This is a genomic window from uncultured Reyranella sp. (genome assembly GCF_945957355.1).
In the GTDB taxonomy this organism is placed as follows: domain Bacteria; phylum Pseudomonadota; class Alphaproteobacteria; order Reyranellales; family Reyranellaceae; genus Reyranella.
The window spans coordinates 1-217,212 of the sequence record NZ_CAMFKM010000003.1 but is presented as its reverse complement, the minus strand read 5'-3'; the positions used below and the strand labels follow the sequence as shown (position 1 = coordinate 217,212).

At 65.7% G+C, this 217,212-nt stretch carries 238 protein-coding genes and 2 tRNA genes (1 of these 240 only partly in view); 84 read left to right on the top strand and 156 right to left on the bottom strand.

Going from position 1 to position 217,212, the window contains the following annotated elements:
* Positions 1–516, bottom strand: the start of a protein-coding gene (locus Q0Q48_RS06705; RefSeq protein WP_295135835.1) for a Fe(3+) ABC transporter substrate-binding protein. It extends 519 nt beyond the left edge of the window; the window shows 516 of its 1,035 coding nt (coding positions 1–516); its start codon is at positions 514–516; its stop codon lies beyond the left edge, outside the window.
* Positions 517–691: 175 nt separating this feature from the next.
* On the opposite strand from Q0Q48_RS06705, the gene Q0Q48_RS06700 reads away from it, so the two are divergent.
* The 9 genes from Q0Q48_RS06700 (at position 692) to Q0Q48_RS06660 (ending at position 10,685) form a co-directional block, all read left to right on the top strand.
* A complete protein-coding gene (locus Q0Q48_RS06700; protein WP_295135832.1) occupies positions 692–1,930 on the top strand; it encodes a cyclopropane-fatty-acyl-phospholipid synthase family protein in 1,239 nt (412 codons plus the stop codon).
* An 88-nt stretch (positions 1,931–2,018) separates the two neighbouring features.
* Positions 2,019–3,545 (top strand): replicative DNA helicase, encoded by a 1,527-nt coding sequence (locus tag Q0Q48_RS06695; protein WP_295135829.1) that lies wholly within the window; start codon positions 2,019–2,021, stop codon positions 3,543–3,545.
* Between the two features lie 9 nt (positions 3,546–3,554).
* A complete protein-coding gene (alr, locus tag Q0Q48_RS06690) occupies positions 3,555–4,724 on the top strand; it encodes an alanine racemase (RefSeq protein WP_295135828.1) in 1,170 nt (389 codons plus the stop codon).
* Entirely contained in the window at positions 4,721–5,500 is a 780-nt protein-coding gene (locus Q0Q48_RS06685) for an ABC transporter permease (protein WP_295135825.1), read from the top strand. Before alr ends, Q0Q48_RS06685 begins: the two co-directional genes overlap by 4 nt.
* A gap of 14 nt (positions 5,501–5,514) precedes the next feature.
* The gene (locus Q0Q48_RS06680) at positions 5,515–6,288 is read left to right on the top strand and encodes an ATP-binding cassette domain-containing protein (RefSeq protein ID WP_295135822.1); all 774 of its coding nucleotides are present in this window, start codon (positions 5,515–5,517) and stop codon (positions 6,286–6,288) included.
* Between the two features lie 2 nt (positions 6,289–6,290).
* Positions 6,291–7,754, top strand: a complete 1,464-nt coding sequence (gene radA, locus Q0Q48_RS06675) for a DNA repair protein RadA (protein WP_295135820.1) — start codon at positions 6,291–6,293, stop codon at positions 7,752–7,754.
* A gap of 13 nt (positions 7,755–7,767) precedes the next feature.
* On the top strand, positions 7,768–8,415 hold the full coding sequence (locus Q0Q48_RS06670; RefSeq protein WP_295135818.1) for a CvpA family protein: 648 nt from the start codon (positions 7,768–7,770) through the stop codon (positions 8,413–8,415).
* Positions 8,416–8,461: 46 nt separating this feature from the next.
* Positions 8,462–9,925, top strand: a complete 1,464-nt coding sequence (purF, locus tag Q0Q48_RS06665; protein ID WP_295135815.1) for an amidophosphoribosyltransferase — start codon at positions 8,462–8,464, stop codon at positions 9,923–9,925.
* A 10-nt stretch (positions 9,926–9,935) separates the two neighbouring features.
* A complete protein-coding gene (locus Q0Q48_RS06660) occupies positions 9,936–10,685 on the top strand; it encodes an SDR family NAD(P)-dependent oxidoreductase (protein ID WP_295135812.1) in 750 nt (249 codons plus the stop codon).
* Positions 10,686–10,737: 52 nt separating this feature from the next.
* Here the strand turns inward: Q0Q48_RS06660 and Q0Q48_RS06655 are convergent, their stop codons facing one another.
* From Q0Q48_RS06655 to Q0Q48_RS06630, 6 genes are all read right to left on the bottom strand, one after another.
* Positions 10,738–13,014, bottom strand: a complete 2,277-nt coding sequence (locus Q0Q48_RS06655) for a xanthine dehydrogenase family protein molybdopterin-binding subunit (protein WP_295135809.1) — start codon at positions 13,012–13,014, stop codon at positions 10,738–10,740.
* Positions 13,011–13,487, bottom strand: coding sequence for a (2Fe-2S)-binding protein (locus Q0Q48_RS06650; protein ID WP_295135807.1), 477 nt, complete (start codon positions 13,485–13,487; stop codon positions 13,011–13,013). The genes Q0Q48_RS06655 and Q0Q48_RS06650 overlap by 4 nt, the downstream gene beginning before the upstream one ends.
* Before the next feature lie 4 nt (positions 13,488–13,491).
* Positions 13,492–14,358 carry a xanthine dehydrogenase family protein subunit M gene (locus Q0Q48_RS06645; RefSeq protein WP_295135804.1) on the bottom strand — a complete coding sequence of 289 codons (867 nt, stop codon included), beginning with the start codon at positions 14,356–14,358 and terminating at the stop codon, positions 13,492–13,494.
* 226 nt (positions 14,359–14,584) lie between these two features.
* Positions 14,585–16,021 carry a ribosome biogenesis GTPase Der gene (gene der / locus Q0Q48_RS06640; RefSeq protein WP_295135801.1) on the bottom strand — a complete coding sequence of 479 codons (1,437 nt, stop codon included), beginning with the start codon at positions 16,019–16,021 and terminating at the stop codon, positions 14,585–14,587.
* Positions 16,008–17,345, bottom strand: a complete 1,338-nt coding sequence (locus tag Q0Q48_RS06635; RefSeq protein WP_295135799.1) for a PQQ-binding-like beta-propeller repeat protein — start codon at positions 17,343–17,345, stop codon at positions 16,008–16,010. Before Q0Q48_RS06635 ends, der begins: the two co-directional genes overlap by 14 nt.
* A gap of 4 nt (positions 17,346–17,349) precedes the next feature.
* Entirely contained in the window at positions 17,350–17,997 is a 648-nt protein-coding gene (locus tag Q0Q48_RS06630; protein WP_295135797.1) for a tetratricopeptide repeat protein, read from the bottom strand.
* Positions 17,998–18,159: 162 nt separating this feature from the next.
* Between Q0Q48_RS06630 and Q0Q48_RS06625 the strand changes: the two genes are divergently transcribed.
* A complete protein-coding gene (locus tag Q0Q48_RS06625) occupies positions 18,160–18,495 on the top strand; it encodes a DUF2794 domain-containing protein (protein ID WP_295135794.1) in 336 nt (111 codons plus the stop codon).
* Between the two features lie 2 nt (positions 18,496–18,497).
* Here the strand turns inward: Q0Q48_RS06625 and Q0Q48_RS06620 are convergent, their stop codons facing one another.
* Positions 18,498–18,713 (bottom strand): bacteriocin, encoded by a 216-nt coding sequence (locus Q0Q48_RS06620; RefSeq protein WP_295135791.1) that lies wholly within the window; start codon positions 18,711–18,713, stop codon positions 18,498–18,500.
* A 250-nt stretch (positions 18,714–18,963) separates the two neighbouring features.
* On the bottom strand, positions 18,964–19,305 hold the full coding sequence (locus Q0Q48_RS06615; RefSeq protein ID WP_295135789.1) for an ArsC family reductase: 342 nt from the start codon (positions 19,303–19,305) through the stop codon (positions 18,964–18,966).
* A gap of 268 nt (positions 19,306–19,573) precedes the next feature.
* Between Q0Q48_RS06615 and Q0Q48_RS06610 the strand changes: the two genes are divergently transcribed.
* On the top strand, positions 19,574–19,957 hold the full coding sequence (locus tag Q0Q48_RS06610; RefSeq protein ID WP_295135788.1) for a hypothetical protein: 384 nt from the start codon (positions 19,574–19,576) through the stop codon (positions 19,955–19,957).
* On the opposite strand, the gene Q0Q48_RS06605 is transcribed toward Q0Q48_RS06610, so the two are convergent.
* Genes Q0Q48_RS06605 through cysG form a run of 4 tightly spaced genes read right to left on the bottom strand, consistent with a single transcriptional unit; the run spans position 19,958 to position 23,717 of the window.
* Positions 19,958–20,401 (bottom strand): DUF934 domain-containing protein, encoded by a 444-nt coding sequence (locus tag Q0Q48_RS06605; RefSeq protein ID WP_295135786.1) that lies wholly within the window; start codon positions 20,399–20,401, stop codon positions 19,958–19,960. It lies immediately after the preceding gene.
* The gene (locus Q0Q48_RS06600) at positions 20,388–22,061 is read right to left on the bottom strand and encodes a nitrite/sulfite reductase (protein ID WP_295135784.1); all 1,674 of its coding nucleotides are present in this window, start codon (positions 22,059–22,061) and stop codon (positions 20,388–20,390) included. The genes Q0Q48_RS06605 and Q0Q48_RS06600 overlap by 14 nt, the downstream gene beginning before the upstream one ends.
* Positions 22,054–22,368 (bottom strand): DUF2849 domain-containing protein, encoded by a 315-nt coding sequence (locus tag Q0Q48_RS06595; protein ID WP_295135782.1) that lies wholly within the window; start codon positions 22,366–22,368, stop codon positions 22,054–22,056. Before Q0Q48_RS06595 ends, Q0Q48_RS06600 begins: the two co-directional genes overlap by 8 nt.
* Entirely contained in the window at positions 22,368–23,717 is a 1,350-nt protein-coding gene (cysG, locus tag Q0Q48_RS06590; RefSeq protein ID WP_295135779.1) for a siroheme synthase CysG, read from the bottom strand. The genes Q0Q48_RS06595 and cysG overlap by 1 nt, the downstream gene beginning before the upstream one ends.
* 319 nt (positions 23,718–24,036) lie before the next feature.
* Here cysG and Q0Q48_RS06585 point away from each other — a divergent pair, with 319 nt between their 5' ends.
* On the top strand, positions 24,037–24,489 hold the full coding sequence (locus Q0Q48_RS06585; protein ID WP_295135776.1) for an Hsp20 family protein: 453 nt from the start codon (positions 24,037–24,039) through the stop codon (positions 24,487–24,489).
* Positions 24,490–24,583: 94 nt separating this feature from the next.
* Here Q0Q48_RS06585 and Q0Q48_RS06580 read toward each other — a convergent pair whose 3' ends face one another.
* Positions 24,584–25,513: a fumarylacetoacetate hydrolase family protein gene (locus tag Q0Q48_RS06580; RefSeq protein WP_295135774.1), complete on the bottom strand. Its 930-nt coding sequence runs from the start codon at positions 25,511–25,513 to the stop codon at positions 24,584–24,586.
* Positions 25,514–25,621: 108 nt separating this feature from the next.
* On the opposite strand from Q0Q48_RS06580, the gene Q0Q48_RS06575 reads away from it, so the two are divergent.
* Positions 25,622–26,569, top strand: coding sequence for a hypothetical protein (locus Q0Q48_RS06575; protein ID WP_295135772.1), 948 nt, complete (start codon positions 25,622–25,624; stop codon positions 26,567–26,569).
* Between the two features lie 9 nt (positions 26,570–26,578).
* Here the strand turns inward: Q0Q48_RS06575 and Q0Q48_RS06570 are convergent, their stop codons facing one another.
* From Q0Q48_RS06570 to Q0Q48_RS06525, 10 genes are read right to left on the bottom strand one after another with little or no spacing between them, the layout of a single operon-like run.
* Positions 26,579–27,448, bottom strand: a complete 870-nt coding sequence (locus tag Q0Q48_RS06570; protein ID WP_295135769.1) for a fumarylacetoacetate hydrolase family protein — start codon at positions 27,446–27,448, stop codon at positions 26,579–26,581.
* Between the two features lie 15 nt (positions 27,449–27,463).
* Complete coding sequence (locus Q0Q48_RS06565; RefSeq protein ID WP_295135766.1) at positions 27,464–28,321, bottom strand: hypothetical protein; 858 nt, start codon at positions 28,319–28,321, stop codon at positions 27,464–27,466.
* A gap of 4 nt (positions 28,322–28,325) precedes the next feature.
* Positions 28,326–30,662: a xanthine dehydrogenase family protein molybdopterin-binding subunit gene (locus Q0Q48_RS06560; RefSeq protein WP_295135764.1), complete on the bottom strand. Its 2,337-nt coding sequence runs from the start codon at positions 30,660–30,662 to the stop codon at positions 28,326–28,328.
* Positions 30,663–30,709: 47 nt separating this feature from the next.
* Positions 30,710–31,675, bottom strand: coding sequence for a tripartite tricarboxylate transporter substrate binding protein (locus Q0Q48_RS06555; RefSeq protein WP_295135762.1), 966 nt, complete (start codon positions 31,673–31,675; stop codon positions 30,710–30,712).
* 35 nt (positions 31,676–31,710) lie between these two features.
* Entirely contained in the window at positions 31,711–32,940 is a 1,230-nt protein-coding gene (locus tag Q0Q48_RS06550) for a VOC family protein (RefSeq protein ID WP_295135760.1), read from the bottom strand.
* 10 nt (positions 32,941–32,950) lie between these two features.
* A complete protein-coding gene (locus Q0Q48_RS06545) occupies positions 32,951–33,733 on the bottom strand; it encodes an FCD domain-containing protein (RefSeq protein WP_295135757.1) in 783 nt (260 codons plus the stop codon).
* 7 nt (positions 33,734–33,740) lie between these two features.
* Positions 33,741–34,448 carry an ABC transporter ATP-binding protein gene (locus Q0Q48_RS06540; RefSeq protein ID WP_295135754.1) on the bottom strand — a complete coding sequence of 236 codons (708 nt, stop codon included), beginning with the start codon at positions 34,446–34,448 and terminating at the stop codon, positions 33,741–33,743.
* A complete protein-coding gene (locus tag Q0Q48_RS06535) occupies positions 34,438–36,186 on the bottom strand; it encodes a branched-chain amino acid ABC transporter ATP-binding protein/permease (RefSeq protein ID WP_295135753.1) in 1,749 nt (582 codons plus the stop codon). Before Q0Q48_RS06535 ends, Q0Q48_RS06540 begins: the two co-directional genes overlap by 11 nt.
* Positions 36,183–37,034 (bottom strand): branched-chain amino acid ABC transporter permease, encoded by an 852-nt coding sequence (locus Q0Q48_RS06530; RefSeq protein WP_295135750.1) that lies wholly within the window; start codon positions 37,032–37,034, stop codon positions 36,183–36,185. Before Q0Q48_RS06530 ends, Q0Q48_RS06535 begins: the two co-directional genes overlap by 4 nt.
* A 6-nt stretch (positions 37,035–37,040) precedes the next feature.
* Positions 37,041–38,261 (bottom strand): amino acid ABC transporter substrate-binding protein, encoded by a 1,221-nt coding sequence (locus tag Q0Q48_RS06525; RefSeq protein ID WP_295135747.1) that lies wholly within the window; start codon positions 38,259–38,261, stop codon positions 37,041–37,043.
* Positions 38,262–38,464: 203 nt separating this feature from the next.
* Here Q0Q48_RS06525 and Q0Q48_RS06520 point away from each other — a divergent pair, with 203 nt between their 5' ends.
* Positions 38,465–39,517 carry an alcohol dehydrogenase gene (locus tag Q0Q48_RS06520; RefSeq protein WP_295135744.1) on the top strand — a complete coding sequence of 351 codons (1,053 nt, stop codon included), beginning with the start codon at positions 38,465–38,467 and terminating at the stop codon, positions 39,515–39,517.
* Positions 39,514–40,476 (top strand): class I SAM-dependent methyltransferase, encoded by a 963-nt coding sequence (locus Q0Q48_RS06515; RefSeq protein WP_295135741.1) that lies wholly within the window; start codon positions 39,514–39,516, stop codon positions 40,474–40,476. Before Q0Q48_RS06520 ends, Q0Q48_RS06515 begins: the two co-directional genes overlap by 4 nt.
* On the opposite strand, the gene Q0Q48_RS06510 is transcribed toward Q0Q48_RS06515, so the two are convergent.
* Positions 40,451–41,197 (bottom strand): TlyA family RNA methyltransferase, encoded by a 747-nt coding sequence (locus Q0Q48_RS06510; RefSeq protein WP_295136336.1) that lies wholly within the window; start codon positions 41,195–41,197, stop codon positions 40,451–40,453. The two genes, Q0Q48_RS06515 and Q0Q48_RS06510, sit on opposite strands and share 26 nt — an antisense overlap.
* A gap of 47 nt (positions 41,198–41,244) precedes the next feature.
* Between Q0Q48_RS06510 and Q0Q48_RS06505 the strand changes: the two genes are divergently transcribed.
* From Q0Q48_RS06505 to Q0Q48_RS06495, 3 genes are read left to right on the top strand one after another with little or no spacing between them, the layout of a single operon-like run.
* The gene (locus Q0Q48_RS06505) at positions 41,245–41,988 is read left to right on the top strand and encodes an SDR family oxidoreductase (RefSeq protein ID WP_295135738.1); all 744 of its coding nucleotides are present in this window, start codon (positions 41,245–41,247) and stop codon (positions 41,986–41,988) included.
* 53 nt (positions 41,989–42,041) lie between these two features.
* Positions 42,042–42,704 (top strand): peroxiredoxin, encoded by a 663-nt coding sequence (locus tag Q0Q48_RS06500; protein ID WP_295135735.1) that lies wholly within the window; start codon positions 42,042–42,044, stop codon positions 42,702–42,704.
* 26 nt (positions 42,705–42,730) lie between these two features.
* Positions 42,731–44,137 carry an amidase family protein gene (locus tag Q0Q48_RS06495; RefSeq protein ID WP_295135733.1) on the top strand — a complete coding sequence of 469 codons (1,407 nt, stop codon included), beginning with the start codon at positions 42,731–42,733 and terminating at the stop codon, positions 44,135–44,137.
* Between the two features lie 8 nt (positions 44,138–44,145).
* Here the strand turns inward: Q0Q48_RS06495 and dxs are convergent, their stop codons facing one another.
* From dxs to Q0Q48_RS06480, 3 genes are read right to left on the bottom strand one after another with little or no spacing between them, the layout of a single operon-like run.
* Positions 44,146–46,062, bottom strand: coding sequence for a 1-deoxy-D-xylulose-5-phosphate synthase (dxs, locus tag Q0Q48_RS06490; RefSeq protein ID WP_295135729.1), 1,917 nt, complete (start codon positions 46,060–46,062; stop codon positions 44,146–44,148).
* A gap of 40 nt (positions 46,063–46,102) precedes the next feature.
* Positions 46,103–47,011 (bottom strand): polyprenyl synthetase family protein, encoded by a 909-nt coding sequence (locus tag Q0Q48_RS06485; protein ID WP_295135727.1) that lies wholly within the window; start codon positions 47,009–47,011, stop codon positions 46,103–46,105.
* A gap of 10 nt (positions 47,012–47,021) precedes the next feature.
* Positions 47,022–47,276, bottom strand: a complete 255-nt coding sequence (locus Q0Q48_RS06480; protein WP_295136333.1) for an exodeoxyribonuclease VII small subunit — start codon at positions 47,274–47,276, stop codon at positions 47,022–47,024.
* Positions 47,277–47,549: 273 nt separating this feature from the next.
* Here Q0Q48_RS06480 and Q0Q48_RS06475 point away from each other — a divergent pair, with 273 nt between their 5' ends.
* Together Q0Q48_RS06475 and Q0Q48_RS06470 are read left to right on the top strand one after the other, a co-directional pair.
* Complete coding sequence (locus Q0Q48_RS06475; RefSeq protein WP_295135724.1) at positions 47,550–48,482, top strand: IclR family transcriptional regulator; 933 nt, start codon at positions 47,550–47,552, stop codon at positions 48,480–48,482.
* 30 nt (positions 48,483–48,512) lie between these two features.
* Entirely contained in the window at positions 48,513–48,989 is a 477-nt protein-coding gene (locus Q0Q48_RS06470) for a PaaI family thioesterase (protein WP_295135722.1), read from the top strand.
* On the opposite strand, the gene Q0Q48_RS06465 is transcribed toward Q0Q48_RS06470, so the two are convergent.
* The 3 genes from Q0Q48_RS06465 to Q0Q48_RS06455 form a co-directional block, all read right to left on the bottom strand.
* Positions 48,990–49,706 carry a dihydrofolate reductase family protein gene (locus tag Q0Q48_RS06465; protein ID WP_295135720.1) on the bottom strand — a complete coding sequence of 239 codons (717 nt, stop codon included), beginning with the start codon at positions 49,704–49,706 and terminating at the stop codon, positions 48,990–48,992. It lies immediately after the preceding gene.
* A gap of 157 nt (positions 49,707–49,863) precedes the next feature.
* Positions 49,864–50,226: a hypothetical protein gene (locus Q0Q48_RS06460; RefSeq protein WP_295135717.1), complete on the bottom strand. Its 363-nt coding sequence runs from the start codon at positions 50,224–50,226 to the stop codon at positions 49,864–49,866.
* Positions 50,223–50,462: a hypothetical protein gene (locus Q0Q48_RS06455; RefSeq protein ID WP_295135714.1), complete on the bottom strand. Its 240-nt coding sequence runs from the start codon at positions 50,460–50,462 to the stop codon at positions 50,223–50,225. The genes Q0Q48_RS06460 and Q0Q48_RS06455 overlap by 4 nt, the downstream gene beginning before the upstream one ends.
* Before the next feature lie 612 nt (positions 50,463–51,074).
* Here Q0Q48_RS06455 and Q0Q48_RS06450 point away from each other — a divergent pair.
* Positions 51,075–51,371: a hypothetical protein gene (locus tag Q0Q48_RS06450; protein WP_295135711.1), complete on the top strand. Its 297-nt coding sequence runs from the start codon at positions 51,075–51,077 to the stop codon at positions 51,369–51,371.
* Here Q0Q48_RS06450 and Q0Q48_RS06445 read toward each other — a convergent pair.
* The 17 genes from Q0Q48_RS06445 to Q0Q48_RS06370 all read right to left on the bottom strand — a co-directional run bounded on the left by Q0Q48_RS06445 (position 51,356) and on the right by Q0Q48_RS06370 (position 65,328).
* Positions 51,356–51,823, bottom strand: a complete 468-nt coding sequence (locus Q0Q48_RS06445; RefSeq protein WP_295135708.1) for a hypothetical protein — start codon at positions 51,821–51,823, stop codon at positions 51,356–51,358. The genes Q0Q48_RS06450 and Q0Q48_RS06445 overlap by 16 nt on opposite strands.
* Positions 51,824–51,825: 2 nt before the next feature.
* Positions 51,826–52,506, bottom strand: a complete 681-nt coding sequence (locus Q0Q48_RS06440) for a hypothetical protein (protein WP_295135705.1) — start codon at positions 52,504–52,506, stop codon at positions 51,826–51,828.
* Positions 52,506–53,372 (bottom strand): hypothetical protein, encoded by an 867-nt coding sequence (locus Q0Q48_RS06435; RefSeq protein ID WP_295135702.1) that lies wholly within the window; start codon positions 53,370–53,372, stop codon positions 52,506–52,508. Before Q0Q48_RS06435 ends, Q0Q48_RS06440 begins: the two co-directional genes overlap by 1 nt.
* Positions 53,372–53,698 carry a hypothetical protein gene (locus Q0Q48_RS06430; protein WP_295135699.1) on the bottom strand — a complete coding sequence of 109 codons (327 nt, stop codon included), beginning with the start codon at positions 53,696–53,698 and terminating at the stop codon, positions 53,372–53,374. The genes Q0Q48_RS06435 and Q0Q48_RS06430 overlap by 1 nt, the downstream gene beginning before the upstream one ends.
* The gene (locus tag Q0Q48_RS06425; RefSeq protein ID WP_295135696.1) at positions 53,695–54,003 is read right to left on the bottom strand and encodes a hypothetical protein; all 309 of its coding nucleotides are present in this window, start codon (positions 54,001–54,003) and stop codon (positions 53,695–53,697) included. The genes Q0Q48_RS06430 and Q0Q48_RS06425 overlap by 4 nt, the downstream gene beginning before the upstream one ends.
* Before the next feature lies 1 nt (position 54,004).
* Positions 54,005–57,649, bottom strand: coding sequence for a tape measure protein (locus Q0Q48_RS06420; protein WP_295135693.1), 3,645 nt, complete (start codon positions 57,647–57,649; stop codon positions 54,005–54,007).
* Positions 57,650–57,782: 133 nt separating this feature from the next.
* A complete protein-coding gene (locus Q0Q48_RS06415) occupies positions 57,783–59,441 on the bottom strand; it encodes a terminase TerL endonuclease subunit (RefSeq protein WP_295135690.1) in 1,659 nt (552 codons plus the stop codon).
* Positions 59,441–59,743 (bottom strand): HNH endonuclease signature motif containing protein, encoded by a 303-nt coding sequence (locus Q0Q48_RS28675; protein ID WP_366915273.1) that lies wholly within the window; start codon positions 59,741–59,743, stop codon positions 59,441–59,443. The genes Q0Q48_RS06415 and Q0Q48_RS28675 overlap by 1 nt, the downstream gene beginning before the upstream one ends.
* Before the next feature lie 65 nt (positions 59,744–59,808).
* A complete protein-coding gene (locus Q0Q48_RS06410; RefSeq protein ID WP_295135687.1) occupies positions 59,809–60,483 on the bottom strand; it encodes a hypothetical protein in 675 nt (224 codons plus the stop codon).
* Between the two features lie 6 nt (positions 60,484–60,489).
* On the bottom strand, positions 60,490–60,912 hold the full coding sequence (locus Q0Q48_RS06405) for a hypothetical protein (protein ID WP_295135685.1): 423 nt from the start codon (positions 60,910–60,912) through the stop codon (positions 60,490–60,492).
* A gap of 67 nt (positions 60,913–60,979) precedes the next feature.
* The gene (locus tag Q0Q48_RS06400; protein ID WP_295135682.1) at positions 60,980–62,134 is read right to left on the bottom strand and encodes a phage major capsid protein; all 1,155 of its coding nucleotides are present in this window, start codon (positions 62,132–62,134) and stop codon (positions 60,980–60,982) included.
* Positions 62,131–62,673 carry an HK97 family phage prohead protease gene (locus Q0Q48_RS06395; RefSeq protein ID WP_295135679.1) on the bottom strand — a complete coding sequence of 181 codons (543 nt, stop codon included), beginning with the start codon at positions 62,671–62,673 and terminating at the stop codon, positions 62,131–62,133. The genes Q0Q48_RS06400 and Q0Q48_RS06395 overlap by 4 nt, the downstream gene beginning before the upstream one ends.
* Positions 62,670–63,866, bottom strand: coding sequence for a phage portal protein (locus Q0Q48_RS06390; protein WP_295135676.1), 1,197 nt, complete (start codon positions 63,864–63,866; stop codon positions 62,670–62,672). Before Q0Q48_RS06390 ends, Q0Q48_RS06395 begins: the two co-directional genes overlap by 4 nt.
* Positions 63,867–63,950: 84 nt before the next feature.
* A complete protein-coding gene (locus Q0Q48_RS06385) occupies positions 63,951–64,190 on the bottom strand; it encodes a DNA-binding protein (RefSeq protein ID WP_295135673.1) in 240 nt (79 codons plus the stop codon).
* Positions 64,191–64,259: 69 nt separating this feature from the next.
* Positions 64,260–64,775, bottom strand: a complete 516-nt coding sequence (locus Q0Q48_RS06380; protein ID WP_295135671.1) for a hypothetical protein — start codon at positions 64,773–64,775, stop codon at positions 64,260–64,262.
* A gap of 86 nt (positions 64,776–64,861) precedes the next feature.
* Positions 64,862–65,044, bottom strand: coding sequence for a hypothetical protein (locus Q0Q48_RS06375; RefSeq protein ID WP_295135669.1), 183 nt, complete (start codon positions 65,042–65,044; stop codon positions 64,862–64,864).
* Between the two features lie 83 nt (positions 65,045–65,127).
* On the bottom strand, positions 65,128–65,328 hold the full coding sequence (locus Q0Q48_RS06370) for a helix-turn-helix domain-containing protein (RefSeq protein WP_295135666.1): 201 nt from the start codon (positions 65,326–65,328) through the stop codon (positions 65,128–65,130).
* A gap of 91 nt (positions 65,329–65,419) precedes the next feature.
* Between Q0Q48_RS06370 and Q0Q48_RS06365 the strand changes: the two genes are divergently transcribed.
* Positions 65,420–66,061 (top strand): hypothetical protein, encoded by a 642-nt coding sequence (locus tag Q0Q48_RS06365; RefSeq protein ID WP_295135664.1) that lies wholly within the window; start codon positions 65,420–65,422, stop codon positions 66,059–66,061.
* Complete coding sequence (locus tag Q0Q48_RS06360; RefSeq protein WP_295135662.1) at positions 66,058–67,197, top strand: site-specific integrase; 1,140 nt, start codon at positions 66,058–66,060, stop codon at positions 67,195–67,197. The genes Q0Q48_RS06365 and Q0Q48_RS06360 overlap by 4 nt, the downstream gene beginning before the upstream one ends.
* A gap of 71 nt (positions 67,198–67,268) precedes the next feature.
* On the opposite strand, the gene Q0Q48_RS06355 is transcribed toward Q0Q48_RS06360, so the two are convergent.
* Positions 67,269–67,799, bottom strand: coding sequence for a 2'-5' RNA ligase family protein (locus Q0Q48_RS06355; RefSeq protein ID WP_295135660.1), 531 nt, complete (start codon positions 67,797–67,799; stop codon positions 67,269–67,271).
* A 56-nt stretch (positions 67,800–67,855) separates the two neighbouring features.
* The gene (locus Q0Q48_RS06350; protein WP_295135658.1) at positions 67,856–68,425 is read right to left on the bottom strand and encodes a 2'-5' RNA ligase family protein; all 570 of its coding nucleotides are present in this window, start codon (positions 68,423–68,425) and stop codon (positions 67,856–67,858) included.
* A gap of 184 nt (positions 68,426–68,609) precedes the next feature.
* Here Q0Q48_RS06350 and Q0Q48_RS06345 point away from each other — a divergent pair, with 184 nt between their 5' ends.
* A complete protein-coding gene (locus tag Q0Q48_RS06345) occupies positions 68,610–68,978 on the top strand; it encodes a hypothetical protein (RefSeq protein WP_295135657.1) in 369 nt (122 codons plus the stop codon).
* A gap of 36 nt (positions 68,979–69,014) precedes the next feature.
* On the opposite strand, the gene Q0Q48_RS06340 is transcribed toward Q0Q48_RS06345, so the two are convergent.
* From Q0Q48_RS06340 to Q0Q48_RS06320, 5 genes are all read right to left on the bottom strand, one after another.
* Entirely contained in the window at positions 69,015–69,482 is a 468-nt protein-coding gene (locus Q0Q48_RS06340; RefSeq protein ID WP_295135655.1) for a cupin domain-containing protein, read from the bottom strand.
* Positions 69,483–69,509: 27 nt separating this feature from the next.
* The gene (locus tag Q0Q48_RS06335; RefSeq protein ID WP_295135652.1) at positions 69,510–70,298 is read right to left on the bottom strand and encodes a hypothetical protein; all 789 of its coding nucleotides are present in this window, start codon (positions 70,296–70,298) and stop codon (positions 69,510–69,512) included.
* 72 nt (positions 70,299–70,370) lie between these two features.
* The gene (locus tag Q0Q48_RS06330; protein WP_295135650.1) at positions 70,371–72,620 is read right to left on the bottom strand and encodes a 3-hydroxyacyl-CoA dehydrogenase NAD-binding domain-containing protein; all 2,250 of its coding nucleotides are present in this window, start codon (positions 72,618–72,620) and stop codon (positions 70,371–70,373) included.
* A 104-nt stretch (positions 72,621–72,724) separates the two neighbouring features.
* Positions 72,725–73,936 (bottom strand): acetyl-CoA C-acetyltransferase, encoded by a 1,212-nt coding sequence (locus Q0Q48_RS06325; RefSeq protein WP_295135649.1) that lies wholly within the window; start codon positions 73,934–73,936, stop codon positions 72,725–72,727.
* Positions 73,937–74,113: 177 nt separating this feature from the next.
* The gene (locus tag Q0Q48_RS06320) at positions 74,114–75,262 is read right to left on the bottom strand and encodes an acyl-CoA dehydrogenase family protein (protein ID WP_295135647.1); all 1,149 of its coding nucleotides are present in this window, start codon (positions 75,260–75,262) and stop codon (positions 74,114–74,116) included.
* A 125-nt stretch (positions 75,263–75,387) separates the two neighbouring features.
* Between Q0Q48_RS06320 and map the strand changes: the two genes are divergently transcribed.
* Positions 75,388–76,134 carry a type I methionyl aminopeptidase gene (gene map / locus Q0Q48_RS06315; RefSeq protein WP_295135645.1) on the top strand — a complete coding sequence of 249 codons (747 nt, stop codon included), beginning with the start codon at positions 75,388–75,390 and terminating at the stop codon, positions 76,132–76,134.
* 213 nt (positions 76,135–76,347) lie between these two features.
* Here the strand turns inward: map and Q0Q48_RS06310 are convergent, their stop codons facing one another.
* The 4 genes from Q0Q48_RS06310 to Q0Q48_RS06295 all read right to left on the bottom strand — a co-directional run bounded on the left by Q0Q48_RS06310 (position 76,348) and on the right by Q0Q48_RS06295 (position 83,675).
* Entirely contained in the window at positions 76,348–76,917 is a 570-nt protein-coding gene (locus Q0Q48_RS06310) for a hypothetical protein (protein WP_295135643.1), read from the bottom strand.
* A gap of 66 nt (positions 76,918–76,983) precedes the next feature.
* Entirely contained in the window at positions 76,984–78,498 is a 1,515-nt protein-coding gene (locus Q0Q48_RS06305; RefSeq protein WP_295135641.1) for a 3-hydroxyacyl-CoA dehydrogenase, read from the bottom strand.
* Between the two features lie 8 nt (positions 78,499–78,506).
* Positions 78,507–80,411 (bottom strand): propionyl-CoA synthetase, encoded by a 1,905-nt coding sequence (locus tag Q0Q48_RS06300; RefSeq protein WP_295135639.1) that lies wholly within the window; start codon positions 80,409–80,411, stop codon positions 78,507–78,509.
* A gap of 87 nt (positions 80,412–80,498) precedes the next feature.
* Positions 80,499–83,675: a cytochrome P450 gene (locus tag Q0Q48_RS06295; protein ID WP_295135637.1), complete on the bottom strand. Its 3,177-nt coding sequence runs from the start codon at positions 83,673–83,675 to the stop codon at positions 80,499–80,501.
* Between the two features lie 132 nt (positions 83,676–83,807).
* Between Q0Q48_RS06295 and Q0Q48_RS06290 the strand changes: the two genes are divergently transcribed.
* The 6 genes from Q0Q48_RS06290 (at position 83,808) to Q0Q48_RS06265 (ending at position 89,913) form a co-directional block, all read left to right on the top strand.
* Complete coding sequence (locus tag Q0Q48_RS06290) at positions 83,808–84,326, top strand: hypothetical protein (RefSeq protein ID WP_295135636.1); 519 nt, start codon at positions 83,808–83,810, stop codon at positions 84,324–84,326.
* A gap of 68 nt (positions 84,327–84,394) precedes the next feature.
* Entirely contained in the window at positions 84,395–85,363 is a 969-nt protein-coding gene (locus Q0Q48_RS06285) for a tripartite tricarboxylate transporter substrate binding protein (protein WP_295135633.1), read from the top strand.
* A gap of 54 nt (positions 85,364–85,417) precedes the next feature.
* Positions 85,418–87,343 (top strand): acyl-CoA synthetase, encoded by a 1,926-nt coding sequence (locus Q0Q48_RS06280; protein WP_295135631.1) that lies wholly within the window; start codon positions 85,418–85,420, stop codon positions 87,341–87,343.
* Between the two features lie 100 nt (positions 87,344–87,443).
* Entirely contained in the window at positions 87,444–88,805 is a 1,362-nt protein-coding gene (locus tag Q0Q48_RS06275; protein WP_295135629.1) for an SrfA family protein, read from the top strand.
* A 108-nt stretch (positions 88,806–88,913) separates the two neighbouring features.
* Positions 88,914–89,621: an AzlC family ABC transporter permease gene (locus Q0Q48_RS06270; RefSeq protein ID WP_295135628.1), complete on the top strand. Its 708-nt coding sequence runs from the start codon at positions 88,914–88,916 to the stop codon at positions 89,619–89,621.
* Positions 89,605–89,913, top strand: a complete 309-nt coding sequence (locus tag Q0Q48_RS06265; protein ID WP_295135625.1) for a hypothetical protein — start codon at positions 89,605–89,607, stop codon at positions 89,911–89,913. Before Q0Q48_RS06270 ends, Q0Q48_RS06265 begins: the two co-directional genes overlap by 17 nt.
* Positions 89,914–89,917: 4 nt before the next feature.
* Here the strand turns inward: Q0Q48_RS06265 and Q0Q48_RS06260 are convergent, their stop codons facing one another.
* Together Q0Q48_RS06260 and Q0Q48_RS06255 are read right to left on the bottom strand one after the other, a co-directional pair.
* Positions 89,918–90,094: a YdcH family protein gene (locus Q0Q48_RS06260; protein ID WP_295135622.1), complete on the bottom strand. Its 177-nt coding sequence runs from the start codon at positions 90,092–90,094 to the stop codon at positions 89,918–89,920.
* Between the two features lie 138 nt (positions 90,095–90,232).
* Positions 90,233–90,796, bottom strand: coding sequence for a TIGR02444 family protein (locus Q0Q48_RS06255; protein ID WP_295135619.1), 564 nt, complete (start codon positions 90,794–90,796; stop codon positions 90,233–90,235).
* 109 nt (positions 90,797–90,905) lie between these two features.
* Here Q0Q48_RS06255 and Q0Q48_RS06250 point away from each other — a divergent pair, with 109 nt between their 5' ends.
* The 3 genes from Q0Q48_RS06250 to Q0Q48_RS06240 are packed head-to-tail and all read left to right on the top strand — an operon-like array spanning position 90,906 to position 92,772.
* Positions 90,906–91,130, top strand: coding sequence for a YdcH family protein (locus Q0Q48_RS06250; RefSeq protein ID WP_295135617.1), 225 nt, complete (start codon positions 90,906–90,908; stop codon positions 91,128–91,130).
* 35 nt (positions 91,131–91,165) lie between these two features.
* A complete protein-coding gene (gene purE / locus Q0Q48_RS06245) occupies positions 91,166–91,672 on the top strand; it encodes a 5-(carboxyamino)imidazole ribonucleotide mutase (RefSeq protein ID WP_295136331.1) in 507 nt (168 codons plus the stop codon).
* A complete protein-coding gene (locus Q0Q48_RS06240; RefSeq protein WP_295135615.1) occupies positions 91,672–92,772 on the top strand; it encodes a 5-(carboxyamino)imidazole ribonucleotide synthase in 1,101 nt (366 codons plus the stop codon). Before purE ends, Q0Q48_RS06240 begins: the two co-directional genes overlap by 1 nt.
* Here Q0Q48_RS06240 and Q0Q48_RS06235 read toward each other — a convergent pair.
* A complete protein-coding gene (locus tag Q0Q48_RS06235) occupies positions 92,720–93,379 on the bottom strand; it encodes a COQ9 family protein (protein WP_295135613.1) in 660 nt (219 codons plus the stop codon). The two genes, Q0Q48_RS06240 and Q0Q48_RS06235, sit on opposite strands and share 53 nt — an antisense overlap.
* A 124-nt stretch (positions 93,380–93,503) precedes the next feature.
* Between Q0Q48_RS06235 and rpsU the strand changes: the two genes are divergently transcribed.
* Positions 93,504–93,707 carry a 30S ribosomal protein S21 gene (rpsU, locus tag Q0Q48_RS06230; RefSeq protein WP_020696578.1) on the top strand — a complete coding sequence of 68 codons (204 nt, stop codon included), beginning with the start codon at positions 93,504–93,506 and terminating at the stop codon, positions 93,705–93,707.
* Positions 93,708–93,766: 59 nt separating this feature from the next.
* Here rpsU and Q0Q48_RS06225 read toward each other — a convergent pair whose 3' ends face one another.
* The 6 genes from Q0Q48_RS06225 to Q0Q48_RS06200 all read right to left on the bottom strand — a co-directional run bounded on the left by Q0Q48_RS06225 (position 93,767) and on the right by Q0Q48_RS06200 (position 99,165).
* Positions 93,767–94,111 (bottom strand): hypothetical protein, encoded by a 345-nt coding sequence (locus Q0Q48_RS06225; RefSeq protein ID WP_295135605.1) that lies wholly within the window; start codon positions 94,109–94,111, stop codon positions 93,767–93,769.
* Positions 94,112–94,157: 46 nt separating this feature from the next.
* Positions 94,158–94,778 carry an HAD hydrolase-like protein gene (locus Q0Q48_RS06220; RefSeq protein WP_295135603.1) on the bottom strand — a complete coding sequence of 207 codons (621 nt, stop codon included), beginning with the start codon at positions 94,776–94,778 and terminating at the stop codon, positions 94,158–94,160.
* 8 nt (positions 94,779–94,786) lie between these two features.
* Positions 94,787–96,076, bottom strand: coding sequence for a hypothetical protein (locus Q0Q48_RS06215; RefSeq protein WP_295135601.1), 1,290 nt, complete (start codon positions 96,074–96,076; stop codon positions 94,787–94,789).
* Between the two features lie 79 nt (positions 96,077–96,155).
* Complete coding sequence (locus Q0Q48_RS06210) at positions 96,156–97,565, bottom strand: NAD(P)(+) transhydrogenase (Re/Si-specific) subunit beta (RefSeq protein WP_295135598.1); 1,410 nt, start codon at positions 97,563–97,565, stop codon at positions 96,156–96,158.
* Positions 97,566–97,584: 19 nt separating this feature from the next.
* The gene (locus Q0Q48_RS06205; protein WP_295135595.1) at positions 97,585–98,007 is read right to left on the bottom strand and encodes an NAD(P) transhydrogenase subunit alpha; all 423 of its coding nucleotides are present in this window, start codon (positions 98,005–98,007) and stop codon (positions 97,585–97,587) included.
* Positions 98,008–98,016: 9 nt separating this feature from the next.
* Complete coding sequence (locus Q0Q48_RS06200; protein WP_295135592.1) at positions 98,017–99,165, bottom strand: Re/Si-specific NAD(P)(+) transhydrogenase subunit alpha; 1,149 nt, start codon at positions 99,163–99,165, stop codon at positions 98,017–98,019.
* A 143-nt stretch (positions 99,166–99,308) separates the two neighbouring features.
* Here Q0Q48_RS06200 and Q0Q48_RS06195 point away from each other — a divergent pair, with 143 nt between their 5' ends.
* On the top strand, positions 99,309–100,313 hold the full coding sequence (locus tag Q0Q48_RS06195; protein ID WP_295135589.1) for a 2-hydroxyacid dehydrogenase: 1,005 nt from the start codon (positions 99,309–99,311) through the stop codon (positions 100,311–100,313).
* On the opposite strand, the gene Q0Q48_RS06190 is transcribed toward Q0Q48_RS06195, so the two are convergent.
* Positions 100,310–100,966, bottom strand: coding sequence for an ElyC/SanA/YdcF family protein (locus Q0Q48_RS06190; protein ID WP_295135586.1), 657 nt, complete (start codon positions 100,964–100,966; stop codon positions 100,310–100,312). The two genes, Q0Q48_RS06195 and Q0Q48_RS06190, sit on opposite strands and share 4 nt — an antisense overlap.
* Before the next feature lie 55 nt (positions 100,967–101,021).
* On the opposite strand from Q0Q48_RS06190, the gene Q0Q48_RS06185 reads away from it, so the two are divergent.
* On the top strand, positions 101,022–102,647 hold the full coding sequence (locus Q0Q48_RS06185; protein ID WP_295135583.1) for a thiamine pyrophosphate-dependent enzyme: 1,626 nt from the start codon (positions 101,022–101,024) through the stop codon (positions 102,645–102,647).
* On the opposite strand, the gene Q0Q48_RS06180 is transcribed toward Q0Q48_RS06185, so the two are convergent.
* From Q0Q48_RS06180 to Q0Q48_RS06155, 6 genes are all read right to left on the bottom strand, one after another.
* The gene (locus Q0Q48_RS06180; protein WP_295135581.1) at positions 102,644–102,829 is read right to left on the bottom strand and encodes a DUF6726 family protein; all 186 of its coding nucleotides are present in this window, start codon (positions 102,827–102,829) and stop codon (positions 102,644–102,646) included. The two genes, Q0Q48_RS06185 and Q0Q48_RS06180, sit on opposite strands and share 4 nt — an antisense overlap.
* A 35-nt stretch (positions 102,830–102,864) precedes the next feature.
* Complete coding sequence (locus tag Q0Q48_RS06175; protein ID WP_295135579.1) at positions 102,865–103,779, bottom strand: NAD(P)-dependent oxidoreductase; 915 nt, start codon at positions 103,777–103,779, stop codon at positions 102,865–102,867.
* Complete coding sequence (locus tag Q0Q48_RS06170) at positions 103,776–105,113, bottom strand: AarF/ABC1/UbiB kinase family protein (protein ID WP_295135576.1); 1,338 nt, start codon at positions 105,111–105,113, stop codon at positions 103,776–103,778. The genes Q0Q48_RS06175 and Q0Q48_RS06170 overlap by 4 nt, the downstream gene beginning before the upstream one ends.
* A gap of 147 nt (positions 105,114–105,260) precedes the next feature.
* Positions 105,261–107,030, bottom strand: a complete 1,770-nt coding sequence (locus tag Q0Q48_RS06165) for a M3 family oligoendopeptidase (RefSeq protein WP_295135573.1) — start codon at positions 107,028–107,030, stop codon at positions 105,261–105,263.
* 48 nt (positions 107,031–107,078) lie between these two features.
* Entirely contained in the window at positions 107,079–107,606 is a 528-nt protein-coding gene (locus Q0Q48_RS06160; protein ID WP_295135571.1) for an AAA family ATPase, read from the bottom strand.
* A gap of 233 nt (positions 107,607–107,839) precedes the next feature.
* On the bottom strand, positions 107,840–108,814 hold the full coding sequence (locus Q0Q48_RS06155; RefSeq protein WP_295135569.1) for an NAD-dependent epimerase/dehydratase family protein: 975 nt from the start codon (positions 108,812–108,814) through the stop codon (positions 107,840–107,842).
* Positions 108,815–108,987: 173 nt separating this feature from the next.
* Between Q0Q48_RS06155 and Q0Q48_RS06150 the strand changes: the two genes are divergently transcribed.
* On the top strand, positions 108,988–112,488 hold the full coding sequence (locus Q0Q48_RS06150; RefSeq protein ID WP_295135566.1) for an indolepyruvate ferredoxin oxidoreductase family protein: 3,501 nt from the start codon (positions 108,988–108,990) through the stop codon (positions 112,486–112,488).
* Between the two features lie 422 nt (positions 112,489–112,910).
* Here Q0Q48_RS06150 and Q0Q48_RS06145 read toward each other — a convergent pair whose 3' ends face one another.
* The gene (locus tag Q0Q48_RS06145; protein ID WP_295135564.1) at positions 112,911–113,435 is read right to left on the bottom strand and encodes a GNAT family N-acetyltransferase; all 525 of its coding nucleotides are present in this window, start codon (positions 113,433–113,435) and stop codon (positions 112,911–112,913) included.
* A 115-nt stretch (positions 113,436–113,550) separates the two neighbouring features.
* Here Q0Q48_RS06145 and Q0Q48_RS06140 point away from each other — a divergent pair, with 115 nt between their 5' ends.
* On the top strand, positions 113,551–114,768 hold the full coding sequence (locus Q0Q48_RS06140) for an LLM class flavin-dependent oxidoreductase (RefSeq protein ID WP_295135561.1): 1,218 nt from the start codon (positions 113,551–113,553) through the stop codon (positions 114,766–114,768).
* Between the two features lie 6 nt (positions 114,769–114,774).
* Here the strand turns inward: Q0Q48_RS06140 and Q0Q48_RS06135 are convergent, their stop codons facing one another.
* A complete protein-coding gene (locus Q0Q48_RS06135; protein WP_295135560.1) occupies positions 114,775–115,257 on the bottom strand; it encodes an Lrp/AsnC family transcriptional regulator in 483 nt (160 codons plus the stop codon).
* A gap of 124 nt (positions 115,258–115,381) precedes the next feature.
* On the opposite strand from Q0Q48_RS06135, the gene Q0Q48_RS06130 reads away from it, so the two are divergent.
* The 3 genes from Q0Q48_RS06130 (at position 115,382) to Q0Q48_RS06120 (ending at position 116,684) form a co-directional block, all read left to right on the top strand.
* Entirely contained in the window at positions 115,382–115,768 is a 387-nt protein-coding gene (locus tag Q0Q48_RS06130; protein ID WP_295135559.1) for a nuclear transport factor 2 family protein, read from the top strand.
* Positions 115,769–115,949: 181 nt separating this feature from the next.
* Complete coding sequence (locus Q0Q48_RS06125; protein WP_295135556.1) at positions 115,950–116,228, top strand: hypothetical protein; 279 nt, start codon at positions 115,950–115,952, stop codon at positions 116,226–116,228.
* A gap of 93 nt (positions 116,229–116,321) precedes the next feature.
* Positions 116,322–116,684 (top strand): PRC-barrel domain-containing protein, encoded by a 363-nt coding sequence (locus Q0Q48_RS06120; RefSeq protein ID WP_295135554.1) that lies wholly within the window; start codon positions 116,322–116,324, stop codon positions 116,682–116,684.
* A 56-nt stretch (positions 116,685–116,740) separates the two neighbouring features.
* On the opposite strand, the gene Q0Q48_RS06115 is transcribed toward Q0Q48_RS06120, so the two are convergent.
* Positions 116,741–117,157 (bottom strand): hypothetical protein, encoded by a 417-nt coding sequence (locus Q0Q48_RS06115; RefSeq protein ID WP_295135552.1) that lies wholly within the window; start codon positions 117,155–117,157, stop codon positions 116,741–116,743.
* Positions 117,158–117,259: 102 nt separating this feature from the next.
* On the opposite strand from Q0Q48_RS06115, the gene Q0Q48_RS06110 reads away from it, so the two are divergent.
* Positions 117,260–118,567 carry a hypothetical protein gene (locus tag Q0Q48_RS06110; RefSeq protein WP_295135549.1) on the top strand — a complete coding sequence of 436 codons (1,308 nt, stop codon included), beginning with the start codon at positions 117,260–117,262 and terminating at the stop codon, positions 118,565–118,567.
* Here the strand turns inward: Q0Q48_RS06110 and Q0Q48_RS06105 are convergent.
* The 3 genes from Q0Q48_RS06105 to alaS are packed head-to-tail and all read right to left on the bottom strand — an operon-like array spanning position 118,560 to position 121,862.
* Complete coding sequence (locus Q0Q48_RS06105; protein ID WP_295135546.1) at positions 118,560–118,850, bottom strand: hypothetical protein; 291 nt, start codon at positions 118,848–118,850, stop codon at positions 118,560–118,562. The genes Q0Q48_RS06110 and Q0Q48_RS06105 overlap by 8 nt on opposite strands.
* 1 nt (position 118,851) lies before the next feature.
* Positions 118,852–119,196, bottom strand: coding sequence for a hypothetical protein (locus Q0Q48_RS06100; RefSeq protein WP_295135543.1), 345 nt, complete (start codon positions 119,194–119,196; stop codon positions 118,852–118,854).
* A complete protein-coding gene (gene alaS, locus Q0Q48_RS06095) occupies positions 119,193–121,862 on the bottom strand; it encodes an alanine--tRNA ligase (RefSeq protein WP_295135541.1) in 2,670 nt (889 codons plus the stop codon). The genes Q0Q48_RS06100 and alaS overlap by 4 nt, the downstream gene beginning before the upstream one ends.
* Before the next feature lie 56 nt (positions 121,863–121,918).
* Here alaS and Q0Q48_RS06090 point away from each other — a divergent pair, with 56 nt between their 5' ends.
* Positions 121,919–122,617: a YkgJ family cysteine cluster protein gene (locus Q0Q48_RS06090; protein WP_295135538.1), complete on the top strand. Its 699-nt coding sequence runs from the start codon at positions 121,919–121,921 to the stop codon at positions 122,615–122,617.
* An 83-nt stretch (positions 122,618–122,700) separates the two neighbouring features.
* On the opposite strand, the gene recA is transcribed toward Q0Q48_RS06090, so the two are convergent.
* The 4 genes from recA to Q0Q48_RS06070 all read right to left on the bottom strand — a co-directional run bounded on the left by recA (position 122,701) and on the right by Q0Q48_RS06070 (position 126,146).
* Positions 122,701–123,771, bottom strand: a complete 1,071-nt coding sequence (recA, locus tag Q0Q48_RS06085; RefSeq protein ID WP_295135535.1) for a recombinase RecA — start codon at positions 123,769–123,771, stop codon at positions 122,701–122,703.
* 156 nt (positions 123,772–123,927) lie between these two features.
* Entirely contained in the window at positions 123,928–124,272 is a 345-nt protein-coding gene (locus Q0Q48_RS06080; RefSeq protein WP_295136329.1) for an AAC(3) family N-acetyltransferase, read from the bottom strand.
* 20 nt (positions 124,273–124,292) lie between these two features.
* Entirely contained in the window at positions 124,293–125,483 is a 1,191-nt protein-coding gene (locus tag Q0Q48_RS06075; protein ID WP_295135532.1) for a CaiB/BaiF CoA-transferase family protein, read from the bottom strand.
* A 15-nt stretch (positions 125,484–125,498) separates the two neighbouring features.
* Positions 125,499–126,146, bottom strand: coding sequence for a hypothetical protein (locus tag Q0Q48_RS06070; RefSeq protein WP_295135530.1), 648 nt, complete (start codon positions 126,144–126,146; stop codon positions 125,499–125,501).
* 47 nt (positions 126,147–126,193) lie between these two features.
* Here Q0Q48_RS06070 and tcuA point away from each other — a divergent pair, with 47 nt between their 5' ends.
* Positions 126,194–127,684, top strand: coding sequence for an FAD-dependent tricarballylate dehydrogenase TcuA (gene tcuA, locus Q0Q48_RS06065; protein ID WP_295135527.1), 1,491 nt, complete (start codon positions 126,194–126,196; stop codon positions 127,682–127,684).
* A gap of 94 nt (positions 127,685–127,778) precedes the next feature.
* Positions 127,779–128,756 (top strand): tripartite tricarboxylate transporter substrate binding protein, encoded by a 978-nt coding sequence (locus Q0Q48_RS06060; protein ID WP_295135524.1) that lies wholly within the window; start codon positions 127,779–127,781, stop codon positions 128,754–128,756.
* A 15-nt stretch (positions 128,757–128,771) separates the two neighbouring features.
* On the opposite strand, the gene Q0Q48_RS06055 is transcribed toward Q0Q48_RS06060, so the two are convergent.
* The 6 genes from Q0Q48_RS06055 to Q0Q48_RS06030 form a co-directional block, all read right to left on the bottom strand.
* Positions 128,772–129,131 (bottom strand): hypothetical protein, encoded by a 360-nt coding sequence (locus Q0Q48_RS06055; RefSeq protein WP_295135521.1) that lies wholly within the window; start codon positions 129,129–129,131, stop codon positions 128,772–128,774.
* Between the two features lie 18 nt (positions 129,132–129,149).
* Entirely contained in the window at positions 129,150–129,629 is a 480-nt protein-coding gene (locus Q0Q48_RS06050; protein ID WP_295135517.1) for a hypothetical protein, read from the bottom strand.
* A 32-nt stretch (positions 129,630–129,661) separates the two neighbouring features.
* Positions 129,662–129,928 (bottom strand): hypothetical protein, encoded by a 267-nt coding sequence (locus Q0Q48_RS06045; protein ID WP_295135515.1) that lies wholly within the window; start codon positions 129,926–129,928, stop codon positions 129,662–129,664.
* Between the two features lie 45 nt (positions 129,929–129,973).
* Complete coding sequence (locus Q0Q48_RS06040) at positions 129,974–130,216, bottom strand: hypothetical protein (RefSeq protein WP_295135512.1); 243 nt, start codon at positions 130,214–130,216, stop codon at positions 129,974–129,976.
* Positions 130,217–130,322: 106 nt separating this feature from the next.
* Positions 130,323–130,751: a hypothetical protein gene (locus tag Q0Q48_RS06035; protein ID WP_295135509.1), complete on the bottom strand. Its 429-nt coding sequence runs from the start codon at positions 130,749–130,751 to the stop codon at positions 130,323–130,325.
* A 20-nt stretch (positions 130,752–130,771) separates the two neighbouring features.
* Positions 130,772–131,404, bottom strand: coding sequence for a TetR/AcrR family transcriptional regulator (locus Q0Q48_RS06030; RefSeq protein WP_295135507.1), 633 nt, complete (start codon positions 131,402–131,404; stop codon positions 130,772–130,774).
* 106 nt (positions 131,405–131,510) lie between these two features.
* Between Q0Q48_RS06030 and Q0Q48_RS06025 the strand changes: the two genes are divergently transcribed.
* Entirely contained in the window at positions 131,511–133,280 is a 1,770-nt protein-coding gene (locus Q0Q48_RS06025; RefSeq protein ID WP_295135504.1) for a sulfatase-like hydrolase/transferase, read from the top strand.
* Positions 133,281–133,337: 57 nt separating this feature from the next.
* Here the strand turns inward: Q0Q48_RS06025 and serA are convergent, their stop codons facing one another.
* The 5 genes from serA to Q0Q48_RS06000 form a co-directional block, all read right to left on the bottom strand.
* Positions 133,338–134,921 carry a phosphoglycerate dehydrogenase gene (serA, locus tag Q0Q48_RS06020; protein WP_295135502.1) on the bottom strand — a complete coding sequence of 528 codons (1,584 nt, stop codon included), beginning with the start codon at positions 134,919–134,921 and terminating at the stop codon, positions 133,338–133,340.
* An 84-nt stretch (positions 134,922–135,005) separates the two neighbouring features.
* On the bottom strand, positions 135,006–136,181 hold the full coding sequence (locus Q0Q48_RS06015) for a phosphoserine transaminase (protein WP_295135500.1): 1,176 nt from the start codon (positions 136,179–136,181) through the stop codon (positions 135,006–135,008).
* A gap of 104 nt (positions 136,182–136,285) precedes the next feature.
* Positions 136,286–137,938 (bottom strand): hypothetical protein, encoded by a 1,653-nt coding sequence (locus tag Q0Q48_RS06010; RefSeq protein WP_295135497.1) that lies wholly within the window; start codon positions 137,936–137,938, stop codon positions 136,286–136,288.
* Positions 137,939–137,977: 39 nt separating this feature from the next.
* The gene (locus tag Q0Q48_RS06005) at positions 137,978–138,721 is read right to left on the bottom strand and encodes a class I SAM-dependent methyltransferase (protein WP_295135495.1); all 744 of its coding nucleotides are present in this window, start codon (positions 138,719–138,721) and stop codon (positions 137,978–137,980) included.
* On the bottom strand, positions 138,718–139,674 hold the full coding sequence (locus tag Q0Q48_RS06000; RefSeq protein WP_295135493.1) for a glycosyltransferase family 2 protein: 957 nt from the start codon (positions 139,672–139,674) through the stop codon (positions 138,718–138,720). Before Q0Q48_RS06000 ends, Q0Q48_RS06005 begins: the two co-directional genes overlap by 4 nt.
* Positions 139,675–139,775: 101 nt before the next feature.
* Here Q0Q48_RS06000 and Q0Q48_RS05995 point away from each other — a divergent pair, with 101 nt between their 5' ends.
* The 3 genes from Q0Q48_RS05995 to Q0Q48_RS05985 all read left to right on the top strand — a co-directional run bounded on the left by Q0Q48_RS05995 (position 139,776) and on the right by Q0Q48_RS05985 (position 142,612).
* The gene (locus tag Q0Q48_RS05995; protein WP_295135491.1) at positions 139,776–140,939 is read left to right on the top strand and encodes an ATP phosphoribosyltransferase regulatory subunit; all 1,164 of its coding nucleotides are present in this window, start codon (positions 139,776–139,778) and stop codon (positions 140,937–140,939) included.
* Positions 140,940–141,056: 117 nt separating this feature from the next.
* Positions 141,057–142,349: an adenylosuccinate synthase gene (locus Q0Q48_RS05990; protein WP_295135489.1), complete on the top strand. Its 1,293-nt coding sequence runs from the start codon at positions 141,057–141,059 to the stop codon at positions 142,347–142,349.
* Between the two features lie 2 nt (positions 142,350–142,351).
* A complete protein-coding gene (locus tag Q0Q48_RS05985; RefSeq protein ID WP_295135488.1) occupies positions 142,352–142,612 on the top strand; it encodes a hypothetical protein in 261 nt (86 codons plus the stop codon).
* A gap of 36 nt (positions 142,613–142,648) precedes the next feature.
* Here the strand turns inward: Q0Q48_RS05985 and Q0Q48_RS05980 are convergent, their stop codons facing one another.
* Both Q0Q48_RS05980 and Q0Q48_RS05975 read right to left on the bottom strand, forming a co-directional pair.
* A complete protein-coding gene (locus Q0Q48_RS05980) occupies positions 142,649–144,259 on the bottom strand; it encodes an ABC transporter substrate-binding protein (RefSeq protein WP_295135487.1) in 1,611 nt (536 codons plus the stop codon).
* Between the two features lie 41 nt (positions 144,260–144,300).
* The gene (locus tag Q0Q48_RS05975) at positions 144,301–145,161 is read right to left on the bottom strand and encodes a phosphotransferase (protein ID WP_295135486.1); all 861 of its coding nucleotides are present in this window, start codon (positions 145,159–145,161) and stop codon (positions 144,301–144,303) included.
* A gap of 101 nt (positions 145,162–145,262) precedes the next feature.
* Between Q0Q48_RS05975 and Q0Q48_RS05970 the strand changes: the two genes are divergently transcribed.
* The 3 genes from Q0Q48_RS05970 to Q0Q48_RS05960 are packed head-to-tail and all read left to right on the top strand — an operon-like array spanning position 145,263 to position 148,843.
* Entirely contained in the window at positions 145,263–146,936 is a 1,674-nt protein-coding gene (locus tag Q0Q48_RS05970; protein WP_295135485.1) for a thiamine pyrophosphate-dependent enzyme, read from the top strand.
* Between the two features lie 14 nt (positions 146,937–146,950).
* Positions 146,951–147,841: an alpha/beta hydrolase gene (locus Q0Q48_RS05965; RefSeq protein ID WP_295135484.1), complete on the top strand. Its 891-nt coding sequence runs from the start codon at positions 146,951–146,953 to the stop codon at positions 147,839–147,841.
* A gap of 15 nt (positions 147,842–147,856) precedes the next feature.
* Entirely contained in the window at positions 147,857–148,843 is a 987-nt protein-coding gene (locus Q0Q48_RS05960) for an NADPH:quinone oxidoreductase family protein (protein ID WP_295135483.1), read from the top strand.
* 143 nt (positions 148,844–148,986) lie between these two features.
* Here the strand turns inward: Q0Q48_RS05960 and Q0Q48_RS05955 are convergent, their stop codons facing one another.
* The 3 genes from Q0Q48_RS05955 to Q0Q48_RS05945 all read right to left on the bottom strand — a co-directional run bounded on the left by Q0Q48_RS05955 (position 148,987) and on the right by Q0Q48_RS05945 (position 151,925).
* Complete coding sequence (locus Q0Q48_RS05955) at positions 148,987–149,835, bottom strand: enoyl-CoA hydratase (protein ID WP_295135482.1); 849 nt, start codon at positions 149,833–149,835, stop codon at positions 148,987–148,989.
* Positions 149,836–149,888: 53 nt separating this feature from the next.
* Complete coding sequence (rpoH, locus tag Q0Q48_RS05950; protein ID WP_295135481.1) at positions 149,889–150,809, bottom strand: RNA polymerase sigma factor RpoH; 921 nt, start codon at positions 150,807–150,809, stop codon at positions 149,889–149,891.
* 144 nt (positions 150,810–150,953) lie between these two features.
* Complete coding sequence (locus Q0Q48_RS05945; RefSeq protein WP_295135480.1) at positions 150,954–151,925, bottom strand: RluA family pseudouridine synthase; 972 nt, start codon at positions 151,923–151,925, stop codon at positions 150,954–150,956.
* Between the two features lie 9 nt (positions 151,926–151,934).
* Between Q0Q48_RS05945 and Q0Q48_RS05940 the strand changes: the two genes are divergently transcribed.
* The 9 genes from Q0Q48_RS05940 (at position 151,935) to Q0Q48_RS05900 (ending at position 159,665) form a co-directional block, all read left to right on the top strand.
* Positions 151,935–152,273: a DUF6476 family protein gene (locus Q0Q48_RS05940; protein ID WP_295135477.1), complete on the top strand. Its 339-nt coding sequence runs from the start codon at positions 151,935–151,937 to the stop codon at positions 152,271–152,273.
* Positions 152,274–152,303: 30 nt separating this feature from the next.
* On the top strand, positions 152,304–153,350 hold the full coding sequence (locus tag Q0Q48_RS05935) for a low specificity L-threonine aldolase (RefSeq protein WP_295135474.1): 1,047 nt from the start codon (positions 152,304–152,306) through the stop codon (positions 153,348–153,350).
* A gap of 7 nt (positions 153,351–153,357) precedes the next feature.
* Positions 153,358–155,655 (top strand): molybdopterin-dependent oxidoreductase, encoded by a 2,298-nt coding sequence (locus tag Q0Q48_RS05930; protein ID WP_295135471.1) that lies wholly within the window; start codon positions 153,358–153,360, stop codon positions 155,653–155,655.
* A 90-nt stretch (positions 155,656–155,745) separates the two neighbouring features.
* On the top strand, positions 155,746–155,928 hold the full coding sequence (locus tag Q0Q48_RS05925) for a hemin uptake protein HemP (RefSeq protein ID WP_295135468.1): 183 nt from the start codon (positions 155,746–155,748) through the stop codon (positions 155,926–155,928).
* 134 nt (positions 155,929–156,062) lie between these two features.
* Positions 156,063–156,185: a hypothetical protein gene (locus Q0Q48_RS05920; RefSeq protein WP_295135466.1), complete on the top strand. Its 123-nt coding sequence runs from the start codon at positions 156,063–156,065 to the stop codon at positions 156,183–156,185.
* Entirely contained in the window at positions 156,182–157,147 is a 966-nt protein-coding gene (locus Q0Q48_RS05915) for an antibiotic biosynthesis monooxygenase (RefSeq protein ID WP_295135463.1), read from the top strand. Before Q0Q48_RS05920 ends, Q0Q48_RS05915 begins: the two co-directional genes overlap by 4 nt.
* 63 nt (positions 157,148–157,210) lie before the next feature.
* Positions 157,211–158,350 carry a hypothetical protein gene (locus tag Q0Q48_RS05910; protein ID WP_295135460.1) on the top strand — a complete coding sequence of 380 codons (1,140 nt, stop codon included), beginning with the start codon at positions 157,211–157,213 and terminating at the stop codon, positions 158,348–158,350.
* Positions 158,347–159,180, top strand: a complete 834-nt coding sequence (locus Q0Q48_RS05905) for a phytanoyl-CoA dioxygenase family protein (RefSeq protein WP_295135457.1) — start codon at positions 158,347–158,349, stop codon at positions 159,178–159,180. The genes Q0Q48_RS05910 and Q0Q48_RS05905 overlap by 4 nt, the downstream gene beginning before the upstream one ends.
* A gap of 17 nt (positions 159,181–159,197) precedes the next feature.
* Positions 159,198–159,665: a DUF3828 domain-containing protein gene (locus Q0Q48_RS05900; protein ID WP_295135454.1), complete on the top strand. Its 468-nt coding sequence runs from the start codon at positions 159,198–159,200 to the stop codon at positions 159,663–159,665.
* Positions 159,666–159,668: 3 nt separating this feature from the next.
* On the opposite strand, the gene Q0Q48_RS05895 is transcribed toward Q0Q48_RS05900, so the two are convergent.
* Positions 159,669–160,472: a class II aldolase/adducin family protein gene (locus Q0Q48_RS05895; RefSeq protein ID WP_295135452.1), complete on the bottom strand. Its 804-nt coding sequence runs from the start codon at positions 160,470–160,472 to the stop codon at positions 159,669–159,671.
* 74 nt (positions 160,473–160,546) lie between these two features.
* On the opposite strand from Q0Q48_RS05895, the gene Q0Q48_RS05890 reads away from it, so the two are divergent.
* From Q0Q48_RS05890 to Q0Q48_RS05880, 3 genes are all read left to right on the top strand, one after another.
* Positions 160,547–161,551 (top strand): methyltransferase, encoded by a 1,005-nt coding sequence (locus Q0Q48_RS05890; protein ID WP_295135449.1) that lies wholly within the window; start codon positions 160,547–160,549, stop codon positions 161,549–161,551.
* Between the two features lie 56 nt (positions 161,552–161,607).
* A tRNA-Glu gene (locus Q0Q48_RS05885) sits at positions 161,608–161,683 on the top strand.
* A gap of 169 nt (positions 161,684–161,852) precedes the next feature.
* Positions 161,853–162,131: a hypothetical protein gene (locus tag Q0Q48_RS05880; protein WP_295135447.1), complete on the top strand. Its 279-nt coding sequence runs from the start codon at positions 161,853–161,855 to the stop codon at positions 162,129–162,131.
* Between the two features lie 307 nt (positions 162,132–162,438).
* Here the strand turns inward: Q0Q48_RS05880 and Q0Q48_RS05875 are convergent, their stop codons facing one another.
* Both Q0Q48_RS05875 and Q0Q48_RS05870 read right to left on the bottom strand, forming a co-directional pair.
* Positions 162,439–162,786, bottom strand: coding sequence for a hypothetical protein (locus tag Q0Q48_RS05875; RefSeq protein WP_295135445.1), 348 nt, complete (start codon positions 162,784–162,786; stop codon positions 162,439–162,441).
* 88 nt (positions 162,787–162,874) lie between these two features.
* On the bottom strand, positions 162,875–163,528 hold the full coding sequence (locus Q0Q48_RS05870) for a hypothetical protein (RefSeq protein ID WP_295135442.1): 654 nt from the start codon (positions 163,526–163,528) through the stop codon (positions 162,875–162,877).
* 62 nt (positions 163,529–163,590) lie between these two features.
* Here Q0Q48_RS05870 and Q0Q48_RS05865 point away from each other — a divergent pair, with 62 nt between their 5' ends.
* On the top strand, positions 163,591–164,838 hold the full coding sequence (locus Q0Q48_RS05865) for a Stf0 family sulfotransferase (RefSeq protein ID WP_295135439.1): 1,248 nt from the start codon (positions 163,591–163,593) through the stop codon (positions 164,836–164,838).
* Positions 164,839–165,836: 998 nt separating this feature from the next.
* Here the strand turns inward: Q0Q48_RS05865 and Q0Q48_RS05860 are convergent.
* From Q0Q48_RS05860 to Q0Q48_RS05840, 5 genes are all read right to left on the bottom strand, one after another.
* A complete protein-coding gene (locus Q0Q48_RS05860; RefSeq protein WP_295135437.1) occupies positions 165,837–166,925 on the bottom strand; it encodes an SRPBCC family protein in 1,089 nt (362 codons plus the stop codon).
* 401 nt (positions 166,926–167,326) lie between these two features.
* Positions 167,327–167,776 carry a hypothetical protein gene (locus Q0Q48_RS05855; protein ID WP_295135434.1) on the bottom strand — a complete coding sequence of 150 codons (450 nt, stop codon included), beginning with the start codon at positions 167,774–167,776 and terminating at the stop codon, positions 167,327–167,329.
* Entirely contained in the window at positions 167,776–168,339 is a 564-nt protein-coding gene (locus tag Q0Q48_RS05850) for a glycosyl hydrolase 108 family protein (RefSeq protein WP_295135432.1), read from the bottom strand. Before Q0Q48_RS05850 ends, Q0Q48_RS05855 begins: the two co-directional genes overlap by 1 nt.
* 223 nt (positions 168,340–168,562) lie before the next feature.
* A complete protein-coding gene (locus Q0Q48_RS05845; RefSeq protein ID WP_295135429.1) occupies positions 168,563–168,949 on the bottom strand; it encodes a hypothetical protein in 387 nt (128 codons plus the stop codon).
* A 35-nt stretch (positions 168,950–168,984) separates the two neighbouring features.
* The gene (locus Q0Q48_RS05840; RefSeq protein WP_295135426.1) at positions 168,985–169,470 is read right to left on the bottom strand and encodes a hypothetical protein; all 486 of its coding nucleotides are present in this window, start codon (positions 169,468–169,470) and stop codon (positions 168,985–168,987) included.
* A 3-nt stretch (positions 169,471–169,473) separates the two neighbouring features.
* Between Q0Q48_RS05840 and Q0Q48_RS05835 the strand changes: the two genes are divergently transcribed.
* From Q0Q48_RS05835 to Q0Q48_RS05810, 6 genes are read left to right on the top strand one after another with little or no spacing between them, the layout of a single operon-like run.
* Entirely contained in the window at positions 169,474–171,216 is a 1,743-nt protein-coding gene (locus tag Q0Q48_RS05835) for a hypothetical protein (protein ID WP_295135423.1), read from the top strand.
* Positions 171,217–171,219: 3 nt separating this feature from the next.
* The gene (locus Q0Q48_RS05830; RefSeq protein WP_295135420.1) at positions 171,220–173,577 is read left to right on the top strand and encodes a hypothetical protein; all 2,358 of its coding nucleotides are present in this window, start codon (positions 171,220–171,222) and stop codon (positions 173,575–173,577) included.
* On the top strand, positions 173,577–173,813 hold the full coding sequence (locus tag Q0Q48_RS05825) for a hypothetical protein (RefSeq protein WP_295135418.1): 237 nt from the start codon (positions 173,577–173,579) through the stop codon (positions 173,811–173,813). The genes Q0Q48_RS05830 and Q0Q48_RS05825 overlap by 1 nt, the downstream gene beginning before the upstream one ends.
* Position 173,814: 1 nt before the next feature.
* Positions 173,815–174,090 (top strand): hypothetical protein, encoded by a 276-nt coding sequence (locus Q0Q48_RS05820; RefSeq protein ID WP_295135415.1) that lies wholly within the window; start codon positions 173,815–173,817, stop codon positions 174,088–174,090.
* Positions 174,091–174,144: 54 nt separating this feature from the next.
* Complete coding sequence (locus tag Q0Q48_RS05815; RefSeq protein ID WP_295135413.1) at positions 174,145–174,927, top strand: hypothetical protein; 783 nt, start codon at positions 174,145–174,147, stop codon at positions 174,925–174,927.
* Between the two features lie 4 nt (positions 174,928–174,931).
* Positions 174,932–175,090, top strand: a complete 159-nt coding sequence (locus tag Q0Q48_RS05810) for a hypothetical protein (protein WP_295135410.1) — start codon at positions 174,932–174,934, stop codon at positions 175,088–175,090.
* Between the two features lie 16 nt (positions 175,091–175,106).
* On the opposite strand, the gene Q0Q48_RS05805 is transcribed toward Q0Q48_RS05810, so the two are convergent.
* From Q0Q48_RS05805 to Q0Q48_RS05790, 4 genes are read right to left on the bottom strand one after another with little or no spacing between them, the layout of a single operon-like run.
* Entirely contained in the window at positions 175,107–175,610 is a 504-nt protein-coding gene (locus Q0Q48_RS05805) for a hypothetical protein (protein ID WP_295135407.1), read from the bottom strand.
* The gene (locus Q0Q48_RS05800; protein ID WP_295135404.1) at positions 175,607–175,756 is read right to left on the bottom strand and encodes a hypothetical protein; all 150 of its coding nucleotides are present in this window, start codon (positions 175,754–175,756) and stop codon (positions 175,607–175,609) included. Before Q0Q48_RS05800 ends, Q0Q48_RS05805 begins: the two co-directional genes overlap by 4 nt.
* A complete protein-coding gene (locus Q0Q48_RS05795; RefSeq protein WP_295135401.1) occupies positions 175,753–176,001 on the bottom strand; it encodes a hypothetical protein in 249 nt (82 codons plus the stop codon). The genes Q0Q48_RS05800 and Q0Q48_RS05795 overlap by 4 nt, the downstream gene beginning before the upstream one ends.
* Complete coding sequence (locus tag Q0Q48_RS05790) at positions 175,998–176,801, bottom strand: hypothetical protein (protein WP_295135398.1); 804 nt, start codon at positions 176,799–176,801, stop codon at positions 175,998–176,000. Before Q0Q48_RS05790 ends, Q0Q48_RS05795 begins: the two co-directional genes overlap by 4 nt.
* A gap of 1,514 nt (positions 176,802–178,315) precedes the next feature.
* On the opposite strand from Q0Q48_RS05790, the gene Q0Q48_RS05785 reads away from it, so the two are divergent.
* Positions 178,316–178,753, top strand: coding sequence for a hypothetical protein (locus Q0Q48_RS05785; protein WP_295135395.1), 438 nt, complete (start codon positions 178,316–178,318; stop codon positions 178,751–178,753).
* 33 nt (positions 178,754–178,786) lie between these two features.
* Complete coding sequence (locus Q0Q48_RS05780; RefSeq protein ID WP_295135392.1) at positions 178,787–179,020, top strand: hypothetical protein; 234 nt, start codon at positions 178,787–178,789, stop codon at positions 179,018–179,020.
* A gap of 53 nt (positions 179,021–179,073) precedes the next feature.
* On the opposite strand, the gene Q0Q48_RS05775 is transcribed toward Q0Q48_RS05780, so the two are convergent.
* A complete protein-coding gene (locus tag Q0Q48_RS05775) occupies positions 179,074–179,355 on the bottom strand; it encodes a hypothetical protein (RefSeq protein ID WP_295135390.1) in 282 nt (93 codons plus the stop codon).
* A gap of 464 nt (positions 179,356–179,819) precedes the next feature.
* Between Q0Q48_RS05775 and Q0Q48_RS05770 the strand changes: the two genes are divergently transcribed.
* Together Q0Q48_RS05770 and Q0Q48_RS05765 are read left to right on the top strand one after the other, a co-directional pair.
* Positions 179,820–180,155, top strand: coding sequence for a hypothetical protein (locus Q0Q48_RS05770; RefSeq protein WP_295135388.1), 336 nt, complete (start codon positions 179,820–179,822; stop codon positions 180,153–180,155).
* Between the two features lie 85 nt (positions 180,156–180,240).
* A tRNA-Glu gene (locus Q0Q48_RS05765) sits at positions 180,241–180,326 on the top strand.
* 148 nt (positions 180,327–180,474) lie between these two features.
* On the opposite strand, the gene Q0Q48_RS05760 is transcribed toward Q0Q48_RS05765, so the two are convergent.
* From Q0Q48_RS05760 to Q0Q48_RS05745, 4 genes are all read right to left on the bottom strand, one after another.
* Positions 180,475–181,173, bottom strand: coding sequence for an SOS response-associated peptidase family protein (locus Q0Q48_RS05760; RefSeq protein ID WP_295135385.1), 699 nt, complete (start codon positions 181,171–181,173; stop codon positions 180,475–180,477).
* Positions 181,174–181,281: 108 nt separating this feature from the next.
* Entirely contained in the window at positions 181,282–182,343 is a 1,062-nt protein-coding gene (locus Q0Q48_RS05755) for a sulfate ABC transporter substrate-binding protein (protein ID WP_295136327.1), read from the bottom strand.
* A gap of 15 nt (positions 182,344–182,358) precedes the next feature.
* Positions 182,359–182,559, bottom strand: a complete 201-nt coding sequence (locus Q0Q48_RS05750) for a hypothetical protein (protein ID WP_295135383.1) — start codon at positions 182,557–182,559, stop codon at positions 182,359–182,361.
* 440 nt (positions 182,560–182,999) lie between these two features.
* A complete protein-coding gene (locus Q0Q48_RS05745) occupies positions 183,000–183,965 on the bottom strand; it encodes a hypothetical protein (protein ID WP_295135380.1) in 966 nt (321 codons plus the stop codon).
* Between the two features lie 193 nt (positions 183,966–184,158).
* Between Q0Q48_RS05745 and Q0Q48_RS05740 the strand changes: the two genes are divergently transcribed.
* Positions 184,159–185,439, top strand: a complete 1,281-nt coding sequence (locus tag Q0Q48_RS05740) for a hypothetical protein (protein ID WP_295135376.1) — start codon at positions 184,159–184,161, stop codon at positions 185,437–185,439.
* Here Q0Q48_RS05740 and Q0Q48_RS05735 read toward each other — a convergent pair.
* A complete protein-coding gene (locus Q0Q48_RS05735) occupies positions 185,431–185,943 on the bottom strand; it encodes a gluconokinase (RefSeq protein ID WP_295135374.1) in 513 nt (170 codons plus the stop codon). The two genes, Q0Q48_RS05740 and Q0Q48_RS05735, sit on opposite strands and share 9 nt — an antisense overlap.
* A 51-nt stretch (positions 185,944–185,994) precedes the next feature.
* On the opposite strand from Q0Q48_RS05735, the gene gnd reads away from it, so the two are divergent.
* Positions 185,995–186,972, top strand: coding sequence for a phosphogluconate dehydrogenase (NAD(+)-dependent, decarboxylating) (gene gnd, locus Q0Q48_RS05730; RefSeq protein ID WP_295135370.1), 978 nt, complete (start codon positions 185,995–185,997; stop codon positions 186,970–186,972).
* Position 186,973: 1 nt separating this feature from the next.
* On the opposite strand, the gene Q0Q48_RS05725 is transcribed toward gnd, so the two are convergent.
* Both Q0Q48_RS05725 and Q0Q48_RS05720 read right to left on the bottom strand, forming a co-directional pair.
* Positions 186,974–187,705: an SDR family NAD(P)-dependent oxidoreductase gene (locus tag Q0Q48_RS05725; protein WP_295135368.1), complete on the bottom strand. Its 732-nt coding sequence runs from the start codon at positions 187,703–187,705 to the stop codon at positions 186,974–186,976.
* A gap of 3 nt (positions 187,706–187,708) precedes the next feature.
* Complete coding sequence (locus tag Q0Q48_RS05720) at positions 187,709–188,554, bottom strand: SDR family oxidoreductase (RefSeq protein ID WP_295135363.1); 846 nt, start codon at positions 188,552–188,554, stop codon at positions 187,709–187,711.
* A gap of 57 nt (positions 188,555–188,611) precedes the next feature.
* Between Q0Q48_RS05720 and Q0Q48_RS05715 the strand changes: the two genes are divergently transcribed.
* From Q0Q48_RS05715 to Q0Q48_RS05695, 5 genes are all read left to right on the top strand, one after another.
* Positions 188,612–189,484: an S-methyl-5'-thioadenosine phosphorylase gene (locus tag Q0Q48_RS05715; RefSeq protein ID WP_295135360.1), complete on the top strand. Its 873-nt coding sequence runs from the start codon at positions 188,612–188,614 to the stop codon at positions 189,482–189,484.
* Between the two features lie 86 nt (positions 189,485–189,570).
* On the top strand, positions 189,571–190,365 hold the full coding sequence (gene cysQ, locus Q0Q48_RS05710; RefSeq protein WP_295135357.1) for a 3'(2'),5'-bisphosphate nucleotidase CysQ: 795 nt from the start codon (positions 189,571–189,573) through the stop codon (positions 190,363–190,365).
* Complete coding sequence (locus Q0Q48_RS05705; RefSeq protein ID WP_295135354.1) at positions 190,362–191,339, top strand: L-threonylcarbamoyladenylate synthase; 978 nt, start codon at positions 190,362–190,364, stop codon at positions 191,337–191,339. Before cysQ ends, Q0Q48_RS05705 begins: the two co-directional genes overlap by 4 nt.
* Positions 191,340–191,362: 23 nt before the next feature.
* Positions 191,363–192,832, top strand: coding sequence for an FAD-binding oxidoreductase (locus Q0Q48_RS05700; RefSeq protein WP_295135350.1), 1,470 nt, complete (start codon positions 191,363–191,365; stop codon positions 192,830–192,832).
* Positions 192,832–194,262, top strand: coding sequence for an FAD-binding oxidoreductase (locus tag Q0Q48_RS05695; protein WP_295135347.1), 1,431 nt, complete (start codon positions 192,832–192,834; stop codon positions 194,260–194,262). The genes Q0Q48_RS05700 and Q0Q48_RS05695 overlap by 1 nt, the downstream gene beginning before the upstream one ends.
* A gap of 10 nt (positions 194,263–194,272) precedes the next feature.
* Here the strand turns inward: Q0Q48_RS05695 and Q0Q48_RS05690 are convergent, their stop codons facing one another.
* The 6 genes from Q0Q48_RS05690 to Q0Q48_RS05665 form a co-directional block, all read right to left on the bottom strand.
* Complete coding sequence (locus Q0Q48_RS05690; RefSeq protein WP_295135344.1) at positions 194,273–194,569, bottom strand: hypothetical protein; 297 nt, start codon at positions 194,567–194,569, stop codon at positions 194,273–194,275.
* The gene (locus tag Q0Q48_RS05685) at positions 194,566–195,432 is read right to left on the bottom strand and encodes an isocitrate lyase/PEP mutase family protein (RefSeq protein WP_295135341.1); all 867 of its coding nucleotides are present in this window, start codon (positions 195,430–195,432) and stop codon (positions 194,566–194,568) included. Before Q0Q48_RS05685 ends, Q0Q48_RS05690 begins: the two co-directional genes overlap by 4 nt.
* Before the next feature lie 113 nt (positions 195,433–195,545).
* Positions 195,546–196,097: a glycine zipper domain-containing protein gene (locus Q0Q48_RS05680; RefSeq protein WP_295135338.1), complete on the bottom strand. Its 552-nt coding sequence runs from the start codon at positions 196,095–196,097 to the stop codon at positions 195,546–195,548.
* A complete protein-coding gene (locus tag Q0Q48_RS05675) occupies positions 196,094–197,983 on the bottom strand; it encodes a protein kinase (RefSeq protein WP_295135335.1) in 1,890 nt (629 codons plus the stop codon). Before Q0Q48_RS05675 ends, Q0Q48_RS05680 begins: the two co-directional genes overlap by 4 nt.
* Before the next feature lie 15 nt (positions 197,984–197,998).
* A complete protein-coding gene (locus Q0Q48_RS05670) occupies positions 197,999–198,883 on the bottom strand; it encodes an adenylate/guanylate cyclase domain-containing protein (RefSeq protein WP_295135332.1) in 885 nt (294 codons plus the stop codon).
* Between the two features lie 158 nt (positions 198,884–199,041).
* A complete protein-coding gene (locus Q0Q48_RS05665; RefSeq protein ID WP_295135329.1) occupies positions 199,042–199,812 on the bottom strand; it encodes an enoyl-CoA hydratase-related protein in 771 nt (256 codons plus the stop codon).
* A 73-nt stretch (positions 199,813–199,885) separates the two neighbouring features.
* On the opposite strand from Q0Q48_RS05665, the gene Q0Q48_RS05660 reads away from it, so the two are divergent.
* The gene (locus Q0Q48_RS05660) at positions 199,886–201,676 is read left to right on the top strand and encodes an acyl-CoA dehydrogenase (RefSeq protein ID WP_295135326.1); all 1,791 of its coding nucleotides are present in this window, start codon (positions 199,886–199,888) and stop codon (positions 201,674–201,676) included.
* On the opposite strand, the gene Q0Q48_RS05655 is transcribed toward Q0Q48_RS05660, so the two are convergent.
* The 29 genes from Q0Q48_RS05655 to rpsJ all read right to left on the bottom strand — a co-directional run bounded on the left by Q0Q48_RS05655 (position 201,627) and on the right by rpsJ (position 217,122).
* Positions 201,627–202,574 (bottom strand): MFS transporter, encoded by a 948-nt coding sequence (locus Q0Q48_RS05655; RefSeq protein WP_295135324.1) that lies wholly within the window; start codon positions 202,572–202,574, stop codon positions 201,627–201,629. The genes Q0Q48_RS05660 and Q0Q48_RS05655 overlap by 50 nt on opposite strands.
* A 76-nt stretch (positions 202,575–202,650) precedes the next feature.
* Entirely contained in the window at positions 202,651–203,115 is a 465-nt protein-coding gene (locus Q0Q48_RS05650; protein WP_295135321.1) for a GNAT family N-acetyltransferase, read from the bottom strand.
* Positions 203,116–203,207: 92 nt separating this feature from the next.
* Positions 203,208–203,630, bottom strand: coding sequence for a 50S ribosomal protein L17 (gene rplQ / locus Q0Q48_RS05645; RefSeq protein ID WP_295135319.1), 423 nt, complete (start codon positions 203,628–203,630; stop codon positions 203,208–203,210).
* Positions 203,631–203,651: 21 nt separating this feature from the next.
* Positions 203,652–204,695, bottom strand: coding sequence for a DNA-directed RNA polymerase subunit alpha (locus Q0Q48_RS05640; RefSeq protein WP_295135317.1), 1,044 nt, complete (start codon positions 204,693–204,695; stop codon positions 203,652–203,654).
* Positions 204,696–204,765: 70 nt separating this feature from the next.
* The gene (gene rpsK / locus Q0Q48_RS05635; RefSeq protein ID WP_295135314.1) at positions 204,766–205,167 is read right to left on the bottom strand and encodes a 30S ribosomal protein S11; all 402 of its coding nucleotides are present in this window, start codon (positions 205,165–205,167) and stop codon (positions 204,766–204,768) included.
* Between the two features lie 15 nt (positions 205,168–205,182).
* Positions 205,183–205,560 (bottom strand): 30S ribosomal protein S13, encoded by a 378-nt coding sequence (rpsM, locus tag Q0Q48_RS05630; RefSeq protein WP_230552260.1) that lies wholly within the window; start codon positions 205,558–205,560, stop codon positions 205,183–205,185.
* A gap of 121 nt (positions 205,561–205,681) precedes the next feature.
* Complete coding sequence (locus Q0Q48_RS05625; protein ID WP_295135309.1) at positions 205,682–206,332, bottom strand: adenylate kinase; 651 nt, start codon at positions 206,330–206,332, stop codon at positions 205,682–205,684.
* A complete protein-coding gene (gene secY, locus Q0Q48_RS05620) occupies positions 206,329–207,672 on the bottom strand; it encodes a preprotein translocase subunit SecY (protein ID WP_295135306.1) in 1,344 nt (447 codons plus the stop codon). The genes Q0Q48_RS05625 and secY overlap by 4 nt, the downstream gene beginning before the upstream one ends.
* 59 nt (positions 207,673–207,731) lie before the next feature.
* On the bottom strand, positions 207,732–208,211 hold the full coding sequence (gene rplO, locus Q0Q48_RS05615) for a 50S ribosomal protein L15 (RefSeq protein WP_295135302.1): 480 nt from the start codon (positions 208,209–208,211) through the stop codon (positions 207,732–207,734).
* Between the two features lie 33 nt (positions 208,212–208,244).
* Positions 208,245–208,439, bottom strand: a complete 195-nt coding sequence (rpmD, locus tag Q0Q48_RS05610; RefSeq protein ID WP_295135299.1) for a 50S ribosomal protein L30 — start codon at positions 208,437–208,439, stop codon at positions 208,245–208,247.
* A gap of 11 nt (positions 208,440–208,450) precedes the next feature.
* On the bottom strand, positions 208,451–209,041 hold the full coding sequence (rpsE, locus tag Q0Q48_RS05605; RefSeq protein ID WP_295135295.1) for a 30S ribosomal protein S5: 591 nt from the start codon (positions 209,039–209,041) through the stop codon (positions 208,451–208,453).
* A 14-nt stretch (positions 209,042–209,055) separates the two neighbouring features.
* The gene (gene rplR, locus Q0Q48_RS05600) at positions 209,056–209,418 is read right to left on the bottom strand and encodes a 50S ribosomal protein L18 (protein WP_295135292.1); all 363 of its coding nucleotides are present in this window, start codon (positions 209,416–209,418) and stop codon (positions 209,056–209,058) included.
* Positions 209,419–209,431: 13 nt separating this feature from the next.
* On the bottom strand, positions 209,432–209,965 hold the full coding sequence (rplF, locus tag Q0Q48_RS05595; protein WP_295135290.1) for a 50S ribosomal protein L6: 534 nt from the start codon (positions 209,963–209,965) through the stop codon (positions 209,432–209,434).
* A gap of 2 nt (positions 209,966–209,967) precedes the next feature.
* The gene (gene rpsH, locus Q0Q48_RS05590) at positions 209,968–210,366 is read right to left on the bottom strand and encodes a 30S ribosomal protein S8 (protein ID WP_295135287.1); all 399 of its coding nucleotides are present in this window, start codon (positions 210,364–210,366) and stop codon (positions 209,968–209,970) included.
* Between the two features lie 16 nt (positions 210,367–210,382).
* On the bottom strand, positions 210,383–210,688 hold the full coding sequence (gene rpsN, locus Q0Q48_RS05585) for a 30S ribosomal protein S14 (RefSeq protein WP_295135284.1): 306 nt from the start codon (positions 210,686–210,688) through the stop codon (positions 210,383–210,385).
* A gap of 14 nt (positions 210,689–210,702) precedes the next feature.
* Positions 210,703–211,245, bottom strand: a complete 543-nt coding sequence (rplE, locus tag Q0Q48_RS05580) for a 50S ribosomal protein L5 (protein ID WP_295135281.1) — start codon at positions 211,243–211,245, stop codon at positions 210,703–210,705.
* Between the two features lie 11 nt (positions 211,246–211,256).
* Positions 211,257–211,580: a 50S ribosomal protein L24 gene (gene rplX, locus Q0Q48_RS05575; protein ID WP_295135278.1), complete on the bottom strand. Its 324-nt coding sequence runs from the start codon at positions 211,578–211,580 to the stop codon at positions 211,257–211,259.
* A 2-nt stretch (positions 211,581–211,582) separates the two neighbouring features.
* Positions 211,583–211,951 (bottom strand): 50S ribosomal protein L14, encoded by a 369-nt coding sequence (gene rplN / locus Q0Q48_RS05570; protein ID WP_068188012.1) that lies wholly within the window; start codon positions 211,949–211,951, stop codon positions 211,583–211,585.
* Positions 211,952–211,969: 18 nt separating this feature from the next.
* Positions 211,970–212,218, bottom strand: coding sequence for a 30S ribosomal protein S17 (gene rpsQ, locus Q0Q48_RS05565; RefSeq protein ID WP_295135273.1), 249 nt, complete (start codon positions 212,216–212,218; stop codon positions 211,970–211,972).
* A 10-nt stretch (positions 212,219–212,228) separates the two neighbouring features.
* On the bottom strand, positions 212,229–212,420 hold the full coding sequence (gene rpmC, locus Q0Q48_RS05560) for a 50S ribosomal protein L29 (protein ID WP_230552239.1): 192 nt from the start codon (positions 212,418–212,420) through the stop codon (positions 212,229–212,231).
* An 11-nt stretch (positions 212,421–212,431) separates the two neighbouring features.
* Positions 212,432–212,851, bottom strand: coding sequence for a 50S ribosomal protein L16 (rplP, locus tag Q0Q48_RS05555; protein WP_230552238.1), 420 nt, complete (start codon positions 212,849–212,851; stop codon positions 212,432–212,434).
* Between the two features lie 6 nt (positions 212,852–212,857).
* The gene (gene rpsC / locus Q0Q48_RS05550; RefSeq protein ID WP_295135263.1) at positions 212,858–213,577 is read right to left on the bottom strand and encodes a 30S ribosomal protein S3; all 720 of its coding nucleotides are present in this window, start codon (positions 213,575–213,577) and stop codon (positions 212,858–212,860) included.
* Positions 213,577–213,963: a 50S ribosomal protein L22 gene (gene rplV, locus Q0Q48_RS05545; RefSeq protein ID WP_020695011.1), complete on the bottom strand. Its 387-nt coding sequence runs from the start codon at positions 213,961–213,963 to the stop codon at positions 213,577–213,579. The genes rpsC and rplV overlap by 1 nt, the downstream gene beginning before the upstream one ends.
* Positions 213,964–213,969: 6 nt before the next feature.
* The gene (gene rpsS / locus Q0Q48_RS05540) at positions 213,970–214,248 is read right to left on the bottom strand and encodes a 30S ribosomal protein S19 (RefSeq protein ID WP_295135256.1); all 279 of its coding nucleotides are present in this window, start codon (positions 214,246–214,248) and stop codon (positions 213,970–213,972) included.
* A gap of 10 nt (positions 214,249–214,258) precedes the next feature.
* A complete protein-coding gene (gene rplB / locus Q0Q48_RS05535; protein ID WP_295135252.1) occupies positions 214,259–215,089 on the bottom strand; it encodes a 50S ribosomal protein L2 in 831 nt (276 codons plus the stop codon).
* Between the two features lie 16 nt (positions 215,090–215,105).
* Entirely contained in the window at positions 215,106–215,429 is a 324-nt protein-coding gene (locus Q0Q48_RS05530) for a 50S ribosomal protein L23 (RefSeq protein WP_295135249.1), read from the bottom strand.
* The gene (rplD, locus tag Q0Q48_RS05525; RefSeq protein ID WP_295135246.1) at positions 215,426–216,046 is read right to left on the bottom strand and encodes a 50S ribosomal protein L4; all 621 of its coding nucleotides are present in this window, start codon (positions 216,044–216,046) and stop codon (positions 215,426–215,428) included. Before rplD ends, Q0Q48_RS05530 begins: the two co-directional genes overlap by 4 nt.
* 10 nt (positions 216,047–216,056) lie before the next feature.
* Positions 216,057–216,779, bottom strand: coding sequence for a 50S ribosomal protein L3 (rplC, locus tag Q0Q48_RS05520; RefSeq protein WP_295135244.1), 723 nt, complete (start codon positions 216,777–216,779; stop codon positions 216,057–216,059).
* Positions 216,780–216,807: 28 nt separating this feature from the next.
* On the bottom strand, positions 216,808–217,122 hold the full coding sequence (rpsJ, locus tag Q0Q48_RS05515) for a 30S ribosomal protein S10 (protein WP_068198221.1): 315 nt from the start codon (positions 217,120–217,122) through the stop codon (positions 216,808–216,810).
* Between the last annotated feature and the right edge of the window lie 90 nt (positions 217,123–217,212).

Genomic DNA, 217,212 nt, shown 5'->3' with positions numbered 1-217,212 from the left:
CGATTGATTGTAGATGTTGCCCGAGGAGCGGATCAGGACCTTGCCCTTCCACTTCGGGTCGGCGAGGTCCTCGTAGTTCTGCGGGCCGGCTGCAGCCTGCATCTTCTCCTTGTTGAAGACGATGATGCGGGCGCGCTTGGAGAAACCGAACCAGGTGTTGTCGGGATCGCGCAGGTGCGCCGGGATCGCCTTCGCAAGCACGGGTGAGTCGGTCACCTGCAACAGCCCCATCTCCCGGGCGCGCTCGATGCGGCCGGCGTCGACGGTGATGAACACGTCGCACGGGCTCTTGTCGCCTTCGGTGCGCAGACGCTGGATGAGCGGATCGGGTTCAGCGTCGATGCGGTTGATCTTGACGCCGGTGAGATCGGCGAAATTGCCGTACAGGGCCTCGTCGGTCTTGTAGTGGCGCGCCGAATAGAGATTGAGCGTCCCGCCCTGGGCCGAGGCCCGCCGGGCGATGAACACACCGGAGCCAAACGCCAGGCCAGCCTTCACGAGCGCACGTCTCTTCACGGTCTTCCTCCGATGCGAGTGAGTATCATTGGCCGATATCACCCGAAGTGCATAATGGCAATTCAAATGCGATTTATTCACATCGACCTACTGCAAATTTTGCCCAACCACCCCTTTGCGTCGAAAAAGCGGATGGGATTAACATTTGCAGAACGACAACTCGGAGTAATCCGTCGTGCTGCTGGCGCAGGTCCTTGCCCGGGTCGTGAGTGAAGGCCGACTGACCATCATCGATGAAGCCGGTCGGTCGCATCACATCAAGGGCGCAAAAGCCGGTCCCGCGGTGACCATCCGGGTCCACGACTGGTGGACTGGCATCCGCCTGGCGTTGCGGCCCCGGCTCGCGCTGGGCGAGGCCTACATGGACGGCCGACTGACCGTTGAGCAGGGAGATCTCTACGACCTGCTCGACCTCTTGGGGCGCAACATGGCCGCCGTGGATTCCACGGCCCTGATGCGCTGGTCTTACGCGCTGCAACGGTGGCTGCGCGTGCTGGAGCACTACAATCCCGTCGGCAAGGCCCAGAAGAACGTCGCGCACCACTACGACCTGAAGGGCGAACTCTACGATTTCTTCCTCGACCGCGACCGCCAGTATTCGTGCGCCTACTTCCGGACCGGCAACGAGCCCCTGGAGACCGCCCAGGCGGACAAGAAGGCGCACATCGCCGCCAAGCTCATGCTCAGGCCCGGCCAGAAGGTGCTCGACATCGGGTCCGGTTGGGGCGGCATGGGTCTCTACCTCGCCCGCGCCTTCGACGTCGACGTCACCGGCGTTACCCTCTCGCGTGAGCAGCATGGCGTGTCGAGCCGCCGCGCCGCCGACGAGGGTGTCGCTGACAAGGTCCGCTTCAAGCTACTCGACTATCGCGAGGAGCCGGGTCGCTACGACCGCATCGTCTCGGTCGGCATGTTCGAGCATGTCGGCTCCGCTCACTATCTCGAATACTTCACGAAGGTGAAGGAGCTGCTGGCGGACGATGGCGTGATGCTGCTGCATTCGATCGGCCGCATGGAGCCACCGGGCGGCACCAACACGTGGCTCCGCAAGTACATCTTTCCCGGCGGCTACACTCCCGCCCTCTCGGAGGTCCTGGCGGCGATCGAGAAGGCCGGTCTTTGGGTGACCGACATCGAGGTGCTGCGCCTGCATTATGCGGAGACGCTGCGTCTGTGGCGCGAGCGCTTCCTGGCCAACCGCGAACAGATCAAGCAGCTCGCCGGCTACGACGATCGATTCTGCCGGATGTGGGAGTTCTATCTGGCGGGCTGCGAAGTGGCCTTCCGGTACATGAACCAGATGGTCTTTCAGATACAGATCGCCCGGCGGCAGGATGCCGTGCCCCTCACGCGCGACTATATGGCGGCCGAAGAACGCCTGAAGAACGTTGCAGGGTCCATGGCGGCCGAGTAGCAAGGTATCCTCGCTACGCTCTGGATAAGCGGGCGCCCGACATTCTTTGCACTGTGATCCCCCTCCCATCTTGGGCAAAGACAATCCGATGGAGCCAGTGAAAGAGTCCTCGAACGTCACGCGCCTGCCCGGCACCGAAGATGCGCGCCTGCGGGAGCCGCCGCACAATTTCGAAGCGGAGCAGGCGTTGCTCGGCTCCATCCTGGTGAACAATGCCGCCTACCAGCGCGTGGCGGAGTTCCTGCGCCCCGAACATTTCGCCGACCCGTCGCACGGAAAACTCTACGATTCACTGTCGCGCCTGATCGAGCGCGGCCAGGTCGTGAGCGCCGTCACGCTCAAGACCTATGTCGAGCAGGATCCCGCCATCAAGGAAGCCGGCGGCGCGGCCTACCTTGCCCGCCTCGCCGCAGCTTCTGTGCATGTGATCGACGCCGCCGCGTTCGGGCGCGCCGTCCATGATCTCTACCTGCGCCGCCAGCTGATCGATCTCGGCGAGAACGTCGTGAACGGCGCCTTCTCCGGCGACGTCGACGAGACCGCGCTCCAGCAGATCGAGGTTGCCGAGAAGAAACTCTACGACCTTGCGACGACCGGCCAGACCGAAGGCGGTTTCAAGCCGTTCCGCCTCGCTTTGACGGAGGCCATGACCGCCGCCGAGGCAGCCTATGGCCGCGAGGGCAAGCTCACGGGTGTGGCCACCGGCTTGGTTCAGCTCGACCAGCTGCTGGGCGGCCTGCACCGGTCCGACCTCCTGATCCTTGCCGGCCGCCCGTCGATGGGAAAGACCGCGCTGGCGACCAATATCGCCTTCAACGCCGCTAAGGCCTATCGCGAGGAAATCGTCGAAGGTCACCCCAAGGCGGTGGATGGCGCCGTAGTCGGCTTCTTCTCGCTGGAAATGTCCGCCGAACAGCTCGCGACCCGCATGCTGTCGGAGCAGGCCGAACTTTCCTCCGAAAAGATCCGCAAGGGCGAGATGAACAGCACCGAATTCGACCGGGTGCTGAATGTCAGCCACGAACTCGAGCACCTCAACTTCTTCATCGACGACACGCCCGCGCTGTCCATCGCCGCCCTGCGTACGCGTGCCCGCCGGCTGAAGCGGACGCACGGCCTCGGCCTGATCATCGTCGACTACCTCCAGCTCCTCAATCCGTCGGGCAAGAGTCGGCAGGAGAACCGCGTGCAGGAGGTTTCGGAAATCACCCGCGGCCTGAAGACGCTCGCCAAGGAACTGGACGTTCCGGTGATCGCCCTGTCGCAGCTGTCCCGCGCCGTGGAGCAGCGCGAGGACAAGCGCCCCCAGCTCGCCGACCTTCGCGAATCGGGCTCGATCGAACAGGACGCCGACGTCGTCATGTTCGTCTACCGCGAGGAATACTATCTGACCCGCACCGAGCCTGCGCGGCGCGCCGAGGAGAGCGACCAGAAGTTCAACGAGCGGCACGATGCCTGGAAGCAGCGTTGCGAGGAGACCTACGGCAAGGCCGAGGTCATCGTCGCCAAGCAGCGCCATGGACCTACAGGCATCGTGCGCCTGTCGTTCGAAGGCCAGTTCACGAAGTTCGGCAACCTCGATGTCGGTGCTGACGGCCCCGTCCCGGAGTTCTAAGGTCAAGACGTGTCAATTTCCGGCGACGACGACGCGGCCCGACGGGCCGGCGCGATCCTTTCCATCGACCTGGGCGCAATCGCGGCCAACTGGCGCGGGCTGCGCGACGCCGGTCGTGCCACCGGCCGCCCGGTCGACTGTGCCGCCGTCCTGAAAGCGGATGCCTACGGCACCGGCGCCGCCGTGGTCGGCGCCCGGCTGGCGGCGGAGGGCTGCCGGCACTTCTTCGTGGCCCATATCGACGAGGGGATTGCGCTCCGACGCGTCCTTCCGGAGCCGCCGATCTATGTCCTGAACGGACTTCTTCCCGGCACGGAGCCCGACTTCGTCGAGCACCGTCTCATCCCGGTTCTCAATCACCTGGGGCAGCTCAATGTCTGGCGGGCCGCCGCCCAGCGCTTCAACCAGGCGCTCGACGCCGTCGTGCATCTCGACACCGGCCTGCACCGGCTGGGCTTTTCCGCAGAGGACGCGCAAGTCCTGATCAACGAGCGCGGCCGGCTGCGCGGCCTGCGGCTCGCCCTGATCATGAGCCATCTCGTGGCGTCGGAAGAGACGTCCAACCCGGTCAATGGCGAGCAGCTTTCGCGCTTCCGCACCTTCGTGCGGGCAATGCCCGGTGCGCCGACCTCGCTTGCGAACTCCTCGGGCATCTTCCTGGGCCCGGACTACCATTTCGACCTGCTGCGCCCCGGCGCGGCGCTCTACGGCATCAATCCCCTGCCCGGCCAGTCGAACCCGATGCTGCCCGTCGTGACCCTGCGCGCCCATATCCTGCAGACCCGCCGGATCGATGCGTTCCAGACGGTCGGCTACGGCGGCGCCTGGCGCTCGGCGCGCCCGAGCCGGATCGCCACGATTGCGCTGGGGTATGCGGATGGCTATTTCCGCAACCTCGTCAACCGCACCCACGTGCATCTCGCGGGACACAGCGTACCCGTAGTCGGCCGTATTTCCATGGACCTCGTGACCATCGATACGACCGACGTGCCCGAAGCCGACTGCCAGCCCGGCGCCATGGTCGAGGTGCTGGGGCCGCACCTCACGCCCGACGATCTCGCCGACCACGCACGGACGAATGCCTACGAGATCATGACCGCGCTTGGCCGGCGCTATTACCGTGCCTATTTCGACGGCTATGCCGGCGGCCCGGCCGAAGACGCGGGAGAGACGGCATGACCATTCCGCTGGTGACAGTCCTGGGGCGCATGACGCTCGCCTTCCTGCAGGCGATCGGCAGTGTGACGGCCTTCGCCTTCCAGGCCCTCCGGCAGGCCGTGCAGCCGCCCTGGTACCGCCGGCAGATCCTGCGGCAGATCATGGAGATCGGCTACTACTCGCTGCCCGTGGTGGGCCTCACCGCGATCTTCACCGGCATGGTGCTGGCACTGCAGAGCTACACCGGCTTCGCGCGCTTCTCCGCCGAAAGCGCCATTCCCAATGTCGTCGTGGTCTCGCTGACCCGCGAGCTGGGCCCTGTGCTGGCAGGCCTGATGGTGGCCGGCCGCGTTGGCGCGGCCATGGCCGCCGAGATCGGCACCATGCGCGTCACCGAGCAGATCGATGCGCTCACGACGCTCTCCACCAATCCGTTCAAGTATCTGGTCGTCCCGCGATTGATCGCGGGCATCATCACGCTGCCAGTCCTCGTCCTGATCGCCGACATCATCGGCGTGCTGGGCGGCTTCCTGGTGGGCGTCTACAAGCTCGATTTCAACGACGCGGCCTACCTGCGCAATACGCTCGACTTCCTGCAGTTCCAGGATGTCTTCTCCGGCCTCGTCAAGGCGGCGGTGTTTGGCTTCCTCATCACGCTGATGGGCTGCTACCACGGCTACACGTCGCGCGGCGGCGCCCAGGGCGTCGGGATGGCAACCACCAACGCGGTGGTCTCCGCCTCGATTCTGATCCTGACCTTCAACTACTTCATCACCGAAGCCTTCTTCGCGCGCTGATCGGCTCCCACCTCATGGCCTCCCCCAAGATCTCGCTGCGCGGCGTCACCAAGGCCTTCGGGCCCAAGAAGGTGCTGCAGGGAATCGACCTCGACGTCGGGCCGGGCGAGTCGATGGTCGTGATAGGCGGATCGGGCACCGGCAAGTCGGTGCTGTTGAAATGTATCCTGGGCCTGATGCGGCCGGACAACGGCTCTATCAAGATCGACGGAGAGGAGACGAAGGACCTCACCGACCGCAGTCGGGCGCGTGTCATGCGCAAGTTCGGCATGCTGTTCCAGGGCGGTGCGCTGTTTGATTCGCTGCGCGTCTGGGAGAACGTCGCCTTCGGCCCCATCCAGAGCGACGGCATGCCCGTCGAACAGGCCCGCGAAGTCGCCGTCGCCAAGCTGGGCGCGGTCGGTCTGGGCCCGGAGATCGGCGAGCTCTTTCCGTCGGAACTGTCGGGCGGCATGCAGAAGCGCGTGGCGCTCGCCCGCGCCATCGCCCGCGAGCCCGAGATCATCTTCTTCGACGAGCCGACGACCGGCCTCGATCCGATCATGGCCGACGTCATCAACGACCTGATCGTGAAATGCGTCAGCGACCTTGGCGCCACGGCGATCTCGATCACCCATGACATGGCCAGCGCCCGCAAGATCGGCCATCGCATCGGCATGCTGCACGAGGGTAAGCTGATCTGGCAGGGCCCGGTCGCCGACATCGACCGCTCCGGCAACGCCCATGTCGACCAGTTCATCCACGGCCGGGCAGAGGGTCCGATCCGGATGCAGGTCCGGAAACTCTGACCGTGGCCCGGCCGCTCAAACGCTACGTCTGCCAAGCCTGCGGCGCCGTGACGACCAAGTGGAGCGGCCGCTGCGAGTCCTGCGGTGAGTGGAACACGATCGTCGAGGAATCCGCGCCCGCACCGGGTCCTGCCGGGGGCGGACTGGCGCGCGGCGGCAAGGGCCGGCTGCTCGACTTCACGGGACTCACCGGCTCGACGCCGCAGCCGCCGCGCCTCAGGAGCGGCATCAACGAATTCGACCGGGTGTGCGGCGGCGGTCTGGTCGTCGGCCAGGCGCTGCTGATCGGCGGCGATCCGGGTATCGGCAAGTCGACCCTGTTGCTGCAGATGGCGGCGGCACTTGCCAAACAGAACACCGCCTGCGCCTATATCTCGGGCGAAGAGGCTGTCGACCAGGTGCGGCTGCGGGCCGAGCGGCTGGGACTGGCCGACGCGCCGGTGCAGCTGGTCGCCGCGACGTCGGTGCGTGACATCGTGGCCTCGCTGGAGCGGCCGGACGCACCGAAGGTGGCGGTGATCGATTCGATCCAGACTATGTGGCTCGACACTGTCGATTCGACCCCGGGCACGGTCACCCAGGTGCGTGCCTCGGCGCAGGCGCTGGTCGAACTCGCTAAGCGTCGCGGCATCGCCGTGCTGCTGGTCGGCCATGTCACCAAGGACGGCGCCATCGCAGGCCCGCGCGTGCTCGAGCACATGGTCGACACGGTGCTCTATTTCGAGGGCGAGCGCGGCCACCAGTTCCGCATCCTGCGCACGGTCAAGAACCGCTTCGGCCCGACCGACGAGATCGGCGTCTTCGAGATGTCGGACCGCGGCCTTTCGGACGTCGCCAATCCCTCGGCCCTGTTCCTCGCGGAGCGACGCGGCCACGTCTCGGGCGCCTGTGTCTTCGCCGGGATCGAGGGTACGCGGCCGGTCCTGGTCGAGATCCAGGCGCTGGTGAGCCCCTCGTCGCTCGCCACACCGCGCCGTGCCGTCGTCGGCTGGGATTCGAACCGCCTCGCCATGGTTCTGGCCGTGCTGGAGGCCCGTTGCGGGGTCACGGTCGGCGCCAACGATGTCTACCTGAACGTGGCGGGCGGGCTGCGGATCGGCGAGCCTGCCGCCGACCTCGCCGTGGCCGCCGCCGTCATCTCCTCGCTCGCCGACGAGCAGGTGCCGGGCGACATGGTGGTGTTCGGGGAAATCGGACTCGGCGGCGAGGTCCGGCCGGTCGGGCAGCGCGAAGCCCGGTTGCGGGAAGCGGCCAAGCTCGGCTTCCGAAGTGCACTCATACCGCAGGTTCGCAGCGGATCGGGGCCTGCCCCGCGCGCGCCCGAGGGCATCGCCATTGACGAAATTGAGCATCTGTCGGACCTTGTGGCGCGTTTCCAACCGGCCGATCGGCCACTAAAACGTGGCCGGCGCGAGGGGTCCCCCGAAGGGTCCGGGGGCCGTCGCCGCGATCAGGATCAGGACTAGGGCAACAGGGTCGATGGAACAGCTGGGAATTACCGTTTTCGATGTCGCCGTGATCGCCATCGCCGTTTTCGGGGCGGTGATCGGCCTGTCCACGGGCTTTGCCCATGCAGTCCTGTTCATCGCCTCCTGGATCGCCGCGGGCTGGGTGGCCTGGCGCTTCTCCAAGGTCGTCGAGCCGGAGGTCCTGAAAGTCGTCGGCAGCGCCGAGCTTTCGTATTTCATCTCCCTGCTGGTCGTCTTCGTGGCCGCCCTGATCGTGCTGATCATGCTGACGAGCGTGCTCTCCCGCTCGATCCGGTCGAGCCCGCTCGGCAAGCCCGACAAGATCCTCGGAGCAGGCTTCGGCGTGCTGTGCGCCTGGGCTGCCATGGGCACGGCCTTCCTTTTCTACGGCTATCTGGGCCCGCGTCAGCTGCCGCCCGCCGTCGAGGGTGCGGCCAGCTTCCCGATGATCCGCGAAATGGCGACCTTCGTCGAACCGCATCTTCCCACGGGCTTCCGCAACCGCCTGCAGCGGCCGGGAATGGAAAGCGGCGTGATTACGGCGCCGACACGGACATCGCCTGCCCCGTCGGACGCGGCGCCGGCCACGGCTCCCGCGACCCCGGCGGCGCCGTCGACCGCCCCGGCAGCCCCGGGCGAAACCAAACCGCCGCAGTGAACGATCCTTGATAGCCTTGGGGCGACACCCCAGCTATAACCCCGCCGTGCTTAGCACCCCGAAACGCTCCGACGACACCCTCGAGGACAAGTTTCACGAGGAGTGTGCGCTGTTCGGCATCTACGGAACGTCCGATGCCGCCGCTCATACCGCGCTGGGCCTGCACGCCCTGCAACATCGCGGCCAGGAAGCCTCCGGTATCGTCACCTTCGATGGCCGGGTTTTCCACAATCATCGCGCCGCCGGTCTGGTCGGCGACATTTTCGGCACCCAGGCCGTCATGGAGAAGCTGGTCGGCTACTCGGCGATCGGCCACAACCGCTACGCCACGACGGGTGGTTCCTCGGACCGCAACATCCAGCCGATCTTCGCCGACTTCGACTTCGGCGGGCTCGCCCTGGCGCACAATGGCAACCTCACCAACGCCTACCTCCTGCGCAAGGAACTGGTGCGGATCGGCTGCCTGTTCCAGTCGACCACCGATACCGAAGTCATCAATCACCTGATCGCCCGCTCCAATTACTCAACCGTCGTCGACCGGCTGATTGATGCGTTGGGCAGGGTCAAGGGCGCCTACTCGCTGCTGCTGCTGACGAACGAAGCCCTGATTGGCGTGCGCGACCCGCTGGGTGTGCGCCCGCTGGTGATCGGCCGTCTCGATGATGCCTGGATGCTGGCTTCCGAAAGCTGTGCGCTCGACATCATCGGCGCCCGCTTCGTACGCGACGTCGAGCCGGGCGAGATCGTGATCGTGGACGGCAACGGCCTGCGCTCCATCAAGCCGTTCGCCAAACAGAAGCGCCGCTTCTGCGTGTTCGAGCACATCTACTTCGCGCGACCCGATTCGAAAGTCGAAGGCATCGGCGTCTACGACGCGCGCAAGCGCATCGGCATGGAACTGGCCAAGGAAAATCCTGTCCCGGCCGACGTCGTCGTGCCCGTTCCGGACTCCGGCGTGCCTGCGGCGATCGGCTATGCTGCCCAGTCGGGCCTGCCGTTCGAGCTCGGCATCATCCGCAATCACTATGTCGGGCGCACCTTCATCGAGCCGGCCGACCATATCCGCCATCTCGGCGTGCGCCTGAAGCACAATGCCAACCGCGCCCACATCGAGGGCAAGCGCGTGATCCTGGTCGACGATTCGATCGTGCGCGGCACGACTTCGATGAAGATCGTCGAGATGGTGCGCAATGCCGGCGCCAAGGAAGTGCATATGCGCATCGCGGCGCCACCGACCACCGATCCCTGCTTCTACGGCATCGACACACCGGACAAGGACAAGTTGCTGGCTTCCCGCTACGACGTCGCCGGCATGGCGAAGTTCATCGGCGTCGATTCGCTGGCCTTCGTCTCGATCGACGGCCTCTATCGGGCGATGGGCCTGCCGGGGCGCGACGCAGCCGATCCGGCCTTCTGCGACGCCTGCTTCACCGGCGACTATCCGATCGACCTCGACGACGTCACCGGCGTCGAGGATCGCCAGCTCTCCCTCCTCGTCGAATCGGCCTGAGTTCCCATCGATGACCGAAGCCGCCGTCGGCCGCCTCGCCGGACGCGTTGCGCTGATCACCGGTGCCTCGCGCGGCCTCGGTGCGGCAGCCGCCCTCGCCTATGCCCGGGAAGGCGCGCATTGCGTGCTCGTCGCCCGCACGGTGGGCGGCCTGGAGGAAGTCGACGACCGCATCAAGGCCGTCGGCGGTACAGCCACGCTTGTGCCGCTCGACGTCACCGACGGTCCGGGCATCGACCGGCTGGGCCAGGCGCTGTTCGACCGCTTCGGCCGCCTCGACGTGCTGCTGGGCAATGCCGCGATCCTCGGCACGCTCTCGCCGATGGGCCATTTCGAGCCCAAGATTTTCGAGCAGGTGATGGCGGTGAACGTCACCGCCAACTGGCGTCTGATCCGCTCGATGGACCCGCTGCTGCGCCGCTCCGATGCCGGCCGCGCCATCTTCGTGACCTCGGGCGCCTCGCGCCGGATCATCCCCTACTGGGGCGCCTATGCCACGAGCAAGGCGGCGCTCGACATGATGGTCGGCATCTATGCCGCCGAAGTCGCGCACACGCCGGTGAAGGTCAACCTCTTCAACCCGGGCCCGATGCGCACCTTCATGCGCCGCGAGGCTTTTCCGGGTGAGGACGAGGCCCAGCAGATCCCGCCCGAGGCGCACGGCGAATCGCTGATCCAGCTGGCGATGCCGAACTGCATGCTGAACGGCGAATGGGTCGCCGGCGACCAGGCCCTGCAGCACCGCCCGAGCGTCAATTAAGGGCGCTGCTGCTCCAGTCCGGCCGGTTTGACCGGCCGAACATTCTTCTTTCCTACTCGGCGGCCATGTCCATCGTTGCCAGAACCTTCGGCGGCGACATCGGCAGGCTGTAGAAACGGCGTCCGAGCGCGTCGTAGATCGCGTTCGACACGGCAGCCAGCGGCGGCACCAGTGGCACCTCGCCGACCCCGCGCACGCCCTGGGGATGTTTCGGATTTGGGATCTCGAGGATCACCGAATCCAGCATCGGCAGGTCGGAGCTGACCGGCATGCGGTAGTCGAGGAAGCTCGGATTATCGAGCTTGCCTTCCTTGTTGAAGATGTATTCCTCACTCAGCGCCCAGCCGATGCCCTGCGCTGCGCCGCCCTGGATCTGTCCTTCGACATAGCTGGGATGGATGGCGCGGCCAACATCCTGGAAGGCCGTGTAGCGCAGCACGCGCACGATGCCGAGATCGGGGTCGACCTCGACGTCGCAGATGTGCGTGGCGAATCCGCCTTCGGCGCCCGTCGTGTTGAGCTGCTGGCCGGCGCCGATCGGCCCACCGGTGGCGCTGGCCTGGGCCGCGATCTGGCCGAGGCTGAGCGGCTCGAACTTGCCGGCATTGTCGCCGGCCGGACGGGCCTCGCCGTTCTCCCACACGACCGCGTCGGGATCGATCTTCCAGATCTTGGCCGCACGCTCGCGCAGCTGGGTGATGACCCGTTCCGTCGAGTGCGTCACGACCATGGCCGAGGCGTAGGTCACGCGGCTGCCGCCGGTCAGGTTGCTGAAGCCGATGACGCTGGTGTCGCCGATCAGCACCGAGACCTTCTTGTAGTCGATGCCGAGGAGCTCGGCGGTTATGTTGGCGGTCGAGGCGCGAGAGCCACCGATGTCGGGATGACCGGTGATCACCACCACCGTACCGTCCTCGTTGATGTTGACCTGCGCGCTCGATTCGCCGCCGGCGTTGAACCAGAAGCCCGAGGCCACGCCACGGCCGTACAGCATGCCCTTCCTGGCCTTGGGCAGCGGCGTCGTGTAGTGCGCGTGCTTCTTCGCCGCCTCGATCGTCTCGACGAAACCGATGCGCGGATAGACTGGCCCGTGCGCGGCCTTGGTGCCCTGCTTCGCCGCATTCTTCAGACGGAAGTCCAGCGGATCCATCTTCAGCGCCTCGGCCATCTCGTCCATGACGCACTCTACGCCATAGGCACCGATCGGCGCGCCGGGCGCGCGGTAGGCCGCGACCTTCGAGCGGTTGGAGACCACGTCGTAACCGAACGAGTGCACGTTCGGGATATCGTAGGGTGCAAAGGCGCAGCCCGCCGCGCCGCGGATGGGAGAGCCCGGCAGTGCGCCGGCCTGCAGGCAGAAAGTGCCCTGCGCGGCCACCAGCTTGCCGTCCTTGGTGGCACCCAGCTTGACCGTGCTGTAGGAGCCCGAGGTCGGGCCCGAGGCATGGAAGACCTCGGCACGGCTCATGGTCATCTTCACCGGGCGACCGGACTTCTTCGCCAGGATCAGGGCCAGCGGCTCCAGGTAGATGATGGTCTTGCCGCCGAAGCCACCGCCGATCTCGGCCGGGATTGCGCGGATGTCGTTCTGCGGCAGCCCCGTCAGGTAGGCGCACATGGCGCGGACCATGAACTGGCCCTGGCTTGAGCTCCAGATCGTGGCCTTGCCGTCGGAGACACTGACCAGGCAGGCGTGCGGCTCGATATAGCCCTGATGCACCGGCTGGGTACGGAAACTGCGCTCGATGACGACGTCCGCCTTGGCGAAGCCCTCGCCGACGTCGCCGAGCTTGTGCTCCAGGGTGCCCGCGATGTTCGAGGGCTTGTCCTTGTACTTGATGAAGTCGTGCAGGATGGGCGCGTCGGGCTTCATCGCCTCCTCGACGTCGATCACGAACGGCAGAACCTCGTACTCGACCTCGATCAGCTTGCAGGCTTCCGCCGCGATCTTTTCCGTGGTCGCCGCGACCGCCGCGACGGGATGGCCGGCGAACAGCGCCTTCTCCCGCGCCATGACGTTGCGGCACATCCAGCGCATGTCCTGGATGCCCAGCATCACCGACTTCTCGATCGGAAAGTTCACGATGTCCTTGGCCGTCATCACGGCCTTCACACCTGGATGGGCTTCCGCCTTGCTGGTGTCGATCGACTTGATGCGCGCATGCGGATGCGGGCTACGCAGCACCTTGCCCCAGATCATGCCGGGCATGGTCGTGTCGGCGGCGTAGGCCGCACGGCCCGTCACCTTGTCGGCGCCATCGGGACGGATCGTGCGCTTGCCGATCCACTTGTTGTCGTTGGCGGTGTCGGTGCTCCCAGTCGTGCTCATCGTGCGGCCCTCATTTCGGCAGCGGTTTCCATCACGGCGCGGATGATCTTGTCGTAACCGGTGCAGCGGCACAGGTTGCCGGCCAGCCAGAACCGGACTTCGTGCTCGGTCGGATCGGGATTCTTCTCGAGCAGCGCCCTGGCGGCCATCAGGACGCCCGGCGTGCAGATGCCGCATTGGAGCGCCGCCGACTCGAGGAATTTTTGCTGTAGCGGATGCAGATCCTCGCCGGCCATGCCCTCGATGGTGCCGATCTTCTGCCCCTCGGCCTCGGCCGCCAGCATCAGGCAGGAGCAGACGATGCGTCCATTCAGGGTGATGGTGCAGGCGCCGCAGTCGCCGGTGCCGCAGCCTTCCTTGGCGCCGGTCAGGCCGAGCGGCCCGCGCAGCACGTCGAGCATGCTCTGGTCGGCATCGCAGAGGAATTCCTGCGGCTCGCCGTTGATCGTCGTGGAGACGTGAAGCTTTGCCATGGTCTTATTTTCCTCCCGCGCGTTCGGCGGCAATCAGTGCGGTGCGCTTCAGCAGGACGCCGGCGACCTTGGTGCGATAGGCAATGGTGCCGCGCTTGTCGTCGATCGGACAGCAGGCGGCGCTGCAGGCGGCCGCGGCCTTGGCCAGCGCTGCGTCATCGAGCTTCGAGCCGATCAGCGCCCTCGCCGCCTCCTCGACCAGCAGCACCGTCGGCGCGACGGCACCGAGACCCACGCGCGCGGCGGTGCAGGTGCCGTTGTCGATCGTCAGGCTGACGCCGCAGCCCACGACGGCGATGTCCATCTCTGTGCGCGGGATCATGCGCAGGTAGGCGTCGCTCGAGCCCTTCGGCCGCGACGGCAAGGTGAAGGAAACGACGATCTCGCCCGGCTCGAGGTTGAGGCGTCCCGGTCCCTTCGGCACCTTTTCGACCGGAAGCTCGCGACGCCCGTTCGGCCCCTGGATGGTGACGATGGCGCCGGCTGCGACCATGGCCGGCACGCTGTCGCCCGCGGGCGAACCGTTGCACAGGTTGCCACCCGGCGTGGCGCGGCCCTGGACCTGGGTCGAACCGATCAGGTTGGTGGCCTCGACCACGCCCGGCCAGACCTTGCGGATCTTGGGGTGTTCTCGCAGCACGGCACCCGATACGGCGGCGCCGATCCGGAAGCCCCCCTCCTTCGTCTCCTCGATCGTGGTCAGCTCGCCGATCTTCTTGATGTCAACGATCGTTCCCGGGGAAACGACCCCGTTGCGCATCTGGACCAGGAGGTCGGTCCCGCCGGCCAGGATTCGGCCGGTCCCCGCCGCCGCGGCAAACGCCCGGACCGCCTCGTCGAGCGTCTTCGGCGCTACGTAATGGACATCCATCGTTCTACCCCTTCATCCCGTCGGCGGCTGCGGCGCAGCTCGTTATTTCGACTTTGTTGGAATGAAGCCTAGGGCAGCAGGTCGGTTCGGGGCAAGGCGCCTCTGCGCCATCGGCCGCAATGCGGCCGGAGACATAGGTAGCCTCCTTGATCACTCTTTCTTCAACGCTCTCGGACATTGCCGGAGGCAATGTCCTGACGCTCCCCGGGCTGAGCTCCGCTCAGCGCTATCGTTGCGGCTTGCGGCGGCCCTCGTAGGGATTCTTCGGCTTGCGCATGCTGAGCCGGATCGGCACGCCCGGCATGTCGAAGTCGTCGCGCAGGCGGTTCGTCAGGAAGCGCAGATAGTCGGCGCCAAGCTCCTGCGGCTGGCTGACCGACAGGATGAAGGTCGGCGGCCGGCGCTTGATCTGGGTCATGAATCGCAGCCGGATGCGGCGGCCGTTGCTGGCGAGCGGCGGCGGATGCAGCGTCTCCATCTCGCGCAGCCAGCGGTTGAGCTTCGGCGTCGTGACCCGCTTGTTCCAGATCTCGTAGGTCTCGAAGACCTTGGGCAGCAGGCGCTCGACGCCGCGTCCCGTCAGCGCCGAGAAGCCCACGATCGGCACATCCTTCACCTGGGCGAACGACGCCTCCAGCCGGTCGCGCAGCTTGCGCCACTGCTTGGACGCCCCCGACTGGTCATCGGCCAGCAGGTCAGTCTTGTTGACCGCGATCACCAGCGCGCGGCCCTCCTCGATCACCCAGCCGGCGATGTTGAGATCCTGCTTCTCGGCCATGTCGGCCGCATCCAGCACGACCACCACGACGTCGGCCAGCCGAATCGTGTCGAGCGAGTCGGCCACCGAGGCAGCTTCCAGCTTGGCATCGATGCGGCTGCGGCGGCGCATGCCGGCCGTGTCGACCAGGCGAACAGGGCGGCCGCGCCATTCCCATTCGACACGAATCGAATCGCGCGTGATGCCGGCCTCGGGCCCTGTCAGGACACGCTCCTCGCCGACCAGCCGGTTGAGCAGCGTCGACTTGCCCACGTTCGGCCGCCCGACGATGGCCAGCAGCAGCGGCCGGCCTTCGGGCACGTCCTCGAGATCGGGATCGCTCGCCTCGGCCCCGCCGGCCTCGTCCTCCTCCGGCATCGGCTCGATGTGCCGGCCGAGCGCCTCGTGCAGGTCGCTCAGTCCTTCGCCATGCTCGGCCGAGACCGGGATCGGTTCGCCGAGTCCGAGTCCGTGGGCTTCGGCGAGCCCCTGCTGGCCGGCGCGGCCCTCGCACTTGTTGGCGACCAAGATCACCTTGGCCGAACGCTTGCGCAGCCAGCTCGCGAAACTCTCATCGAGCGGCACGATGCCGGAGCGTGCGTCGATCAGGAACAGGACGACGTCGGACGACTCGATCGCGCGCTCGGTGAAACGCCGCATGCGCGCCTCGAGCGCCTCGCCGCCAGCGGTTTCCCAGCCTGCGGTGTCGAGCAGCGTGAAGGCGAGGTCGCCCAGCTGCGCGGGCTGCTCGCGAATATCGCGCGTGACCCCCGGCGTATCGTCGACGATCGCCCGACGGCGGCCGACCAGCCGGTTGAACAGCGTGGACTTGCCGACGTTGGGACGGCCGACGATGGCGACCCGGCGCAGCCCGTGGGTGTTTGGCCGATCTTCAGCGGAGGGCAATGAGTCGTCCGGAATCTGTGAGGACGTAAATCGTCCGGTTTGCAATGACCGGACCGAGGCGCACGCGGTCACGGAGGTCGACCTTGCCCATGACTTCGCCGGTGTAGGGGGAAATCGCCACCAGATCGCCCAGCGAGCTGGTCAACAGGAGGCGGTCACCCGCCAGCACCGGGCCGCCCCACAGGACCGGCACGTGCCTCTTGGCGTCCTCGTACCGGGTGAGCGGCGTGACCCAGCGCACCTTGCCGGTGTCGCGGACCATGGCCACCACGTCGGCATTGCCGGTCATCACGAAAAGGAAGCGGCCCGCCGTCCACGGCGTCTGGCTGCCCCCGATGTTGCGATCCCACTGGCGCTGGCCCGACCGGAGGTCGATGCCGGCGATCTGGCCGGCCGCGCCCATCGCGATCACGAGCCCGCGGTCGATCACCGGGCGGCCGCGAATGTCGGCCAGGTTGCCGAACGCCCGGATGTCGGCACGCGTGCCAATCAGCGTTTCGTTCCAGATCGGCCGGCCGTTGTCGGCCCGCAGCGCCACGAGCTCTCCCGACGTGAACGGCGCGACAACGGTATCGCCCGAGCCTGCCGGGCTGTTGCCACCGACATATCCCGAGGATTCCTGCAGACCGGGGAACTGCCAGAGGTCGGAGCCGTCGGAAGCGGCGAGCGCATGCAGCTTGTTGTCGATGGCGATGGCGTAGACCCGGTCGTTGAACACCAGCGGCGCTCCGCGAACCGGCGCACTGACGCCCGAGTGCCAGTCCTCCTTGCCGGTATTCGGGTCGAGTGAATAGACCATGGCGAAGCCCGTCGTGACGAAGAGCTTGCCACCGTAATAGGCCAGGCCGCCGCCGAATTCGTCGGTGTCACGCGCTTTCTCCGGAGACAGGGTGACCCGCCACAACAGCGCGCCGGTGTCGGCGTTGAAGGCCGAGACGGTGCCCTGCGCATCCTTGGCGAACACCTTGCCCTCCGCGACGACGGGCGGCGTCGTCAGGATGCGGTTCGAGCTGCTGCCCGAGCCGACGTCAGCCGTCCAGATGATCTGCGGCGACGTCCCGACCGCCAGGTTGTGCATGGCGTTGTTGGCAAAGCCACCGGACTGCGGCCAGGATTCATTCACCGTCGGCGGCGGCAGTACGACCTGCATGTTCGCGACATCGCTGTCGGGCTCGAGATCCTTGCGATCGCCCAGCACGGAAATCCGCTCGCCCGGCAGTGCCGTCTTCTTCTTGTCGAAGATATCGCAGCCGGAAAGGGAGACCACCAACAGGACGGCAGCGAGAAGGAAACGGGGATCGACCACGCGCAATACGCTCGACATCGGACTACTTCGCCTCCGCGCCGCCATGGAGATTGAGCATTGCCGAGACGCGCTGCGAAGCGCCCTGCGGCACGGCCGGATCCTTGGCGATCTCGTTCCACAATTCCTTCGCAAGCTTGGTATCGCCCTTACGCACGGCCAACATTGCCTGCAGTTCGCGCACGCTCAGCCGGAACGGGCGGCCCGGCGCCGCGAGCGGCTCCAGCCTGGCGACCATCTCCTCGGCCTTGGGCGTGTCGATGCTCTTGAACGCGGCGATCACCAAGGCGAGATCGGTGAGTTCCGTCGCCGACAGGCCTGGGGCCACCGCGGAAAGCGCGGTCACCTGCTCCTCGAGCGTGGGGCGCAGCTGCGCAGCGGTGAGAGCGGCCAGCGAGCGATAGGGTTGAAGGGCGTTGGCCGCCTGCTTTTCCAGCTCGGCGCGCGCCGCGGCAGGATCCGTCTGGATTTGCGCCAGAGCTGCCGAATAGGCGGCGCTCGCGGCGGCACGCTGCGCCTGATCATACTGGCGCCACCCCACGAAGCCCGTGACGGCGACGACGATCACGACGGCGCTCGCCACCACCCAGGTGCCGTAGCGACTCCACCACTCCTTCATCTCGTCCTTGCGGACGGCCTCGTCGATCTCATGGAACGCGGCGGAGTCGGACACAGAGTGCTCCCGGAATATCGCGGAATATCAACAGCTTCAGCGGCGGTTCATAGCCCCCCGTCCGAGCTTTGGCAAACAACCGAATGGGGGCGCAGGACGCTTTACCCCCACAGGCGGTTCTGCAAGAATTCACATCACTGACATGTTCGAAGTCGCGGTGGCATGACCAACCTGTACCGTTTGGCCGATCAGCGAGCCCGGCGCCGCATCGTCTCGTTCGAGAAGCGGGAACTGTCGCGGCTTCTCGGTCTGTACAGCATGCGTGTGGCAACCGGAGAATGGCGCGACTACGCCATCGATTTCCGGCCAGGTATGGCGATCTTCTCGATCTTCCGCCACACCGCCGAGCAGCCGCTGTTCGCCATCGCCAAGGTGCCGGGCGGCGGTAGTGGCGGCTCCTACATGGTCTACAACGGACCGCGCAAACTGGCGCACGGCGAGACGCTCGAAGACGTGCTGTGCGTCTTCGAGCGCAAGCTCAAGCTGCTGCGGGGATAGTGCTACTTCTTCGGCGTGGTCGCCGCGCCGATGCCGGCACCGACCGCGGTGCCAACCAGAACCGGCGCCACCAGCGGCCAGCCCGCAATCGCACCGACGGCCAAGCCCGTACCCGCGCCGATGCCGCCGCCTGTCACGGCGCGTTCACCCCAGGTATCGCCGCAGGCGGCAACGGAAAGAGCGAGCGGCAGGGCGAAAAGCGAAACAGCGATCTTCATTTTGGACCTCGAATAAATGAGGGGAGCCGCGATAGCAGCCTTCAGAAATCAATTATCGTGGCCAAGCAAGGCCTTATGACTTGATCTTTCGCGATTTCCTTCGAAATGTCAATTATATCAATTATCTAATTGAATTATAATAGATATTTGGCATTTTCCTCATCGCAAGCGCCGAGCGCCCCGGCCGCGACCGTGGCAGCCCGACAGCACGAGCGCCCGCCCAAGCCTGCTTGACCGCGGCCGAGGCCGCCTAGGCGAGGGTCTCGTACTGCTCGGGCTTGAAGCCGACGAACAGCCTGCCGTCGGACTCGAGCACCGGTCGCTTGATCATCGAGGGCTGCGCGACCATCAGCGCGATCGCCCTGCTCTCGGTGAGCCCTTCCTTGTCCGCGTCGGGCAGCTTGCGGAAAGTCGTGCCTGCGCGGTTCAACAAAACCTCCCAGCCAACCTTGGCGGCCCAGCCTTCGAGCCGGCCGCGCTCGATACCGGCCGTCTTGTAGTCGTGGAAGTCGTAGGCGATCCCCCGTTTGTCCAGCCAGGCGCGCGCCTTCTTCATCGTGTCGCAGTTCTTGATGCCGTAGATCGTGGTCATGCATCGAAGATCCCGAACTCAAGGCTGCGCGTCCAGTCCCTTCCCGATCCGGCACCGAAAGGCCAGCAGGCCAAGGGGGTGTAAGCGTGTCCTGTGCGGAAGCTCACGATAATTTGCGCGGAGGCCTGAAGCGCGCGCGCACCAGCCCGATGCGCGCCAACACGGCACCCGCCACTCCCCTGATCCCGTCGCTTCCGGCTATTGGCGGGAGCCCATCGGACCGCCAAGCGGCTCGACGATCGCCGCGGGGTTTGCTTAAAGTCCGCCCATGCCTATCGAGTACACGATCGATCACGAAAAGCGCTTCGTCCATGCCCGGGTGATGGGGGTCATCGCGCTGAAGGACGTCGAGGCCTTCACCGATACCGTCGTGGCTCAGAACGCACTTACCTATCGCAAGCTGTTCGATGGCAGCCAGGGCGACGGGACCTATGACGACCAGGACGTCATGGCCCTTGCTGCGCGCGCGGCAGCCTACGCCAGCCTCGCCAATCGCGGACCTCTTGCGCTGATCCCCCGGCCTGGCCTTGGCGCCGACCTGGCCCGGCGCTTCATCAATCTGGGCAAGTTTACCGGACAGGCCAAGATTTTCGATTCGGTCGACGAAGCCCTGGAGTGGCTCCACTCTCAGCCCGACGGCAGCGACGCCTGATCAGGACGCCGCGGCGGTGTCGCGCCCCAGTCGACGAAGTGAAACAGGCACCTGATCGTCCTCGGCCGGCTGATAGACAACGCTGAACAGGGTCCGCGCCCGGGCGAGCGCCTCGCCGAACCCCTTCTGCTCGCTTTCGAAGGAATCGAACCCGCAACGGAGCATGAAGGCGATCTGGTCCTGAAGAACACCGCCGGTGGCACGCAACTCGCCGCGGTAACCGAGCCGGCCGCGCAACAGACGCGCCTGACTGTACGCGCGACCGTCGCTGAACCTGGGGAACTCGAGCACGATCAGGCGCAGGCGGCCGACATGGGGTGCCAGATCCTCGACCGGATCTGTGTTGGCCAGCGACGCCGCCGGCCACTCGGGCCGCTGCTGCCACTCGCTGAACGGCAGGGCAACGTAGGACGCGGGCAGACCCGCTTCGCTATACAGAGCCATAGACTCTCTCCTTGAAGGGCTGGGCGCCGATGCGCCGGTAGGTATCGACGAAGCGCTCGCCCGTCTGGCGGGCGTCGAGATAGGTGGCGACCAGGGCATCGACCGCCTCGACCACCTTGTCGGCCGTCACGGCCGGCCCGAGGATCGCGCCGATCGCCGTCCTGCCAAAGTCGACGTCGCCGCCGAGGCTGATCTGGTAGAGCTCGACGCCGTTCTTATCGACGCCGAGGATGCCGATGTGGCCAACGTGATGATGGCCACAGGCATTGATGCAGCCCGAGATCTTGATCTTCAGGTCGCCGATATCGTGTTGCCGCGCGAGGCTCGCGAAATGGTTCGAGATGCGCTGCGCCACCGGGATCGAACGCGCATTGGCCAGCGCGCAGTAGTCGAGTCCCGGGCAGGCGATGATGTCGGTGATCTTGCCGACATTGGCTTCCGAGAAGCCCAGAGCCGTCAGCGAGCGGTAGACCTGCGGCAGGTCGTCCACCGCGACGTGCGGAAAGATCAGGTTCTGCTCGTGGCTGACCCGCAGCTCGGCCTGGCTGTAGGCCTCGGCGATGTCGGCGACCCCGTCCATCTGGGCGGCGCTGGCGTCGCCCGGGGGCGCACCGGCGGGCTTCAGAGAAGCCGTCACGATGGCATAACCTGGCACGCGATGCGGCGCGACGTTGGACTTGAGCCACAGAGCGAAGTGCGGGTCGGTGAAACGCTGGGCTTCGACCAACCCTGAAGTCGCGGGCCGCGGCGGCAGTTCGGGTGGTGCGAACTGGCGCGCGATGGCCTCGATGGTCTCCATCGGCAGCCTGAGTGCGCCGTCGCGGTTCGCGGCATACTCGGCCTCGACCTCCTCGCGCATCTTCTCCACGCCGACCTCGTGCACCAGGATCTTGATGCGGGCCTTGTAGAGATTGTCGCGACGACCGTAGCGATTGTAGACGCGCAAGGTCGATTCGAGATAGGCGAGCAGCTCTTCCTTCGGCAGGAACTCGCGCAGCGTCTTGCCGATCATCGGCGTGCGGCCAAGGCCGCCACCCACGATGACCTCGAAGCCGACTTCGCCCTGCTCGTTGCGCCACAGGCGCAACCCGATGTCGTGCACGCGCACGGCGGCGCGGTCGTTCGGCGATCCTGTGATGGCGATCTTGAACTTGCGCGGCAGGAAGGTGAACTCGGGGTGCAACGTCGACCATTGGCGCACGATCTCGGCCCAGATGCGTGGATCCTCGATCTCGTCGATCGCCGCCCCCGCATAGTGGTCGGCGGTCACGTTTCGGATGCAGTTGCCTGAGGTCTGCATCGCATGCATGTCGACTTCGGCCAGGGCCGCCAGCGCGTCGGGTGCGTCCTCCAGCTTGATCCAGTTGAGCTGCAGGTTCTGTCGCGTCGTGAAGTGACCGTAACCACGATCGTACTTGCGCGAGATGTCTGCCAGCTTGCGCAGCTGGCGCGACGACAGCGTGCCGTAGGGAATGGCGATCCGCAGCATGTAGGCGTGGAGCTGCAGGTAGAGGCCGTTGTGCAGACGCAGCGGCTTGAACTGCTCCTCGGTCAGCTCGCCCGCCAGCCGGCGGCGCACCTGGTCGCGGAACTGGTCGACGCGCTCGGAGACGAGCGTGCGATCGTAGTCGTCGTACCGATAGAAATGGGTATCAGGCATAGCGCACCGCATCGGCCGCGATGGCATCGAAGGTGAGGCCCGAGGCGCGGATCTTTTCCCGCAACGACAGCGGCTCGATCGTGCCGTCCTCGTCCTCGGTCACTGCCACAAGGAACGGTTCGACCACGCTGAAAGCCTCGACGCGTGCACGCTCCAGCAGGATCTCGGCGCTGCGCTTGTCGCGCGAGATCGCGGCATGCTCCAGGCGATCGGTCCACTGTCCGGCCTCGTCGAGCCAGACCACCATGCCGTCGACCAGACGGTTGGCAGATGCGACCTGCAGGTCGCCGCTAAGATTCTTGGCCATCAGGACACCTTTGCGAGCGAAGGTTTTTGGGACGCTGCGGCATAGGCCGCGACGTCGCCCACGATGATGAGGCTGGGGCCGGCCGCGCCGCTTTGGGCGTGGGCGGCGGCGAGCCGTGCCAGGTCGCCGAGCCGGCCGGTCGAAACAAGCTGGTCGGGCCGCGTGCCGTTCTCGACGATCGCGACCGGCGTGGAAGGATCGGCGCCGGCGCCCAGCAGACGGTCGCGCACGGCGGGAGCTTCCGTGGCGCCCATGTAGATGGCGAGCGTGTGGCCTTCGCCGACGAGCGATGCCCATGCCGGCTGCCTGCCGTCCTTGGCGCTGTGCCCACTGACGAAGGTCACCGCCGAGGCGCGGCGGCGGTGGGTGAGCGGAATGCCGGCCGACGCCGCGCAGCCCAGCGCGGCGGTGATGCCCGGCACGACCGTGTAGGCAAGGCCGGCCTCGCGTAGCGCATCGACTTCCTCGCCGCCGCGGCCGAAGACGAACGGGTCACCGGCCTTCAGGCGCACCACGTTCTGGCCGGCGCGCACGCGGCGGACCAGCTCGGCATCGATGTCTGCCTGGGCCCAGCTCGGACGGCCCTTGCGCTTGCCCACGGAGACGATCTCGGCGTCGCGCCGCGCCCGCGCCAGCACCGCTGGCGGCACCAGATCGTCATGCAGGATGGCGTCGGCTTCCTGCAGGAGCTGCGCTGCCCTGAGCGTCAGGAGATCGGGATCGCCCGGCCCCGCGCCCACGATGTGGGCGATGCCGGACGGCGTCATCTGGCGGCGCGCCGCATCGAGGTCGCCGAGCGCCACGCGGCGCGCACCGGCCTCGTCGCCGGCCAGGGCCAGGCGTGCCGCCGGTCCCTCGACCAGGCGGCGGAAGAAGGCGCGACGATGGGCGGGGTCGGCGATCAGCGCATTGACTTGCGCCCGGAAGGTCGTCGCGAACCGGGCGAGCACGCCCAGCCGCTCCGGCAGCGCCGCCTCGATCCGGCCACGCAGCACCGTCGCAAGGGTGGGCGACGCCCCGCCGGTCGAGATCGCCACGACCACACCGTCCCGATCGACGATGGCGGGCATGATGAAGTCGCAGAGCGCCGGCCGGTCGGCCACGTTCACCGGAACGCCGGCGGCCTTCGCCTGCCGATACGCGGCGGCGTCGGCGGCTTCATCGCCGGTGGCCACGAAGGCTGCCACGGCGCCCTGCAGATCCTTTGCGGTGACCGAACGGGCGTCGAGCCGGCGCACATCGGCGCCCGCGGAGCGCACCAGCTCGACTCGCAAGTCCGCCTTCGGACCCTCGCCCACCACCGCGACCTTGCGCCCGGTGAGATCGAAGAAGAGCGGCAGGTGCTTCACGACACGGCCACCCGCAGGACGATGTTGAGGGCGAGCATGCCGGCGGCCTGCGAGACCGACAGGACCCACAAAGCAGCTTCGGAACGGGGAATGAACTTGGACATGCGGTTACCGCCTTTGATCTGGCGATATCTCGCACATTAGCCATGAGTTGAATTTCCGAAGGTTCTCCGGAAGGAAGCAATTCCTGCCGTTCAAGGCCTCCGGAAGGAAATTTTTATCGCCCTTGAAGCGGCCCTCGCCGCCCCCAAATCACTGTCGTTCCCAGCGCCCATCCGGGGCTGGGACATCCAACATCGCTCAAGAGAGGATGATCAATATGCGTACTGTCGACTATTCCCCGTTCTATCGCGCCACCGTTGGTTTCGACCGGGTCTTCGACCTGCTCGACTCGGTGGCCAGCCAGTCCGGCGCCAACGGCTATCCCCCGTACAATATCGAGAAGGCTGGCGATAACGCCTACCGGATCGTGATGGCGGTTGCAGGCTTTGCCGAAGCCGAGCTGAACGTGACCCAGAAGGAGAACGAGCTCCTGGTCACCGGCCAGGCTGCGCCGACCCAGGGCCAGGACGAGAAGCAGTATCTCTATCGTGGCATCGCCGGCCGCAACTTCGAGCGCCGCTTCCAGCTTGCCGACCATGTGAAGGTCACGGGTGCGAAGCTCGCCAACGGCCTGCTCACGATCGAGCTGCAGCGTGAGATCCCGGAGGAGAAGAAGCCCCGCGCGATCCCCGTCCAGGCCGGTAGCGGCCAGGCGGCCCTCACCCACTAAGCAGGCAGCAGCCTGCTGTCTCCGAAGGGGCGCCGCGGGACACCGCGGCGCCCTTTCTTTGTCTTGAGGCCTGACTTACGGCCAGCGCGTCGCTCTACTTTGCGTACTTGCCCGTGAGCTGCGGTGTGTGCGGGCCCTCGCCGCCCTTCTCCTTGTGCTGGAGGCGCGTAGTGCGGGCCCAGGTGCGCTTCAGCTCGTCCTTCACGCTGAATTTCAGCGTGCCGATCTTCTCGACCGTCAGCTCGATCTTGTCCCCATCCATGAATGAATGGAGACCGCGATGGTTGGTGCCGGTCGCAACGATGTCACCGGGCTCCAGCGTATGGATTGAACTCACCCACTCGATGATGCGCGGGATGTGATGCGCCATGTCGGAGGTGTTGAACTTCTGCATCACGGTGCCGTTGTTGGTCAGCGTGATGTTCAGGTTCTGCGGATCGGCGATCTCGTCGGCGGTGACGATGCACGGGCCGATCGGCGCGAAGGTATCGCGCGACTTCATCTGGAAGAAGACGTTGCCCGGCGGCGGCAGGCCGCGGGCCGAACCGTCGATGAAGCAGGTGTATCCGAAGATGTGCTTGAAGGCGTCGGCCTGCGTCGCCCGCGTGGCGCGCTTGCCGATGACCAGCGCCATCTCCGCCTCGCCTTCGAAGATCGTGGCCGGCGCATCGGGCAGCACCATCGTGTCGCCGTCACCGATCACCGCGGTCGCGGCCTTGTGGAAGGCGTTGATGGCGGGCTTCTCCGGCAAGGTGCCGTCTTCCATGTAGTTCACCGCCATGCAGACGATGTTGCCGGGCTTCGGCACCGGCGGACGCAGCTTCACGCCGGACACCGGCACGCCTTTGCCCTCGGCGGCGGCCTTCTCGACCTTCGCCTTATAGGCGTCCCACCTGGCGATCAGGCCGATGATGAGATCCCGCGAATCGAGATGCGGGATGTCCTTCACGGCGTCGGTCACGTCGACTACCTGGTCGCCCTTGATGACGCCCAGGCGATAGTCATTGAAATAACAGATCTTCACTTCTTCTCTCCCTCTACGAAAATTCGACGGCGACGGCAGCGAACACGGTTTCCACCTTTTCAGGGTCGGACGGCGGGTCTAGCGTTCCTCCAAAGAACGGAGGAAACAATGGCCGTAATCAAGGCTGCGGAATTTGCCTGGCCCCGGACGGAAGCGCCCGATCTCGATGAGATGGAGGAGTTCCTTACCCATTTCGGATTGATCCGCGCCGAGCGCACACCGACTGCACTCTACATGCGCGGCACCGACGATCATCATCACCTTCATGTCGTGCACAAGGGCGGTACGAAGTTCATCGGCTTCGCCTACCACGCCGCCGACGAGGACGATCTCGAGCGCCTCTCCCGGTTGCCCGGCGCCTCGGGCATCGAGACAATCGACGAGCCGGGCGGTGGCAGGCGCGTGCGCCTCACCGAGCCCAACGGGTACCAGATCGAAGTCGTGTCCGGGCAGAAGCGCGTGGAACCGATCAAGGTCGCCCGCGACGAGCACAACACGGCCCGCGAGCCCGGCCGCCGGGTCGGGCGCGTGATGCGCCTCGGCAAGTCGCCCACATCGATCCAGCGCATCGGACACGGCGTGCTCTCGTCGCCCAGGGTCACGGACACCGTAGCCTGGTTTCGCGAGACGCTGGGCATGATCCGCTCCGACGACGTCTATGCCGGGACCGCGGACAACATCATCGGATCGTTCAACCGGCTCGATCGCGGCGACGCCTATGTCGATCACCATGTCTTCTTCTGCAATCACAATCCGAAGGCCGGCCTGAACCACGTCTCCTACGAGGTTCAGGACATCGACTGCGTCTTCCAGGACCACGAGTACATCAAGCGCCTCGGCAAGTACGACCATATGTGGGGCATCGGTCGCCACCTGCTGGGCAGCCAGGTCTACGATTACTGGTGCGATCCCTGGGGCCGCGTGCATGAACGCTGGGCCGACACCGACCGCCTGAACGCGGCCAATGGCGGCAACCTGCTCAGCGCCGAGGAAGGCTTCCAGTCGCAATGGGGCGACCGGCCGCCGGACCGTTTCCTGGGTCACGCCAGCCCCTGAGGCCGCGCCCTACTTCGTCTTGAACTTGTCGGGCAGGCGCTCCTCGTTGCCGAGCGCCACCTTGCGCACGCCCTCGCTGTCGGGGCTGGGCGGGAAGCCCTCGGAGGCGCGCGGCGCCGGCGTCTCCACGACCGTGTTCGAGAGGCGTCCGACTCCCGTCACCTCGATGTCGATCGTGTCGCCGGCTTCCAGCGGGCGGGAGTTGGCGGGCGTGCCGGTGAGCAGGATGTCGCCGGGGAGGAAGGTGATGTGGCGCGCCAGGTCCGCGATCAGGTAGCCGCAGTCGAAGATCTGCTCGCTGACCGCGCCTTCCTGGACCATCTTGCCGTTCTTGTAGCTGCGCAGTGTCGACTGGCGCACGTCGACGCCCGACACCAGGCCCGGCCCGATCGGGCAGAATCCGTCCATGCCCTTCACGCGCAGCATCGAGCCCGCGTCGGTGTCGCGGAAGTCGTGGCAGCCGAAGTCGTTGGCGGGTGCGAAGCCCGCGATGCAATCCCAGGCCTCCTCCCGGCTCACGTTCTTGGTGACCTTGGAGAAGACGACGGCCATCTCGCCTTCGTAGTTCACGTACTTGTAGCCCTTGGGCTTCACCAGCTCGCCCTTGTGCGCGTTGAGCGCGGTCAGCGGCTTCTGGAAGTAGGTCGGCGTCTTGGGCGGGGTGTGCGTATTGTTGAACTCGTAGTAGCGAGAAATGTAGTTCACATGGACGCACAGGATCTTGGTCGGATTGCACGGCGGCAGGTGAACGACGTCCTTCTCGTCAGCGGTGCGGCCGTCGGCGAAGACGATCCTGCCGTCCTTGAACTCGACCCAATAGGCGCTGCCATCCTTGATGACGTGGCGGATTTCCTTGCGCGGTCCCTCGAGTACGCTCATCTCACTTGACTCCCCTCACTGAACATCGAACCAGACATGGACATTGCCGGTACCGGCCGCGTTCTCGTACTCCGAGAGCTGCGTGCCGCGGGCACGGCAATCCCTGCCGCCCAGCGCCCCCATCATCTGCGCGTAGTGCGCGCCACGGCCTTCGTACTTGGCCGCCTCCAGCTCGGGAAAGCGGTCGAGTACCGTGTCGTGGCGCCCCTCCTTCCAGAGCTCCAGCACCTCCATGTCGAGCGCGCGGTTCTCCGGCTCCGACACGTTGTCGGGGTGCCAAACGCGCGGATGGGGGGGCACATGGTCGAGATCGTAGAACTTGTGGCTCATCGCGCCCGACGCCAGCAGCACGACGCGAGCATCGGAGCGCCGGATCGCCTCGCCGACGACCTCGCCCATCTGCAGGAAGTGCTTCAACCGGGCGGTCTGGCAGGTTCCGACGCTCAGCACCTTCTCGCCGCGCCCCAGGTAGTGGATCACGTTCAAGGTCGGGTAATGCATCGGCAGCGTCTCCTCGACGACGTTGCGCGCCGCGACCTTCCTCTCCTGCGCCACCTTCTCGACTTCGGCGGCCAGCGCCGGTGCACCGGCATGGTCGTACGGGAAGCGCGTCATCGAGAAAGGCAACTCGTCGGACGTGTAGCTGCCCTTGTAATGCGCCGCCCCCGCCACGAGATGCAGCGACGTGGTGAGCCAGTGCGTGTCGAACAGCACGAACGTGTCGGGCTTCACCTCGTCGATCTTCGCCCGCACGCGATCGAAGCCCTCGACCAGGTCGGAATCGCGACCGTTGCCGCGCTGGACGCGGATCTCCTTCGGCTGCACCAGGCCTGGATGGTGCGAGACGATGGCCGCGCCGACGATCTGCCCCATGACCTCAAGCCCCCTTCACCGCCTGGATGGCGCGCCAGACATTCTGCGCCGTGGCCGGCATGACCATGTCGCGGACGCCGAGCGGTGCCAGCGCGTCGATCACCGCATTCATGACCACAGGCATGGCACCCACCGTCCCCGCCTCGCCCGCGCCCTTGGCGCCCAGCGGATTGTATTTGGTCGGCACGGGGTTCGACTTGACCTCCATACTGCACATCATGTCCGCGCGCGGCATCGTGTAGTCGAGGAAACTCGCGGTCAGGAGTTGGCCGCTCTCGCGGTCCCACACGACCTGCTCGCCCAGGATCTGGCCAACGCCCTGCGCCACGCCACCATGGATCTGGCCCTTTAGGCCGATCGGGTTCATCACCGTGCCGACGTCGTCGACCACGGCATAGCGATCGAGCTTCACCTCACCGGTTTCAGGATCGACCTCCACTTCGCAGATGTGGCAGCCGTTGGGGTAAGTGTCCTTTTCGCCGAGATAGGTTGCGTTCTCGTAAAGGCCGCCCTCGAAACCGCTCTTGGGCCACTTGGTCGGGTTGAACGCCGCCATGGCGACGGCCTTCAGCGACACCGTCCTGTCGGTTCCCTTGACCTTGAAGATGCCGTCGGTGAATTCGATGTCCTGCTCGCCCGCCTCCAGGAGATGGCCAGCCAGCCGCTTGCCCTTCTCGATCACCTTCTCGGCCGCCATGAACAGCGCCGACCCGCCCAGCACCGTCGAGCGCGAGCCATTGGTGCCCATGCCGAAGGCCACACGATCGGTGTCGCCGTCGATGAACTGCACGTCGTTGGGATCGATGCCCAGGCGTTCGTTCAGGATCTGCTTGAACATGGTCTCATGGCCCTGGCCCTGGGCCTTCGTGCCCATCAGCAGCGCCGCCGTGCCGGCCGGGTTGAAGCGGATCTCGGCATATTCGGGCTGCGCCGTGCCAGCCGCCTGCTCGATGGCATTGATGATGCCGAGGCCACGCAGCTTGCCGCGCTTCTTCGACTCCTCGGCGCGCGCCCCGTAGCCCGCCACGTCGGCGAGCTTCAGCGCCATGTCCATGTTCTTCTCGAACTCGCCGCAGTCGTAGTAGGGTCCGACCGGGCTCTGATACGGCAGGGCCGCCTCCGACAGCATGTTCTTGCGCCGCAGCTCGACCCGGTCGACCCCCAGCTCGCGCGCCGCATCGTCGATCAGCCGCTCTATCAGGTAGATCGCCTCCGGCCGCCCGGCGCCACGATAGGGAGCCGTCGGATTGGTGTTGGAGAGGACACCGACGACATTGATGTAGGCTTTGGGGATCAGGTAGACGCCCAGCACCGTGCCGATCATGCCGAAGGGCGACAGCAGATTGCGGTCGGAGCCGACATAGGCGCCGATGTTGGCCAGCATGTTGAGGCGCAGTGCCACGAACCTGTTGTCCGCATCGAGCGCCAGCTCCAGCTCGCCGACATTGTCGCGGCCATGTTCGTCGGCCATCACCGCCTCGGAGCGCTCGCAGCACCACTTGACCGGCCGCAGGAGCTTGCGGGCGGCCCACAGGGTCAGGCGATGCTCGACATACTGCCATCCCTTGGTGCCGAAGCCGCCGCCGACGTCGCCCGTGATCACCCGCATCTTGCTCTCGGGAACCTTGAACACGTTCTGCGCCAGCATGTTGCGCACGCGATGGGGATACTGCACGTCCGCATAGAGCGTCATGCGGTCCTCGCCCTGGTCGTAGACGCCCAGCGTCCCGCGCGGCTCCATGTACTGGGCGTGTACGCGCGTGATGACGTAGCGGCGCCTGATGACCTTCGCGGCGCCCTTGATCGCCTCCTCGGTCGCCGCCTTGTTCCCGCGCTCGACGAAGTTGGAGATGTTGTCGGGACAGTCGTCCCAGACGGCCGGAGCCCCGGGCTTCACCGTGTCCTCGGTCAATGTCACCGACGGGATCGGCTCGTAGTCGATTTCGACCAGCTCGGCCGCATCCTTGGCCTGGGCCAGCGTGTCGGCGACCACCATCGCCACCGGGTCGCCGACGTAGCGCACCCGATCGACGACCAGCGCCGGCCGCTGCGGCGCGAACATCGGCTTACCGTCGGGCCGCTTCCTCGGCATGTTGGCCTTGGGCATGCCCAGCCCGTCGGCCACCACGTCGTGGCCTGTGTAGACGGCGAGAACACCGGGGGCCGCCTTTGCGGCCTCGGTGTTGATCGCGCGGATATTCGCGTGGGCGTGTGGAGAGCGAACGAACACCGCGTAGACCTGTCCGTGCAGGTTCACGTCGTTGACGAAGCGGCCCTGTCCGCGCAACAGGCGCGGATCCTCGAAACGCAATACAGGCTGGCCGATTCCATACTTGCTCATGAAGGTCTCTCCCGCGAACGCCTATCCGATTCTCTGACTGGCTGACTCTAGGACTGGCTGACGACGTGGGCGAGCGGGCGCCAACGCGCCATGTCCGCCTCAACGCGGGCCCGGAACTCGGCCGGACTGGTGACCTGCGTGTCGTTGCCCAGCTCTTCCAGCTTGGCTTTCACCTCCGGCCGCGCCATCGCCTGCTTGAACGCCTCGTAAAGGCGGTCACTGATGGCGGGCGGCAGGCCGGCAGGGCTGGTGAACCCGAGCCATGATACGACGTCGTAGTCCGGCACGAGCGTCTCGGCGATCGTCGGGACATCCTTGAAGCCCGGATGCCGTTCCTTCGAGGTGACCGCGAGCGCGCGCATCTTGTCCGTCTTCATCAGCGGCTGCGCGCTGGAGAAAGTGGCGATATGCATGTCGAGCCGGCCGCCGACCAGGTCGTTGTACGGCGCTCCCATGCCGCCCTTGTAGGGAACGTGGACCATCTTGATCCCCGTCTTCGCCAGAATGAGTTCCATGGCCATGTGCAGGGTCGAGCCGACTCCCGATGTTCCGTAGGTGATCTTGCCGGGTTCGTTCCTCGCTTCATCGAAGTAGGCCCGCACCGTCTTGAAGCGCGAATCCGGCGCTACGCAGAGGACGAAGGGAAAGCGCGTCACGATCGAGATGAAGTCGAAGTCCTTCAGGAGATCGTAGGACAGGCTCCGGTCGGTCGCCGACACCACGGCCTGCCCGCCCGTCATCAGGTAGAGCGTGTAGCCGTCGGGCTTCATGCGCGCGATCTGGGTGGCCGCCAGCCGCTCGGCCGCACCGGGCCTCGGCTCGATGACGATCTGCTGGCCGAGAATCTCGATCAGCGGCACGCTGAGATGGCGGGCGATCGTGTCAGGGTTGGATCCGGCATCGTAGCCGTGCATCAGGCGAATGGTCTGCGACGGGTAGGCCTGCGCACGCGCAATCGCGGGGGCGCCGACCGTCGCCGCCGCGGCAGACATCAGCAAGGTCCTGCGTCTCATGTTTCCTCCTCCTGTTTTTATTATTCGGGCCGTCGTTATCCCAACGGTCCCATGAACGTCTGATCGGCGTAGGTGTCGGACATCGGATCTATCGCCTCAGGCCAGTCCTTGCCGACCTTGCGGCGCAGCTCGGCCGGACGCGGTTTGCCGTCCCAGCCGATCCGCTCCATGTAGTAGTGCAGCATGATGCAATGGCCGGCCGGATCGAGGATGTGCGCGGCATAGTCGACGCCGGGATAGAGTTCGGGCGGAATGGCGTCGGTGAATTGCACGCCGTTCTTCTTGAGGAACTTCACCGCATCGCGCAGCTGCTGGTAGCTGCCGACCTCGACGCCCATCGACGCGCAGCTCGTCTCCGAGTTCAGTCCCAGCTCGCCGCGCAATGCCTTGGGGAAGAGCGAGAGCGAATGGTGCTCGCTGCCGTTGCGCAGGAAGACGCAGCGATGGCCCTTCCAGGTCACGACCTCCGTGCGGATGAAGCCCATCGTCTGCGTGTAGAAGGCTTCAGAGGCACCGACATCGGCCACGAACAGGCTCATCGGGCCGATGCTCGTGACCTTGAACGGCCGCGGCAGGCGCGTGCCGGCGACGACATATTCCTCGCCGGTGCGATCCTGGATGACGTTGCCGGCGTTGATGTCGATGCCCTTGGCGATGGCATCACGCACCTCCTGCTCCTCGGAGATCTGCGGCAGCTCGGGCGTCTCGCGGAAGGCGCGGTAGTACATCGACTCAGGCTTGGAGCGGCCGTCCCAGCCGATCTGCTCCATGCCGTAGTAGAGTTCGACAGTGTGGCCGTCGGGGTCGCGGATGTAGGTGTGCCAGTTGCTGCCCGGCATGTCGCGGCCGACCCGGCGGATCTCCACGTCGCGCTCGCGGAAGTAATCGGCGGCGGCGAAGACCTCGTCCATCGTGCCGACCTGCCAGGTGATCTGGTTCACCGTGACGTCGCGCGAGACGGCGTCGTCGCCGAAGATCGCCCCCAGCGACTTGTGCGCCAGCAGGAAGGCGTGATGGTCGGAATTGTGGCTCATGAAGACGATGCGCGGATCCTGCAGCCGCTTCGCCATCTCCTCGCGTCCCGGCACCTTGGAGAAGTCGCGCGTGTCGGTGACACGAAACCCGAGCAGCCGAGAATAGAAGTCGAGGCCCTTCTCAAGGTCGGCGACGTTGAAGCCGAAATGGCCGAGACGGCGGATCTTGAACGGCCGCGGATAGCGCACGCCGCCGACATCGTAACTCGCTGCCTTCTGAATCGTGTCCATATTTCCCTCCCTAGCTCTTTCGACGCTTGCCGGGCTTCAGCACACGGGCATTGCCGCGGATCAACCCCGGAACGTCGGCGACCGCCTGCTCGACCGTGGTACGGATGTGCTGCTCCATAAGGGAGCAAGCGAGATCGGAATCGCGCGCCAGCACGGCGTCGCGGATCTCGAGATGCTCGTTCCGGCGATGCAGCCGGCTGTGGATCATGGTCAGCCAGTGGTAGCGGCGCGCCTGGTCGAACAGCTCGCTGCGGTAATGCAGCGACCAGGGCGAGCGGCAGGTCGCCACCAGCGCGTCGTGATAGCGCTTGTGGCGCTTGCCCCACTCCTGCTTCACCGACAGAGAATCATCCTGCTTGGGGGCGCCGAGTTTGCTCAGCAGGAAGTACGAGCTGACGATCTCGGCTTCCCAGGCATCGGTGCCGTGTCGGATCGCGTCGGCCAGCGTCTTGGTCTCGAGATAGACCCGCAGTTCGGAGAGATCGAGGAAGTCGGCGAGCGAGATCGGCGAAACCTGGAAGCCGCGCCCCGCTTCGGTGCGCGCCAGCCCCTCCGACACGAGGTGCGACAGCGCCTCGCGCAACGTGCCGACGCTGGTGTCGTAGCGCTGGCGCAGCTCGCCGAACTTCAACTTCTGGTCGGGTTTCAGGACGCAGCAGAGGATGTCCTCGCGCATCTTGCGCAGGACATCGAAGGTCGCGGCATCCTCGCGGCTGACATCCTGCGGCGCAGTGGTTGCCGCCAGGTTCTCGTTGGCGCCCTCGAACGGAGCAGCGGGAAGGATCTTGGCCATGATCGCTTCAAACTCCCAGATAGGCTTCGCGAATGTGAGGCTGCTTCATGAGCTCATCGGGCAGTCCGGTTGCCACGATGCGCCCCTGCTCCAGCACGTAGGCGCGGTCGGCGACGCTCAGGGCCTTCACCACGTTCTGCTCGACCAGCAGCACCGCGGCGCCCTCGTCACGGACCCGGACGATGATGTCGAACATGTCGTCGACGATGGTCGGTGCGAGTCCAAGCGACGGCTCGTCGAATAGGACGATGCGCGGCTGTGCCATCAGGGCACGGCCGATCGCCACCATCTGCTGCTGCCCGCCCGACAGCTCGCCGGCCGGCTGGCTGCGCTTCTGCCGCAGAATCGGGAACAGGTCGTAGACCCGCTCCAGCGACTGCGCCCGCGCGTTGCGGGGACCGGGCAGATAGCAGCCCAGCTCCAGGTTCTCCTCGACCGTCATCTTGGTGAACAGTCGCCGCCCCTCGGGCACCAGCGCGATGCCGTGACCGCAGTAGCCGTGGGCGCGAACCTTCCTCATGTCGGCGCTGTCGAAGCGCAGCTCCCCTTGGCGGGAGCGCAACATGCCGGCGATCGCATTGATCAAGGTCGTCTTGCCCGCGCCGTTGGGCCCGATCACCGAGACGATCTCGCCGGCATCGACATCGAGCGACACGTCCCACACCGCGGGCGCATCGCCATAGCCGACATGGAGGTTGCGAACTTCAAGCAGCATAGGCTTTGCCGAGATAGATGCTGACGACCCTAGGATCGCGCATGACCTCGCGCGGGGCGCCCAGGGCGAAGAGCTTGCCCTCGTTCAGGACGGCGACCCGGTCGGAGAGTTCGACCACGGCCCGCATGAGATGCTCGACGAACACGATGGTGGCGCCCTGTGCCCGGATCGCGCGCACGAGCCGGATGGCATTGTCGACCTCGGCTGGATTGAGCCCCGATAGGACCTCGTCGAGCAACAGCAGCTTGGGCTTGGCCGCCAAGGCGCGCGCCAGTTCCAGGAACTTGCGCTCGTGCAGGTTCAGCTCGGCCGGCAACGCCTCTTCCTTGCCGGCAAGGCCGGTGAAGCCGATCCAGTGCAGCGCCTCGTCCCTGATCTCGGCCGCCGTGCGCTGCGGCCCGCCGAAGGTCGCGGCCATCGCCACATTGTCGAGCACGGTCATGTTCGTGAAGGGCCGCGGAATCTGATAGGTGCGGGCCACGCCACGCCGCGCGATTTCATGCGCCGGCAGATGACCGATCTCCGCCCCGTCGACCGTGATCGTACCGCCGGTCAGCGGATAGAACCCGGAAATGACGTTGATCAGCGTCGTCTTGCCCGAGCCGTTGGGTCCGACCAGGCCGAGGATTTCTCCCTCCCGCACGTCGAGATCGACTCCCGCCAGCGCCTGCAGGCCGCCGAACCGCTTCGCCGCCCCCCTCGCCTCCAGAATATTGCGCGTGCCGATCCGGGGCGGCGTGGCCGGCACGACCGGCACCACGGCAGCATGTGGTTTCGCCTCGGCGGGCCGCCGCCGCTTCAGCCACGTCTTGACCGCCGGCACGATGCCGTCCGGCAGCCAGAGGATGGCCAGGATCAGGATCAGGGCGACGATCGCGCGCCCCACCATTGCCTCGCCGCCGCTGATGAAGGCGTAGAGTAGGGTCGTGATGATCGTGGCACCGACGGCGGGGCCAAACCAGTTGCGCGAGCCGCCCAGCACGCTCATCAGCACCACGTAAAGCGGAACGGTGAGTTCGAACGTGCCGCCCACCGTGAGGAAGCCGACATACATGGCGTGGATGCCGCCCACGGCACCGGCGATGCCCGACGACAGCGCGAAGGCGATCAGCTTGTAGCGGAAGGTCGGCACGCCCTTGGCTTCGGCCACGTCCTCGTCGTCGTGGATGGCGAACAGGCCGAGGCCCAGCCGCGAATGAGCGACCCACCAGGCGACGCCAAGCGTCAGCACGCACATCGCGAAGCCCAGCATATAGATCGTGCCGGTCTGGGTCGGCATCAGATGCGGCAGTGGTACGGCGCTCATGAACACGCCGGCACCGCCGTCGATCGGCGTGTTGAGGATGATCGTGGCGATCACGAAGGTGACCGCAAGCGTCAGCAGCGCGAACAGCTCGCCGCGCAGCCGCTTCATGCGGAACACAACGACGCCGATGCCAACGCCCAGCAGCGCCGCCATCGCCGCGGCGAGCGGCACCGTGGCCAGGAACGGCATACCCGCCTTGGTCGTGAGCGTCGCGGTCGTGTACATGCCGACCCCGAAAAAGGCGGCATGGCCCAAGCTGAAATAGCCTGCGAAGCCCGAGAGCAGCGCCCAGCTCGTCGACAGCGAGACCCAGAAGAAGACGAGATAGAAGAACGAATCGTAGAAGGCCGGCAGGCCTGCGGTCGGCAGGATTGCAAAAGCCACGATGCCGAGCGCCGCGGCGGCCTTGGGAAGGGTCTGTCCGGCCGTCATGACCACTCCGGATCCCACAGCAGGATGGCGATCAGCACCGAGAAGGACACGACCGGCGCCCAGGCGGGGCTGAGCACCGCCATGGCGATCGATTCGCTGGCGCCGATCAGCAGGCCGGCCAACAGCGCGCCCAGCGGATTGCCCAGCCGGCCAATGATCACCACCGCAAAGACGACGCCCAGCCAGGCCCAGATCTGGGCCGGCGCCAGGGTCGCGATCAGGGCGATGAAGGTGCCGGCGATGCCGGCATAGGCCGCACCGATGCCCGAGAGCAGGTAGGCGAGCCTGCGATGATCGACGCCATAGGCGGCAGCGATGTCGGCATCCTCGGCGCTCGCCCGCAGCGCCTTCCCGACATAGGTCTTGCGCAGCCACAGCCAGGTCCCCCAGGACAGCACGCCTGCGACGAGGCAGAGGATCAGCTCGAGCACCGGGATGTAGAACGGCCCCGCCTTGATCGACAAAGTCGAGTAGTGCGTCTCGAAGCGGCGATAGTCGGCGGTCCAGTAGAGCTGGATGCCGACTTCGAGCATGACGGCGAAACTGAAGGTGATCAGCAGCGACCCCAGCTCGTTCACCTTGAAGCGGACGAAGACCCAGTGTTGCGCCAGACCAATGGCGAACATCGCGGGCACAATCAGCAGCACCGACCACCAAGGCGCCACGTGATAGGTCGTGCCCAATTCGTAGGTCAGGTAGGCCGCGAGGAAGGCCAGCGCGAAATGGCTGAGGTTGACCAGCCGCAGCAGTCCCCAGCTGAGGCTGAGCCCCAGCGCCAGCAACCCGTACATCCCGCCGGCCAGGACGCCCGAGATCAGCGCCTGGCCGAGAAGCGTGGCACTTGGCATCTGTGACTACGGCAGCAGCTTCACGCCCGGCGCCGCAAACTCCCTGGGCCAGACGACCTTCCATTGCTTGTTCTGCACCTGCCGGATGAGCTGCGCCGGAGCACCGTGATTGTACAGGCCGTCGAACTTCAGCGGCCCGTAGATCGTGTTGACCACGTTCTTCTTGAGGAAGGCCGCGATCTGCTTGTCCTCCAGGCTCTTGGCGCCGTTCACGCCCTGCTCGAGGATCTGCCACTCCGAGACCATGCCCGCGGCCTGCGCATCGATGTGCGGATAAGGCAGGTTCGCCTTGGTGGCGCGCGCCTTGTAGGCCTCGGCGATCCTGGCAACGCCGGGCCGGCTCATGAACGGCTCATCCGGCTCGAGGAAGGTCGACGACCAGGCGAGATTGCCGTCGGGCGACAGCGCCAACGGCCCCGGCGCGGGGTAGAGATGGAAGCTGCCCTTCGGCGTGTAGTCGAGCTTGCGCAATGCTTCGAGGATCTGGTTGCTTTCCAGGCCCAGCGATCCGACCCACAGGAAGTCGGCATTGGCCTCCTTCACGCGCGCAGCGATGGCGCCGAAGTCGCGGTTGCCGGCCTCGTATTCGAGATAGAGCGACACCTTCACGCCGCGCTTCTCGGCCTCGGTCTTCATGCCCTGCGCCATGAACTGCGCCGAGGGGAACTTGCTGGTCAAAACCACTATGCTCTTGGGCGGCGTCGGCAGGCTGGCCATCGCGTCCAGGATCACGTTGGGATAGCTCTTGTCCGGCTCCGGCCCGAACGGCGTCGCCGGGAAAGCCATGTCGTAGGTCTGCAGCTTGGGGATGCCCATGCTGCTCTGGATGATGACCTTGCCGTAGCGCTGGGCCACGCCCATCGCCGCCAGGATCGGCGCCGTGGCATAGGGTCCCTGGATGAGGTCGACCTTGTCGACGGTGATCAGCTTCTCGTAGAGGCTGCGGGCCACGTCCGGCTTGGACTGGTCGTCGAGCAGCACATACTCGACCGGTCGGCCGAGGAAGCCATCGCGGCTGTTGATCTCCTCGACCATGATCTCCGAGGCGATCTTGTGGATGACGGCGGTCTGCGCCAGGAACCCCGTCAACGAGAGCGTGCCGCCCACCCTCACCGGCTTGCCGGACGGCGCCGCCCGGACGATCGCCGGGGCCGCGAGCACTGCCGTCGTGCCCATCAATCCAGCCAAGACATGGCGACGACGCCATGAGCCCATCCGCTCGCGCATCCGTTTCCTCCTTCGACGCTTATTTGTTTGAGCGCCGTTGAGAGCGATCGTGGCGGATCGATCCTCGTAAGTAAATCGTATTTTCGAAACTTTCGAAAATATTGAACCGTGGCGAAGTGGCGGATTCGGCGCGGCGCCGAAGCCGCAGACGCGGCGCTTCTTTCGGCCTATTCTCCGGCCCGTTTCGTAACGGAGAAGTCCCAATGAAGAGCTACAAGGTCGTCGAATTCGGCCAGCCGCTGCAGAAGGTCGAGGAGAGCAATCCCGCGCCGCAGGGGGCCGAGGTGCTGGTCAAGGTCACGGCCGCCGGCGTCTGCCACAGCGACGTGCATCTGTGGGAAGGCTTCTTCGACATGGGCGGCGGCAACAAGGTGTCGACGCAGAAGACGATGAACCCGCCGCGTACCATGGGCCACGAGATCGTGGGCGAGGTCGTGGCACTGGGTCCCGACGCCAAGGGCGCCAAGGTCGGTGACAAGGCTGTCGTCTATCCGTGGATCGGCTGCGGCACCTGCTGGTACTGCACCAACGGCCGCGAGCATCTCTGCCCCGCCCCGCGTGCGCTGGGCGTCAACAAGGACGGCGGCTATGCCGACCATGTCCTCGTCCCCGACGCCAAGTATCTCTATCCCTACGGCAACATCCCCACCGAGCTGGCCTGCCTCTATGCCTGCTCCGGCATCACCGCCTTCAGCGCCGTGAAGAAGGCGGTCGGCGAGGATGCCGGCAAGCCCATCCTGGTGATCGGCGCCGGCGGCGTCGGCCTGATGGGCGTGAAGTTCGCGCAGTCGGTGCTGGGGCATGCGCCGATCGTCGCCGACATCGACGAGAACAAGCGCAAGCTCGCGCTCGACAACGGCGCGGTCGCCGCGATCGATCCGCGCGACAAGGACGCCCGCAAGAAGATCTTCGAACTGACCGGCGGCACCGGCGTGGGCGCGGCCATCGACTTCGTCGGCGCCGAGAGCACCGCACAGTTCGGCGTCAAGGCGCTGGCTCGCGGCGGCCGGCTGATCGTCGTCGGCCTGTTCGGCGGCACCTTCTCGCTGCCGATGCCGATGTTCGCCTTCACCGGCTGCCAGATCGTGGGCTCCGTCACCGGCAGCCCGGGCGAGATGAAGGAGATGATGAATCTCGTCACCGCCGGCAAGGTGACCCCGGTGCCGGTCATCAAGCGCACGCTCGACGAGGCCGACACGACACTGCAGGAACTGCGCAAGGGCCTGATCATGGGGCGGGCCGTCCTCGTCCCGTGAGCCAGGCGACACGCGCCCTCGCCCACGCCTTCGATACCGGAGCGCTCGCCGAAAGGCGGGCGTTCTTCCTGCGCGCCGAGGACCCGCCTTTTGCGGAGATCGACGCGGAGCAGTCGTTCCGGCCGGCGTTTCTCCGTCTGAAGCAGGCTGTGCCCAGATTGGAGAAGGGTGGCCACGAACTCGGCCTGGTGCTGCTGACCAAGCACAAGGAAGAGAACTTCGCCAACGTCGCGCGCGGCTGGGCGCTGCTTGCGCCGGGCGGCACGCTGGCTTGTGCCGGCGCCAACGATGACGGGGCGGCGAGCCTCGAGAAGCATGTCGGCAAGGCCTTCGGCGGCGTCGACACGCTCTCCAAGTTCCACAGTCGCGTCTTCTGGTTCACGAAGGGCGAACGCACGCCGCCCGACTATTGGCAGAAGCTCGCGACCCTGCAGCCGGTCGGCGACGGGTCGTGGCTGAGCCAGCCCGGCGTCTTCTCCTGGGATCATGTCGACGACGGGTCCGCCCTCCTCGCGGCGCATCTTCCCGGGGATATTGCGGGACATGTCGCCGATTTCGGCTGCGGCTGGGGCTTCCTCACGCGGCATGTTCTCGCCAATTGTCCCGCCGTCACGAAGATCGACGGCATCGACGCCGAGCATCGCGCGGTCGAAGCGGCCCGTGCGAACGTCCCCGATCCGCGCGCGACGTTCCACTGGCTCGACCTGATCAATGAGGCAGCGCCCGCCACCTACGACGCCATCGTCTGCAACCCGCCCTTCCATGCCGGCCGGGCCGCCGAACCGGCCCTGGGCCAAGGCTTCATCGCCGTCGCGGTCCGCGCGCTGAAACCCGGCGGCCGCTTCTACATGGTCGCCAACCGCGGCCTGCCCTACGAGCCGCTGCTGAAGGCGAACTTCGCATCGTTCGAGACGCTGGCCGACAACAACAAGTTCAGGGTGACGCTGGCGCGCCGCTGAATTGGCCGCCGATCAGGAACTCCCTGTTCCCTTCGGCGCCGGTAATCGGGCTCTCCGTCACACCGAGGACGTGCCAGCCGGGTTGCTCGTCCAGCCAGGACGAAATCGTCTCGACGACTTCCGCGTGCAGCTCTGGCTCGCGGACAATGCCACCCTTGCCGACGCGGCCCCTGCCCACTTCGAACTGCGGCTTGATAAGCGCTGCGAGATGCGCGCCCGGCGCCGCGAGCGCGAGCGCCGCCGGCAGGACGAGCCGGAGGCCGACGAACGAGGCATCGCAGACGATGAGGTCGATGGGATCGGGAATTTCCGCGTGCGTCACGTCGCGGATGTTGGTCTTCTCCATCGAGACGACGCGCGGGTCGGTGCGCAGCTTCCAGGCGAGCTGGTTGGTGCCGACGTCCACGGCATAGACCTTCGCGGCGCCGCGCTGCAGCAGGCAGTCGGTGAAGCCACCGGTCGACGAGCCGACGTCGAGGGCGATCCGTCCCGCCACGGGGATCGCGAAATGGTCCAGCGCCTTCTCGAGCTTGAGCCCGCCGCGCGAGACATAGGGATGGAGCTGGCCGCGCACTTCGAGCGGCATGTCGGGAGCGACCGCCTGCCCGGCCTTGTCCAGCCGCCGATCGTTCGAAAAGACAAGCCCCGCCATGACCAGCCGTTGCGCGGCGGCCCGTGTTTCCACGAGCCCGCGCTCGACCAGCGCCACGTCCAGCCGCATCTTCGCCAATACTGTCTCCCTTCGGCCGTCCTGCTAGCATGGCGGGCATGAGCATGAAACTTCTGGAGGGCGAACGCGCCCTGATCACCGGCTGCGCCGGCGGCATCGGCCGCGGCATCGCCAAGGCACTGAAGGCCGAGGGCGCGATCGTGCTCGGCAGCGACATCACCGCCCCGCCCGCCGAGGACGGCATCGACTTCCTGCAGGCCGACCTGTCCAGGCGCGACGGCTGGAGGAGCCTCCTCGACGGCGCGGTGAAGAAACTCGGCACGATCTCGCTGTTCGTCCATGCGGCGAGCCCGCGCCGGCTGGAGGTCGACACGCCCTTGTCCGTCAGCGAGGAGACGTGGGACCTGATGACCGACATCAACCTGCGGTCCGGATTCTTCCTCGCCCGCGAGGTCGGGCGCCACATGCGCGAAAACGGGCTCAAGGGCCGCATGATCCTGGTCACCTCGCAGCACCGCGAGATGCCGCGCAACCTGCCGCACTACAGCGCCTCCAAGGCCGGCATGACGATGGTGATGAAGGAGCTGGCACGCGTCCTGGCGCCCGACGGCATCCGGGTGAACGCGATCGCACCGGGCGCGATTCCAGGCGGTGGTTTCGTCGCCGACAATCTCGCCGGCCTCGTCGCGCAGATTCCGCTCGGCCGCGCCGGCACGCCCGACGACATCGCCCAGGTCGCCGTCGCGATCCTGTCGGAAAGATTTGGCCGCTATATGGTGGGCACGACAGTAGAAGTTGATGGTGGATTGGGCCTTACGAGCTGGATTCCTGCCAAGGCTTGACCTCGCTGGGCGGAAAGGTTGAGGTGCGGTCCGCAAAACGGAGGACTTCAGCCATGACGCTTCGCATCAATTCGACCGCGCCCGACTTCAAGGCCGAGACGACCCAGGGTCCGATCGAGTTCCACAAGTGGATCGGCGACGGCTGGGCGATCCTGTTCTCGCACCCGAAGGACTTCACGCCGGTCTGCACGACCGAGCTCGGCTACATGGCAGGCCTCAAGCCGCAGTTCGACAAGCTCAACACCAAGATCATCGGCCTCTCGGTCGATCCGGTGACCAACCACTCCAAGTGGGCGAAGGACATCGAGGAGACGCAAGGGCACGCCGTGACCTTCCCGATGATTGGCGATCCCGAGCTGAAGGTCGCGACCGCCTACGACATGCTGCCGGAAGGTGCCGGCACGACCTCGGAGGGCCGAACCGCCGCCGACAACGCGACCGTACGCTCGGTCTTCATCATCGGCCCTGACAAGAAGATCAAGGCGATGCTCGTCTACCCGATGAGCAGCGGCCGCAACTTCGACGAAGTGCTGCGCCTCCTCGAATCCTGCCAGCTCACGGCGAAGCACCAGGTGGCGACGCCGGTGAACTGGAAGAAGGGCGAGGACGTGATCATCGTTCCCGCCGTGTCCGACGAGGCCGCCAAGGCCAAGTACCCGAACGGCTGGAAGGCCCCGAAGCCCTACCTGCGCATCGTGCCCCAGCCCAAGGACTGAGGAACCAGTAGCCGGAGGGTGCGGACATGACGGACGAACTCTGGCGCTGGTCGGCGGTCGACCTGGCGCAGGCTATCGCACGGGGCGCGGTTTCGAGCGAGGACGCGACCCGATCCGTTCTGGGTCGCATCGAGGCCGTCAATCCGCAGATCAACGCCGTCGTCGACGTGATGGCCGACGAGGCGGTGCAGGCCGCACGCGAAGCCGACGTCGCGCGCCACCGCGGCGCCGCCTTGGGCCCGCTGCACGGTGTGCCGGTGACGGTCAAGGTCAACGTCGACACGAAGGGCCGCGCCACCACCAACGGTGTCGTGGCCTTTCGCGACCTGGTGGCGACCGAGGACAGCCCGGTCGTGGCCAACCTGCGCAAGGCCGGCGCGGTGATCGTCGGCCGCACCAACACGCCGGCCTTCTCGCACCGCTGGTTCACCGACAACGAGCTGCACGGGCCGACACACAACCCGTGGGGCAAGGGCCTGACGCCCGGCGGATCGAGTGGCGGCGCGGCGGCCGCGCTGGCGGCTGGCATGGGCCCGATCGCCCATGGCAATGACTATGGCGGGTCGATCCGTTATCCCGCCTATGCCTGCGGCGTGGCGGGACTGCGCCCAACGCCGGGGCGCGTGCCGGCCTTCAACCCGTCCGCCACCGCCGAGCGGCCGATCACGGCACAGCTGATGTCCGTGCAGGGGCCGCTCGCGCGCTCCGTCGCGGACGTTCGACTCGCCTTCGCCGCCATGGCGATGGGCGACGCGCGCGATCCCAACTGGGTGCCGGCGCCGCTCGCGGGTCCTGCGCCGCCGCGGCCGCTGCGCGCGGCCATCGCGCCCGCCCCTTTCGACGATGTGGCGCCCGAGGTTCGCGCCGCCGTCGAAGAAGCCGGCCGTGCACTGGAAGCGGCAGGCTATGTGGTTGAGCGGGTCGCCCCGCCTCGGCTTGGCGAGGCGGCCGAGCTATGGCATCGGATGGTGGTCAATGACGAGCGGCGCGGCTTCGTCGCCACCGTGCAGGCGTTGGGCGATGCGGCGGCCCGGCGCAACGTCGAGGGGCATCTCGCCTACGTGCCGGAGGTCGATGCAGGCGGCTTGCTCGACGCCTTTGGCCTTCGCCTTGCGCTGATGCGCGCGTGGTCGCTGTTCTTTGCGGAATATGCGGTGTCCGTTGTGCCCGTATCGCACGTCCTGCCCTTCCCCGACGGACTCGACCTCCAGGACCAGCCGGTGGTCGACGCCATGATGGCGGCGCAGCATTGCCTGCTCGCGACGCCGGTGCTGGGCTATCCTTCGGTTTCGGTGCCCACGGGCCTTGCCGATGGCACGCCGGTGGGCGTTCAGGTGATCGCCGCCCGCTTCCGCGAGGATCTCTGCCTCGACGCGGCGGAGATCGTCGAAGCACACGCTCCACGCCTCACGCCGATCGACCCGCGCGGCTAGCCGCGCGGCTAGCCGCGCGCGCGCTCCGACTGCTGGCCGAGGGCCGCCAGCGCTGTCGCCACGATCTGCGGCGCGTTGAGGCCGGCCCATTCATACTGACGGGCCGGCGAAGCGTGATCGAGGAAGCGGTCGGGCAGGACCAGCGGCCGGACCTTGAGGCCGGCATCGAGCAGGCCCGACGTCGCGAGATACTGCAGCACGAAGCTCGCGAAGCCGCCGACAGAACCCTCCTCGATCGTGATCAGCACCTCGTGCTCGCGCGCCAGGCGGCGGATCAGGTCGGTGTCGAGCGGCTTGGCGAAGCGCGCGTCGGCAACCGTGGTGCTGAGCCCCTTGGCGCCGAGATCCTCCGCCGCCACCAGGCACTCCTGCAGGCGTGCGCCGAAATTCAGGATCGCGATCTTAGTGCCCTCGCGCACGATGCGGCCCTTGCCGATCTCCAGCGGCGTGCCCTTCGCCGGAAGCTCGACACCGACGCCCTCGCCGCGCGGATAGCGGAAGGCCGACGGCCGGTCGTCGATCTGTGCCGCCGTCGCCACCATGTGCATCAGCTCGAGTTCGTCGCTCGCCGCCATGACGACGAATTCCGGCAGGTTGCCGAGATAGGCCACGTCGAAGGAGCCCGCATGGGTGGCGCCGTCGGCGCCGACCAGTCCCGCCCGATCGATGGCAAAGCGCACCGGCAGCTTCTGGAGGGCGACATCGTGCACGACCTGGTCGTAGGCGCGCTGCAGGAAGGTCGAGTAGATCGCGGTGAACGGCTTGAAGCCCTCGGTCGCCAGGCCGGCGGCGAAGGTGACGCCATGTTGCTCGGCGATCGCCACGTCGAAGGTGCGCTCGGGGAAACGCTCTGCGAACTTGTCGAGGCCGGTGCCCGACGGCATCGCCGCGGTGATCGCCACGATCTTCTTGTCCGCCTCGGCCTCGGCCATCAGCGCCTTGGCGAATACCGCGGTGTATTGCGGTGCGTTGGCGATCGGCTTGGACTGCTTGCCGGTCACGACGTCGAACTTCACGACGCCATGGTACTTGTCCGCACTTGCCTCGGCCGGCGCGTAGCCCTTGCCCTTCTTGGTGACGACATGGACCAGGATCGGCTTGTCGAGCTGGCTGTCGCGGGCGTTCTTCAGCACCGGCAGCAGGTGGTCGAGATTGTGACCGTCGACCGGCCCCACATAGTAAAAGCCCAGCTCGTCGAACAGCGTGCCGCCGGCCACGAAGCCACGGGCGAATTCCTCGGCGCGCTTGGCGGCGAGTTCCAGCGGCTTGGGCAGGTTCTCGGCGAAGGTGCGGCCGAGGTTGCGCAAGGTGACATAGGGCCGGCCCGACAGGAGGCGCGAGAGATGGCCCGACACCGCGCCGACCGGCGGCGCGATCGACATGTCGTTGTCGTTCAGCACCACGATCAGCCGCGAGCGCAGCGCGCCCGCATTGTTCATCGCCTCGTAAGCCATGCCGGCGCTGAGCGCGCCGTCGCCGATCACGGCAATCACGTTGTTGTTGCCGCCCGCGAGATCGCGCGCGACGGCCATGCCAAGGCCGGCCGAGATCGAGGTTGAGGAATGGGCTGCGCCGAACGGGTCGTACTCGCTCTCGGCACGACGCGTGAAACCCGAAAGACCACCTTCCTGGCGCAGGGTTCGGATGCGGCTGCGGCGTCCGGTGACGATCTTGTGCGGATAGGCCTGGTGGCCGACGTCCCAGATCAGCCGGTCCCTGGGCGTGTCGAAGACGTAGTGCAGCGCCACGGTCAGCTCGACGACGCCCAACCCGGCGCCGAGATGGCCGCCAGTGACCGAGACAGCCGAAATCGTCTCCTGGCGCAGTTCATCGGCCAGCTGGCGCAGCTGTTCGGCGCGCAGGCGGCGGATGTCGGCGGGAACGTCGACGGTATCGAGGAGCGGCGTCGTACTCTGGCCGGTCATTGAACTATCATACTCCTGCACGGCCGACCGTGCCCCAACTTCAAGTGCGACGCGCCACGACGAATTCTGTAGCTTGCCGTAGCAGATCAGCCGCTTCGCCGAACGGTTCGAGATGCGCGGCTGCCTGTCGCGCCAGCATCTCCGCCTGCGCCCGCGCGCGCTCGACGCCCAGGATGGAGACGAACGTCGCCTTGCCAGCCGCCTCGTCCTTGCCCGTCGCCTTGCCGAGTTCGGTCGCGTCACCCTCGATATCGAGCAGGTCGTCGACGATCTGGAAGGCGAGGCCAAGATCGTGAGCATACATCGAAAGCGCCGACCGAGCGGGGTCGCTGGCCTTCCCGAGGATGGCGCCGGCGGTGCACGAGAACGAGATCAACGCGCCTGTCTTCAATCGTTGCAGGTGGGTGATGGCGCCGATCGACTGGTCGGAGCCCTCCTCCTCGGCCAGCAGGTCGAGCATCTGGCCGCCGACCATTCCCCGTGCCCCGGCAGCCTTTGCCAGCTCCGCGACCAGCGCCACGCGCACCGCCGGGTCGCCATGCGTGTCCTCGTGCGCGAGCACCTCGAAGGCCAGCGCCTGCAGTGCATCGCCGGCCAGGATGGCCGTCGCCTCGTCGAACTGTCGATGGCAGGAAGGTTTGCCGCGCCGCAGATCGTCGTCGTCCATTGCCGGCAGGTCGTCGTGGATCAGCGAATAGGCGTGCACGAACTCGATGGCACTGGCGGTGCGCAGGGCAGACAGCGCCCCGACCTTGAACAGGGTGGCACCCGCCAGCACGAAGAAGGCCCGCAGCCGCTTGCCGCCGCCCAGGCTGGAATAGCGCATCGCCTCGAAGACGCGCGCCTCGCCCGAGGCGCCGCTCGGCAGCAGGCGATCCATGGTGCGTTCGACCGATTCGGCGGCAAACGAAAGCGCAGCGCCAAACCGGGTGTGCGACGACAACGGCATGGGGAGAAAATCAGCCGAGGTCGGCGGGTTGCGTGCCGACCGAGCCGTCGGCGGAGAATACGATCTTTTCCACCTTCATCTTGGCCTCGGCCAGCCGTTGCTCGCAGTGGCGCTTCAAAAGGGCGCCACGCTCGTAGGCCGAAATCGCCTCGTCGAGCTTCACCTGGCCGCGCTCCAGCTGCTGGACGATGCCCTCCAGCTCCTTCAGCGCGTCTTCGAAAGACAGGGCGGTGATGTCCTTCGGCAGGGTGGGTTCTTTTGCCAATTCTTGCCTCTCAAGGGGTCGGCGTGGATCGTAGCGGGAGGCGGCGAACATGTCGAAATATGCCGCCCGCGTCACGTAAATAGGCCGAAAATTCCCAAAACAGAGAGCAAAATTGCGTCTCTGCAACTCTCGATAATCGAATCACGCATCTGTGACATGGCCGCTTTGCATGTTCGCAGGCCAAAACCTCGCCCATCGCATTGCGGTCGCCGTGAGCCGATGGCAGGTTCCGCCCCGCAAAGAAATAAACGGCCATTCACCAGGAGTAAGCGCATGGGCAATGTAAGCCATCTCGTCACGCGGACCGCAGCCTTCCAGAGCTCGATCGAAAACGGCCTCGCCGAGGGATCCAACAGCAAGGACCGCCAGTTCGTCACCGCGCTGGCGCGCGGCCTCGACATCCTCCGCGCCTTCCATGCCGGCGAAGGCATGCTGGGCAACCAGGAGATCGCCCACCGCACCGGTCTGCCGAAGCCGACCGTCGCCCGCCTCACCCACACGCTGACCGAGCTGGGCTACCTCAACTACATCCGCCGCTTCCGGAAGTACGAACTCGGCGCCTCGGTTCTGGCGCTGGGCTATGCGGCCATCTCGAGCATGGACGTGCGCCGCGCCTCGCGTCAGCCGCTGGAGCAGCTCGCGCACGCCCTCAACGCCTCGACCGCGCTGGGCGGCCGCGACCGTCACTCGATGATCTACCTCGAAGCCTGCCGCGGCCCGTCGGTCGTCGCGATCACCCACGATGTCGGCACGCGCGTGCCGATGGCCAGCACGGCAATGGGCCGCGCCTACCTGTTCACCCTGCCCGACGTCGATCGCAACAAGCAGATCGATGCCATCCGCCGCCGCTGGCGCGACGACTGGACCAAGGTCAAGGCCGGCCTAGAGCGCTCGTTCAAGGAACTGACCGACCGCGGCTTCTGCGTCACCTGGGGCGAGTGGCTGCCCGAACTCTGCGGCGTCGGCGCCCCGCTGCGCAACTCCGACGGCACCGCGGCCTATGCCGTCAACGCCTCGGCGCCGATCTACCAGATCAGCCGCGACCGCCTCGAAGCCGACTGGGGCCCGCGTCTGGTCAAGGTCGCGCGCGACATTCGCACCGGCATGGCGGCCCAGCCGGCCCTCACGACCTCGAACGGCGCAGCGATGCGCCCGATGATGACCAACGGGCATCGGCCGCCGATGTCGGCGATGGCGCGCCGCTAGGCGCACCCCTCTTTCCGAGGCATTTGAGACATGGCAATCCAACGACCGGCCGACGCGCGGCCGGTCGCTCCTTATGTGTTCCGCGGCTTCAATGGCGTGATTGGCCATCAGGTCGTGGCGTGGCGTCCCGGCTTCGTCGAGATGCGCCTCGAGGTGCGGCCGGAACTGTGCAACGCCAACGGCCTGCTGCACGGCGGCGTGCTGATGACGCTGCTCGATTCGGCCAGCGGCTTCGCCTGCACCTTCAACGAGACGGCGACAGCGCGGCGGCTCTCGGTGACGCTCGCCTTCACCACCCAGTTCATCAAGGCCGGCCGCGAAGGCGACGTGCTCACGATCCTGGGCGCCTGGCGCCCTTCCACCAGCCAGAGCACCTTTGCCGCCGAAACCGAGATCTACAACCAGGCGAACGAGCTGCTCGCCACCGGCGCCGGCACCTTCCGCTATCTCAAGGGCGAGCGCAGCGACGGCACGCTCGAGTTCCTCGACCGGAAGGCCGCGGACTGATCATCCGGCCGCGGTCGAACGCAGCTTGTAGCGCAGCCACATCGTGCCGCCCTCGAGCACGTCGTGGCTAACCAGCGTCATGCTCTCGATCGGCGCCGGTCCGAGATCCACGTCACCCGAGTTGAACACGATGGGCCCGCCAGTGCTGCCGTCGATCACGGGGCAGATCACGAGGCTCAACTCGTCGATCAGCCCGGCGCGCAGCAACGCGCCGTTCGCCCCGCCTCCGCCCTCCAGCATGATCCGCTCGATGCCGAGTTCGCGGTTCAGCGTCTCAAGCGCTGCTGCCAGATCGATTTCGGTCTTGCCGGCGAAGATGTAGGAGACGCCGTCGGCGCGCAGGCCTGCGAGGTGCCGGTCCGATACCGCCTCGGTCAGGATCACGAGGATCGGATCGCCGCCGATGTCCCGCCGCGCCCACACCGCCTTGCCATGCCCATCGAGGAAGATCCCCCACGCCCTGGCCTCGCGCTGCGCGAACCAGTTCTCGCGGGGGAACACCTGGTCGGTCGGTGGGTAGTGCGGCTCAGTCCCCTTGGCGAATTCCTGCGCCGTCACCCGCCCGCAAAGCCACGAGCCACCGCCCATCTGGTCGTGCAGCCGCTCGAACAGGTTGGGCACGACATTCACCTTCGGCCGCCAACGGCTGCCCCAGATCCGACCGTCGACGCTGCAGACCATGTGGCAGAGGACATAGGGACGCCGGTTCGTCGTCATGGGCTGTCTCGGATGGTGCTGAAAGGTATTGTTTTGTAGGGCTTTCCGGCAGCCGCGACCACCGTTGGTATCGTTGAATATTGGCCTGTATTCTGCAGTCCGGTGCCAATTCCGGTGCCAACAGCCGGGGCAGCACCGCCGCCCCGGCCGCAGCAAACTAGAGCGGCTGGAAGCAGCCCAGCACAGGGTGGACGAAGGCCGCCTCGTCTCGCTCCTCGTCGACGACGACGCGCCCGCTTATGCCCTCCGACCAATCCTCCTGAGAGCGGCAGCGATCAGACGACCCCAGCGAAGGCTCGTCGTCGAGATCGGGCTCGCGCTCGTCATCCTCCAGGTCGGCGCGCGCTTGGTCGGCCATCTCTAGGATCCGGACGAGTCGCCGATCGAGGGGGACGAGCATCCAGACACCAGCGGGGCACTGTTCGTCGGCCGGTGTCTTGACGTAGTGACCGCTCGCCAGCGCCTGGGCCAGCAACGCGTCTGCGGCGTCGATCTCGGTCGGGAGACGGCGGGCACTCATGATGCACCGCCGACGTCGACCATCTCGACGATGAGCACCTGCCACTTTCCGCCGCGGGCCTCTGCCATCATCGCGGCGAGCAGGTCGGCCTGTCGGCGGATGACGTCGAGCGGGTCGGGCGCTGGTATCCGGCTCGGGACGGTGGCGATCGTCGGAATGCACAGGGCGCCGGCAAAGGCAGCCAGTACCTCCCGGCGGATTGCGGGCGGTGGTGACATTGTCGTCTTGGTGGTCATGATGTTGCTCACTGGTTTTCGGCTTCTGACAGCCGTGCCGGTGGCAGACCGGCAGCCGGGGGGTCAGAACCAGCCAGTGAGACTGGTCGACGCGCTTTTACGGTTTCCCGCTGGACATGGCACGCCGCCCCCGGCCATAAGGTCGGAGTGGAGCGCGCCCGCCAAGGCGCCTCTAAAATGCGACGAACGTGCCCGCCAAGGCGCGTACGCCGCGGGGCTCGGCAACCGTCGCCAAACGGTCGGCCTGCCACACTGGTCCGGGTTCTGACACCCACGGACACGCTACACGAAATTTCCGCACCATGCACCACCCCGCCAGGGTGGCCGCTGGCGCGCGTCCGGAAATCCGCCGCCTGTCACAGGGTCAGCGACAGGGCCTGTGACAGGCTACAGTTCGTGTAGCGTCGCTCCACTGGCGCGCGTGCGCTGCCCGGTGTATCGTCCGCGCCAATTCCTCAGGAACGACCCGATCTGAGTTTCTGAGGTGTGGCGGCTTACCCCGTCACAGGCGCGGTAACGCGAGGCATGGGGCCGTATGGCCAATGACCTTCTGGCGGCTCGAGCGTGATCGGGGAGCGCGCCAAGGTCTCCTTTCAACGACTGGAGATCGCAATGACACACGCACCCGGCCACGTCCGGCAGACCTTCCTCAACGCTGTTGAAGCCTACATGGCCTGGAACACCGGCGAGCCCGAACCGACCTGCGAGCACGAGGTCAATTACGAGCCCGTCGAGATCCCGATCAGCAAGGCGTGCGGGATGGTCTGGAATTGCCGGGACATCATGCCCGGCGTCGACTACCGCCAGCTTCTCGACTGCGGCATGGACATCAAGCGCCAGACCTACGCGGCGTGCGCCAGGGCGATGCTGGCCGCCATCAAGGCACCGCCGCCTCAGCCCCGGTTATAGACGCTGTACGCGAGGGCGAGGCTTTCAGCCCACTGGCCGGCCTCGTCCTCGCCGCCACCCATCGCCCCGGTCGACGTCACCTGAATATCGAGGCCGCCGGCCGTGAAGCGTCGCATCCTGAAGCCGGTGCGCACCTGAGCCATGTAAGTCTCAGCCAGGTCGCGGATCGTCTTCCCAGCACGTAGCCGGGTGACGGCCCGAATCGTCACCTGCCCCTGTTCGCGGTGAAGGTTCGCGCCAGGGGCGCCGAACGTGACCTGTTGTTCGGTCCCTCCGGGGAATTCGATCTCAAACCATCCCGACGCCGCGGCGCTGGCCCCGGCCGGTGGCGGCGCCGGCTGATCGGTGGTGTTGAGCAGGTCCTTGCGCGCCCACAGGATCGCCGGCGAAGCCGCCGCAATGACGGTGTCGAGCTCGGTCCGAAAGGCATCGCGAAGAGGATCACCAGCCATCGTCAGCCCCTGTCGTTGGATTTCATCATCATGCGGATCGCGGGATAGACCTGATCGCGCCGCACCCGCCGGCCGCCCTTGCCGCCCTGCCAGCCCCAGACACGGACGCCGGTGTCGAGCCGGACATAGGCGAAGTCACAGAAGAGCTGCCGGCCGAACCGCTGCAGCACCGCACGCTGCACGACACGATAGACGCCACCCCTGGCCTGGCGGCTCGATCCGCGCCGCCTTTCCCGGCCGGTGCGCCTGCTGGCCGTCGCGCCTTCGATCTTGCGCGCGTAGGGCTGGGTATTGACCAGCTGCACCCTGTCGCCAGGCTTCACTCTCATCAGGGTCTGGCGAAGATCCCGCTCTATCGAGGCGCCGTTGAGCATCACGATGTGCGACTGGACGTAGCGACCGGTGAGCACCGGCGACCGCTTCCTGAGCTCGTCCAGCGTCCAGAGCACGGCGTCGACCATCGTGGTCCTGGCCACGAACTCGATCCCGCCGAAAGGCTTCACCGATCGATAGTCGCGGCCCATGACGCCGTCGGTAATCACGACGGGATGGTCGTCGAAGCCCTGGCCGACCTCTTCGATAAGTGCCCGCTCGGCGGCCTCGATCGTGGCTTCCTTGATCCACTGATCGATGGTCTGGCCGATCGGCGGGCCGCCCTTCAAGCCTTCGATGATGACCGGCATCAAGCCGCCTCCGCGATCTTCGCCATTTGCGATTCGTCCCAAGACTTCTGCGCGGCCTCGGCTCGCAGCCTCGCTCGCTTTGCCCTGCCCCTGCAGAGATTGCCGCAATACGCGGCCGGAATGCCGGTCGTCGCCAGGTCAAAGAACTCATGGCAGTGCAGACACTTGGCCCGCTCGCGAGACGGCCTCCGCTGACTCCGCATGCGCGCGGCCCGCTGGCATCGCAGGTTGCACGCCATCTGGTTGTTAGCGCTGGGCTTAAACGGTTCGGCGCAGACGATGCAGTCGCGCATCTCAAGGCGACCCAGCGCAGCGTGCTGGCTGCAGGCATGCGAACAGAACAGCTGTCGCCGATGGTGAGGTGAAAGCGGGAAAGGCTTACGGCACCTGCGGCAGAGACGCTCTTCGGGCGGCCGGGGTAGCTCGGCACCACCAGTGAGGGCCACCCTCATCGCGCGTGCTCGGTTAGCATCATCGAGCCTCGATAGATAGTTGCGGCTCCAAAGCCGGTGGCCGCACTCCCTGCTGCAATACGGAACCGGGCTTGGCCCCATGTAACCGCCGCATCCTTTGCAGCTGTGATATTCGTGCTCTCTCGGATCGAGCTGGGCCACGCGCCATGTAGGCCGGATGCCGGAGCCGATGCGGTGAAGCGCTAATGTGATGATCTTAGCGGCCTGCTCGTCGGCTTCCTTCCACTTCCAGCCCTTCATGCAATAGGCGCCTCGCAAGCCGTGACGACAGGCGCTTTCCCAGCGGAACTTCGTGGGTGTGCCAGCGTCGAGGATCCGGGCGATCGCTCTAACGATCGGCTCCTGATGGAGCCGCCGGGCCCGCTCCTTCTTCTTGCGCTTCGCACGGGCCATCAGCCCGCCACGGTCAGCACATAGGCCGCGACGTCGGCGCCGTGCCGCAGCGGCCGAACGTCGAGGATCGCGCGGACACGACCATCGATCACGATGCTATCGGTGCTCGCGCTGGGGGCCTTGCTCGCCCAGGCCGATGCGAGCAGCTGGGTCAGCGACAGCTTCACGTCGAATTCCTGCTGCCTCGCCGTGCCCCCTATGGGCTCGGTCGAACCGCCAGCGACGCGCTTGCCCTTCACGGCGAGATCGGTGTGTCCGGCGCGTTGCAACGTCATCGTCTCGCCGTGCTGATCGATGATGCGGGAGACCGCGGCGACGATGCTCATGGCCAGGTCGCTTCGTTATCGGGATCGATCCCGAGAGCGATGGCTTGGGCTCGGAGCGCCTGCAGTTTCTCGTTCTGAAGAGCGTTGAAGCGCTGCATCATCGCGACGTCCATCTGCATCGCGACGATCTCGACCCCCCGCACGACATTCCGGAATTCCTGACGCTCACGCCGAAACACCGCATCGAATGCCGCATCGCCGTACTCACTGATAGCGGACAGCCGGTCAGCGGCCGCCATCGCGAGATCGCGTAGCCTCTCGCTGAGATCGGGAAGGGCGAGATCGTTGTCGTTTGCGGCCCGCATGTCAGCCCCTCACGCCGTTGGTGACGTATCGGCTCAGCAGGTTCGTCATGCGGGTCATGACGGCCAGCAGCTCGGCTGACTCCTGCGACTTGGCTTGATCGTTCGCCACGACGGTCTGCACCAGCTGCTTGAGCTGCTGCATTTCAGCGGCCATGTTCGTGCCACCGCTCCCGTTGGCCGCACCGCCTGTGACCTCAACCTGCACCGTCCGCAGCGCCTCGACGATCTGCTGGCGGATCGCCTCGTATTCCGCAGAACCGGCGAAGTAGCTGCGGGCATACTCGGCATAGGCCGTACTCTCGGCGCCGAACCGGCCGATTGCGGCGGCATCGCCCGCAGCGGCCTGTGCGTAGGTCGATTGGTAGGAAGCCTTCAAGCCGGCAAAGGTGCCGGATGGGTCGAGGTTCGAGAGATTGCCGCCTGGCATCAGGCGCGCGATGGCATCCTCGAGCTGAGAGACCGCGCCGCCATAGAGTTCGTTCTTCAGCGCGGCTTCCTTGCGGAGCAGCGCCTCATTGACCCGCGCCATGTCGACGACGACGTCGGTGTGCTCGGCGATGTAGGCGGTGTTCGCGAGGATCGACTGCTTCTCGTCCTCCCAGGCACGCAGCTGAGCCGCGATGGGATTGATGAGATTGTCGATGTAGTCCTGGCCGAGCCGTTCCGTTTGCTTCTTCTGCTCCGCGATGACGGGTTCCAGTGAGAGACCGAGCTTCTTCGCGGTGTCGGTCATGTCGCCGAACTGCTTCTCCAGCTCGCGGAACTGCGCCCGGACCGTGAGCGCGCCCTTGCCGAGACGCTCATAGACCTCGTCGACGAAGACGATGCTCTCCGCGGTCTCCTTGATGCCCATCGAAGCCGCGCGCATGTGCTCCAGCGCGCCCTTCATGGTGTCCGTGATCTCGCCGACGGCACCGGACAGGATCGACCGGATCGCGACCTGCGCGCTGCCCGTATCGAGCATGTCGGACATGTTCATCCGCCAGGCTTCGCGGTTGCCGTTGGGATCGACGAGGTGCGTGGCGTTCGAGGTATAGCTCCAGTCCTTGCCCTGGGCGGTCCAGCTGGAGAGGTTCAGGCCCCAGACCTTCGAGGCATCCTTCACGCCGCCCATAAGATCGAACACCGAATCGATGCCCGCCGTGGTGCCGCGCAGCGCGCTTTCCGATTGGCCGGAGTTGGCGCCGGAGCCGTAGGCGCCGCCGGTCGTGTACCAGCCGCCGCTGCCGTAGCGCAGGTTCGCATTCGTCGAGCTGTGGGTGCGGGTATCGCCCTCGCCGAACAGGCTGGGCACGATGCTCGACAGGATGCTGATGATCGGGCCGGCGATCTGGCCGATGCCGGGGATCAACGACACGCCGGCGCCGATGATGCTGCCTATGCCGCCGATGGTCTTGCCGGTGTTCCCGTTCGCCGTGGCCAGGTTGTAGATGCCCATGCCGGCGCCGGCGAGCGCTCCCAGCCCCTGCCCGATACTGATGCCACCCAGGCCGCCGATGCCCGAGGCCGACGCGCTGGCGCCGGTCTGCCCGCTGGCGAGCAGGTCACCCACGCTGGCGAACCCGCCCGATGGCGTAGAAGACGGGAAAAGCGACGCGATGGGCTGGCTGAAGAAGCTGCTGCCGCCGCCGAACAGGCTGCCCAGCCCGCCGCCACCGCCAGCCACAGCGGGCCCGCTGATGCTCTGGCCATAGCCGAGGCTCGACGCCGTCGCCGGGCTCACTAGCCCGATCGATGCCAGGCCGCCGACCAGGGACCCCATCATCGGCCGCATGATCGCCAGCGAGGCAAATTCCGACACCATGCGGCGCACGATGCTGATGCCGATCTGCCCGAAATCGATGACGGCCGCTTTGCCCTGCTGCAGCCCTTCGAGCATCTTGTCGATCCAGTCGGCGGTGCTGCTCTGGATGTTCTCCAGCGCGCTCTTCAATGGCGCCGTCCACAGTTCATTCGAGCGCTTCAGCTCCTCGCCTTGCAGCTTCAGCCGCTCATTGGTCTCCACCACGGCGATGCGATCGGCGATGTCTTGCTTGTTGTCAGCGAGGCCCTTCTCCCGGACCTCCTGCATCGTCTTTAGGACGGCCAGTTCCTTCGCCCGCACCTCCGGCAGCGCGTTGGCAAGGCGCAGCTCCGCCTCGAGCAATTCGTTCTGATCCCGCAGCGAAGCGGTGCCGCCTCGAAAATCGCCGAGGTTCTTGAGCTTGAGCGTTTCGAGGCCGGCCTTCTCCAGCGAATCGGCGAGCGCCTTCGCCGCGCCCGAATTGTCGTTGGCCGTTTTCGAGAAGACATCCTGCGAGGTCTTCAAGGCCTTGAAGTGGACCTCCATTTTCGCGATGGCGTCGGCGCCCTGATTTGCGACCTCGGCGAAGGCGCGGGCCTGATCAAGTTCGCGCTGCGCATCTTGCAGGGCCTCAGCCAGGCGGTTGCCGTCGCCGCCGTCCCCCTTCGGTTTCAGAGGCGACGCCGGCGGCCGCTTGATGACGAGACCGATGTTGTCGGGATCGTCCGCCAACGCCGGCAACGACTTGCCGCCAACATTGGTGACTTGGATAGCTCGCTCGATCTCCGAAATGCGGCCGAGCCTAGCATCGAGGAAGGTCTGTTCGCGATTGCGCGAGGCATTGGCGAGCAACCCGGTTCCGGTGATCTTGTCGAGCCTGTCGCGGGACTCCTTGGCCTCTTTCTGCAGGATCTGCAGTTCCAGCGCCTGCTTTTGCGGCCCGAAATCAGGACTGATGACGCTACCCATGAACGACAGCAGCGAGCCGCGGCTCTCGCGCGCCGCCGCGGTGATCTTGCCCAGCGATCCCGCAATGGCATCCAGCACACCGATGATCGTCGGACTCGCGTTCGACATCTGATCCATGGCGCCGCTGAGTTCGGTCCATCGCGTCTTCACGCCGGCGAGTGCGCTGCCCATCGTCCGGGTGGCGCTGTCAGCCTGCACCTTCGTCTGGTCGAAGCCCTTCAAGAGGCCGTCGAAGAATGCACGCGAGGTCACGTTGCCGGCGACGATCTCGGCGCGGAGCTTGGCGACCGAGCCGCCCATGCCGTCGATCCCGCGCGCCGCGGCCTGGGCGATCGGTAGCGCGCCCTCGAGGATCGAATTGAATTCTTCGGCCCTGACGACACCGGCCCCCATGGCCTGTGATAGCTGCAGGAGCGCGCCTGAGGCTTGTTCCGCCGAGCCGCCCTGCACCTTGAGCGCGTCGGTGACGCCGCCCACGAACTTGAGCATGTCTGCCTGCGACGCTCCCAGCTCGCGACTCGTCATCGCGACGCGGCCGTACATCTGGCCCAGCGCTTCGACTTCGACGCCGTTTCGAGCCGCCATGTCGAAGAGCCGCTGCTGGACACCAGCAAGGGCCTCACCCTGGATGCCGGCGACGCGGAGGCTGTTGCCGAAGCGCGTCACACTGTCGGCCGCTCTCAGGAATTCGAGGCCCACCATCCCCGCAGACAGCGCGCGAAGGGCGCCGCCGATTCCACCCAAGGCGCGCTCTAGCCGATCCATCGCCGAGCCCATCGAGTTCGTGCTTCGCTCGACGGCGGCAAGGGCGCGGGTGGCTTCGTCGCCGCCGGACCTGGCGCCACGGGCATCGATAACGATTCGAATGACTTTGGTGGTGCTGCCTTCAGCCATGCGGCGCGCCCTTGTGGTGGATCACCACATTGTCGCTATCGACGGGCCCGCTGCACGACATGACAGCCGCGCGAGGGCATTCAGCTTTGCCGCCGTTTCCCCGTGTTCGCCAACGATGGACCGCCGGGCCCGATCAGATCACCAAGAGCCCGTCCGGCCGGTCGTCGCCCTCATAGACCGACCGCAGGCTGGCACCCGATGCCGCCTTGCCGATCGCCATGGTCATCGCGACCAGGCCATCGATTCGGCCCGTCGATTTCTGTTTGTCGAGCTTCCGGTTTCCGGCGGGGTCGCTGGCCGTCTTCGCATTCGACGCGCACATCGTGAGCACTGGATGGCTGCCGTGCCGGATCCTGGCCTCGAATATCAGCCGCTCCAGGACGTCGATCGATGGCGACATGTCCTTGAAGCCCTGGCCGTGCGGCACCAGCACCACATCGCAGCCGATGGCGTCGAGCTCGCGCCGCAGATCCTCGATGCGCCAGCGATCGTATGCCAGCGCCTCGATGTTGTACTGGCCGTGCAGCTCGGCGATCTTCAGGGCGACCGCATGAGGATCGATCGTCCGGCCGGGGCTGGTCAGCAGGTAGCCTTCCTCAGCCCAGCGGACATAGGGCACGCGATCGGTGTCCTCGCGCTCGCGGAGATCGTCGGCCGGAAGCCAGAAGAATGGCAGCACGTCGAAAGACCCGTCGTCATCTTCGAAGGTCAGCACCAGCGCGGTGAGATCGCGGCTCTGGGAGAGGTCGAGGCCAGCGAAGCACTGTCGCCCCTTCAGGTGCTCGACCTCGACGGCGCCACCGCAGGGCTTCCACACCGCGGCCGACAGGAATTGAGCGGTGGTGTCGACGCGCTGGTTCAGGATCAGGTTTCGGAAGGCCGCCGCCTTGCTCGGCATCCTCTGTGCCTGCAGCGCCATGCGCTGGACGTCCTCCAGCGACCGGAAATCACCCAGGGCGGGATTGGCCAGCTTCCAGGTCTCCCGCACCCACGGGTCGGCCTCAGGTGGTGCCGTGAACAGGGCCAGGTAAAAGCTGGGATCGTCGACCTCACCGCGCTGGCCCCTGAGACCGTAGTCGATCAGCTGCGACAGCGGGGCCTCGTCGCGCGCCGCCTGCGTCGAGATAACCATCATCAGGGGCTCGGCACGGGCACCCATGGCGGTGTCGAGCACGTCGTAGAGGTCGCTGGTCGAGGCCTGGCCGTACTCGTCGTAGACCACGAAGCTGGGCGACAGGCCGTGCTTGGTCCCGACGTCGGCCGACAGCGCGGCATAGATCGTGCCGGTCCCACCGGCCTCCTCGAGGTCCTCCAGCTCCTTGGAATGCCGCCGGATCGATACTCGGTCCGCCAGCCAGGGCGTGCGGGTAATGATCGCGCAGATTTCAGAGAAGGTTCGGCCGGCCTGAAACCGGTCGTTGGCCGCGCTGTAGACCTCGCCGCGGGCCTCTGCTTCAGGCCCGGCGATGTGACAGAGCGCCAGGCGGGCGGCGATATCGGTCTTGCCGTTCTTCCGAGCCAGGCTGAGCACCGCCGTCCGGACCTGCCGGCGACCCGCCCGGGTGGTCTTGTAGATGCGACCGATGATCTTCCGCTGGAATGGCCGCAGGCGGAATCGCGTGCCAGCCAGGGCGCCGCTGGTCACCGGGAGCGATTCGACGAACCGGATCACCCGTTCGGCCCGGGACAGGCCGGGCTCGTCCCAGGGGTGTTTTTGCGGCTCCTGAGGGGCCGCCGGCGGGTCGCCGGGCTTCCGCCGCAGCGCCTTGGCGCCCGGTCCCCGGAGGCCCATTACTGCCTCGGAAACTTAGTGCGCGAACGAGGACCCCCGCGGTCGCGGTCCCCTGCCGAAAGTTTAGGGCCGGGGGTCGCCCCGCCGTCCCATGCCAGCCAGGGGTGCCCGGGATCGCGTGGCGTGCCGTCAGGCAGGCAGCCCACTGCCCGGGGTGCGGCGTTGCCGCTGGCACTCCTGCGGTTATGGCAGGGCCCGCAGAGGCCACGTAGGTTATCGAGGCTGTCGGCGCCGCCTTCGCTCCGGGGCACGACATGATCGGCATGGCTGGAGGGCTGGCCGCAGCCCCGGGTAACGCACATCGGGTCGCGCGCCAACGTCGCGGCCCGCAGCCGCCTCCACTCGCGCGACCGATAGAATGGATCGCTCACAGGATCGTAGGAGCCCGGTAGTCGGCCAGGGCCGCCTCGACATGGGCCAGGAGACCGTCACCGCTGATGCCGTGTCCTCCGGCGACGCCGTATGTGACGCTGTAGACGTCCGGCACCTGCTCGCTCAGCAGCGTCTGATCCCGGGTGCGGCTCTCATACATCGCCTTGACCTGATCGATGACGGCCGCCTCGAGGTCCGGAGGAACCTGATCGGCACTCTCCAGCTGCCACCCGGCAACATACGTCACCACGATCTTGGCCCTCGACCATGGCACCGGGACATCATCGCTCAGACGCTCCAGGATGGCCCCGCCCCTCAGCCTGTAGCCCGTGGCGGACAGCGTGACGCCATCCTCGACCACCGATGAGATCGATGTCACCGGTATGCGCCAGGGCAGGAACAGCACCTCGTCACACGATCCACCACGCACCGGCCAAGTCGCCCTGCAGGTTTCCCGGCCGAACGTCGGCACGATACCGCTGGCATCCTTGGCGAGGTTGCAGTGCCGTGCGGCCCTGGCGCTGACGCGATCGATCATCGCCTCGATGAGGGCGGTGTCAGTGGTGGCGCCACCGAACCGCACCGCCTGCACCTTGGCGGCCGTGGTCAGCCGGCGCGCTGCGGCATTCGCAGCGGGCGACGTGACCTCGAACATCGGATCGCGGGACATCGCCGCTTAGGCCGGCGGGTTCGCGGTCGGGCGCGAGTACGGCATGCCGAGCACCGCCATTGCCGAGATCGGCGCGTTGCCGGCGTTGCCTGAGGGCGTCAGCGTCAGGCGGGTGTAGCGCTTGTTCCCGACATAGCCGAGCTTGCGGCAGACGCCGTCATTGGCCTGCGTCAGGCTCGCCAGGGCCTCGCTCCCGATGAGATCGGCGTCAGCCACGGCATTCGCCCCGCTCATGCCGCTGTCGTCGCTCTCCTCGAGCAGAGCCGTCCAGGTGGCACCGGCATCGGCCAGCGTGCCGGTCTGGATCAGGTACGTGAGGGAATCGTAGCCGAGCCGATCGATGATCGCCCCGACCAGTGGGGTGTCGTCGGTGCCCACCGCCGGCGCTAGGACCGGCTTGGGCGTGATGTTGTTCGCCATGTCTCGCATTGAAGTCTCCGGGAAAGGGTGAAGGTGAAGGGGCGACCCGCTGTCGGACGGGTCGCCTTGTCGTCGATCAGCTCGTGCCGATCTTCAGCTTGCGGATGGCCTCGGGTCGGACGAGGCGGCCGCCGACACGCTTGCGGGCGTGGATCCGGGTCAGGCCAGAGGTCGCCTGCGTGTAGGGATCGACCAGGAAGGACATGCCGACGCGGTCGTAGATCCTGAAGGCCGTGGCGAAGTCGCCGAAGACCAGCGGATAGGTGCCGCCGCTGATGTCCGGCATGTCGGGCGCCTCGATGATGGGACGTCCCAGCAGCGTGGCCGGCTCGCCGTCGCGGATCGATGCGGTCCAAATGTAATTCTTGTCCGCATCCTTGAGCTTGCGCAGCTTGCCGATCGTGCTGCCATTGGCCATCCACACGCCGCGCGACCTGTAGAATGGATGAAGGGCATACATCAGATCGATGAGCCCATCGACGCCGCCGTCGGCATCGGCGATGACCGAAGCCGAGCCCGACACGCTGTAGGCAACGTTCGTATCGGACATGAAGCCCAGCGGCTTCTTGACACCGTCGCCGCCGACGAACGATGCACCCTCGAGGCGACCGAACTCCTCGGCGAGATCGAATGCGACCTCGGCGTTGATGTCGACGGCCGAGTCCTCCAGCAGCTTTTTCGAGACATCGACCCACGCCGCGATCTCGTCGACCGGGATTTCAACCTGGCCGTAGGTCGAGCCCGTCTCGGGCCGCGTCTCGGTTTCACCAACCCACCCCGCCGTGGGCTTGCCGGTGCGCCGCGGGATGATGACAGAGCCGGCGCTGGTCTGGCCGACACGGGCCGCGGCGCGCACCGGCGAGAACTGGACGAGGTTCTTGTCGACCTCGGCCGAGAATTCCGGCGGCGCGAGATAGCCGCCCGTGGTGTCGTTGGACACCCGGAGGGACTTGATCTCGTCGGCGCTCAGCGCGGCGTCGCCCTTGCGCAGGAACGTGGTGAATGCCTTGGCCTCGAGGCCGTCGCCCTCGCCCTTGTTCTCGGCGCCGGGGCGGTTGCGCTTCACGATCTCCTGATCGAGCTGGTCGCGAAGCTTCTTCACTTCGTCATTCACCAGCCCGAACTTCTCTTCCAGCGACACGCCGAGCGCGCGGATGGCGGCAATGGGATCGTCGCCGCCGTCCTTGTATTCGAACGGCGCGAGGTGTCGCTTACGACGGATATGGCTCATCGAATTCGCTCCTTGATGCGGTTGATTTCGGCCACGAGCGCCCGCGCGTGCTCTGCAGCGTGTTCTGACTTGACCCTCGATACCGTCGCGCGCGGATTCATCGGAAAGGCGAGGACCGAGATTTCGGGAAGGTCGATCTCTTCCAAGAGGCGTGTGCCCTTGCCGCGATCGAAGCGGTCCTTCAGCGACCGGTAGCCGATGCTGAGACCGTCGAGCGCACCGGCCTTCATCAGGACGTGCGTCTCGCGACCGCGCACGGTTTCCAGGATCAGGCGGCCCTTGGCGCGGAGGCCCTTCGAGTCCTCGACGAGCTCGGTCCAGATGCCGATGGGGTCGCCGGGATCGTGACCGCGGAGCATCTTCACCTTGCCGGCCGGCCGGCGCTGCAGCGACTTCGTAAAGGCGCCAGGCAAGACGATGTCGCGGCCGAGATCCTCGACGTTGAAGACCGAGGCATAGCCTTCGAATTCGCCCTCAGCCGTGACGGCCTTGACGTCGAACTCGAGCGAGTATCCGAAATCAGTTGCCTTTTCGCTCATGCCACCGCTCGCGGTTTCGGGCGCTGCTGCTGCGCCGGGTCAATGGGAGTGCTGGTCACGGCCGGGAACTCGTCACCGCCCGGGATCGGTGCGCGGTTTTCCATCGCGCGGATCTCGTTCGGCAGGATGATCCGCGACTGGACCGCTTGGGCGTACGCCGTGAACCTCGCCGCGATGTCTGCCTTGACCAAGTCGTCGACCAGGAACTCGGGGAAGTACGTCGCCTGTTCCTCGGTCGAGAGCAGCCGAGAGATCGCGCCCTGCCATAGCTTGGTCCACGGCATCACCGTGAAGGTCAGGAAGTTCTGGCTCATCTCGGTGGCGTTGCCCCAGGTGGCGCGACCGAAATCCTGCAGCAACGTCGGCGGCACCCGCAGTGCCCTGGCGATCTCGGTGACCTGAAACGCCCGCAGCTCCTGAAACTGCAGGTCGACGCTGTTGAAAGTCAGCGCTTCGAACTCGACACCATCCTCGAGGATCGCGGTGCCCCCGGAATTGCTGCCGCCATGCGCGCCGTTCCACGAGGCCTTGAGACGCTTGGCAGTCTCCTCGGCGAGCTTCTTCGCGCTCTTCAGCACACCGGAAGGCCTGCCACCTCGACTGAAAAGATTGGCCGCATGCTCTTCCATCGCCATGCAGAGGCCGATCGCCTCGCTGGCTTGCTTGATCGGCGCCATGCCGTCGAGCGCGGGAACGTGCAGCACATCCTGCCAGCGATAGGTCCGTGTGCCGCCGTTCTTCAGCGTGGTCTTGTAGACCGGCTCCAGGGTGTCGCGGTCGATCTCGATCGCCGTCGATCCCGCCGGCAGACGGATCAGCTCGACGATGCGGTCGCCGCTGCGATTGGCGAAGGCCAGGCCGGCGCCGTGAGTCAGGGCATCCTTCTGCAGGCCCATCACGAATTCAGCCGCCGAGGTCCAACCGTTCGGCCGATCGTGCAACAGTTTGCAGAGCGGATGATCCGTGGCCCGGGTTTTCGAGCCGTCCGCCGCGCGCTGGTACAGATGGATCGGCAGCGTGCCCATCGTCTCGGCGATGACGCGGACACCGGCATAGGCCGGCACACACCGCAGCGCGCGATCCGGCGAGACCATGATCCCGGCGGCCGTTCGCGATCCGGCATCGATCAGAGCCGACCAGGCATCGATCGATTTCCGTTCACTGCCGAAGAGCGCGCGCAACTTGCCGAACATTGGCGGCAAGTGTCGGCGCGGCCCGATGGCGGGCAAGCGATTGCTGCGGCGAGGGCTCAATCAGCATCGCCGCCGATGGATGATCTAAGCCGCCTTGTCCTTCACGTTGACGCGGGCGACCGGCGCCAGCTCGGCAGCGACCCAGGCATCGATGGCGGCGGGCTCGTAGAAGGGCGAGCCGTAGAGCTTCCCGTAGGGCGGACCGCGGCCGACGCAGGCCCATTTCGCCAACGTCGCCGGCGCGATTCTGATGCCGTGGCGCAGCTCGAGATATTCGGCTGCCTCCGTGCGTCGCAGGCGGGGCTTTCGGAGCCGGGCAGGCAAGGTGGTTTCGTCCCGATGTGGGCCGACAACAGCGGGGCCATCCATCATTCGCCTCTCTCTCCCTGGTAACTATATGCGTCCGCCCTCAGGTACACCCGAAGGGCCGATCGATGCCGTTTCGGGGCCAAAGCGTCCGCCCTCAGGTACAGTTTCGGGTGGACTGTCCGCTGTCGGGTACAGACTGTCCGCTGTCGGGTACGAACCGTCCTCCAGGACGGACCGAGAAATGATTTCTGGCACTCGCTGTGACTGCGGGGTCGGCACCCAGCGTTGGAAGTCCCGCGTGGCCGGCCGGTCGCCGTAAGGGAACTCGGTCAAGATCCAGGTCGTGGCCTTGCCCGTCTTCGCGCCCGCCTTGAAGTCGAAAGTGGCGCGATCACGCGGCTTGATGAATCCGCGGTCGTAGAGGTCGATGTACCATTCGGCCACGGAGCTTTTGCCGGCGCCTAGCAGCAGCGCCGCGTCCCGGATCGACAGGAACAGCTTGCCGTTGTTCGTCCGAGCCCCGCCGTAATAGAGGGCCTTCAGCTCGATCAGCAAAGCGCGCGCGCCATTGCACAGGGACCTATACGCCAGCGTGCGCATCTCGGTGTGATAGATGCGGACGTGTCGCGGTTCTTTCTTGCTGCGGCCCTTTATATCGACGCCGCGTCCGAGGCTGCTGGGCTTCCTCAGGCGGCGCCCCGTCGATCACGCCATAGCCGTGACAGCAGGTTCACGACGGCGATGATCTGCAGCTTGTCGCTGGCCACCTTCTCCGGGCTGCCTCGCCCGAGCTTCTCGATGGCGCTCGCGACGTGATCGAGGTGCTCGTCGAGATTATCCAGCAGGCTCGGCGTCGGGTTCTCGACCATTTCTTCCGCCGACGGGCCGCGCCTGAGCCGCCAAGGCTCTTGGCTTCGGGGAGGCGCCGCGCTGGGCGATGGCTTGCGGGCCATCAGGCGGCCGTCTTGACGGTCTCGCCCGCCAGCATCCGCTCGAAGGCGATGCGCGGCACGAAGTACTTCCTGCCGATCCTGATGTTCGGGATCTCGTTGCGCGCCAATGCGTCGTAGATCGCGTTCTTGCCGATGCGCAGCCGGGCTCGCGCCTCCTCGACCGTCAGGACATCGGGCTTCTCATCGGTCTTCTTTGTCATTGATGGGCTCCTTTTTCACCCGCTGAACGGAAGATATTAATGTTCGTCCCTTTCTGGTTTGACAAGGCCTTTATTTGCGTCACATTGGGGGATGAAAAAGAGGGATGCGCTAATGCCTAAGAAACCTCGCCGGGGTCGCCCGCCGCTGAAGCCTGACAGTCGACGTAGCTACAAGCTTTCGGTGACGATCCGAGAGAGGCTGCGCCGCCAGCTTGAACAATCGGCCGAAGAGGAAGGGCGCACGCTCAGCCAGGAGGTCGAATATCGGATTGAGCGCTCGTTCGAGCGAGCCGAACTAATGTGGGAAATGATGGAGTTGGCCTACGGCCGCGAAGCCGCTGCCCTGCTGGTCGTCATGGCGCGGGCAATGGCTGATGCTGGTCGCGCGTCCGGCTACAGGCACAGCCCGACCGGAAATGAGGGTGCTTCTTGGCTTGATGATCGCTTCGCCTACGAACAGGCCCAGAAGGCGGCCGCCACGATCCTTGAGAAGTTTAAGCCCCCCAAGTGGACGGAACAGCCCAATATTTCCAACGAACGGTTCCTCGAAACCATGCGCGTTCTGACGAAGTCCACCGACAGCAAAACTTGGGGCGAGTGGTTTGCTAAGAACGTCCTAGATGGACTGCGCGGCGAAGAGTCGACCGTGAAAGATCAACGCTGGATCAACCGGACGAAGGACATGCTGGGCCCGCTATTCGATCGGCTGCCGAAACCAGGGGCTGACATATGAAGGGCACCATCACCCGTCGCGGCAAGTCATCCTGGCGCCTGAAATTCGACGCACCATCCGCCGATGGGAAGCGCAACACGCAGTACGTCACCGTCAGAGGCGGCAAGAAGGATGCCCAGGCCAAGCTCAATGAGCAGCTCGCGGCGATCGGCAAGGGCACCTTCGTCGAGCCGTCCAAGCTCGCCCTCGCCGATCACATCCGGTCGCGCATAGACCTATGGCATTCTGCCGGCGAGATCGGACCCCACAGCTTCAAGCGCTACGGCGATATCCTCGACCTACACATCCGCCCGCACATCGGCGCGATCGCGGTGCAGCGTCTCTCGACCACCGATGTCGAGGGTTGGCACAAGAAGTTGCGCGACACGCCGCTGGCGCCGCGCACCGTCCGCCACTGCCATCGCCTCCTCTCTAAGGCACTGGCCGATGCCGTGAGGCACAAGATCGTCACCCACAACGTTGCCGGCAGAGAGGGCCAGCGGTCGCCCAAGGTGCCCAACGACGAAGTCGAGATCATCCGCGCTGGCGAGATCGAGGGCGTCGTCGAAAAACTTCGCGGAACGCCGATGTTCGCCCCTGCCATGCTGGCGCTGTTCTGCGGCCTCAGGGCCGGCGAAATCTGTGCCCTGCGCTGGGCGAACGTCGACCTCGACAAGAAGGTCATCCACGTCAGGGAGAGCGTCGAGGAGGTGCACGGCGAGCCGCTGGCCGTGAAGGCGCCGAAGACCAAAGCCGGTATCCGCTCGATCACCGCGCCGGACATCGTCATCGAAGCCCTTCGGGATCTCCGCCGGCAGCAGCTCGAGCTGCGGCTTGCGCTCGGCCTCGGTAAGCCTGGCGACGATGCGCTGGTCTATCCTGCTGGCCACGGCGGCATCAAGCGGCCGTCGAACCTTTCGCGCGACTGGCGGCGGGCCGATGCCGCAGACCTGCATTTTCACGGGCTGAGACACACGCATGCGTCGCAGTTGATCGCCGCCGGGCTTGACGTGGTGCTGATCAGCACGCGCCTCGGTCACGCTAAGCCGACGATCACGCTGGCGATCTATGCCCACCTTTTCGAGAAGGACGACGCCGCGGCGGCCGAAGCGATCAATCGGGCCCTCGGTGCCAGTCCGGTGCCAAAAAGGGGCTGAAAAGCCCGGAAACATTGGCGTGAACAGGAAGCATAGGGTTTCATGCGCGCATCATAGCCGAAGGCAGCCCCTCAGAAATCGAATCCCGGCAACGACAGCTGCCGTCCCCGTAACGGGAGGCGCCCAACGTGACGATGGATGCCCTTGCCGAGCAGGCTGTGCACGAGAACGATCTCGCGCGCCGTCCAGGCGATCGGCTTGATCGCGCGTGGCGGCAGGATCGTCTCGCTCCTCAACAGCGTCATGTGAGGCACGGATGGAGGCTTCTTTTCCGCGTCCGGCCGGACCAACACGTTGCGGAGTCCGATGGAAATCGCTTCGAGGTCGGCGCTTCCCTTGCCGCCGTACAACACCAGGGCTCCACGGCCGAGCGACTTCGCGCGCCTGAAGCAAATCTGGAACGGCGGTGCCTCGACGTCGCAGGCACGTTGTATGAGGGCGTCGATTTCCCCCGACGTCGGCGGCACGATGTCATCGCCGACATGCCACAGCGTGACATGCAGATGCTCAGGCAGGACGTCCGCGCCCGTGAGGCCGGTCTTTTCGCAGAGCTTCCGGCGTTCGCTGCAGATCGCTTCAACCGTCTTCTCGTCGGGAATCACGGCGAAGAACAGCCGATCGGTCGGCCGCACCGTAATCATTGCGTCGCTCGAAGATTTCAGCCCAGCGGAATCCGGGCGACGTGCCGATGCGTAGTCTGGCCGATGAGGCTGTGTACCAGCACGACCTCGCGGACCGTCCAGATGATCGGCTCGACCGGCTCGGGCTCGATGTGACGGCCGTCATGGAGCAGGGTCACGTGCGGCGTGTAGCGCCGGGCCGGCCGCGGCGTATCGTCGAGCGAATCGCAGAGGCGTTGCTGGAGGACTTCCATGCCGACCGTGGAGTCATCGCCCGTCAGCACGAGGGCCCCATTCGAGAAGCTCATCAGACGATCGAACCCGACGCGAAAGGACGGCATCACGATCCCACCGGCACGCGCCATCCAGCCGTCGATCTCGCCGGCATCCGGCAGGCCATGGCCTTCATGAACCGCGGCCAGGGTGACGTGGAAATGCCCGGCCTTCAGGAGCCGCCCCGTCAGACCGTGAGCGGCCCGCCAGGCAGCGGCGCGCTCGGAGATGCGTTCGGCCGTCTCGGCGTCCGGCAGGACCGCAAAGAACAGACGGTCGGTGAAGCTCTGCCGGGTGCGGCGCATCCCTGCATGACGCCGGTGGAGCCGGTCCATGCCCAGGCGCGAAGGACCCCGCTCCAACCGCGGGGCGAGCGGCGAGCGCGCTCCGTATGTTTCGATCGTCGCCCCGAAATGTGCGCCCACAGCCTGCCTCCTCAGCTATTTGTTCATGTTATGTTCTATATGGGGGTAAGGCAAGGGCTCGGGGCTGGGCCGAAACATTTGATACGATGGAAGCATGCAGATTCGCGGCTTCTACGAATTCGGCCATACGCTCGACGTCCTCGACGCCGACACCCATGGCTTCGCGCCGTTCGACGTCTCGTGCGTCGAATGGTTCTGGGCCTATGGCGACATGCACGACAGTTCGGCGGGGTTCGTGCTGAAGCTCCGTGACGGCCGGCGCGCCTACGTCGAATTCCTGCACTGGCACGGCTTCGAGCAGGACGAGGATTTCAGGATCGATGTCGAGATACTGGAAGGCACCGGGATGCCGGCCGCCCCCTTGCGAGAACCGATCGACCCGTCCGCGCCGTGGCCGCCGGGCGGCTGGTCGGACGAGACCGCGCATCTCGATCGCATGTTTGCCGCCGGCCGCGACGACTGACTTCGCCCCGTCCCGGACTTACTTCTTCTCGCGGTCTTAGTAGTCGACCGTGGTCTCGGCGCGGAACATCTTCCAGAGCTTCGTGGAGTTGCCGTTGCCGGCGACGATCGAGATCTTGCCGGAATCCGGATACTCGCAAGCGTCGAGCGGGACCCGGGTCGACACGGAGAGATAGCGCATCGTCTCCGTGCCCGTGTTGATGATCTGGTGTGCGACGTCCGCGCCGCCCGGCGGGCAGGCGATGACGTCGTGCCGCCGGATCGGATGGCGCTCGTTCCCGAACCGGAGTTCGCCCTCGCCCTCCAGGATGAGGAACATCTCCTCCTCACCGTGATGGCTGTGGAACGGGCACTGGGCCTTGCCCGGCGGCAGGACCGTGAGATTGTAGCCGAGGTTCCGGGCACCGATCCCGTCGCTGAACCGGGCGCGGCGGGAGGTGTAGAGGCCATCCTCCTCGACGTCGTCGAACGCCACGTCGTCGAGGTTCACGATCGGCTTCACCATGTCCGCCTCCGGATTGGGGGGATGCTCTTACTTGACGGTGATCTCCGCGCCGCCCAGCCCGACGAACTCGGTCCTGGCGACGCCGGCGGCCGGCAGGAACTGCGGCGGATGCACCGAACCGGTCAGGATCATGTCGCCGGCCTTCAGCTGCTTGCCGTTGGCGATCAGCCTGTTGGCGAGCCAGGCGAGCGAGATCATCGCGCCGCCCATCACGTTGCTGCCCGGGCCGGCGCCGATCTCCTTGCCCTCGAACTCGGAGCGTCCCTTCACGTTCACGAAGTCGGTCTTCTGCCAGTCCTTGATCTCGGTGCCGACGATGCAGGCGGCCTGCAGCACGTCGTCGGCAATGCGGCCCGGACCGCCCAGCTTGGAGACGTCGCCGTAGCGGTTCTCGACGACTTCCATGCCGCAATAGAGGTTGGACACGAAGGCCTGGATCGACTGGGCGGTATATTCCGTGCCGGTCGGCACGTCCTTGCCCATGCGCGCGACCATCTCGCATTCGACGCCGGCCTTGAGCGGCCAGCCCTTCTCGAACACGGCGCCGCTCTGCCGGATGCCGCTGGTGTAGATGCCGGCGAAGGCCGGACCCGAGAGCTTCAGCGGCTCGTACTGCGCGGGAACGGCGAAGGCCACCTTCCAGCCGGCGAGCTTCCAGCCGGCGGCCTCGAGCTTGTCGTGGACCGCGAACTGGACCTTGTAGGCATCGGCCTCGGAGAGGCTCGCCGTCGCATCCGCGAGCCAGTCCATCGTCGTCTTCGAGCGCCGGCCTTCGACAATACGGTCGGCGAGTGCGGCGATTTCCTTGGCGTCCACGGCAATTCCCTCCAGATTTGAGGGAGGGATAATTGCCGTGTCGCCGCGTCAGTGCAAGCGATGCAGCCCTGTTCAGGCCGCCTTCGCCGGCTGGTACTTGCCGTAGAAGCTCTCGCCCTTGGCGGCCATGTCGCGCAGGAGCTTCGGCACCTCGAACTGGGCGCCGTACTTCTTGGCGAACGCGTCGCACTCGGCGACGAACTTCTTGACGCCGACCTGGTCGATCAGGCTGATCGCCCCGCCGGTCTGCGGCGCGAAGCCCAGGCCCATGATCGAGCCGACGTCGCCGTCCTGCGGGTTGGTCAGCACGTTGCTCTCGAGGCAGCGCGCGGTGTCGACCGCCTGCACGTAGAGAAGACGCTTCTTGATCTCGTCCTCCTTGGCGCGCTTCTCCTCGCCCTCGCCGTAGAGCAGCTTGGGATCGGCCGGGAAGTACTTCTCCAGCTCCGGCCACAGGCGCTTCTTGCCGTCGGCCGGATACTCGTAGAAGCCCTTGCCGTTCTTGCGGCCGAAACGCTCCAGCTTCTTGACCATCAGCTCGAGGATGTCCTCGGTGCCGGCGCCTTCGAACTTCTGGCCGGCCGCCTCGGCGTCGCGCCGCGTCTGGTCCATGATCTTCCACGAGAGGTCGATGGCGACCTCGTCGTTGAGCGACAGCGGGCCCACCGGCATGCCGGCGTAGCGCGCGCAGTTCTCGATCATGGCGGCAGGCACGCCTTCCTTCAGCATGCGATGGCCTTCGCTGATGAAGGCGCCGCAGACGCGGGAGGTGAAGAAGCCGCGGCTGTCGTTCACGACGATCGGCGTCTTGCGGATCTTCTGGACGAAGTCGAGGGCGCGCGCGAGCGTCTCCTGCGAGGTCTTCTTGCCGACGATGATCTCGACCAGCGGCATCTTCTCGACCGGCGAGAAGAAGTGCAGGCCGATGAACTGGTCCGGCCGCGACGAGGCTTCGGCGAGACCGGTGATCGGCAAGGTCGAGGTGTTCGAGGCGAACACGGCGGTCTTCGGCAGCGCGGCCTCGGCCTTCTTCGTGGCCTCGGCCTTCACGTCGCGGTTCTCGAACACCGCCTCGATGACGAGGTCGCAGTCCTTGAGCGCGCCGAAATCGGGCGTTGCCGTGACCTTGGCCAGCATCGCGTCGGCCTTCGCCTGGTCGAGGCGCTTGCGCTTCACCAGCTTGGCGAGCTCGTCGGCGATGTGCGCCTTGCCCTTGTCGGCGGCCGCCTGGTCACGGTCGATCAGCACGATGTCGAGGCCGGCCTGCACCGAGACGGTAGCGATGCCCGCGCCCATCAGGCCGGCACCCAGCACGCCGATCTTCTTGTATTCCTGCTTCGGCACGCCCTTGGGCCGGCGCACCAGCTTGTTGGCTTCCTGCAGGCCAAAGAACAGAGTGCGGATCATGCTCTTGGCGACGGGGTCGCGCAGCAGCGAGACGAAGTAACGCGTCTCGACCTTGAGGCCGGCATCGAACGGCAGCTGCAGTCCTTCGTAGACGCAGCTCATGATCGCCTTCGGGGCCGGATAGACGCCGTTGGTCTTGCCGCGCACCATGGCGCTGCCGCCGATGAAGGTCATGACGCCCGGCGGGCTCCAGACCTGGCCGCCGGGGAAGCCCGGCACCTTGAAGCCCTTGCGATCCCACGGCTGCACGGCGCGGCCGTCGATCGCCTTGGCGCCCTTGCCGGCATATTCCGGCACGACCTGCTCGGTCGCCGGCGCCGTCAGCCATGCCTTCGCACGGGCCAGCAGTTCGCCCGCCGGCACGACCTCGTGGATCAGCCCGAGGCCCTTGGCGGCGTCGACCGTGAGGTCCTTGCCTTCGAGCAGGATCGGCGCGGCGTTCTGCACGCCGATCAGGCGCGGAATGCGCTGCGTGCCGCCACCGCCGGGCAGCAGGCCGATCTTCACCTCGGGCTGGCCGACCTTGGTCTTCGGGTTGGCCGCGGCGATGCGGTAGTGCGTGGCGAGGCAGATCTCGAACCCGCCGCCCAGCGCCGTGCCGTTGATCGCAGCCACGACCGGCTTGCCGCCGGTCTCCTGGCGGCGGAACATCTTCTGCAGCTGGCTGAACTGCTCCATCAGCTTCGACGCGTCCGACGTGTCGAGGCCCAGGATCATCTCGAGGTCGGCACCGGCGATGAAGCTGTCCTTGCCCGACGTGATGATGATGCCCTTGACCTTGTCATCCTTGAGGGCGGTCTCGAGCGCACCGGCATAGGCCGTCATCGAGGCCTCGTTCAGCACGTTCATCGCGCGGTTCGGCATGTCCCAGGTAATGGTGGCGATGCCGTCCGAATCGACGTTGTAGTTGATCATGGTTGTAGTCCTTCAGTTCTTCGCTGGGGGCGCGCCACTCCAGTGGCGCGATCTTCCATTGCGGCCGGCGATGACGCGCGACTGGAGTCGCGCGCCCCCAGCCCTCAGACGCGCTCGATGATGGTGGCGGTGCCCATGCCGCCGCCGACGCAGAGCGTGGCGAGGCCGGTCGAGAGGTTGCGGCGCTCGAGCTCGTCGAGCAGCGTGCCCAGGATCATCGCGCCGGTGGCGCCCAGCGGATGGCCCATGGCGATCGCGCCGCCGTTCACGTTGATCTTGTCGTGCGGCATCTTGAGGATCTGCATGTAGCGCAGCACGACGGCGGCGAAGGCCTCGTTAAGTTCGAACAGGTCGATGTCGCTCACCGACATGCCGGCGCGCTTCAGCGCCTTTTCCGAGGCCGGCGCCGGGCCGGTCAGCATGATCGCCGGCTCCGAACCGATCGAGGCGAAGGAGCGGATGCGCGCGCGCGGCTTCAGGCCGGCCTTCTCGCCGAACTCCTTGGAGCCCACCAGGATCGCGGCAGCGCCGTCGACGATGCCCGAAGAATTGCCGGCATGGTGCACGTGATTGATCTTCTCGACCTCGGGATAGCGCTGCTGCGCCACCGCGTTGAAGCCGGGCATCATCTCACCCTGCATCTTGAAGCTGGGCTCCAGCGCGGCCAGCGTCTGCATGGTCGTGGTCGGGCGCAGGAACTCGTCGCGTGCCAGCAGCTCGATGCCGTTCTGGTCGTGAACCGGGACGATCGACTTCTTGAAGTAGCCGGCATCCCAGGCGGCCTTGGCCCGCCTCTGAGACTCGACGGCGTAGCTGTCGACGTCGTCGCGGCTCATGCCGTACTTGGTGGCGATCAGGTCGGCCGAAACGCCCTGCGGCACGAAGTACATCGGGATCGCCACGGCCGGGTCGACCGCCCAGGCGCCGCCGTCCGAGCCCATCGGCACGCGGCTCATGCTCTCGACGCCGCCACCGATCGCGGCCTGGCTCTGGCCGGACATGACCTGTGCCGCCGCCATGTTGGTGGCTTCGAGGCCGGAGGCGCAGAAGCGGTTGACCTGCACGCCCGACACGGTCTCGGCATAGCCCGCCATCACCGACGCGGTGCGCGCGATGTCGGCACCCTGCTCGCCGATCGGCATGACGCAGCCCAGCACGATGTCGTCGACCATGTGCGTGTCGAGATTGTTGCGGTCGCGCAGGGCCTGCAGCGCGGTGACGGCCAGGCGCACCGGCGTCACTTCGTGGAGGGATCCATCCTTGCGGCCCTTGCCGCGCGGGGTACGAACGGCGTCGTAGATGTATGCGTCGGTCATGTCGGTCTCCTATTCGATAGTTCAGATTACCCTTTGACCTCACCCTGAGGAGCGGTCCCCCTCGAATACCTCGGGGTAAACTCCGGACCGCGTCTCGAAGGGTGGGAACCAGTCTTGGTGTTGCCCATCCTTCGAGACGCCGCGCGAAGCGCGGCTCCTCAGGATGAGGGTGGTCAGTCAGAGCGTGCGCCCAATGAGTTCCTTCATGATCTCGTTGGTGCCGCCGTAGATCTTCTGCACGCGGGCGTCGGCGTAGAGGCGCGCGATCGGGTATTCCCACATGTAGCCGTAGCCGCCGTGGAACTGCAGGCACTCGTCGATCAGCTCGCACTGGAGTTCGGTCGTCCAGTACTTGGCCATCGCCGCGGTCGCGACGTCGAGCTCGCCCTTGAGATGCTTGGCCACGCAGTCGTCGACGAAGACGCGTGCGATATGGGCCTTGGTCTTGAGTTCGGCCAGCTTGAAGCGCGTGTTCTGGAAATCGATGATCTGCTTTCCGAACGCCTTGCGCTCCTTCACGTAGGCGAGCGTATGCTCCAGCGCCGCCTCGATCGCCGCCACCGCCTGGATGGCGATGACCAGCCGCTCCTGCGGCAGCTGCTGCATCAGCTGCACGAAGCCCATGCCCGGCCCGCCCAGCAGGTGATCCGCCGGCACCCTCACGTCCTGGAAGAACAGCTCCGACGTGTCCTGCGCCTTCATGCCGATCTTCTCGAGATTGCGGCCGCGCTTGAAGCCCTCGCTCTTCGTCTCAACGGCGATCAGCGATGTGCCCTTGGCGCCGAGCGCCGGATCGGTCTTGGCCACCACGATCACCAGGTCGGCGAGCTGGCCGTTCGAGATGAAGGTCTTCGAGCCGTTGATGACCCAGTGGTTGCCGTCCATGACGGCCGTCGTCTTGACCGCCTGCAGATCGGAGCCCGTACCCGGCTCGGTCATGGCGATGGCCGTGACGAGTTCGCCGGAGCAGGCCTTCGGGATCCACTTCTTCTTCTGCTCTTCCGTGCCGTAGTGGAGCAGGTAGGGCACCACGATGTCGTTGTGCAGCGAGAAGGCCGGCCCCGAGGCCAGCGCCCGTCCCTGCTCCTCGATCATGATGGCGCTGTAGAGGAAGTCGCCGCCGGCGCCGCCATAGGCCTCGGGCATGGTCATGCCTAGAAGCCCCTGCTCCCCGGCCTTGCGCCACAGCTCCCGCGGCACGATCCCCTCTTTCTCCCACTTCATGTGGAACGGGGTCACTTCCTTCTCGAAGAAGCGCCGGCAGGTCTCACGGAACATCTGGTGTTCTTGCGTGTAATGCGCGGCCAGAGCGGCAGTCACGAGCATCGTCCTCCAACGATCGGTAGGGTCAGTCTTCTTGAGAGGACTGTGAGCCGCCGGCGGTTCGTCCGCCAGCCCAAGGTAGGTAGTTTACCTTTACGTAAACGTCAACGGCGGTTAGGAGGGTGACCATGACCATCGAAAATGAAGACCAGCTGGAGAAACTGCGTATCATCGGCCGGCTGGTGGCGCGCACCCTGGCGGCCATGGGCGGGGCGCTGGAGCCCGGCATGACCACCAAGGAGCTGGACGATATCGGCCGCGCTTTGCTGGAGAAGGAAGGCGCCCGTTCGGCCCCGGAAGTGACCTACGGATTCCCGGGCGCGACCTGCATCTCGGTGGGCCCCGACTGCGCCCACGGCATCCCGGACGATACGGTCATCAAAGCCGGCGACCTGATCAACATCGACGTCTCGGCCGAGCTGGACGGCTTCTTCGGCGACACCGGCGCGAGCTTCGCCGTCCCGCCGACCAGCCCGCGCATCGAACGCCTCTGCGAGGACGGACGGCGCGCCATGTGGGCCGGCATCCGCGCCGTGAAGCCGGGCGCGCGCCTGAACGAGGTCGGCCGCTCCATCGAGGCCTTCGCCCGGAAGAAGGGCTACAGCCTGGTGCGCAACCTGGCGAGCCACGGCGTCGGACGGTCGCTGCACGACGAGCCGTCGGAAATCCCCACCTGGTACGAAAAGCACGACCGCCGCCGCGTCACCGAAGGCCTCGTCTTCACGATCGAGCCCTTCCTGTCGCTGGGGGCCGACCATGTCGAGGAAATGGACGATGGCTGGACGCTGCGCCCGCCGGGGCGCGAGGCTACGGTGCAGTACGAACACACGCTGGTCGCGACGCGCCGCGGACCGTTGATCCTGACCCTCGCCTAGAGTCTTTCGGCTTCACGTCGACCCGCACCACCTCATCCTGAGGAGCGGCCGCAGGCCGCGTCTCGAAGGGATCGGCAACAGGCGTGGTGATCGTGCCCATGCTTCGAGACGCGCTCCGGAGTTTACCCCGAGGTATTCGAGGGGGGAGCGCTCCTCAGCATGAGGTTAGGGGTAGCGATCCTTCCAAACTCGAAAAGACTCTAAGCGCCGTCTCTACTTAACAGTCGGACAGAGGCGCGTCGGCAGGCGCGAGTCACAGACGCTGACGCTCTCGATGTACTTCTTCATCGTCTCCAGCCGCTCGGGCGTCGGCACCGACCGCACGGCGCGCTGCACGACATAGAAGCTGTCGTTGCCCTTGATCGCCTTCAGCACCGTGGTCTCGGGCTTGTTGGTCGAGGTGAGTAGCGGGCAGCGCAGCAGGATCGAGGCAGCGTCGTAGCCGTTCACCTTGCCGGTGGCGACCGGCGTCGCGGTACTGCCCTTGCAGGCCTCGGCCCACTGCTTTTGCATCAGGGCGAGAAACTGCGACGGTTGCAGATCCTTGCGGCCGAGGAAAACCTGGACGGTGACCATCTCCGTCCAGTTCTCCACGGTCTCCGAAGCCGGCACGAACTCCTGCATGTTCATGCCGTTCTTCGAATCCTTGAAGCCCAGCTTGAAGCCCTGCGGCATGCCCACGAGCAGGTTCTCGTCCTTGAGCTGCTGCGCCTGCAGCGCGCCGCCGGTAAGGCCCATCAGCAGGGCCACACCGGCCGCCGTCCACTTGCTCCGCATCGTCATCGGGTTCCCCTGCAATGGCTGCAGGGGAGTGAACGGCGTTTCAGCGGCACTGTTCCCTGCCGATCTCTACTCGACCGTCGTCGCGCTGAGGCCCAGCATCGCGCGGCGGCGCAGCCACTGGCTCGGGCGGTAACGGTCATCGCCGGTGATCGCCTGGATCTGCACCAGGATCTCATGGCACTCCTTGACGCCCAGCCAGTCGGCCAGCGCCAGCGGCCCGCGCGGATAGTTGAGGCCGAGCGTCATCGCCGTATCGACGTCGGCGGCCGAAGCGATGCCGATCATGGCCATCTCGCAGCCGAGATTGGCGATCATCGAACACATGCGCTGGGCGATGAAGCCGGGCGAGTCCTTGATCACCGTGACCTTGGTGCCGGACTTGGCGAGCAGCGCCACCGTGGCGTCGCGGATCGCGGGATCGAAGCCGGGCGCCATCATGATGGTGATGCGCTTGGAGACGTCGCCGGTCAGGTCGACCGCCACGGTGCGCTTCGGGTCGAGCCCGAGTTCGATCGCCGTCGTGGTGCAGTCCTTGCCAATCGGCGCCACGAGGATCGGACTCTTGCCGTCGTCAGCCGCCAGCATCTTCGCGCCGTCGGCATTCACCAGGCCCATCAGCTTGGTGTTGTGCGTGTCCATGATGACGACGCTCGACGCCGGCACGTGCGAGGTCGGATGGTCGGCCCCGGCGTCGATCTTCGCGCCCTTCTCGTCATAGGCGTACCAGCCGCCACCGGTCTTGCGGCCGAGCTTGCCGGCCGCATAGAGGCTTTCGTGATAGGGGCTCGGCGTCATGCGCCGGTCGTGGAAGAAGCCCTCATAGATGATCTTGCGCGCCGGGAAATTCACGTCGATGCCGGTGAGGTCCATCAGCTCGAACGGGCCCATGCGGAAGCCGCAGGTGTCGCGCATCACGGCGTCGACCTGAGACGGCGTCGCCCTGCCCTCCTGCATGATGCGCAGGCCTTCGGTGCCGATCGCGGTGCCGCCGAGATTGACCAGGAAGCCCGGCGTGTCGCCGACTACCACGGGAACGCGGGTCTGGCGCTTGCCCAGCGCCACCATGGCGTCGACCACCCACTGCGCGGTGTCGGCGGCACGGATGACCTCGACCAGCTTCATCAGCGGCACGGGATTGAAATAGTGCATGCCGCAGACCCGGTCGCGATGCTTCAGCGCGCGCGCGATCGAGGCGATGCGGATCGACGAGGTGTTGGAGGCCAGGATGGCGTTGGGCGCGATCACCGCTTCGAGTTCGCCGAACAGCTTCTGCTTCACTTCGAGATTCTCGAACACCGCCTCGACGACGACGTGGCAGCCCTTGAGGTCCTCGATCTTGTCGGCGACGCCGAGATTGGCGTCCGCCTTGGCGAGGTCGGCTTCAGTGAGTCGGCCCTTGGCGACCAGCCCCCTCAACGTGTCGAGGATCGCCGCCTTGGCCTTCGCCGCGCCACCGGGCGCCGCATCGAACATGATCGCTTTCATGCCGCCTTGCGCGGTGACCTGGGCGATGCCGCGGCCCATGGCGCCGGTTCCCACGACGCCGACGGTAAGATCGGGGCGGTTGATGTCGAGACTCATATCTACTCCTACTTGTTTGCGAAGCCGGCGGTCTTCAGACCGTCCTTGATTTCATCCAGCACGACTGGATCCTCGATCGTGGCCGGCAGGGTCCATGGCTGGCTGTCGGCCATCTTCTGCATCGTGCCGCGCAGGATCTTGCCCGAGCGTGTCTTGGGCAGCCGCTGCACGACCAGCGCGCTCTTGAAGAAGGCGACGGGACCGATGCGATCGCGCACCATCTGCACGACCTCAGCGGTGATCTCCTGCGGCGGCCGGTTGACGCCGGCCTTCAGCACCAGGAAGCCGAGCGGCACCTGTCCCTTCAACTCGTCGGCGATGCCGATCACCGCACACTCGGCAACATCGGCATGCGCGCCCAGCACTTCCTCGATCTGACCGGTCGAGAGGCGATGGCCCGCGACGTTGATCACGTCGTCCACGCGGGTCATCACCGAGACGTAGCCGTCCTGGTCGATGAAACCCGCGTCGCCGGTTTTGTAATAGCCGGGGAACTCGCTCATGTAGCTCTGCTTGTAACGCTCGTCGGCGTTCCACAGCGTCGGGAAGGTTCCCGGGGGCAGCGGCAGCTTGCCGGCCAGCGCCCCCACCTCGCCCGGCTTCATCTGATGGCCGTTCTCGTCCAGCACGTCGAGATGCCAGCCCGGCGACGGCACCGAGGTCGAGCCGAGCTTCACCGGCATCGGGTCGAGCCCCTGGAAGTTGCCGCAGATCGCCCAGCCGGTCTCGGTCTGCCACCAGTGATCGATCACCGGCACGCCCAGCAGGTTCTGCGCCCATTCGACGGTCGGCGGATCGCCACGCTCGCCGGCGAGGAACAGCGTGCGGAAGTTCGAGAGGTCGTAGTTCTTCAGCAGCTTGCCGTCCGGATCCTCGCGCTTGATCGCGCGGAAGGCGGTCGGCGCGGTGAACAACGCCATCGCCTTGTGTTCGGAGATCACGCGCCAGAAGGCGCCGGCGTCGGGCGTGCCGACCGGCTTGCCTTCGTAGAGGATGGATGTCGCGCCATGGATCAGCGGCCCGTAGACGATGTAGCTGTGGCCCACCACCCAGCCCACGTCCGAGGCGCACCAGTAGACCTCGCCCGGCTGCACGCCATAGAGGTTCTTCATCGACCAGGCGAGCGCCACGCAGTAGCCGCCGGTGTCGCGCACGACGCCCTTGGGCTGGCCGGTCGTGCCCGACGTATAGAGGATGTACAGCGGATCGGTCGCCTTCACGGGCACGCACGCCGCGGGCTGCGCCGACGCGAGGGCCTCGTTCCAGTCGAGGTCGCGGCCGGCCACCATCGTCGCGGCGCATTGCGGCCGCTGCAGCAGGATGACCCGCGGCACCTTGCGCTTCGCCTGCTCGATCGCCTGGTCGACCAGCGGCTTGTATTGCACGATGCGCGACGGCTCGATGCCGCACGAGGCGGTGAGGATCAGCTTCGGCGCGCAGTCGTCGATGCGGCTCGACAGTTCCTTGGCCGCGAAGCCGCCGAACACCACCGAATGGATCGCGCCGATGCGCGCGCAGGCGAGCATCGCCATCACCGCTTCGGGGATCATCGGCATGTAGAGGATGACGCGGTCGCCCTTGCCCACGCCCTGCGCGGCGATCATCCCGGCGATGCGCGCCACCTGGTCGCGCAGTTCGCGATAGGTGAAGGTCTTCTTCGTATTCGTGAGTGGCGAATCGTAGATCAGCGCCGCCTGATCCGCCCGGCCACCCTCCACGTGGCGATCGAGCGCATTGTGGCAGGCGTTGAGTTCGCCGCCCTCGAACCAGCGATAGAAAGGTGGATTGGCGCCGTCGAGGACCTTGTCCCAGCGCTTCGTCCAGTCGATCGCCGCCGCCTGCTCGGCCCAGAATCCTTCGGGATCCTGGAGCGACCGCGCATGCAGCGCACGATATTCGTCGCCAACAGCCATGACCGGCATCCTTTGCGTTTCCGCCCTTGGCTTAGCCCCGGTCCCGGCCCGTCGCAATGTGGTTATGTGAAACCGGCTCGCAGGGGCTCAGGCGAAGACGTCGGAAACGAAGCGTCCGTGCTCATGTTCAACGGTCTCGGCCCACTTCTGGGCATCGGCCTCGCTGGCACCCGAGGCCTCGCGATAGATTCGCACCAGCGTCTCGCGCACGGCCGGCGCCATGTATTGACCGTCACCGCAGACGAAGACGGTGCCGCCCTGCCGGAAGAGTTCCACGATGCGGGCGCGCTCTTCCCAGACGCGATGTTGGACGAACGAGACCTCACCCCGCGGCTGCAGCGAGAAGACCGGCAGAACGGTGACGACGCCCGCCGCCTCCCAGGATGCGAGTTCGTCGCGATAGAGATAGTCGACGTCGGCATGGTTGGTACCGAAGAAGAGCAAGGCGGGGCCGATGTCCTGACCGCCCCCCTTCTGCATGGCGCGGTCCTGCAGGAAGCCGCGGAACGGCGCGATGCCCGACCCGGCGCAGATCAGGATGATCGGCGTCCGGGGGTCCGCCGGCGGATGAAAACGCGCGTTCGACGGGCGCACCGCGAGTGAGATGCGGTCGCCCGGTTGCAGGTGCGCGAGATAGGACGAGGCCACGCCGCGGAAAGTGCCGCGCCCCGAATAGGCCGGTGCGTCGACGACGGAGACCGTCAGGGTGACATGGTCGGGCTTCCAGAGTGGCGACGAGGAAATAGAGTACTGCCGCGCCCGCATGGGCGGCAGCATGTCGAGAAAGGCCCCGAAGCCCAAGACACAGGACTGGAAGCGGTCGAGCAGGTCGAGCACGCTACAGCGCGGCTTGAGCACCGATGTGGCGTAAGCCTCGCCCGCCATGGCTTCCAGCTCGGCCTGCTCGGGCGGACACGGCGTCGCCGCGGCAAGCGCGGCCACCTGGGCGCGAGTCGCTGGCTGCGCCAGTTCGACATAGTTCGACAGCAGCTCGCCGCAGGTGACCGGCCGGCCGATCGGCAGGCTGGCCGCGCCGTCGCGGCGAAGCACCACGAGCGTGTCGCGCGCCAGGCCGAAGCGCCGCAGCACGCGATCGACCAGCTCCTGCGGGTTGGTCGCCAGGACCGCCAGATAGTCGCCCGCCCGATACGTCATCCCGTCGGGCAGCGAGAATTCGAGGTGCCGCTTCGAGCGCGCGTTCGGAGCGCTCATGTCGACGAGCTCGCGGTTCTCGACCACGACACCGCGTTGCAGATCGCCCAGTCGCAGGGCGCCCTCGCGACCGTCCTTGACGTACTCGACCTGCAGACCGGCCGCCGCCGGGGCCGCGGTAGCCTCCTTGCCCAGCGCCTCGCGCAACCGCGGCAGGAAGCCTGCCCACCACTCGTCGAAGGCGCCGAAGAAGTCACCGCCCGAGTCCGTCTCGCCGCGCTCGGCGAGCCGCGTAGCGCCGGCCTTGGCGAGAGCAGCATCGACCCGCTTGGGGATCGCCTGATAAGTGCGCGCCCATTGCCGGTTGCCGCAGCCGAACACCGCGAAACGGGCGCCCGCGAGCGCGCCTTCCTGTAGCGATTCGACATAGGAGACGAACTGGCGCGCGTTGTCGGGCGGCTGGCCTTCATAGGAGGCCGTGACCACGACGATCGCGCCCTCGCGGGGCAGGCTGCCCGCGTAATCGTCCATCGCCGCCACGGTCGGCGCGAAACCGTTGGCCGGCGCCTCGTCGGCGATACGGTTGGCAAAGGCCTCCGACGAGCCGGTATTGCTGCCATAGAGAACGAGCAGCGGCGTGGTGGCGGCCTCCGAAGCGTGTCGGTGCGCGGGCTGCGGCGTCAGCGGCTTCTGTCGCGTCGACGGCACGGTGCTACGCCGCAGCGACGCTCCCGTGCGGCGCGACCGGGCACGGATGCGCAGCCCTTCCGGCTTCAGCGTCAACGTTTCGTGAATCTTCAGCGTGTAGGACGGGTCGTCGAGCACGAAGTCGAAGCGCTGCAGCATCAGAATGAGGACGAGCTGCGCTTCCTGCATGGCGAAGGGCCGCCCGATGCAGGCGCGCGCGCCATTGCCGAAGGGCTTCCAGGCGTTCGGCGGCAGCTGGCTGGCATTCTCCGGCGCAAAGCGCTCCGGCCTGAAGGCCTCCACATCATCGCCCCAGACCTTGGGGTCGCGATGCAGCATCGGCTCCAGGACCATCACGATGTCCTTGGTCGTGAGCGGATACTTGCCTCCAAGCACAGTGTCCTTGTGCGGACTGACGGAGAAGACTGAGGCGGTCGGCCAGATGCGCAGCGCCTCCATCAGGATCTGCTCGATGTAGCGGAGCTGCGCCAGATGCTCGACCCGCGGCAGTTCCTCGCCCAGCACCTCGTCGACCAGGGCCCGCGCCTTCTGCAGCACGTCCGGATTCTTGAGCAGCAGATAGGTCGCGAAGGACAGAAGCCCGCTCGTGGTCTCGTGGCCGGCGATCAGGAAGGTGATCATCTGATAGCCGATGTTCTCGTCGCTCAGCTTCTCGCCGGTGACGGGATCGACGCCGTTCAGCATCAGATTGAGCAGGTCGTTCTTCTCGTTGCCCTTCGGGTCGCGGCGGCGCTCGGCGATGAGCTCGCGCGCCACCTTGTCCATCAGCTCCTTGTCGGCCTGGAACTGGCGCGCCTTGGACAGCATGAGGTTGCTCAGGAGCTTCGGCCGGCGCGCCCGGTTCGAGGCCTCTTGCAGCGTGCCCACCATGGCCGACACGAAGGGATGCATGTCGTCCTGATAGAAGCTGTTGAAGCGGTAATCGAAGGCACAGAGGGCGATCGTGTCGAGGGTGAGGCGCGTCATGTTGTCGGCAACCTCGATCACCGCGCTCGGGCCGAACCGCTCCCAGCGCACGAACATCTGGTCTGCGATGTCGAGCATCCTGTCGAACATGCCGCGGATGGCGATCGGCCCGAACGCGGGAACCAGGATGCGATGGGCCTTGGCCCAGTTGGGCTCGTGGCCATACGCGGTGAAGAGCCCGTCTCCGGCGATCGCCCGGATTTCCTTCAGGGCTCCCTGGACGCGCTTGCCGAACCGCGTCTCGTCGCACAGTTCGTTGACCAGTTCCTGCGAGCTCGCGACGTGGACGTCGTGGTCCATGATGGTGAGCTTGAAGAACGGCCCGTAGGTGCGGGCGAGCGCCATGAGACTCTGCACCGGGCAGCCGCCCTGCAGCTCCGTGAGATTGCCGACGATGGGTTTCAGCGGCGGTTGGGGAACCGGTTCGTTCAGCGACATGATGCGATGCCTTCACACAGAGTTCGAGTTCCCGAGGACCAGCGGCCGACATCGTGACTCGACCTAAAATGGCCTGTCGCCTCGCACCTTGTCGACGTATTCGTAGCGTGCGGGCGTCAGAGGAGTATTGCGATGCGGAGACGTTTCCTTGCAGGGCTGATGACGGGCGGCGTCGCGGCGCTGCTGCCGGCGATGGCGCGTGCGCAAGGCTGGCTGGAATACAAGCCCGAGGGTGGACGCTTCCGGGTGGAGCTACCGGGGCTGCCGAAGATCGCCATCGTCCAGGTGCCGATCGGCAACGGCAATTCCGTGCCGATGACCGAAGCGACCTCCGTGGTCTCGCGGGTCGCCTACATCGCCTCCTATGTCGACTATCCGCCCGCCATCACGAAAGGCGCCTCGGCCGACGTGATCCTGAACCAGGTCCGCAACGGCGCCGCGGCCGGCAATTCCTATCGCGACGAGAAGAAACTGCAGATCGGTCGCGTCGAGGGCCGTGAGTTCACGGTCGTGCAGGGCAAGGGCAACGTCGCCGTCACCCGCATCTACTGGGCGCGCGGCCGCCTATTCCAGCTCGTGGTCGACGGCACGGCCGGCATCGAGAACCAGCCAGCGACCCGCCAGTTCCTCGAGTCCTTTGCCCTCGTCTAGGATCGGCTGTCGCCGCTCGCCGTCTCCCGCTATCCTCCCGGCAACAAGAATGTTCCTGGGAGGGAACGATGGTCGGTCGCCGTGAGGTGACGCTGGGCGGGCTTGCCGCGCTGGCGTCGACGCGTGTGCAGGCTCAAACCACGACTTGGCCCGCCAAGCCGATCCGGCTGATCGTGCCCTACGGGCCCGGCGGTTCGGCCGACCAGGTGGCCCGCCTCTATGCCGAGAAGATGAGCGCCTCGCTCGGCCAGCAGATCATCGTCGAGGACAAGCCCGGTGCCTCGGGCGGCGTCGGCGCGCAGATGGTGGCGACGGCACCTCCTGACGGCTACACGCTCCTCCTGTCGCCGACCGCGATCATGGCCATCACGCCGGCGGCTCGGAAGGTGCCGTACAATCCGAGCGACCTCGTTGCCGTCGCGCGCCTCTCGACCCCGATCCTGGTCGTCACCCTCACCAACGCGCTGGGCGCCAAAAGCTGGGCCGAGTTCGTCGTGCTGGCCAAGGCGAACCCGGGCAAATACTGGTTCGGCTCCTCGGGCCTCGGCACCATCACTCATCTCACCGGCGAGGTGCTGACCCGCGCTGCCGGCATCCAGATGCAGCACTCGCCCTACAAGACTATCGTCGACGCCACGGGCGACGTGTTCGACGGCCGCATCCAGATGGTCTTCGATCCCTCCTTCGTGCCCTATGCCAAGGCCGGCAAGGTGTTCGCCGCCTTCGTCGACCAGCCGGCGCGCCTGCCCGAGCTGCCGGACACGCCCACGACGGCCGAGGTCGGCCTCGACCTCAAGGGCTTCCGCGCCCGAAGCTGGTTCGGCCTTTTTGCCCCCAAAGGCACGCCCGAGACCGTCCTCAAGCGACTGTCCGACGCGGCGGCACAGGCGGCCGCGCTGCCCGACCTGAAGGAGAAATTGCTCCTCGTGGCCCAGAACGTGGAACATCAGTCCAACACCGACTTCGCGCGGCAGGTGCGTGAAGATCAGGTATATTTCGCAAAGCTGCTGAAGGACCTCGATATCAAGCTGGAGTAGGCGCGGCGCCCTGTGAGAGAGTGCTACCACCCAGGGAGGCAGACGGAAGAGATCATGGCCAAGCGCAAGACGGGAAAAGGCAGCAGCAAGTCGAAGGCTCCGGCCAAGCGCAAGGTCGCCGCCAAGGCGAAGAAGCCGGTGAAGAAGGCTGCGAAGGCCGCTCCCCGGAAAGCAGCCTCGCCGAAGAAGGCCACAGTGCCGAAGAAGACCGGTGCGCCGAAGAAGGCGCCTGCGCCCAAGAAGCTCACGGCGCAGAAGCCGATCGTCCGGCCGGGCCTGCGCCGCTCGGTCAAGAGCCGGACATCGGTCACCCGTCTGACCTCGCCGCGTCCGGTCTCGCACAAGACCGTCCTCGCCGCGCACAACATCTACGAGCGCGACCTCGACAAGACCCCGGCGAATTTCGCGGCGCTGACGCCCCTGCAGTTCATCGAGCGCACCGCCAGCGTCTATCCCGATCACGTCGCCCTGATCCACGGCGAACGCCGCCAGACCTGGGCCGAGACCTACGCTCGCTGCCGGCGGCTTGCGTCGGCGCTGGTCAAGGTCGGCATCGGCACCGGCGACACGGTGGCGATCATGGCGCCCAACATTCCCGAGATGTACGAGGCGCATTTCGGCGTGCCGATGACCGGCGGCGTGCTGAACTCTCTGAACACCCGCCTCGATGCCGCGATGGTCGCCTTCATCATCGACCATAGCGAGACCAAGGTGCTGCTGGTCGATCGCGAATACCATCGCGTCGTCACCGAGGCGCTGGCGATCGCCAAAACCCAGCCGTTGGTCGTCGATATCGACGATCCTGGCTGCGAGGACCGAGCACAGATCGGTGACACGACCTGGGAGGAGTTCATCGCCGATGGCGATCCCGACTTCGCCTGGTCCTATCCGTCGGACGAGTGGAATGCGATCACGCTCAACTACACGTCGGGCACGACCGGCAATCCCAAGGGCGTCGTCTATAGCCACCGCGGCGCGACCCTGTCCTCCTACGGCAACGCCACGCAATGGCCGATCGGCCTGCATCCGGTCTATCTCTGGACTCTGCCGATGTTCCACTGCAACGGCTGGTGCTTCCCCTGGACGCTGGCCCTGGTCGCCGGCACCTCGGTCTGCCTGCGCCGCCCCGCCGCCAAGGCGATCTTCGACGCGCTGGCCGACAATGACGTGAGCCACATGTGCGGTGCGCCGATCATCATGCAGCTCATCATCGGCGCGACCGAGGCCGAACGCCGGCCGCTCGCCCGCAAGGTCGAGTTCATGACCGCAGCCTCGCCGCCGCCCGCCGCCGTGCTCGAGGCGCTGGAGAAGCAGAACTTCCGGGTCACCCACGTCTACGGCCTCACCGAGGTCTACGGCCCGGCCACGATCTGTTCGTGGCATCAGGAATGGGACGCCCTGCCCGCCCACGATCGCGCCCGCCTGAAGGCGCGCCAGGGCGTGCGCTACGCCGCGCAGGACGGCGTCACGGTGATGGACCCGAGGACCATGAAGGAGGTGCCGCGCGACGGCGCCACGATGGGCGAGGTCATGTTCCGCGGCAACATCACCATGAAGGGCTACCTCAAGAATCCGGTTGCCACGCGCGACGCGTTCGCCAATGGCTGGTTCCATTCCGGCGACCTCGGCGTGATGCACGAGGACGGCTACATCGAGCTGCGCGACCGCTCCAAGGACATCATCATCTCGGGCGGCGAGAACATCTCGACCATCGAGGTCGAGGGCGTGATCATCGCCCATCCCGCCGTCGCCAATGCCGCCGTGGTTGCCAAACCGGACGAGAAGTGGGGCGAGACGCCCTGCGCCTTCGTGATGCTGAAGCCCGGCGCCACCGCCACGGCGGAGGACATCATCGCCCACTGCCGCGCCCACCTCGCCAGCTTCAAATGCCCGCGCTACGTGGTGTTCCGCGACCTGCCGATGACTTCGACCGGCAAGGTGCAGAAGTTCGTCCTGCGCGAGTGGGCAAAAGCCGCGTAGCGCAACGCGTGGCCAACAGGTGACCAAACTGACGCGGTCCCTGCAGCAGCGACGGCAAACCATCGCGCTGCCATAATCGCCGGGCTAGTTTCCGCATCCCATGCCCGGCGAAGCAACGCTCATCGTGACGACCCGCAGCGGCGTGCGCCCGCTGGGCGTGCGCGGCGAGCCGTTGCACAATGCCGCGCCGCAGCTGCGCCGCGTGGTGCGGCGTCGGCTGGGTGACGAAACCGCCGACCTGCTCGCGGATCCCCAGCTCCACGAGAACGACCAGGGCATCGACTGGTATGCTGGCTGGTCCGGCGCGGTTCGCGCCGTCACCGACCTGCCTCCGGCGGAGCGCGACGCGGTGTTGGCGGGCGTCGAGCGCAGGCTGGCGGAGATCCGGCGGCTGGGCGACATGCTGGCCGGCCATGGTCCCAGGGAAGAGACCGGCGTCGTCGGCCTCTCGCTGAAACTCGCGGCCCGCGCACCCTCGCCCGCCTTCGTCTTCCTGGTGGGCGACCGGCCGGTGATCGTCGCGTGGGGCTACGAAACCGAGGCCGCAAGTGCGTTGCTGCCCCTTGCCCTTCCTCGCGTGCCCGATGCGCGCGTCGTGGAGCGACGGCCCGTCCTCGATGTTGCGCAAAGAGCGCCGGTATCCACGCCGCCGGCCCTCCTTCCCGCCGCCGGCATTCCCTGGTGGCGGACGCTCGCCGCCGCCCTGCCGCTCCTCCTGCTCCTGATCGCCGGCGCGTGGCTGCTGCGCGGCCTGCTGCCGGTCCCGCCCGACGTCGCCATCGCGACCCGCGAGGGGCCGAACGCTCCGCCGGCGCCGGAAGCCCCGCCCGACCCGCTGCCGGCGCTCAAGGCCTCCTACTCGGCCGAGCAATCGCGCGAGCGAGTCCTGAAGGTCGAACTGGGTCTTGCCGAGGCGGAGCTGAAGCGGCGTATCGCGGACTGCAAACCGCCCGAACCGCCGAAGCCGCCGCAGGTCGCGGTCGCGCCGCCGCCGCCAGCTCCAGCCCCCGCACCGCCCAAGGTCGCACCGCCGAAGCCCGCCCCGCCGCCCGCGCCGGCTCCGCAACCGCGCAACCCGGCGGACAATCGCTTGCGACTGCCGCCTGCGCCGACCAACGACTACTCTTTCATGCAGGGTTGCTGGCGGACCGACCCGTTCCGACACGAGACGGTGCAGCTGCAGCCGGGCGTCTCGTCCTATTGCTTCGATGCGAGCGGCGCGGGCCAACTCGAATGGCGGCGCGGCCGTACCGCCTGCCGCACGCGCGCCCAGGCGCGCTTCGAGGGTGCAGTGCTGCGCCTGCGCGACGCCGATTCGACGTGCAACGACGGCTCACGCTGGTTCGCCGACCAGCTGGTCTGCCAGCGCGGCGCCGACAATGTCGCGATCTGCAGCGGCCAGTCGCGCAACGCCTACGGAGCGCCGGTCCGCTGGTCGGTCAACCTGCACAAGCTCAACTGACCCGGCTAATGGGCGGCTGAGCTAAACTCGGTTCCGGCGTTGTGGCACCTCCCATAGAGTGCCCGCCCCGTTCCTCATCCGGTAACATCAGTGTCCCTCTCCGCGCGCGTGACGTGGCGCAGTTTCCAGGCCGGTGCGCTACGCATGATCCTGCCCGGCCTCGCTTCCCTTCCGTTCGGCATCGGCTTCGGCGTCGCCGCCGCGCAGAAGGGCCTCAGCGCCTTCGAGACGACCTTGATGAGCTTCACCGTCATGGCCGGGACCAGCCAGATGGTGGCGCTCGACATCTGGGCCCAGCCGCTGCCGCTGATGGCGCTGGCCGTGTCGGTGTTCGTGGCCAACCTGCGCTACTTCGTCATGGGCGCAGCCCTGCAGCCGCACCTGCCCCATCTGCCGTGGTGGCTGCAACCGCCGGTCTGGTACGTGACGGTCGACCAGAACTGGGCGGTCAACATCGCGGAGTATCGCCGCGGCCACGGGGACCTCGGCAAGTTCCTGGGCGGCGGCTTCGTCATGGCCTGCATCTGGTCGGGCTCGACCCTGGCCGGCCACCTCGCGGCCGGCGGCATCCTGTCCGATCCGACCATGGCGCGACGCCTCGGCCTCGATTTCGTCGGGGTGGCCGTGTTCGTCGTCGTGGCCACCATCCTGTTCCGCGGCAAGCGCGATATCGCTCCCTGGGCGGTAGCGGTCGCGGCGGCACTCGTGGCCAAGTGGGCGATCGGCGGCAACTGGTACATCGTGATCGGTGGACTGGCCGGCGGCCTCTTCGGCGCGCTGCGAGACCTCAGGAACGGCCATGTCCGCCAGTCCTGAGAATCTCGTGGCGATCCTGGTCATGGCGCTCGCGGCCATGGCGGCCAAGGGCGGTGGGTTCATCGCCATGCGCTGGCTCGGCCGCCATCGCTTCGTAAACGCGCTGCTGGATCACGCCCCGGGCGCGGTGCTCGTGTCGGCGGCTGTCGTTCCGCTCACGCAAGGCGGCGGTGCGTTCATCGTCGGCGCGGTGGTCGGCGCCGCACTGACCCGAACGGTCGGCGGGTTCACCGCCGGCCTGTTCGGCGCCGTCGGCGCCGTGGCGCTGGCCCGCTGGGCGGGCCTGACGTGAGGAACTAGTGGGAGGTTGGCTCGCTCAGTCGGACGATCTCGTCCTTGATCATGAGCTTTCGCTTCTTGAGGCTGCAGATCGCATCGTCGTCGGGATGCGGCCGGGTCGTCTCTTGATGGATCGCCTGCTCAAGAGTCGCATGCTTGTTCTTGAGAGCTTCGATGTGGTCCACGGTGCTCATAGTCGGATACCTCCGAGTTTGTTAGCGGGACGATGGAAGTCTGACTCTGACATTGGGTGGAGTCACGTCGAATCAACCCGCAATCGAACGGTCATGCGAAGAATGTGAATAAGCCGTCAGCAGTGTTGAACCATTCGTTCAAGCTGCGAGTCCGACCGCCTCCGCGACTTCCACGGGCGCAAAGGCGGGGAACGTGGCGCGCATCAGCGCTGCCACGGACTTGCGATCCGCCTCGTCCGGCACCACGCCCAGGCACACCGCATAGACACCGAGATTGCCGATGGCCGCCCGCAGCCGCTTCTCCAGCGAACGCTCGCGATCGGCGGGCGGTGAATGCAGCCCCGCGAGCTTGAGCTGCTCGGCATGTTCGGCCGCCAGCTCCGCATCGGCCACGCGGCGGCGGACCGCATCCACGGTCTCGGGCAGCGCGCCGGGCCAGACCTTGTCCTTCAGCCGCCGACGCATCTCGCGCAGCGGCTTCACGACGTCGGATTGCCAGGCGTCGCTCGCCGCCAGGATGGTGCGCAGCCGGTCGGCGGTCAGGGTGGGCCGGCCCGAGGCGCCCAGCCAGCAGCAGAACAACAGGATGTTGACGTCGCAGCCGCGGCGGTCCTGCAGGTCGAGGCAGGCCTCGGCCACGCCCTCCCCGGCATAGAGCTCGAGCGAGAAGTTCCAGAACGGGTGGGGGAGAAAATCCGACACGGCTGCCTATGACTTGCTGGGGGGGCTTTTGCGTGCTTCCCTTTGGGCGGGCTCCGGGGTACACGGCCAAGAGCGACGTGGCTAGCCTGCCTGGACGAGTGCGCCCCGCATGAATGACCTGACGTCGTCTGATCCTCCTGATTCACAGACCATCAAGGCCAAGCTTGAGGCCCTGAAGAGCGAGCATCGCGACCTCGACGAGGTGATAGATCGCCTGGTCGAGAAGCCGCCGTTCGACCAGCTCCAGCTCCAGCGCCTGAAGAAGCGAAAACTCGGTCTCAAGGACCAGATCCTGCGGCTGGAAAGCCAGCTCATTCCCGATATCATCGCCTGAGAAGAGACATGGCCAAGAAAACCGCCAAACGCCGACTGGCCTCGAAGCCGGTGGTCGGCCTCATCATGGGCAGCCAGTCCGACTGGTCCACCATGCGCCACGCCGCCGAAACTCTGGAGGCCCTGGGCGTCCCCTTCGAGGCCCGCATCGTTTCCGCGCACCGGACGCCGAAGCGCATGATGGACTATGCCTCGGGCGCCAAAGGCCGCGGCCTGAAGGTGATCATCGCCGGCGCCGGCGGTGCCGCCCATCTCCCAGGAATGACCGCGGCCATGACGCCGCTCCCCGTCCTGGGCGTTCCCGTGGAAAGCGCTGCTCTGAAGGGCCAGGACAGCCTTCTTTCCATTGTCCAGATGCCGGCTGGCATCCCTGTCGGCACCCTGGCGATCGGCCGCGCGGGATCGATCAATGCGGCCCTTCTTGCGGCTTCCATCGTTGGTCTTGGCAACGCCAAGATCATGGCGGCGCTGGAAGCTTGGCGAACCCGTCAGTCGCTGGCCGTCGCCAAGATCCCCTCCGACGACGCTCCAGCCCACCGCTGATGAAGGCTTTTCAACCTCTGCCGCCGGGATCGACCATCGGCATCCTGGGGGGCGGCCAATTGGGCCGCATGACCGCGCTGGCGGCCGCGCGGCTGGGCTATCCCTGCATCGTCTACGCCCCCGACGACCATCCAGTCGCCGCCCAGGTCTGTGCCGGCTATGTCCGAGGCGCCTACGAGGATGCCGAGGCCCTCGCCCGCTTCGCCGGCCAGGTCGATGTGGTCACCTATGAGTTCGAGAACGTACCCGAGGCGGCCGTCCTCGAATGCGAGAAGCTGAAGCCGGTGCGCCCCGGCGTGAAGCCGATCCATTTCGCCCAGCACCGGCTGCGCGAGAAGGATTTCCTGCGCAAGCTCGGCATCGGCACCGCCGACTACCAGCCCATCCGCTCCGAGGCCGACATTGCGGCGGCCACAGCCCTGCCCGGCATCCTGAAGACCTGCACCGAGGGCTATGACGGCAAAGGCCAGGCCCGCGTCGCCGACCGGGGCCAGTTGGCCGCGGCCTGGGAGAAGCTCGGCCGGCGCGAATGCATCCTTGAGGCAATGGTCGACTTCGAGTGCGAGGTCTCCGCCATCGTCGCGCGCGGCCTCGACGGCGGCACGCGGTGCTTCCCCATCGGCATCAACGTCCATGGCGACGGCATCCTGCGCACTACGTCCGTGCCGTCAGGCCTCCCGGCCACGACGCTGGCGACCGCCGAGCGCTTCGGCGTCGAGCTGGCCCAGGGCCTCGATCTCGTGGGCCTCGTGGCGCTGGAGATGTTCGTGACCAAGGACGGCAAGGTCCTCGCCAACGAGATGGCGCCGCGGCCGCACAATTCGGGTCACTGGACCATGGACGCCTGCGCCACCAGCCAGTTCGAGCAGCTGGTGCGCGCCATCTGCGGGCTGCCGCTGGGCTCGGTCGACGTGCTGGCCCCCTCCCGCATGGAAAACCTGATCGGCGACGAAGCCAATGACTGGCCGCGCTACCTCGCCGAGCCGACGGCGCGCTTGCACCTCTACGGCAAGGCGGAAGCCCGCCCCGGCCGCAAGATGGGTCATGTCACCTACGTGCTGCCGGCCGGGTCGCCCGGTTCCCGCCCGCCCAGGACCTGACCTGCCCCTTCAGCTTCTCGAACTTCATGACGTCGTCGATGCGGCGGTCAAGGAAGGCCCAGGTGGCCTCGGCGCCGGGCGACCGGTCGTTCAGCCAGTAGAGCAGGGTCGAGGAATAGACGCCCGCCAGGGTGGCGCGCTTGGTGTAGAAATTGAAGTCGGTGCTGGTATCGCCGGCCGCGTACCACATGGCGTCGACCGTCCTGTAGAGCAGCTTCAGCGCCAGCCCGGCATTGAGCGGCAACGACAGCATCGAGAGCGCCCGGCGAGCCGCCTCACGCGGGCCGATGTGGCGTTCCAGCCGGATACGGACCGCCCGTGTGATGCGGTCGCGGATCTTGAGGGCCGAAGCGCCCTCCTTCTCCATATCCTCGACGGTGCGCCGGTCGGCGCGCTCGCTGACATAGGCCAGGGCCTGGAGGGGACCGCCCGGGAACAGCCGTTCGGCCTCGCCGGCCGGCAGGTCGAGCGCCCGACCGCTGGATGCCAGAGCCGCCCGCGTCCAGCCGTCAAAGGCCGCCTCGGCCATGAACTCGTCCGCCAGCCGGTCCCGCAAGGCAGTGTCGGGGTCCATTTCCGGTGAATTCGGGGTGTTTTGCTCACTCATCCGTGGAATATAGGCCCCAATCGGGGGGTTCCCAAGGGTATCCGCCTGTGATACCTACCCGGCCTCTGAATTCGGGCCCCGGACGATCCGCGGGCCAAAGCCGCATTGGAAGGAAGCGATCGAAGTGCAGGTTCTCGTTCGTGAAAACAACGTCGATCAGGCGCTGCGCGTCCTGAAGAAGAAGATGCAGCGCGAAGGCATCTTCCGCGAGATGAAGCTCCGCCGCAACTACGAGAAGCCTAGCGAGCGTCGCGCCCGTGAGCGCGCCGAGGCCATCCGCCGCACCCGCAAGCTGATGCGCAAGCGCATGGAGCGCGAGGGCTACTAGTCCTCCCCCCACCCGCACGAGACGACGACCCCCGGCATCCCCGGGGGTTTTTGTTTGGCTTATGGCCCGCAGCGACGATAGCCGGCAGTCGGCCCGCCCATGCCCCAGCCCATGCCGTAGAATGCCAGGGTATCCGACGGCTCGAAATATTGGACGTGCGCGACCTCCCCCTGGGCGGTCCAGCGAAACGTCGGAAAACCGCTGACTTCGTGTCTGTAGAAGACAATCGCCGATGGTTTGCCCTCGCCCATCGTCACCGTCGTTGGTGTGACGACCATCCGCTCCGACGGAAGCGAGCATTTCCCGTCCTTCGCCCATGTCCCCCGCATCGCCTGAGGCGAGGGATCGGCGGCAGCCTGCGACGACCATGCGAGAGCGACAGTGAGGGCGAAGAATCGGCGCATCGTATTCCCGCGTTGATGCCGCAACCCTACTCCAATCCCTTCTTCCTCACGCGAGTAACTGCAGAAGAGCGGCCTCGAGCTCTGCCACATCAGTCACGACCGCATCTGGCGTCTCGGCTTCCGAACGAGGTCGCAGACGACGCCAGCGGCCGGAGCGGAACTGGATCGTGGCCATGCCGGCTGCCTTGGCGGGCGCGATGTCGGCATCGATGCGATCGCCAACCAGAATGCATTCGGCTGGCGGGACGTCGTGATCCCGCGTGAAAAGCTCCGCGATCCCCGCCCGCTCGAGGCGCGCCCAACGCGGCTCGACCGCACTCAGCACAAGACCTTGCCCCCTGAGGCGCTTCAAGAGATCCACGATGCCGGGCCGGAGTTGAAACGCATCGAGCTGCCCCGTCATTGCCTCGACCCGACGCACCACACGCGCCACCGTCGCGGGCTCGCCGCCGCACAGCGTCTCGATCATGCAGAGCACGACATCGGGCGCGTAGGCGGCCACCGCCTGCTCGGAGGCCTCTTCCACCATCGCCGGATCGACGCGGATGCCTTCCAGCCCGCAGGCCGACGCGATGGCGCCGTCGACCGCCATCTCCCAGGCGAACTCCAGATCGACCGCGCCCCCGATGTCGAAGATGACGGCGCGATAGGTCGAACGTGCGGGCATGACTGGTTTTAACATCTTGCTGCACCGCTACTCGTGAAGCGGTCCTCGAATCGCCTCGAAGTGATAGCCCAAAGGCAATTCCATCTCTCCTGATCCTGGCGATGCGCCAGAACCGGATCCTCAGGCCTGCCGTTACGCCACTTTCCTTCGAAGCGCCGACCATCGCTCGTCACGAAGACGCCTGTGCCGTCAGGAACGCCATCGGCCCAGTTGCCTTCGAACTGTCCTTGCGGTCCCCAGGCGATGTTTTTGCCCGTGAGCTGTTTTCGATACCAGCGCTCTTCCAGGCGGTAGCCACCTGGCGCCGTCAGGACGCCTCTCGTCCAATCTCCCCTGTCCCATTTGCCGCTGTATCGCTGGCCGCCGGAATATGTCGCCACTCCCTCACGCAGTTCGCCATCCTTCCAGATGCCTTCATACCGGGTTCCGGATTCGCTCAATTCCCCGTTCCCCGTGATTCGGCCTCCTTCCATGTGCCCCGAATAGCGCACCGTCAGGCGGCCATCGCGAAACCATTCGAGAACACCCAAACCTTGAGCGCGGCCCTCGACGCACGGTCCCGTCCAGTTGGCAGTCGTCGTTTTAGCGCGCCTCCACTCCCTGCCACCGTACCGATTGCGCACTTCGCAATTCTCGGCCGCCTCGACCCAGCGCGGCGGACTGAGAAGGGCGAAGGGTGCCGTCAAAAGAGCAACGAGCAGTACCAAGCCGATCGCGAACGGTGCTCGCCCTGGTAACCGAGCGAACATGGGAGTGTAGCTCGCTTCGGGCGATGGATCGGGGTTGGCGGTCCCCCACCGGCGGATCGACTCGTTGACAGCCAGCAGCACCTGCTCCGGCTCCATGTCGAGGCCGGTGGACGCGAGCGGATAATATTTGGGGCGCAATCCTGTGTCCGGCCCCAGCCATGCCGGTTTGCCGGCATTCAGCCGTGCGTAAAAGGATCGAGGATCGACCAGTTCCAGGGCAATTATCGGCACGCTCACCCGTTGACCGCCTTCGACCGCGGCATGGGCCCCTTTGATATCTGACCACAGGATGAGATCGGGAGAGCGCGCCCGGTAGGCCGTGATCCCCTTACCGGAGATCTGGATCGCAAAAGGTACGGGCCAGCACAGATTCCTGACAGCGACGCACAGACCTAATGCGCCAATCGCGAGAATAATGAAGCCGTAGACATGGGCCGCCACCGGGTGCGTCGGAACGAACGACCGCCACAGCCACCAGCCAAGTGCCGCGCACCCGCTGGCCATCGCGATGGCGATCGTCGCGCTCACGAACCGCGAGCCGAACGGCATCTTCTGATGAATTGTGATTGTCTCGGACGGGGAAGGCCTGGCCCCTTCCCCCGGCGTTGCCTCGGCTTGCGCCGCTTCGCTAATGCGAGGAGCCCTCGAGCGCCTTCACGATGTTCTCGCACATCACCTTGGCGTCGGCGAAGAGCATCATCGTGTTGTCGCGGAAGAACAGTTCGTTGTCGACGCCGGCATAGCCCGAGGCCATGCCGCGCTTCACGAACAGCACGGTCTGGGCCTTTTCCACGTCGAGGATCGGCATGCCGTAGATCGCGCTCTTGGGATCGGTCTTGGCGGCCGGGTTGGTAACGTCATTGGCGCCGATCACGAAGGCGACGTCGGTCGAGGCGAAGTCGCGGTTGATGTCGTCGAGCTCGAAGACCTCGTCGTAGGGCACGTTGGCCTCGGCCAGCAGCACGTTCATGTGGCCGGGCATGCGACCGGCCACCGGATGGATGGCGTAGCGCACCTGCACGCCCTCCTTCTTCAGGAGGTCGGCCATCTCGCGCAGCGCGTGCTGGGCCTGCGCCACCGCCATGCCGTAGCCCGGCACGATGATGACCGACTGCGCGTTCTTCATCAGGAAGGCCGCGTCCTCGGCCGAGCCCGCCTTGACCGGCTTGTCGGTCTTCGCCGCCGGGCCGCCGGCCGCTGCACTGTCGGTGCCGAAGCCGCCCAGGATCACGTTGAAGATCGAGCGGTTCATGCCCTTGCACATGATGTAGCTCAGGATCGCACCCGAGGAGCCGACCAGCGCGCCGGTCACGATCAGCGCCGTGTTACCCAGGGTGAAGCCGATGCCCGCCGCCGCCCAGCCCGAATAGGAATTGAGCATCGACACCACGACCGGCATGTCGGCGCCGCCGATCGGCAGGATCAGCAGGAAGCCCAGCGCCAGCGACAGCACGACCAGCAGGACGAAGGTCGAGGTGTGGCCGCGCATGGCGAACCAGACCAGCAGCACGACCAGCGCGATGCCCAGCAGCGCATTCAGCGGATGCTGGCCCTTGAAGACCAGCGGCGAGCCCGAGACCAGGCCCTGCAGCTTGGCGAAGGCCACGACCGAGCCGGTGAAGGTGATGGCGCCGATGGCGGTGCCCAGCCCCATCTCGATCAGGCTCTGGGCCTTGATCTTGCCGGGCAGGCCGATCCCGAACGCCTCGGGGGAGAGGAAAGCAGCGGCGGCCACGAAGACCGCGGCCAGGCCAACCAGCGAATGGAAGGCCGCCACCAGTTGCGGGAGCGCCGTCATCTGGATGCGCAACGCCACGAACGTGCCGATCGCGCCGCCGATCACCAGCCCTGCCAGGATCAGCCAGGGCGAGAGGACGCCGGGCGACAGCACGGTGACGCCGATGGCGACCACCATGCCGACGATGCCGTAGAGGTTGCCGCCGCGTGAAGTCGTCGGCGAGGACAGTCCGCGCAGCGCCATGATGAAACAGATGGCGGCGATCAGATAGCCGTAGGCGGCCAGTTCCTGGGTGAACATTCCCTGCTGCTCCCGCCGACTACTTCTTGACCGGCTTCTTCTTGAACATCGACAGCATCCGGTGCGTGACGATGAACCCGCCGAAGATGTTCACCGCGGCCAGCGCCACGGCGATGAAGCCGAACAGCTGGGCGGCGCCCAGCCCCTTGAGGCCGGCCGCCAGCAGCGCACCGACGATGATCACGGAGGAAACCGCGTTGGTGACGGCCATCAACGGCGAATGCAGCGCCGGCGTCACCCGCCAGACCACGTAGTAGCCCACGAAGCAGGACAGGGCGAAGATGGTGAGCAGCGCCACGAACGGCATATGGCCGTCGGGGATGGCGGCCGGGGCTGCCGCCGCCGCGTCAGTGATCTGCTGCGCCAGGGCCTTGAGCTGGGCTGCGACGTCCTGTGCCTGGGTCGCGAGCTTGGAAGCCTCGCCTGCGATCTTGTCGTCCATGGGCCGCTCCTAAGCCTGGGTCAGCGAGGGATGCACGATCTGACCGTCACGGGTGACCAGCGTGCCCTTCACGACCTCGTCCTCGAGGTTGATCGTGAGCGCCTTGGTCTCCTTGTCGACCATCGGCGTGATGAAGTTGAGCAGGTTGCGCGAGAACAGCGCCGAGGCGTCGGTCGGCAGCTCGCCGGGAAGGTTCGCCGGGCCGACGATCTTCACACCGTACTTCTCGACCACCTTGCCGAATTCCGACAGCGGGCAATTGCCGCCCTGCTCGACCGCCATGTCGACGATCACCGAGCCGGGCTTCATGGTCTTCACCATCTCCTCGCTGACCAGCACCGGCGCCTTGCGGCCCGGGATCAACGCCGTGGTGATCACGATGTCCTGCGACTTGATGTGGTCGGCGACCAGCGCCGCCTGCTTGGCCTGGTACTCGGGGCTCATCTGTTTGGCATAGCCGCCCGCCGTCTCGGCCGCCTTGAACTCGTCGTCCTCGACCGCCACGAACTTGGCGCCAAGCGACTGGACCTGCTCCTTGGTGGCCGGGCGCACGTCGGTCGCGGTCACGACGGACCCAAGACGCCGCGCCGTGGCGATCGCCTGCAGGCCGGCCACGCCCACGCCCATGATGAAACTGCGCGACGGCGCCAGGGTGCCGCCGGGCGTCATCATCTGCGGGAAGATGCGGCCGTAATTGTTCGCGGCCAGCAGCACGGCCTTGTAGCCGGCCAGGTTCGCTTGCGAGGAGAGGATATCCATCGACTGGGCGCGCGTGATGCGCGGGATCAGTTCGAGGGCAAACGACGTCACACCGCGCGACGCCAGCGCCTGCACCAGCTCGCGGTTGGTCAGCGCCCCGAGCGGCGACATCAGCGTCTGGCCCTGGCGCAGCAGGCCGAGCTCGTCGAACCCTTCCTCGGCCGTCATCGGCCGCTGGATCTTGAAGACGATGTCGCCCGCGGCGATGGCCGAGGCCGCGTCCGGCACGATCGTTGCGCCGGCTTCGCTATAGGCCTGGTCCGTATAGGCGGCGACCGTTCCGGCACCCGCCTCGATCGTGACCTCCGCGCCCAGCGCCTTCAGCTTCTTGACCGTCTCGGGAGTGGCGGCCACACGGGTTTCGTGGGGCCTGCGTTCTTTGACAATTGCGATTTTCATGGAGCGCTTCGGATCCGTTTGAACGCGGCAGGACGCATCGTGCGCTGCACCTTGCACAGCGTTCCGTTCTTTGCCAAGCCGGTTTTTCGCCGCGCGGACGCCAGCGGCTTACCCGTACCCATGTCCCATGCTAGGGCTCGACCATGGCTGACCAACCGCACATCCTGACCGGCTTCCATTTCACAAAAGCGACGCTCGCGTCCTTCGGCGAGCGCTGCAGGATCGTCGGGCACATGGACAATCCGACGCCCACCGTCGCCGACATCCCGGCCGGCACCGCCGCGACGGTGCAGGCGATCGTCAGCACCGGCAGTGTCGGCATCTCCGACGCGATGATGGCGGCCCTGCCGAGGCTCTCCCTCTTCTGCTGCTACGGTACGGGCTACGAGCGCGTCGATCTCGAAGCGGCCCGGCGACGTGGCATCATGGTCACCCACGGCGCCGACGCCAATGCGCCCGACGTGGCCGAACTCGCGGTCGGCATCCTCCTCGCCTCGACCCGCCGCCTGGTGCGCGCCGACAAGATGATCCGCCGGGGCGAGTGGAAGCAGCGCATTCCCAACCGCTTCGGTCCGATCGCCGGCCTGACCGGCGGCAGGGTCGGCATCCTGGGCCTCGGCGCCATCGGCCTGGAGGTCGCGCGGCGCCTCAAGGGCTTCGACGTCGAGATCGGATACTGCAACCGCAACAAGCGCAGCGACGTCGACTTCGCGTACTTTCCGGACGTCATGGCGCTCGCCACTTGGTGCGACTACCTGATCGTCTGCCTGCGCTCGGACGCCTCCAACCGGCACATCATCAACGCCGACGTTCTGAAGGCGCTGGGACCGCGCGGCCATGTGGTCAACATCTCGCGCGGCTGGGCGGTCGACGAGGCGGCGCTGGCCGACGCGCTGCGCAACGACGTCATCGAGGGCGCGGCGCTCGACGTGTTCGACGAGGAACCCTACACCGGCACCGAACTGCTCAAACTCGACAAGCTGGTGATGACGCCGCACTTCGGCGGCGGCACGCAGCACGCCCAGCGCCGTATGACCGACCTCGTCTGCCGCAACCTCGACAACCATTTCGCCGGCAAGCCGGTCGTCTCCCCGGTGCCCGAGTTCCGCGACTGGGCGAACTCGAAGGACGCGCCGAAGCCGCGCTAGTTCGGCGGGTCCTTGCCGATGACGATGCGCGCGCCGGTGTACTTCGGCGGCGTGTCGAACCAGACGTCGACATAGGCGCGCAGGGCCGAGGGGTAGCGCCGCAGCTCGGTCATCAGGCTGTAGGCGCGCTTCACGTCCTGTGCCTCGAAGCCCCAGGCCTCGATGCCCTGCTCGCGGGCGAGGAAGATCGCGCGGGAGAGGTGGAAGCGCTGTGACACGACGATGAGGCGCGTCTGACCGAACACCGACTCCGCGCGCAGGATCGAGTCCAGGGTGCGAAAACCCGCGAAGTCGCGGTAGATCGCCTCCGCCGGCACGCCCCGCTCGATCAGCCCTCCGCGCATCGCCGTCGGCTCGTCATAGTTCCGACGGCTGTTGTCGCCGCTCACCAGCAGGTACTTCACCTTCCCGGCCTTGTAGAGCGCAGCCGCCGCATCGAGCCTGTAGACGAAGTACCGGTTCGGTCCGCCCTCGGGACCGATCGGTGCGGCCCCCAGGACGAGCGCCACCGGCACGTCGGGCAGCCGGGCCGGATCGTCGGTGATGTACGAAGCGGCGAGCGCTTCCAGTCGACGCTCCGCAACCCAGGACAGGACGGACATCAGGAGCGCTATCGCGCCGAGCGCAAGCACCGCGTACAACATCAACCGCATGTCATCGCCCTGATCGCACTCCCGACACGCTCGTCACCATCCGTAGAGAGCCAGCATGCCCCGTCTCAGCACAGCCGAAGCCACGGTCGAAACCCTCCTGCTGCACGGGCTCGACACGGTCTATGCCCTGCCCGGCCTGCATCAGGATCCGTTGTTCGACGCCTTCTATCATGCTTCGGACCGGCTGCGGGTGATCCATCCACGCCACGAGCAGACGGCGGCCTACATGGCGCTGGGCGCGGCGCTGGCGACCGGCAGGCCGCAGGCCTTCGGGGTCGTGCCCGGCCCCGGCCTCCTCAACGCCGGCGCCGCGCTCCTCACCGCCTACGGCATGAACGCCCCGGTGATCGGCCTGATCGGCCAAATCCCGCAGGCCGACATCGACCGCGGCCACGGCCACCTGCACGAGATCCACGACCAGCTGGGCCTCATGCGCCACATCACCAAATGGGCCGAGCGCATCCGCAGCCCGCAGGAGGCGCCGACGCTGGTCAGCCAGGCGATCTGGCAGGCCACATCGGGCCGCCCGCGTCCCGTCGCGCTGGAATGCGCGCTCGATATCTGGGCCAGGCGCAGCGAAGTGGTGCTTCCCGACGCGCCGCTGCCCCTGCCGCCGGAGTCAATCGACGACGAGGCAGTGGAGACGGCCGCCAGGATCCTCGGCAACGCGGAGCGGCCGATCATCGTGCTGGGCGGTGGCGCCATGGATGCGACGCCAGAGATCATCCAGCTTGCCGAGATGCTCGAAGCGCCGGTCAGTTCCTACCGGCGCGGGCGCGGCATCATTCCCTCCTCGCACCGGCTCGCGGTCGACATGCCGATCGGCCATCGCCTGTGGAAGGACGCCGACGCCGTCCTCGCCGTCGGCACGCGCTTCTTCATCCAGAACGGCAACTGGGGCATTGACGAGAATCTGAAGGTCGTGCGGGTCGACATCGATCCCGACGAGCCTGAGCGTTTCCGCAAGCCCGATGCGGCCTTGGTCGGCGACGCGGCCCCGCAGCTTCGCGCGCTGATCGCGGCCCTCATCCGCCATAACCGCAGGCGAACCTCGCGCGCCGAGGAGCTGAACGGCCATCGCGCCTGGTTCGCGGAACGCCTGTCGAAGCTGGAGCCGCAGGTCTCGTTCCTGAAGGCGATCCGCAATGCCCTGGCAGAGGACGGCATCTTCGTCGACGAGGTCTCGCAGATTGGCTTCGCCTCGCGGGTGGCCCTGCCCATCGAGAAGCCCCGCACGTTCCTGTCGCCGGGCTACCAGGACAATCTCGGCTGGGGCTTTGGGACGGCGCTGGGCGCGAAGGCGGCAATGCCCGACCGCAAGGTCCTGGCGATCGCCGGCGACGGCGGCTTCATGTACCAGGTGGGCGAACTCGCGACTGCCGCTCGCCACAATCTCGCGGTCGTCGTGGTGGTGTTCGACAATGGCGCCTTCGGCAACGTGAAGCGCATCCAGCAGGAGCGCTACGGCAACCGCCTGATCGCCTCGGACCTTCAGAATCCGGATTTCGGCAAACTGGCGGACTCCTTCGGCATCGCATCGTTCAAGGCGCTCGACGCCCGGCAACTCGAGGACGCCCTGCACAAGGCCTTCGCGCTGAACGCGCCCGCCCTCGTCTGGGTCCCGCATGGCGACGTGCCCAGCCCCTGGGATCTCATCATGATGCCGAAGGTCCGCGGCTAGTCGATCGCATCGGCGGTCTTGTCGAGCGGATAGGCGACGACATCGCCCGCGACGGGCACGACCTTGGCCGTCGCGCTGGTCACCCGGACCGGGAAGGCAACGGCGCCGCATCCGGACAGGGCCGCCGCTACGGCAAACAGGATGGAGGCCGACAGGAGCTTCCTGGAAATCGAAGTGCGCATACCGACCAAACGCTGGGAGGCAACTTTAGTTGCCCCTACCGCAACCGCGCGAGGATCTCGGCGAAGTCGGTGCGGCACCTGAAGCCCAGAACGCGCTCCGCCTTTCCGGCATCGTAGACGCGATCGATCGTGTCGAACATCGTCCAGCCGCGCCGTTCATAGAGCATGCGATACTCGGGGAACAGGCGGGCGACCACCGCGGGCGCATCGGCGATCAGTGCACGACAATCCTCGCGCCGGAATGGGGTCGGCGCCGAGACGATGAAGGTGTCGAAGCCGATTTCCTTCGCCCTGGCCAGCGCCACGACGTGAGCCTCGGCCGCGTCCTCGACGGAGAGGCGGCGGAACAGGAATTCGTTGGCCTTGGTGTTCTCGCCCGACTGGACGATGGCGTGCGCCATGTCGTCTTCCTCCGGGAAGAACCGCGAGGTGCGCAGCACGAGGACCGGCAGCCCGTGCAGGTGGTTGAACAGGCGGCACAGTTCCTCGGCCGCGAGCTTGGTAACGCCGTAGATGTTGCGCGGCCTGAGCGGCGCCATCGTCTCGTCGATCCACACCGCTTCCTTCGCCCCGCCCGCCTTCCCGTCCCGGATCTCCTGCGAGATCATGAGCGAGGTCGTCGAGGTGAAGACGAAGCGGTCGACCCGGGAACCCGGCGCCACCGCCTCCTCCAGAAGGTTCAGCGTGCCCTGCACGTTGACGGCGACGAACTCGGAATTGTCGTGGGTCTCGATGTGCGGCTTGTGGCGTGCGGCGGCATGAACGATGGCCGTGATGCCCTCGTCGCGGATGACGCGGCGAACCAGCGCGCGATCCACGACAGAGCCGACGACCGATGTCGTGGCGCCGGGCTCCGGATCGAGCCCCACGACCTTGTGTCCGTCGCGCACAAGCCTGGGCACCAGGGTCTGGCCGAGCCAGCCCGACGAACCCGTCACCAGGATGTTCACGCGAGTCCGGCCTCTTTCAGCGCCAGGTCCTGCCGCTGCGTCAACGCATCGACATCGAAGCCGTCGATCAGGCCCTCGAACAGCTGGTGCCAGTTGATCGAGGCGCGGAGATGGATGAACACCGAGCCCAGCCCGATCGCGGCGCGGTCCATGAACACGAACTCGCGCGGCGGCCGCACCCCGCCCATCTTGCGCAGTTCACCGAACACGTTCTGCGCCATCTCGCGACCATAGCCCTCAGCCATGCCTTCGGTAAGGCGCCGCGGACGGTCGTCCATCAGCGGCCCGTAGAGGAAAGCGGCCCAGCGGTTGAGGATCGCGATCATCTCCTTGCTGAGCCCGGTGAACCCCCAATCCTCGTAGGCCGCGACCGCGCGCGCCTCGTCGTCGGTCATCAGCGCGCGATAGAGCTCGATCGAGCCACGCACGAAGCGCGGCGGAAAGATGCGGATGCAACCGAAGTCCATCAGGTTCACCGAACCGTCCGGCCGCACCGAGTAATTGCCGAGATGCGGGTCGCCGTGGATGGCGCCGTAGAAATAGAACGGCACGTACCAGGCCCGGAACATGGCGATGGCCAGAGCGTCGCGCTCTTCCTGCGAACGGGTCTTCCACTCGAGCAGCGGCGCGCCCTGCAGCCAGTCCATGGTGAGCAGCCGCTCGGTCGAATGCGAGGCGACCACGCCGGGCACATGGACCTGGCTCTCGTCGCGCAGCATGTGGCGGTAGAGCGCCGCGTGCCGGGCCTCGCGGCGATAGTCCAGTTCCTCGCGCAGCCGGTTGGTGATCTCGGCATGGATCTCGTCGGTGCGGATCGCCGGATCGACCCTCTGGCCGATCGCGAACACGAGCTTCAGCTGATTGAGGTCGGCCTCCAGCGCCGAGGACATGTCGGGATACTGGAGTTTCGCCGCGACCTCGCGCCCGTCGAGCAAGGTCGCGCGATGGACCTGGCCCAGCGACGCGGCGAACGACGCTTCTTTGTCGAACCGGGCGAACTTCGCCTGCCAGTCGGGCCCGAGTTCCGAGGCCATGCGGCGGCGCACGAAGGCCCAGCCCATCGCCGGCGCATTGGCCTGCAACTGCGCCAGCTCGCGGGCATATTCCGGCGGCAGGGCATCGGGGATGGTGGCGAGCAGCTGCGCCGCCTTCATCAGGGGGCCCTTCAGCCCGCCCAGCGCCGCCTTCAGTTCGCTCGCATGCTTGTCGCGATCGAGACCGAATCCGAGATAGCGCTGCCCCGCCAGCTTGACCGCCAGCCCGCCGACCGACGTGCCGACCCGCGCATAGCGCCCGAGCCGGCCGCCGAGGGAATCGCCTTCGTCAGAGGCCATGATGCTTACAAAATCACCTCACCCTGAGGAGCGGCCCGCAGGGTCGCGTCTCGAAGGGTGGGCAAAGATCGGGGTGCGCGTTCCCATGCTTCGAGACGGCCGCGATGCGGCCTCCTCAGCATGAGGTGTTTTGGTGCTGAGACCACGTCAGAGCTTCTCGAGTTCATCGATGAAGCCCGAGATCACGTCGAGGCCCTTGTCCCAGAAGGCCGGGTCGGAGGCATCGAGGCCGAACGGCGCCAGCAGTTCCTTGTGACGCTTCACGCCGCCCGAGCGCAGCATGTCGAGATACTTCTCCTGGAAGCCGTCGGGCTTCGCCTGGTAGGCGGCATAGAGCGAGTTCACCAGGCAGTCGCCGAAGGCGTAGGCGTAGACGTAGAACGGCGAGTGGATGAAGTGGCCGATGTACGACCAATAGTATTTGTACTCGTCGTCGAAGGTGAAGGCCGGGCCGAGGCTCTCCTTCTGCACCGCCATCCAGATTTCGCCGATCGCGTCGGGCGTCAGCTCGCCTTCGCGCCGCGCCATGTGGATACGCGATTCGAAATCGTAGAACGCGATCTGGCGCACCACGGTGTTCAGCATGTCCTCGACCTTCCCGGCCAACATCGCCTTGCGCGTGGCCTTGTCGGGTGCGGTCTTGAGCAGTGACTGGAAGGTCAGCATCTCGCCGAACACCGAGGCGGTCTCCGCGAGCGTCAGCGGCGTGTCGGCCATCAGCGGGCCCTGCCGGGCCGCCAGGACCTGGTGGACGCCATGGCCCAGCTCGTGCGCGAGCGTCATCACGTCCCGCACCTTCCCCTGATAGTTCAGCAGCAGATACGGATGCGCCGACGGCACCGTCGGATGGGCGAAGGCACCCGGAGACTTGCCCGGCCGCGCCGGCGCGTCGATCCAGCCGCTGCCGAAGAACTTGCGGCCGACCGCGGCCAGCTCGGGCGAGAAGGCATTGTAGGCATCGAGCACGATCCTCTCGGCCTCGGGCCAGGGGATCGTGCGGTCGTCATGCTCGGGCAGCGGCGCGTTGCGGTCCCAGTAGGGCATAGTCTCGACGCCGAACCACCGGGCCTTGAGCTTGTAGTAGCGATGCGAGAGCTTCGGGTAGGCCGCCTTCACCGAGGCCGCGAGCGCGTCGACGACCTCGTCCTCGACCACGTTGGCCAGGTTGCGGAACGATTGCGGCCGCGGGTATTTGCGCCAGCGATCGTCGATCTCCTTGTCCTTGATAAGCGTGTTGGTGACCAGCGAGAAGATCGCGATATTGTCGCCCTGCACCTTGCCGAACGACTTGGCGGCTTCCTTTCGAACCGCAGCGTCCTTGTTGGACAGCCTGTCGAGGATCTGCGGCTCGCTCAGCATCTCGTTGCCGAACGGATAGCGCAGGCGCGCGATCGTCTCGTCGAACAGGCGCGACCAGGCGCTGCTGCCGACCACCGACTGGTCGTGCTGGAACTTCTCCAATTCGTCGGAGAGCTGGTGCGGCCGGAACAGGCGCGCGTCGCGCAGCCACGGTGCATACTTCGCGAGCTCCGGCGCCTTCAGCTTCTCCGCGAGATCGGCATCCTCGATCTTGTTGATCTCCAGCCGGAAGAACAGCAGCTTCGAGCCGATATCGTTCAGCTTCTCCGAGATGTCCTGGGCGAAGCGGTTGCGCTCGGGGTCGGACTGGTCCTGCGCCGAATAGAGCTGGGCATAGGAGCCGATGCGGCCCAGCAGGTCGCTCATCGCCTCGAGGCGCACGATGGCGCCGCCCAGCGCCTTGCCGTCGAGTCCGACGATCCTGCCCTCATAGTCCCTGGCGAAGGCCTCCGCCTCTGCCGCGGCGCGCTTCAGATCGGCATCGAGATCCGTCCCGCCCGGGCTGGAATAGAGGTCGGCCAAGTTCCAAGTCGGCAGATCGCCCAGCACTACGTTCATTCACCACTCCTTGCGTCGCCCTGATATGGGGCGCGTCCCGCGACGTGGCTAGAGGGCGCGCCGGATCGCGGCCACCCGATCTACCACGCTGCCCGGCTCGACAGGGACCAGCTCGAAGCCGTGCGCACGATAGGTGCGTTCATGCACCGCCTCGAAGCGCCGGGCGTCCTCCAGCCCGATCCGCCGTGCCGCCGTCGGCTCGATGAAGCCCATCAGCCGCACGAAGAAGACGCGGCGCTCGTAGAAGTCCGAGCGCGTCAGCTCCTCGATCTCGGTACGCAGCAGACCGGAGGCCGGATGGCCGAGGAACGTCGCCAGCGCCTCGGTGCAAAAGGCGGACCGGTCGTGGAATTGCGTCTCGCCCGATGCGGCGAGGCGTCTCTGCCGCTGCAGCGCCACGATCCGGTCGATGAAGCCCGGGTCGGTCCAGGGCTCGGCGACGCCCCTGGCCTGTTCGAGGGCGATGACGTCGGTCGCCGCCTCCTCGACCGTGGCGAAACCGTCGATCTCAAGCTGCCGCACCACCGCCGTCTTCCCCGCCCCCGGCGCCCCGGTGAGGATGAACCTGCCCGTCATCTTGTTTTCAAGCCTCCTCCAGACACTCCCTTTCAGATTGGGGCAATCGCATATGCCCCAACTCCCGTCGTCTCGACCGGAGCGCGCAGCGCGGAGTGGAGAGACCTTCTCTCTACGATTGATCGGCTATTGGTGGAGAGAAGGTCTCTCCACTCCGCCTCGCTACGCGAGGCTGCGGTCGAGACGACGGCAAAGTGATCAGATGACGCTCAGGGAGCCGAGCTTCGCCCCGCTCAGAGCCGGTTATAAGCCTTGAACCAGTCGACGAAGAGCGGGATGCCCTGGGCGACGGTGACCTTCGGCGTCCAGCCGAAGTCGCGGGTCGTGCTGTCGATGTCGGCGGCGGTTTCCTGCATGTCGCCGGGCTCGCCGGGCTTCAGCTCGATGACGGCCTTCCGGCCCAGCGCCTTCTCGAACAGGGCGATGACGTCGAGGATCTCCTCGCTGCGCGAGCCGCCGAGATTGTAGAGCCGGTGCCCGGCTGTCGCGGGCGGTTGGTCGAGCGCCGCCAGGGTGCCGGCCACGATGTCGTCGACGTAGGTGAAGTCGCGCTTCAGCTTGCCGTGGTGATAGAGCGGGATGGTGCGGCCTTCGTGGATCGCCCGGGCAAAAATGTACGGCGACATGTCGGGCCGCCCCCAGGGCCCGTAGACCGTGAAGTAGCGCAGGCCGGTCGCCTTGAGCCCGTACTGGTGCACGTAGGTCTCGGTCATCAGCTCGCCGGATCGCTTGGTGGCGGCATAGAGCGAGACCGGGTGGTCGACCCGGTCCCCGACGGCGAAGGGAATCTTGGCGTTGCCGCCATAGACGGACGACGACGAGGCATAGACCAGGTGCCGGAGCTGCGGCCCGAGCCGGCGCGCCAGTTCCAGCAGCACGAGATGCCCCATCACGTTGGTCTGCACGTAGATATAGGGGTCTGTCTTGGAATGGCGGATGCCGGGCTGGGCCGCCAGGTGGACGATCCGGTCGAGACCGCCAGGACGGTCGGCCAGGGCCAGCATCGTCCCGCGATCGGAGATGTCGCCCTCGATGAAGGTGAATCCGGCCGTCTCACGCAGCGGCTTGACCCGCGCGAATTTCAGGACCGGGTCGTAATAGTCGCTGAAATTGTCGATCCCCACCACGGTATCGCCTCGCGCCAGCAGGGCGCGGGCGACGTGGGAGCCGACGAACCCGGCGACACCTGTAACGAGGACTGAAGTCATGGCGGCGGACGCTTACAACATTTCATTCGAACGTGACACAGTGAAACGGCGACGGGGTGACGCCCCACCGGCCTGACCTAAACCGTCGTTTTTCGGACATGGTCGCCTTCCGCATTGCCCGACGCGTGCAAACGTCGCTACCGTCCCCATATTGAAATGTCAGGGAGGTTGCCATGTCCCTCGCGGTGACCCTGGACGACAAGTACGTTCTCGAACGCGGACGCGTGTATCTGACCGGGACGCAGGCGTTGGTGCGCCTCCCCATGATGCAGCGCCAGCGCGATGTCGCGGCCGGCCTGAACACCGCCGGCTATATCTCCGGATATCGCGGCTCGCCGCTGGGCGGTTTCGACCAAGCCCTGTGGCAGGCCAAGAAGTTCATCAAGAAGAGCCATATCGAGTTCCAGCCCGGGACCAACGAGGACCTGGCCGCCACCGCCCTGTGGGGCACCCAGCAGATCCACCTCTACCCTGGGGCGCGCTACGATGGCGTGTTCGGCATGTGGTACGGCAAGGGCCCCGGCGTCGACCGCTCCGGTGACGTCTTCAAGCACGCCAACTATGCCGGCACCTCGAAGCACGGCGGCGTCGTGGCCCTGGCGGGCGACGACCACATGGCGAAATCCTCGACCGTGGCGCACCAGAGCGAGCCCGCCTTCATGTCGGCCGGCATGCCGGTCATCCACCCGGCCGGCGTCCAGGAATATCTCGACTGGGGCCTGCACGCCTTCGCGATGTCGCGCTATTCGGGCCTGTGGGTCGCCTTCAAGGTCCTGAGCGAGACGGTCGACAGCTCGGCCTCGGTCTACATCGACCCGCACCGGGTCGAGATCCACACCCCCACCGATTTCGTCCTGCCGCCCGACGGCGTGCACATCCGCTGGCCCGACGACTGGCTGGGCCAGGAGCGCCGCGTCGTCACGGTGAAGCAGCCGGCGGCGCTGGCCTACTGGCGCGCCAACAAGCTCGACCGGCTGATGCTGGGCCGCCCCGACGCCCGTTTCGGCATCTTGACCGTCGGGAAATCCTATCTCGACGTGCGCCAGGCGCTGGACGAGCTGGGGATCGGCGATGCAGAGGCCGAGGCGCTCGGCCTCGCCATCTACAAGGTCGGCATGGTGTGGCCGCTGGAGACCGAGGGCGCCACCGCCTTCGCCACGGGCAAGCGCGAGATCCTGGTGATCGAGGAGAAGCGCAACCTGATCGAGCAGCAGCTCAAGGAAGCGCTGTTCAACGCCCCGGCCGACCGCCGCCCCGTCGTGGTCGGCAAGACCGACGAGCGCGGCCAGATGCTGCTCAAGACCGACGGCGAGCTCACGCCCTTCGAGATCGCGTCGGCCATCGTCGCCCGCTTCGGCCTCGACGCCTTCAGCAGCCGCACCAAGGAACGCTTCCAGGCCCTGAAGCGCCGTGCCGGCCGCCAGGTGCGCAACGAGGCCGGCCTCGCCCGCGTCCCCTATTTCTGCTCCGGCTGCCCGCACAACACGTCGACCAAGGTGCCCGACGGCTCGATGGCGATGGCCGGCATCGGCTGCCATACGCTGGCCATCGGCATGGAGCGAAACACGAAGACCTTCACCCACATGGGCGCCGAGGGCGTGCCGTGGGTCGGCGCCAGCCACTTCACCGACATGCCGCACGTCTTCCAGAACCTGGGCGACGGCACCTATTTCCATTCGGGCTATCTCGCGATCCGGCACGCGGTCGCGACCAACACCACCATCACCTACAAGATTCTCTACAACGACGCCGTCGCCATGACCGGCGGCCAGCCGCACGACGGCAACGTCCATCCCTGGACGATCAGCCAGCAGGTCTATGCCGAGGGCGTGCGCCGCATCGCGCTGGTGAGCGACGATCCCGACAAGTACCCGCTCGGCACCGAATGGGCGCCGCATGTCAGCTTCCATCACCGCGACCAGCTCGACGAGGTCCAGCGCGAGCTGCGTGAATACAAGGGCGTGTCGGTCCTGATCTACGACCAGACCTGCGCCGCCGAGAAGCGCCGCCGCAGGAAGCGCGGTACCTTCCCCGATCCCAACAAGCGCGTCTTCATCAACGAGGCGGTGTGCGAGGGCTGCGGCGACTGTTCCGTGAAGTCGAACTGCCTCTCGGTCGTGCCGGTCGAGACCGAATTTGGCCGGAAGCGCTCGATCGACCAGTCCTCCTGCAACAAGGACTTCTCCTGTCTGAACGGCTTCTGCCCCTCCTTCGTGAGTGTCGAGGGCGGATCGCTGCGGAAGGGCAAGGCGGCCGTCGCGAAGAAGACCGACGCACCCGCAAAGCCTGAGCCCGAAATGCCCGCCGCCCCTTCCCTGCCGTCGGTCGAGGACAAGCCCTATGGCGTCCTCATCACCGGCATCGGCGGCACCGGCGTGGTCACCATCGGCGCCATCATGGGCATGGCCGCCCATATCGAGGGCAAGGGCGCGACCGTGCTCGACCAGCTCGGCATGGCGCAGAAGGGCGGCGCGGTGATCAGCCACGTCCGCATCGGCGCCAGCCCTGAGGCGCTGCACGCCGTGCGCCTGGCCGCCGGCGGCGCCAACGTGCTGCTGGGCTGCGACCTCGTCGTCAGCGCCAGCCCCAGCGCGCTGGCGAGCCTCGAGCCGGGCGTCTCGCACGCCGTCGTCAACACCCACGAGACCATCACCGGCGAGTTCACCCGCCATCCCGACCTCGCCTTTCCGGCCAACACGCTGAAGCTCTCGGTCGAGGCGGCGGCCGGCGCCGACGCGGTCGAGTTCCTCGACGCCACCGGCATCGCCACGGCGCTGATGGGCGATTCGATCGCCACCAACATGTTCGTGCTGGGCTACGCCTACCAGAAGGGCCTGATCCCGCTGGCCCACGACTCGATCGAGCGCGCCATCGAGCTGAACGGTGCCGCCGTCCCGATGAACCTCGCCGCCTTCCGCTGGGGCCGCCGCGCCGCGCACGATCGCGCCGCCGTCGAAAAGCTGGTCGCGCCGAAGGAGACCAAGGCCAACGTCGTCGCCTTCACGCGCACGCAGCCGAAGACGCTCGACGAGATCGTGACCTCGCGCACGAAGCACCTGACCGGCTACCAGAATGCCGCCCTTGCCCAGCGCTACAAGGCGCTGGTCGACAAGGTCCGCGCCGCCGAGCAGAAGACCGGCCTCACGGGCTTGGCCGAGGCCGTCGCGCTCTACTACGCCAAGCTGCTGGCCTACAAGGACGAGTACGAGGTCGCGCGCCTCTACAGCGAGGCCGCCTTCCAGGCCGGCCTCAACAAGCAGTTCGAGGGCGACTACAAGCTCAAGTTCCACCTCGCCCCGCCGCTCTTCTCCAGCCGCGACCCGCAGACCGGCCAGCTGATCAAGCAGGAGTTCGGCGCCTGGATGCTGCCGGCCTTCCGGATGCTGGCGAAGCTCAAGGGCCTGCGCGGCACCAGGTTCGACGTGTTCGGCTACACCGAGGAGCGCAAGACCGAGCGCAAGCTGATCGCCGACTACGAGGCGCTGATCGCCGAGCTGCTGGCAAGCCTATCTGCCCAGAACCACGCGCTGGCGATCAAGCTCGCGAGCATCCCCGACGACATCCGCGGCTACGGCCACGTGAAGGACGCGCACCTCGCGAAGGCCAAGAAGAAGGAAGCCGACCTGCTCCACCAGTGGCGCAACCCGGAGGCGATGAAGGCGGCGGCGGAGTAGACGGAAGCGGCGCTTGAGTCTCTTCCTCGCAATCGACGCACGTACGTTGCGTGTTCCGATTGGCTCGCTATAAAGCGCTCAAAAAGTCTGCAGGGGCGGCTGCCAAGCCAATACTCAAAGCCATTGGCGCTTCGGCCGGTTCCGCGTTCCTTGAGAGCCGCGACCAAGGCTTCGGGGACGTCTCGGAACAGGAGCTGTGCGATGGCGGAACGATATCATATATCGCGCAGGAAAATCTCGGTTAATAGAACATCTATTGGGATTTCTCGGCGAACAAACGAAACATCCGAAATAAACGAATCATTCGAAGTGAGAGTCGCACCTAAAAAGAGGTATCCTGGTACCGCTGGCGGGTCGATGTTGCTGGCCGCCGCCAGCAAAAACCCATCGAACAGCCTGTTGCCGCCGCCGGGCCGTCCGCCCTATCGCATCACCTTCTCGAAGCGGAAGGCGTCGCCATCGCCGGGCAGGTCGTCGGGGCCCGGTCGATGCGTGTCCGGGTGATGCCGGTTGAAGAACTCGACGATCCGGAAGCCACACTTGTTGACGTAGAAGTGGATGTTGCGCTTCTCGAAGTACGGCGTGTGCGTCTCCCACACGAGGGTGTCGGGATAGCGCGCCTCGATGGCCTGCCAGGCCGCGTGGCCGATGCCCCTGCCATGGCCGCCGACCGAGATGAAGAAGAGGTCCAGCGAATTGCGGTGCGTGGCTTCGTCGATCGTGACGACCGCGCCTCCGACGCTGCGGCCTTCGGAGAGGATGCGCAGGGTGACGGCGCCCGGTGCCGCCATCGAGGCGTCGAGGTCTTCGTCCGAGGGGATGGGACCATCCGGAAGCGCGCCGAATTCCTCGATGACGGCTACGGCGAACGCTTCCTGCAACTCCCTCTTGAAGGCTGGAAGGTCGGCGGCGTCGGCGACGGCGAGCGTGATTTTCTGGCTGTTCATGCCGCGCTTCTAGTTCAGGGCGGCGCCAATGTCGCGTCATGGAGCGAAATAAGAGGACGCCCCTCTTGCGGCGGGTCCATTGTCCGTCATGCTCTCTCCAAAAGGAGGGAACGCCATGAAATTCGGCATCTTCTACGAGCTGCAGCTGCCCCGCCCGTGGGCGCCCGGCGACGAGCATCGGCTCTATCAGAATGCGCTCGACCAGGTCGAGCTGGCGGACCGGCTGGGCTACGACCATGCGTGGCAGGTCGAGCATCACTTCCTCGAAGAGTATTCCCACTCGCCCTCCCCCGAGTCATTTCTCGCGGCGGCCAGCCAGCGGACGAAGAACATCCGGCTGGGCCACGGCATCTTCCAGCTGACGACCAATCATCCCACGCGCGTGGCCGAGAGGGTCGCGACGCTCGACCTGCTGTCGAACGGGCGCTGCGAGTTCGGCATGGGCGAGAGCGCCTCGATCACCGAGCTCGAGCCGTTCGGCGTCACCATGGAGAACAAGCGCGAGATCTTCGAGGAAGCGGTCCGCGCCATCATGCCGATGTTCAAGGACGGGCCCAGCGAGCACCAGGGCAAGGTCTGGAACATCCCGTTGCGCATGGTCGTGCCAAAGCCGCTGCAGAAGCCGCACCCGCCGCTCTGGGTCGCCTGCTCGCAGCTGCAGACGCTGACCAAGGCCGGCGAATGGGGCATGGGCGCGCTCGGCTTCCAGTTCGTCTCGGCCGATGCCGCGCATGCCTGGGTGCATGCCTACTACAACGCCTTCGTGAAGCGGCAGAAGAAGCTCGCCGACTACAGGACCAACCCGAACATCGCGCTGGTCAGCTTCTTCATGTGCGCCAAGACCGACGAGGAGGCGCGCGAGCGGGCCGACGGCGACACGTTCTTCCAGTTCGCGCTGCGCTTCTACGGCCAGTCGGCCGACCGCCGCCGGCCGGCCGCCGGCACGGTCAACATGTGGGACGAGTACCAGAAGTGGAAGAAGGCCAATCCCGAGCAGCATGCCGCGGCGCTGCGCGGTGGCCTGATCGGCTCGCCCGACACGATCCGGCGCAAGCTGAAGAAGTTCCAGGCCTCGAACATCGACCAGGTCGTGCTGCTGAACCAGGCCGGCAAGAACCGCCACGAGGATATCTGCGAATCGCTGGAGCTGTTCGCGAAGGAAGTGATGCCCGAGTTCCAGGACGCGCACCCGGCGCTGCTGAAGTGGAAGGAGCGCGTGCTCAACCGCGACATCGAGCTGGAGGAGATCGACACCACCGCCTTCACCGACCGCTACGGCGGCACGATGAAGGGCATCGCGCCGGCGACACAGGGCGTGCGCGCCGCCGAGTGAGCGGCGTCAGGGCGACAGATGCTGCAGCGGCAGCGCGCCGCCTGCCTTCAGGGTCTGGATCGCGATGGTGCTCTTCACCTCGCGGACCAGCGGCAGGTTGAGCAGCTTTCCGACGAGGAAGCGCTGATAGGCGTCGAGGTCGGACACCGTGACTTCGAGCAGATAGTCGGCATCGCCCGCCACCATGTGACAGGCGACGACCTCCGGGCAGGCCACGACCTCCTGCTCGAAGGTCGTGGCGCGATCGTCGGCATGGCCCTCGATCTTCACGCCGACGAAGACGGTGAGGCCGAGCCCGATGCGCTTGCGGCCCAGCACCGCGCGATAGCCTTCGACATAGCCCTCGCGCTCCAGCCGGCTGACCCGGCGCAGGCAGGGAGATGGCGACAGGCCGACCTTCTCGGCGAGGTCGACGTTGCTGAGACGGCCGTCGGCCTGCAGCGCCGCCAGGATTCGCCGGTCGATGGCGTCGAGATCGTCGTTTGGCACCTATCGGCTCCTCGCCCCTGCTTGGCGCAATATCATGCCATTGAATGCGGCCATGCGAGGCATGAACGCAAGGACATGCCGGCCCCAATCGGTGGAATGTGGCCGCCCTCTACAGGAGGCAGACATGACCCAGAACGACGAAATCGAGAGCTTTGCCGTCCCCGGCGCCATCGCCGAGACGCTGCAGAGATACATCGACGGCGCCCGGACCGGCGACATCGCCCTGCTCCGCTCGGCCTTCGCCGAGGGCGCCCGCGTGAGCGGCAGCTACGGCGGCAAGCCGGTGACCTGGAGTCTCGGCGAATTCTGCGACGCCGTCGCCAGGGGTGGCCCCGCGCCCAACCTCCAGGCCCACATCGTGTCAATCGAGCCGGCCGGCGGTGCTGCAATGGCGCGGCTGGAAGCGCTCGACTGGCGCGGCACGCGCTACACGGATTTCTTCGTGATGGTCCGGCGCGACGGTGCCTGGCGCATCGACAGCAAGGTCTTCCACGCCCACGCACGCGCCTGACACACGCGGCGCCGGGGTTGTGAATGGGGCCCCGCCGGTCGCAGCAAAGTCACAGGCCGCGTCATGCCAGCGCCGCTTCCGTCCGCTAGTAAACAGCCGCAGAGAAACCGCACCACGGATGCGGCCTGTTGAGCTTGCCCCACCGACAGAAAAGGGCCTCTAGTTGTGCAAGGGGAAGAAGATGTCACGCAGCCTGGATGCTCCACTCAGTCCCAACGAGGAAGTGACGTTGCGCCGTGTCGCACTCGGCATTTCCCCGATGAAGGACCTGGCGCCACGGGACCTCATGCGCCTGAAATCGCTCTCCCTCGTCGAGATCGACGCCGGCGTGGCGCGTCTCACCGACTTCGGCCGCCAGCGCTACAGCGCGCTGCCCCGCGCCGGCACCGCCCGGGACCTCTCCTCCTACGAGGCGATGGTTGCCGCCGTCAGCGAAAGGTTGCGCAAGTCGGCCGAATGAGGCGCACCGGAGTCTGAAGTCTTCGCGACCTCCCGCAACTGGCCGGGTGAGCCTGCGTTCCTCAGGCACCCAACCATCGAACAGGAGAGAGCGATGACCGACCTTACCCTGACGCCGAAGAACCTGATCGCCGCCGAGCGCGTCACCGGCACCGACGTCTACAATCTCAAGGGCGACAAGCTCGGCACCGTCGAGGACATCATGATCGACAAGGTGAGCGGCCGCGCCATCTACGCCGTCATGTCGTTCGGCGGCTTCCTCGGCATCGGCGAGAAGCACCATCCGCTGCCGTGGTCGACGCTGAAGTACGACGAGCGCCAGGGCGGCTACGTGGTGGCGCTCGACAGGAAGGTCCTGGAAGGCGCCCCGACCTACGACGACTCGGAGACCTTCAGCTGGACGCCGGACTACGGCCGTCAGGTCGACAAGTACTACGGCGTCCCAACCTACTGGTAAGCAGCAGCGTCGAAGCAGCCGGCCGGGTCTTCAGCGGAAGGACCGGCCGGCCTCTTTCATGGCCTCACGTTCTGGCAACCCGCACCCTGCCAGCGATAGCCACGCGCCGATCCCGCCACCATCGTCCATTCGACGATGCAACTCTGGCGCACCAGGGTCGGCGGAAAGCCGCCCATCGGGACCCACCAGCCACCACCCCAGCCCCATCCCCAGCCGCCGAAGCGCGTGTACATCGGCGGCATCCCGGGATCGATGTAGGACGTGTCCCACCGCCATTGCAGGATCTTGCTTCCGTCCTCGAGCTGGTAGGTGTTGTCGGGGATGCGGCCCATGCTGTTCAGCAGCCCGGCCTCCGGCGCACCCGCCATCGCCCGAAGCTGAGTGTCGAACGCCGCCTCCCGCTCCGCCCGTGTTTCGCAACCGGGCGACAGGGCCAAGATGGAGAAGACCGCCGCCAGCCGCTTTATCGACATAGTGTTTCATTCTAGCCCGCAATGGCTTGGCATTCACGTTCCGGTCGGAGATGTTGCAATTGGGGGACCGGACCTGGTCCGTAAGAGGATCGGGAAGACCGGATGGCATCGGCGATGAAGTGGCTCGCCTTCGCGATTTGCGTGGCAGGGCTGGTCTGGGGGCCGTTCGCGCGGACCTTTGAGGATGTCCGCCGCTACGGCTACATGGCCGACATCATGCCGTCCGACTGGCGCGCCACCAACATCTGGCTCGACAGTACCGAATGCACCGTGTCGCGCGGTGTCTGGCTGGCGGTCTGCGAGAACGGCAAGCTGATCCCGATCTCCGAGCGCGCCATCGCCGACGATCCCGGCCACGCCCTGCTGCTCAGCGCCTGGGCGGCGATCACCGGCAAGCGCGCCACGCTGGTCGACGTGGCGCGGCTCAGCACGCTGCTCAACACGATCGGCCTGGTGGCCCTGGCAGGGCTGTTGTTCTCGCTGCGGGCCTGGATCACGTCGATCGTGCTGCTGGCTCTGGGCCCCGCCGAGTTCCTGGGTTGGATGGGCACCTCGCCGCACTGGGCCTTCATCGGCATGGTGAGCCTGGCGGGCATCCTGCCGCTGGCGATCGCGACGCGCCGCGGCTGGGCCTGGATCGGCAGCGGGATCGTGGCGCTTGCCGTGGTGACGCTGGTCCGCGAGTCGATCGGCCTGATGGGCTTCGCGCTGACTCTCGGCGCCGTCGCGACGTTGGCGATCCTGCAGCGACCGCGACCGGTCGGCGCCTTCCTCCACTTCGCGCTCGTCATCCTGCTGGCCGCCGGCGCATTGCTCGCGCCGAAATGGGCGACGCTGGCGCGCGATGCCGCCCTTCCCATGGCGCCCGCCGAACGCCTGCAGACGCACGGCCTGTCGCATACGCTCTACCTCGGCCTCGGATTCGTCGAGAACAAGTGGGGCATCCGCTACGACGACGACTATGGCGAGGACCTCGCCAACAAGGCCGGAATCGTCTTCTGCTCGCCTGAATATTTCCGCCTGATGTGGAGGCTCTACATCGGCCGCATCGTCGAGGATCCGGTCGAGGTGGTGCGCATCTACTGGGAGAAGGCGACGCAACTTCTCGCCGTGCCGACGCTGCATCCCGGCCCGCCCTTCGGCATCGTCCTCGCGATCGGGGTCGTGCACATTGTGGTATCGACGTGGTTCGGCCTGTGGCGGCGCGTCGGCTTTCCGCAAGGCCTCCCGATCGAGGCCCTGTCACTGGCCTTTCTCGGCCTGTTCCTCGCCCAGGCGATGGTGGCGCTGCCGAGCCACATGTACGCCGTGCCGGTGAACGCCTTCATCCTGGTCCTGTTCGGCGCGATCGTGGAATTCGCGGTCCGGTCGCTGGCGACGGTGCTGTCGAGACGCCTGCGCCCTACTTGATAGCGCCGAGGAACTTCTTGCACTCGTAGGTGAGCTGGTTGGTGCGCTGGTCCTCGCAGGGCTTCTGGCGCTCGATCAGGATGGCGCTCGCATAGAAGACGAAGACGCCCAGGATCCAGACGGTGATCGACCAGCCCATGGCACTATCGAGCCGGCGGTGAAAGGCCGGCGTGGCGCGCGACGGCACCGCCACCGACACGGCGCCCCGGATCAGCATGATGGTGAGGGGAAAAGTCGCCGCGCCGCAGGCCAGATAGAGAAGAATGACGGTCAGAACGCCCATCTCACCAGGTCAGCTTGGGCATGGGGAGCGGCCCGTTCTGCTTGGGAGCCCAGCCGCGGGCTTCCATGCAGCGCGCCATGAGACGCTCGAAGTTGTACTTGTAACCCTGGTTGGCCATGTCGGAGTAAAGCCCCTGCTGGCCATAGCGCTCGCGCTCCGCGGCGAAAGTCGCCCGCCGCTGGTCCTCGATGTTGCGCTCCTGCTGCGCCAGCGCGCGGACCTGGCTACGACACTGCGACTCGTCCTTGGTGAACTGCTCGGCGTCGCTGCCTTCCTTGGCGAAATCCTTCGGCGCGCAGGCCGACATCGCAGCCGCCACCATCAGGAGGGCAATCGCGCGTTTCATGCGGCGCCGGCCAGCGCCGCCTCGATGGCCTTCAGCGCATCAGACGCCTTGGTCCCGTCGGGGCCGCCGCCCTGCGCCATGTCGGGCCGGCCACCGCCGCCCTTGCCGCCAAGCGCCGCCACCCCTGCCTTCACCAGCTCGACCGCGCTGTGGGTCTTGGCGAGATCCTCGGTTACGCCGACAACGGCCGAAGCCTTGCCGTCCTCGATCCCGATCAGCGCCACGACGCCCGAGCCCAGCTTCTTCTTGAACTCGTCGGCCATGCCCTTGAGGTCCTTGCCCGGCACGCCGTTCAGCACGCGGCCGATCAGCTTGATGCCGCCGACGTCGCGCACCTCGTCGGCCGCCGAAGCGCCGCCCGAGCCGCCACCGGCCAGCGCCAGCGCCTTGCGCGCGTCGGACAGTTCGCGCTCGATCTTCTTCTGGCCCTCGACCAGCGCCGCCAGGCGCGCCGGCAGATCCTCGGGCCGCACCTTCAGGGTCGCTGCGGCCTCGGCCAGCAGGTCGGCCTGATGGCGCACGAAGACCTCGGCCGCATTGCCGGCCAGCGCCTCGATGCGGCGGACGCCGGCCGCGACCGCGCCCTCGCCCACGATCTTGAACAGGCCGATGTCGCCGGTGCGGCGCGCATGGGTGCCGCCGCACAGCTCGACCGAATATCTCTCGCCGCCCGGGACGCCGGCGTCGCCGCCCATCGAAAGCACGCGCACCTCGTCGCCGTACTTCTCGCCGAACAGCGCCATGGCGCCGGCGGCGATGGCCTCGTCCGGGGTCATGAGGCGCGTCTCGACCGCCGAGTTGTGGCGGATGCGGTCGTTCACCTCGTCCTCGATCTTGCGCAGCTCTTCCGGCGAGACCGCCTTGGTGTGGCTGATGTCGAAGCGCAGCCGGTCGGGCGCCACCAGCGAGCCCTTCTGCGTCACGTGCTTGCCGAGATGGCGTCGCAGCGCCTCGTGCAGCAGATGGGTCGCCGAGTGATGCGCGCGCAGCTGGGCGCGGCGGACCGGGTCGATGGTCATGACCAGGTCGTCGCCGACCTTGAGTTCGCCCTTCTCGACCGTGGTGTGATGGGCATGCAGATCGCCCACCATCTTCTGGACGTCCGCGACCACCGCCTCGTTGGCGCCGCTGACCAGACGGCCGGCATCGCCCTGCTGGCCGCCCGACTCGGCGTAGAACGGCGTCTGGTTGGTCACGATCCAGCCGGTCTGTCCGGCCTTCAGCGACTGGACTTCCTTGCCGTCGAGCAGGATCGCCTTGATCTGGCCCTCGGCGCGCTCGGTGTCGTAGCCCAGGAACTCGGTGGCACCGGCCTTCTGGCGCACGTCGAACCAGATCGCCTGGTCGGCCGTCTCGCCGGAGCCCGCCCAGGCGGCCCGCGCCTTAGCGCGCTGCTCGTCCATCGACTTCTCGAAGCCGTCGGTGTCGACCTTGATATCGCGCGCGCGCAGCACGTCCTGCGTGAGGTCCAGCGGGAAGCCGTAGGTATCGTAGAGCTTGAACGCGACCTCGCCCTTCAGGGTGCCGCCGGCACTCAACTCCTTGGTCTCGTCCTCGAGCAGCTTGAGACCGGTGCCCAGCGTCTTCTTGAAGCGAGTCTCCTCGAGCTTCAGCGTCTCGGTGATCAGCGGCTGGGCGCGCGACAGTTCGGGATAGGCGTCGCCCATCTCGCGTACCAGGGTCGGTACCAGCTTGAAGACCACCGGATCCTGCGCTCCCAGGATGTGGGCATGGCGCATGGCGCGGCGCATGATCCGGCGCAGCACGTAGCCACGGCCCTCGTTGGAGGGCAGCACGCCGTCGGCGATCAGGAAGGAGGTCGCGCGCAAATGGTCAGCGATGACCTTGAGCGATGCGCTCTGTGCACCGTCGGGATCCACGTTGATCTCATGCGCCGTCGCCTCGATCAGGGCGCGGAACAGGTCGATGTCATAGTTGTTGTGCTTGTGCTGCAGGACGGCCGCGAGACGCTCCAGGCCCATGCCGGTGTCGATCGATGGCTTGGGCAGCGCGACGCGCTCCTCCTTCGTCACCTGCTCGAACTGCATGAAGACCAGGTTCCAGATCTCGATGAACCGGTCGCCGTCCTGGTCGGGGCTGCCCGGCGGCCCGCCGGGGATGCCTTCGCCATGGTCGTAGAAGATTTCAGAGCACGGGCCGCAGGGACCGGTGTCGCCCATCGCCCAGAAATTGTCCGACGTCGGAATGCGGATGATCTTGTCGTCCGAGAGGCCCGCGATCTTCTTCCAGTGGCCGGCCGCCTCGTCGTCGGTGTGGAACACCGTGACCAGCAGCTTCTCCTTGGGCAGGCCGTAGTCCTTTGTCAGGAGGTTCCAGGCCAGCTCGATCGCGCGCTCCTTGAAATAGTCGCCGAACGAGAAGTTGCCCAGCATCTCGAAGAAAGTGTGATGGCGGGCCGTGTAGCCCACGTTCTCGAGATCGTTATGCTTGCCGCCGGCGCGGACGCACTTCTGCGAGGTCGCTGCCCGCGAATAGGAGCGCGTTTCCAGCCCGGTGAAGACGTTCTTGAACTGCACCATGCCGGCGTTCGTGAACATCAGCGTCGGGTCGTTGCGCGGTACCAACGGGCTCGACTCCACGACTTCGTGGCCGTTCTTGTGGAAGTATTCCAGGAAGGTACGACGGATTTCGCTGACGCTTTGCATGCCGGCCTTGTAGCGTGCGCCCGCCCGTCAAGTCCAGAACAGGGAGCCCAGGGGAAATGGCCGCCGAGGCCCATTCTACCGCCACTCTTCGCCTCTCCGTGGGCGACCTCCGGATCGTCCATCCAATCACCGTCCCGACCGGCCCGGTGCCGGCGGCAGACGTCGTCCCGGCCCTTCAGGAGCTGGTTAACGCCGTGGTCGCCGCAGCCGAGGCCGGCAAGGCGATCTCCTGCCGCAAGGGCTGCGGCGCCTGCTGCCGCCAGCTCGTGCCGATCTCGCGCACGGAGGGTGAACGGCTGCTGGTGACCGTAGCGGCCCTGCCGGCAGAACGGCGCGCCGTGCTGGAAAGCCGGTTCGCCGCCGCCGAGGCTGCCCTGGCGGCCGCCGACCTCAAGGAACGCAAGGGCCGGCCCGACCGCGAGCTGTCGACCGCTTACTTCGCGCTTAGTATCCCCTGCCCCTTCCTCGAGGAGGAAAGCTGCTCCATCCATTCGGACCGGCCGCTCGTCTGCCGCGAATATCTCGTCACCTCGCCGGCGGCACTTTGCGCGGGCCCCGAGCAGGAAGGCGTGACGCCGATCCCGGTGCCGAAGGTCTCGCTGGCCGCGCGCAGCCTGCAGGACGAGCGCGAGGAGTGGTTCCCGCTGGCGCTGCTGATGGACTGGGCGAAGCGCCGTCCCAGGGAAGGGGCGCGGCGCACGGGGCCGGAGTGGATTCAGCGGTTTCTGAAGGGGATTTCAAGCAAACGGGCTTGAAGGAAGCGATACAAGAAAAGTGGGCGGTGCCACGGGGATGTGACACCGCCCTTAGGGACCCGGAGACAGGGGATCGGGGTCCGCTATTCCTCGTCGTCGTCGTCTTCCTTGCCGCCATCCATCAGGGCGTTGGCGAGGATGCCGGCATTGGCGCGCACCTTGTTCTCGATCGCATTGGCGACCTCGGGGTGCTCCCGGAGATAATTCTTGGCGTTCTCGCGGCCCTGGCCGATGCGGGTGCCGTCGTAGGAGTACCAGGAGCCCGACTTCTCGACGACGCCGGCCTTCTCGCCGAGGTCGATGAGCTCGCCAGCCTTGGAGACACCCTCGCCGTACATGATGTCGAACTCGACGACCTTGAACGGCGGCGCCACCTTGTTCTTCACGACCTTGACGCGCGTGGCGTTGCCGACCACCTCGTCCTTGTCCTTGAGCGCGCCGATGCGGCGGATGTCGAGGCGGACCGAGGCGTAGAACTTCAGCGCATTGCCGCCCGTCGTCGTCTCGGGGCTGCCGAACATGACGCCGATCTTCATGCGGATCTGATTGATGAAGATGACCAGGGTGTTCGACTTGGAGATCGAGGCGGTGAGCTTGCGCAGCGCCTGGCTCATCAGGCGAGCATGCAGGCCCGGCAGGGAATCGCCCATCTCCCCTTCGAGTTCGGCGCGCGGCACGAGGGCCGCGACCGAATCGACCACCAGCACGTCGATGGCGCCGGAACGCACCAGCGTGTCGGCGATCTCGAGCGCCTGCTCGCCGGCGTCCGGCTGGGAGATCAGCAGGTTGCCGATGTCGACGCCCAGCTTCTTGGCATAGCCTGGATCGAGCGCATGCTCGGCGTCGACGAAGGCGCAGGAACCGCCCTTCTTCTGAGCCTCGGCGATGACGTGCAGCGCGAGCGTCGTCTTGCCCGAGCTTTCCGGCCCGTAGATTTCGATGATGCGGCCCTTGGGCAGGCCGCCGATGCCCAGCGCGATGTCGAGGCCCAGCGAGCCGGTCGAGATCGCCTCGATCTCCAGCGCCTCGCGCTGGCCGAGCTTCATGATGGAACCTTTGCCGAAGGCACGCTCGATCTGGGCGAGAGCGGCATCCAGCGCCTTGTTCTTGTTTTCCATGCCTTCTTTTTCGACCACCTTGAGCATCGCCGACATTGGCTCTCTCCTTCTTCCCATGCCCCTGTCAGGAGCGGCAATGCGGATAAGTCCGCCGCGGGTTCGAACGTCTGGTGGCGCCAATGTACCCATTTTGTTCCAATCGGCAACGGAACAAATAACCTGCTGATAGAACTAATGTTCTTGACACAAGTTCTAGATACGTTCTCCGGGGATTATCCCCGGCTCGGGACCGTTTCTTTTCTGATATCGCGACGTGCCCTGGCCGACCGGCCCCTCCGCCTGCAACCCCGTCGCGCGCAGCCAGTCGTCGGCCAGGGCGAAGCGCTGGCAGCAATGATCGCTCTCGACATAATCGACCCGCACACGCCATCCATGCCGCATCACCGTGCAGTGGCGCGGAATGCCGTACGGCACCTTGGCGATGAGTTCGGCGAGATGCAGCGAGGTGTCGGCCTCGTGCCCGACGCCCAGCAGCACGACGCCGCCAGCCCCGACAGCCAGCGTACGCAACTGGGCGGCAACCTCGCTCCGCCTCAGCGTCCCCACGGGTACCCGACCTACTTCGGTCCTAGCAGCCCCGCCACCTTCAGCCCGGCGATGCCCGCGGGATCGTAGCCGATCTCCGACAGCACCTCGTCGTTGTGCTGGCCGATGTCCGGCGGATTGGAGACGAGCGGCGGGCGCCAGCCCATCATCTGGAAGGGCAGCAGCGGCAGCTGGGTCTGCACGCCGCCCGGCAGGGTCGTCGGCGCCAGCGAGCCATTGGCCATGAGATGGGGATGGTCGAACAGGTCCTGCGGCCGCGCGACGGGCGCGAAGGAGATGTCGGCCTCCAGACACATCTGCTCCAGCGCGTCCTTGGTATAGGCCTTGAACACCGCGGCGACCTTCGGCACCAGCCAGGGCCGTGCCTCGATTCGCAGGTTGTTGGTCGCGAGCTTCGGGTCGGCGGCCAGTTCGGGCTGCTTGAAGAACTCGCAGAAGCGCTTCCACTGGCCGTCGCTGGTGATGCCGATGAAGACCTGCAAGTCGTCAGCGGTGTTGAAGATCTCATAGACCGCCCACGAACTCACCCGCTCGGGCATCGGCGGCGGCGCGGCCCCGTTGATCGCCGTGATCGCGAGGTGCTGGCCCATCAGGAAGACCACCGATTCGAACAGCGCGCTCTCGACCAGCCCTCCCTTTCCCGTGCGGTCGCGCTGCTTCAGTGCCAGGACCGTGCCGAAGGCGCCGAACATGCCGCCCACGATGTCGATCACCGAGGTGCCGGCCCGCAGCGGCCGGCCGCTGGGACCGGTCATGTAGGCGAGACCGCCCATCATCTGCACGACCTCGTCGAGTGCCGGCCGTTTCTCGTAGGGGCCGGGCAGGAAGCCCTTCAGCGCGCAGTAGACGAGGCGCGGGTTGATCTTCTCGAGGTCCGCCGGCCCCAACTTCCGCTTGGCCATCGAGCCGGGTGCGAAGTTCTCGATCAGCACGTCGGCCTTCTCGAGCAGCTTCACCAGTACCTTGCGGCCCTCGGGCGAGTCCGCGTCGAGCGCCAGACTCTTCTTGTTGCGATTGAAGTAACCGAAGAAGCCCGCGCCGAAGCCACGCAGCTTGCGCGTGCGGTCGCCGTCGACCGGCTCGACCTTGATCACCTCGGCACCGAGGTCGGCCAGGATCATGCCGCAGGACGGACCCAGGATGGTGTGGGTAAGTTCGACGACGCGGACGCCCTTCAGGGGCGGTTCAAAGGATGAGGTCATGCCCCATCAAATACCTCAGCCCGAGGGGCTGAGCCACGTATCGATATCCTTGGTGAACGGCAGGCCGGCAGCCTCGCCCAACAACTGATGGACGACGCCGGCGCCAACCAGGAACGCCTCCTGGTGCGGGACGGCATTCGCCTTGAGTATCGTGCGGATCGCCTTGCCGTCATGCCCCCAGCCGATCGCCTCGACCTTCCCGTCGAAGGCGCGGTTGAGGGTCGACAGGAACTCGGCGCGCTCCTCATCGGTGAGAGCCGGCACGGCGTCGATATCGCCGAGCAGGAACAGCCGGCCGCCGAACTTCGCGACCAGCGCGGCCACCGAATTGCGCGCTTCGACGATGATCTCCCGGTTGGGCCCACGGCGCACCCGGGCAGCCAGCGACAGCGGTAGCACCGCGGCCCCCAGGTTGGCGCCGGTGTTCATCAGCGAGGCGGTCAGTTCCTTATAGGTGATTCCGAGGCGTTCGGCCCGCCGGACACGCATTTTAGCGACTTCGGGGCTGGGCGACTTCCAAGCCTTGGCGGCGGCACGGCGCCACACCCAGGCCCCCCAGGACATGTCGAAGGTCGGGCCGTTATTGTGCCCGATGCCGGGTCGGCGTAGCAGGACCTCGACATTTGCATGCCGGGTCGCAAGACGGTCGAAACGATCACCCATTAGGTCTATTGTAACGCAAATTCAGTGCCGGAATCGAGGAGCGAGGCGTGGACGATTTTCAGGTCGATGTGTTGGTGGTGGGTGCCGGAAACGCGGCGGCATGTGCGGCTCTCGCGGCCCGCGAGACGGGCGCGTCGGTCGCCATGCTGGAGGCCGCCCCGGAGGCCGAACGCGGCGGCAACAGCACCTATACGGCCGGCGCCATGCGCGTGGTCTTCCACGGCGTCGACGACCTGGTGCAGCTCTACGACCTCACCGAGGATGAGAAGCGCGACGTCGACTTCGGCAGCTACTCGGCCGACGAATATCTCGACGACATGGGCCGGGTGACCAACTACCGTTGCGACCCCGAGCTCACGGATACCCTGATCGGTCGCAGTTTCGAGACGCTGAAGTGGATGCGCTCCAAGGGCGTACGCTTCCAGCCTTCCTATGGCCGCCAGGCCTTCAAGGTGAGCGGCAAGTACAAGTTCTGGGGCGGCCTCGCGGTCGAGGCCTGGGGCGGCGGGCCGGGCCTGGTCGACCTCGAGCACAAGGCGGCGATCAAGGCCGGCATCCCGATCCACTACGAGACGGCGGCAGTGTCGCTGATCGAAGAGGACGGCGTGGTGCGCGGCGTCATCGCCCGCCACAAGGGCCGCAAGGTGCGGATCGGCGCCAAGGCGGTCGTGCTGGCCTGCGGCGGCTTCGAGAGCAATGCCGAGATGCGCACGCGCTATCTCGGCCCGACCTGGGACCTCGCCAAGGTGCGCGGCACCCGCTTCAACACCGGCGCCGGCATCAATATGGCGCTGGCGATCGGCGCCAAGCCGCACGGCAACTGGTCGGGCGGCCACGCCGTCGGCTGGGACATGAACGCGCCGGAGTTCGGCGACCTCGACGTCGGCGACAATTTCCAGAAGCACTCCTACCCGCTCGGCATCATGGTGAACGCCAACGGACTGCGTTTCGTCGACGAGGGCGCCGACTTCCGCAACTACACCTATGCCAAGTACGGCGCGGTGATCCTGTCGCAGCCGCAGCAGTTCGCATGGCAAATCTTCGATTCGAAGGTGCTGGACAAGCTGCGCGACGAGTACCGCATCAAGCGCATGACCAAGGTGCGTGCCGACACGATCGAGGAGCTGGCGACCAAGCTCGAGGGCGTGAACCAGGAGCAGTTCCTAAAGACCATCAAGGAATGGAACGCCGCCGTCATGACCGATGTGCCGTTCAACCCGGCGATCAAGGATGGCCGCGGCACGCGGGGGCTCGCGGTCCCGAAGACGAACTGGGCCAACACGATCGACCAGGGTCCGTTCGAGGCCTATGCCGTGACCTGCGGCCTCACCTTCACCTTCGGCGGACTGAAGATTACCACCGAGGGCGAGGTCGAGAGCACCGACGGCCATCCGATCCCCGGCCTGTTCGCAGCGGGCGAACTGGTGGGTGGCCTGTTCTATCACAACTACCCTGGCGGCACGGGCCTGGTGTCCGGCGCGGTCCTGGGCAAGCTCGCGGGCGACGGCGCCGGCAAGTACGTCGCGGGGAAGAACTGAGCCCCGCTTGCCGGCCGAACGAATTGGCTTCAAGGTCCCGACAAACTGAGGTTGCGCGACGCGGATGAACCGCGCGCGCCACAGGAGGAAGAGCATGCTCCCCATCACCCGGCGTAACGCCCTGGCCCTTGGCGGCTCGTCGCTTTTGCTGCCGTCCGTCTCGCGCGCCCAGGCCAACTGGCCGACCGGCCCGGTCACCTTCGTCGTCGGCTACGCTGCGGGTGGCAGCACGGACATCAACGCCCGCGAGCTGGCGCACGTCATGACGCCGGTCATCGGGCAGCAGATCATCATCGAGAACAAGGGCGGCGCCGCCGGTTCGATCGGCCTGCGCGCCGTCGCGAATGCCAAGCCGGACGGACAGACGCTGTTCGTCGCCGTCGGGACCAACGTGATCATCAACCCGCATGTCCAGAAGGGCATGATCGACACACTCGGCGGTCTGGCGCCGATCTGCCAGATCACGGACTACCAGTACGTACTGGTCGTGGGTAATTCGGTCCCGGTGAAGAACGCGGCCGAACTGGTGGCGATGGCCAAGAAGGATCCCGAGAAGCTCACTTTCTCGTCCTCGGGTGTGGGCGGAAACAACCACCTGGCCGGCGCGCTTTTCGCCGAGGCCGCCGGGGTCAAGATCACCCACGTCCCCTACAAGGGCACCGGGCCGGCGGTGGCTGATGTCATCAGTGGCCAGATCACCATGAACTTCTCGTCCCTGCCGCCGGCTGTCTCGCAGGTTAAGGGCGGCAACCTCAAGGCGCTGGCGGTGACGGGCAACAAGCGCGTCAGTTCCATGCCGGACGTGCCGACCCTGAAGGAACAGGGAATCGACGTCGTCGTCACCAGCTGGCAGGGCCTGTTCGCCCCGGCCAAGACGCCACCGGACATTCTCGACAAGATCGAGAAGGCGACGAAAGAAGCCATGAAGAACCCCAAGTGGGGAGAGGCGCTGGCGCGCGACGGGCTGGAAATGCCGCCCGACCGGACCCGCGCCCAGTTCACCAAGTTCGTCGCCGACGAGCACGCCTTCTGGGGCAAGAAACTGCGCGAGCTCAACGTCCAGATGGAATAGCGGTTTCGAACCGCTCTACCCTGGCGTCCGTGCCTGAGCCCGCGTGCGGCGCCTCTCTTCGCCCAGTGCCCTCAGTCGTTCGGCATCCTCCGGCTTCACGCGCCCGTAGCGCGGGCGCCAGTCGTCGTCGGACGGCCACGACACATCCGACCGCCGCGTGGTGCGCGGCGCGTCGGCATCGCGCAGGAGAGCAAGCGCCTGCCCCGCGATCGTGCGCTGCAGGTCCTCCCTCCACGGCGGCCCACACGGATTGCCCAGCGGGAAATCCGTGAACAGGAGACGTGGCACGCCGCAATATTCGACGATGTCGAGGGCGGAGCCGACGATTACGGTCGGCATTCCGTTGGCTTCGAGATGGCGGGCGACCAAACTCACGGTTTGGTGGCAGACGGGTCAAAGCGGCGAGAGCAGCGCCCCGTCAGCACCGTCGGCGCGCAATCGTGCCAGGACCTGCGGCGCATCGATCTCCATGGTTTTGCGCTGGCTGTACTCGGTGGGCACGCCATGGAAACGCGCCGTCAGACCACCAACCAGGCCTTCTGCGGCCCAGTGCTGGATGGCCTCGATCGGCAGGAAGCTGGCCCGATCGTCGGTATGGGTCGATTCCTTGTCCCAGGCGACGTTGTCGGTGAAGAGTTTGGCTGGCGCCGGCGAGATCGCGCCGGACCAGACCTGCCGCTTGCCGGACGCATCGCGATTACCGAGATCGGGTGGGCTTGCCGTCGTGACGAGACCGATCCTCGCCTGTGACAGGGGCTTGGCGAGATGCGCGAACGGCACCGTGTCGAAGCGGGACCAGACATAATCGGACGGATAGCCGAGCGCGCGATAGTAGTCCCTCGTGCGATCCATGTAGCGGACGGTCTCGGTCATCGTTTCCACCGGCTTCTGTTGGCGCCACCAGTCTAGCCGCGTTTGGGCACCATGCAGAAGCCCTGCGCCTCGATGCCGAGGGCGGGATTGAACTTCGAGCGGAAGTTCTCCATCGCGATTGCCGCCGTCAGCTCGACGATCTGCGCGTCGCTGTAGTGTTTCTTCAGGTCATCGACCAGCGCATCGTCGACCTTGCGGTCGGTGTAGGTAATCCGCTCGGCATATTCGAGAGCCAGCCGCTCGGCCTCGCTGAAGAGCGTGCTGTCGCGCCAGGTCGTGACCTCCGCCAGCTTCTCCATCCCGCCTTCCGTGGTTTCCAGCACACGGCTGGAATTGATGTCGATTCAAAACGGGCAACCGTTGATCGTCGCGACGCGCACGTAGAGCAGCGCCGGCAGGCCTTTCGGCAGAAGGCCGGACTCCTCGATCGACTGGCTGAGCATGCCGGCCGCCTTCAGGATCGGCGGGCAGTGCGCCATCACCTTGGTCGGGTTCAGCAGGCCTCCGAACATCTCGCGCTGCCGGTCGAAGGCCACCTTGAGGACGGGATCGCCGCCGTCCTCTTCGATTTCACTGACACGGGGCATCAGAACCTCGTCGTTTCGGGACACGGACGTTAACGTCCTGCCCGGATACCGCACGACGGATATCTTCTAATAGCGACATGAGGCCGACGAAGGCCTCGCCCGGACATCAAGCCCGCTGAAGGTCGGGTCGCGCGATCGACCAGAACACAATCGACGACACCACCGCACAGGCCAGAACGAATGGCAGCATGAATGCAAGGTTGGCCAGCAGGTTCAGCCAGGCAGGATCGGCCGCATCGCCGTCAAAACCCGCAAGGCCGGCAAACAGGACCACGAACGTCAGTCCCAGCGCCAGCCCGGCAAGGGCGTAGGCCCGCAATCCGTCCCAGCGCTTGCGGCGCATGAACAGAAACATCGGCAGGCCGACCAGCAGGGCGAATGGATAGGAGATGTAACCCGCAAACGCGGCATATCCCAGGGTCTGCGAATCCCCGCCGGCGGCGAGCACCACGCCTGCGAGAACGAGCGCCGGCATCATCGGCGCGACCACGAAACCGGCTACGGTGCGATATGCACTGCTCCGCGCAGACGGCATCTCAACTCTCCTTGTGGTGCTCAAACCTTGCCGCCGGACAGCGCGGCCGCCCGTTGCGATGACACCCCCAACCCCTGGAGTATGGTCGCGACGACCGAATGTTCATAGCTCGCCGGTGGCCGCTGGAGTGCGATGACCCGCATGGCGAGCATGACGTAGCCCTCGACGAGGTCCACCGCGGCCTGCTCACCGAAGATCGTGAACTCCTTCTGGCGCACACCCAACCGCACGTCGGCCAGCACGAACTCGCCGATCGTCTTCAACATTGTGGGAGACGCCATGGCGAGTTCAAGCACCAGCAACGCCGTCTTCGGGCTCTCGCGCGCGATCGAGAGATAACGTTGGCAGCCGTCGACCATTCGCTCCGTGCCGGTGGTCATGGCTGCGCGTGCCTCGTCAGCCTGATCCATCATTGAGACGGAGAACCAGCCGGCCACTGCCTCGACGATCTCGGCCTTGCCCCGGAAGTGATTGTAGAAGGTCCCCGTCGTCACGTTCGCGCGCACTGCGATTTCATGAACGACGGCCTGTGCCGCTCCCCGCTCCGACATCACCTGTATCGCCGCCGCAAGGATCTCCCGGCGCGTGCGCTCGCGCTTGGTCATCTTGCCGCTGGACGTCGGCCGCGGTGGCTCACGGGAAAGCTTCGTCATTTCACATGAACTGATTACATTTTTTTAACTTGTCGTCCAATTTTGGAGTGTCCATATAATTTTGAATGCCAATGACGGCAGCCATCAGAACGGGGCCTTTCGAGCCATGACCGGCACCAATCCGACCGGAACGACGCGGCGCTCCTTCCTGCAATCCTCCGCAGCCGCAGCATCCGCCTCGCTGCTTGCGGCAGCGCCCATTGAGATCGCCCAGGCGCAAGCACAGGGCACGGCGCCCGCCGTATCGCGCGCCCGTGGCCCGCTGAACATCCTCTTCGTCTTCACCGATCAGGAACGCTTCCATGACAGGTGGCCGAAGGGCCTGTCGCTGCCGGGCCACGAGCGTCTGGAGCGTACCGGCACGACGTTCACGAACCACCAGTGTCCGGCCACGATGTGCACCTCGTCCCGGTCGGTGATCGTGACGGGCCTGCAGACCGCGAACAACGGCATGTTCGAAAATCTCGACGTGCCGTGGATGAAGGATCTTTCGAGGCCGACCTCCGGCAACATGCTGCGCAAGGCGGGCTACTACACGGCCTACAAAGGCAAGTGGCACCTGAGCCGGGATTTCGACACCACGTCCGTCGACAAGTTCATGACGCCGCACATGGAGCGGTACGGCTTCGCCGACAATTTCTCTCCCGGTGACCTGATCGGCCACACGCTGGGCGGCTACGGCTTCGACCACATCACGGCCGGCAGCGCCATCAACTGGCTGCGCACCAAGGGTCGCCCCCTGAGCGACGATGGCAAGCCGTGGTGCATGTACGTGAGCTTCGTCAATCCTCACGACGTCATGTATTTCAACACGGATGCACCTGGCGAGAACGTGCAGGACACCGGGAAACTGCGCCTTCAGGCGGCACGAGCACCAGAGCACAGGCTCTACCAGGCGACCTGGGACGTTTCCGTCCCCGACAATCTGCGCCAACCGTTCGATGCGCCCGGTCGCCCCAGGGCGCATGGCGAATTCGACCGCGTCTGGGACTATATCCTGGGCCACATACCGCCCGACGAAGCGCGTTGGAAGCGGTTCAACGACTACTACATCAACTGCATCCGCAACGTGGATCGCTCGATCGAAGCACTGCTCGCCGAGTTGGAAGCGCTGCAGCTCGATCAGAACACCATTGTCATCTTCACGTCCGATCACGGCGAGATGGCCGGCGCGCACGGCCTGCGCGGCAAGGGCCCATTCGCCTACCAGCAAACGAACCACCTGCCCTTTTACGTCGTGCATCCCGACGTCAAGGGCGGCCAGCAATGCAAGTCGCTCAGCAGCCATATTGACCTGCTGCCCACCATGTTTTCGATGGCGGGCGTGAAAGCCGATCGTGCCGCAGAACTTGCCGGGCAGGTGCTGCCCGGCAAGGACCTGTCGCCACTACTCGTTAATTCGGCCAGCCAGGCGATCGACGCCGCCCGCCCTGCGACCCTGTTCACCTACAGCGGCCTCGCCAGCAACGACGCATCCGTCTTCGACTTCGCCGCCAAGGCGGTCATGGCGGGAAAGGATCCAAAGGAAGAGGCGAAGCGGCAGGGCTTCCGGCCCGATCTCAAGAAGCGGGGCCATGTCCGGTCGGCTTTCGACGGACGCTATCGGTTCACCCGCTACTTCGCACCGGTCGATCACAACGATCCGGCAACGATCGACGAGCTATTCAAGTGGAATGATGTCGAGCTCTACGACATCGCCACGGATCCCGCGGAGATGAACAATCTCGCCATCGACCGCAAATCCAACGCCGAAGTCATCCTGACGATGAACGGCAAGCTCTCGGCGTTGATCAAGGCCGAAATCGGCAAGGATGACGGGCGCGAGCTGCCCGACGTCGCCGGCATCACCTGGGGCCTCGACCAGATCGATCTCTGACGCTGCAGGGACGTTCATCGAAGCGGGCGCGACAGGGTCGCGCCCGCGCGGTCGGATCTAGAAGCCCAGTGCCTTAGCTTGCACGACGCCCTCGATGCTGCCGATCCTACCCATCAGCTCGGGCGAGATCGGCTGATCGACCTGGACCAGCGCGATGGCCGATCCACCCGGCTTGTCGCGGCCGAGATGGAAGGTGGCGATATTGACCTTGCCCTCCCCCAGCAGCGTGCCGAGGCGGCCGATGAAGCCCGGCTTGTCGTCGTTGGTGATGTAAAGCATGTGCGGCGCGAACTCGGCGTCGATCTCGATGCCCTTGATCTCGACGATGCGCGGATGCTTGCCGCCGAACAGCGTGCCCGTCACCGAGCGCGTATACTTTTCCGTCGTGACCGAGAGGCGGATCATCGAATTGTAGTCGGTCTCGCGCTCGTGCTTGACTTCCGCCACCTCGACGCCGCGCTCGCGGGCGATCACCGGCGCGTTCACCATGTTGACCGAGGTGAGCTGCGGCCGCAGCACGCCCATCAGCGCCACCTGGGTCAGCGGCTTGACGTTGAGCTTCGCCACCTGCCCTTCGTACTCGATCGAGACGGCCTTGATGTCGGTGTCGGTGAGTTGTCCCGCAAAGGCGCCCAGCTTCTCGGCGAGGTCGAGGAACGGCGCCAGCTTCGGCGCATCCTCGGCAGAGACGTTCGGCATGTTGAGCGAGTTGGTGACGGCGCCGGTCAGCAGGTAGTCGGCCATCTGCTCGGCGACCTGGAGCGCCACGTTCTCCTGGGCTTCCACCGTCGAGGCGCCGAGATGCGGCGTGCAGACGAGGTTCGGCGCACCGAACAGGACGTTGCTCTTGGCCGGCTCCTCGACGAACACGTCGAAGCCTGCGCCCGCGATGTGGCCCGAGACGAGCAGGTCGCGCACCGCCAGCTCGTCGACCAGGCCGCCACGCGCACAGTTCACGATGCGCACGCCCTTCTTGGTCTTCATCAGGTTGGCGCGCGACAGGATGTTCTTCGTCTGCTCGGTGAGCGGCGTGTGTACGGTGATGAAGTCGGCGCGAGCCAGCACTTGCTCCAGGGTCGCCTTCTCGACGCCGAGCTCTGAGGCGCGCTGGTCGCTCAGGAACGGATCGTAGGCCACGACGCGCATCTTCAGTCCGATGGCGCGCTCAGCGACGATCGAGCCGATGTTGCCACAGCCGATCAGGCCAAGCGTCTTGAAGCTGAGCTCGGTACCCATGAACTTGTTTTTCTCCCACTTGCCCGCCTGCGTGCTGGCATTGGCCTCCGGCACCTGCCGGGCGACGGAGAACATCAGCGCGATGGCGTGCTCCGCGGTGGTGATGGCATTGCCGAACGGCGTGTTCATCACTACGACACCGTGTGCGGTTGCGGCCTTGATGTCGACATTGTCGACGCCGATGCCGGCGCGACCGACGACCTTGAGCTTCTTGGCCACGGCCAGAACCTCGGCCGTCACCTTGGTGGCCGAGCGGATCGCCAGGCCTTCGTAGTTGCCGATGATCTCGCGCAGTTCGGCGGGCTTCAGGCCCGGCTTGAAATCGACGTCGCAGCCGCGCTCCGAGAAGATCTCGACGGCGCGCGGGGACAGCTCATCAGAAATGAGAACCTTGGGCTTAGCCATGACTGGCTCCTCAGAATTGTGTGAAGTCTTCGGCGGACCGCAGGCGTCCTCGTCCGCGGTCCTGTGAAAGAGAAAGGAGGCTGCTTATGCGGCCTTGGCGCCGAACTCGCGCTCGATCTCGGCATAGGCCCAGTCGAGCCACGGCAGCAGCGCTTCCAGATCGGTCTTTTCGACCGTCGCGCCGCACCAGATGCGCAGGCCCGGCGGGGCGTCGCGGTAGGAGCCGACGTCGTAACCCGCCTTCTCGGTCTCGAGCAGGTCGCCCATCTTCTTGGCCGCCGCAGCCTGCTTGTCGGCCGGCAGCGCGGTGAACCACGGCGCCTTGATCACGAGGCAAACCGATGTGTTGGAGCGAATCGCTTTGTCGGCCGCCAGAAAGGAAGCCCACGGGCGGGACTCAACGAACTTCTCCAGTACGCCGAGATTGGCTTCGGAACGGGCCATCAGACCCTTCAGTCCGCCGACACCCTCGCCCCACTTCAGGCCGTCGATTGCGTCCTCGATGCAGAGCAGCGAGGGCGTGTTGATCGTGTCGCCCTTGAAAATGGCCTCGGAGAACTTGCCGCCCGAGGTCAGGCGGAAGATCTTCGGCATCGGCCAGGCCGGCGTATAGCTCTCGAGCCGCTGGATGGCACGCGGCGACAGGACGAGCATGCCGTGCGCGCCTTCGCCGCCCATGACCTTCTGCCAGGACCAGGTGACGACATCGAGTTTGGCCCACGGCAGGTCCATGGCGAACACGGCCGAGGTGGCGTCGCAGATCGCGAGGCCTTCGCGGTCGTCGGCGATCCAGTCGCCGTTGGGGACCTTCACGCCGGAGGTCGTGCCATTCCAGGTGAAGACGACGTCATGCGTCCAGTCGACCGCCTTCAGGTCGGCGATCTGGCCATAAGGTGCCTTGAGGGTACGGGTGTCCTTGAGCTTGAGCTGCTTCACCACATCGGTGACCCAGCCCTCGCCGAAGCTTTCCCAGGTCAGCATGTCGACCGGGCGGGCGCCCAGAAGCGACCACAGCGCCATCTCGACCGCACCGGTGTCGGACGCGGGAACGATGGCGATGCGATGGTCGGCAGGAATGTCGAGGATCGCGCGCGTGCGATCGACTGCTTCGACAATCTTCTTCTTGCCGAGCTTCGAACGATGGGACCGCCCGACGGCGGCATCTTTAAGAACTTCCGGTGTCCAACCCGGACGCTTGGCGCAGGGGCCCGAGGAAAAGTCGGGACGCGCAGGACGCAGAGACGGCTTCGTCATTGTCATTCTCCCTTACAGAAGAAATGCACTCCGGTGGGGGAGCGTGGCCCGCCGCCGATATACGGGCCGACGAGTGCGCCGTCAATGTGGAGAGATTGTCGCGTGTCGCCTCAGCGGCGCTGCAACTCGTAATAGGTTCCGGCGATCGGATCCTTGAAGGCCTCGGTCGCACGGAAGTCGTCGTGCAGCATGCGGTAGATCGCATCGGTGCGGCCGGCGGCGGCAACGGTGCCGAGATAGGCCGCCAGCACATCGGGCGGCCATGACCACAGATCGGAGACGACGACGCGATAGCCGCGATCGAGCGCCAAATCGATGTCACGCTTGAGCGCCGCGGCATGCTCGGCCGCCGTCCAGCCGGGATGGCGAATCGCACCGGCATTGACGGCGATCCACTTGAACTTCGGATCGGCCGACGGTGCCGGCGGGATCGCGACCTTGTTGTCCCAATCCCACGTGCGACTCCACAGTGCGTACTTCCAAGTCGTGATCGGCTCGTAGCCGAAGTAGAGGAAGACGGTGGCGTCCGGCGGGAACCGCTTCTCGAGCGCGGTTGTCGCCGCGAGCCAACGCGGGTCGTCGCCCCGCCACCTGGCGAGCGCCGATACGTTGTAGGCGAACGGCACAAGCGACAGAAACGCGAGTACGACGGCAATGACGCGCCACGACAGCAGCGCCGCCGCAAGCAGAAACGCCCACGCCACCGTGAGCCACGGCATGACATTGAGCTGCATCTGCGGATCCTGCGGCTGGGAATAGAAATTCAGGACCTGCCCCGCTCCCAACGTGCCGAGGAAGATGATGGCGACGGCGCGCAGGCGAGGTTCGTGCCGCCGCGGCCAGAGGACGATCACGCTCGCGACGAAGATCGCGGCCTGCAACAGGACGGAAAGCGACAACGGCAGCATGGCCTCGCGCGCCGAGCGAGGATCGACAAACCCGCCGACCAGCAGCAGATAGTTGCCGACCCCGGACAGCATCATCCAGGCCTTGTCCCAGGTGACGCCGGCCCAACCGGTCGCCACGCCCTTGCCGGTCCAAAGGATGTCGTGCAGGCCGATGGCGCCGTTGTGCCCTTCCCACGAGAGCTGGACGATACCCGACGTCGCGAGGATCGACGCGACCAGCACGAGCACGTGGCCAAGGCGTCGTGCGATCGGGCCCGGCGCCACCAGCAGCGCCAGCGCGAGCGCCGGCAGGGTCGGGAACATCAGGCGCCATTCGATCAGCCAACCCAGGGTGAACAGCACGCCGACCACGGCGATGCGCCGCCATGTCGGCTGGTCGAACCACAGCCCCGCCAGCGCCATCGAGGCGAGGACGAAGACATAGCCCGGCATGATGTCCTCGCTGATGACCGACAGCAGAAGGACGAAGCCGCATCCGAAATGGAACACCGATGCCAATGCAGCGACAGCAGGCCTGCCCGTCAGACGATGGACGAAGCCGTAGACGATCGCCGTGCCGATACTCGCCCAGAAGGCGTTGAGATAGGCGAACTGCTTCCACGGCACGCCGCGCAGGATGCCAAGTGCATCGAGCAGGCGCGCCATGATGCCGTAGAGCGGGAAGAACAGATAGTTGGACGGGTCGAGCCGGGCGGTCGATGGGCTGGCGATCCACGGCTCGGCCTGGATGCTCTTGTACATCCCGTTCGAGCTGATGATGTGGACATTTTCCAGCCAGCCGATCAGCACGCACAAGGTCGACAGGGATAGCGCGAAGGCAAGCAGGAGCTGCCAGGCTGGCGTCGTCCTCGTCACCAGTGCTTGCGACCGACCAGGGTCACGGCGCATCCCTCCTCAGGCCGCTTTGCGGGCCGTGACGGCATATTGCGCGCCCATCGGCAGCCATGTCAGCAGGCGATCAATGCCACGCAGAAAGGCCAGGCCGGGCGGCATGAACATCAGGTAGTCGGTATCGAGGTCGTACCGCGCCGCGCCGAGCAAACCGTGCCGGACCTCGCTCGCGTCGAGTAGAATGGCATTGCGGTCGATCGGCGTACGGGCCGTGACATACCGCACCAATGGATTTCGTGGATTGTGCTCGAAAACGTAGATGCGGCCCTCCGGCCTGAGCACGCGGCCAAGCTCGGCATAGACCGCCGGCCGGTGCTCGACCGGCACGTGATGCAGCACGGCACTGATCATTACGATGTCGAAGCTTGCGTCGACAAAGGGCGTTCGGGCGCCCTGTTGCGGCGCCAGCTGCGGCGGTGCGCCCAGTTCGCGCGGCCAGCGGCGCTCGACCTGACGCAGCATGCCGGTCGAGATGTCACATCCGGTGAACGATCCCTTTGCGCCAAGCCCGATCAGGACGCGCATCAGGCTTCCGACACCGCAGCCATAGTCGAGGACGGAAAGCCCGCCGGTGCGCAGGGCAGGCTCACGGCGCAGCAGCCAGCGAGCCTTCACCGCGATGAACTGGTCGGGCGAACTGCCCATCAGGCGCTTGATGGGATTGTCGAGGCCACCCTCGTACTCGGTCGCGTAGTCGTCGAACTCCGCAGGCTCGCCTGACCAGGATTGTGGATCGGACGCGCTCACTGAGGCCCCCCGCCCCCACCGCCGACAATGTCGCGGATCATGAACAGCGGCCGTCCCTTGCTCTGGTCGTAAAGGCGGCCGAGATAGGCACCGATGATGCCCAGCATCAGGAACTGCATGCCGCCCAGCAGGCCGACCGCTGCCATCAGCGACGTCCAGCCCGGCAGCGTGTGGCCGCCCCACCAGCCCACGATCGAGTAGACGAAGAAGCCGAAGCCCAGCGCCGCCATGATCCAGCCGATGGTCATCGAGGCCATCAATGGCACGACGGAAAAAGAGGTGATCGCGTCGGCGGCAAACCGGACCATCTTGGCGATCGGATACTTGCTCTCGCCCGCCACGCGCGCGTGGCGGTCGTAGACCAACGGCACCTGCCGACCGCCGATCCAGGCCACCATGCCGCGAATGAAACGGTGGCGCTCCGGCATGGCGAGCAGTAGGTCGAGCACGCGTCGCGTCACGAGGCGGAAGTCGCCGGCGTCGGCTGGAATCTGTACGTCGGTCAGACGGGCGATCAGACGATAGAAGGCGGCGGCGGTGGCGCGCTTGAACAGGCTCTCGCCCTCGCGCTGGCGCCGCTGCCCGTAGACCACGTCGGCTCCCTGATCCATGAGCACCATCATGTCGGGCAGCAGTTCGGGCGGATCCTGCAGGTCGGCGTCGATGATCAGGATGCGCTCGCCGCGGCAAACCGACAGACCAGCCGTGAGGGCGAGCTGATGACCGTGGTTGCGCATCAGGCGCACGGCGACGATCCGCGGATCGCGGCCGGCGGCCGCCGCGAGTACAGGCCAGGTGCGATCGCGCGATCCGTCGTCGACGAGCACGATTTCGCTGGAACCGCTGATCCCGTCCAGGACAGCGCCGACCCGGCGCAGGAACTCGGGCAGCGCATCCTGCTCATTGTAGCAGGGCGCCACGACGGAAACGGCGGGACGTGGGGCGGGACTCATTCGGGGAGCAATAACCCATGCGCGGCAGGAAAACGAGCCGCGCCTGGTGCTTCCCAGCGCCGCCTCCCCATCGGCGGCACAATGGGCTATCAAGCCGTACCATGAGTTCCAACGACAATGACCATCGCGGCCTGCTCCCGGCGGGACTGGCCGACCTGCTGCCCCCCGACGCCGCGCGAGAAGCGCGTGCCATCGACGTCGCCATCGAGCGTTTCGCCGCCTTCGGCTACGAGCGTGTGAAGCCGCCACTGGTCGAATTCGAGGAGTCGCTGCTGGGCGGGCCGGGCGCCGCGCTGGCGTCCCAGACCTTCCGCCTCATGGATCCGGTCTCGCAGCGCATGATGGGCGTGCGGCCCGACATGACGGTGCAGGTCGCCCGCATCGCCGTGACCCGGCTAAAGCATGAGCCGCGACCGCTGCGCCTGTCCTACGGCGGCAACGTGATCCGCGTGCGTGGCAGCGCGCTCAAGCCCGAACGTCAGTTCGCCCAGGTCGGCACCGAGCTGATCGGGGTCGACAGCGCGGAAGCCGACGCCGAAGCCGTCCTGCTGGCGGTCGAGACGCTGCGCGCCATCGGTGTTTCCGATTTGACGGTCGATCTCAACCTCCCGACCCTGGTCGCCGCCGTGGCCAATGGCTTGAAGCAACCCGGCGAGGCGTTGAATCGCCTGCGGCGGGCGCTCGATCGCAAGGATGAGGGCGGCATCGCCAAGGCCGCCGACGACAAGAAGGTGGCGGATCTCTTCGCCGGCCTGCTGCGTGCCGCAGGGCCTGCCGACAAGGGAATCGCACAGCTTGCCGACCTGAATCTGCCGGCGGCGGCGGCCGCGGAAGCGGCCCGACTAGCCGAGGTGGTAAAGCTCATCGTCGCGGCCGAGCCCGACCTTCCGCTGACGATCGATCCGGTGGAGTACCGTGGCCTCGAATACCAGACGGGCGTCTCCTTCTCGGTATTTGCCCTCAAGGGCCGCGAGGAGCTGGCGCGGGGCGGACGCTACTCGGCGGGCTATCCCGAGGACGGGGTCAGCGAGCCGGCGACCGGTTTCACGGTCTACATGGACGCAGTGCTGGCTGCCTCCCAGCCGCCGCCGGAGCGGCCGCGGCTCTATGTCGGCATAGCAGCCCGGTGGGACGATGCGTCGTTCTGGCAGGCGAAGGGCTATGCCGTCGTGCGCGCTGTCGTCGCAGCACCGGACCCACGGGCCGAGGCGAAGCGGCTGCGCTGCAGCCACGCCCTGATCGACGGCGAGGCCGTTCCCCTCTGAGGATGCATTTCGCCTCGCTACCGGCGGGGGGAAGTGCTATCCGACATCACGCCTCTCCGGAACCGGCCCCGGGGAGGCGTTTTCGTGTGTGAAGGGAACCGGCCGAAGGAAGATGCAATGGCCAACGTGGCAGTGATCGGCGCCCAGTGGGGCGACGAAGGCAAAGGCAAGATCGTCGACTGGCTGAGCGAACGCGCCGAGGTGGTGGTGCGCTTCCAGGGTGGTCACAATGCCGGCCATACGCTGGTCATCGGCAACCAGACCTACAAGCTGGCGCTGCTGCCCTCGGGCGTTGTGCGCGAGGGCAAGCTCTCGATCATCGGCAACGGCGTGGTGATCGACCCCTGGCATTTCCTCGAGGAAGTGAAGAAGGTCACCGAGCAGGGCCTGTCGGTGACGCCGGCCAGCCTGAAGATCGCCAACCATGCCGTGCTGATCCTGCCGCTGCATCGCGACCTCGACGGATGGCGCGAGGATGCGCCCGGCGTGATCCGGGTCGGCACGACACGCCGCGGCATCGGGCCCGCCTACGAGGACAAGGTTGGCCGCCGCGCGATTCGCGTCGGCGATCTTGCCGAACCGGACATGCTGCCGCTGAAGGTCAACACGCTGCTCGCGCACCACAATGCGCTGCGCACGGGCCTGGGTCAGCCGACCATCGACCCGGCCAAGCTGACGGCCGAGCTGCTGGAACTCGCACCGAAGTTGCTTCCCTTCGCGGAAGACGTTTGGGAGCGGCTAGACGGACTGCGCGCCGCCGGCAAGCGCATCCTGTTCGAGGGCGCGCAGGCCACCATGCTCGACATCGACCATGGGACCTATCCTTATGTCACCTCGTCCAACACGGTGGCGGCGCAGGCGATGATCGGCAGCGGCATGGGCAATGGCGCGGTCGGCTACGTTCTGGGCATCGCCAAGGCCTATACGACGCGCGTCGGCGACGGCCCCTTCCCGACCGAGCTGACCGACGAGATCGGCCAGGGCCTGGGCGACCGCGGCAAGGAATTCGGCACCAATACGGGCCGCCGTCGGCGCTGCGGCTGGTTTGACGCGGTGATGGTGCGCCAGGCGGTGAAGCTGAACGGCATCGACGGCATCGCCCTCACCAAGCTCGACGTCCTGGACGGCGAGAAGGTCATCAAGGTCTGCGTCGGCTACGAGCTCGACGGCAAGCGCATCGAGCGCTTTCCCTTCACCATGGGCGCGCAGGCCAAGCTGAAGCCGATCTGGGAAGAGTTCGAGGGCTGGAGCGAAAGCACCCAGGGTGCACGCTCCTTCGCCGAGCTACCGGCAACCTGCATCAAGTACGTGCGACGCGTGGAGGAACTGGTCGGCTGCCCGGTGGCACTGCTCAGCACCAGCCCGCAGCGCGAGGATACGATCCTGATGACCGATCCATTCCGCGACTGATCGTGGAATACCTCAACGAACTCCTCGCCCGCGCGAATCTCGGGCCATGGGACAGCTGGAGCATGCAGTATCGCGTGCTCTCTGTAGTGGTCGGGCTGCTCGTCGGCTACTGGGTGCTGCAGTTGCTGCTGCCCGTGGTCTTTAGGGTCCTGCGGCCCTTCATCTTCCTGGCCGTCATCCTCGCCGCCGTCTGGGCCCTCTTCCCGACCGAGGTCTGCTCGCTCGAGATGCTGTCGAAGATCCCGAAGCTCTGCGCCCGCTGACGCAACGGCGCCAGCAGGCGAGGCTTCGGGTCGTCCCTATTTCAGGCTGACGTTCGTCAGATCGACGAACCACGACTGCGCCGGGACGAAGCCCTGCACGTTCTTGCTGAAGGCGCGCGGATTGAGGTCGTGCACGATGTAGAGCCAGGGCGGATTGTCGACCAGCCGCTCGTGCGCCACCTTGAAGTTCTGCAGGATCGTCGCCTCGTCCGTCGCCTCGGCCAGGGTCTTGAGCGCCGTTTCGAACTTCTCGTCGTTCCACTGCTCGAAGTTGGATCCCATCGGCGAGAAATTCGCTGCGGCGAAGTAGCGGTACATCATACCGACATCGCTGGACGGTGAGCTCACGTTGAGGGCCATCGCCCCATTGAGCGACGGTGCGTCGGGCGTGGCGCGGCTGGCGTTCAGCAGCACCTGCCATTCGACGGCGTCGACCTGGACGTCGACGCCACAGGCCTGCTTCAGGTTCTCCTGCAATGCCTCGTTCATCGGCAGCGGCAGCATCTGGCCGGAGCCCGAGGTCGAGATCATGACCTTGAACGACAGCGGCTTCTGCGGCGTGAAGCCGGCTTCGGCCAGCAGCTTCTTTCCTTTCGCCGGATCGAACGTGTAGCGGTTCTCGGGATTCCCGAACGCAGCATCCGTGGGCTTCAGCCAGCCAACGGAGGGCTCGGCGGTACCGTTCAGCATCGAGACGATGGCACTGCGATCGATGCAGTAGTTAAGCGCCTGGCGCACGCGAACGTCGGCCAGCGGGCTGTTCTTGGCGGCCATGTTGTAGAACCACGGCCAGACGTGCGGATAGGAGTTCGTCGAGATCACATAGCCCGCCTGCTTGAGCGACGGGATGCCATCCGGCGGCGGCACCTCGATCCAATCGACACGACCGGAGCGCAACGCCGCCAGTCGTGTGTTTGCCTCGGGGATCGGCAACAGGAGGACCGAGTCGACCTTGGCCTTCTTCCCGGCATCCCAATAGTCGTCGTTCCGGCCAAGCGAGACCGACTGGCGCGGAACGACCTTCGTGATCTTGAACGGTCCGGTGCCGGCGCCCCCGGCAGCGCCGACCTTGTTCCAGTCCTTGCCGGCCTTCTCCCATTGCGTGGGAGAGGCGGTGAGGATGTAGGGCACCATCCACGGGAAATAAGAGGCGACCACGGTCGTGGTCAGCGCCACCGTATTGTCGTCGATCTTCTTGTAGCCGGCGAGGATCGGCACGCGGGAGCGCATGATGCCGGCGGAATTCGCCTCGAACTGCGCACTGTCCTTGTTGAAGATGCGCTCGAGATTCCAGATCACCGCGTCGGCGTTGAAGTCGGTGCCATCATGGAACTTCACGCCCTTGCGGAGATTGAAGATCCAGGTCTTCTTGTCATCCGGCGCCTGCTTCCAACTTTCGGCAAGGCCCGGTCGCAGGGTTGCGAGCTGGTCCGACTTCGACAGGTCGAACAGGATGAGGCCCTCGAAGATCGGGAACCCGAGGAAGCGCATGCCCTCGAAGCCGTTGTTCGGCATGCCCGTGGTGGTCGGGATGTCCGATGCCGTCATGGCGATGCGGAGCGTCTTCTCCTGGGCCTGCGCGGCCGACAGCGGCAGCAGGGACGCGGCGGCCAATGCCACAGCGAGACGGAATCGGCGAAGGCTCATGCATATGCTCCTGAAATCAGCTCCCCGGAAGGCATATGCAATCAGTGGGCCATCAGTTCTCCGAAGCGCCTGAGATAATCGCGCGCATGCACCTTGTAGTCGGCGCCGGGATTCTGCAGGTGAATGTCTGACACCATTGCCCACATGGCCTCGCGCAGGGCGCTGGCCGCCTTCATGGCCCGGAAGGAGCGCCACAGGTCGGCCGGGACCTTGCCGTCGAAATAGGCATCCAGCAGAGCCGCATCCTCGGCCTCTCCAAAAGCCCCGTTCGCCGAGAGGTTGGCCAAGTCGAACATGGCGGTGCCGAAGCCGCCATACTCCCAGTCGATCAGCCAGAGACGTTGTCCATCATCGATCACGTTGCCCGGCAGCAGGTCGTGGTGGCCGAACACGATCGGCATGGGTATCTGCGCCGCTTCCAGCGTCCGGTTCGCCTGCAGATACCGCGGCACGTCGGCAGCGAACGGGCTGTCCGCCGCCCTGATCGTCCGGGCATAGTCGCGGATCACATGGAAGACCGAGAAGAAGTTCGGAGGGCCCGAGAGATGCTCACCGACTTTGTGGTGGCATGCCCTGAGGAGCGGCGCGAGGCGCTGGATGTTCGCGCGAAGATCCGCCTCCGTGAAAGTCCGCCCCTCGACGAAGCGCATCACCAGCAGGCCGGGTTCGTGGTGGACCACCTCGGGCGAGAGACCGGCGGCGTGAGCCGCGATCGAGGCGGCTCGTTCGCGGTCGCGAAACACGTGATGCACGGGGATGTCGTCGCCGCAGCGCACGACAAATTTTTCGCCGGCGTCCTCCACGACGTAGGACAGGTTGGTCAGGCCGCCCAGCAGCGGCGCCATCGCCACGGGGCCATGCCAGCATGCCAGGCTGGCGATTCTCCGCTCGAGATCAGTCACGGGCTTTTCGCATCGCGCATGGTCTTCCAACCGTCATGCACTCGATCATTTCACGAGCCACGACGGCACGCTACCCTCGCGCCCTATCACGGAGGAAATGAATGCCCGACGCACGCGTCCCCAACACCATCACCGGCCGTGACGCCTTCCTGCGCGTCCTGAAGGATGAGGGCGTCACCAAGATGTTCGGTAACCCAGGCACGACCGAGCTGCCGATCATGCACGCGCTCTCATCCGCGCCGGAGATGGGCTACGTGCTGGCCCTCCAGGAGGCCGTCGTGATCGCCATGGCCGACGGCTATGCGCGCGCCTCCGGCAAACTGGTCTCCTGCAACGTCCACGTCGCACCCGGCCTCGGCAATGCCATCGGCTCGATCTACACCTCGATGATGTCGGGCACGCCGATGATCGTGACCGCCGGCCAGCAGGAGCAGGGCCACGGCCTCACCGAGCCCCTGCTCTACGCGCCGCTGGTGCCGATCGCCCAGCCGGTCGTCAAATGGGCCACCGAAGTGAGCCGCGTCGAAGACCTGCCGCGCATCCTGCGCCGTGCCGCCAAGGTCGCGATGACCGCGCCGACCGGGCCGGTCTTCATCTCCCTGCCAGGGGACATCCTGAACAACGAGGCCGCCCTCGACATGGGCGACGTCACACGCGTCGACACGGCCGTGCGCCCGAGCGATGCGGCGCTGGAACAGCTCGCCAGGCGCCTGCTCGCGGCCAGGAAGCCGGTTATCCTGGCCGGCCATGAGATCGCGACTTCCGACGCCTTCGCCGAAGCGGCCGCGCTCGCCGAGACGCTGGGTGCGCCGGTGCTGCAGCAGACCGTGGCCTGGGGCGCGCACTTCCCCTCCGAACATCCCGCCTATCTCGGCGCGCTGAACCGCGACCAGAAATACGTGCGCCGCGTCCTCTCCGACTACGACCTGATGCTCTGCGTCGGGTCCGACGTGCTGAAGATGTCGGTATGGAGCGAGACCGAGCCGCTGCCCGAGACCACCAAGGTGGCGATGATCGGCCTGCGCGACTGGGAGATGGGCAAGAACTTCCCGGCCGAGATCGCGCTGCGCGCCGACGTGAAGGAGACGCTGAAGGCGCTTGTGCCCCTCCTGGAGAAACTGGGGGGCGCCGAACTCGCCCGGAAGGCCAAGGCCTCGCTGGCCGAGATCGAGACCCGGAACTGGAGCGCCCAGCGCGCCCAGAAGGCGGCCAAGGTCGCAACGCCCACCACCAAGCCGCTGCCGGCGGAATGGGTGATGCTGCGCCTCAGCGACAAGCTGCCCAAGGACGCCATCATCGTCGAGGAAGGCCTCACCAGTACCTCGACCTTGCCGAGCTATTTTCCCTTCCGCGACCGGAACAGCTTCTTCGGCAATGTGAGTGGCGGCATCGGCTGGGGCATCGCCGCAGCGGTCGGTGTACAGATCGCCGAACCGAAGCGCCGCGTCGTCGCCGTGATCGGCGACGGCAGCGCCATGTACTCGATTTCGGCGCTATGGAGCGCTGCCAACCAGAAGCTGCCGGTGATTTTCCTGATCACCAACAATGAGGGCTACCAGATCCTCAAGAACCGGCTGAAGCTGTTCCACGGCAATGACACGCCGATCGGCATGGACTTCAACGATCCGCCGATGAACATCGCGAAGATCGCCGAGGGCTTCGGCTTGCCGGCCGAGCGGGTCGACACGGCGGAAGGCTTTGATGCCGCCCTCGACCGGGCGCTGGCCCGGACGGACGGTCCGACGCTGATCGAGGCGATGGTGAAGAAGGGCTGACGAAGAGGTGCATCATGTGCGAGGTCAGGCACGCTTTCGTCGAGACGCGCGGTTTCCCGACCCATGTGGCCGAGGCCGGCAACGGCGCACCCTTGTTCCTGCTGCACGGGTGGCCCGAATTCTGGGCGACCTGGGAACCGATGTTCGAACGCCTGTCCGATCGCTTTCGTCTGATCGCGCCCGACTTCCGCGGCTTTGGTGAAAGCGGCAACCCGACGCCGGGGCCTTCCGACCAGGCCGGCCCCGACGTACTGGCCGACGATATCGTGGCCCTGCTCGATCGCCTCGGCGTCGCGAAAGCGGGTTTCGTCGGCCACGATGTCGGCGCGTTCGTGATGCAGCGGCTGGCGATCCGCCACCCCGACCGCGTGGCCGGGCTGTTCTTCTTCAACTGCGGCACTCATGGCGTCGGCGCACGCTGGCGCGATCCCGCACAGATCAACGAGATCTGGTACCAGACCTTCCACCAGATGCCGTTCGCGCCCGCGATCGTCGGCGCCTCACGCGATTCGTGCCGCGCCTATTTTCGTCACTTCCTGACCCATTGGTGCCATCGCAAGGACGCGTTCGACCCGGTGCTGGAGCGCTGGGTCGACAATTTCATGCGCCCCGGCAATCTCCAGGGCGGCTTCAACTGGTACATCTCGCAGAATGCCGGCCGCCTCGCCGTGATGGCAGGCACTTCACCCAAGCCGCCTGTGATCACCCAGCCCGCGCGCGTCCTGTGGGGACGCCACGACCCGGTACTGAAGTCGGCCTGGATCGACGTCGTCGGAAACTACTTCCAGGACGTGGAAGCCGGCATCGCCGAGGATGCCGGCCACTTCGTCCACTATGAACAGCCCGATCTGGCTGCAATCGCGATTGCGCAGTTTTTCGAGCGGATCGGCTACCACGCGCAATAGCGAAGGTTCGTCTCGATGAAGGCCATACAGACCACCGATCTCAGCTCCATCGACAATTATGCCCCGGTCAACCTGCCTGTGCCCGAGCCAGGCGAGGGCGAAGTTCGCATCAAGGTCGCTGCCTGTGGCGTCGGGTTCGTCGACTCTCTGGTTGCGCTCGGCCGCTATCAGGTCAAGCCACCCTTGCCTCACGTGCCCGGTGCCGAGATCGGTGGCCTGGTCGATGCGCTGGGCCCGGGAGTCACGGGGTTCGAAATGGGAGAGCGCGTCCTGGCGCAGGTGCGCGGCGGCTTTGCAGAGTACGCAATCGCCTCCGAACGGGCCGTCAGCCGCATTCCCGACCGGATGAGCATGAACCAGGCCGCAGGATTTCGCGTCAACTACGGCACGGCCCTGCACGGGCTTCGCAATCGCGCTTCACTCGCGGCCGGGGAGACCTTGGTCGTGATCGGCGCTGCCGGTGGCGTCGGATTGGCTGCGGTCCAGATCGGCCGGTTGCTCGGCGCGCATGTCATCGGTGTCGCCTCGACCGACCGGAAGCGCGCCGTCGTTGCAGAGGCCGGTGCAGGAGTCACGCTCGACCGAACCGTTGAAGGATGGCGGGACCGGCTGAGAGCGATATCGCCGAAGGGGATCGACGTCGTCTTCGATCCGGTCAGCGGCCCCTTACTGCAGCCTGCATTCCGGTCGCTCGGATGGGGCGGACGCTACCTCGTCGTAGGCTTTGCCGGCGGCGACATACCGGCCTTGCCCGTGAACTTGCCACTCCTCAAGGGAGCAGCCCTCATCGGCGTGGACTATCGCCAGTTCGGAGCGGTATTCGAGGCCGAAGCCGCCGCCAGCGAACTCAAGGACCTGCTGGCCTGGGTCGAGAAGGGCGAGCTGAACGTGCCGGTCGGCAGAACCTTCCCATTCGGCGAATATCGCGAGGCCCTCGAGTACGCGCTCTCCGGTGACGGAACGGGCAAGACCATCCTGATGGTCGATCCGACCCTGACCTGAATTGGACGGCAATTGAAATGGGCCTTTCAGAAGCACCGGCGCGCAATATTGTTGCGCCCACAGTCGCCCCGACACAGGATCCAGGGGCTGCGACATTCATTTCATTTGTTTCGTTTATTCTGTTTGTTTCGTTTACTAGCCTGCTAGGTCGCCTTCTCATGCTTCTTGATGGCCGGCATCAGGCCGGTCGGATCGACCAGCTTGCCGTGGGCCAGCATGTTGTGGGCATGGGCCAGATGGTGGAGCGCGAATGAGGTCTGCATCGCGCCGACCCGCCCCTGTGCGTCCTGGGCGGCGTTGATCGCCTGCTTCACGAGCTTCAGCGCGAACAGCGGCTTCCGGGCGATCCGTTCGGCCATCGCCAGGCCGAACGGTTCCAGTTCGGCGCGCGGCACGACATGGTTCACCATGCCCAGCCGATGCGCCTCAGTCGCCGTGATCCAGTCGGCGGTGAACAGGAACTCCTTGGCCTTGCGGATACCCATCTCCCAGGGATGCGCGAAGAACTCGGCACCGCCCACGCCCATGGCCACCGAATGATCGAGGAACTCCGCGTCCTCCGAACAGACGATGAGGTCGCAGGGCCACATCAGCATGAGCCCGCCGACCATCACCTTGCCATGGACCAGCGCCAGCGTCGGCTTGGGAATGTTTCGCCAGCGCTCGCAGAAGCCCAGGTAGATCTCCTGCTCGCGCGCGTACTGGGCCTCAGCGCCGGGCTTGCCGAAGCCACCCCAGGTCCCGACGGTGTCGTGCCGGGACATGTTGCCGTGTCCGTCGACCTCGCGCAGGTCGTGCCCCGAGGAGAAGTGCGGACCATTCGCCGACAGCACGATCACCTTTGTCGCGTCGTCGTGAGCGGCACGATCGAAGGCCTCGTTCAGCGCATACAGAAACGCGGTGTCCTGCGCGTTGCGCGTGTCGGGCCGGTTGAGGACGATCCGGGCGACTCCGCCCGGCAGGGTCTCGTAGAGGATCGGCGAAGTCGTCATTGCAGGCTCCCGGACAATCCCGGGAGCCTATCGTAAGCGGCGCTTCTCGTCGCTCAGCCGCGCGCCGGCTGGGTCGTCGGCCGTGCCGCGGCCTCGACGACCATGTTCTTCATGGCCTTCTGCAGCTTGTCGAAGGCACGCACCTCGATCTGGCGCACCCTCTCGCGGCTGATGCCATACTTGGCCGACAGGTCCTCGAGCGTCTTCGGCTCGTCGACGAGACGGCGCTCCACGATGATGTGCCGCTCGCGGTCGGTGAGCTGCTTCAGGGCCGCGGCCAGCATGCCCTTGCGCTGGCCCAGCTCCTGGCTCTCGCCCAGCCGGGCCTCCTGGTTGGGCGCATCGTCGACCAGCCAGTCCTGCCACTCCATGTCACCCTCAGCCTTCACCGGGGCGTTGAGCGACGAGTCCGGCGCGGCGAGGCGGCGGTTCATGTTCACCACCTCCTCCTCTGGCACGCCCAGCCGGGTGGCGATCTTGCTCACCTGCTCGGGGGTCAGGTCGCCCTCCTCGATGGCCTGCATCTGGCCCTTGAGCTTGCGCAGGTTGAAGAACAGCTTCTTCTGCGCCGCCGTGGTGCCCATCTTCACGAGCGACCAGCTGTGCAGGATGTACTCCTGGATCGAGGCGCGGATCCACCACATGGCATAGGTGGCGAGACGGAAGCCGCGGTCCGGGTCGAACCGCTTCACCGCCTGCATCATGCCGACATTGCCCTCGGAAATGAGCTCGGCGACCGGCAGGCCGTAGCCGCGATAGCCCATGGCGATCTTCGCCACGAGGCGCAGATGGCTGGTAACGAGACGATGCGCGGCTTTCGTATCGCCGTGCTCGCGCCAGCGCTTGGCCAGCATGAATTCTTCCTGGGGCTCCAGCAGGGGAAACTTCCGGATGTCCGACAGGTAACGGCTGAGATTGCCCTCGGGCGTCAGGGACGACGGCAGGGCGGGAAGGTTTGCGGTGGCTGCACTCATGGCTACTCCCCCTTTCGTACGCGGGATCGCCGGTGAACGAGCATTTAGCACTCTCGTCCCCCGACTGCTAAACCCGACTGTAGAAGTCGGAATGACCCCGGGTCAACAGATAATTCCTAGCAATCCCCTCGGGTATTAGGGGCTTTACTTAACGCCGTTCAGCGTTCCGACCAACTTCCTGAAGTCTTGGGGCAATTCTGTGGCAAACCGCACCACTTTGCCGGTCGTGGGGTGTTCAAAAGCAAGCACGGATGCGTGAAGTGCCTGCCGCGGGAACAGTTTCAACGCCTCCGGCGCAGGGCCGTTGCGGGATTTGCGGCCGTAGACAGGGTCTCCCACCACCGGACACCCGATATGGGCCATATGGACGCGAACCTGATGGGTGCGTCCCGTACCCAGCCTGGCGCCAACCAGGCTGGCGATCGGGGCCAAGGGCTGCCCGAAGCGCTTCTCCAGCCAATACTCTGTATGCGCGGCCTTGCCGCCGCTCTTGCGGACCGCCATGCGCTTGCGATCCACCGGGTGCCGGCCCAGCGCCGCCTCGATCGTCCCGCGCTCGGGCTTGGGTGCCCCCCAGACCAGCGCCGTGTAGATGCGCTCCAGATCATGGGCGGCGAACAGCTTCGACAGGGCATGGTGGGTCCTGTCGTTCTTGGCCACGACCATGACCCCCGACGTATCCTTGTCGAGACGGTGGACGATGCCGGGCCGCCGCACCCCGCCGATGCCGGAGAGGCTGTCGCCGCAATGGGCGAGCAAGGCGTTGACCAGCGTCCGGTCCGGGTTTCCCGGCGCCGGATGGACCACCATTCCGGCCGGCTTGTTCAGGACCAGCAAGTCGGCATCCTCGAACAGGACCTCGAGCGCCATGTCCTGGGCCAGGGGAACGGCCGGTTCGGCCTCCGGAATGTCGACAATGACGACATCGCCCGTTTTGACCTTGCGGGAAGGCTCTTCTATCGTCTGGCCTCCCGCGAGCGCTACGCAGCGGCCCTCGATCAGCGCCTTCACGCGGCTTCGCGTCAGGGAAGGCAAAGCAGCAGCCAGCGCGCGGTCCAGCCGTTCGCCGGCGGCGCTCTCGTCGAAGGTCACGGTGTGGCGACCGGCGTCGCTCATGGAGTTTTCTTGGCGTCCCCTGCTCAGGCCTCTGCACCGCGTTGGTTGAAGGTGCTGGTGATCGTGATGGGCCTGCTGATCGTGGTGGGCTTCATCGTTGCCGTGGCCGAGATCGCCCGGCGCATCTCTACGCCCAACGCCGGCCGTTCGCCAGCATCGGAAGCCGGGCGTTTCACCGAACGTATCGCCCTGCCCTCCGGCGCCCGAATCGTGTCGATGGTCGCCGTCGGCGATCGCCTCGTCGTGCATGTCGAGACCCAGGGCGGCCCCGCTTCCGCCTACGTCGTCGACCCGCGCAGCGGCGCGCTGCTGGGCACGATCGAATTCCCGCCGGGCGCCGGCCGCTAGGCACAACGACGCACCAGACGAGGTCGATCGATGAATTTCCGCAGCGACAACGAAGTGGGCGCGCACCCCGAAATCCTCGCGGCCGTGACGCGGGCCTTCTCGGGCAGCGGCACGGCCCCGTCCTACGGGGCCGACGAGTGGACCCACAGGGTCGAACGTCGCCTGCGCGATATCTTCGAGAAGCCCGACCTGGTGGCTTTCCCGGTGGCGACCGGTACGGCCGCCAATTCACTGGCGCTATCCTGCTGCACGCCACCCTGGGGTTCGATCTATTGCCACGCCGAGGCGCATATCGTCGTCGATGAGGCCAACGCGCCGGAGTTCTTCACCTCGGGCGCCAAGCTCTCCCCCCTTCCCGGCCCCGCCGGCAAGATCGACCAGAAGAAACTCGCTGAAGCGCTGGCCCAGCCGGTCTACGGCGTCGTGCACCATCCCCAGCCGGCCGCCGTCAGCATCACCCAGGCGACCGAATGCGGCACCGTCTACGGTCCCGACGAGGTCGCCTCGATCGCCACGACGGCCCACCGTAATGGGCTCAAGCTCCACATGGACGGCGCGCGCTTTGCCAACGCCCTCGCCTTTGTTGGCTGTTCGGCGGCCGAGCTGTCGTGGATGGCGGGCGTCAACGTGCTGAGCCTCGGCGCCACCAAGAACGGCGCGCTCGCCGCCGAAGTCGTGGTGTTCTTCGATCCCGATCTCGCCCGCGAATTCGAGTTCCGTCGCAAGCGCAGCGGACACCTCTTTTCCAAGATGCGCTTCCTGTCGGCACAGCTCGAGGCCTACCTGACCGACGGACTGTGGCTCGCCAACGCCAGTCACGCCAACAGCATGGCGCGCCGGCTGGTCGCCGGCCTGACGACCCTCAAGGGCACGCAGCTCCTCTACCCGGTCGATGCCAACGAAATTTTTGTCATCCTGCCGCCGCGCATGCATGATGCGCTCCAGTCCGAGGGGGCGCAGTATCACCCTTGGCCGTCGGACCGGCCCGGCGAGCGCGCCTACCGCCTCGTCACCGCCTTCGACACCGAGCAGACGACCGTCGACCGCTTCCTGAGTATCGCCAAAAAAGCAGCGTGAGCGTGCCATGACCCATCAGCGTACCCTGACGGCCGCCCACTGGGGCGTCTATGAAGTCGAATACGACGACAAGGGGCAGGCGACGAAGCTTCATCCCTTCTCGAAGGATCCAGATCCCTCGCCGATCGGCCTGCACATGCTGTCCGACGAGGTGGCGCGGATGCGCGTGCGCCGGCCGTCCTTCCGCAAGAGCTGGCTGGAGAAGGGGCCGGGCGCCGCGACCGACACGCGCGGACAGGAACCCTTCATCGAAGTGCCGTGGGACGAGGCGCTCGACCTGGTCGCCGGCGAACTGAAGCGCGTGAAGGACGCCTATTCCAACCGCGCGATCTTCGGCGGCTCCTACGGCTGGTCGAGCGCCGGCCGCTTCCATCACGCGCAAAGCCAGGTCCATCGCTTCCTGAACGCTCTCGGCGGCTATGTCCGCCACCAGGATTCCTACAGCCTGGGCGCGGCACGCGTGCTGATGCCGCATGTCGTTGCCAGCATGGAAGACCTGATGGCGATGCACACGACCTGGGAGGTGCTGGCCGAGCATTGCAAGCTGTTCGTCACCTTCGGCGGCGCGCCGCACAAGAATGCGCAGATCAGCGCCGGCGGCGCGATGGTGCATCGCCTCAAGGACGGCCTCTATGGCATGCGCGCCAAGGGCGTCCGCTTCATCAACATCACACCGACCGCCGAGGACCTCGACACCGGTGGCGACATCGAGTGGCTGGCGATCCGGCCGAACACCGACGCCGCCATGATCCTGGCGCTCTGCCACGTGCTCTACACCGAGAAGCTCTACGACAGGGAATTCCTCGACCGCTGCACCGTGGGCTTCGACAGGTTCGCGCCGTCGCTGGCCGACAAGACTCCGGAATGGGCCGAGAAGATCACCGGCATCTCTGCCGTGCGCATCCGCGCGCTCGCGCGCGAGATGGCGGCGACACGCACCACGGTGAACATCAACTGGTCTCTGCAGCGCTCGCATCACGGCGAGCAGCCCTTCTGGGCACTTGTAACGCTCGCCTGCATGCTGGGGCAGATCGGGTTGCCGGGCGGCGGCTTCGGCGCGAGCTACGGGCCGACCAACGGCATGGGCAGTACGGCGCCGCTGCTTTCGGGCCCGACGCTGTCACAGGGTACCAATGCGGTCTCCGACTTCATCCCGGTGGCGCGCTTCACCGACATGCTGCTCAATCCGGGCGGCAAGATTTCGTACAACGGCCGCGACATCACCTATCCCGACATCAAGTTGATCTACTGGGCCGGTGGCAATCCGTTCCATCACCATCAGGACCTCAACCGCCTCCGGATGGCGTGGCAGAAGCCGGAGACCATCATCTTCAATGAGCAGTTCTGGACGCCGGCGGCGAAGATGGCCGACATCGTGCTGCCCGCGACCACCGGCCTCGAGCGCAACGATATCGGCTACGCGCGCCGTGAGCCCTTCCTGATCGCCATGAAGAAGGCGCGCGAGCCGATCGGCGAGGCGCGCGACGACTACTGGATCTTCTCGGAGATCACCCGCCGTCTGGGTGCCGCAGATGTCTACACCGAAGGCCGAGACGAGATGCAGTGGCTCGCCCACATGTACGAGGAAGGTCGCCAGAAATCGGCCAGGATGGGCGTGGACCTACCCTCGTTCGCGGAGTTCTGGGAAGCCGGCATCACCAAGGTACCGGGTGAGAACACCGATCCGGTGATGCTTGCGAAGTTCCGTGCCGATCCGGCGGCGCATCCCGTCAAGACGCCGTCGGGCAGGATCGAGATCTTCTCGGAGAAGATCGCCTCGTTCGGCTACGACGACTGCCCCGGCCATGCGACCTGGATGGAGCCGATCGAGTGGCTGGGTTCGAAGAAGGCCGAGCACTATCCGCTGCACATGCTGTCGGACCAGCCGGCCGACAAGCTGCACAGCCAGCTCGACCACAGTCCGCATGCCCGGGCGACAAAGGTGAAGGGTCGCCAGCCGGTCACGATGCATCCCGAAGATGCCGCCGCGCGCGGCATCGCCGACGGTGACCTGCTGCGCGTCTTCAACGACCGCGGCGCCTGCCTCGCCTCGGCACGGCTGACGGACCGCATCCGCCGCGGCGTGGTCCGGCTCTCGACCGGCGCCTGGTTCGACCCGCAGGATTCCGGCTCGAACACGCCGCTGGAGAAGCACGGCAATCCCAACGCTCTGACGCTCGACATCGGCGCCTCGAAACTCAGCCAGGGCTGCATCGCGCAGACCTGCCTGGTAGAGATCGAGCGCTTCGACGGCGTCCCTCCGGCGGTGACCGCGCACCAGCTTCCAGGCTTCTCGGCTCGCTGAAATCGCTTCTCTCGCTTCGCTTCACCATTGACATTGCTGTCGTTTAATATGCAAATGCGAATGACTTGCAATAAACCAAGCGAGGCGACGATGAGTCAGATGATGCAGTTGCATTCTGCAGGTGACGCTTCCCGCGTAAAGACCGAGCGCGACGCCGACAGCATCGAAAGCAGCCAGCTCATGGCCGGCCGCCGTGAACTGCTTATCCGTCACGGCGCCAGTACCTACAGGCTGCGAGTGACCGCATCGGAGAAGCTGATCCTCACGAAGTAGGCCTTCCGGCCGCAACCTGCCCGCCGTCCCCGGAACTGCTAATCTCTCTCCCGGGGAGATGGTTTGGGAAGTACAGGGTGGCAAGAATTTCAGGGCTGGACGGGCCAGAGCAGCATCGTTCAGCAGAGACAGGATTGTCCAGGCGACATCTGCCGAACGGCGCCATCGCCGCCACGGCCCTCACCTCGCCCAATCCACGATCATTCGGCCGTGGGGCACGACGCATCCCGGCCTACGCCGACATGCCGCAGTCGTGAAGACCGACGTGCCCAACCCTGCGCCCAGCGTCACCATCGTCACGCAGACACGCGTGCGGCCAGAGCATAACGAGGAGTTCGCCCGCTGGCAGGGTGAGACCAGCAGCACCATCAGCCAGTTTGCCGGCTTCCTCGAGCAGCGGCTCCTGCCGCCCAACCCGCCTCTCCAGGTCGATTGGGTCATCCTGCAGCGCTTCGCCAGCCTGGCGGACGCCCAGCGCTGGCTGGGATCGGCCGAACGCCAAAAGCGCATCGCGGGCGCCGCGCCGATGCTGGTCGGCCGCGACGACGTGCATATCGTCCAGGACGAGGCCAGCGGCATCGGGCCAGCACCCGTCTCCACCATCATTTCCACCCGGGTCAAACCCGGCAAGGAAGCGGAGTACCTTGCCTGGGTCCGCAAGATCGCGGCCGCACAATCCAGGGCGCCGGGACTTCAGGGTTATCGCTTCGAGCCTCCCGTGCCGGGCGTACAGGAGGATTTCATCGCCATCCTGCGCTTCGATACCGAGGCCAACCTCAAGGCCTGGCTCAATTCGCCCGTTCGCCAGGCCCTGATCGCGGAAGCGGAGCCGCTCACCGAGGAAACCCACGCGCGCACCGCCAGCTCGGGATTCGAGCAGTGGTTCCGGGACGCCGCCGCCGCGGATGGACCGCTGCCGGTGTGGAAGATGGACATGCTCGTCCTGCTGATGCTCTACCCGATCGTGTTCCTGTTCGGGCACTTCGTGGGCACGCCGCTGCTCGACCGCCTGTTCGGCCTGCCCTTCGCGGCCTCCCTCTTCCTCGGCAACATCGTCAGCGTGGGGCTGACGGGCTTCCTCGTGCCTTGGGTCGCCGGTCGCTTCGGATGGTGGCTGCGTCCCGCGCCCGGCCGGCAGGTGCGCATCAACCTCCTGGGTGCCGCCTTCATCTCGGCGGCCTACGCGGCGATGGTTTTCGTGTTCCTGCACCTTTTCTGAGACCGAGTTGCACCGGCCGGCAAGACGGTGTCTCCTTCGGGTAACATCGGCCCGGGAGCGATCATGGCGTTATTGTACGGGGCGAAACAGATCCTGGGGAAAATGGCGGCGGTCGCCACGACGGTGCGGACCGATCGACAGCTGGCCCGGTCTACCGAGGTCGAAATTCTGACGCCCGCCAGGCCGTTGCAGACGATCCGGTTGAATGCCGCCTTCGCACCGCTGGTGAGTCCGCTGCCGCCATCCTGCCTCGAAACGCCGTCCATGATGTCCATGGCGGAGAGGCAGTTTCTATTCGGGCTGGCCAACCGGTACTACGCCGGCAAGGGCATCATCGTGGACGCCGGGATTTTCCTCGGCGCATCGACACGCTGCTTCGGCGAAGGCTTTCGCTCGAACCCTCACCGGCAGGAGATCATCGGGAAGTGGCCACAGCCGATCGTTTCGTACGAGAGGGCGATCGTGAACCCCAACATGCCGGACTTCTTCGAGAGACACGGCCTCGCCTTTTCCGCCGCCCAGGGCGAGTCGTTCGAATCCGAACTGCGCCGCAACATCGCCCCCGTGGAGGACCTCGTCGATCTTCGCATCGGCGACTTCATGGACGCCACCGACATCGAATGTCCGGTGGAAATCCTGTTCCTGGACATTCTCAAGACGCCCGCCCTCAGCCTTCGCGCCTTTCAGCGGTTCCATTCGAAGCTGATCCCCGGGCGTTCGCTGGTGGTTCACCAGGACTACTTCTTCGAGGAGCTGCCCTGGATCAAGACCCATCAGGAAGCCCTGGCGGACTATTTCGAGTTCGTCGGCGAAATCGGCTCCAGCGCCGTTTTCCTGTGCACGAAGCAGATACCCCAGGGCGTCCTGGACGGGCTTGAGAACGACGTGCCGCCGGCCGAACAGCTGCGCCTTGCCAGCATTGCGATGCAACGCTCCGCCGATCCTGCCCGCCGCTTCTTCATGGCGCTCTCGAAGGTGCGTCTGATCCGAAAGCTCCAGGGCCGGGTGGCGGCACGAGCCTATCTCGAATTGATCAAGACCGAGTTCCCCGAGCAGGTCGCCCAGACCGACAACAGACGCCTAGTCTATGCCTTGCGGCGGGCCGAGGCGTTTCTCGCCAGGAAGCCGAAGAAGGCGCCCAGGGAGGGGATGCGTGCCGCCGAGCAGCGCGGTCCGCCTCCCCTAGCAGGAGGGAATCCATGAACACGCGTCTCAATGCCGACGAAGTCTCGCGTTACCGCCGCGACGGCTTTCACTTTCCGGTTCGCGTCCTCTCCGCCGCGGAGGCGCGCGCCTGCCGCAACCGCCTGGAGGCGCACGAACGCGCGACAGGCGGACCGATCGCCGGAAACATGCGGCACAAGGTGCATCTGCTCTTCACCTGGGCCAACGAACTCGCGCGGCACCCCGCCATCCTCGATGCGGTGGAGGATGTCATCGGGCCGGATATCCTCTGCTGGAGCAGCACCTTCTTCATCAAGGAAGCGCGGTCGTCCTCCTTCGTGTCGTGGCACCAGGATGCGACCTATTGGGGCCTCAGCACCGATGAGGTGATCACCGCCTGGGTGGCCTTTGCCGACGCGCCCGTCGAGAGCGGCGCGATGCGGTTCTGGCCGGGCAGCCATCTCGGGAAGCAGCTCGAGCACCGCGATACGTTTGACGAGAACAATCTCCTGAGCCGCGGCCAGGAGATCGCCGTCGATGTGCCCGAGGGCGCCGGAGTCGACGTCCCGCTGAAGGCCGGCGAGATGTCCCTCCACCATGTGCTGCTGGCCCACGCGTTGGGGCCGAATACCACCGATGACCGACGCATCGGCCTGGCCCTGCGCTACATCCCGCCCCACGTCCGCCAGCTCAAGGTGCGCGATTCGGCAACCCTGGTTCGCGGACACGACCCCTATGGGCACTTCGATCCCGAGCCGGCCCCGAAGGCCGATCTGGACGCCGAGGCTCTCGCCACCCACCGCGAGGCCGTCGAGCGATCGGCCAAGGCCCTCTACTCGGGTACTGACCGTACGACCTTCAGCACATAGTCCGGCAGGAGGAAGACTTGAACTCCAACACATTGAGCCGCCGCTTCCTGCTGGGTGGCGGGATCGCGACCTGTCTGAGCGGGACCGACGCGATGGCCCAGGCAACTGCGCAGGCCTTCGTGGAGAATCTCTACCAGCCGTATCTCGCCAAAGGTTTCCAGGGACAGCCTTACGGCAATGTCGCGCGGTTCTTCGTTCCGGCCCTTGCCGAGGCCATCGATCGCGACAATCGCGAAGCCAGACGCCGGAACGAGGTGCCGACCCTGAACGGCGACCCCTTCATCGATGCCCAGGACTGGGAAATATCGAAGCTCTCGATCGATGTGACGACGGACAGCGATACCGCGACGGCCCGGGTATCGTTCCAGAATTTCGACGAAGCCAAACGGATCGTGCTGGAGCTCGTGAGAACGCCCGCAGGCTGGCGCATCGCCGACATCAAGGCGCCCAGCGGCTCCCTCAAGGCGCTCTACAAACTCAAGTGATCGTCAGTGGCGCCAGCCGGTGTCGACCTTGTCGAGCTTGCGAACCAGCGCCGCGAATTCCAGGTCGCCGATGCCCACCGCGGATTCCATCTCGGAGAAGCGGTCCATGTCGGCGCCCGACTTGGCCGCCAGATTGTCGCCCAGCACGTTGAGCGTCCCGGCGGCGGCCGCATCGAGCTGGATCTGGCAGGCGCGCTCCAGGCGGTAGAGCCGGAGGAACGCCTCGGGTACCGAACGGCCCGTGGTCAGGAGCCCATGGTTGCGCAGCATCATCGCCTGGTTGTCGCCGAGGTTCGCCAGCAGGCGCGCGCGCTCGTCGAGGTCGAGGCTGGGGCCTTCATAGTCGTGGTACGAGAGCTTGCCATGGAAGGCGGTGGCGACCATCGACACCGGCAGCAACCCGTCCTTCAGCGCGCAGACCGCCATGCCCGCGCGCGTGTGCGTGTGCATCACCACCTTGTGGCGCTCGGCATGGGCCATGTGCACCGCCGAGTGGATCACGAAGCCGGCATAGTTCACAGGATAGGGGCTCGGCTCGACGATCTTCCCGTCGAGGTCGATCTTGACCAGGTTCGAGGCCGTCACCTCGTCGTAGTTCAACCCATAGGGATTGATCAGGAAGTGCGGCGCCTCGCCCGGCACCCGCGCGGTGAGATGGCCATAGATCAGCTCGGTCCAGCCGAAATGGTCCACCAGCCGGTAAGCCGCGGCCAATTGGCGGCGCAGCACCCATTCGCCGTCGGCTGGCGGCAGGGAATGCACGTCGATGCCGGTGAGCGGCAGGTCGGAAGCGATCGGCATGTCCATGGCGGTCCTCCAGCGGCGGCGACGAAGCTTAGGCCTGCGCGCTATGCTCGGGCAACAATGGAGGAAACGCCAGAATGACCGGAAGCCAACGCCTCGACACGACACGGTTGCAGAAGATCGCCCAGGCCTATTGGGAGAGTGCCGCGCTGATGGCCGCGGTCGAACTGGAGATCTTCACCGCGATCGCCCATGGACATGACACCATCCCGACCGTCGCGAAGGCCGTCGGCCTCTCCGAGCGCAACGCCGAGCGGCTGCTGACCGTGCTGGCCGCCATGACCTTGCTGTCCCGCGACGGCGAACGATTCACCAACGCGCCCGACGTCCAGCGCTTCCTGGTGAAGGACGGCGAGCGCTACGCGGGTCCGTGGATCCTGTTCACCAAGCCACGCTGGAAGGCGTTCGGCGAGCTCTCCGAGCGGCTGCGCGACAGCCAGGAGAACCGGCTGGGCGCCTACGTGGACTTCACCGTCGAGGACGCAAGGCGCTATCACGCCGCGACCTATTCGATCGGCATGGGCGCCGCCCGCCTGTTCAGCCGCAGCGTCGACCTCTCGGGCCGCAAAATGATGCTCGATCTCGGTGGCGGCTCCGGCGCCTACAGCATCGTCGCCACGAAGACCTATCCCGGCCTGAAGGCGATCGTGCTCGACCTGCCGCCGGTTACCGTGGTGGCCAAGGAATATATCGAAGCCAACGGCGCGGACGACCGCGTCAGCATCCTGCCCGGCGACTTCACCGAGACCGCCTTCCCGCAGGGCGTCGATGTCGTCGTCATGGCGAGCAACCTGCCGCAATACGAGCCCGCCCTGATCCGCCGGGTCGTCGCCAAGGCCTTTGAGGCCCTCGTCCCGGGCGGCGAGATGCATCTGATCGGCGAGACCCTGCACGACGACCGCAGCGGCCCCCTCTCGGCTGCGCTGTGGGGCCTGAACGAGGCCATCCAGAACAGCACCGGCCTCGCCCACACCGAATCGGAGGTGAAGGGGTACCTGCAGGGTGCAGGCTTCGCCGACGTGGCCGTCCACCCCTTCGTCCCCGGCGTCCTGTCGCGGATCGCCGGCCGGAAGCCCGGCTGAACGAGCGGGGTTGCGTCGGCGCGGCCATTCGACTATCAGTCCGCCTCTGGCCCTATGCTCCCTTCGTCTAGAGGCCTAGGACGTGGCCCTCTCAAGGCTAAAACACGGGTTCGAATCCCGTAGGGAGCGCCAGGCTTAACCCCTGATAAACAAAGACTTTTCGCGGTTCCTGGCTCGCCGGGGACGTGTGGATAAGTGTCGTGAAACGGCACGAAACGGCACCGAAATGCCCGGGTGGTGGGGGAAGATTGGGGGACAAGTTCCTATATCGTTCTCCTCCCGTTTGGACGAGGACCTCCCCATGCTCGACGCGCCTTCCGCCGCCTTCACCGACTTCGATTCGTGGCACCCGTCCGGCTGGTCGCCGGTCTATGACCAGGTCACCAGCCGGCGCCATCTGGTCGGCTTCACCACCCTGCAGTGCGGGCTCGATCGCCTCATAATCGGCCAGGAGACCGAGGACGGCGACGGCGCGTTCACGATCGTCGGCCAGGCCCGGGTCGCGCTGGCCGGCCCGTTCAACAGCTGGGTCGTCGAGACCGGCGACTATCGCGCCCTGCCCGGCTTCTGGGGCCTGTAGCATGGCCCGCCGCAGTACGAACAGCCACGCCGCTCGCGTGAAGGCCCTGCCCCACGTCGCCCGCCTGCACCGTACAGAGCCGTTCCGCCCGGCCGACCAGGCCGAGCTGAAGGCCGCCGCCGACCGCATCGCCGGACCGACCGGATGGTATGCCGTCGCCGGCTGGGCACCCGCCGATATCGAGTTCCGCCTCTATGGCTTCGCAACCGCGGCGCAGGCCGAGGCGATGCAACGCTGGATCGCGGAGTCCGGGATCGAGACGCGGCCGGCGCCTCGAGCCACTGCTCTGCCTCGTCCTTCGTGCGAATCAGCACCGGCATCGCCTTGTCGTGCAGCGGCAGGACCCCTGCGGGCCCGGCACAAAGCAGTAGATCTCTTCGGTCGTCAGGTTGGCGCAGACGTGGCTGCTGAGATCGGGCGAGGCCTGGTGCAGGATCCTCGCGCGCGGCACCGGCTTCCATCCGGTATCGAGCAACACCCACCAGACGCCATTCCCGTCGAGCCGCGCCCGTATCGGCCGGCAGTCGCTCGTCGATCGGTCCGGCGCCATTCTGTTGCAGCAGCTATGCCCGCTGCCGGGCTGCCTCCAGTCGCTGTAGGGATCGTGCTCCATCGCCGCGCCGGCCGACATCGCGACCAAGACGAACAGCACCATGGCGAAGATCGCCGCCGGTCGAGCAGCCAGCCGCTCGAGGCCCCGGCCCCTAGAGGTCGCGCGCGAGCTCTGGTGGTCCGGTGGTGGCTCAGCCGGCAGGACGCGGGGTGAACGCCGCCATCTTCAGATGCCGCGGGTGCTTCCAGTCGCCGATATAGTCGAACGTCCAGCCACCTTCGGCGGCAAACCCCGTCATCTGATCCCGCGTATAGTCGAAGACTTCATGGGAATGCGATCTCGGCGGATTTTCACGAGCGCTCGGGACGTCCCGGTAGGAGGCGAAAAAGCGACAACCGTCGGCGGCCTGCAGGCGCAACTTGCGCAGGCACAAGATGATGTCCTCGGCCGCCAGATGCGTGAAGATCGATTGACCGATGCCGAAATTCGGGCGGCGTTCGAAGCGATCGAAGTCGAAGCGGTCGGAAATGACGAAGCGCGGGCGCTTCTCGCGATAGGTATCGAGGCCGAGTTCGGCACCCACGCCGTAGATGACCAGCTCGATCTTCTTGTCGATTCCGAGATAATGGCCGGGCTCGAGATAGCGGATCAGATGCACGCCGCCGCGCAACGAGCCGCACGCGACGTCGACTACGACGTCTTCCGGCCGCAAGCCCTGCTGCACTAGAAAGTCGAGCTGCAGACGGCCGATCTCGTCCCAAAGACCGCCGACGGAATCCCTGTGGCCGTGATCGTGGACACTGTCGGCACTGTCTTCCCACACCGGCATTAGCGCGATTCCCATTTGATTTGACGAAGCCCGACCCGGCTTTTATCAGAAACGTGCCTGCTTGGCATGGAGACGTCATGGCCGATGATTTTGCCGCCACCATGGCGCGCGCCGATCCAGATCTCGACCGTGCCCTTGCCTTCCCAATTTCCCGGCATATCCGCCGCGGCACGGCGGCCGACACCGACTGCCATCGCCAGCTGCGCAAGCTGCGCAAGCGAGTCATCGTGCTGGCGACCAGCCGGTCGGGCAGCGAATACCTCTCGGGTCTGCTGCGGGGCCTGGGAATCGACGCCCATGAATACCTGAACCGCGAGTCGTCGGTTTCGCGCGGCCACAACATCGGCGAAGGCCAGGACCCCGCGGTATTCATGGCCGCACTCTGCCGCCGCCTGCCCAACGGCATCCTCTGCACCAAGGCGCATATGCAGGCGCTGATGCTGCTCTTCGAGATCGGCGAATTCCCGGCGCATATCCATGAGTGGAATTTCATCCATCTCTCGCGCCGCAACGTCATCCGCCAGGCAATATCGCTGCTGCTGGCCGAGATGACCGGCGCCTATCGCGCCGATCTGCAGCCGACGCGATCTCTCGAGTACTCTGACCTGACCTTCGCGGCGGTCTCCACCCGGATCGACCGAGTCTTCGTGGCCCGCGAGTGGCTCGACCGCTTCGTTGCCTTGTTCGGCATCACGCCGCTCAGGATCACCTTCGAGGATCTGCGCGGCGCGCCGGAAGAGGAGCTCGGGCGCATTGCCGGCTTTCTCGGTCTGCCCGACACGCCACGCGCCTCTATCGATCCGGACCGCGTGCCGCGCGAGCAGGGCACCGACCTCAATCGCCGGCTCGAAGCGGCGTTCCGGGAGGAGATGCAGTTCCGGCTGAGGGAGGGACGGGCCTCGCGCGAGCTCCTGTTGGCGGCGCCGGCGCCGGCCGGAACCTCGCCGCCGCCGCGATCCGCCGCCGGCGCAGGGCAATCCGAAGTTGCCTTGCGCGTCCCGATCGACGGCTTCGAAAACGAGCAGGGCTTCTGCTGGCTCTACCGCCTGCGCCATACGGCGCAGGGCGAACTCTTCGCGCGGCTGGCCGATGGCGATCAGGCCAAGGAGCGCTCGACGCTCCTGCTCTACGAGAACGACAGGCCCCTCGGCCCGGCCCATGCGGGCCATGCCATCATCAGGAGCCGGGGCACCGGGGCCTACTCGCATTGGAAGGACGATCTCTATTTCTCGACGTCCGACAATTCCGATCCCAACCGCAACGGCCGCCGCTACGACATCGTGCTACTCCAGCCGAAGGATCCGCCGGCCGATCGACCCGGATAGAGCTGGCGCCGCCGCCATCCCCTAAACCGACATTCTTGGCCCAGAAACGCAAAAAGCGCCCGCTCCGGGTTTACCGGGACGGGCAAGTTTAGGGAGGAAACGCCCAAGACGGGCCCCTCAACGGTCGGTATGCGGCGTCTTCACGCCGCCGTTGTTGCTGACGGCACGCCCAGATTCTGTGTTTTCCCAGGCAAGAGGCCTCGACAAAAGGACGCGCGTACCCCGAAGTTCAGTGGCAGCACGTCCAGGGCGGAGGCGGCAATCCGGCTGTCGGGATCCCTCGCCGCGACCGCTAACCTCAAGATTGCCCAGTTTCCGACCATTCGAGGGGTGAAATCGCAACCAGTGCGGGGTTGAGACGCCCCGCTACGGCGTGCGAAGTTCGGCCAAGATAAGGAGGCCAATGGCCATTCAGAAAACCGATCTGCATCAATGGAGGGTTTCAGGCATGGCGATACGGGCGAAGCTTTTCGAAGTCACACAGGCATGCCGGACATGCAGCGGGGAACAAGTCGACATCGGAACCTATCAGGGCATGCAGACCGGGCTTCCGCCTTTTTTGCAAGGTTCGCGAGCAATGGACAAGCCGGGGTTCATCCTAAGGCACCCGAGTGGACGCTCGTTGGATGTTTCGGACCTCGTTGAGAACGGGATTATTAAAGCTCGATAAAGAGCCCGCGTGTCTTCCTATAGCCTACACTTGGCATGCGATGTTGGTGCGCCACCCCGATACCACCGAGCCCGGCCGGGGTTAGACCTTCCGCGACTGGGTCCATGCCGGCCGTATCGCCTGATGACAAGCCCCTAGGGCAGTGCGGAAAACGGGGCGCATCGAGGCGCAAGATGAACGGTCGCGCGACAGAGCGCCGAAACCTCCTGAGCTTCTCGACCCTCGCTTACGATCAGGGATCGTAACCCGAAATGCTGGTTCCTGTGCCGGCGTTCGATCGCGACATTGGACGTCTTCAGAAGCGCTCGGGCCGCGTCCACCCGGCTTTTCACTCCTCACTTCCTCCAACGAGCTCCAGATAAGACTGTTCAAACCAGCCGATCCGCTCCTCCAATGCGGCCAAATAGGGTGGCCTGCCAACTTGATGAGCGACCTCCTGCAGCCGCTCGCAGACTTGGTTGTCTTGGCGCATGACTTGCCTGGCGTAGTGCACGACCAGCCGATTGCGGACAATATCGCTCAACCACCTCGTCGAGCGGACAAGCCAAGGGGAGTTAACTGGGAAGGGGGCCGGGTACACCCATGACCGTAAGATGGACTCGTCGTTCGAAACCGGAATGAAGTGCTGGATGCAACAGTGAAAGAAGTTGCCGTCCGACCGGAACATGGCGATGAGAAAGTTCGGGAGAATCTGGAAAATACTGTAGCGGTTTGCCTGAAAGGAGCCGTCCGCGCAGGCCGCAGCCATCTCTTCCAAAGCCACTGCTCTCTTCGTATTTAGAAATGCGCTGTGGGCGCCAAATCGGAAATAGCCAACATTCTCGCGATTTACGTATCCCTCCCGGCCAAACGTCCTAGGATGAATGGCAACGGGGTGATAGTCGTCGAGCGAGATGTGGAAAGCGAGCTTCCAGTTCGCCTTGAGCCGCGTTGAGAGGGCAAGCGGCTTACGCTCAGGTCGCGACAGAGCTTCGAGGATTGGAAAGCCAATGCCTAAGTATTCTAAGAGCGATTCCCGTTTCTTTGAAGCCGGAAAGCGGCCGAAGATGAGCGTACCACAGGTCGCCACCTCTATTTGATTGAGGTGTGCGCCCAAGGCGCGCGATACGGTGCCAAACTGCTGCTGACATACTGGGATTCCGATCACTTTGCCGTCAACGTCATATCGCCAGTGGTGAAAGCCGCAGACTATCGGGCCATTGCCTTTTTCCTCGGTTCGCAACGGGTAGAAGCGATGCGCGCACACATTTTCGAAGCCTCTGAGCTCAGCTCCAAACCGCTGCACGAAAACCGACCGCGTCGCTAATGACGCACGAAACCAGTCTCCCTCATTTGCAACATCGCCAGTAAATCCGAGGAACGTCCAAACAAAGGCCAGACGGCGCTGCTCATAGGCAAACGCCTGCGGATCGGTCAATGATCTAGCCCAATCCTCGGCGAAAGTGTCACTACCTCGAAGGGCCATCATCCGGCTTCATGTTCGAATAGCAGGCTAGCGCATTATCGGTGATAATGGGCATTCCCATCTCGTTTCGTCCACCGCAATAACCTTGGCCCTGCTTCTGTTGGACTATCGTACTTGGACCGCTGCTAAAAAGCGAAGACCGACGGCTGGGAACGCTCAGCCGCTTGTCGACGGCCTGAAGACGCCGCGCACACAAATCCACCAGTCGTCGTCGATCGACGGGTACCTGCTATCACTCGAACCAATCGACTAGCGCACTCATTCGGACCGCGCACTCTTCGCCCTTGGCGGCGATGTCGATCATGACCTCGCCGTTGTAGGCGACGCCCTTCGCTGGGTCGGGCTGCAGGGGCCTATCGCACTTTCGCAGCAGCTCCGGACCCGGCTTGACCTTTGTCACGACCGGCACCTCCTGCGGCGAGGATTGCAGACACGCCGTTGAGCATTGAGAGATAAGCAGGATCGCGGTCGCACGGACCGCCGTTCGAAGCTGGCACAAGGCGGATCTCCGTTTTGGCTTGGGTGGCGACGAGGCCGACGCTGCGGACCTCCTCGGCGAGTTCCTTGATGCCGGCGTCGGAACGGGCCTTTGCGGCTCGCTCGACCTCGAGCGACTTCTCGGCGAGGGCAGTCTTGAAGTCAGCGTGCTTCAGCTTCTCGGCATCGACGGCCCGCTCTGCGGCGACCGTCTCGCGCTCGCTCCAAGCCAGGCGCACCGTCTGCACACCGAGAAGGATGGCCAGCAGCGTGGTGGCGATGCCAAGGCCGCTGGCGAGCGGGTTGCGGGCGAGGATGGCCGGCATCAGGCAGCACTCACGGTGCTGCCGCCGGCATCGGCGAAGCGCTTCTCGAACTGGTCGTTCCGGTTCGCCCAGCCGCCGAGATAGACGACGTTGGCCGGCACGCGGCCGGCATAGCGCATGTAGGCCTCGAGGCGCTCGCACTTCACCGCGTAGAACAGCGCGGCGTCGTTCTGGACCTTGGCCAGGGCCTCACGGGATTTCGGGCCAAAAGCGCCGTCGATGGCGCCTGTGTAGTAGCCGATGCGCTGCAGGACGGTCTGCACGGCCTCGGCCGCGCGCCCCACTCCGTGGTTCACGCCGAAGTCGAACAGCAGCTCGAGCAGCGCCGGATCCTCGATCGTCTCGAACGGCGCCATGTAGTCCCGGCGGTAGATGGCGACGGCTTCGTCCTTGCCCAGCGCCTGAACCTCGGCGGCCGACACCGGCCGGCCGCGCCACTTCGCCAGCGCGCCCTGCGTGATTCCCCACTTGGTCGGGCCGCCGGCGTCGCTCGGATCGTCGGTGTAGGTGTCGCAGCCCTCGCGGATGAGGACGCGCTCGATCATCTCGGAAATGCGATCCAAGTGCATTCCTCCGGAAAGCACTGGTGAGCGGCAGGGCGTGTAACCAGGCCCGTGAGCTCACACAGTGCAGACTGAATGAGGGTGTTGAAGCAGTCTGACGTCGCTCTTGGCGAACGCCGTTCGCCCGTCGCTTACCGGGCGGGCCCCTTGGGCCGGCCGGCCCGCCGCACCCGCCAGCATAGGAACGCGAGGGCCAAGAGGATGAAGACGATCTCGCCGACCCTCACTTCGCCCTCCACGGCACGAAGGCCAGCAGGGCGTCGGCGATCTTCTTGATGGCGTCGGCGCTCTTCCCCGCGGTGCCCCAGGGGTCGCTGCGGAACTCGCGCACCATCGACACCACCAGGGCGATCATGTCGGTGCCCAGCACCGCGGCGAGGATGGTGATGACGCCGCAGGTATAGGGGTGCCAGCCCCACTCCTTCCCGGCCGCCATGCCCGCCAGCGGACTGATAGCCACCGACAGGGCGAACGCGGCGAACCGCTGCCGCGGCGTCAGCACGTCCTTGCGGAAGGCGTCCCCGAAGAACGCGCCCAGCATCGACGGCGGCACCAGCCACAAGGCCAGCGTATCGACCCGATCGAGGATCCAGTCGGCGATTGCCAGCATCCAAGCCCTCCCGCTCCCGAGTTCCGTCGCCGGCGCTAGGCGAAGTTCGCCGCGTCGGTCGTGCCGACGGCGGCCTTCCACGCTCCAAAACTCGCGTAATTCGTCGCGCCGGCGTTGAACGGGTTGGCATTGAGGCTGCCGGCGTTCTGCGTGAACGCATTGTAGGTGAAGGTGCCGCTGCAGCCCGCTTCGATGCTCACGAACTTCGCGCCGGTGGCGCCGTTGTTGAGGCAGAAGTTGGTGTCGATCGCGAGCCCGCTGGTGTAGGCACCGCCGCCGGCGATATCCCGCGAAAGCGAGATGGCCGGCGCGCTGCCGGAGGCCGCCGTGGCCGTCGGCATGTCGTTGTAGCTGCGGCCCCCCACCACGCTCTTGAACAGGAAGCCAGACGACGTGTAGCCCTGCGCCTTATTGTCGTGGCTATCGAGGTCGCCGTCGAGGTTCTTGTAGACGTAGTTCAGGCCGCCGGCCCTGACATCGTTGTCGTAGGACTGCAGATCGCGGCAATGCCCGCCGAACATCCCATGCAAACCGCCCGCACCCGCCGCGGCGCTGGCGGTGACCTTGTTCCGCCGCATGATGCAGCCGACCATCTTCGAATTGTCGCCGGTGCCGTCGTTGAGTTCCGGATCGTTAATCCAGAACAGGGCGTTACCGTCGCGAACCCGTACTACGTCGAAAGCCCTCTCCTCACCGCCGAGGAGGCAAACTCCAAGTACGGGATCACCTCAAACGGCAAGCGTCTACTCGGATGGGATCAACCAGTTCGCGAACGCGAGGCCAAGGAACTTCAGGGCCTGAAGAGGGATGAACTGTTGAGGCAGGACATAGTCAGCCGTGGTGCTGGTGGGTTCTGGCAAGGCACCGCGCGGCTCGCCGTGGGTCTGGGCGCATCGGTAGTCGATCCTCTGAATATACTCTCGGCATTCATCCCCGTTGTTGGTGAGGCTCGCTTTGCTTCGATCCTCGCCACCATTGGATCACGCATGGCCACGCGTGGAATCGTCGGCGTTACGGAGGGTGCCGTTGGTGCGGCGATGCTTGAGCCGCTTGTCTACGGGCTCAGTCAGGCCGAGCAACGCGATTACACGATGGCCGACTCACTTCAGAACGTCATCTTCGGCGGCGTATTGGGTGGTGGCCTGCACATCGGCGGTGGGATCGCCAAGGATCGCCTGTTCGGTATCAGCAAGATCATCGACGACGCCCCCCTCGAAACGAAGCGCGCAATGGCCGGTGATGCTTTGGTGTCCGTCATCGAAGGTCGTCCGGTCCGTGCTGATCTGGCGCTACGCGAACATCTACTGGGCGGCACTTTGAACCTCACCCCCTACGAGATGGTGAAGGCCCGCTTCGATAACGCCATGGGTCCATTCGTTCCCGATCCCGTGGTTCGAGACATGGGCGGTGGTCTTCGATCCGCCCCGGATGTCCCTCACCCGATGCCTGACAGAAATGGGTCGTTCGTGCCGATGATCGCTCGCAACGATGAACTGATGACGTTCACCACACGCAAGCGCGCAGAGAATGCGATGAACCGTATACAGCGCGAGGATGGTATTCGGCCGGAGATCGTCGAGACGCCGAACGGATTCATCCTCCGGGCTGAGTCCAAGATGGAACCCGTTCGGAAGACCGATGGAAGTCCGATGCTGTTCCCGAACGAGCGACAGGCAAAGCGTTGGCTCGATCAACAGGTGCTCAAGGATGGACCGGACATCGATCCCGTTACCGGCACGGGTCGCGAATACTCTGTGATCCCCTACTCTGACGGCGGTCGCGTGCAGTACGCTCTTGTAGAAGGGGCTACCTCTCGGGAACTGCTGGCCGCCAAGCGTGCCCCGGATCAGGTTGAGTTCGCCCAGTCCCGTGATGTGCCGACGATGATTCGGGATGAAGCACAGGCTATCACCGATGCACGTGCCGTGTTTGATCGTGAGTACGATCAATGGCTCCGGGACAAGCTGAACCCTCCCGTGCTGTCATCGCATGCAGACTTGAAGGTACTGGCCGAGGCGAACACCCAGTACGCCGCGATCCGGGGTGAGGCGGAATCGATCCGTCGCGAGGGTGGACAGACAGAGGCCACGATCTTGGATCGCGAGATCGCCGAACTGGACAAGCAGATCGCAGCCGTCGATTCCGTGGGTGAACTACCGAAGGAAGCAAAGGCGGAACTCGACGCAGGAAAGGCAGAGATCGCACAGGCCGAGGCACGGGCCTCTGTGTTCGACCGGATCGCCGGATGCTTGCGCGGGGGTACATAAAGGATGGCCGTATCAGATACCTGCCGGGTTGCGATCAAGTCTGCAGCACCGGAACTCTCCGAACTCGAAATCGATGGCATGGTGAAACAGGTCGTGTCCAAGGTCGCGGAGATTCGCCGTGCACAGAAGGCATTCGCCGACGATCCCAGTACGATCCTAGAAGCCATCGCCAAGATTCAGGATGAGGAGAAGCTGGCCGCGAAGATCGCAGATCGCCAGCGCAAGATTGCAGTGCTTCGCAAGAAGGACCGGTTCACGTTCTATGACACGAACCCAACGGATGAAGCCGGTGCGTTGCAGGCCCTGACCATCGGCAAGGAAGGACCGACCTTTGGTTGGGGCAAGTCGGCCGAGGCCTTGATCTATGCGGAACAGGATCGCCTCCTGTCTCCCCTCGATATCGAACTGGAACGGGCTGGCCTGCACCAGCTTCTTCGCCGTGGTGATCGTGATCTGGACTTGGCCGTAGCAAAGGAAATGGCTCGCCTCAATGGTGGCACCGATGCCCCGACCGGGAACGCGAAGGCGCTTCAGATGGCTGAGATTATCAACAAGTACATGGACATCGCCCGTAATCGTCGGAATGCACAGGGCGCATACACGCGACAAGTATCCGGGTTCATCGCTCCGCAATCCCACAATGCAGGGAAGGTTCGAGGCAAGGGCAAGCCGGAAGACTTCAATGCATGGAAGCAGTTCATTGCTGATCGACTGGACGAACGGACATTCGATGATGTCGAGGCAACACCGGCTGCGCGTGCCGAATGGTTCACCAACGAATGGAACGCACTCTCGACCGGCGTACACCTCAAGGCTGGCGAATCCGATTGGCTTGGTGGATTCACAGGTGGAACCCAGAACATCGCCAAGCGTGCGTCGCAGGAACGATCCCTGCACTTCAAATCGGCTGAGGCGTGGTTCGAGTATCATGAGCGATACGGCAATGGCTCGCTGTTCGAGACGATCAGTCAGCACCTGAAGAATGTCGGCCGCGATGTAGGACTGATGAAGATTTGGGGACCGAATCCCCGTGCTGCATTCGAAGCGGATCGCCAGCAACTGATCGGTCGTGCCTTCGCTCGCGGTGATCAGGATCAGGTCATGACTCTCAGCGGTAAGAGCATGTCCGGTAAGCTGATCATGTCTGGATTCGATCAGATTGATGGAAGCGCCAACATCACCGCGCATGCGGGACTCGCCTCGTTCGGTCGCAATACCCGTGGATACATGACAATCACGAAACTCGTGAACGGTGTCCTATCCCAGTTCGGTGACATCTTCTCCCGGGCTGGTACGCTTCAATGGAACGGGCTGAATCCGTTCGAGACACACGCCCAGTCAATCGCTGCCCTTGTTCGTGGTCGCCCTGACTTGGAGCAACGCGAACTCCTACACCGCATTGGTGCATTCGGTGATGGCGTGATCGGTGACATCGCCGCCCGGGTCAGCGCAGGCGACCAGTTTACCGGACGCATGGCGAAGTGGGTTCGCTGGAGCCAGATCGTAAACGGGCAACGCTGGTGGACCGATGTCATGTCGGCTCAGACCACACGCGACCTGTCTGCGACACTGGGCTTCTACAAGGATACCACCCTCGCCGATCTTCCCGACCGGCTGAAGCTAACGCTTGGTCGCTATGGGATCACCGAAGCCCATTGGGATTACGCTCGCGCCCATACTGTGGAACAGAACGGACGGCACATGACCGTGTCGGATGCGATTCGATACGAAGCCGACGATACGATCATGGCGATGATGGGCAAGCCCGACGCTACCCCTGCGGAGATCGCCCGCTACCGGGATGACTTCGAACAGACGTGGCGCACCTACTTCATCGATCAGACTCGCGAATCCATCACCGATCCCGGCGCGATGACCCGGTCCGTGATCACTGGCGGCCTGCCTCCGGGTACGCTGACCGGCGAACTCATGCGATTCATCATGCAGTTCAAGGCATTCCCGGTCGCGTTCATGCAGAAGCAGATCAATCGCGACCTCAATCGAGGTGTCGGTACTGAGGTTGGTCGCGACGTTTCCGGTGTCGGCGCGGTCTACACGCTCAGTCCCCTGACAAGCGCAGGACTAACCCAGTTCGGCCGCAACGGCGCTACCGTGAACGATGTCTATGGTGCCAAGAACGGTGTCGACCTCGTGCAGACCGCGCCGCACACGGCACTCGGCGCATCGCTGCCGTCGCACAGTTTCTACGTCGGCGGCACCAACGCCTCTGGCGTCCTGTCGCAGCCCCGCGCTGCCTCTGTCGGATACGTCGCGTGGGGCGCGGCCCTTGACGCTACCCAGCGCCTCGCCCGCTACAACAACGTCCAAGCATGGGCAACGGCGGTGGGAGCGCAGGTCTGATGGCGATGTTCATTATCTTTACGTCGGCTCAGGCCGACTTGGTGCGTGGTCCGTCTGAATCGAATCCGGCCGCTGCGCTGAACCCTATCGAGCGTACTGGTTCCGCGCACATCCTTGGACTGGAGGTCCTGAGCGATCCCGCCCATGAGCCGCATTGGTCCCTGTTGGGATCGTTGCCCCAGTTGGATTCGGCTGATCCTGCCTTTCCGGCTCCGCTGGACGTTGAGGAATCGTGAGGTGTGGGATCGAATCAAAAGCCTGATCGATGCCGTCACGCTCACGAGGATTCTCGCTACGTTGATATTCGGCTTCGCATTCTGGCTGATGGTGATCTTCACGCTGGAGTTCGCGGGCGTCATCGACATCGATATGCAGTGCGGTGACCGTTGTATGCATTTGATTGATTCGATCTTCTCACTGATCAAACCCGCACCCGCGAGTGCTATGGGACTCGACTACGAGATTGGTCGACCGGCTGCACCATTGACGGTGCAGGTCCGCTTCCTCCCCTAATCGCCTCTCCCGGTCCGGCCCCTCCTGTGCGATAGTCGCGCGGGGAGAGGACTCATGACTACACGGGAACTGCTCGAACTGTTCGTGCCGCATGTCTTCACGTTCGCGGGCCTAGCTGTGTGGCCGGTTGTCGTTTGGATACTGTTCTTCTGCTTCCGGGCGGAAATCAAAGCCCTGATCAACCGGATCAAGGGCGGCAAAATATTCGGCCAAGAGTTCGAATCCCCACCGCAACAAACCGACGAAGTCCGAAAAGCTCTGGGGAATGATCTCAAGGGCCTGACCAAAAAGGAGCCGACCATTGGTATGCGGGCGCACTATAGTCCCGCAACAGCAGCGACTGGGCCGAACGTACCTGCCAAACCATCCGCATTTGGTACGGGCGAAGCAAGGATCGTCTTGCCGCCGAGTACGCCAGTTCAGAAGAAGGTCGAGGAGAGTATCCGCGCTGACGCTCGCCTGAAGGACCTAAGTCCCGAGGATCAGGTCGCGGCACTTGTTCAGGCGCAGGCAGCTGTGCAAATGCAGTTCGCCTTCGAGAAGACCTACCGCATTATCTTCGGAAGCCAGCTATCTGCGTTGCGTCTTGCGGACAGTTACCCAACGACGGGCATCCCACTGAAGGATGTTGAGGCAATATTCAATTCCGCAAAGGCGCACTTTCCGGAGATTCACAAGAATCGGACGTTCGAACAATGGACCCAGTTCCTCGTCGAGACTGGTTTGGGACAAGCGATGCCCGCTCAGAGCGGTGTGCCGATGGCTGGCGTTACTGAACTGGGCCATGAGTTCGTCGTCTATGTTGCTCAGAACCAATACCCGGACCCGATAGGCTGACATCATGTCTCGTCGGCGCGAAGCATGGGCCAAGATCAAGGTCGGGCTGAAGGGTCTCGACGAACTAGGCGGTGTTGTCTTTGACTGGCTCAACGACTACCTGCCCGGCTTGCTGCTGTTCGTCTTTCTCGGACTCTCTGTGCTCTACTATCTGCTGGGCTGATAGCAAGCGCTGCCGATCAGTGCCAGACCGGAAGTTCCGGTACTTCAACGGTTAGATGCGATCCCGGCAATCCGCCGCAGAATGCCGACACATATTCGAGTTCATGTTCTTCGACGAAATCGATCAGCCCTTTGCGCACGTCATACATGTTCACCGAATAGCGACGGTGCCAGACTTCCTTACAGGCGTATTCGCAGATGGCTTCCCCATACCGAATCTGATCAACGGGCCGATGTATACGCAGATCGTAGCTCACGACGAAGTCATGACCGACCACCCACTGATCGAACTCATGGCGTTGTTCGCTCCATCGTTGGAATCGGCTGAAGTGTGGACCGGTGATCTGCGCGTATACATCGCGATCCCTGAACCACCCTAGCAAGCCCTGATAGCCCTCTGGTGGAAGGCCCACGTGGATACAATCCTCTTTCGGAATCATCACGCCGTGATCGCCATCAACGTTGACGACGATGTGGCGATACTGGATTGGCTCCCACACTGGAGAGTCTGAGTAGATCATGACTGTTCCGCCTCCAGTTCGAGAATGCTCTCTTTGAGGAGTCGCCCCTCGTCCATAAGAAGTTCAAGCATGATCTCGATCCGCTTCAACCGTTCGTGCATGGCGGCGATGCGATCCTGTGCGGAGACTTCATTTGTATACGTCATGCAGCGCTCTCCTCTTTTGGCAGTTCAAACCGTACCGCCTCCAAATCCGCAAGAAGCTGCACCTCCCTTTCTAGATCAGCGACTCGCAAGCGCCACGCCGATAGCTCGAACATCTTATTGAGCCGTGCATTCTTTTGCTGTTCATGCCTGTAGTCGTGCATGAGGTTCATCCCCTCAAGCAGACACTGAACAGTAGCCTCCAGCGATTTCACTCGCGATTCCAGATCGTCCATCTTCATACTCATGCACTTGCCCTCATGTTGTGAAAGTTCGGGAACTCGAATGTCGGACCGGTCTTCGGACGGAACGGAATGATCTCTGCGGTTCGTTGAACCGGCTTCGGCGTCAGAGCATCGACCTTCGCATGAAGGCATCGGAGTTCGCCCATGAGCGTATCGAAGTCGGCTCGTGTGATCGTGACGGAGTCCACATGGTTCATCGGGGCTGGTGGTGCCACAGGCTCGGGTTCATTGCCGGTCAGCAGATCGTGCAGCTTTTCCTTGGGAATCACCGTCTCGGCCAATGTCGTGGCCCACACTTCCCAGAGGCTTAGGTCACGCTGCTTCATGACCTCTTCATACGACTCCTTAGCGAGCCTCCGAATGTCGTCCATTGACGTGCCATTCTCCTCCAGAAGTTCATGGACGATGGACGACGCGATAGCCTGACGATGAAGGTCCCACCGAGCGAAGAATGCTTTATCGGTTTCGAGCGGTCGCTTGCGAATCGGGGACTCTTTGGCCTTCGGCGTATACGCGCTGCCATTGTCTTCGACTACGAACGGGCGGGCCTTGCCGTTCTTCGGTTCGACCTTCACCGGAATGTTCTCGGCCTCGCAGGCCTTGAGGAATCCCAAGAGCGCATCGAGTCGAGGATCGCGACCAGACAACACAGAGTTGATGGTCATCCGAACGAATGAGTTCTCATATTGAACCTTCGGGCTGATCTGCATCCATGCCTTCAAGATGCCTTGCGGTTCCGACCACTTGCTCATGATCGCGACCACCTCAGCCTCGTTGCGCTTCTTCACTACCTTCTTTTTCATCACGGACTCCAAAACAAAAAGGACTCGATTCCACCGCCTGCAAGCTTTTGGAATCGAGTCCTTCAAGGTGCCGAGGTGTCTCGGCTGTTGAGTTCGTGATCGCATCGTTTGCAGGCGGCGCGTATTCCTATTTAGGTAAGTGTTTCGGAAATCCGTCCGTTTCAACTGGGCCCGCGTTGCATACGAATCGATGATCGTTCTTCTTTTCGATGTATACAGATCGCTAGGTCATTCGTTTCGTATGCGAGTTGTATACGTTTCGATCCGTACCTTCGTTGTATACAAATCGCTTGGACTTTGAGTCGTATACAAATCGATCAGGTTTCGCGTTGTATACAGATCGCTCCTACTTCTGGAGGATCGTTCCATCGTCCGGAGGATGAATCATCCTCACACTACACTTACACTACACATGGGTTTCCTTTCTATTCTTTAGAATCTAAGAAAAAGAAACCTGTGTCTCTGTACAGTGTGAGGATGGGTAGAGGATGGTTCATCCTCCGGATTTGTATACGCGAGCGAGACGAAGTCGAGCGATGCGATCCTGATCGATACGAATCAGCGACTCGACAAATATCGGAATGGAATCCACCTCTGTTCATCCACTCGTCCTAGCAGCGATCAGGAATACGAAAGGCGAAGCGAGGCACATCGCGAAACGATACGGAGTGAGCGCTGAACTGGTTCGCGAGGCAAAGCGTGGAAGGACGTATCGACACACGCCGGATCAGATTCGCGAGGTCTATACCTCGACGGAGAAGGCTAGCGAGATCACGAAGCGCACCGGCATGTGCAGTTCGATTGTGTCGAGGATTCGATCCGGCAAGCTTAATCGCGACATCACATCTGGACTCACCGCTCCGATTCGGAAGCGTCGTCGAACGAAGGAAGATCACGCCAGCGAGAAACGTCTACGCCGTCGTGCCAAGCTTCAGCGTGAGCAAGCTAGGCGATGTCTGAGGAATGCGATTCTGAGATCGCGTGAGTTCGCTTCGGTGACGGCGCGTGAGCTAGGATGTTCCCGTTCGCACGTAAACAGTGTTCGTGCCGCTCATGGATGGGTGTCACCCAAGCGTAAGGCGAAGGTCACGCCCAAACGACCACCTCCTCCACCCAAGTACGATTACCCTCGGCGTCCTGTAGGTCGCCCTCGTGTTCGTCCAGTAGGACAGCCACGGCCCAAGAAGGTAAAGCCGATCAAGGTCTCTACTGGTCGACCCAAGGCACTGCGACCGGCGAACCTCCAACCATTCCAGACGATGAAGAGTCGTCTCCTTGGACTCACGCCGGGTATCGACTGGACCGAGATTGCTAATCGTCACCGGAACACGAAGATCGGAACAGGTGGGCCGATTCGATATCGGCCCTCGTATGGATTGATCACGATCCTGATGTACCGGATTCCGGTCGGTTCACAGAAACAAGCAGGTTTGGACAAGGTTTCAGAAGCTACTCGCTAGATACGATTAAGACCGGGCCTGACTCCCCCGGTCGATCTACACGAGGGAAAACAGATGCAGACCAACACCGACACATATCCGATTCGCAGCGGGCACAAGACCGGAGGCGCTTCCAAGCTCGCGGCACGAGCCGTTGATGCGAATCCTGTGAGGAAGCGTACCACGCTGATCAACATCGTCATCGCCGCGATGCTGAACCCGAACTACGTGGTCGAGGAGATCGCACACGAGATCGGGGAATCGACGAGCTATACGCGGCCTCTCGCCACTACGCTCGTCAACATTGGGGTCCTCTCAAAGGGACCGATGAAGATCGCTCCAAGTTTCGGACGGATGGCACACACGCAGGAAGCCATGCCAGACCTGATCCGATACATCGAGGCAAAACAGCCCGACGATGTGGATACGTTCCGTGCTGTCGTTGGGGCGTTCATCGATAGGCGTATTGAACTGGAACGGCGATCCAAGAAGGCCGCCAAGCACGGTGCGTAGAGCGACGCGTTGCAGCACCGCGTAAGGCGGTGCATGGTCTACCTCGCCCTTCACAGAGCGAGGAAAGACATGGCCCTACCACCGCTGAACGAACGCTCGTTACCGGACTTGATCGCGGACCTGAAGAGAATCCAAGACGCGCTTGCGGATTTGGCAAAGTACAAAGACCGGGAAATTCAGGTCGGGATCGCAAACTCCTTGGGCGCACGGAGAATGTGGGAGGCAATCGACGAGATCAACGCTGAGATTTCAAGGCGCACAGGCTAGAAAGAGAAAGGCCCGGTCAATGACCGGGCCTTTCCTTTTGTCCTGATCTGGGATCAGGCCTTGCAGTCGTTCCCCTGCCAGCGCCACGACTTCACGATTCCACCCTCGACGGTCATGATGACGGTGCATCGCATGCTCAGATTGTAGCCGGGCGATCCGCCGTAGCTGGTCGTCGTGCAGTTCGTGCCGACACAAGACGTGGAGTAGGTCGGAGCCACCCCGGCAATCGGGATGTTCCGCTGGTTCTGCCACGACAGGAACTTGACGTCGCCCGTCTCGTAGCTGGACTGGGGCGGCCCCCAATGGGAGATCAGCACCGCCTCGGGCTGCCCCACGAACGACTTCAGGTTGGTTTCGAACTTCTCTTAGCTGGCGCACACCCCGCCACGACCAGCGCCAGCACCATCGCGAATAGCTTCATCGTCTCCCCCAAGTTGAATCGCAGGGAATGTGAAGCTACCCGGCAGGGAGGGTCAATCCCGGAGAATCGCTCTGCGAATCTGGGCCTAGGACGTGGCCCTCTCAGGAGGGAATCTTGCCTCTGCTACTACGAAGTGTTACGAAATCGGGGCGTAACAGGGCTTCGGCGGATCGCCAAAACCCAGCAAAATCCGGCTTTTCGGCCTTTCTAAGCTGCCTCCCGTAGGGAGCGCCAGGCTTAACCCCTGACAAACAAAGACTTTTCGCGTTTCGAGGCCGGGCTGCGCCTCGGCCATGCGCTCAGCATCGAATGGGCGCGCATGTTCCTGGCCGACGGGCGGATCGGAGTCGAACTCCCGAGGAGCGACGAGCTCGCCCAGTGCCGATCAGCCCGGTCACCGTCACGATGCTCGCCAACCTCCCAGAAGAGGAGAAGACGGGGCGGCTGTTCCCGTGGCTGACCAGCTCGGGCGTGTACCCCTGGCTCAAGCGGGCCAAGAAGCGCGCCGGCGTCCACTACACCCCTCACTTCAGCCGCCATGCCCTCGCCACTGCCGCCCAGGACATACCCGACAAGAAGGCCGCCGAGCTCGGCGTCTGGAAGGATCCGCTCAGCCTGCACCGGTACCAGCACGTCAAGCCAGAGGCGATTCCCGGGCGGCACATAGGAACCATCTTCGACATGGCCGAACAGCCGGACGAGGCGAAGCCCTGAACGCTGCGATTAGAGTCATCGCGATCCTGTGCCCCTCTTTCGCCACTTTGGATCAACCCTACCACGGATCCGGGAAAGCCCGGGGGCTCCCAGACAAAGCGCCGACTTCATTTAGTCCACTTGGGCCCTCTCAAGGCTAAAACACGGGTTCGAATCCCGTAGGGAGCGCCAGGCTTAACCCCTGACACACAGAGACTTTTCGCGGTTCCTGGCTGGCTGGGCGGTCCGCTGGGTCGTGGAGTCCGGGGCGGGACGCGGCCACCGCGGGAGCGATGCGCGGATGTCAGTCACCGTGACGGGCGGCAAGCCAGCCTGATGCTCACCGGCGCTTCCGTTTCCCGGGTTCCGGCGAGGCCGTCCAGGTCACGCCCTCCATGGTCTTGAGCACCCCCTTGGCGGCTGCAGGAGGCGCGCCATCTTCGCCCAGCCAGGTCGACCAGGCGTCGAAATCCTCCAGGATCGCCGGCATGCGCGGATTCTCTTCCCGGGCCTTGATGGTGCGGCGGATGAGTTCGTTCGCCGGTACGGTGACCATGACGCAGGCCAGCATCGGCACCGGCAGGTCGGCGATTTCGAACCGCCGCCAGACGAAGGCGAAGCCCCGGGGCTGGCCGTCACCCGGATTGACGGTCCATTGCTGCACGGCCGTGGCGCCAGACGGCTTGGTCACCTCCTCGCCCTCGTTGAAGGTCTCGAACACGACGACGCCACGCTGGCCGTCGTGGAAGGCCTCCCTGAAGGTGCGCAGTGAGTCGACCGTCTCGGCTCGCGCATGGATCGGCTGCGGGCGCCGCCAGTCCTGGCGATCGGGAAAGCCCCAGCGCATCGGCACGATCCGGCGCTTGCCGAGTTCGGCGTCCCAGACGATGACCGGCAGCATGCCGTTGACGCGGTAGGTGTAGACCTCGCCGTCGCCGCCCTCGTCAGCCGCGCCTCGAACGCCAGCGTCGCCGGTCAGAGGCCGCGAGAAGTCGACCACCTCCCGCCACGTCGCCAGCGCGGTGAATTTTCCGCACATGCCGGGACGCTAGCGCGCCGATCGGCCCCTTGCCAGCCGCCTCACAGCATCGAAGAAGTCCCTCGGCGCATTGAGCGAGACGAAGTCATCCGGCTCGTCGCCAGCGCATCATCGCGTCGCGGGCTTGGCAGATGGCCTGTAGATCTGGTCGAACACGCCGCCGTCGGCGAAATGCTCGGCCTGCGCTTTGGTCCAGCCGCCGAAGACCTGGTCGATCGTTACCAGCCTGATCTTCGGGAACCGCGCCAGGTCGGCCGGGTCGGCCGCCTCCGGCTCGAAGGGCCGGTAGAAGTTGCTCGCGATGATCTTCTGCGCGGCCGGCGAATAGAGGAAATCGAGATAGGCCTGGGCCACCTTGCGCGTACCGCGCTTGTCGACGACGACGTCGACCAGTGAGACCGGTGGCTCGGCCAGGATCGAGAACGGGGGCACGACGATGTCGAACTTGTCGGCGCCGAACTCCTTAACCGTCAGGAAGGCTTCGTTCTCCCACGCGATCAACACATCGCCGACCGCGCGCTGGGCGAATGTCGTCGTCGAACCGCGGGCGCCCGAATCCAGCACCGGCACATTCTTGAAGATCTTCCCGACGAAGCTCTTCGCGGCCGCCGGATCGCCCCCCGGCCCGTCCTTGCTTGTACGGTCGAGTTCATAGGCCCAGGCCGCGAGATAGTTCCACCGCGCCCCGCCCGAGGTCTTCGGGTTGGGCGTGACGATCGAGACACCCTCGCGGGCGAGATCCGACCAGTCCTTGATGCCCTTGGGGTTGCCCTTGCGGACCACGAACACGATGGTCGAGGTATAGGGCGAGGCATTGTTCGGCAGGCGCGATTGCCAGTTCGCCGGCAACCGCTTCGATTCGCGCGCAATCGCGTCGATGTCGCCGGCCAGCGCCAAGGTGACGACGTCGGCCTCGAGTCCGTCGATCACCGACCGGGCCTGCTTGCCGGAACCGCCATGGCTGGTCCGGACGATGACCTTCTGCCCGGCCGCGGCCTGCTCCTTCACGAAGGCGTCGTTGAGCGCCTTGTAGAGTTCACGGGTCGGATCGTAGGAGACATTGGTGAGGACGACCTCCGGCACCGTCTGGGCACGGACCGCAACGACGGTGGACATGACGCCGAGTGCGATGGCCAGGGCGACGAGGAAAGTCTGACGGGTCGACATGATGGCTATGCCTTCGGATCAAAAGGGACGGGAAACGGCGGGACGGGCTGCGCGGTGCAGCCGGGCCGCAGCCAGGCGCGCATGGCCCGGCGTCGTGAACTGCGTGCCGTCGAGCTCGAAGAACGGCCGCGCCGTCGCATGGAAGCGAAAGGCATTGCCTTCGCGCAGGACGATACCCGCAGGCTCGCCCCAGATTTCGACGATGAAGGATTCGGACATGGCTTCACTCCTCCGGCCGAGAGGGCCGGTCGTGGCGTTACGACAACTGCTTCAGGAAATGCCGGCTCAGAAGAACCGACAGCAGATGTCGCGTCGACAGAGGGAGCGGAGGAGATTCCGGGCGGGAGACTGGGTCATCGTTGTTTCATCCGTCGTGACGGAGCCCACGAACAACTTCGTGACGCTTTAGCCTTGGTGACGCGGGGCAAGCTGCTCCATCAAAACCGCGGTCATTCGACCCTCCTGAAATGCCTGCGATCCCGGGCTCATGCAATGAATGGGGTTGTCGAAATGAGAGCATTTCATGGAAGAGCTGCCGCCAGATCGACGCTACGGAGAAAGTTCCTCGCACAGTCTCAGTCGCAGCCTCAGAAAAAGAAAGCGCCGGCGCGGTGATGAAACCGCGCCGGCGCTGGACGTGGGACATCGGGATCTGAACGCTACCAGAAGCGTGTCGAGCCGAGGAAAGTGACGGCCGTGCGCTCGTCTCGATGACGGGCGCCCAGCGCGGCACCAGCACAGGCGGCGGCGCAGCCGATAGCCAGCGTCGCCGCCGCAAGGAACGCCGCGATGATGGCGGTCTTGCGCGCAGCCTCTGCCGCATCTCGCGCCTTCTGCTCGGCGGCCTTCAGGTCAGCATAGGTCTCATCGACCCGCTTCTCCGCTTCGGCCTGAGACAGGCCCGTCTGGTCGGCCACGACACGCGCGAGGTACGTACGGTCGCGGACATCGAGCTGCGGCGTCGTCAGGCCGGCCGCCAGGGCGCGCGCCATCGGCGCCTCGAGGTCGGCACGCGCGCGCCGCGCGGGAGCTGCTGCAGGTTGGGCGCCGCCCGGCGTTGCGGGCGTCGCCTCCGGCGCGGCGGACGCCCCCGCCGGGGCCAGTGCGAGCAGGCGATCGACGGCGTAGTCGGTCGGGTTCAGCGAGAGCTGGCCCAGGGCCGGGTTGGAAGCCGCTCCTGCAGTGCCGGCCGCGGCAATCGCGGTCGTGGCCTTGCCCGCGGCGGAAACGACAGCGCCCACGCCGGAGGCGGCCAGCGCCGCGCCCAGCAGCACCCCGATCGACCACACGCCGAAGCCGTGCGCGCCGTCCCGGAAGTGGCTCTCCGTCTCGTCTGTGGTGCGCCAGGGCGAACGCATGCGGCCGGCGATGTAACCGCCCGCCGCGAAACTGGCGACCATCACCAGGGCGAGATAGACCGCCGCCAGGATGGCCGCGCCCTTGGCCGAAACACCGGCATAGGCGTAAGGCGAAACGACACTGAGCCCGAGCGCCGAGCCGAAGGCGATTAACACGACGGACATCGCCGCGGCGCCCAGCGCGCCCAGGATCACGGGACCCCAATCGAGATAGCGGAAAGGACCGGTCTCGACGGGAACGACGGTTGTGGTGGTGGCGGTGGCCATCATCGCTTCCTACCGAAGACCGAGGAATGACAGGATGAACATGACCACGACGACGAGACCGACCAGGTAGATGATGCCATTCATGCGAATTCTCCTCAGTTGAGGAGCGGAACGCCCGCCTGGCGTGCGAGTTCCACCGCTGCAAGGCAGAACGTGCGGTATCGTCGAGGCGCCACCGGAACAGTCCTGGCCGATGCTCGTTTCGACGCACATGCTCCCCCTCTCTCTGGAAGCCCAGGGTGACCGGCAGGACCTGGCCGCACTGGCCGAACGTGCTGGAATTGCCCTCGGGGATGTCCCGGGCATTGCCGTCGGCAATCTGGACGCTGCCGCTCTCGACCTGCGGCGGGCCTGGCTCGCTAGAGCGCACCGTCCGGCCGACGCGACGCTGAAAAGCCCATGCGAAGGGGAAACTTCGCGGCTGCCCGACGGGCAAAGCATCCACTTCGGCTACGAACGGGAACTCAGCGCGGGTCTGCTGGAGAGCCGCGCGCCGCTCTGCTATCCGGTACCGCGAGGATGGCAGTCCCTGCGCGTCCTTTGTCGCAGCGGACAGGCTGCCCTGTCGTGCCTGCTCCACCACGTCGCTCACGCCGCGTCGACACTGCCGCTCACGCTGCATCATGCCGGCCGCTACTTCGAGACGGCCGCACTTCTCGACCTGTGGCCGCGGCAGGTGTTCGCGCCGAGAGATGGGAGTCCGTCGCATGTCGATGTGCTGGTCGGGGAACCCGTCCATTGCGACGGCCAGTTCGGCGTCTCCATTCCCGCCTCCTTGCCGCGCGCGCGCCGGGCATTGCTGCTGGATACGACGATGGTCGGGCTGCGGGCTGACATCGCGCCCTGGCTCGAAAGGTTCGAGGGGTCCTTCGCCGCCATATTCCGGTCGGGCCTCAAGCTCGATCAGGCGGGGTTGGAGCTGGCCAACGTCGGCATCGTCCAGCTCTTCGTTCGGGACGGAGCGACGAGTCTCGCGGCTATGGCGAGCGCGCTGGAACGCATCCGTGCCCTCACTGGCGGCGGTCTGACCCTCGACGAACTGGCGGCCCTGTCCGCGCCCTGGTTCCTCGATCACTCCTATCTCGAACACTATTCTGGCCGGGTACTCGTCAACAACGCAGCCCTCGCCCGGGCGATCGGCGCCGGCTCCAACCTGTTCGAAGATCGGTGCCATCCTTCCCTGCTTTCGCCGGAAGCGGTGGCTCCATTCTGTGCGATCCGGCTGCGCCACGGCGACACCGCGGCGCACCGTCGCCTGCTCCATCACGTAGAAAAGGAGGTCACCCGCCGCGGCCTGGCACTCGCCAGCGGCGGGTCCTTCGGTTTCCGCGGCAACCGGTACGAACTGATCGAACCGGAGTCCAACACCGGAGAGCCTTTCCTCCGCGTAGCTATGGGTTTCCGCGGCGGCCCGGACCGTGACCGGATCATCGAACTCTTCCGGGAGTTGGCCGCCCTTCCCGCCCTACCCTGATGGCCTTTCTGCGAGCCCGCGGACGATCTCCCTGACGATCCGCCCGGGTTCCAGGCCAATGTCGACGACGATCGGCCGTTCGTCCTCGGTCGGCTCCTGGAGGGTGGCGAACTGGCTGTCGAGCAGCCCGACCGGCATGAAATGCGACGTCCGCGCCTGGAGGCGGCTGTGGATCAGCGCCTGCGGTCCCTTGAGATAGGCCAGAGCGACCTCGCGCCGGTCGCCTACGATGATGTCGCGATAGGTGCGCTTCAGCGCCGAGCAGGTGACGACACCCGCCTCCCCCCTCTCGCGCCAGGCATCGATCTGGCGGCCGATCGCCTGGAGCCACGGGAAGCGGTCAGCATCGGTCAGCGGCGTGCCGCTCTTCATCTTCTCCACGTTCTCGCGCGGGTGGAGATCGTCACCGTCCCGGAAGGCGCAGCCCAGCCGTTCGGCCAGGAGGCTGGCGACGGTCGTCTTGCCCGATCCCGAGACACCCATCACGACGACGATGGTCTTCATTGCTTCCAAGTCTATCATGGAGCGGGATCGGAAAACGAACGGGAGAGACGGATGCAGCTCGGCATGATCGGCCTAGGACGGATGGGCGCCAACCTCGTGCGCCGGCTGGTCCGGCAGGGCCACGACTGCGTCGTCTTCGACCAGAACCCCGAAACGGTCGCCGGCCTCGTCGGGCAAAGCATCACCGGCGCCACCGACCTCGGCGATCTCGTCAGCAGGCTCGCCAAGCCGCGCAATGTCTGGGTGATGCTGCCGGCGGGCGGGATCACCGAGCAGACCGTCTCCGAGCTGGGCCGGCTACTGGAACCCGGCGATACGATCATCGATGGCGGCAACGCGTTCTTCCAGGACGACGTGCGCCGCGCCCGCGAGATGAAGGAAAAGGGCATCCACTATCTCGACTGCGGCACCAGCGGCGGCGTCTGGGGTCTGGAGCGCGGCTACTGCCTGATGATCGGCGGCGACAGGGAGGCCGTGGAGCGGCTCGATCCGATCTTCGCCGCGCTCAGTCCGGGCGAAGGCACCATCCCGAAGACGCCGCGCCGCGAGGCGCGCGATCCCCGGGTCGAGCGCGGCTATCTCCATTGCGGCCCGAGTGGATCCGGGCACTTCGTCAAGATGGTGCACAATGGCATCGAGTACGGGCTGATGCAGGCCTACGCCGAAGGCTTCGAGATCCTGCGCAAGGTGTCCTCCGAAGCAATACCGGCGGAGCGGCGCTACGATCTCGACCTCGCCGACATCGCCGAGGTCTGGCGGCGCGGCAGCGTCGTCAGTTCCTGGCTGCTCGACCTCACCTCGTCGGCGCTGGCCGAGGATCCGGCCCTTTCGAAGTATTCCGGCTTCGTCGAGGATTCTGGCGAAGGACGCTGGACGATAAACGCCGCCATCGAGGAAGCCGTACCGGCCGACGTCCTGTCCGCAGCCCTCTATGCCCGCTTCCGCTCGCGCGACCGCGAGGGCACGGCCAACAAGCTCCTGTCGGCCATGCGCCACGCCTTCGGCGGCCATGTAGAGCCGAAGAAATAGATCAGAGGAACGACAAGCCGCCGCTCAGGGCCACGGTCTGGCCGGTCATGTAGGCGTTGCCGATCACCATGAGGACCGCCTGCGCACACTCCTCCGGGGTGCCGAACCGCCCGAGGGGGATACGGTCCGGCGATGAGGCGAGGCCGCCCCGAACCATGTCGGTCTCGACCAGCGACGGCGCCACGGCATTGACGGTGACGCCGTCCTTCACGACCCGCGCGGCGTAGCCTCGGGCGAGTCCTTCCATGCCGGCCTTGGAGGCGTTGTAGTGCGGGCCGATGCCGCCGGCCCCGCGCGCCGCGCCCGAGGAGATGTTGACGATGCGGCCCCATTTGCGCGCCCGCATGCCCGGCAGCACGGCCCTCGTGCAGAGGAAGGCCGACTTCAGGTTGACCGCGATGGTGCGATCGAACTCTTCCTCGGTGAGATCGTCGATGCCGCTCATGATCGCCAGCCCGGCATTGTTCACAAGCACGTCGACCGGCCCCAGCTCGTGCTCGACCGTCGCCACCATGGCAGACACGGCCGCGCCGTCCGACACGTCGGCCGCGATCGCCATCGCCTTGCCGCCGCCCTTGCGAATGATGGCCACAACCTCGTCGGCGTCGGCCGCCCGCTCACGATAGTTTACGGCGATGGAAGCACCCGCCTGGGCAAGCGAAAGCGCAACGGCGCGACCGATGCCGCGCGATGCTCCGGTCACCAGTGCGACCTTGCCGGCGAGCGACGTCACAACTCAGATCTCGTCGACACCGAAGGCCTGGCGCATCGCCTTCACGCCTTCCTGATGCGGTGTCCATAGCCTCCCGCCCACCAGCCCGCCATCGACCACGAGATCGTGGCCGTTGATGAAGGTTGAGTCGTCCGACGCCAGAAAGATGGCGGCCTTGGCGATGTCGTCGACGATGCCGGCGCGCGGGATCGGCTGGTTCTTCGCCATGCTGGCCTTCATCGCCTCGGCGTAGGAATCGGCCTTGTCCGGCGGCAGGCCCAGTGCCTTGGCGAAGATCCCGGTGGCGATGCCGCCGGGCGAGATCGAGTTCACCCGCACGTTCTTCTCGCCGAGCTGCATGGCGACGCAGACCGTCAGGTGGTTCACCGCCGCCTTGGCCGCGCCATAGATCATCGAGGTCGAATAGCCCGCCCGGCGCCCCGCGACGCTGCCATTGTTGATGATGCTGCCCGAGCCCTGCGCCATCATGATCGGTGCGGCGTGCTTCATGCCCAGCATCACCGAGCGCACCAGGGTCGCCATCGCCGCGTCGAAACCCTCGACCGGGACGGTCTCGATGCCGCCCACGGGTGCCGGTCCGCCAGCATTGTTGAACAGGCAGTCCACCCGGCCCCACTTCGACAGGCAGGCATCGAACACGCGCTTCACGTCGTCCTCGCGCGTGGCGTCCGCCGTCACGAAGAGGCAGTTGTCCTTACCCAGCGCGGCTTCGAGAGTGCGCCCAAGCTCCTCGCGCCGCCCCGTGGCGACCACCTTGGCGCCCTCCTCGACGAACAGCTCGACCGTCCGCCGGCCGATGCCGCTGGTCGCCCCCGTGACGATGGTGATCTTGCCGTCGAGCCTGCCCATGGGTCTCTCCCTTTTGCCTAAGGGGAATGATACACCACCGCCAACCAGGAGAAGCATATGACGGTGTTGGGAATTCTCGGCGGCAGCGGCGTCTACGATATGGCCGGTCTCAGGAACCCGGAATGGCGCCGGATCGACTCGCCGTTCGGCGAGACGTCGGACGAATTCCTGTTCGGCGTCCTGGACGGGCTGGAGGTCGTCTTCGTACCCCGCCACGGCCGCGGCCATGCCCATTCCCCAAGCTCGATCAACTATCGCGCCAACATCGACGCCCTGAAGCGGGTCGGGGTCACCGACATCCTGTCGCTCTCGGCCTGCGGCTCCCTGCGCGAGGACCTGCCGCCGGGCCATTTCGTCGTCGTCGACCAGTTTATCGACCGCACCTTCGCCCGCGAGAAGAGCTTCTTCGGCGAGGGCCTGGTGGCGCACGTCTCGATGGCGCAGCCGACCTGCAACCGGCTGGCCGATATTGCTTACGACTGCGCGCAGCAAGCCGGCTTCCCGATCCGCAAGGGCGGTACCTATCTCGCGATGGAGGGGCCGCAATTCTCCAGCCTGGCCGAATCAAATCTCTATCGAAGCTGGGGCTGCGACGTGATCGGCATGACCAACATGCCGGAGGCCAAGCTCGCCCGCGAGGCGGAGATCTGCTACGTCACAGTCGCCATGGTCACCGACTTCGACTGCTGGCATCCCGATCATGACCACGTCCAGGTCGCCGACATCGTCCGCGTACTGTTCGACAATGCCGCGAAAGCCAAGGCGCTGGTCGCCATGATCGCGCCGCGACTCAAGGCTGACCGCCCCGTGCCCTGCCCGTCCGGCTGCGACCGCGCGCTGGAACACGCGCTCATCACCTCGCCAACCGTCCGCTCGGCAGAGATGGTGGCCAAGCTCGACGCCGTCGCCGGCCGTGTCCTGGCGGGATAGCCACCAGCCTGTCGATATCAATCCTGTTTGCTCGCGGGGCGGACTTTGCTGTGAAGGTTGAGCCGCCGCCGTCTATAAGGACAGCCATGACCCAGCCGCCCCCCCTCGACACTCTTCGCGATGCCTGTACCATCATTGCCGAAGACGCCGCGCGCGAGATCATGCGCATCTACGCGGGTGACCATGGCGTGCGGGACAAGGACGACAAGAGCCCCGTCACCGACGCCGACCATGCCGCCGAAGCGGTCATCCTGGCCGGCCTGCGCAAGCTCACGCCGGGCCTGGTGATCATCGCCGAGGAGGAGATGGCCGCGGGCCGCGTTCCGACACTCGACGACGGCCGTCCCTTCTGGCTGGTCGACCCGCTCGACGGCACCAAGGAATTCATCAAGAGGAACGGCGAATTTACGGTGAATATCGCGCTGGTCGAGAATGGCCGGCCGACCCTCGGCATCGTGCTGGCCCCGGCGACCGACACGCTGTGGCGTGGCGCCAGAGGGCTTGGTGCCGACAAGCGCGAGGGCAAGGGCCCCTTCACGCCGATCCGGACGCGCACGCCGCCGACCGAGGGCCTGACCGCCTGCGCGAGCCGCAGCCACGGCACCTTCAACGACCTCGACATCTGGTTCCGCAACAATGACCTGACCGTCGCCGATCGCGTCCAGGCCGGTTCGTCGCTGAAGTTCTGCCTGATCGCCGAAGGAAAGGCCGACATCTATCCGCGTTTCGGACCGACCATGGAATGGGACACCGGCGCCGCCCAGGGCGTGCTCGAAGCCGCTGGCGGTGAGGTGGTCACCATCGACGGCAAGCCCCTGCTCTACGGGAAGCCGCGCTTCGCAAACCCGCATTTCATCGCCCGCAGCCTGGCGGCGCGATGAGTGTGGTCGAGGCGACGGCGCAATCCATCGCCGAGGCCGCGCGGACGCTGCGGAAGGGCGGGCTCGTCGCCTTCCCGACCGAGACCGTCTACGGGCTGGGCGGCGACGCCACGAACGAGCGCGCCGTCGCCGCGATCTTCGAGGCCAAGAACCGACCGCAGTTCAATCCGCTGATCAGCCACGTGCCCGATGCCGCGGCCGCGCGCGCATTCGTGCGCTGGAACGAAACGGCAGAGAAACTCGCTGCCGCTTTCTGGCCGGGCCCGCTCACCCTGGTGCTGCCTAGGGCCGAGGGGTCGCCCATCGCGCTTCTGGCGACAGCCGGGCTCGACACGGTGGCGATCCGCGCGCCGTCGCACCCGATCGCGCAGGCGCTGATGCGGGCGACCGGCCGGCCGATCGCCGCGCCCTCCGCCAACCGCAGCGGCGAAGTGAGCCCCACCCGTCCCGAGCATGTCGCGCAGTCGCTCGGCGCGCGCGCGCCGATGATCCTCGATGGTGGGCCCTGCCTCGTCGGCGTCGAATCGACGGTGCTCGATCTCACGACCGCGATGCCCATCCTGCTGCGTCCCGGCGGCGCGACACGCGAGGCGATCGAGGCGGTGATCGGCTCGATCGCGCTGAGCGACGCAATCCCCAGCGGCGACGCCGCGCACAAGTCTCCCGGCCAGCTCCACAGCCACTACGCGCCATCCCGGCCCGTGCGCCTTGAAGCGACGTCGGTCTCGGCCGACGAGGGGCTGCTCGCCTTCGGTCCGGACATACCGCCAGGCGCCATGCTGACGATGAACCTCAGCCCGACCGGCAATCTCGGCGAGGCCGCCGCCAACCTGTTCGCGATGATGCGGTCGCTCGACCGGCCGGGCATCGGCCGCATCGCCGTCGCCCCCATTCCGCATACCGGCCTCGGGCTTGCGATCAACGACCGGCTTCGGCGAGCCGCCGCGGATGACGGCTCCAGCAGGCAGCGCTAGTCTGCCGTCAAAGAGAGGAAACGATGCCCGATACCGCGATTGTCCCGACCATTCCGACCGCTCCCGTCACGCCGGCGATTCTCGAAGCCCTGCGCGCCATCGTGGGCGACAAGGGTCTCATTTGCGACGACCAGGGCAAGCAGCCATTCGTCACCGACTGGCGCGGCTCGATCGTCGGAAATGCCGCCGTGGTCGTGCGCCCTGCGAACGTCGAGGAAGTCTCGAAGGTCGTGAAGCTCTGCTACGACAATGGCATCGCCATCGTCCCGCAGGCCGGCAATACCGGCCTGATGGGCGGCGCGACGCCGTGGCCGTCGCACACCGGCATCGTCCTGTCGGTCGGCCGCATGAACAAGGTGCTGAATGTCGATCCGGTCGGCTACTCGATGACCGTCGAGTCGGGCTGCGTGCTGCAGACCTTGCAGGAGACGGCGGCGAGCCATGACCGCTTCTTCCCGCTGTTCCTGGGCGCCCAGGGTTCCTGCATGATCGGCGGCAACCTCTCGACGAATGCCGGCGGCGTGCAGGTGCTGCGCTACGGTAATGCGCGCAACCTCGTCATGGGCCTCGAAGTGGTGCTGCCCAACGGCGACATCTGGAACGGTCTGCGGGCGCTCAAGAAGGATAATACCGGCTACGACCTGAAGCACCTGTTCATGGGCGCCGAGGGCACGCTCGGCATCATCACCAAGGCGGTCCTGAAGCTGTGGCCGGCGGCCAAGGACGTGGCCACCGCCTGGCTCGCCATCCGCGATCCGCAGGCCGCCATCGAGATCCTGTCCGAGGCGCATAGCGCGTCGGAGGACAATGTCGGCTCGTGCGAGCTGATGAGCCGGACCTGCACCGACATGGTCCTGCGCAACATTCCCGGCACCCAGGATCCGCTGAAGGCCGACACGGAGTGGTTCCTGCTACTCGAATGGACCTCGGCGCGTCCCAAGGTGGAAGGTACCGAAGGCATGGCCGAGAAGATGGAGCAGTTCCTCGCCGACCAGATGGAGGCCGGCCGGGTGCTCGATGCCGTCATCGCCCAGAGCGAAGCGCAGGCGCGCAACATGTGGGTGATCCGTGAATCCGTCGCCCCCGCCTCGCGCGCCGAAGGGCCCGGCCTCAGCTACGACATCTCAGTCTCGATCTCCAAGGTGCCGGAGTTCATCGAACGCGGCCTCAAGGCCGCGCTCGACATCCTGCCCAGCATCCGCCCCTACCCGCTCGGTCACATCGGCGACGGCAACATCCACTTCTCCTTCATGGGACCGAAGGGCATGGACCGGCCGACCCTCAGCCAGTACTCGCCGGCCATTACCCGCGCGGTGAACGACTTGGTCACGAGCCTCGACGGTTCGATCTCGGCCGAGCACGGGATCGGCATCGACAAGCTCGACGAGTTGTCCCACTACCGCAGCCGGATCGAGCTCGACACGATGCGGACCATCAAGCGGGCGATCGATCCAAAGAACATCATGAACCCGGGCAAGGTATTGCGTATCTGATGAGCGACTTCGTCGAAAAACTGCGCGCCATCGTTGGCGACAAGGGCCTGATCGTCGACGACCAGGGCAAGCATCCCTATGTCACCGACTGGCGCGAGAACTTCGTTGGCAATGCGCTGGCCGTCGTACGCCCGGCGAACACTGAGGAAGTCGCCGCAGTGGTGAGGCTCTGCGCGACGGAAAAGGTCTCCGTGGTGCCGCAGGGCGGCAATACCGGCCTCGTTGGGGGCGGTATCCCGCAGCAGAAGGGCCGCGAGATCGTCCTGTCGCTCAACCGCATGACGCGCATCGTGGACATCGATCCGATCGGCTACACGATGACGGTCGAAGCGGGCGTCATCCTGAAGACCATCCAGGAGACCGCCGCGGCGAATGATCGTCTGTTTCCGCTCTCGCTGGCTGCCGAAGGTAGCTGCTCGATCGGCGGCAACCTCTCGACCAACGCCGGCGGTGTGCAGGTCCTGCATTACGGCAACGCCCGGCAGCTCGTGCTCGGCCTCGAAGTCGTGACGCCCCAGGGGGAGATATGGAACGGGCTGCGGGCGCTCAAGAAGGACAATACCGGCTACGACCTGCGCGACCTCTATCTCGGCGCCGAAGGCACGCTGGGCATCATCACCCGCGCCGTGCTGAAGCTCTGGCCGAAGCCCAAGGACGTCGCTACCGCCTGGATTGCCGTCCCCTCGCCCGAGGCCGCCGTCGCCCTGCTGAGCGGCGCACATGCCGCCTCCGAGGACAATGTCACGTCCTGCGAGCTGATGGGCCGCCAGGGAATCGACCTGGTGCTGCAGCACATCCCCGGTGCCGCCGATCCGCTCTCCGAGAAGCACGAGTGGTACGTGCTGCTCGAATGGTCCTCGACGCGCGCGCGCCGCGACGGCGAGAACCAGGGTGGCCTGCGCGAGAAGATGGAAGCCTATCTCGGCGAGGCGATGGAACAGAGCCTCGTGCTCGACGCCACCATCGCCCAGAACGAGACGCAGGCCCGTGCGTTGTGGGCGCTGCGCGAGAACCATTCGGAGGCTTCCAAGAAGGAAGGCCCCTCGGTGAAGCACGACATCTCCGTCGCGGTGAGCCGACTCCCCTCTTTCGTCTCCGAAGGCCTTGCGGCGATGAAGAAGGCGCTGCCCGAGGGCCGGCCGGTAGCGTTCGGCCATGTCGGAGACGGTAACCTGCACTTCAACTGCCAGGCGCCGGTCGGCTGGGACAAGGCCCGCTTCACGCCGCACGTTCACGCGGTAACCTCCGCGATCTATGATCTGGTCGTGAGCTACGGTGGATCGATCTCGGCCGAGCACGGCATCGGCCTGCTGAAGGTCGACGAACTCGCCCACTATCGCAGCCAGGTCGAGATCGACACGATGCGCACGATCAAGCGCGCACTCGACCCGCAGAACCTGATGAACCCGGGAAAGATCGTCCGGGTTTAGGGAAATAGCGTTAAGGCCGCGGCGGGCCGTCGTTGGTGCGGTCGACGATCTCGAACTGCACGTCGGTTATCTTGCCGTCGTGGTGGCGGGCCGGCGGTGCGGGTTCGACGTCGCTGCGGAAGAAGCTCAGGATCCAGGCCTTGGCCCTGAAGGCCAGCAGCAGCACGAGCAGGATTGCGGCGACGCCCGCGATCACGGCAAAGCCCAGGACCGCCAGCACGACGAAGCCGATCAGCCCGAGGATCGCCTGGATCCAGACGCGCGGCGGCAGGCGCGACAGCATTTCGAGGAACTGCTTGCCGTTCATGTCGCCCAGCGCTTTTCGAAGTCCCAGACTTCGGGAAAGCCCATCAGCCCATGGATGTCCTGGTATTGCGGCAGCGGATCGCCCACGCTGGTGCCCGTGTCCTTGAGGTGCGCGAAAGACCGCCTCATCGCCTCCGCGGCGACGCTCAGGCCCAGCACCGGATAGATCGCGAGATCGAATCCCCACTTCTTCAGCCGGTCGACCTCGGCGCGCGGCGTCTTGCCGAACTCAACCATGTTGGCGAGCAGCGGCTTGCTGACCTCGCGGCCGATGCGTTCCAACTCCGACTCGCTCTCGGGCGATTCGACGAAGATGATGTCGGCCCCCGCCTCTTCGTAGAGCCGCGCGCGCCGCAGCGCTTCATCGAGCCCGTGCGCCGTGCGGGCGTCCGTACGCGCCACGATCAGCGTCTCGGTGTGCCGGCGCGAATCCACCGCGACCTTGATCTTGAGCGCCATTTCCTCGGCCGGCACCACGCGACGTCCTGGCGTATGGCCGCACTTCTTGGGCATCTCCTGATCTTCGATCTGGATCGCGGCAACACCTGCCGCCTCGTAGCCCCGGATCGTGCGCTGGACGTTCAGCAGCCCGCCATAGCCCGTGTCGGCATCGGCGATGAGCGGCGTCTCGACGACGGAGCAGATCATCTCGGCACGGCCCAACATGTCCGAATAGGTCGCGAGACCGGCATCGGGCAGGCCAAGCATCGAGGCGGTCGCGCCATAGCCCGTCATGTAGAGCGCGGGAAAATTCATGCGGTCCGCGACCCGCGCAGAAATGCCGTCATAGACGCCCGGCGCCAGGATGAACTCGCCCCGCGCCAGAAGGTCCCGCAGTTTCGCTGCCTGTGGATTGCCTGCCATGTCTCTCTCCTCGCTCAGGAAAATGACCGAGTTGTGTCGATCCGGCCAGCCTTCCCCAACGAAAACGGCCGGCGGTTCAGGAACCGCCGGCCGCTCACGAGAATGTCGGTGGATCAAACGGAGACGGGCTTCAGTTCCTGCGAGCCGGCAGACTTGCAGAAGGTCGTGGTCTCGGTCGTGGTCTGTCCGTTCTTGGTGGCCGTGAGCTCGATCGGCCGGCAGGTGCTGCCGTCGGCGCGGCTGGTCGCCGGTGCAACCGGCTTGGCGCTCACGACGGTCGGCGGGGCACTCGACGCGCTCGACGAGGAGGTCTTGGTCGGCTCGACCGTGTAGGTGGTCGGCACGTTGTTCTCGGCGACGAACGCATACTGCGTGGCTTCGGCCAGGCGGCGACGCTCCTGATCGTCGAGCGCGCGGCCGACGAGATTGCCAGCCAAACCGCCCACCAGCGCACCACCGACTGCGCCCCCGACGGACCCGAAGGCCAGGCCGCCGACGACACCGCCGAGCGCCGCGCCCATGACGGTTCCGGTCGTCTGGTTGTTCGGCTGACCGCGATCGTCCGTGCAGGCGGCCACGAGCCCGAGGGCCGCGACCACGCCTACGATCCGGACGACGATCTTCCTGCCGGAGAAGAAGGCCGTGTCAGCAGTCACTGCAGTCATCTGGTGCATCTCCTTTTGTATTCAGGAACGTTCACTCTACTCCAGAGATACTGCTTGCTGCCACGAGCATCGTCCTCCGCGTCCGCATAGGAGCGCGGAGCATCGCACGAGGCCAGCAGCAGGCCGGTCCGGACCAGGACGAGCGCGAGGTCGTCGCGATCCGAGTCCGGAATGTCGGCGAGCGGATCCTTGGAGTTTCGTTTCGTGATCAGGCAGCGATAGAGCGGCGTACCATCGGTCAACCGATCGGTCTGCCGGCAGCGCAGGTTCCGCGGCTGGGCGGCCAGCGCGTCGGCTGCGAGCTTGTGCAGCGCCGGATCATCGACGACGTCGACGCCCTGCAGCCTGAGCTCGCCCGACCGGTCCTTGAGCCCGATCAGCATCAGCGTCTTGCCGAAATGGTCGAAATTGCCGGCGACGAACTCGATCGCCTTGCGCGCGTCCTCGATCGCCTTCTGCCGGGCAGCGGCTTCCTCGGCGGCCTTGCGCTGGGCTTCCTCTTCGGCGCGCTTCTTCTCGGCGATCTCCGCCTCGACCTTGCGGCGCGTATCTTCCTCGAACTGACGCCGGGCCGCGTCGGCCTGCGCCTCCAGGTCGGCCTTGGCCTTGGCGTCCTGCTCGGCCTTCGCTTTCGCTTCCTGGTCGGCTTTTGCCTTGGCTTCCTGCGCGGCCTTCTCGGCGCGCAGCTGCTCGGCCTCCTCCGCCGCCTTGCGGCGTGCCTCCTCGGCCGCTTCGGCCGCGGCACGCGCCTTCACCATCTCCGGATCGGGCCCGCGCGTGGCCATCGCATAGTAGCCGCCGCCACCGACGGCCAGCAGCACGACAGCCGCGATCCCGGCCCACAGGCCGACGCGTGACTTCGGAGTGGGCGGAGGCCCCGTGATGGACGCCGTCGTTGCAGGTCCGAGGACGGACACGCGTTCGGCCGGCGCCTCCTCGGCCTTGCCCATCACCATCGTGGCGCCAGGCTCCGGCGCGGCCGTCATGCCAAGGATCGGCCGCCACCCGGCAATGGATTGCGGGCGGTCGCGCGCCGCCACCGTAAGGCCGGCGTCGACGCCGGCCAGCACGCCCGGCGAGAAACCGGCGGGGGCCAGCTTGCCGAGCGGCTCGTAGCCATCGTCCAGCATGCGGTCGAAGGCGTTGGGCGGCGCCTTACCGGCAATGGCGTGATAGATCGTGGCGGCGAGGCCGTAGATGTCGGTCCACGGTCCCTGCTTGGCCGACGTCATCTGCTCGGCGGCGGCGTAGCCCGGCGTGAAGATCGCCGTCATCGCCGCCGTGCGGCCGACCATCGCCGCGCGCGACGCTCCGAAATCGATCAGGGTCGGATTGCCGGCCGCGTCGAGCAGGATGTTCGCCGGCTTGATGTCGCGATGCAGGAAGCCCGCAGCATGAACCTGCTCCAGCCCGTCGAGCAGCGGCCACAGGATGCGATCGACTTCCTCGGGCTTCAGCCTGCCGCCGGTATTGATGCGGTCCTCGAGCGTCGCGCCGCTTAGCAGCTCCATGACGATATAGGCCGTGCCGTTGGCTTCGAGGAAGTCGAAGACCTGCACGATCGCCGGGACGCGATGGAGGCTGGCGAGCGTCCGGCCCTCGGTTACGAAGCGGTCGCGCCCCCAGCCGAAATCGTCGGCCATCTTGGTCGTGCGCGGCAGCACCGTGGAGCCATCCTGACGCACGGCCAGCGCCGACGGCAGGTACTCCTTGATCGCAACCTCGCGGCCGAGCTGCACGTCGCGGGCACGATAGGTGATGCCGAAGCCACCCTGTCCCAGTACCGACACGATCTCGTAGCGGCCGATCGTCTGGCCGGCTTTCAGCGAGACGTAGTCGACCTCGGGCGGTGGCGTGGCGCCGGAAAGAGTCGTGGGCTCGTTCATGGGCGGAGCACGCCGCTAGGTGTGATGGACGACCAGCTCGACATCGCCGAGCCGCAATTTCGATCCTGCCTGCAGGGAGGTCGGCGCCCCCGCCTTGAGGACCGTGCCGTTGACCGCGGTGCCGTTGGTCGAGCCGAGATCCTCGACCTGCAGCGCCTCGCCGGAGAGGCTTAGCCTCGCATGCCGGCGCGACACAGTCGGGTGGGGCACGACCAGCTCGCACTGGTCGGCGGCACGGCCGATGCACATGCCTTGCGACTGGCCGACCAGTTTCTCCATCGACACTTCGAACGTGTGCTTGCGGCCGGCCGAATCCGGCCCCTCGAAGCGCAAGATGATCTGCGGAACCATACGCGTCGTCGTGCCGGGAGCCATGAGCTTGGCCGGACGCACATGAAACACCTGCACCGAACGACTGACGTTCTTCAGTTGATGCTCGCCGCCGTCGTGGAAAGCGTACTCCGTGCGCAACTCGACGAGGTCCCGGACGGCGCGCGAGACCGCGATACCGCCGGGTTCCGCCAGTGTCTGGATGCGTGCGGCCAGATTGACGCCGTCGCCGAAGATATTCTGGTCCTCGTCGTCGATGATGACTTCGCCGAGATGAACGCCGACGCGGAACAGCATGCGCTGCTCCTCGCTGAGCGATTCATTGAAACGAGCCATCCGCTCCTGGATATCGATCGCCGCCGCGACCGCCGACACGGCCGAGCCGAACTCCGCCAGCATCGCATCACCGGCCGTGCCGACCAGCCGGCCGCGCCCGGCATCGATGGCGGGACGCCAGACCTCGATCTGGGCCGACTTGAGGTGGCGGAACGTTCGCGTCTCGGCGCCTTCCATCATCCGGGTGAACCCGGCGAGGTCGGCATGGACGATGGCAGCTAGGCGGCGTTGCATGGTCTCTTCGTTTCAGCGGCCGTTTCCCGATTTACCGCCTGGCTGGAGGATACCCCGCAATGCGGCCGTCGGCACGACCTCAGATACTGCCGGTATCCTGCATTGAATCGCGGCAATCTTGGGACAACCGGCACGATCAATTTGCCGGCGCCCCTCCGTCATCGCCCCTTGAAGGACGGTGTCCGACGCTCCCCGAGCGCCGCCAGCCCCTCCTTGAGATCGTCGGACGTGGCGCAGGCGCGCTGGGTCTGGCGGATCGAGGCCATGTCGGGGGCTGCCTGGGCGAATTGCTCGATGGCACGCTTCATCCCCGACATGGATAGCGGCGCGAGGCTGGCCAGGCGCGACGCCTTCTCGGCCACCTTGTTCTTGAACTCGGCACGCTCGACCAGCCAGTCGAGATAGCCGACGGCCAGCAGCTCCGTGTCGTGAAAATCCTCCGACAGCAGGAAGGCGCGCTTGGCGAAGCTCGGGCTCACCTTCTGCGTGTAGCGGCGCAGACCGCTCGGATAGTAATGCAGCCCGAAGCGCGCCGCCGGCATGAAGAAGCGCATGCCCTTCACGCCGAGGCGGAAGTCGCAGGCCAGCGCCAAATCGGTGGCGCCGCCATAAACCCCGCCGTTCAGGGCGCACAGGGTCGGCATGCGCATCGCCTCGATGCGATCCATGACGACCTCGAAGGTGTTGTCGCCGCCCTCGTCCTTGCGCTCGCCGGCGGGGATCGACCCGAGGTCGTAGCCGGAGCAGAAGGTCTTGTCGCCGGCGCCGGTGATTACCGTGGCGCGCACGGCGGGATCGGCATCGGCATTCTCGACGGCTTCGCGCAGCAGCTTCAACCCCGTGGGATCGAGGCGATTGTGCTTCGCAGGATCGTTCAGCGTGATAGTGGCGATGGGGCCGTCGATCGACAGCAGGACTGTGTTCGTCATGTTGGTCGCAAAATAGCCGAGCCGGTCGCCAAAAGCGACCGAGCACGGCATATTGCGGCCCGGAGGAATTCACATGACTTACACTGCCCCGCTGGCCGACATGCGTTTCGCCCTGCGCGAAGTCGCCGGCCTCTCCGGCGTCGCCGCCCTGCCGGGTTACGAGCACGCGACGGACGACACGATCGACGCCGTGCTCGAGGAAGCCGGGAAGCTGGCCGGCAACGGCCTCGCCCCGCTCAACCGTGAGGGCGACAAGGTCGGCGCCAAGCTCGAGAACGGCGTGGTCCGCACCGCGCCGGGCTTCGCCGCCATCTATAAGGAGTTCGTCGAAGGCGGCTGGAACTCCCTCCCCTTCGATCCGGAATTCGGCGGTCAGGGCATGCCGTGGCTGCTGGCGACCGCCGTGCAGGAGATGTGGCAGGCCGCCAATATGGGGTTCGGCCTGGTGCTGCTGCTGAACCAGGGCGCGATCGACGCCATCCACCATCACGGGTCGGACGCACAGAAGGCGAGCTACCTGCCCAGGATGATCTCGGGCGAATGGACCGGGACCATGAACCTTACGGAGCCGCAGGCCGGCTCCGACCTCGGCCAGCTCAAGAGCCGCGCGGTGAAGAACGGCGACCATTATCTCGTCACCGGCCAGAAGATTTTCATCACCTACGGCGAGCACGACATGGCCGAGAACATCGTCCATCTCGTGCTGGCGCGTACCCCCGACGCGCCGGCCGGTGTGCGCGGCATCTCGTTGTTCATCGTGCCGAAGTACCTGCCGGACGCCGATGGCAAACCGGGCAAGCGCAACGACCTGCGCTGCGTGTCGCTGGAGCACAAGCTCGGCATCCATGCCAGCCCGACCTGCGTGATGTCGTTCGGCGACGATGGCGGTGCGATCGGCTATCTCGTGGGCGAGGAAGGCCGCGGCCTCTCCTACATGTTCACCATGATGAACAATGCCCGCCTCTCCGTCGGCATCCAGGGCCTCGCCATCGCCGAGCGCGCCTACCAGCAGGCTGCCGCCTTCGCACGCACCCGGGTGCAGTCGAAGGACGACGGCAGCGCCGCCCCCGCCTCCGTGTCGATCGTCCACCATGCCGACGTCCGCCGAATGCTGATGAGCATGCGCGCCCAGATCGAGGCCATGCGGGCGCTGGGCTACTACACCGCCGCCGGCATCGACGGCGCGCTGAAGCAGCCGGACAAGGCGGCCGGCCGCAAGATCCAGGACCGTGTCGACCTCCTGATCCCGATTGTGAAGGCCTGGTTCACCGACCTTGGCAACGAGATCGCCTCGACCGGCGTGCAGATCCACGGCGGCATGGGCTTCATCGAGGAGACGGGCGCGGCCCAGCACCTGCGCGACGCCCGCATCCTGCCGATCTACGAGGGCACCAACGGCATCCAGGCGCGCGACCTGGTCGGTCGCAAGGTCGCCAAGGACGGCGGCGAGACCATGCTGGCGCTGGTCGCCGAGATGCGCGCCACGGCCGAGGAAATGAAGGCCGCGCCCGGAGACGATCTGGAGGCCATCCGCACGGGTCTCTCGGCTGCCGCCGATGCCCTGGAGGACGCTACCAAATGGGTCGCCCAGTCGGTCAAGGCCGAGCTGGTGAACGCCCTGGCAGGCTCGGTGCCGTTCCTGCGGCTGGCCGGCACCGCCCTGGGCGGCTGGCTGCTGGCCCGCAGCGCCCTGGTGGCGCAGACGCGGCTCGGACAGCGCGACGGCGATCCCGCCTTTCTCGAAGCCAAGCTGGTGACGGCACGCTTCTACACCGAGGTGATTCTGCCGCCGGCCTTGGCCCAGCTCGGCCCGCTCAAGGCGGCGGGGCGGACGGTGTTCGCACTCCCGGAAGAGCAGTTCTGAGCGCGCACAGCGCCAGCGCCGCTCCGGCGATCAAAATCGGCGCCCGGATCGACAAGCCGTAAAGCGCGGTGCCCGCCAGGGCACCGACGATCCAGCCAGCGGCCATGCCGGCCTGCAGCCGCCCCGTGACCAGTCCCTGCCGGTGCTCCCCGCCCAACCGGGCGGCATCGATCATCAGGCCCGCCTGCGCCAGCCCGTAGCCGACACCGAGGACGGGGAACGCCGCGATCAGCACGTTCGGGCTTCGCGCCACGAGGGTGCCCGCGATGCCCGCCAGGCAGAGGACAAAGCCCAAGGCCATCATATCCCTCATTTCCAGCGCGAGGGCCCGCACGCCGAAGGCCTGCATCAGGAAGGCTCCGGCGGCAAAGGCGGCAGACGCATACCCCGTCGCCCGGATCTCCGCTTCGGTCTCGAGTCCGAACCGGTCCTGGACATAGAAGGCCGTGGTCGGCTGCATTGCGCCGAAGCCCAGGACCATCACGAAGGCCAGCAGTGCATAGGCGGCGAGGCCGTCAACCGGTGCGCCTTCCGCCTGCGCCATCGCAGCCGGCCGCGGGCCTTCGCGGACGCCGACGATCGCGAGGGCGGCCAGGGCGACCAACAGTCCAAGGAAAGTGTACGGCAGGAGCGCTGCATAGAAGGCCGCGAACAGCGTGAGCGAAAGCGCGGTCGCGGCAAGTCCCGCGGCCATTATCGCCCCTCTGCCGAAGCGATCCGAGAGGCGGCCCCAGGCCGAAGCCGTCAGGAAGAACAGCACGCCGGAGGACGCGAAGACCATACCGACCTCGAACTCCCCGAGGCCAGCCTCGCGACCGAACAGGCCGAGCGTTGCGAACACGGTCCCGTTGGCCATGGTGGCCGTGAAGAGGGTGAAAAGGACGATGGCGACTTGCACGCGCGCAGCGTCAGCCAAACGCGCGCGGCAGGGAAAACACAAATCATTGCCGCGCGTTACCGATCGTTGCGGCAGATTACAACCGCTTCACCATGTGCACACGGATGTGGGCGTCCTTGCCGTGATCCGGCGGTCCGCGATGGATAATCTCGAAGCCGTGGCTGCGGTAGAGCCTGATGAGATGATCCATCATCTCAGCCGTGATGAGCGACACGGTGCAGTCGCCTCGCTCGCGAGCGACTTCGTCGAGTCGCCGGAGCAGCCAGCGTCCGAGGCCTGTGCCCTGATTCGACGGGTCGACGGCCAGCCGATCCAGAAAGAGTTCCGACTCCCGCCGTTCGGTGGCTGCGACGCCGACGACCCGCCCGTCCTCGGCCGCCACGAACACGTCGCCGCGTTCGATCGATGCCGGCAACCACTTGTAGTAGTCAGGTGGCATCTCACGCCCGAGTTTGGCGAGATAGGGCGTGAAGGCCGCGCGCAGGACGCGGTCGGCGTCGGCGCACTCGCTTGGTTGGGCAATCCTGAAGATGAAGCTCATGCCCCCAACCTGATCTTCCGCTGGGGCCGCCCCCAGAAAAAACGCCCGATCTTTCGACCGGGCGTCTTTGAATTCGATATGGAGAAGAGGCTTTACGCCGCTTCCTGCTGCTCGGACTTGTCGGCGGACGGACCGCTGTCCTGGCCCTTGGCCGAGGTGTCGCGCTCGACGAACTCGATCACGGCCATCTCGGCAGCGTCGCCGAAGCGATAGCCGGCCTTCAGCACACGGAGGTAGCCGCCGTTGCGCTTGGAATAGCGCGGCCCCAGCGTCGTGAACAGCTTGTCGGCCACGTAGGGATCGCGCAGGAAGCCGATCGCCTGACGACGCGCGTGCAGACCGCCGCGCTTGCCGAGCGTGACCAGCTTCTCGACGATCGGACGAAGGTCCTTCGCCTTGTGTAGCGTGGTCGTGATCTGCTCGTGCTTGATGAGGGCACCGGCGAGATTCATGAACATCGCCTTGCGATGCTCTGCCGTGCGGTGGAACTTCCGGCCGCGATTGTTGTGACGCATGACTTATTTCCTTCTACCGGCCTAGTACGGCTCTTCCAGCCGCTTGGCCATTTCCTCGATGTTGTCCGGCGGCCAGCCCGGGATTTCCATACCCAGGTGAAGGCCCATGCCGGCCAGCACTTCCTTGATCTCGTTCAGCGACTTGCGGCCGAAGTTCGGCGTACGCAGCATCTCCGCTTCGGTTTTCTGAACCAGATCGCCGATGTAGATGATGTTGTCGTTCTTCAGACAGTTGGCCGAACGCACCGAAAGCTCAAGCTCGTCGACCTTGCGCAGCAGGTTGCGATTGAACGGGAAATCGTCCTGCTGCTCCTCCTTCCGGACTTCGCGCGGCTCCTCGAAGTTGATGAAGAGCTGCAGCTGGTCCTGCAGGATGCGGGCGGCGAGCGCCACGGCATCGGCCGGCATCGTCGTGCCGTTGGTCTCGACCGTCATCGACAGGCGGTCGTAGTCGGTGACCTGGCCGACACGGCTGTTCTCGATCTTGTAGGAGACGCGCTTGACCGGGCTGAACACCGAATCGACCGGGATCAGGCCGATCGGCGCATCTTCGGGACGGTTCGCCGAGGCCGGGATATAGCCCTTGCCTGTCGCGACCATCAGTTCCATCGAGATCGAAGCGCCGTCGTCGAGCGTGCAGATCAGGTGCTTGGGGTCCATGATCTGGACGTCGCCAGGCAGTTCGATCATGCCGGCCGTGACTTCTCCCGGGCCGACGGCGCGCAGATAGAGACGCTGCGGGCGGTCGCCCTGCATCTTCACCGCCATCGCCTTGATGTTCAGCACGATGTCGACCACATCCTCACGGACGCCGGGGATCGACGAGAACTCATGCAGCACGTTGTCGATCTTGATCGACGTGACGGCAGCACCCTGGAGCGACGACAAGAGGACGCGACGCAGCGCGTTGCCGAGAGTGAGACCGAAACCGCGCTCGAGCGGCTCGGCGACGATGGTCGCGACGCGACCGGGATCGACGCCGGCTTCGGTGACAAGCTTCTCCGGCTTGATCAGGTCCTGCCAGTTCTTCTGAAGCACGTGGGCTACCTCTCTAGACCGGTTCATGCAGGCCCCGCAGGACCCGCGACACATTCCTCAAGAGCGGGCGGCGCAACAGCGCCGCCTCAACTCGAAATCAGACGCGACGACGCTTCGGCGGGCGGCAGCCATTGTGCGGGATCGGCGTGACGTCGCGGATCGACGTCACGGCGAGGCCGACGGCCTGCAGCGCGCGCAGCGCCGACTCGCGACCCGAACCCGGACCGCGCACGAGGATCTCGATCGTGCGCATGCCGTGTTCCATCGCCTTGCGGCCGGCGCCTTCGGCGGCCATCTGCGCGGCGAACGGAGTCGACTTGCGCGAGCCCTTGAACCCTTGCTGGCCCGAGGACGACCATGCGATGGCATTGCCCTGCGCATCGGTGATCGTGACGATCGTGTTGTTGAACGAGGCGTTCACGTGGGCGACGCCCGCGATGATGTTCTTGCGTTCCTTGCGACGGGGACGCGCGGCGCCTGAGGCGGCAGCTTTGGCCATGACCCTGATCCCCTCTTACTTCGTCACTTTTTTCTTGCCGGCGATCGGCTTGGCCGGCCCCTTGCGGGTGCGCGCATTGGTATGCGTGCGCTGGCCGTGGACCGGCAGGCCGCGGCGATGGCGCAGGCCGCGATAGCAGGCGAGGTCCATCAGGCGCTTGATATTCATCGCCACTTCACGACGCAGGTCGCCCTCGACCGTGTAGTCGCGGTCGATGGTCTCGCGAATGCGGATGACCTCGTCGTCGCTCAGCGTATTCACGCGGCGCGACTCGTCGATCCCAACTTTTCCACAGATCTCCTTGGCTTTCGCCGCACCGATCCCGTGGATGTATTGAAGCCCGATCACCACACGCTTGGCGGTCGGAATGTTCACACCGGCTATACGAGCCAAAGTCCCAACTCCTTCAAAGACTTATGGCGCGCTCGCGCGCGCCCGTCACATGTTCCGCTGGCCCCGGAAAAGCGCGCGATTATAGGTATCCGCGCCCCCGAGTCAATGGAACTCACCCTTGTCAAGTCCCCGCCAAAACCTCCGAGATCTGGCGGTAAACCTCGTCCATCGCGGCCATCCCGTCGACCTTCCGCAACACCCCGCGGGCGCTGTAGTAGGGCAGCAAGGGCTCAGTCTGAGCCCTGTAGGCGGCCATGCGAGTCTTCATAGTCTCTGCATTATCGTCCTTGCGGCGGGCAAAATCGGTAGAGCCGCATACGTCGCAGACTCCATCGACCTTCGGCCGCTTGAACTTGTCGTGGTAACCCGCGCCGCATTTGGCGCAGGAGAACCGGCCAACGATGCGCTCGGTCAGCGCCTTCTCGTCGACCTCCATCTCGATCACCCGGTCGAGCTTCTTGCTCGCTTCGGCCAGCATCTTGTCCAGCGCCCTGGCCTGGGCCTCGGTGCGCGGGAAACCGTCCAGAATGAACCCCTTGGCGCAGTCCGGCTGGGCGATCCGGTCCTTGATCAGGCCGACCATCAACTCGTCGGGAACCAGCTCGCCCCGCTCCATGATGCCCTTGGCCTTTTGGCCGAGCTCGCTGCCCGAGGCGACCGCTGCGCGCAACATGTCGCCGGTCGAGAGCTGGATCAGCCCCCGCTCCTGCTGCAGCCGCTGCGCTTGAGTCCCCTTGCCGGCGCCCGGCGGTCCCAGAAGGATGATGTTCATCGGCCCTTGCCCCGCAGTCGGGCCTTCTTGATGAGGCCCTCATATTGGTGGGCGAGCAGGTGCGCCTGCACCTGCGTCACCGTATCGAGAGTGACGGAGACAACGATCAGGAGGCTGGTGCCGCCGAAGTAGAAGGGCACGCCGCCGCGGGCGATCAGCAGCTCGGGCAGGATACAGACCGCCGAGAGGTAGAGCGCACCGATCACCGTCAGCCGGTTCAGGATGTACTCGAGGTACTCAGCCGTATTCTTGCCCGGGCGAATGCCCGGAATGAAGCCGCCGTTCTTCTTCAGGTTGTCGGCCGTGTCGGCCGGATTGAAGACGACGGTGGTGTAGAAGAAGCAGAAGAACACGATCAGCGCGATATAGGCGATCAGGTAAGCCGGCTGGCCATGGCCGAGATAGGTCGAGAACCACTGGATCCAGCCCGGCTCGCCGGCGCCCTGGAACGACGCGATGGTAGCCGGGAACAGCAGCAGGGAGGACGCGAAGATCGGCGGGATGACGCCGGCCGTGTTGATCTTCAGCGGCAGGTGCGAAGCTTCGCCGCCATACATGCGGTTGCCGACCTGGCGTTTGGGATACTGAACGACGATCCGCCTCTGCGCGGTCTCGACAAAGACGACGACCGCCACGACCAGCACGATGCCGATCACCAGTGCGATGATGAACAGCGCCGACAGGGCGCCGGTACGGCCGAGTTCGAGGGTCTGCACCAGCGCATCCGGCAGGGCAGCAACGATACCGGCGAAGATGATCAGGGACACGCCGTTGCCGACGCCGCGCGCCGTGATCTGCTCGCCCAGCCACATCAGGAACAGTGTGCCGCCGACCAAGGTCACGATGGTGACGAAGCGGAAGAAGATGCCGGGATCGATCACGACAGGACCGGCCGCGGCGACCTGACTCTCCAGTCCGACCGCGATTCCATACGCCTGGAAGGTCGCAAGGATCACCGTGCCGTAGCGCGTGTACTGGTTGATCTTCTTTCGACCCGCCTCACCTTCCTTCTTCAGCGCCTCGAGCGACGGCACCACCGTCGTCAGGATCTGCATGATGATGGAGGCCGAGATGTACGGCATGATGCTGAGCGCCAGCACCGACATGCGGCCGATCGAGCCGCCCGAGAACACGTCAAGCAAACCGGCGATGCCGCCGGAATTCTGCTTGAAAATCTCGGCCAGAGCCGCCGGATCGACGCCGGGGACCGGAATGTAGGCGCCAATGCGGAAGACGACGAGCGCGGCCACGGTGAACCACAGCCGCTTCTTCAGCTCGGTCGCCCTACCGATCGAACCCCAGTTCAGGTTGGATGCAAGTTGCTCGGCGGCGGATGCCATGAAACCTCACGCGTGAACGACACCAGGGGGAAGCGACGCCCCCGTTGACGCCGTCCGGCTCAGGCCGCTTCGGCCACGGGCTTGGGCGGCAGCTCGACCTTGCCGCCTGCCTTCTCGACTGCGGCGATCGCCGACGCCGAGGCGCCCGCAACCTTCACTTCGATCTTGGCCTTGAGCTCGCCCTTGCCAAGGAGGCGGACACCATCCGCGGCGTTCTTGAACAGGCCAGCCGCCAGCATCGCCTCGGCGTCAATCACCTTGGCCGCGTCGAGCTTCTTGTCGTCGATCGCCTTCTGCAGCGTACCGAGATTGACGACCTGGTAGGTCTTCTGGTGCGGCGGACGGAAACCGCGCTTCGGGATACGGCGGTAGAGCGGCATCTGGCCGCCCTCGAAGCCCTTGATGGCCACGCCGGTACGCGACTTCTGGCCCTTGACGCCGCGGCCCGCGGTCTTGCCCTTGCCGGAGCCGATACCGCGGCCGACGCGCATGCGCCCCTTGCGGGCGCCCGGATTGTCGGAGATCTGGTTCAGTCTCATGGTCTTCTACCTCTGCGCCGCGGCCTACGGGGCCTAGCGGGCTTCCTCTTCGACGCGCACGAGATGGCGCACCTTGTTGATCATGCCGCGAACCTCGGGGCTATCCACGAGTTCGCGGGTGCGATGACGCTTGTTCAGACCCAGGCCGATCAGCGTCGCGCGCTGATCGTCCGTGCGGCCGATATGGCTGCCGGTCTGCGTGATCTTGATGGTCTTGCCCTGGGCCATGGTCCGGTTCCTTAAGCCGCCGCCTCGGCGGTGGTCTCGTCGCGGCGGCCGAGCAGGTCACCGACCTTCTTGCCGCGACGCGTCGCGACCATGCGCGGCGAGTTGAGCTGATCCAGGGCCTTAAAGGTTGCCTTGATCATGTTGTGCGGGTTGGACGTGCCGACCGACTTGGCGACGATGTCCTTGATACCCAACGTCTCGAAGATGGCGCGCATCGGACCGCCGGCGATGATGCCGGTACCGGCCGGGGCGGCGCGCAGCGTCACCTTGCCGGCGCCGAAGCGCCCCTTCACATCGTGATGCAGCGTGCGGCCGTCGCGCAGCGGCACGCGGATCAGGCCGCGCTTGGCCGCTTCCGTCGCCTTGCGGATCGCCTCGGGGACTTCGCGCGCCTTGCCGGCGCCATGACCGACGCGGCCACGCTGGTCGCCAACGACGACGATGGCGGCAAAGGCGAAGCGTCGACCTCCCTTCACGACCTTCGCGACGCGATTGATCGTGACCAGCTTGTCGGTCAGTTCATTTTCCTCGTCGCGGTCGCGGTCACGGGGCCGATCGCGATCGCGCGGGGAACGGCCGGAACCACCGGGTGAACGAGCCATGGTCTAACTCCCGATCAGAACGACAGGCCGCCCTCACGGGCGGCATTGGCCAGCGCAGCAACGCGGCCGTGATACGTGTAGCCACCGCGGTCGAAGATGACTTCCTTGACCCCGGCCGCGACGGCACGGGCGGCGATCAGCTTGCCGACTTCGGCAGCGGCGCCCTTGTCGGCGCCGGTCTTGAGCGAGCCCCGGACATCCTTGTCCAGCGTCGACGCGGCAGCCAGGGTCACGCCCTGGCGGTCGTCGATGACCTGGGCGTAGATGTGCTTGCCCGAGCGGAAGACGCTGAGGCGCGGGCGGCCGTTGCTGGCCTGGCGCAGCGCGTAGCGCGTGCGCCGCTGGCGACGGGCGAAAAGAGCATTGCGGTCGGACATGATTCTCTCGCCTCTACTTCTTCTTGCCTTCCTTGCGCCGGATCGTCTCGGTCGAGTACTTGATGCCCTTGCCCTTGTAGGGCTCGGGCGGACGCAGGCTGCGGATTTCCGCCGCAATCTGGCCGACGCGCTGACGATCGGAGCCCGAAATCTCGATCTCGGTCGGCTTGACCGCCTTGATCTGGATGCCGGCCGGAATGGGGATCTCGACATCGTGGCTGAAGCCGAGCTGCATCTTCAGCATCTTGGCATCGGCCGCGGCGCGGTAACCGACGCCGTTGATCTCGAGGTTGATGGTGAACCCGTCGGACACGCCGCGGACGACGTTGCTCGCCAGGTTGCGCGCCGTGCCCCACTGCATGCGGGCGCGGCGGCTGTCGTTGCGCGGCTTGAAGACGAGACCCTCGGCCTCCTTGGCGACGGTGACGTCGTCATGGACCGTGAGTTCGAGTTCGCCCCGCTTGCCCTTGGCCTTGAGGTGCTGGCCTTTGAGCTCGATGGTGACACCGGCCGGGATGGCGACCGGATTTTTGCCGACGCGCGACATGGTCAGAACACCTTGCAGATGACTTCGCCGCCGACATTGGCGGCCCGCGCCTCGGCGTCGGACATGACACCGCGCGGCGTGGACAGGATCGAGATGCCGAGACCATTGAAGTGGCGCGGCAGCTCGCGGATCTTGGAGTAGACGCGACGGCCCGGGGTGGAGACGCGCTTGATCTCCTTTATGACCGGACGGCCGTTGTCATACTTGAGCTCGATGCGGAGCTCCCTGACGCCGGGGCGCAGTTCTTCCTCGAACCAGCCGCGGATATAACCCTCACGCTGGAGCACATCGAGAACACTCGACCGGAGCCGCGAAGCCGGGGCGGTCACGCTGTCGAGGCGCGCCGACTGGCCGTTGCGGATGCGGGTCAGCAAATCGCCGACGGGATCTGTCATCGCCATGGTCTACGGTCCCCGTTTACCAGCTCGACTTCACGACGCCGGGCAGAGCGCCCAGCGACGCCAGCTGACGCAGCGCAACGCGCGACAGCTTGAACTTGCGGTACACGGCCCGCGGACGGCCCGTGAGTTCGCACCGGTTGCGAATGCGCGTCGGCGAGGAATTGCGCGGCAGGTCGGCCAGCTTGAGGCGGGCCCCGAAGCGCTCTTCCGGCGTCAACTTGTCGTCGACGGCCATCGCCTTCAGCTTGGCGCGCTTGGCAGCGAATTGCTTCGCCATCTTTGCGCGCCGGTTGTTCTTCTCGACCGAACTCGTCTTGGCCATGTGTTTCTCCGGCCTCAGTTCACGAACGGGAAGTTGAAAGCGCGGAGAAGCGACCTGGCTTCCGCGTCCGTCTTCGCCGACGTGCAGATGATGATGTCCATACCGCGCACCTGGTCGACCTTGTCGTAGTCGATCTCGGGGAACACGATCTGCTCCTTCAGGCCCATGGCGTAGTTGCCATTGCCGTCGAACGACTTGCCGTTCAGGCCGCGGAAATCGCGGACGCGCGGCAGGGCGATGTTGATCAGGCGATCGATGAATTCGTACATCCGGTCGCGGCGCAGCGTGACCTTGGCGCCGATCGCCATGCCTTCACGCAACTTGAACGTCGCGATCGACTTGCGCGACCGGGTGATCACCGGCTTCTGGCCGGTGATCGCCGTCAGGTCGGCCACGGCACCGTCGACGGCCTTGCGGTCGTTGACCGCCTCGCCGACGCCCATGTTGATGACGATCTTATCGAGCTTCGGCACCTCGAAGGGGTTCTGGTAGGAGAACTCCTTCGTGAGCGCTTCGCGCACGGTCTTTGTGTAGTGCTCTTGCAGACGCGCGGGCATGGCCCGTTCTCCTAACGGTCGATGGTCTCGCCGGAGGCGCGCGCAACGCGCACCTTGCGGCCGTCTTCCAGGAACCGGAACCCGACCTTCGTCGGCTTGTCCGATTTGGGATCCAGCAGGGCCACGTTGGAGACGTGGATCGTGGCCTCGCGTTCGATGATACCGCCGGCTTCCGCACGGCTCGGCTTGGTGTGGCGCTTGATCATGTTCACGCCGGAAACGACTACCCTGTTCTCCTTGGGAAGAACGCGGAGGACGTCGCCCACCTTGCCCTTGCTGCCACCGGTGATGACCTTCACCCGGTCGCCCTTCTTGATCTTGAGTTTCGTTGCCATGGCTAGAGCACCTCAGGCGCAAGCGAGATGATCTTCATGAACTTCTTGGCGCGCAGCTCGCGCGTCACCGGTCCGAAGATACGAGTGCCGATCGGCTCGTCCTGCTTGCTGATGAGCACGGCGGCGTTGCGGTCGAAACGGATGGCGCTGCCGTCGGGGCGGCGCAGAGCGAACGAAGTGCGGACGACGACGGCGCGATGCACCTCGCCCTTCTTCACCTTGCCGCGCGGAATGGCTTCCTTGATCGAAACGACGATCACGTCGCCGACGCTGGCGTACTTGCGGCGTGAGCCCCCCAGTACCTTGATGCACTGGACTCGACGGGCGCCCGAATTGTCGGCGACCTCGAGGTTGGTTCGCATTTGAATCATGACTTATGCTCCGACCGCTTAAGCCTTGGCGCCTTCGACCAGAACTTCCCAGCTCTTGGTCTTGGACAGCGGGCGGCACTCGCGGATGCGAACGATCTCACCGACCTTGCCCTTGCAGGCATTGCCTTCGTCGTGCGCGTGGTACTTCTTCGACTTGCGAATGAACTTCTTGTAGATCGGGTGCTGAACGCGCCGCTCGACCTTAACGACGATGGTCTTGTCCATCTTGTCGCTGACGATGACGCCTTCCAGGATACGCTTCGGCATTTCGTGCTCCTTAACCGGCGGCCTTTTCGCCCAGCACCGTCTTGATGCGGGCGATGTCGCGACGAACCTGGCGCGCGCGGGAAGTCTTCTGCAGCTGGCCCCCAGCCTTCTGGAAGCGCAGGTTGAACGCCTCCTTGCGAAGGTTGCCGAGCTCGTTCTTCAGCTCGTCCTTGGTCTTGGGGCGCAGATCGGTGGCCTTCATGTCCTTCTCCCTCAGCCTTCGGCGCCGACGCGGGAAACGAAGCGGGTCTTGATGGGCAGCTTGGCCGCGCCAAGCGCCAGGGCTTCCTTGGCGATCGTGCCGGACACGCCCTCGAGCTCGAACAGGATGCGGCCCGGCTTCACGCGCGCCGCCCAGAATTCGGGCGCGCCCTTGCCGGAGCCCATGCGGACTTCCGCCGGCTTCTTCGACACCGGCACGTCCGGAAACACGCGGATCCAGACGCGGCCGGCACGCTTCATGTGACGCGTGATGGCGCGGCGGGCCGCCTCGATCTGGCGCGCCGTCAGGCGGTCCGGCTCCATCGCCTTCAGCCCGTAGGAGCCGAAGTCGAGGTTAAAGCCGCCCTTGGCAGCGCCGCTGATACGGCCCTTGAAGGCCTTGCGGTACTTGGTGCGCTTGGGTTGCAGCATGGTGGATTACGCGTCCCTCTGCTCGGAGCGCTCGACACGCGCCGGCGTCCGTTGCGGCGCGGCCTCCTCGGCGCGCTTGTCGTGCGCCATCGGGTCGTGCGCCATGATTTCGCCCTTGAACACCCAGACCTTCACGCCGCAGGTGCCGAAGGTGGTGAATGCCGTCGCGGTGCCGTAGTCGATGTCGGCGCGCAGCGTGTGCAGCGGCACGCGACCTTCGCGGTACCATTCCATGCGGGCGATTTCCGAACCGCCGAGACGACCCGAGCAGTTGATGCGGATGCCGAGGGCGCCCAGGCGCATCGCCGACTGCACGGCACGCTTCATGGCGCGGCGGAACGCGACGCGACGCTCGAGCTGCTGGGCGATGTTCTCGGCGATCAGCGTCGCATCGACCTCGGGCTTGCGGATCTCGACGATGTTCAGGGCCACTTCGCCCTTCGTCATCTTGGCGAGGTCGCCACGCAGCTTCTCGATGTCGGCGCCCTTCTTGCCGATCACCACGCCCGGGCGGGCGGTGTGGATCGTGACGCGGGCGCGCTTGGCCGGACGCTCGATGATGATCTTTGCGACACCCGCCTGGGCCAGCCGCTCGCGCAGCACCTTGCGGATGTGGATGTCCTCATGGAGCATCTTCGAGTATTCACCGCCCTCGGCGTACCAGCGAGAGTCCCAGGTCCGGTTGATACCGAGCCGCAGGCCGATCGGGTTGACCTTCTGACCCATTACTTGTCCTCCGCCTCGGCGCGCTCACGCACCACGATGGTGAGATGAGCGAACGGCTTGACGATGCCGGCCGCCCGGCCGCGGCCGCGCGTCTGGAAACGCTTCATGACCAGGCCCTTGCCAACCGACGCCTCGGCGACCACGAGACGGTCGACATCGAGGTTGTGGTTGTTCTCGGCATTCGCGATGGCCGAATTCAGCGCCTTCTTCACGTCGCGGGCGATGCGCTTCTTGGAGAAGGTGAGTTCGTTCACCGCGGTCGCGGCCTTCTTGCCACGGATCGTGGCGGCCACGAGGTCGAGCTTACGCGGGCTGATGCGCACGGCGCGCAGGACAGCCTTGGCTTCGTTGTCCGCCTCACGGCGGGGAGCGGATGGCTTGCTCATCGCGCGTTAATCCTTCGACACTTTCTTGTCACCGGCATGGCCGGTGAAGGTGCGGGTCGGCGAGAATTCGCCGAGCTTGTGACCGACCATTTCCTCGGTGACGGCCACCGGGATGAACTTCTTGCCGTTGTAGACGCCGAACGTCAGGCCGACGAACTGCGGCAGGATCGTCGAGCGACGCGACCAAGTCTTGATCACCTCGCTGCGGATGTTGCCGCGCGACTTCTCGGCCTTCTTGATCAGGCTGCCTTCAACGAAGGGGCCCTTCCATACGGAGCGTGCCACTGTCTATCTCCTAGCGCGTCGCATGCCGGCGGCGGATAATCATCTTGTCCGTCGCCTTGTTCTTGCGTGTCTTCTTACCCTTGGTCGGCTTGCCCCACGGCGTCACCGGATGACGGCCACCCGAGGTGCGGCCTTCGCCGCCGCCGTGCGGGTGATCGACCGGGTTCATGACGACGCCGCGGACGGTCGGACGGCGGCCGAGCCAGCGCTGGCGGCCAGCCTTGCCGATGACGATGTTCTGGTTGTCGGGGTTCGACACCGCGCCGACGGTGGCCAGGCACTCGCCCGGCACCAGGCGCAGCTCGCCCGAACTCAGCTTGATCTGGGCATAACCCGCGTCCTTGCCGACGAGCTGGGCGTAGTTGCCGGCCGAACGGGCCAGCTGGCCTCCGCGGCCCTTCTTCAGCTCGACGTTATGCACGATCGTGCCGACCGGCATGTTGGCGAGCGGCATGGCGTTGCCCGGCTTGATGTCGACGCGCTCGCCCGAGACGACCTCGTCGCCCGCCTTCAGGCGCTGCGGCGCAAGGATGTAGGACAGCTCCCCGTCGGCGTACTTGACCAGGGCGATGAAGGCCGACCGATTCGGATCGTACTCCAGGCGCTCCACCGTCGCGACGACGTCGAACTTGCGGCGCTTGAAGTCAACGAGACGCAGGCGACGCTTGTGACCGCCACCCATGTGGTGGCTGGTGATGTGGCCGTGGTTGTTACGGCCGCCGGTGTTGCTCTTGCCGCGCGTCAGTTCCTTTACCGGCTTGCCCTTCCAGAGGCCGGTACGGTCGACGATGACCAGCTGTCGCAGCGACGGCGTGATCGGCTTGTATGTCTTCAAGGCCATTGTTCTGTCTCCCGTCCTACAGGCCCGTGGTCACGTCGATCTTGTGACCCTCGACCAGCGAGACGATCGCCTTCTTCCAGTCGCTCCGCAGGCCGGGGCGGCCGCGGAAAACCTTGCTCTTGCCCTTGACCGTGACGGTGTTGACCGCCTTGACCTTGACCTTGAACAGACCCTCGATGGCCTGCTTGATCTCCGGCTTGGTGGCATCGGCGGCGACCTTGAAGGTCACCTGGCTGTGCTCCGAGCCGTTGGTCGTCTTCTCGGTGATCAGCGGCGCACGAATCACTTCGTACATGCGCGAGCGCGAGACGGTTTGCGGGATGTAGCGCTTGGCGCTCATTGCAGACGCTCCTCGAGGTGCTTCACGGCATCCTTGGTGAGCACCAGCGTGTCGCGGCGCAGGATGTCGTAGACGTTTGCGCCCTGCTGCGGCAGCACATCGACATGGGCAATGTTGGCCGCAGCGCGGGCGAAGTTAGTGTCGATCTCGGCACCGCCAATCACCAGGGCGCTGGTGACGCCCAGGGCACCGAAGTGACCCTTGAGCTGTGCAGTCTTCGGCTCGGCCAACGCAGCCGCATCGACCACGATCAGCTTGCCCTCGGCCGCCTTGGCCGACAGCGCGGTACGCAGCGCGAGCTTGCGGACCTTCTTCGGCAGGTCGCTGGCATGGCTGCGCACGACCGGACCGAAGGCCTTGCCGCCGCCCCGGAATTGCGGGGCCGCCTCGTTGCCATGACGGGCGCGACCCGTGCCCTTCTGGGCGTACATCTTCTTGGCCGTCGCCGTGACTTCGGCGCGCCCCTTGCTCTTGTGCGTGCCCTGCTGGCGGCGCGAGAGCTGCCACACCACGCAGCGCTGCAGGATGTCCTTACGGACGGGGACGGCGAACACGGCGTCGGCGAGATCGATCTCGCCGGCGCTGCCGCCTTCGATGGTCTTGACCGCGATCTTCATGACCTGATCCTTAAGCCTGCGGAGCGGCATCAGCCGCCGGAGCCGCCGCCTCGGCAGCAGCCTTGCGCAGGCCGGCCGGGTACGGAGCGTCCTTGTGACGGGCGCGCTTGGAGGCGTCCTTGACGATGATGTAGCCGTTGGCCGGGCCGGGAACGGCACCGGACACCAGCAGCAGGCCCTTCTCGTCGTCGACGGCGACGACCTTCAGGTTCTGCGTGGTCACGCGCTCGCTGCCGTAGTGGCCGGCCATCTTCTTGCCGGGGAACGTACGGCCGGGATCCTGGCGGTTACCGGTCGAACCATGCGAACGGTGCGAGACCGACACGCCATGGGACGCTTCGAGGCCGTGGAAGTTCCAGCGGACCATCGAGCCGGTGAAGCCGCGGCCGATCGTGGTGCCGACGACGTCGACGAACTGACCCGGCACGAAATGGCTGGGCACCAGCTCGGCGCCGACTTCGAGGACGGCATCCTTGGCCACCCGGAACTCGACGAGCTTCTTCTTCGGCTCGACCTTGGCCTTGGCGAAATGACCCCGCATCGGCTGGGTCACGTTCTTCACCTTGGCCTTGCCATAGCCGAGCTGCACGGCGACGTACTTGTCCTTCTCTTCCGAGCGGACAGCGACAACCTGCAGCTGATCCACCTTCAGAACGGTGACGGGCACATGCTCCCCGGCGTCATTGAAGACGCGGGTCATGCCGACCTTCTGGGTGACGAGACCGCAACGCATGGTCTTCTTCCTTCTTTCCTGGTCCGCTCTAGGCGCCGAGCTTGATCTCGACGTCCACGCCTGAGGCGAGGTCGAGCTTCATCAGCGCGTCCACCGTCTGCGGCGTCGGGTCGACGATATCGAGCACGCGCTTGTGCGTGCGGATCTCGAACTGCTCACGCGACTTCTTGTCGATGTGCGGCGAGCGGTTGACCGTGAACTTCTCGATCCCGGTCGGCAGCGGGATGGGCCCGCGCACCTGCGCGCCCGTCCGCTTGGCCGTGCTCACGATCTCGCTGGTCGACGAATCGAGCACGCGATGATCGAAGGCCTTCAGCCGGATCCGGATGTTTGTGTTGTCCATGGCCATGGTATTCGCCTTGTCGCGACGGTTACGTTTACTTTACGACTTTGGTGACGACGCCGGCGCCGACGGTGCGGCCGCCTTCACGGA

Excerpts from the sequence above, each read along its gene's own strand:
- Q0Q48_RS05810 (WP_295135410.1), top strand. The coding sequence starts at position 174,932 with ATGTCTCGTCGGCGCGAAGCATGGGCCAAGATCAAGGTCGGGCTGAAG.
- Q0Q48_RS06530 (WP_295135750.1), bottom strand. The coding sequence starts at position 37,034 with ATGCCAAGTGCCACGCTTCTCGGCCAGGCGCTGATCTCGGGCGTCCTG.
- Q0Q48_RS05700 (WP_295135350.1), top strand. The coding sequence starts at position 191,363 with ATGCCCGATACCGCGATTGTCCCGACCATTCCGACCGCTCCCGTCACG.
- Q0Q48_RS06150 (WP_295135566.1), top strand. The coding sequence starts at position 108,988 with ATGTCCCTCGCGGTGACCCTGGACGACAAGTACGTTCTCGAACGCGGA.
- Q0Q48_RS06585 (WP_295135776.1), top strand. The coding sequence starts at position 24,037 with ATGCGTACTGTCGACTATTCCCCGTTCTATCGCGCCACCGTTGGTTTC.
- Q0Q48_RS06025 (WP_295135504.1), top strand. The coding sequence starts at position 131,511 with ATGACCGGCACCAATCCGACCGGAACGACGCGGCGCTCCTTCCTGCAA.
- Q0Q48_RS06575 (WP_295135772.1), top strand. The coding sequence starts at position 25,622 with ATGGCCGTAATCAAGGCTGCGGAATTTGCCTGGCCCCGGACGGAAGCG.
- Q0Q48_RS06200 (WP_295135592.1), bottom strand. The coding sequence starts at position 99,165 with ATGAAAATCGCAATTGTCAAAGAACGCAGGCCCCACGAAACCCGTGTG.
- Q0Q48_RS05855 (WP_295135434.1), bottom strand. The coding sequence starts at position 167,776 with ATGCCGGCCATCCTCGCCCGCAACCCGCTCGCCAGCGGCCTTGGCATC.
- Q0Q48_RS06060 (WP_295135524.1), top strand. The coding sequence starts at position 127,779 with ATGCTCCCCATCACCCGGCGTAACGCCCTGGCCCTTGGCGGCTCGTCG.
- Q0Q48_RS05945 (WP_295135480.1), bottom strand. The coding sequence starts at position 151,925 with ATGAGCGACGCCGGTCGCCACACCGTGACCTTCGACGAGAGCGCCGCC.
- Q0Q48_RS06450 (WP_295135711.1), top strand. The coding sequence starts at position 51,075 with ATGACACACGCACCCGGCCACGTCCGGCAGACCTTCCTCAACGCTGTT.
- Q0Q48_RS05880 (WP_295135447.1), top strand. The coding sequence starts at position 161,853 with ATGCTCGACGCGCCTTCCGCCGCCTTCACCGACTTCGATTCGTGGCAC.
- Q0Q48_RS06115 (WP_295135552.1), bottom strand. The coding sequence starts at position 117,157 with ATGTCGATAAAGCGGCTGGCGGCGGTCTTCTCCATCTTGGCCCTGTCG.
- Q0Q48_RS06440 (WP_295135705.1), bottom strand. The coding sequence starts at position 52,506 with ATGCCGGTCATCATCGAAGGCTTGAAGGGCGGCCCGCCGATCGGCCAG.
- Q0Q48_RS06350 (WP_295135658.1), bottom strand. The coding sequence starts at position 68,425 with ATGGACCGGCTCCACCGGCGTCATGCAGGGATGCGCCGCACCCGGCAG.
- Q0Q48_RS06365 (WP_295135664.1), top strand. The coding sequence starts at position 65,420 with ATGAAAAAGAGGGATGCGCTAATGCCTAAGAAACCTCGCCGGGGTCGC.
- Q0Q48_RS05640 (WP_295135317.1), bottom strand. The coding sequence starts at position 204,695 with ATGAACCGGTCTAGAGAGGTAGCCCACGTGCTTCAGAAGAACTGGCAG.
- Q0Q48_RS06295 (WP_295135637.1), bottom strand. The coding sequence starts at position 83,675 with ATGTCGCTGAACGAACCGGTTCCCCAACCGCCGCTGAAACCCATCGTC.
- rpsQ (WP_295135273.1), bottom strand. The coding sequence starts at position 212,218 with ATGCCGAAGCGTATCCTGGAAGGCGTCATCGTCAGCGACAAGATGGAC.
- Q0Q48_RS05660 (WP_295135326.1), top strand. The coding sequence starts at position 199,886 with ATGACTTACACTGCCCCGCTGGCCGACATGCGTTTCGCCCTGCGCGAA.
- Q0Q48_RS05800 (WP_295135404.1), bottom strand. The coding sequence starts at position 175,756 with ATGACGTATACAAATGAAGTCTCCGCACAGGATCGCATCGCCGCCATG.
- Q0Q48_RS06615 (WP_295135789.1), bottom strand. The coding sequence starts at position 19,305 with ATGACCACGATCTACGGCATCAAGAACTGCGACACGATGAAGAAGGCG.
- Q0Q48_RS06100 (WP_295135543.1), bottom strand. The coding sequence starts at position 119,196 with ATGAAACGCGCGATTGCCCTCCTGATGGTGGCGGCTGCGATGTCGGCC.
- Q0Q48_RS06520 (WP_295135744.1), top strand. The coding sequence starts at position 38,465 with ATGAAGAGCTACAAGGTCGTCGAATTCGGCCAGCCGCTGCAGAAGGTC.
- map (WP_295135645.1), top strand. The coding sequence starts at position 75,388 with ATGACCATCGAAAATGAAGACCAGCTGGAGAAACTGCGTATCATCGGC.
- Q0Q48_RS06390 (WP_295135676.1), bottom strand. The coding sequence starts at position 63,866 with ATGTTCGGCAAGTTGCGCGCGCTCTTCGGCAGTGAACGGAAATCGATC.
- Q0Q48_RS06455 (WP_295135714.1), bottom strand. The coding sequence starts at position 50,462 with ATGACCACCAAGACGACAATGTCACCACCGCCCGCAATCCGCCGGGAG.
- Q0Q48_RS06535 (WP_295135753.1), bottom strand. The coding sequence starts at position 36,186 with ATGACGGCCGGACAGACCCTTCCCAAGGCCGCCGCGGCGCTCGGCATC.
- Q0Q48_RS06560 (WP_295135764.1), bottom strand. The coding sequence starts at position 30,662 with ATGAGCAAGTATGGAATCGGCCAGCCTGTATTGCGTTTCGAGGATCCG.
- rplP (WP_230552238.1), bottom strand. The coding sequence starts at position 212,851 with ATGCTGCAACCCAAGCGCACCAAGTACCGCAAGGCCTTCAAGGGCCGT.
- Q0Q48_RS06130 (WP_295135559.1), top strand. The coding sequence starts at position 115,382 with ATGACCCAGAACGACGAAATCGAGAGCTTTGCCGTCCCCGGCGCCATC.
- Q0Q48_RS05805 (WP_295135407.1), bottom strand. The coding sequence starts at position 175,610 with ATGATCTACTCAGACTCTCCAGTGTGGGAGCCAATCCAGTATCGCCAC.
- Q0Q48_RS05875 (WP_295135445.1), bottom strand. The coding sequence starts at position 162,786 with ATGGTGCTGTTCGTCTTGGTCGCGATGTCGGCCGGCGCGGCGATGGAG.
- rplX (WP_295135278.1), bottom strand. The coding sequence starts at position 211,580 with ATGGCAACGAAACTCAAGATCAAGAAGGGCGACCGGGTGAAGGTCATC.
- Q0Q48_RS06445 (WP_295135708.1), bottom strand. The coding sequence starts at position 51,823 with ATGGCTGGTGATCCTCTTCGCGATGCCTTTCGGACCGAGCTCGACACC.
- Q0Q48_RS06120 (WP_295135554.1), top strand. The coding sequence starts at position 116,322 with ATGACCGACCTTACCCTGACGCCGAAGAACCTGATCGCCGCCGAGCGC.
- Q0Q48_RS05790 (WP_295135398.1), bottom strand. The coding sequence starts at position 176,801 with ATGAAAAAGAAGGTAGTGAAGAAGCGCAACGAGGCTGAGGTGGTCGCG.
- Q0Q48_RS06475 (WP_295135724.1), top strand. The coding sequence starts at position 47,550 with ATGGGCAATGTAAGCCATCTCGTCACGCGGACCGCAGCCTTCCAGAGC.
- Q0Q48_RS06505 (WP_295135738.1), top strand. The coding sequence starts at position 41,245 with ATGAGCATGAAACTTCTGGAGGGCGAACGCGCCCTGATCACCGGCTGC.
- Q0Q48_RS06610 (WP_295135788.1), top strand. The coding sequence starts at position 19,574 with ATGCCTATCGAGTACACGATCGATCACGAAAAGCGCTTCGTCCATGCC.
- Q0Q48_RS06180 (WP_295135581.1), bottom strand. The coding sequence starts at position 102,829 with ATGCGCACTTCGATTTCCAGGAAGCTCCTGTCGGCCTCCATCCTGTTT.
- Q0Q48_RS06605 (WP_295135786.1), bottom strand. The coding sequence starts at position 20,401 with ATGGCTCTGTATAGCGAAGCGGGTCTGCCCGCGTCCTACGTTGCCCTG.
- rpsK (WP_295135314.1), bottom strand. The coding sequence starts at position 205,167 with ATGGCCAAAGCTGCCGCCTCAGGCGCCGCGCGTCCCCGTCGCAAGGAA.
- Q0Q48_RS06310 (WP_295135643.1), bottom strand. The coding sequence starts at position 76,917 with ATGACGATGCGGAGCAAGTGGACGGCGGCCGGTGTGGCCCTGCTGATG.
- Q0Q48_RS06680 (WP_295135822.1), top strand. The coding sequence starts at position 5,515 with ATGGCCTCCCCCAAGATCTCGCTGCGCGGCGTCACCAAGGCCTTCGGG.
- Q0Q48_RS06430 (WP_295135699.1), bottom strand. The coding sequence starts at position 53,698 with ATGAGCATCGTCGCCGCGGTCTCCCGCATCATCGATCAGCACGGCGAG.
- Q0Q48_RS06660 (WP_295135812.1), top strand. The coding sequence starts at position 9,936 with ATGACCGAAGCCGCCGTCGGCCGCCTCGCCGGACGCGTTGCGCTGATC.
- rplR (WP_295135292.1), bottom strand. The coding sequence starts at position 209,418 with ATGTCCGACCGCAATGCTCTTTTCGCCCGTCGCCAGCGGCGCACGCGC.
- Q0Q48_RS06525 (WP_295135747.1), bottom strand. The coding sequence starts at position 38,261 with ATGCGCGAGCGGATGGGCTCATGGCGTCGTCGCCATGTCTTGGCTGGA.
- Q0Q48_RS06380 (WP_295135671.1), bottom strand. The coding sequence starts at position 64,775 with ATGCGCACGCTGGCGTATAGGTCCCTGTGCAATGGCGCGCGCGCTTTG.
- Q0Q48_RS06625 (WP_295135794.1), top strand. The coding sequence starts at position 18,160 with ATGACCAACCTGTACCGTTTGGCCGATCAGCGAGCCCGGCGCCGCATC.
- Q0Q48_RS06205 (WP_295135595.1), bottom strand. The coding sequence starts at position 98,007 with ATGGACGACAAGATCGCAGGCGAGGCTTCCAAGCTCGCGACCCAGGCA.
- Q0Q48_RS06460 (WP_295135717.1), bottom strand. The coding sequence starts at position 50,226 with ATGAGTGCCCGCCGTCTCCCGACCGAGATCGACGCCGCAGACGCGTTG.
- Q0Q48_RS05835 (WP_295135423.1), top strand. The coding sequence starts at position 169,474 with ATGCAAACCGCCCGCACCCGCCGCGGCGCTGGCGGTGACCTTGTTCCG.
- Q0Q48_RS05995 (WP_295135491.1), top strand. The coding sequence starts at position 139,776 with ATGAGTTCCAACGACAATGACCATCGCGGCCTGCTCCCGGCGGGACTG.
- Q0Q48_RS06550 (WP_295135760.1), bottom strand. The coding sequence starts at position 32,940 with ATGGACACGATTCAGAAGGCAGCGAGTTACGATGTCGGCGGCGTGCGC.
- Q0Q48_RS06420 (WP_295135693.1), bottom strand. The coding sequence starts at position 57,649 with ATGGCTGAAGGCAGCACCACCAAAGTCATTCGAATCGTTATCGATGCC.
- Q0Q48_RS06695 (WP_295135829.1), top strand. The coding sequence starts at position 2,019 with ATGGAGCCAGTGAAAGAGTCCTCGAACGTCACGCGCCTGCCCGGCACC.
- Q0Q48_RS05735 (WP_295135374.1), bottom strand. The coding sequence starts at position 185,943 with ATGAAGACCATCGTCGTCGTGATGGGTGTCTCGGGATCGGGCAAGACG.
- Q0Q48_RS06620 (WP_295135791.1), bottom strand. The coding sequence starts at position 18,713 with ATGAAGATCGCTGTTTCGCTTTTCGCCCTGCCGCTCGCTCTTTCCGTT.
- Q0Q48_RS05745 (WP_295135380.1), bottom strand. The coding sequence starts at position 183,965 with ATGGCCACCGCCACCACCACAACCGTCGTTCCCGTCGAGACCGGTCCT.
- Q0Q48_RS06165 (WP_295135573.1), bottom strand. The coding sequence starts at position 107,030 with ATGAACGTAGTGCTGGGCGATCTGCCGACTTGGAACTTGGCCGACCTC.
- Q0Q48_RS05795 (WP_295135401.1), bottom strand. The coding sequence starts at position 176,001 with ATGAGTATGAAGATGGACGATCTGGAATCGCGAGTGAAATCGCTGGAG.
- alaS (WP_295135541.1), bottom strand. The coding sequence starts at position 121,862 with ATGCAAAGCGTCAGCGAAATCCGTCGTACCTTCCTGGAATACTTCCAC.
- Q0Q48_RS06110 (WP_295135549.1), top strand. The coding sequence starts at position 117,260 with ATGGCATCGGCGATGAAGTGGCTCGCCTTCGCGATTTGCGTGGCAGGG.
- Q0Q48_RS06320 (WP_295135647.1), bottom strand. The coding sequence starts at position 75,262 with ATGCTCGTGACTGCCGCTCTGGCCGCGCATTACACGCAAGAACACCAG.
- Q0Q48_RS06400 (WP_295135682.1), bottom strand. The coding sequence starts at position 62,134 with ATGAGCCATATCCGTCGTAAGCGACACCTCGCGCCGTTCGAATACAAG.
- Q0Q48_RS05840 (WP_295135426.1), bottom strand. The coding sequence starts at position 169,470 with ATGTTCGGCGGGCATTGCCGCGATCTGCAGTCCTACGACAACGATGTC.
- Q0Q48_RS06195 (WP_295135589.1), top strand. The coding sequence starts at position 99,309 with ATGGCTGACCAACCGCACATCCTGACCGGCTTCCATTTCACAAAAGCG.
- serA (WP_295135502.1), bottom strand. The coding sequence starts at position 134,921 with ATGGCTAAGCCCAAGGTTCTCATTTCTGATGAGCTGTCCCCGCGCGCC.
- Q0Q48_RS05930 (WP_295135471.1), top strand. The coding sequence starts at position 153,358 with ATGACCCATCAGCGTACCCTGACGGCCGCCCACTGGGGCGTCTATGAA.
- Q0Q48_RS05530 (WP_295135249.1), bottom strand. The coding sequence starts at position 215,429 with ATGAGCGCCAAGCGCTACATCCCGCAAACCGTCTCGCGCTCGCGCATG.
- rpsN (WP_295135284.1), bottom strand. The coding sequence starts at position 210,688 with ATGGCCAAGACGAGTTCGGTCGAGAAGAACAACCGGCGCGCAAAGATG.
- Q0Q48_RS06415 (WP_295135690.1), bottom strand. The coding sequence starts at position 59,441 with ATGGGCCTCCGGGGACCGGGCGCCAAGGCGCTGCGGCGGAAGCCCGGC.
- Q0Q48_RS06040 (WP_295135512.1), bottom strand. The coding sequence starts at position 130,216 with ATGCCCCGTGTCAGTGAAATCGAAGAGGACGGCGGCGATCCCGTCCTC.
- Q0Q48_RS05665 (WP_295135329.1), bottom strand. The coding sequence starts at position 199,812 with ATGACGAACACAGTCCTGCTGTCGATCGACGGCCCCATCGCCACTATC.
- Q0Q48_RS06250 (WP_295135617.1), top strand. The coding sequence starts at position 90,906 with ATGAATGACCTGACGTCGTCTGATCCTCCTGATTCACAGACCATCAAG.
- Q0Q48_RS06235 (WP_295135613.1), bottom strand. The coding sequence starts at position 93,379 with ATGAGTGAGCAAAACACCCCGAATTCACCGGAAATGGACCCCGACACT.
- Q0Q48_RS05785 (WP_295135395.1), top strand. The coding sequence starts at position 178,316 with ATGCAGACCAACACCGACACATATCCGATTCGCAGCGGGCACAAGACC.
- Q0Q48_RS06495 (WP_295135733.1), top strand. The coding sequence starts at position 42,731 with ATGACGGACGAACTCTGGCGCTGGTCGGCGGTCGACCTGGCGCAGGCT.
- rpsE (WP_295135295.1), bottom strand. The coding sequence starts at position 209,041 with ATGGCTCGTTCACCCGGTGGTTCCGGCCGTTCCCCGCGCGATCGCGAT.
- rpsH (WP_295135287.1), bottom strand. The coding sequence starts at position 210,366 with ATGGCGATGACAGATCCCGTCGGCGATTTGCTGACCCGCATCCGCAAC.
- gnd (WP_295135370.1), top strand. The coding sequence starts at position 185,995 with ATGCAGCTCGGCATGATCGGCCTAGGACGGATGGGCGCCAACCTCGTG.
- Q0Q48_RS06190 (WP_295135586.1), bottom strand. The coding sequence starts at position 100,966 with ATGCGGTTGATGTTGTACGCGGTGCTTGCGCTCGGCGCGATAGCGCTC.
- Q0Q48_RS06000 (WP_295135493.1), bottom strand. The coding sequence starts at position 139,674 with ATGAGTCCCGCCCCACGTCCCGCCGTTTCCGTCGTGGCGCCCTGCTAC.
- Q0Q48_RS06325 (WP_295135649.1), bottom strand. The coding sequence starts at position 73,936 with ATGACCGACGCATACATCTACGACGCCGTTCGTACCCCGCGCGGCAAG.
- Q0Q48_RS06305 (WP_295135641.1), bottom strand. The coding sequence starts at position 78,498 with ATGAGTCTCGACATCAACCGCCCCGATCTTACCGTCGGCGTCGTGGGA.
- Q0Q48_RS05980 (WP_295135487.1), bottom strand. The coding sequence starts at position 144,259 with ATGAGCCTTCGCCGATTCCGTCTCGCTGTGGCATTGGCCGCCGCGTCC.
- Q0Q48_RS06225 (WP_295135605.1), bottom strand. The coding sequence starts at position 94,111 with ATGCGCCGATTCTTCGCCCTCACTGTCGCTCTCGCATGGTCGTCGCAG.
- rpsC (WP_295135263.1), bottom strand. The coding sequence starts at position 213,577 with ATGGGTCAGAAGGTCAACCCGATCGGCCTGCGGCTCGGTATCAACCGG.
- Q0Q48_RS06435 (WP_295135702.1), bottom strand. The coding sequence starts at position 53,372 with ATGGCCCGTGCGAAGCGCAAGAAGAAGGAGCGGGCCCGGCGGCTCCAT.
- Q0Q48_RS05740 (WP_295135376.1), top strand. The coding sequence starts at position 184,159 with ATGCTCGTTTCGACGCACATGCTCCCCCTCTCTCTGGAAGCCCAGGGT.
- Q0Q48_RS05990 (WP_295135489.1), top strand. The coding sequence starts at position 141,057 with ATGGCCAACGTGGCAGTGATCGGCGCCCAGTGGGGCGACGAAGGCAAA.
- Q0Q48_RS06265 (WP_295135625.1), top strand. The coding sequence starts at position 89,605 with ATGTCCGCCAGTCCTGAGAATCTCGTGGCGATCCTGGTCATGGCGCTC.
- Q0Q48_RS06360 (WP_295135662.1), top strand. The coding sequence starts at position 66,058 with ATGAAGGGCACCATCACCCGTCGCGGCAAGTCATCCTGGCGCCTGAAA.
- Q0Q48_RS05715 (WP_295135360.1), top strand. The coding sequence starts at position 188,612 with ATGACGGTGTTGGGAATTCTCGGCGGCAGCGGCGTCTACGATATGGCC.
- cysQ (WP_295135357.1), top strand. The coding sequence starts at position 189,571 with ATGACCCAGCCGCCCCCCCTCGACACTCTTCGCGATGCCTGTACCATC.
- Q0Q48_RS06470 (WP_295135722.1), top strand. The coding sequence starts at position 48,513 with ATGGCAATCCAACGACCGGCCGACGCGCGGCCGGTCGCTCCTTATGTG.
- Q0Q48_RS05970 (WP_295135485.1), top strand. The coding sequence starts at position 145,263 with ATGCCCGACGCACGCGTCCCCAACACCATCACCGGCCGTGACGCCTTC.
- Q0Q48_RS06485 (WP_295135727.1), bottom strand. The coding sequence starts at position 47,011 with ATGCCGTTGTCGTCGCACACCCGGTTTGGCGCTGCGCTTTCGTTTGCC.
- rpsJ (WP_068198221.1), bottom strand. The coding sequence starts at position 217,122 with ATGGACAACACAAACATCCGGATCCGGCTGAAGGCCTTCGATCATCGC.
- Q0Q48_RS06185 (WP_295135583.1), top strand. The coding sequence starts at position 101,022 with ATGCCCCGTCTCAGCACAGCCGAAGCCACGGTCGAAACCCTCCTGCTG.
- Q0Q48_RS05925 (WP_295135468.1), top strand. The coding sequence starts at position 155,746 with ATGAGTCAGATGATGCAGTTGCATTCTGCAGGTGACGCTTCCCGCGTA.
- Q0Q48_RS06395 (WP_295135679.1), bottom strand. The coding sequence starts at position 62,673 with ATGAGCGAAAAGGCAACTGATTTCGGATACTCGCTCGAGTTCGACGTC.
- Q0Q48_RS06160 (WP_295135571.1), bottom strand. The coding sequence starts at position 107,606 with ATGACGGGCAGGTTCATCCTCACCGGGGCGCCGGGGGCGGGGAAGACG.
- Q0Q48_RS06645 (WP_295135804.1), bottom strand. The coding sequence starts at position 14,358 with ATGGATGTCCATTACGTAGCGCCGAAGACGCTCGACGAGGCGGTCCGG.
- Q0Q48_RS05675 (WP_295135335.1), bottom strand. The coding sequence starts at position 197,983 with ATGAACGAGCCCACGACTCTTTCCGGCGCCACGCCACCGCCCGAGGTC.
- Q0Q48_RS05865 (WP_295135439.1), top strand. The coding sequence starts at position 163,591 with ATGGCCGATGATTTTGCCGCCACCATGGCGCGCGCCGATCCAGATCTC.
- Q0Q48_RS06600 (WP_295135784.1), bottom strand. The coding sequence starts at position 22,061 with ATGCCTGATACCCATTTCTATCGGTACGACGACTACGATCGCACGCTC.
- rplD (WP_295135246.1), bottom strand. The coding sequence starts at position 216,046 with ATGAAGATCGCGGTCAAGACCATCGAAGGCGGCAGCGCCGGCGAGATC.
- Q0Q48_RS06570 (WP_295135769.1), bottom strand. The coding sequence starts at position 27,448 with ATGAGCGTACTCGAGGGACCGCGCAAGGAAATCCGCCACGTCATCAAG.
- Q0Q48_RS06280 (WP_295135631.1), top strand. The coding sequence starts at position 85,418 with ATGGCCAAGCGCAAGACGGGAAAAGGCAGCAGCAAGTCGAAGGCTCCG.
- Q0Q48_RS06260 (WP_295135622.1), bottom strand. The coding sequence starts at position 90,094 with ATGAGCACCGTGGACCACATCGAAGCTCTCAAGAACAAGCATGCGACT.
- Q0Q48_RS06595 (WP_295135782.1), bottom strand. The coding sequence starts at position 22,368 with ATGGCCAAGAATCTTAGCGGCGACCTGCAGGTCGCATCTGCCAACCGT.
- Q0Q48_RS06015 (WP_295135500.1), bottom strand. The coding sequence starts at position 136,181 with ATGACAATGACGAAGCCGTCTCTGCGTCCTGCGCGTCCCGACTTTTCC.
- rplQ (WP_295135319.1), bottom strand. The coding sequence starts at position 203,630 with ATGCGTCACAACAATCGCGGCCGGAAGTTCCACCGCACGGCAGAGCAT.
- Q0Q48_RS06300 (WP_295135639.1), bottom strand. The coding sequence starts at position 80,411 with ATGGCTGTTGGCGACGAATATCGTGCGCTGCATGCGCGGTCGCTCCAG.
- Q0Q48_RS06330 (WP_295135650.1), bottom strand. The coding sequence starts at position 72,620 with ATGATCAACTACAACGTCGATTCGGACGGCATCGCCACCATTACCTGG.
- Q0Q48_RS28675 (WP_366915273.1), bottom strand. The coding sequence starts at position 59,743 with ATGTGCGTTACCCGGGGCTGCGGCCAGCCCTCCAGCCATGCCGATCAT.
- Q0Q48_RS06210 (WP_295135598.1), bottom strand. The coding sequence starts at position 97,565 with ATGTTCACCCAGGAACTGGCCGCCTACGGCTATCTGATCGCCGCCATC.
- Q0Q48_RS06075 (WP_295135532.1), bottom strand. The coding sequence starts at position 125,483 with ATGACCTCATCCTTTGAACCGCCCCTGAAGGGCGTCCGCGTCGTCGAA.
- secY (WP_295135306.1), bottom strand. The coding sequence starts at position 207,672 with ATGGCATCCGCCGCCGAGCAACTTGCATCCAACCTGAACTGGGGTTCG.
- Q0Q48_RS06340 (WP_295135655.1), bottom strand. The coding sequence starts at position 69,482 with ATGGTGAAGCCGATCGTGAACCTCGACGACGTGGCGTTCGACGACGTC.
- Q0Q48_RS06500 (WP_295135735.1), top strand. The coding sequence starts at position 42,042 with ATGACGCTTCGCATCAATTCGACCGCGCCCGACTTCAAGGCCGAGACG.
- rplF (WP_295135290.1), bottom strand. The coding sequence starts at position 209,965 with ATGTCGCGCGTCGGCAAAAATCCGGTCGCCATCCCGGCCGGTGTCACC.
- Q0Q48_RS06090 (WP_295135538.1), top strand. The coding sequence starts at position 121,919 with ATGGCCGCCGAGGCCCATTCTACCGCCACTCTTCGCCTCTCCGTGGGC.
- Q0Q48_RS05680 (WP_295135338.1), bottom strand. The coding sequence starts at position 196,097 with ATGACTGCAGTGACTGCTGACACGGCCTTCTTCTCCGGCAGGAAGATC.
- Q0Q48_RS06565 (WP_295135766.1), bottom strand. The coding sequence starts at position 28,321 with ATGGGGCAGATCGTCGGCGCGGCCATCGTCTCGCACCATCCAGGCCTG.
- Q0Q48_RS05685 (WP_295135341.1), bottom strand. The coding sequence starts at position 195,432 with ATGGCAGGCAATCCACAGGCAGCGAAACTGCGGGACCTTCTGGCGCGG.
- Q0Q48_RS06405 (WP_295135685.1), bottom strand. The coding sequence starts at position 60,912 with ATGCGAGACATGGCGAACAACATCACGCCCAAGCCGGTCCTAGCGCCG.
- Q0Q48_RS06345 (WP_295135657.1), top strand. The coding sequence starts at position 68,610 with ATGCAGATTCGCGGCTTCTACGAATTCGGCCATACGCTCGACGTCCTC.
- Q0Q48_RS05780 (WP_295135392.1), top strand. The coding sequence starts at position 178,787 with ATGGTCTACCTCGCCCTTCACAGAGCGAGGAAAGACATGGCCCTACCA.
- Q0Q48_RS06145 (WP_295135564.1), bottom strand. The coding sequence starts at position 113,435 with ATGAACAGCCAGAAAATCACGCTCGCCGTCGCCGACGCCGCCGACCTT.
- Q0Q48_RS06655 (WP_295135809.1), bottom strand. The coding sequence starts at position 13,014 with ATGAGCACGACTGGGAGCACCGACACCGCCAACGACAACAAGTGGATC.
- Q0Q48_RS05960 (WP_295135483.1), top strand. The coding sequence starts at position 147,857 with ATGAAGGCCATACAGACCACCGATCTCAGCTCCATCGACAATTATGCC.
- Q0Q48_RS05695 (WP_295135347.1), top strand. The coding sequence starts at position 192,832 with ATGAGCGACTTCGTCGAAAAACTGCGCGCCATCGTTGGCGACAAGGGC.
- Q0Q48_RS05935 (WP_295135474.1), top strand. The coding sequence starts at position 152,304 with ATGAATTTCCGCAGCGACAACGAAGTGGGCGCGCACCCCGAAATCCTC.
- rplB (WP_295135252.1), bottom strand. The coding sequence starts at position 215,089 with ATGGCCTTGAAGACATACAAGCCGATCACGCCGTCGCTGCGACAGCTG.
- dxs (WP_295135729.1), bottom strand. The coding sequence starts at position 46,062 with ATGACCGGCCAGAGTACGACGCCGCTCCTCGATACCGTCGACGTTCCC.
- Q0Q48_RS06125 (WP_295135556.1), top strand. The coding sequence starts at position 115,950 with ATGTCACGCAGCCTGGATGCTCCACTCAGTCCCAACGAGGAAGTGACG.
- Q0Q48_RS05895 (WP_295135452.1), bottom strand. The coding sequence starts at position 160,472 with ATGGACATGCCGATCGCTTCCGACCTGCCGCTCACCGGCATCGACGTG.
- Q0Q48_RS06215 (WP_295135601.1), bottom strand. The coding sequence starts at position 96,076 with ATGCCGTTCGGCTCGCGGTTCGTGAGCGCGACGATCGCCATCGCGATG.
- Q0Q48_RS06050 (WP_295135517.1), bottom strand. The coding sequence starts at position 129,629 with ATGACCGAGACCGTCCGCTACATGGATCGCACGAGGGACTACTATCGC.
- Q0Q48_RS06555 (WP_295135762.1), bottom strand. The coding sequence starts at position 31,675 with ATGAGACGCAGGACCTTGCTGATGTCTGCCGCGGCGGCGACGGTCGGC.
- rplV (WP_020695011.1), bottom strand. The coding sequence starts at position 213,963 with ATGAGCAAGCCATCCGCTCCCCGCCGTGAGGCGGACAACGAAGCCAAG.
- Q0Q48_RS05965 (WP_295135484.1), top strand. The coding sequence starts at position 146,951 with ATGTGCGAGGTCAGGCACGCTTTCGTCGAGACGCGCGGTTTCCCGACC.
- Q0Q48_RS06220 (WP_295135603.1), bottom strand. The coding sequence starts at position 94,778 with ATGCCCGCACGTTCGACCTATCGCGCCGTCATCTTCGACATCGGGGGC.
- Q0Q48_RS06030 (WP_295135507.1), bottom strand. The coding sequence starts at position 131,404 with ATGACGAAGCTTTCCCGTGAGCCACCGCGGCCGACGTCCAGCGGCAAG.
- Q0Q48_RS05870 (WP_295135442.1), bottom strand. The coding sequence starts at position 163,528 with ATGGGAATCGCGCTAATGCCGGTGTGGGAAGACAGTGCCGACAGTGTC.
- Q0Q48_RS05955 (WP_295135482.1), bottom strand. The coding sequence starts at position 149,835 with ATGACGACTTCGCCGATCCTCTACGAGACCCTGCCGGGCGGAGTCGCC.
- Q0Q48_RS05890 (WP_295135449.1), top strand. The coding sequence starts at position 160,547 with ATGACCGGAAGCCAACGCCTCGACACGACACGGTTGCAGAAGATCGCC.
- Q0Q48_RS06650 (WP_295135807.1), bottom strand. The coding sequence starts at position 13,487 with ATGGCAAAGCTTCACGTCTCCACGACGATCAACGGCGAGCCGCAGGAA.
- Q0Q48_RS06240 (WP_295135615.1), top strand. The coding sequence starts at position 91,672 with ATGAAGGCTTTTCAACCTCTGCCGCCGGGATCGACCATCGGCATCCTG.
- Q0Q48_RS05825 (WP_295135418.1), top strand. The coding sequence starts at position 173,577 with ATGGCGATGTTCATTATCTTTACGTCGGCTCAGGCCGACTTGGTGCGT.
- Q0Q48_RS06045 (WP_295135515.1), bottom strand. The coding sequence starts at position 129,928 with ATGGAGAAGCTGGCGGAGGTCACGACCTGGCGCGACAGCACGCTCTTC.
- Q0Q48_RS06285 (WP_295135633.1), top strand. The coding sequence starts at position 84,395 with ATGGTCGGTCGCCGTGAGGTGACGCTGGGCGGGCTTGCCGCGCTGGCG.
- Q0Q48_RS06375 (WP_295135669.1), bottom strand. The coding sequence starts at position 65,044 with ATGGTCGAGAACCCGACGCCGAGCCTGCTGGATAATCTCGACGAGCAC.
- Q0Q48_RS06425 (WP_295135696.1), bottom strand. The coding sequence starts at position 54,003 with ATGCGGGCCGCAAACGACAACGATCTCGCCCTTCCCGATCTCAGCGAG.
- rplN (WP_068188012.1), bottom strand. The coding sequence starts at position 211,951 with ATGATTCAAATGCGAACCAACCTCGAGGTCGCCGACAATTCGGGCGCC.
- recA (WP_295135535.1), bottom strand. The coding sequence starts at position 123,771 with ATGTCGGCGATGCTCAAGGTGGTCGAAAAAGAAGGCATGGAAAACAAG.
- Q0Q48_RS05905 (WP_295135457.1), top strand. The coding sequence starts at position 158,347 with ATGAACACGCGTCTCAATGCCGACGAAGTCTCGCGTTACCGCCGCGAC.
- rpoH (WP_295135481.1), bottom strand. The coding sequence starts at position 150,809 with ATGAGTGCAGCCACCGCAAACCTTCCCGCCCTGCCGTCGTCCCTGACG.
- rplC (WP_295135244.1), bottom strand. The coding sequence starts at position 216,779 with ATGCGTTGCGGTCTCGTCACCCAGAAGGTCGGCATGACCCGCGTCTTC.
- rplE (WP_295135281.1), bottom strand. The coding sequence starts at position 211,245 with ATGCCCGCGCGTCTGCAAGAGCACTACACAAAGACCGTGCGCGAAGCG.
- Q0Q48_RS06155 (WP_295135569.1), bottom strand. The coding sequence starts at position 108,814 with ATGACTTCAGTCCTCGTTACAGGTGTCGCCGGGTTCGTCGGCTCCCAC.
- Q0Q48_RS05705 (WP_295135354.1), top strand. The coding sequence starts at position 190,362 with ATGAGTGTGGTCGAGGCGACGGCGCAATCCATCGCCGAGGCCGCGCGG.
- Q0Q48_RS06035 (WP_295135509.1), bottom strand. The coding sequence starts at position 130,751 with ATGCCGTCTGCGCGGAGCAGTGCATATCGCACCGTAGCCGGTTTCGTG.
- Q0Q48_RS05720 (WP_295135363.1), bottom strand. The coding sequence starts at position 188,554 with ATGGGCAGGCTCGACGGCAAGATCACCATCGTCACGGGGGCGACCAGC.
- rplO (WP_295135302.1), bottom strand. The coding sequence starts at position 208,211 with ATGAGACTGAACCAGATCTCCGACAATCCGGGCGCCCGCAAGGGGCGC.
- Q0Q48_RS05845 (WP_295135429.1), bottom strand. The coding sequence starts at position 168,949 with ATGCTGGCAATCGCCGACTGGATCCTCGATCGGGTCGATACGCTGGCC.
- Q0Q48_RS06670 (WP_295135818.1), top strand. The coding sequence starts at position 7,768 with ATGGAACAGCTGGGAATTACCGTTTTCGATGTCGCCGTGATCGCCATC.
- rpmC (WP_230552239.1), bottom strand. The coding sequence starts at position 212,420 with ATGAAGGCCACCGATCTGCGCCCCAAGACCAAGGACGAGCTGAAGAAC.
- Q0Q48_RS06685 (WP_295135825.1), top strand. The coding sequence starts at position 4,721 with ATGACCATTCCGCTGGTGACAGTCCTGGGGCGCATGACGCTCGCCTTC.
- Q0Q48_RS05690 (WP_295135344.1), bottom strand. The coding sequence starts at position 194,569 with ATGAACGGCAAGCAGTTCCTCGAAATGCTGTCGCGCCTGCCGCCGCGC.
- Q0Q48_RS06370 (WP_295135666.1), bottom strand. The coding sequence starts at position 65,328 with ATGACAAAGAAGACCGATGAGAAGCCCGATGTCCTGACGGTCGAGGAG.
- Q0Q48_RS06070 (WP_295135530.1), bottom strand. The coding sequence starts at position 126,146 with ATGGGTGATCGTTTCGACCGTCTTGCGACCCGGCATGCAAATGTCGAG.
- Q0Q48_RS06545 (WP_295135757.1), bottom strand. The coding sequence starts at position 33,733 with ATGGCCAAGATCCTTCCCGCTGCTCCGTTCGAGGGCGCCAACGAGAAC.
- Q0Q48_RS06465 (WP_295135720.1), bottom strand. The coding sequence starts at position 49,706 with ATGACGACGAACCGGCGTCCCTATGTCCTCTGCCACATGGTCTGCAGC.
- Q0Q48_RS06140 (WP_295135561.1), top strand. The coding sequence starts at position 113,551 with ATGAAATTCGGCATCTTCTACGAGCTGCAGCTGCCCCGCCCGTGGGCG.
- Q0Q48_RS05910 (WP_295135460.1), top strand. The coding sequence starts at position 157,211 with ATGGCGTTATTGTACGGGGCGAAACAGATCCTGGGGAAAATGGCGGCG.
- Q0Q48_RS06170 (WP_295135576.1), bottom strand. The coding sequence starts at position 105,113 with ATGGCCTCTGACGAAGGCGATTCCCTCGGCGGCCGGCTCGGGCGCTAT.
- Q0Q48_RS05670 (WP_295135332.1), bottom strand. The coding sequence starts at position 198,883 with ATGCAACGCCGCCTAGCTGCCATCGTCCATGCCGACCTCGCCGGGTTC.
- Q0Q48_RS06105 (WP_295135546.1), bottom strand. The coding sequence starts at position 118,850 with ATGGGCGTTCTGACCGTCATTCTTCTCTATCTGGCCTGCGGCGCGGCG.
- Q0Q48_RS05650 (WP_295135321.1), bottom strand. The coding sequence starts at position 203,115 with ATGAGCTTCATCTTCAGGATTGCCCAACCAAGCGAGTGCGCCGACGCC.
- Q0Q48_RS05750 (WP_295135383.1), bottom strand. The coding sequence starts at position 182,559 with ATGTCCGAATCCTTCATCGTCGAAATCTGGGGCGAGCCTGCGGGTATC.
- Q0Q48_RS06275 (WP_295135629.1), top strand. The coding sequence starts at position 87,444 with ATGCCCGGCGAAGCAACGCTCATCGTGACGACCCGCAGCGGCGTGCGC.
- Q0Q48_RS05760 (WP_295135385.1), bottom strand. The coding sequence starts at position 181,173 with ATGTGCGGAAAATTCACCGCGCTGGCGACGTGGCGGGAGGTGGTCGAC.
- Q0Q48_RS06410 (WP_295135687.1), bottom strand. The coding sequence starts at position 60,483 with ATGTCCCGCGATCCGATGTTCGAGGTCACGTCGCCCGCTGCGAATGCC.
- Q0Q48_RS05830 (WP_295135420.1), top strand. The coding sequence starts at position 171,220 with ATGGCCGTATCAGATACCTGCCGGGTTGCGATCAAGTCTGCAGCACCG.
- Q0Q48_RS06510 (WP_295136336.1), bottom strand. The coding sequence starts at position 41,197 with ATGCGGCTGGACGTGGCGCTGGTCGAGCGCGGGCTCGTGGAAACACGG.
- Q0Q48_RS05815 (WP_295135413.1), top strand. The coding sequence starts at position 174,145 with ATGACTACACGGGAACTGCTCGAACTGTTCGTGCCGCATGTCTTCACG.
- Q0Q48_RS05625 (WP_295135309.1), bottom strand. The coding sequence starts at position 206,332 with ATGAACATCATCCTTCTGGGACCGCCGGGCGCCGGCAAGGGGACTCAA.
- rpmD (WP_295135299.1), bottom strand. The coding sequence starts at position 208,439 with ATGGCCCAGGGCAAGACCATCAAGATCACGCAGACCGGCAGCCATATC.
- Q0Q48_RS06540 (WP_295135754.1), bottom strand. The coding sequence starts at position 34,448 with ATGCTGCTTGAAGTTCGCAACCTCCATGTCGGCTATGGCGATGCGCCC.
- Q0Q48_RS06290 (WP_295135636.1), top strand. The coding sequence starts at position 83,808 with ATGCGGAGACGTTTCCTTGCAGGGCTGATGACGGGCGGCGTCGCGGCG.
- Q0Q48_RS06635 (WP_295135799.1), bottom strand. The coding sequence starts at position 17,345 with ATGTCGAGCGTATTGCGCGTGGTCGATCCCCGTTTCCTTCTCGCTGCC.